The sequence below is a fragment of the Streptomyces sp. NPDC008092 genome (assembly GCF_042957285.1).
Lineage (GTDB): Bacteria > Actinomycetota > Actinomycetes > Streptomycetales > Streptomycetaceae > Streptomyces.
Map to the genome: position 1 here is coordinate 1 of NZ_JBIBHY010000018.1, position 229,422 is coordinate 229,422.

Sequence of the window (229,422 nt, forward strand, 5' to 3'; positions counted from 1 at the left end):
CTGGCCGGCTACGGCGGCATCTTCCAGCGCAACACGAAGGCGTCGGGTGTCATCCCGCAGATCAGCGTGATGCTCGGCCCGTGCGCCGGCGGCGCCGCCTACAGCCCCGCCCTCACCGACTTCGTGTTCATGGTCCGTGAGACCTCGCAGATGTTCATCACCGGCCCGGACGTCGTCAAGGCGGTCACCGGCGAGGAGATCACCCAGAACGGGCTCGGCGGCGCCGACGTCCACGCGGAGACCTCCGGCGTGTGCCACTTCGCCTACGACGACGAGGAGACCTGCATCGCGGAGGTCCGCTACCTCCTCTCCCTCCTCCCGCAGAACAACCGGGAGAACCCGCCGCGCGCGGAGTCCACGGACCCCCTGGACCGGCGCAGCGACGTCCTGCTCGACCTGGTCCCGGCGGACGGCAACCGCCCCTACGACATGACCAAGGTCATCGAGGAGATCGTCGACGACGGCGAGTACCTGGAGGTCCACGAGCGCTGGGCGCGGAACATCATCTGCGCGCTGGCCCGGATCGACGGCCAGGTCGTCGGCATCGTCGCCAACCAGCCCCAGGTCCTCGCCGGCGTCCTGGACATCGAGGCCAGCGAAAAAGCTGCGCGCTTCGTCCAGATGTGCGACGCCTTCAACATCCCGATCGTCACCTTCCTGGACGTGCCGGGCTTCCTTCCCGGTGTCGACCAGGAGCACGGCGGGATCATCCGCCACGGCGCGAAGCTCCTCTACGCCTACTGCAACGCGACCGTGCCCCGGATCTCCCTGATCCTGCGCAAGGCGTACGGAGGTGCCTACATCGTCATGGACTCCCAGTCGATCGGCGCCGACCTCACCTACGCCTGGCCGACCAACGAGATCGCGGTCATGGGCGCCGAGGGCGCCGCCAACGTGATCTTCCGCCGGCAGATCGCCTCCGCCGAGGACCCCGAGGCCATGCGGGCCCGCATGGTCAAGGAGTACAAGTCCGAGCTCATGCACCCCTACTACGCGGCCGAACGCGGCCTGGTCGACGACGTCATCGACCCCGCCGAGACCCGCGAGGTGCTCGCCAAGTCACTGGCGATGCTGCACACCAAACACGCCGACCTGCCCTCCCGCAAACACGGCAATCAGCCACAGTGACAGGGCACTTGACCGCATCACCCCAAGGGAGGCGACCCCTGTGGAGCAGCAACCGCCGATGAGCACGACGGTGCGTGTACGGATCGCGCTGGACGTGATCTGCGTGCACTCCTATCTCGGCTACACCCGCTTCACCCGCGCGGCGGACCGGCTACGCGCCGAGGGCCACCGGGTCCAGGTGGAGTTCCTGCCCTTCGAACTCGCGCCGGGCGCGGGCACCGAAGGGCAGCCCCTGCTCCCCGTACTGGAGCGGGTGTTCGGCCCGCAGGCCGTACGGCAGACGCTCCGGTTCGCCGAGCAGCTGGCCGCGGAGGGGCTGGACCTCCACTACGAACGCGCGGTGGCCACCGGCACGTTCGAGGCACACCGGCTCATCGCCCGGGCCGCGCGGCAAGGCAGGGCCGAACAGATGGTGGAGCGCCTCTTCCGCGCCCACTTCACGGACGGACTGCACATCGGCGACCGGGCCACGCTCGCCCGGCTCGCCGAGGAGGTCGGCGTCACGACGGACGACTCCGGCCCGGGGCCGGCGGCACCGGCATCGGAAACGGCTGCGGAAACGGCTGCGGAAACGGAGCGGCTGCAGGCCGAACTCGACCGTGTCCGCGGGCTCGGCGTCAGCGGTGTGCCGGTGTTCTTCATCGACGGCGTACGGCCACTGACCGGATCCCAGCCGGAGGCCGCGCTGCTCGCGGCACTCCGCGAGGCGGCACCGACCGCCTCGGACACCTGACCTGAGTGTCCGGAACCTCAATTTTGGTATCGACGCACGACAGATCCACGTCAAGCGCGTGGTGACGACTCCCGGGAACTGATTGGCTGAAGTCCACCCCCGGTACGCATCCGTCAATGCGGTGATTTGTCTGCATCCCAGCACAGATAGGGCTCAACATGTTTTCGCGACGCAAGTTCCTGGGCTCCGCGATAGCGGTGGCCGGTGCCACCGCGGGGTTCGCCGCACTGCCCTCCGCTGCCGAAGCCGCCACCCGGGTCGCCCCGGAGGTGATCGTCAGACCGGGCGACGCCCGTTACGCCGAGCTCACGCACCGCGGTTACAACACCCGTTTCGTGGCCACCCCTGACGAGATCTGGCTCGTGCACTCCGCCTCCCAGGTGGAGAAGGCGGTGAACCAGGCCATCGCCAACAACCAGCGCATCACGGTGCGCAGTGGCGGTCACTGCTTCGAGAACCTGGTCGACAACCCCCAGTTCCGGCTTCTCGTCGACATGTCCGAGATGACGAGCGTCACCTTCGACCCGGCGCTGAACGCCTTCGCCGTCCAGGCCGGCGCCCAGCTGGGCGATGTCTACAAGGCGCTGTACGAGGGCTGGGGCGTGACGGTCCCGGGCGGCGTGTGCCCGGAGGTCGGCGTCGGCGGTCACGTCTCGGGCGGCGGCTACGGCCCGCTCTCCCGTCGCTTCGGCCTCGTCGTGGACCACCTGTACGCCATCGAGATCGTCGTGGCGGACAGCCGCGGCAAGGCCTGCACGATCGTCGCCACCCGCGAGGCGAACGACCCGCACCGCGACCTGTGGTGGGCGCACACCGGCGGTGGCGGCGGCGGGTTCGGCATCGTGACGAGGTTCTGGTTCCGTACCCCGGGTGCCACGGGCGGCCCGTCCTCGCTGCTGCCCAAGCCGCCCGCGCGGATGCGCGAGACCTTCGTGACCTGGCCCTGGGCGCAGCTGAGCGAGGCGGCCTTCACGCGTCTGGTGATGAACCACGGCGCCTGGCACGCCGCGAACAGCGCCCCGGGATCCCCGTACCAGGTGATGCACAGCTCGTTCCAGCTGCACTCGTCGCTCGCGCAGACGATCCAGCTGGAGATCCGCATGGATGCCACGCTGCCGAACACCGACCAGCTCCACGACGACTACATCAACGCGGTCAACGCGGGCGTCGGGGTGCAGCCGACGATCGACATCAAGGAAGGCACCTGGCTCGAGATCGCCCTGGAGCCGACCGCCAGCTACGGCGCGTACTCGCGCCAGAAGTCCATGGGCGGCCATCTGCGCAAGCCGCTGACGGCGACCCAGGTCGGCGCGGTCTACCGCTCGCTGACCGACCCGGACCACACCGGCGTCGGCCTGGTGTACCTGGCGGCGTACGGCTGCCAGATCAACACCCTGCCGTCGTCCGCGAGGGCGATCGCGCAGCGGGACTCCGTCATCAAGCTCTGGTACTCCAACAACTGGTCGGACCCGGCCAACGACGCGATCGAGGTCGAGTGGCTGCGCACGCTCCGTAAGAACGTCCACGGCGCGACCGGCGGCTTCCCGGTGCCCAACGACCAGCAGGACGGCGGCTACATCAACTACCCGGACGTCGACATGCGCGACCCGGCGCAGAACACGTCCGGGGTGCCCTGGTACTCGCTCATCTGGAAGGGCAACTACCCGAGGCTGCAGCAGGTGAAGAACACCTACGACCCCAAGAACGTCTTCCGGCACAGTCTGTCCCTGGACCCCTCCTGACACACCGCTCGGGCGGTCCGTCCTCGCGTCGGAAGCGCACACCCCCCATCTCGACGAGCACCGCGCCGGGCCCGGGCCGAACCCGCGCCCGGCGCGGCACGACAGCCCGGAGGGCTCAATGACCAGCAGTAACCCCGCTGCCACCAACACCGCTCCAAGGCGGCGGGCACTCCCCGCGTGGCAGGCCGTGGCAGGGGCCGCAGCCCTCGCCGCGGTCGTCAATCTGATCGTCCTGTACATCGGGGACGCCGCCGGGGCCTCGCTGGCCCTGAAGCTCAACGGCAAGCCCGACGACATCCGCGCCGGCGACGTGATCTTCATATCGATCGTCGCGCCGGTGATCGGCATCACTGCCGTCGTGCTGCTGGCCCGCTGGAAGCCGGTGTTCCTGCGGGTGGGCCAGTTCGTGAGCGGTGCGGTGGCGGTGCTCACGGCCATCGGCCCGCTCACCCTGGACACCGACGGCGGCACCGCCGCCACACTGATCACGATGCACCTGTTCGTCGGTTTCGTCGCGGTGGCCGCGCTGGAAGTGATCCGCCGGTCCCGCGTCTGACACCGGGGATTCGCCGGGCGGCCCTCCGGAACCCGATTCGGGTTCCGGAGGGCCGCCGCCGTCCTGGGAAGAGGAACCAATGACAGCACAGGAACCGATGACAGCAGAGGAAGACACCACGGTCGACGCCTCCCGGATGCTGGCCGCCACCTCCTGGCGCATCACCAGCGGCGCTCCCACGGCCGAGGAGCTCGCCGCGGTCGCGGTCGCGCTCTCCACCGTCCTCACCGCGCGCACCGTCCAGGCGGCGCAGGAGACGGACCCGGACCTTCGGAACAAGGCCCCCTGGCCACTGTCCTCGACCAGGCGCAGGACGGCCACGTCATGGGCCGCCGGCCCACTGCCGGGGTGGCGCGGCGCGGCATGAGGACGCTCCGCCGAGAAGGCCTTCGTGGACTGTCAACCATCCCGTCGGCAATTCACGACGGGCCCGGAAGGGGAGGACCGCCGGTCGCCATTGACCTGGCGTCCCCGAATTCAGCCTTTGATCCGAACGCCCCCGGAGTCGGGTACGTCCCGAAATAAAAGGTGAATCCCCTGGCAGGGACAGTCACCACCCGGGATACCCCGGGAGGGCCGCCGCAAAGGATCAGGCGTGCCCCATGCGGAATCCGACACCGCGGGCCGTAATGATCCAGCTGCTCGACCCCAGCTTGCTCCGCAAGCTGCTGACATGCGTGTCGATGGTACGCCCCGGCTCCGACCGGGAATCCCTCCAGACCTGCGCCATGATCTGTTTGCGGGTAACGACGCTACCCGGACGCGAGGCGAGCAGATACAGCAGATCGAATTCCTTGCGTGTCACCTCGACCGGCTGGCCGTCGAGGCTGATCTGCCGGGCGCCCGGATCGATACCGAGCGGACCGACGGTAATGGCCTCTTCGACAGAAACCGGTTGCCGAAGAGCCCGGCGCATGACGGCCTCGATCCGGGCGATCAGTTCGGCGAGACTGTAGGGCTTGGTCACGTAGTCGTCCGAACCGGCGCGCAGACTGAGCACCCGGTCCAGTTCCGAGTCACGAGCCGTGACGACGATGATCGGGACGTCGCAGACGGCCCGGATGCTGCGACAGAGCTCGACCCCGTCGAGGTCCGGCAGGTCCAGGTCGACGAGGAGCAGATCGACGTTCCGGTACTTCTGCAGCGCCTGCGCCCCGGTCGGCACGCTCTCCGCCTGGAACCCGTGCCGGGACAGGTTGCGGATAAGCGCTTTCGCGACCTGAGGCTCGCTCTCGACGGTGAGTACGCGTATCGCCTTGCGAGCCCGCTTCGCCTCGGACCTGACGGGCGCACCCCGCCCGGCAAGCTGGTGCGGAATGCGCGGTTCTACAAGCCTTATGGACTGATGCCCCATCCGTGAAATCCCCCATATTCATCTGATAAAGCGGAGCGTCGCGCCAAGCCATAGAGGGTACGGTCTCTGTAGAGGGTACAGACCGAGCAGTCGACCCGTCAAAGAATCAACGGCCGATGCCAGCGAATAACGGAAATCGGGAAACGCCGCCGAAACAAAATGGAATTCACCCCGAAGAAACTTAACTCAGGCGAAGGCCGGTCACGCACCGCCTGGTTTCTGTCGATTTTGCAGGCGACATAACGCCCGACATACCCCGTTTAACTGGCCAACCTGCCCCCCGCGCGCGGCCGCATAAGACACTCATGATACATCGTACACGTGTGCGCGTACGATGTATACGTGTGTCAGGTCACCCTGACCCGGACCGAGAACCATACGGTCTCGGCCCAAAAGCGCACACTATCGAGACACTTTATGAAGAAGCAGAGATGAATCGGCCAGCTTATGGCCGACACGCGCCTGACCTGATCTTGACATCGCCCCAGGGAGAGGGAACGAGTACATGACCTCAGCAGATGCGGTGAGTCGTGCGGCATCGGGAGCGAAGGAGGTCCGCCGGCTGGACCGGGTGATCATCAGGTTCGCGGGGGACTCGGGTGACGGCATGCAGCTCACCGGTGACCGGTTCACCGCGGAGACGGCGTCGTTCGGCAACGACCTGTCGACGCTGCCCGACTTCCCGGCCGAGATCCGCGCTCCCGCCGGCACCCTGCCCGGGGTGTCGTCGTTCCAGCTGCACTTCGCCGACCATGACATCCTCACGCCGGGTGATGCGCCGGACGTACTCGTGGCGATGAACCCGGCCGCGCTGAAGGCGAACGTCGGCGACCTGCCGCACGGCGCGGAGATCATCGTCGACGCGGACGAGTTCACCGGGCGGGCGGTGCGGAAGGTCGGCTACGACGGCGACCCGCTCGAAGACGGCTCGCTGGACGGCTACCGCGTTCACCCGGTGCCGCTGACCACGCTGACGGTGGAGGCGCTGAAGGAGTTCGACCTCAGCCGCAAGGAGGCCGAGCGCAGCAAGAACATGTTCGCGCTGGGGCTGCTGAGCTGGATGTACCACCGGCCCACCGAGGGCACGGAGAAGTTCCTGACCACCAAGTTCGCCAGGAAGCCCGTCGTCGCGGCGGCGAACATCGCCGCGTTCCGGGCGGGGTGGAACTTCGGCGAGACCACCGAGGACTTCGCCGTCTCCTACGAGATCGCGCCGGCCGCCACCGCCTTCCCGACCGGCACCTACCGGAACATCTCCGGGAACCTGGCCCTGGCCTACGGCCTGGTCACCGCGAGCCGGCAGGCGGATCTGCCGCTGTTCCTCGGGTCGTACCCGATCACCCCGGCCTCCGACATCCTGCACGAGCTGTCCAAGCACAAGAACTTCGGCGTGCGCACCTTCCAGGCCGAGGACGAGATCGCCGGCATCGGCGCGGCCCTGGGCGCGGCCTTCGGCGGCTCCCTCGCCGTCACCACCACCTCGGGCCCGGGCGTGGCCCTGAAGTCGGAGACCATCGGGCTCGCCGTCTCCCTCGAACTGCCGCTGCTGATCGTGGACATACAACGCGGCGGGCCGTCCACCGGGCTGCCGACCAAGACCGAGCAGGCAGACCTGCTGCAGGCGATGTTCGGCCGCAACGGCGAGGCACCGGTCCCGGTCGTCGCGCCCCGCACCCCCGCCGACTGCTTCGACGCGGCTCTGGAGGCGGCCCGGATCGCGCTCACGTACCGGACGCCGGTCATGCTGCTCTCCGACGGCTACCTGGCCAACGGCTCCGAGCCCTGGCACATCCCCGAGCTGGACGAACTCCCGGACCTGACCGTGCGGTTCGCCCAGGGCCCGAACCACACCCGCGACGACGGCACCGAGGTCTTCTGGCCCTACAAACGGGACCCCAGGACCCTGGCCCGGCCCTGGGCCGTTCCCGGGACACCGGGGCTGGAGCACCGCATCGGCGGCATCGAGAAGCAGGACGGCACGGGCAACATCTCCTACGACCCCGCCAACCACGACTTCATGGTCCGCACCCGGCAGGCCAAGATCGACGGCATCGTCGTCCCCGACATCGAGGTGGACGACCCGGACGGCGCCCGCACCCTGGTACTGGGCTGGGGCTCCACCTACGGGCCGATCACGGCGGCGGTACGGCGGCTGCGGGCGGCCGGGGAATCGATCGCGCAGGCCCACCTGCGCCATCTCAACCCGTTCCCGGCCGACCTCGGCGACGTCCTCGCCCGGTACGAGCGGGTCGTCGTACCCGAGATGAACCTGGGGCAGCTGGCGATGCTGCTGCGCGCGAGGTACCTGTGCGACGTGCGGTCCTTCACCCAGGTCAACGGCATGCCGTTCAAGGCTGAACAACTGGCTCGCATGGTGGAGGAGGCGCTTCGTGAAGACTGAACTCAAGCTCCGGGCGAAGGACTTCAAGTCCGAACAGGAGGTGCGCTGGTGCCCCGGCTGCGGTGACTACGCGATCCTCGCGGCCGTCCAGGGCTTCATGCCCGAGCTGGGACTGGCGAAGGAGAACATCGTCTTCGTCTCGGGCATCGGCTGCTCCTCCCGCTTCCCGTACTACATGAACACCTACGGCATGCACTCCATCCACGGCCGCGCCCCCGCCATCGCCACCGGGCTGGCCACCAGCCGACGGGACCTGTCGGTATGGGTGGTCACCGGCGACGGCGACGCCCTCTCCATCGGCGGCAACCACCTCATCCACGCCCTCCGCCGCAACGTCAACCTCAAGATCCTCCTCTTCAACAACCGCATCTACGGGTTGACGAAGGGCCAGTACTCGCCGACCTCCGAGGTCGGCAAGATCACCAAGTCGACGCCGATGGGCTCGCTGGACGCCCCGTTCAACCCCGTGTCCCTCGCCATCGGCGCGGAGGCGTCCTTCGTCGCCCGCACCATCGACTCCGACCGCAAACACCTCACCGAGGTACTGCGCGCCGCCGCCGCCCACCCGGGCACCGCCCTCATCGAGATCTACCAGAACTGCAACATCTTCAACGACGGCGCCTTCGACGCGCTCAAAGACCAGCAGTCGGCCGACGAGGCGGTGATCCGCCTGGAGCACGGCAAGCCCATCCGCTTCGGCACGGACGGCGCGCGCGGCGTCGTACGGGACCGGCTCACCGGCGACCTGAAAGTCATCGACGTGACCGCGGACAACGAAGCCGAGGTCCTCGTCCACGACGCCCACTCCCCCTCCCCGACCACGGCGTTCGCCCTCTCCCGCCTCGCCGACCCCGACACCCTGCACCACACGCCACTCGGTGTCTTCCGCTCGGTGGAACGGCCCGTCTACGACACCCTGATGGCCGAGCAGCTCGATACGGCGATCGAGCAGCACGGCAAAGGCGACCTGGCCGCACTGCTCGCGGGCGGCGACACCTGGACCGTCGTCGGCTGACGGAGACCGGTGGCCTCCGACCGGGCCGGGCCTCCGTCACGGGAGGCCCTGTCCTGGGCGAGCCGCGGGCAGCGGTGGACGAGGCGGGCGGTCGCGCCGGGAACAGCCCGTCCGCGGGGGTCAGTCAGCGACGGACCGGGTGGCGTAGAAGGCGACAGCGGAGGCGGCGGCCACGTTCAGCGAGTCGACACCGGCATCCATCGGGATGCGCACATGCTCGTCGGCCGCGCGCAGCGCTCCGGCCGACAGCCCCTCGCCCTCCGTGCCCAGCATCAGGGCCAGCTTCTCGTAACGGCGGGCGGCGAGTTCGTCGAGAGTGATGGACCGCGCCGAGAGGCAGAGCGCCGCGAGCACGAAGCCGTGCTTGCGGATGACGTCGGCGTCACGCGGCCATGACTCGAACCTGGCGTACGGGACGGCGAGGACAGCCCCCATGGACACCTTCACGGCCCGCCTGTAGAGGGGGTCGGCACAGCGTGGGGTGAGGAACACGGCGTCCACCCCGAGAGCCGCCGCGTTGCGGAAGGCCGCGCCCAGGTTGGCGTGGTCGACGATGTCCTCGAAGATCGCGATACGACGGTGGCCGGCACGCTCCTGCAGCCCCGGCGGCAACACCGCGCCGACGTCGGCCTGGTCGCCGACCGGCTCCGTGGCACCGGCCGGGCGGGGGGTGCTCAGCAGTTCGGTCGCCGTCGGCAGCGGCTTGCGCTGCATGGAGGCGAGGGCACCGCGGTGCACGTGGTACCCGGTGACCTTCTCGGCGAGCTCCGGGCTGACCGCGTAGACAGGGGCCGGGAGTTCGTCGATGACGTCGCGCATGACGTCGACCCACTTGGCGGACAGCAGCATCGAACGCATCTCGTAGCCCGCGTCCTTCGCCCTGCGGATGACCTTCTCGCCCTCGGCGATGAACAGGCCCTCGGCCGGTTCGCGCTTGCGGCGCAACTCGACGTCGGTCAGGCCCGTGTAGTCACGGAGGCGCGGGTCGTCGGGATCCTCAACGGTGATGAGATCGGCCACAGGGTGATACTGCCTTGTCCTGGGTGGGGTGCCAATGGTCTGGAGCGGGTTGTGTTACCCGGGGTTACGTCGTTGCCCGCGCGGGTGCCCTTTCAGGCCGCCGGGTGCGGCCCGACGTTCACGACCTCGCCGATCACGATGACCGCCGGGGGTTTCACCTCCTCCGTACGGACGACTTCCGCGACCGTGGCGAGGGTCGCGTCGACCCGGCGTTGAGCGGCCGTCGTCCCTTCCTGGACCAGGGCCACAGGGGTTTCCGGGGACTTGCCGTGCGCGACCAGGGTCTCGGCGATCTTCCCGATCTTGTCGACGCCCATGAGGACGACGAGGGTCCCGGTCAGCTTCGCGAGCGACGGCCAGTCGGCCAGCGAGCGCTCGTCGTCCGGCGCGACGTGGCCGCTGACCACCGTGAACTCGTGGGCGACGCCGCGGTGGGTGACCGGGATGCCCGCGGCGGACGGCACGGAGATCGAGCTGGAGATGCCGGGGACGACCGTGCAGGGGATGCCGGCCTCGGCGAGCGCCTGGACCTCCTCCATGCCACGGCCGAAGACGTAGGGGTCGCCGCCCTTGAGCCGGACGACCGACTTGCCCTGCTTGGCGTGTTCGATCAGCGCGTTGTTGATGGCCTCCTGGGCCATGTAGCGGCCGTACGGGATCTTCGCCGCGTCGATCACCTCGACGTGCGGCGGGAGTTCGGCGAGGAGGTCGCGGGGGCCGAGGCGGTCGGCGATGACGACGTCGGCGGCTGCCAGCAGGCGGCGGCCGCGGACCGTGATGAGGTCGGGGTCGCCGGGGCCGCCGCCGACCAGGGCGACGCCGGGGGTGCGGGTGCGGTGGTGGGGGGCGACGAGGGTGCCGTCGCGCAGGCCCTCGACGACGGCGTCCCTGATGGCGGCGGTGTGGCGGGGGTCGCGGCCGCGCGCGTCGGTGGTGAGGACGGCTACCGTGACGCCCTCGCTGTGGCCGGTGGCGGGGGTCCAGGCGGTGGCCTGGTCGGCGTCGTCGGACCGCACGCACCAGACACGGTGCCGCTCGGCTTCGGCGGAGGCGGCGGAGTTGGCGGCGGGGTCGCTGGTGGCGATCAGGGCGTACCAGGCTTCGCCGAGGTCGCCGTCCTGGTAGGGCCGACGGGCCCAGGTGATCTCGCCGGCGTCCGCCATCGCCTCGACGGAAGGGGTGGCGTCCGGCGACACGAGGGTGATGTCGGCGCCGGCCGCGATGAGGGCGGGGAGGCGGCGCTGGGCCACCTGACCGCCACCGAGGACGACCACGCGGCGGCCGGAGAGGCGGAGGCCTACGGGGTAGGCGGGGTGTTCGGCCATGAGGGGGCGGCTCCCTGTTGGTGGCGGTGGCGCGATGCCCTGACGTGCAGATTTTACGGGGCGGGGGTCGGGGGCGGCTCAGGTGTCCGATGGCTGGGCTGCGAGGCCGGGTGCGGGGCGGTGGGCACAACCACCGGTCGGTGGACGAGGAGGACGACACTGCCGTACAGCAGCCGGGAGGGGCGCTCGGCGCCCCTTCAGGGGCGCGGGGAACTGCGCGCTCGGCCCCCACGCACCCGCACCCGGCCCACAGCCACAGCCACCAGCGACCAGTCAGCCGCTAGAGGAACGCAGGACCGCAGTCCCCTCTACTTCTCCGTCACACCCGCCGAGTCGAACGTCGCCACCTCGTGCATCGCCCTCGCCGTGCTCTGGACCAGCGGCAGCGCCAGCAACGCACCCGTGCCCTCGCCCAGACGCAGGTCCAGGTCGACCAGAGGGCGCAGGCCCAGCTTGTTCAGGGCTGCCACGTGGCCCGGTTCCGCGCTGCGGTGGCCCGCGATGCAGGCGGCCAGGACCTCGGGGGCGATCGCGCGGGCCACGAGGGCCGCGGCGCCGGCGCTGACGCCGTCGAGGATCACCGGCGTGCGCAGGGACGCGCCGCCCAGCAACAGGCCCACCATCGCGGCGTGTTCGAAGCCGCCGATCGCGGCCAGGACGCCGATCGGGTCGGCCGGGTCCGGCTGGTGGAGTTCCAGGGCGCGGCGGACCACCTCGGTCTTGCGGGCGAGGGTCTCGTCGTTGATGCCGGTGCCGCGGCCGGTGACCTCGGCGGGGTCGGCTCCCGTGAAGACGGAGATGAGGGCCGCGGACGCGGTCGTGTTCGCGATGCCCATCTCGCCGGTGAGGAGCGCCTTGTTGCCGGCGGCCACCAGGTCACGGGCGGTCTCGATGCCCACCTCGATGGCCTGCTTGGCCTCCTCGCGGGTCATCGCGGGGCCGGTGGTCATGTCGGACGTGCCGGCCCGGACCTTGCGCGGGAGGAGCCCCGGCGTGGCGGGCAGCTCCGCCGCGACGCCGACGTCGACCACGCAGACCTCGGCGCCCACCTGGCCGGCGAACGCGTTGCAGACCGCTCCCCCGCCGAGGAAGTTGGCCACCATCTGGGCGGTGACCTCCTGCGGCCAGGGGGTGACGCCCTGCGCGTGCACCCCGTGGTCGCCTGCGAAGATCGCGACGGCCGCGGGCTCCGGGATCGGCGGCGGGCACTGCCGGGACAGGCCCGACAGCTGCGCGGAGATGATCTCCAGCATGCCGAGCGCGCCGGCCGGCTTGGTCATCCGCTTCTGCCGCTCCCAGGCCTCACCGAGCGCCTTGGCGTCCAGCGGGCGGACGCTGGCGACGGTCTCGGCGAGCAGGTCGTGCGGGTCCTCACCGGGCAGCGCACGGCGGCCGTACGTCTCCTCGTGGACCACCCAGGACAGCGGGCGGCGCTTGGACCAGCCGGCCTGCATCAGCTCGGGCTCGTCCGGGAACTCGTCGACGTAACCGACGCACAGGTAGGCGATGACCTCCAGGTGCTCGGGCAGCCCCAGCGCGCGGACCATCTCGCGCTCGTCGAAGAAGCTGACCCAGCCGACGCCGAGGCCCTCGGCGCGGGCGGCGAGCCAGAGGTTCTCGACGGCGAGAGCGGCCGAGTAGGGCGCCATCTGCGGCTGGGTGTGCCGGCCGAGGGTGTGGCGGCCGCCGCGGGTCGGGTCGGCGGTGACGACGATGTTCACCGGGGTGTCGAGGATGGCCTCGATCTTCAGTTCCTTGAACTGCTTCGCGCGGCCCTTGGGGAGGGACTTGGCGTAGGCGTCGCGCTGACGCATGGCCAGTTCGTGCATCGAGCGGCGGGTGTCGGCCGAGCGGATGACGACGAAGTCCCACGGCTGGGAGTGGCCGACGGAGGGCGCGGTGTGCGCGGCCTCCAGGACGCGCAGCAGCACCTCGTGCGGGATGGGGTCGCTGCGGAAGCCGTTGCGGATGTCACGGCGTTCGCGCATGACCTTGAGGACGGCCTCGCGCTCGGCGTCGTCGTAGGCGGGCGCGGCCGGGCCGGTGGACTGACGTGCTTCTGCCACGGGGGCCGTGCTCTCTTCCTGGTCGGCGGCCCTGGTGTCCAGGTCCTCCGCTTGCTGTACGACGTCGGGGTGCTCCGGCAGCGGAGCGGGTTCGGCCTCCCGGGGTCCGGGGACCGTCGCGACCGGTTCCGGCGGCGACGCACCGCCCTGGTCCTGGGTGGGGAGGACCAGCGGATGGGGCGGGGTGGGGGCGAGGTGCGGGGTGGTCGGCACCTGGCCGTCGACGGGGACGAACTCGCCGAGGGGGTGGTCCGGGGCCGGTTCCGCCGGGGCGGCGGCCGCCGGGGTCTCCGCGGGGGCGGGCACCGGACTCTGGGTCTGCGGGCCGGCGAGGGGGATCCCGACCGGCTGGGCGGGCTCGACGGGGTACGACCCGGAGGTCTCGGCGGACGGCTCCACGACCGCCTCCGCGGGTACGTCGGCCGCGGCGAGCGGGGTGACCTGCCCGGCCTCCGGAGCGGCCGGCGTGACAAGCTCGGCCGGCTGCGGAACCTCGGCGGCGACGGGCGCGGCGGCTGCCGGGCCGGAACTCTCGCCGGCAGCCTCGCCGGACAGCACCGGAACGGGCGGCACGAACGGCTCGGCGGGCGCGGCGGGCACCGACTGGACGGGTTCGGCCACGACGGCCTCCGGCGCCGGGACGGACTCGGGCGCGACAACTTCCGGTACGACAGCGTGCGTCACGCCGGCCACCGGCTCGACGGCGTGGGCCACGACCGCCTCCGGCGCGACGGCATGCGCGAGGACCGCCTCCGGCGCCGGGCCCGGCTCGGGTGCCACCGGCTCCGTGACCGGCTCGGCTTCGACCGGCGCCACGACCTGCTGCTCCGGCGCGGCCACGACGGTCACGACGGCCTCGGCGACCGGCTCCGGCTCCGCGAGCCGATGACCTGCCTCCTCCGGCGCCGCCGAGGTACCGCCGGCCACCTGCGCCGGTACCGCATCCGGCCCCTGTGGAACCTGCGGAGCCTGTGGAACCTGCGGAGCCTCGGCGTTCCCGGGAGCCTCCGGGAACTGCGGAACCTGCACCACCTGAGCCACGCCCGGCGCCGGTACGACCGGCGGGGCCACCGGCTCGGCCGCGGACACCTGCGGCTCGCCCGCGGCGGCCGTGGCCACGGCCGCCGTGGCGAGCCGGGCGACGGCCGCCTGGGCGGCGCCGGCCGGGTCGGGCGTTCCGGGCTCGTGGGCGGCCACGGGCTGCGGCTGCGGCTCGGGCTCCGGAACAGCCGGAGCGGCCGGGGCGACGGGAGCCGTGACAGCAACCGGCTCCGGAGCCGGAGCAACCGTTTCGGCAGCCGTGGCCGCTGCGGCCGCCCGGGCCACCGGAGCGGCCTGCGCGACTGCCTGCGGTGCCGCCTGCGGGACGGTCTGCGGTGCGCCCCAGGGCACGGCGGACTGCGGCATCGCCTCCTGCGGCGGCTGGACGTCGAGGTACTCGGGACCGGCCGCCGGCGCGCCCGGCTGCCGTACCGGCACGCCGGCCGGGCCGCGGTCGGCGAGGGAGCGGACCGGGCTGGTGGAGGCGTCGGGGATCGGCGGGCCGAGGTGCAGCGGGCGGCGCGGGGCCGGGGCGGCCGCCGGGTCGTGCGGCACGGAGAGGATCGGGGACGCCGGTACCGAACTGGGCAGCCGGACGGCGGTGAGGTCGACCGAGCCGCTGTCCCGGCCGCCCGTCTCGTGCGGGCCGGGCTCGTGGACGGTCTCGACGACCGGCTCCGGGGCCGGGGGCGGCACTTCGTTGCCCCAGGCGCCCTGGGCTCCGGGGAGCAGCAGGTCCTCTTCGTCCTCGGCAGGCGACTCGGAGAGGTAGGTGTACGCGCCGTGCGCGGGAACGCCCGGCTGTTCCACCATGCCTGCGCTCTCCGGCAGCCCCTCGCCCGGGACCTGGCCGGTGTCCGTCATGCGTACCCCTCGCCCATCGGTTAGTGCCTTCTACGACCAGCTCGCCCGGGGCGGCGCACCGACCGCCCCCGCAGTGAAGAACGAGCGTGCGCGCCCAGCGGCACGAACGACCCGCCGGAAAAGGCGACAAAGCCATTCAGTGGCATTGTCCCGGCCGTTCGACCGTCGCGACAGCGTGATCCGCGACAGCCCGCTGTGGACTGCGCCACGTTGCGCGTCCCCGGTTCTGCCGTACCACACCCGCCCCAAAAGAGGCGCGTTTTCCGGACATTGACGAACGAATTTCCGGGCCACCGGTGCGGTGCAGCGATCGGCCAGCCTACCGCGCGCAGTATGACAACAGGATCACGGGGCGCGCTCGGGGAGAACACCGCTGAGCAGGAACGCGACGTTCCGCTCGGTCTCCGTCCAGGCCCTGGTGTCGAGTTCGACGGACTGCAGCAGGGCGCACTCGACGTCGTATCCGTGCTCGGTCAGGTCGCGTCCTATGAGTTCGGCGGCGTCCCGGGTGGCGGCGTGCGCGACGATGCGCTGCGGGCGGCGGTCGGCGACCGCGCCGACCACGGCCGCTCCCCCGCCGCCGACGCGGACGACGTCGGGCTCGGGCAGGTTCTCCAGCACGTGCGGGGCGCCGCCGTGCACGATCTGGAGCTGGACGCCGAACTTCCGCGCGACCGTCTCGGTGCGGACGCAGGCCGCGAGGTCCCGGTCGACGGCGATGACGGCGGCTCCGGCACGCGCGGCCTCGGTGGCGAACGCGCCGCTGCCACAGCCGATGTCCCAGACGAGGTCTCCGACCCGGGGCCCCAGCCGGGCGAGTTGGGCGGCCCGCAGCAGCTCCGTTTCCCCTTCGCCGAGCGGGGCGCCGTCGCCGTACTCCGCGTCGGGCAGCACCCAGCCGCGCGGGCCGGTCGCCGGATCGCGGCCGGCGATCCAGCCGCCGCCCTCGGGGGCCGGCACGGGTCCGGTCGTGCCGCCGATGACGATGACGACGTTGGGGTCGCGCCAGGCGTGGTCGGCGGCCTTGTCGGAGGTGACGACGTGGACCTGCTCGCGGTCGGTGCCGAGTTCCTCGCAGATGACGAAGGTGCGGTGGACGCCCTCCATGAGGAGGCCGAGTTCGGCCGGTCCCGCGCCGGGTGAGGTGAGGACGGCGACCTTGGTGTGGGCGCGACACACATTCACCGCGCGTCGCAGGGTGCGCCGGTGTGCGACGACCACCTGTGCGTCGTCCCAGGGCATCCCGGCGCGGGCGAAGGCGGCCGCCACCGAGGAGACGGCGGGGACGACCTCGACCTCCAGGCCGAACTCGGGTGCGCGCAGGGTCCGCACGACGCCGAAGAAGCCGGGGTCGCCGTCGGCGAGCACCACGGCGGTGCCGCGGTGGCCGGCGATGCGGCGGGCGGCGAGGGCGACGCTGCCGAGGCGGATGCGTTCCGCGCCGGGCGGCACCTCGGGGAGGGCGAGATGGTGGGCCGCGCCCGCGACGAGCGTGGCGGCGCCGAGGGCGCCGCGCCCCGCGGCGGTCAGGGGCGAGCCGTCCCAGCCGATCACCGTGACCCGGTCGGCCATCGTCGTCAGTCTCCAGAGTCTTCGCAGGTCGTCAGGGTCCGGGCCCGGGGGCGGGCTCCGTGAGAGTACCTGGTGGAGCTGTCCGGCGGGTGCCGGGGCGGTCCCGTCGCCGTCAGTTCCAGGAGGTGAAGCCGTCGCCGCCGGCGAGTTCCTCGCCCGCGCCCTCCAGGTCCTCCGGGAGCAGGCTCCACACGATGTAGTCGGTGCGCAGGTCCGCCCAGGTGCCGTCCTCGGTGCGGACGTGGACTATGCAGGCGTTGCGCAGCACGCCCTCGCTGATACAGCCGATCTTCTGGGCCACCTGCTGGGCGGCGGTGTTGTCGGCGGCCGTGCGCAGCTCGATGCGCTCGAACTTCTGGTCGCCGAACAGCCACTGGGCGGTGGCGAGCACGGCCTCGGAGGCGTAGCCCTCGCCGCGCGCCCAGGGGGCGATGATGTACGACAACTCGGCGGACCGGATGCGCCAGTCGGCCTTGGTGAGCCGGATGACGCCGACCAGGCGCTGGGTGAGGAACTCGGTGACCGCGAGGTCGAGGCCCCGGCCGGCGAGCCGCGCGGCCGGCGCGTACTCGGTGGTCCAGCGCCGGGCGCTGTCCTCGCCGTACGGCTGGGGGACGCCGGTCCAGGCCCCCACCTGCTCGTCGTTCATCATCTCGGCCAGTGCGGGCACGTCGTCCTCGTCGAGGGCACGCAGCACCAACCGCTCCGTGCTGATGGAGATGTTGGGGAAGGTGCTAGTCATGCGCCGCTCCGTAACCTTCGGAAATCCTTCAGGCCCAAACCCGCCGGGCCTGCGAACTGCCCAGCATGCAGCATGAAACCACTGAACCGCACGACGGGGTCCACCCCTGGTGAGCGAGTGGACCCCGTGCGTGGCGATACGCCGTATACGTGCCGCCGGAAGGACGGGACGGCCCGGCAGGACGGGACGGCTCAGAAGGAGGGGATGACCGAGCCCTGGTACTTGTCCTCGATGAACTTCTTCACCTCGGGCGAGGTGAGGAGCTTGGCGAGCTTCTTCACCCGCGGGTCCTTCTCGTTGCCCTTCTTCACCGCGAGGAAGTTGCCGTACGGGCTGTTCTTCGCGGACTCCAGGACGAGGGCGTCCTTGGCGGGCTTGATGCCGGCCGAGATGGCGTAGTTGCCGTTGATGACCGCGGCGTCCACGTCGTCCAGGGAGCGCGCGGTCTGGGCCGCCTCGACCTCCTTGAACTGGAGGTTCTTCGGGTTCTTCGCGATGTCCTGCGGGGTCGCCTCGCTGCCCGCGCCGTCCTTGAGGGTGATGAGCCCGTTGGCGGCGAGCAGCTTGAGGGCGCGTGCCTCGTTCACCGCGTCGTTGGGGACGGCGACCGTCGCACCGCTCTTCAGCGCGTCGACGCTCTTGACCTTGTGGGAGTAGAGGCCGAGCGGCTCCAGGTGCACCGTGACGACGGGCACGATGTGGGTGCCGCGCTTCTTGTTGAAGTCGTCGAGGTACGGCTGGTTCTGGAAGTAGTTGGCGTCCACCGAGCCGTCCTCGGTCGCCGTGTTCGGCGTGATGTAGTCGGTGAACTCCTTGACCTCCAGGTCGAGTCCGGCCTTCTTCGCCAGGTTGTCCTTGATGTAGTCGAGGATCTCGGCGTGCGGGGTCGGGCTCGCGGCGACGACCAGCGGTCCGCTGTAGTCGGAGGAGCCGGAGGCGGAGTCCTTGTCCGAGCCGCAGGCGGTGAGCCCGATGGTGAGGGCTCCTGCGGTGAGGACGGCGGCGGTGAGCTTTGCGGTGTTACGCACGAAAAGTGCCTTTCCTTAAGGGTGGAGCGGCCCCGCGGTGGGTGGTGCGGGGAGTTCTGGGGAGGGTGGTTCAGACGGTGTCGCCCGTCGCGGCGGACGCCTTGAGCAGCCGCAGCTTCGGCGCCGGTCCGGACCGGCCGGCGCGGCGGTGCAGCGAGCGGGCCGCGTAGTCGCCGGCGAACTGGATGACCGAGATGACGACGGCGAGGATGGCGACGGTGATCCACATCAGCTCGGTCTCGAACCGCTGGTAGCCGTAGCGGATGGCGATGTCGCCGAGCCCGCCGGCGCCGACCGTGCCGGCCATGGCGGAGTAGCCGATGAGCGCGACGACCGTGGTCGTGGTGGAGGAGATGAGCGAGGGCAGCGACTCGGGCACGAGGACCTTGCGTACGACGGTCCAGGTGTTGCCGCCCATCGCCTGCACGGCCTCCACCAGTCCGCCGTCCACTTCGCGGACAGCCGTCTCGACGAGACGCGCGAAGAACGGGATGGCGCCGATCGCGAGCGGCACGATGGCTGCCTCGCGGCCGATGGTCGTGCCGGTGATCCAGCGGGTGAAGTTCATCAGCGCGACCATCAGGATGATGAACGGCATCGAGCGGGCGACGTTCACGACCTGCCCGATGACCTTGTTGGCCAGCACGTTCTGGAGCAGGCCGCCCCGGTCGGTGAGGACCAGCAGGACGCCGAGCGGAAGTCCGCCGACGACCGCGATCAGCGTGGACCAGCCGACCATGTAGAGGGTGTCCCAACACGCCTGGGACAGCAGCGGCTGCATCTCGGACCAGGTCACCGGGCACCGTCCTTCACCAGCAGGGCCTCCTGGCCCACTACGTCGATCTGCAGGCCCTGTTCGCGCAGGAACCCGACGGGCACCACGTTGTCCTCGTAACGGCCGGGCAGTTCGATGCGCATCCGGCCGATCTGGAGGCCGCCGACGGTGTCGATGGCGGCGCCCAGGATCGAGATGTCGATGTTGTAGGTGCGGGACAGCTGGGAGATGACCGGCTGGGTGGCGGCCTCCCCGTGGAAGGTGACGTCGAGGACGGTGCGGTCGTCGCCGGAGGCCTCGCCGCCGACCGGGAAGAGCGCGGCGGCCAGTTCGGAGCCCGGGGTCGCGAGCAGTTCGCTGACGGTCCCGTGCTCGACGATGCGGCCCTGCTCCATCAGCGCGGCCGAGTCGCAGATCGTCTTCACGACGTCCATCTCGTGCGTGATGAGCAGGACGGTCAGGCCCAGCTGCCGGTTCAGGTCGCGCAGCAGCTGGAGGATGGAGCGGGTGGTCTCCGGGTCGAGGGCGCTGGTCGCCTCGTCGGAGAGCAGCACCTTGGGGTCGCCGGCCAGGGCGCGGGCAATGCCGACGCGCTGCTTCTGGCCGCCGGAGAGCTGGGCCGGGTAGGCCTTCGCCTTGTCGGCGAGTCCGACGAGGTCGAGCAGCTCAAGTGCCTTGCGGGAACGTTCCTTCCCCGACTCTCCGAGGATTTCCAGCGGCAGCTCGACGTTGTCCTGCACGGTCCTGGAGGACAGCAGGTTGAAGTGCTGGAAGACCATCCCGATCCGGCTGCGCGCCTGCCGCAGCTCCTTGCCGGCCCGGGGGCCGCGCCCGGCGAGGGCGGTGAGGTCCCGTCCGTCGACCGTCACGGTGCCGGTGGTGGGGCGCTCCAGCAGGTTGACGCAGCGGATGAGCGAGGACTTTCCGGCACCGGACTGGCCGATGACGCCGTACACCTCGCCTTCGCGGACGTGCAGGTCGACGCCGTCGAGGGCGGTGACCTCGCGGCCGCGCGAGCGGTAGACCTTGGTGAGGCCCGTTGTGGTGATCACGTGGGTTTCCGTCACTGTCGAGTGCGCGGGCGTGGGTGTGCCCGGGCGCACGGGTGCGTTCGTTCAGGGACGCGGCACGGTTCTCGCAGGAGCGCTGAACCGGGGAGAACATGTGCGCGGGGGGGCGGCTTGCGTCACATACGCGCGTCGTCGCGTCGCACGGACACGCCACCGGTCTCGCTTCGGGGCGCGAGCTCTGGGGTGGTGCGGGGGCCCTCTAGAAGGCGCACATTCGACACATACAACGAGCACCGGGCGTCATGGTCGCCTCGGTCGCAGGGGTGCGGTCGCTCGTCGTGGTCATGCGATCAGTAAACCAGACCTACGGTCCTGACAGGCCGCCGCTGTCCGCATGGTGGACAGCGGCGGACACCCTTCAGCCGCGGGCCGATATCTCGATGGAGTCGCCGGCGACCAGCGCGGACAAGGCCGAGAGGTCCTTCACCACGAGGTCCGCGTCCAGCTCGTGGGCCTGGTGGGTTGTGGCCAACGCCACGGTGGCCATACCGGCCGCGCGGCCCGCCTGGAGCCCGGCGGGGGCGTCCTCGAAGACCACGCAGTGCGCCGGGTCGACGCCCAGCTGCCGGGCGGCGAGCAGGTAGGGCTCGGGGTCGGGCTTGCCGCGGGTGACGTCGTCGGCGCACACCAGCGTCTTCGGCCGGATTCCGACCGCTTCCAGGCGGGCCTCGGCGAGGCGGCGGGTGGCGGAGGTGACGACGGCCCAGCGGTCGGCGGGGAGCGAGTCCAGGAACGCGGCGGTGCCGGGGAGCAGGTGGACGCCGTCGTTGGGGACGTCCTCCACCTCCAGCTGTTCGACCCGGGCGACCGCCTCCGGCACGAGGGCCGGCGGCAGCAGGTCGGCGACGATGTCCGCGGCGGGCCGCCCGTGCAGTTCGACTCGGGCGAACTCCTCGGTGACGCCGTACTCCGCCGCCCAGCGGGTCCAGCAGCGGTCGACGGATGCGAGCGAGGAGACCAGGGTGCCGTCGTTGTCGAACAGGAGGGCTTGTGCGTGGATCGTCATGGTCTCGACCCTACGGTGTACGGCAGGGGCGACGGCATCGGGCCGTTTCGGCCGTAATAAGGTCACCGCATGCTCAATGCCCTGCTGACGGTGACCGGAGTCGCCGCGCTGCTGCTCGCCGCGTGGTGCGGCTGGGCGGCGTACCGGGACCAGCCGACGAAGGACTGGCACTTCATCGGGATGGCCGTGGTGTCGGTGCTGGCGTTGGTCCAGCTGGTCGCCGGGATCGTACTGCTGGCGCGGGGCGAGAAGCCGGACCAGGGCACGACGATCTTCGTCGCCTATCTGCTGGGCGCGTTCGCGTGCGTCCCGGCCGCGGGGTTCATGTCGCTCGCCGAGCGGACGCGGTGGGGTTCCGTGACGGTCGCCGCGGGCGGTGTGGTGCTGGCCGTGCTGGAGGTGCGGCTCTATGACATCTGGGGAGGGTGAGATGACGGCCGTGGACGAGAGGCCGAAGCGGCTGACCAGTGGGCCGGGGACGCTGCTGGTGTGGTTCTACGGCGTGATGGTCGTCGGGGCCGTGTCGCGATCTGCTTACCAGATCGCGACCGAGTTCGACCGGGCGCCGCTCGCGTACTCGTTGTCCGCCGTCGCCGGGGTGGTGTACGCGTTCATCACGTACACGCTGGTGCGGGGCGGCGAGACGGCCCGCAGGGTGGCGCAGGTGTGCTGCGCCGCCGAGCTTGCGGGGGTGTTGATCGTGGGGACTTGGACGGTCGTCGACTCGTCCGCGTTCCCGGATGCGACCGTGTGGTCGGACTACGGGATGGGGTACGTGTTCATTCCCGTGCTGTTGCCGATCTCCGCGTTGTACTGGTTGCGGAAGGGCGCGCAGCGGGGAGCGGCTTGAGGAGCGTGCGCGACTGCGGGTGCGTTGGGGCTGGTCGCGCAGTTCCTCCCCCAGCCTTCGGCCGGGGGTACCCCCAGCGCCCCTTTCGGGGCGCTCCAGTGCGGGGAGTTGAGAAGTCAGGCCGTTGTCGCGTACGTACTGGCCGGCTTCTCCAGGACGATCATCGGGACGCCGTCCGCGCCCTTCGACGTACCTACCGTCTCGTAGCCGACGCGGCGGTACAGGCGGAGGTTGCCCTCGCTGCGGTGGCCGGTGAAGAGGCGGAACCGCTTGGCGCCGCGCTGTTCGGCGAGGGCCTCCTCGGCCGCGCGGAGCAGGCGGGCGCCGATGCCGTGGCCCTGGAGGCGGGGGTGGACGCAGAGCTTGCCGATCGCGGCGGCTCCGTCCTCGGTGACCGAGCCGCGGACCGAGCCGACGACCTCCTCGCCGAGGCGGGCGACGAAGACGCAGTCGGTGGCGAGTTCCTGGCGGACCGAGTCGAGGCTCTGGACGAGCGGGTCGATGCGGTAGTTGCCGTACAGCGCCGCCTCACTCTGGAAGCACAGGTACTGGAGCCTGAAGATCTGCTCTGCATCCTGTTTGGTTGCCACCGAGATGGTCACGCTCATGCCCATGTGCGCACGCCTCCCGCTCACCTGATCGCCTGTCGTTCTCACTCCTATCCCCGCGCTTCGCGACGCGCAACCTCCGGCGTCAACAATCGGCGCAGACATCCCAGACATCTGGAACGTTCCGGGCCGAGACTGCCCTGTGAGATACCCAACTCCCCCGCGATCTCCCGGTATGTCAGGTCCTGCGGGGAGAGCAGGGCCTGGAGGAGGCGGGGGCAGCGGCCGGGGAGGCGGGCGACCGCGTCGCGCAGCGCGCGCCGGCGGGCGGTGGCGAGGACGCGTTGTTCGGGGGTGGGGGCGGCAGGGTCGGCGGGGTCACCGGTGTAGGGGCGTTCCCGGCGCGCGGTACGGCGCGTGCGGCGGGACTCGGCGCGGACCGCCCGGCGCAGCCAGTCCTCGGGAGCCAGGGGCGGGCCGTGGGTCTCCAGGCGCTCCAGGAGGCGGAGCACGACGCTCTGCTCCAGGTCGCGCGGGTCGCTGCCGCAGGCCTGTGCCTCGGCGGCGGCCTCGGCGCTGAGCAACGGGAGCAGGTCGGCGACCAGGTCGTTCGTCATATGCGGAACGACGCGGCCGCCCCGGCGGGAGTTGCCGGGGCGGCCGGGAGACACCCCGAACGGGGTGCCGGGGCTCAGCCGTTGACGAAGTCGGCGCGGGCCAGCAGGGCGGTGTCGGCGTTGTCGGTGAAGACGCCGTCGATGCCGGTCTCGAAGTACTTCTGGAAGACGGGGAAGACGTTGCCGTACGCGTCGGCGGCCGTGCCGTTGCGGTAGGCCGGCGGCAGGAAGGGGTTCTCGTTGCGCATGGTGTAGGGGTGCAGGATCAGGCCCACCTTGTGCGCGTCCGCGACCAGCGGGCTCGGCGTGGTGAAGTTGCCGGTGGCGTCCTTCGGGATGATCAGGTCCACGGTCGGGCCGATGCCCTGCGCGTAGCCGGCTATCTCACGCAGGCCCTTGGGCGTGATCAGGTCGGCGACGGTGCGCGGGTCGCCCGTCGCGACGAAGTCGTAGGGCTGCGTGTTCGCGGCGGAGAGCAGCACGACCAGCGGGTTGTCGAGCAGCGTGTTCAGGCGCTGGATGCTGCTCGGCTCGAAGGACTGCAGGATGACCGGCGAGTTCCGCTTGTCCTTGCCGTACTTGCGCAGCAGCTTGGCGACGCGCTCCTCCAGGCCGAGGCCGAGGCGGCGGAAGTAGGTGGGGTGCTTGGTCTCGGGGTAGATCCAGACCTGCTTGCCGCGCTTGCGGGTCTGCTCGTCCTGCCACTTGAGGACTTCCTCGAAGGTGGGGATCTCCCAGCGGCCGTTGTAGATCGTGTTGTGCGGGCGGTTGGCCGGGATGCGCTCGATCGCGCGCAGCGTCTTCAGCTCGGCGAGCGTGAAGTCCTCGGTGAACCAGCCGGTGGTGGGCACGCCGTCCAGGGTCTTGGTGGTCTTGCGGTCGGCGAACTCGGGGTGGTCGGCGACGTTCGTCGTGCCGCCGATCTCCGGCTCGTGGCGGCAGACCAGGTGACCGTCCTTGGTGGGGACGAGGTCGCCGGCCTCGACGACGTCGGCGCCGAGGTCGAGGGCGAGGTTGTAGGAGCCGAAGGTGTGCTCCGGCCGGTAGCCGCTGGAACCCCGGTGGCCGATGATCGTCGGCTTCGGCAGGCTCTTCAGGCCGCCGCCGTGACCGGCCTGCTTCGCCTCGGCCGCTCTGGCCGCACCGGGCAGTCCGAGGACCGCGCCGCCCGCGCCGAGCACCGCGGCGCCGAGCAGCGCCCGCCGTCCGGTCGTACCGTTGATCTGCGTCCGCTCGTTCGAGTCATGCGCGTTCATGAGCGCCCTCCTGACCTTCGCCCTGTGATGCCGGCTGATCGTAGGGCTGCGGACGTGACCGAAGAGAGACCGCCGACCCAACGGCCGGGTGACGCCGTATGGCTGATGGACGGCGAGTCATGACGGCCCGTCGGCGACATCCGTCACATCGTCGCGAGCACGTTACGACCTGACTCCGGGACGTCACCGCAGGTAAACCAGCGTCAACAGTACGTAAGACCTCGGTGAACCGGCCGCACCCGATGTGCGCTTCCAGCAGAGCCGCGAGTAATGTCCTCACCTGCACAGACTCACACCGCCCCTCGACATCGGAGGACCCGTTGTCCCGCTTCGCGCTCATCAAGGCAGTGCTCGGACCGATCATGCGCCTGATGTTCCGCCCCCAGGTGGAGGGCGTGGAGCACATCCCGGGGGACGGTCCGGTCATCCTCGCCGGCAACCACCTCACCTTCATCGACTCGATGATCCTGCCGCTGGTGAGCAGGCGGCAGGTGTTCTTCATCGGCAAGGACGAGTACGTCACCGGGAAGGGCTTCAAGGGCCGGCTGATGGCCTGGTTCTTCACCGGCGTCGGCATGATCCCGGTGGACCGGGACGGCGCGAGCGGCGGCGTCGCCGCGCTGATGACCGGCAAGCGGGTCCTGGACGAGGGCCGGATCTTCGGCATCTACCCGGAGGGCACCCGCTCCCCCGACGGCCGGCTCTACCGGGGCCGTACCGGCATCGCCCGGCTGACGCTGATGACCGGCGCGCCGGTGGTCCCCTTCGCGATGATCGGCACGGACAAGCTGCAGCCGGGCGGCGCGGGCATCCCGCGGCCCGGCAAGGTCACCGTCCGGTTCGGCGAGGCGATGGAGTTCTCCCGGTACGAGGGCATGGACCGGGACCGCTACGTGCTGCGGGCCGTGACCGACTCGGTGATGGCCGAGGTGATGCGGCTGTCCGGGCAGGAGTACGTGGACATGTACGCCACGAAGGCGAAGGCCGCCTGACGGCGAAGACCGGCACTCATTCGGCTGAAGGGCGCGGACCGGTGGTCCGTGCCCTTCTGTCTGCCATCTGCCTGACACCCGTCCGGCGTCCGCCTGCCGGTGGAATCTGCCCCGACACTCCGTTCATTCGTCTGGATTTACCCGCCATATGAGCACACAGCATGTCTTATTCAGACATGCAGAAACCTTCTCGGCGTACCCTGCTCCGTGCTCCGTTCGCTGCCGCCGGCGCGGGACTCCTCGCGGCATGTTCCGACTCGGGCCCCGAACCCGGTTCCGGCCCGCAACACACGGCCGGTACCGCGGCGTTCGTCCCGGTGGGGCCCAAGGGGTACGTCAACCCGTCGGACCCGGAGGTGCTCGCGACCGAGCGGAAGCGCGGGTCCGGCCCCGTCCGCATGATCAAGTTCACGGCTGCCAGGAGCATGCTCGACCTGGGCGGGCGGACGGTCCACAGCTGGGCCTACAACGAGTCGGTCCCGGGGCCGCTGGTGCGGGTCACCGCCGGTGACGTCCTCAGCCTGACCCTCTCCAACCAGCTGGCCGAGAAGACCTCGCTGCACGCCCACGGGGTGCGCCTGCGCTGCGACATGGACGGGGTCCCGGACCTGACCCAGCCGCCCATCGCGCCGGGCACGGACTTCATCTACCGGTTCGTCGCCGCCCACCCGGGCACGTACCTGCTCCACTCGCACGTCGGCATGCAGCCCGACCGGGCGCTGTACGCGCCGTTCATCGTCGACGACCCGAAGGAGCCGCTCGCCTACGACCAGGAGTGGGTCGTCGTCCTGGACGACTGGATCGACGACATCGACGGCTCCAACCCCGAGCAGGTGCTCGACCAGCTCAAGCCGGGCGGGGCCATGGCGATGAGCATGGGGATGGGCATGGGCCCCGGCCACGACGGCCCGAGCCCGCACGGATCGGCGCACGCCTCCGCGTCGCCGTCCAAGTCCGCGTCCAAAGGCAGGTCGAAGACACCGAAGGGGCCCGACCGGGTCCTGCGCAACTCGCACAGCCAGTTGCTCCACGGCGAGGGCGGCAACGTCGCCTACCCGCACTACCTGGCCAACGGGCGCCTGCACACCGACCCCTCGGTCTTCCGCTGCCGCCCCGGCGACCGGGTCCGGATCCGCATCATCAACGCGGGCTCCGAGACGGCCTTCCGGGTCGCGCTCGGCGGCCACCAGATGACCGTCACCCACACCGACGGCTACCCCGTGCAGCACAAGAGGACCGACGCGCTGCTCATCGGCATGGCCGAGCGGTACGACGTCCTCGTCACCGTCAAGGACGGCGTCTTCCCGCTCGTCGCGCTCCCCGAGGGCAAGAAGGGCAGGGCGCTCGCGGTCCTGCGCACCGACAAAGGCAGAAACCTTCCGGCGCCGGATGTCCGCCCGGCCGAGCTGGACCGCGAGATCGTGCCGGCGCGCCGCCTGCTGCCGGCCGAGTCCGTCGCCATGGACGACCGGGTCCCCGACCGCGACCTGCTCATCAGGATCACGGGCACGATGCAGAGGTACGACTGGGGGTTCGACCACACGCAGTACGACGTGCGGCAGCGGCATGCGGTGCGGGCCGGCGAGCGGGTGCGGCTGACGCTCGTCAACGCGACCGACATGTGGCACCCGATGCATCTGCACGGGCACACGTTCTCGGTCACCGGGATCAGCTCGGCCGGCGCCCGCAAGGACACGACGATCGTGCTGCCGCATCGCAAGCTGGTGCTCGACTTCGACGCCGACAACCCGGGTCTGTGGATGCTGCACTGTCACAACCAGTACCACTCGGAGAGCGGGATGATGACGGTGCTGGGTTACAAGAAGTGATCCGAGGGGCTTCGGTGGCCCTTTGAGGGCGGGTGCGCCGTGGTTTCCCGCGCAGTTCCCGCGCCCCTTCGGGGACGGCGCCTCTGAAGGGGCGCCGTCCCCGGGCGGCGTTCAGAGTCTCTGGTTCCTGAGGAGGAACCAGGCCGCCACCGCCGTCGCCAGGAGGACCGCGGCGCCTGCGCCCGAGGCCAGGTGGAGGCCGTGGGTGAAGGAGTCGCGGGCCGCTGCCAGCATGTCGGCCGCCGTGGGCGCGGGCATGGTCTTCGATGCCTCCAGCGCCGCGCCCAGCGACTCGTGGGCGGCGGCCGGGGTGCCCGGCGGGGCCGTGAAACCGCGGTAGACGCCCATCACGATCGAGCCGAGCAGGGCGATGCCGAGCGCCGCGCCCAGCTCGTACGCCGTCTCGGAGACCGCCGCGGCGGCACCGGCCTGGTCCTTGGGGACGCTGGAGAGGATGACGTCCGCCGTGACCGTGAAGGAGAAGCCCGCGCCGACGCCGACCACCAGGAGGGCGGCACCCAGGACCGGGTAACCGGTGGACTGCGCGAGGGTGGTCAGGGCCGCGAGGGCCAGTCCCACGGCCGCCAGGCCGCCGGAGACGACCGCCCGTACCGAGTAGCGGCGGGCCGCCCGGCCGGCCACCAGACCGGCCGCCACCGCCCCGACCGCGGCCGGGAGTTCGGCCAGGCCAGCCTCGAACGGGTGCCTGCCCTGGACCAGTTGCAGGTACTGGGAGAGGAAGAACACCAGGCCCGACATGCCGAGCACGGTCAGCAGGTCGGCGAGAACCGCGCCGCTGAAGCCGCGGTTGCGGAACAGCCGCATGTCCAGCAGGGGCTTGGGCATGGTGAGCTGACGGCGGACGAAGCCGTAGAGGGCCGAGGCGCCGAGCAGGGCGGTGGCCGCGGTCACGCCGGTGAGGCCGTGGGTGGCGGCCTCCTTCACCGCGTAGACGACGGCAATCATGCCGACCAGCGACAGGACGACGCTGATCAGGTCCCAGGGGCCCGGGGCGGGGTTGCGGGACTCCGGGAGCGTCCGGAGGCCGACGAGGACCAGGACCACCATCACCGGCAGGTTGATCAGGAAGACCGAGCCCCACCAGAAGTGCTCCAGCAGGAAGCCGCCCACGATCGGGCCGACGGCCGTGCCGGCCGAGGCCGCCGCGCCCCAGATGCCGACGGCGAGGCTGCGCTCGCGCGGGTCGTGGAAGAGGTTGCGGATCAGGGCGAGGGTGGCCGGCATCAGGGTCGCGCCCGCGACGCCCAGCAGGGCACGGGCCGCGATCAGCATCCCGGGGGTGGTGGCGTACGCGTTCAGGACGGATATCGCGCCGAACGCCGTCGCGCCGACGAGCAGGATCCGCTTGCGGCCGATGCGGTCGCCGAGGCTGCCCATGGAGACCAGCAGACCGGCGATGACGAACGAGTAGACGTCGCCGATCCAGAGCAGCTGGGTGCCGGAGGGGTTGAGGTCTTCGCTGATGTAGGGGGTCGCGAGGCCGAGGACGGTCGCGTCCACGGCCACCAGCAGCACGGCGAGCACGAGCGCGGAGAGCGCGAGCCAGCGGCCCGGCCGCTTCTCCTCCGCCTCCGCGACGCGCGCCGGCTGCAGGGTGCTGGTCATGATTCCTCTCTTCGTCGTGCGCCGCCGAGCAACAGCTCGACGATCATGTGGGTGAAGTCCTTGGGGGCAACGCGGCCTTCGGAGACCGCCCAGGCGGCGGAGGCCAGCAGTCCGTACAGCGCCTCGGTGAGCCAGGCGGGCGTGAGGTCGATACGGAACTCGCCACTCCGCTGGCCGCGCCCGAAGAGTGCCGCGATGCGTTCGTCGATCCGCGCCCAGCCCTGGTTCTGGCCCTCGCCCTCGAACAGCTGGTTCTCGGTATAGAGGAAGGCGAGCAGGCCGGCGGCCGGTTCGATCTCGCGGACCAGGCGGTGCACGGCGTCGGCCGCCGGGCCCTCGTCCAGGCGGGCCGCGTCCAGGGCCGCCTCGCACTCCGCGATGCCGAGCGCCTCCAGCGCCCGGACGAGCGCGTCCCGCCCGGCGAAGTGCCGGTGCAAGGTGGCCCGGCTGATCCCGGCGGCCCTGGCGACCTCGTCCATGGTCGCGGTGGATTTGCGGGTCAGCAGGGCGGCTGCGCTGCGCAGGACGTGGTCGCGGTCGAGGGCCATGAGACAAGAGTAGCCCACGTGAGACACCTGTGTCTCATTATTGGCGTGCGTGACTCACAGCGGGTGGCTGCGAGGGTCCCGTCAGTGCCAGGGCAGGCCGGCGCGCCGCTCCCAGTAGGCGCGCGGCTCCTCGACCAGGGTGGCGAGGCGGGTCAGCTGGTCCGCGTCGAGGTCGACCACGGCCGCGTGCAGGTTGGAGGCGAGCTGGTCGACCGTCGCCGCGCCGGAGAGGACGACCCCGGCCCAGGGCCGGCGGAGCACGACCGCGAGGGCGACGGCGTCGCAGCCCAGGCCGGTCTCCTCGGCCACGGCCCGCAGGGCGTCGGGGGCGTACGGGGCGGCCAGCCGGCCGTTGGCCATGCCCTCCTTCACGATCACGGTGAGCCCGGCGCCGTGGGCCTCGGCGAGGGCCGGCTCCGCCGAGGTCTCCAGGGCGTTGTACGTCGACTGGACGGTACGGAAGAGGGGCGCGCCGTCGACCGTGACGGCGAGGGCGGCACGGATGGCGTCGGCCTGGGCGGGGCCGCTGGTGGAGAAGCCGACGGTGAGGCCGGCGGCCGCGGCTTCGGCGAGGCGGGCGTGGAGTTCCTTGTCGGTGAGGGCGGGGCTGTCCGGGGTCACCGAGTGGATCTGGTAGAGGTCGAGGCGGTCGCCGAGCAGCTCGGCGGTCTCGGCGCGCTGCCGCTCGTACGTCCGCAGGCTGTGGTCCTTGACCTCGTGCGTCTCGGCGTCGGCGGACCAGCCGGCCGTGTAGGTGTAGCCCCACTTGCTGCCGACGACGACGTCGGTGACGTCGGGGCGGGCGGCGAGCCAACCGGCCAGGAACTCCTCGGAGCGGCCGTAGGAGCGGGCCACGTCGAAGTAGCGGACGCCCTGGGCGTAGGCGGCGTCGAGCAGTTCGTGGGTGCGAGTACGGAGGGCGCCGACACTGCGGTCCTCGCCGAGGTCGGTTTCGCGGCCGAGGTTGATGTAGCCGGGGCGGCCGACTGCGGCGAGGCCGAGGCCGATGTGGGCGGTAGGAGTTGTTGCTGTCGCCAGTCGGGCGAAGGGCATCGCGGGCTCCGGTTCGGTCGGCTGCGTCGGGCTTCGACCAACGTAACCCGCGATGACCTCTGGTTCGCCGTTCAGCTCGGGGGGTGCGGTGCGTCGGCGAGTGCGGGTGGCGGGGGTTGCTCGCGCAGTTCCCCGCGCCCCTTTCGGGGCGCGTCACCTGCAGCGCCCCGAAAGGGGTGCGGGGAACCCCTACTTCTTCGCGTCGGCCCACTCGTGCTGCCGGGCCACGTTCGCCTTGGTCTCCGCCAGCTGGACCGCCACCGCGCTCGGGGCCGTGCCGCCCCTGCCGTTGCGGGAGGCCAGGGCGCCCGGGACGTTGAGGACCGTCCGCACCTCCGGGGTCAGGTGGGCGGAGATCTTCGCGAACTGGTCGTCGGTCAGCTCGTCCAGTTCCTTGCCCTCGGCCTCGGCCGCCTTGACGCACTCGCCGGCCACCTCGTGGGCGACCCGGAACGGCACGCCCTGCTTGACCAGCCACTCCGCGATGTCGGTGGCGAGGGAGAAGCCGGCCGGGGCCAGTTCCTCCATGCGCTCGCGGTGGACGGTGAGGGTGGCCATCATGCCGGTGAAGGCGGGGAGCAGGACCTCCAGCTGGTCGCAGGAGTCGAAGACCGGCTCCTTGTCCTCCTGGAGGTCGCGGTTGTAGGCGAGCGGGAGGGCCTTGAGGGTGGCCATGAGGCCCGTCAGGTTGCCGATCAGGCGGCCGGACTTGCCGCGGGCCAGCTCCGCGATGTCGGGGTTCTTCTTCTGGGGCATGATCGACGAACCCGTGGAGAACGCGTCGTGCAGGGTCACGAAGGAGAACTCCTTCGTGTTCCAGATGATGACCTCCTCCGCGATCCGGGAGAGGTTCACGCCGATCATCGCGGTGATGAAGGCGAACTCCGCCACGAAGTCGCGGGAGGCCGTGCCGTCGATGGAGTTGGCGACGCTGCCGTGCTCGAAGCCGAGGTCGGCGGCGACCGCCTCCGGGTCCAGGCCGAGCGAGGAACCCGCGAGGGCGCCGGAGCCGTAGGGGGAGACGGCCGTGCGCTCGTCCCACTGGCGCAGCCGCTCCGCGTCCCGGGACAGGGACTGGACGTGGGCCAGCACGTGGTGGGCGAAGAGGACCGGCTGGGCGTGCTGGAGGTGGGTGCGGCCGGGCATCGCCACGTCCGGGTGGGCCTCGGCGAGGCCGACGAGGGCGTCCTGGAGGTCGGCGATCAGACCGCCGATGGTCCGGGCGTGGTCCCGCAGGTACATCCGGAAGAGGGTCGCCACCTGGTCGTTGCGGGAGCGGCCGGCGCGCAGCTTGCCGCCGAGGTCGGCTCCGAGGCGCTCCAGGAGTCCGCGCTCCAGGGCGGTGTGGACGTCCTCGTCGGCGACCGTGCCGACGAAGGAGCCGTCGGCGACGTCGGCCTCCAGCCGGTCGAGGCCGGCGATCATGCGCTGGAGTTCGTCCTCGGTGAGCAGGCCCGCCTTGTGCAGCACGCGCGCGTGGGCACGCGAACCGGCGATGTCGTAGGGCGCGAGCCGCCAGTCGAAGTGGACGGACGCGGACAGCTTCGCCAGGGCCTCGGCGGGACCGTCGGCGAAACGGCCGCCCCAGAGCCGTACGTCACCGCTGTTGCTGCTCACTTGCGTTGCTCCTAGAAGAGATACGGATGTGGCACCGCCTCCCCGGCCATGAACGGGGAGGCGGTCGTCACGCTACTGCTTGCGCGAGGTCACGTCGGGCTACGCCCGCAGCTGACGCTGCGCCGCGATCTTCGACGACAGGCTGTAGATGTCGATGAAGCCCTTGGCCGCGGCCTGGTCGAAGGTGTCGCCGGTGTCGTAGGTGGCGAGGTTGAAGTCGTAGAGGGAGGAGTCGGAACGGCGGCCGGTGACGACCGCGCGGCCGCCGTGGAGCGTCATGCGGATGTCCCCGGTGACGTACTGGTTGGCCTCGTCGACGAAGCCGTCCAGGGCGCGCTTGAGCGGGGAGAACCACTGGCCGTCGTAGACGAGTTCGCCCCAGCGCTGCTCCACCTGCCGCTTGTAGCGGGCGAGTTCGCGCTCGACGGTGACGTTCTCCAGCTCCTGGTGGGCCGTGATGAGGGCGATCGCGCCCGGGGCCTCGTACACCTCGCGGGACTTGATGCCGACGAGACGGTCCTCGACCATGTCGATGCGGCCGACGCCCTGGGCGCCCGCGCGCTCGTTCAGTTCCTGGACGGCCTGGAGGACGGTGACGGGCCTGCCGTCGATCGCCACCGGGGCGCCCGCCTCGAAGGTGACGACCACCTCGTCGGGCTCGCGCGGGGTGGCCGGGTTCTGGGTGTACTCGTAGATGTCCTCGATCGGGCCGTTCCAGATGTCTTCCAGGAAGCCGGTCTCGACGGCGCGGCCGAAGACGTTCTGGTCGATGGAGTACGGGGACTTCTTGGTGGTCGCGATCGGGAGCTTCTTCGCCTCGCAGAAGGCGATGGCCCTGTCCCGGGTCATCGCGTAGTCGCGGACCGGTGCGATGCAGGTCAGGTCGGGGGCGAGGGCGACGATGCCGGCCTCGAAGCGGACCTGGTCGTTGCCCTTGCCGGTGCAGCCGTGGGCGACCGTCGTGGCGCCGTGCTTGCGGGCGGCAGCCACCAGGTGCTTGACGATCGCCGGGCGGGAGAGCGCGGAGACCAGCGGGTAGCGGTCCATGTAGAGGGCGTTGGCCCTGATCGCCGGGAGGCAGTACTCGTCGGCGAACTCGTCCCTGGCGTCGGCGACCTCGGCCTCGACCGCACCGCAGGCCAGCGCGCGCTTGCGGATGACGTCCAGGTCCTCGCCGCCCTGGCCGACGTCCACCGCGACGGCGATGACCTCGGCGCCCGTCTCCTCGGCGATCCAGCCGATGGCGACGGAGGTGTCCAGCCCGCCGGAGTAGGCGAGTACGACGCGCTCGGTCATGGGTCCCTCCTCCCGTACATCCACTTGCTATGCATGAGTATGCAGAGCACTGCATGATTCGTCAATCCGACGGGATTCGTCGAACAGATGTGAAAAAGGTTTGAACAAACGAAACCGCTTTCTCGTACCCATGCCTGAACGCAGGCGCCGCGTTTGTAAACCCACCTCTGACCCGAGTGAGGCATCCGCATGTCCAGGGCTCTCCCGAAGTACAACAAGCGTCGCGTCGCGTTCATCGGCGGCGCCGCCGCCGTGGCGCTCTCCGGTGCGGTCATCGCTGGTTCGGCCCTCGCCGGTACGCCCGACCAGAGCAGTGGCACGAGCAACGCGCGTACCCTCGCCGCCTCGCCCGGCACGATCACCTGCCCGGACGTCGCCTCGCAGCTGCCCGCGATCCCCGCCTCCGCGCAGGCCGAGGTCACCCGCAACCTCACCCTGCTCCAGACGCAGATCGCCGAGGCCAACAAGCGGCTGGTCGACACGGTGGGCCAGGGCGGCCCGAACTTCGTGAACAACGCGATCCTCGGCCCCCTCAAGGACAAGCGGGTGGCGACCATCAACCGGATCGCCACCGCGATCGGCCGTACGGCCGCCAAGCCGACCGGCCTGGACTCGCTGGCGCCGTGCACCCTGAACGCGAGCGGGACGAGCACGAACACGGGCAGCGGTACGGCGACGGGCACCGCCTCGGCCACGCCGACCACGGCCGCGACCCAGCAGCAGTCGACGGGCAGCACCGGCAGCACGAACACGAACACCAGCGCCGTCGGCACGATCACCTGCCCGGACGTCGCCTCGCAGCTGCCCGCGATCCCCGCCTCCGCGCAGGCCGAGGTCACCCGCAACCTCACCCTGCTCCAGACCCAGATCCAGGAGGCCAACACCCGGCTCCAGAACACGGTCGGCCAGGGTGGCCCGAACTTCGTGCAGAACGCGATCCTCGGCCCGCTGGCGGACAAGCGGAAGTCGACCATCGACCGGATCGCCATCGCGATCGGCCGGACCTCGACCAAGCCGACCGGCCTCGACTCCCTGGCCGCCTGCACGCTCACCAAGTGACGTGACAGGCAGCTGTGGCCGCCCCGTGTACAGCGCCGGCCGGGGCGGCCGCAGTGGGGCCCGTCCGGAACCCGGAATCCCTTAGACGCGCGAAGTAACCGGGTCGATAATTCCCGGCATGGGAAAGACCTATGAGCGCATCGACGGCAGACTCCGCACGTTCATCGAGGAACAGCCCCTGTTCTTCACCGCCACCGCCCCGCTCGCGGGCGACGGCACGGTCAACCTCTCGCCCAAGGGCCTGCAGGGCTCCTTCGCGGTACTCGACGAACTCACCCTCGCCTACCTGGACTTCGCCGGCTCGAACGCCGAGACCATCGCCCATCTGCGGGAGAACGGCCGTATCACCCTGATGTGGTGCGCGTTCCAGGGCCCGCCGAACATCGTGCGGGTGCACGGGCACGGCGAGGCGGTCTTCCGCGACGACCCGCGCTTCGCGGAACTCCTCACCCGTTTCCCGGACATCGACCCGTCCCTGCACGGCCTGCGCGCGATCATCGTCGTGCACGCCGAACTCATTCGCGACAGCTGCGGTTACGCCGTCCCCTACATGGCGTACGAGGCCGACCGTGAGCTGCACGGGAAGCGCTTCTCGCGTGAGGACGACGCCTCGCTGAGCGCGTACTTCGAGAAGAAGGACCACATCGCGGTGAGCCTGGACGGCCTACCCGGGCTGCCGTTGCCCTTGCCTCCGTCTAGCGTCTGAGCCATGCGCCAAGGCCTCGTCGTCACCCTCGTGTCCGCGTCCCTGCTGCTGCTCGGTGCGGCACCGGGTGGCGGGGACGCCGCACCGCTGCCCACCCTGATGGCCGACACCGGCGGCGGCAGCCAGCTGATCACCGCGGAGGCGTCCGCGCTGAGCTCGACCTCGGGGACGCTGACCTGGTGGGAGCGCCGGGACGGGCAGTGGGCGCAGGTGGGGTCGGCCGCCGCGCGGTTCGGGGCGAAGGGGCTGGTCGAGGGGGCCAAGCGGCAGCAGGGCACGAACACGACCCCGACCGGGCTGTACGACCTCCCGTTCGGGTTCGGCCTCCAGGCGGCGCCGGCCGGGACCGCCGTCGAGTACCGGCCGGTGACGGCGGACTCGTGGTGGTGCCAGGACAACGACTCCGCCTCCTACAACCGCTGGGTCGAGCGGCTGCCGTCCGACTGCCGGGCCGCCGAGGCGGAGAAGCTGTCGTCGTTCACGACGCAGTACGGGTATGCGCTGGTGATCGGGTTCAACTACGCGCAGCCGGTGCGGGGGCGGGGGGCCGGGATCTTCCTGCACGTCAACGGGGCGGGGGCTACGGCGGGGTGTGTTTCGGTGCCGGAGGACGCGATGCAGCGGATTCTCCAGTGGGCCGATCCGAAGAAGGCGCCGCATATGGCCATGGGGACAGCGAGCGGGGATACGGCTCTTACCCGGTATTGAGGGTGCGGTTGCGCCGTGGGGGTGCGGGGGCCTTGGCGGGTGCCGGTTGTGTGCGGCTGGTCGCGCAGTTCCTCCCCCAGCCTTCGGCCGGGGGTACCCCCAGCGCCCCTAGGTGTCTCCGCTGGTCGCGAGTTTGACCGTGAACGTTGTTGACCCTGGGGCGCTCTCCAAGGTCACCGTCCCCCCGTGCGCCTCCACCACCGCCGCCACGATCGACAGGCCCAGGCCCGCTCCGCCGCCGGGGGCGTCCGCGCGGCGGCGGTGTTCTGCTCGGGTGAAGCGTTCGAAGACGCCGGGCTGGATGTCCTTCGGGATGCCCGGCCCGTCGTCGTGGACCCGGAGGAGCGCCTCCGCGCCGGCCGTCTCCAGGGTCACCGTCACCTTCGTGCCGGCCGGGGTGTGCAGGCGTGCGTTGGCCAGCAGGTTGGCCAGCACCTGCTGGAGGCGGTGGGTGTCGCCCGTCACCGTCACCGGTTCCTCGGGGAGATCGAGGGTCCAGCGGTGGTCCGGGCCGGTGGCGCGGGCGTCCGTGACCGCGTCCAGGACCAGGTGGGTGAGGTCGACCGGGTGGCTCTCCAGAGGGCGGCCCGCGTCCAGGCGGGCCAGGAGGAGGAGGTCGTCGACCATCTCGCCCATGCGGGAGGACTCGGCGGCGATGCGCCGCAGGGCCCGGGTGACCTCGGGGGGCACCGGGCCCGGGTGCAGCAGTGCCAGTTCCGCGTGGCCGCGGACCGACGCGACCGGGGTGCGCAGCTCGTGGCTGGCGTCGGCCGCGAAGGTGCGCAGGCGTTCCTCGCTGGCGTGGCGTTTGGTGAGCGCGTCCTCGACGTGGCCCAGCATGCGGTTGAAGGCGGCGGCCATCCGGCCGACCTCGCTGCGGGGGTCGGACTCGGGGGCGCGGGGCGGCAGGGCCACCTCGCCGCTGGCGAGGGGGAGTTCGCTGACCCGGGCCGCGGTGGCCGCGACGCGGCTCAGCGGGCGCAGGGACCAGCGGACCCAGAGGGCACCGGCCACTCCGGCCACGGCCAGGGCGAGGCCGAAGACGGCGGAGGCGACCAGTTCCAGGCGGTGCACGGTGGCCCGTACGGGTTCCAGGGGCAGACCGGTGATCAGCACGTCGCCGTCGCGGCCCGGCCAGGCCAGCAGCCGGTAGTCGCCGATCGAGGAGAGGCGGACCGTGTGGCCGCGGCCGTCCACCGGCAGTTCGGCGAGGGCCGTGCGGTCGCGGTCCGTGAGGGTGACGGTCAGGTCCGGGTCGGCGCCGGCGGGGATCAGGGCCGCGTTGGTGACCCGGCCCTTCAGCGTGCGGGCGCCGAAGGTGCCGGCGGCCTGGCGGCGGGTGTCGCCGTGTTCGTCGCCGTCCCGGTCGCTGGGCTTGAACTTGCCGCCGTGTTCGAGGGACTGCGGGAAGCTCGGCCCGGTCTGCTGGAGCTGCTGGTCGAGGCGGCCGGTGAGGAAGCCGTCCAGTTCGACCACGGCCGCGACGCCGACGGCCGCGCAGCTCACCGCGAGCAGCACGACCAGGCCCGCGATGAGGCGGGCGCGGAGGGTGCGGGGACGGGGCAGGCGGCGTAGCCGTCGGAGGAGATTCACCAGGTCACCTGGTCACCGGTTTGAGGACGTAGCCCGCGCCGCGGACCGTGTGGATCATGGGCTCGCGGCCCGCGTCCACCTTCTTGCGCAGGTAGGAGATGTACAGCTCGACGACATGGGCACGGCCGCCGAAGTCGTACGACCACACCCGGTCGAGGATCTGCGCCTTGCTGAGGACGCGGCGCGGGTTGCGCATCAGGAAGCGCAGGAGTTCGAACTCGGTCGGGGAGAGCTCGATCAGCTCGCCCGCCCGGGTCACCTCGCGGGCCTCCTCGTCCATGGCGAGGTCGCCGACGACCAGGCGGGGGCCGTCCTCCTGCTGGCGGGCCATGCCGGCGCGGCGCAGCAGGCCGCGCAGCCGGGCGACCACCTCCTCCAGGCTGAAGGGCTTGGTCACGTAGTCGTCGCCGCCCGCGGTGATGCCGGCGATCCGGTCCTCGACGGCGTCCCGGGCGGTGAGGAAGAGCACGCAGACGTCCGGCTTGACCTGGTGCAGCGAGCGGAGCACGGTGAAGCCGTCGGTGTCCGGGAGCATCACGTCGAGGACCACCGCGTCCGGCAGCAGCTCGCGGGCCGCGGCCAGCGCGCTCGCGCCGTCGCCGGCCGCGCGGACCTCCCAGCCCTCGTAGCGCAGGGCACCGGTGAGGACCTCGGCGAGGTCGGGGTCGTCGTCGACGACGAGGACGCGGAGCTGGGTGCCGTCGGGTCGGGTGAGGGCGGGGCGGCCGGAGCGGGTCGTGTTCATCGCGTCTCCCAGCATCCCTCGTCCCGCGGGTGACGAGGGGCCGCCCGGCCTCTGAATTTCCTCTGAGCCTGCTCAGCGGGTCCCGGTTCAGAAGGTGCTCAGAGGTTCGGGCTGCACAGTGGCGTCCTGACCGGAGAAAGGACCCGACTCATGACGACCGTGGACGAACGGCGTACGGCACCCGCCGTGCCCGTGGCCACGCGCCGCTCCCCCGCCGCCGTCGTGCTCGGCGTTCTGTGGGCCGGGGCGGCGGCGGTGATCCTGCTGTGGTGGTCGGACACCGGCTCCGTGGTGGGTGCGGCGGGCTGGCTGACCGGGGCCGGGCGGATCGCCGGGCTGCTGTGCGGGTACTCCTGTGCGGTGCTCGTCGGCCTGATGGCCCGGGTGCCGCTGCTGGAGGTGCGGGTCGGCTCGGACCGGGTCGCCCGCTGGCACGCGATGGCCGGCCGGTACACGGTCTGTCTGCTGGTCGCGCACGTCGTGCTGATCCTGACCGGGTACGCGGCCCAGGACCACGCCTCCGTCGTCCACGAGACGCTGAACGTCGTCCTGGACTACCCCGACATGCTCAAGGCGACCGCCGGCACGGTGATCCTCTTCGCCGTCGGCGTCACCTCGGCGCGCGCCGCCCGCCGCCGTACCAGCTACGAGTTCTGGTACTACGTGCACCTGCTCACCTACGCGGCCGTCTTCCTCGCCTTCTTCCACCAGCTGACGCTGGGCAACGACCTCAACGGCAAGCCGGTCGCCACCGCCTTCTGGTACGCGCTGTACCTGGGGGTCGCGGCGCTGGTGGTGTGGTTCCGGATCCTGGCGCCCGTGCGGCTCAACCTCCGGCACCGGCTGCGGGTGCACTCGGTGCAGCAGGAGGCGCCGGGCGTGTACTCGGTCGTCGTCCAGGGCCGGCGGATCGGGGAACTGGGCGCACAGGCCGGGCAGTTCTTCCGCTGGCGGTTCTTCGGCGGCGACGGCATGGGCTGGACGTCGACCCCGTACTCGCTCTCGGCGCCGCCGCGCGGCGACCTGCTGCGGATCACGGTCAAGGCGCTCGGCGACCACAGCACGGCGGTGGCACTGCTGCGCTCGGGCACCCGGGTGTGGGCGGAGGGCCCGTACGGCGCCCTCACCGCGGACCGGGCCACCAGCCACCGGACCCTGCTGATCGCGGCCGGCGTCGGCGTCACCCCGCTGCGGGCGCTCTTCGAGACCCTGCCCGGCGACGTCACCCTGCTCTACCGGGCGCGCACGGCCGAGGACCTGGCGCTGGGCGGCGAACTGGAGGCGATCGCGCGCTGGCGCGGAGCCCGGGTGCGCTACGCCCTCAACGGCCCGCGGGGCGAGCGCCCCGCCCTCACGGCGGAGTCGCTGCGGGCGACCTTCCCGGGTCTCGCCGGTTACGACGTGTACATCTGCGGTCCGCACGGCTTCGCGCAGGAGCTGTACGGGGCGCTGCGGGGTGCCGGAGTGCCGGACCGCCGCATCCACCACGAGTCGTTCGAGCTGTGAGGCCGCTGCCGTGCACGCACTGAACAAGAACCGTCCGCTGCGCCGCGTCATGCTGGCGAGTGCCGCCACCGTCTCCGGAATAGTGATGCTGCTGGCGCTGAAGCCGCACACCGCCCCGACCGTGATCACCGACTCGGCGGCCCCCGCCCCGTCGGCTACCGCGACCGCCTCACCGGGCGCGAGCAGCGGCTCCGGCAGCTCAGGCAGCTCCGGCAAGTCCGGCAAGTCCGGGAGCAGCAGCACCGGCACCAGGACCGTCACCGGGGACACCGTGCAGACCCGCTGGGGTCCCGTCCAGGTGAAGGTGACGATCAAGAGCGGCAAGATCACCGACGTCACGGCGGTGCAGTACCCGTCAGACAACCCCCGCGACCAGCAGATCAACGACTACGCCCTGCCGCAGCTGCGCAGCGAGGCGCTGGCGGCGCAGAGCGCGAGCATCGACACGGTCTCCGGGGCGACCTACACCAGCCAGGGTTACCAGCAGTCACTCCAGTCGGCACTGGACTCCGCGGGTCTCTGAACACTCGGGCAGTACGGCACGTATCTGTGGGCCAAGGGTCAATTCCCTACGGAGGAACCGTGACCACCACGCTCGCAGGCGGACGTGCCGCCCGCCGACAGACGATGCGCCGCATCCGCCCGCGCCGCTCCCCGGCAGTTCCGCTGCTGCTCGCCGTATGGGCGGGCGCGGCGGCCGTGCTGTGGCTGTGGTGGCACAACACCCCGTCCATCGCCGACCAGAACGGCAAGATCCTCAACGCGGGCCGGATCACCGGCCTGCTGGCGGGCTACCTGATGGCGCTGGTGGTGCTCCAGATGGCCCGGGTGCCCGCGCTGGAGCGGCGGGTCGGCTCCGACCGCGTGGCCCGCTGGCACGCAATGAGCGGCCGCTACACGCTCTGCCTGGTCTTCGCGCACGTCTTCCTCATCATGTGGGGCTACGCGCTGCAGGCCGGCAAGACGCTGAACGACATCGTCCAGCAGACCATCGACTCCGTGAACCAGCTCCCCGACATGGGCAAGGCCGCGATCGGCACCGGCCTGTTCGTGGTCATCGGCCTGACCTCGATCGGCCCGGTCCGGCGCCGGATCCCGTACGACACCTGGTACCACGTGCACCTGCTGACGTACGCGGCGGTGTTCCTGACCTTCTGGCACCAGATCACCACCGGCAACGACTTCGCCCTCACGCCGATGGCCAAGACCTTCTGGTACGGCCTGTACGGCGCGGTCACCGCGCTGGTGGTCTGGTACCGGATCCTCACCCCGATCCGGCTCAACCTGCGGCACCGGATGCGGGTCGAGGCGGTCATCGAGGAGACGCCGGGCATCGTGTCGGTGCTGATCGGCGGGCGCAAGCTGCACCGGATGGGCGCGGAGGCCGGCCAGTTCTTCCGCTGGCGGTTCCTGGCCCCCGGGATGCGGTTCAGCTCGCACCCGTACTCCCTGTCGGCGGCACCCCGCCCCGGCATGTTGCGGATCACCGTCAAGGCGATCGGCGACCACAGCGCGCGGCTGCGCGAACTACGGCCCGGAACCCGGGTGTGGGCCGAAGGGCCGTACGGGGCGATGACCGCGTCCCGGCGCAGCCGCGGCAAGGTCCTGCTGGTGGCGGGCGGCGTCGGGATCACGCCCATGCGGGCGCTGTTCGAGACGCTGCCCGGCGCCGCGGGCGACCTGACCCTGCTCTACCGGGCCAACACCACCCAGGACCTGGCCCTGTGGGACGAGCTGGCCAAGATCGCCAAGGAGCGCGGGGCCAGGCTGATGTACGCGGTCAACAGCCCCGAGGGCGAGCGTCCTGACATCTCCGCGGAGAACCTCCAGCGGAAGATCCCGGACATCGACGACCACGACGTCTTCATGTGCGGCCCGCCCGGGTTCGCGCAGGGCGTGTACGAAGCACTGCGCGGCGCGGGGGTTCCCGCCCGCCGCATCCATCACGAGTCGTTCGAGATGTGAGCGACGGGACCACACGGGAATCCAGGGAATCGGGAGTTCGTAAGCGATGAGGAAGAGTCACCCCATCAGGCGTGTGGTGCTGGCCACCGCGGCGACCGTGTCCGGTGTCGTGCTGCTGCTGTCGCTGAAGCCGTCGTCGGACCCGACGTCCGCGTCGGCGGCGGGCGCGGCCCCGTCGGCCGCGGCGGCGGGACAGGAGTCGCCGCAGGGCGGCACCGGGGCCGCCGGGACCACGACGGTGGACGGGGACGCGACCCAGACCCAGTACGGCGTCGTGCAGGTCCGGCTGACCGTCGCCAACGGCAAGATCACCCAGGCCCAGGCGATCCAGGCGCCCAAGGGCGGCACCAGCGACCAGAAGACCGCGCTGTCGGTGCCGACGCTGAACAAGGAGGCGGTGGCGGCGCAGAGCGCGAACATCGACTCCGTCTCCGGGGCGACGTACACGAGCACCGGCTACAAGCAGTCGCTGCAGTCGGCGCTGGACAAGATGAAGGAGGCGGCCGCCTCCTCCTCGGGCTCGTCCGCGGGCTCGTCCTCTTCGTCCGGGTCCGCGCAGGCGCAGGCCAAGACGGTGACCGGGCAGGTCGCGCAGACCCAGTACGGGCCGGTCCAGGTCCGGATCACCGTCTCCGGCGGGAAGATCACCAAGGCGGAGGCGGTACAGGCGCCCAAGGGTGGCACCAGCGACCAGAAGACGGCGCTCTCCGTCCCGAAGCTCAACCAGGAGGCGGTGGCGGCGCAGAGCGCGAACATCGACTCCGTCTCCGGGGCCACCTACACCAGTACCGGCTACAAGCAGTCCTTGCAGTCGGCGCTGGACCAGGCCGGTGGCTGAGGCGGTGGCGGAGTCCGCGGAGGCTCCCGCCGCGGTGCGTCATGCGGAGGAGGTCATGGGGACCGTCTTCTCCTTCGACGTCCGCGGCGGGGATCCGGACGCCGTACGGGCGGCCCTGGACGAGGCGGTCGCCGGGCTGCACCGGGTCGACGAGGTGTTCAGCACCTACCGCGAGGACAGCCAGGTGTCCCGGCTGGCGCGGGAGGAGATCGGCGTCGGCGAGTGCGATCCCGAGGTCGCCGAGGTGCTGGAGCTGGCGGCCGAGGCGGAGCGGGTGAGCGACGGCTGGTTCAGCACCCGCTACCGGGGTCGGCTCGATCCCACCGGGATCGTGAAGGGCTGGTCCGCCGAGCGGGCGGCGCAGACGCTGGCGCGGGTGGCCGGGGTGAGCGGCGTGAGCGTGAACGGCGGCGGCGACGTCCAGATGTTCGGTGCGCCCGAGCCGACGCGGGCGTGGCGGGTGGGGATCGCCGATCCGCTGCGGCCGGGAGGGCTGGCGGCGGTGATCTCGGCGGCGGGGGTGGCGGAACTTGCGGTCGCCACGTCCGGTACGGCGGAGCGGGGCGCCCACATCGTCGATCCGCGGACGGGCAAGTCGGCGGTGACGGACCTGGTGGCGGTGACGGTGGTCGGGCCGCGGCTGACGTGGGTGGACTGCTGGGCCACGGCGGCGTTCGCGATGGGGTCACGGGCCGGGCTGGCGTGGCTGGAGTCGCTGCCGGACGTGGAGGGGCTGCTGATCACGGCCGGCGATGAGGTGCGGTGCACCGGGGGGCTGGCCGCGCGTCTGGGCTGAGGCCGGGAGGTAACACTTCCCGGCGTTTGCAGGGTGCCTCCCCCAGCCTTCGGCCGGAGGGACCCCCAGCGCCCACCTGTGCCGCCCTGCGGCACGCCTGCCCGCAGCTATCGGCTGGGCAGCGCCCCGTAAGGGGCGCGAGGAACTGCGCGACCAGCCCCCACCCGCCCGCAGTCGGACATCGACCGCAATGTTTTTTCATTTCGTCCCGCAAAACGGCATCCATCCCTCCCGCCCGGCCGTACCCCCTGTGAAGCAAGTTTCGGGAGGAACACCATGGCCGTCTTCAGCCACCTCATGCCACTCAACCATCGGGACCGCGACCGTGACCGCAACGACCGTCACGGGGACCGGCACGGCCACGACCACGATCGCCACGACCGCAACGGTCACGGGCACGACCACGACCACGGCGACCGGCACGGTCACGGCCACGACCACTACTGACCACCCCTGAAGGCTGAGCGGACCGGCGCCGGGTCGGCCGGTCCGCTCGCCGGCGGTTTCCGAGGAACCCTGTCATGGCGCCCGACACCGTGGTCGCGGCCGCTCCCCCGGTCCCCCCGCGCGAGGTCTTCCGGCGGTTCTGGCCCTACACCCGGGGCGGCCGCCGCTGGCTCGTCCCGCTCGTCCTGCTGAGCCTGACCGGCCCCGCCGTCGACGCCGCGGAGCTCTGGCTGTTCAAGTTCGTCGTCGACGACGTGCTCGTCGCCCGGGAGTTGCGGCCCTTCCTGTGGATCGCGCCCGCCTACCTGGGCCTCGTCCTCTGCTCCGGCGTGCTCGGCTTCGCCGACGACGTGACCTCCACCTGGGTCGGCGAACGCTTCCTGCTCGCCCTGCGCTCCGACGTCTTCCGGCATGTCCAGGGGCTGTCGCTCGGCTTCTTCGAGCGCCGGCGGCTCGGGGACGTGCTCTCCAGGGTCACGGGCGACGTCGACGCGGTGGAGACGTTCCTGCTCTCGGGTGTCGCGGACGCCCTGTACTACGTGATCAGCCTGGGCGTCTACCTCGGCATGCTGTTCTACCTGCGCTGGGACCTGACCCTGCTCGCCCTCGTCGTCGTCCCCCTGTTCTGGGGCTCGGCCCGGTACTTCTCGCGACTGGTCAGGGAGGCCTCGCGGGAGCGCAGGCGGCGCGGCGGGGCGCTGGGCGCGATCGCGGAGGAGTCGCTCGGCAACGTCGTACTCGTGCAGGCGTACAACCGGCAGGCGTGGGAGGCACGCCGGTTCGAGCGGGAGAACGCGGGCCGGTTCCGGGCGGCGATGGCCGCGGCGCGGATCCGTGCCGTGTACGCACCCGCCGTCGAGTTCGTGGAGGTGTCCGGCGGCCTCGCGGTGCTGGCTCTCGGCACCTGGAAGCTGGCCCAGGGCCAGCTCACGCTCGGCGGGCTGCTGGTCTTCCTGGCGCTGATCGGCAAGCTGTACGGCCCGGTGCACGGGCTGTCCGGGCTCGGCACCACCTTCTACACGGCCTCCGCCGCCGCGGAACGGATCATCGAGCTGCTCGACGAGCGGCCCCAGGTGACCGAGGCGGAGGGGGCGCGCAGGCTCCGCCGGGCGCGGGGCGCGGTGGAGTTCGACGGGGTGTGGTTCCGCTATCCCGGTACGGCGGCCTGGGCGCTGTCCGACGTGTCGTTCCGGGCCGCTCCCGGGGAGACGCTGGCGCTGGTCGGGGCCAGCGGGTCGGGCAAGTCCACGCTCGCGAAGCTGCAGTTGCGGTTCTACGACCCCGACCGGGGCGCGGTCCGCCTGGACGGCACCGATCTGCGCGAACTCTCCCTGGCCGACGTCCGGGAGAGCATCGCCGTGGTGTTGCAGGAGACCCTCGTCTTCCACGGCACCGTACGGGAGAACATCGCCTACGGCCGGCCGGCGGCCACGGAGGCGGAGATCGTCGCGGCGGCGCGGGCCGCCGACGCGCACGAGTTCGTCGAGCGGCTCCCGGACGGCTACGACACGCTCGTCGGACAGCGCGGCCGGACGCTCTCCGGCGGGCAGTGCCGACGGCTGGCGATCGCCCGGGCGATGATCCGGGACGCCCCGGTGCTCCTCCTGGACGAGCCCACCGCCGGGCTGGACGCCGGCTCGGCGCGGCGCGTCATGGAGCCGCTGCGCCGGCTCATGGCCGGGCGGACCACCGTGGTCATCTCGCACCAGCTGCTGACCGTCCGCGAGGCCACCCGGATCGTGGTCCTCGACCGCGGGCGGGTCGTCGAGGACGGGGCGCACGCGGATCTCCTCGGGCGGGAGGGACCCTACGCCCTGCTGCACCGGCTCGGCTCGGGTGCGGTGCTGTCATGACACCCCCGGGGTCACCACCTTGCCCTTCAGCAGCTGGGCGGTGGCGAGGAGGGAGCCGTCGGGAGAGGCCAGGCGGGCGGCGGAGTACCTGGTGAGGTCCACGGGGACCGCCGCGCCCCAGTTGCCGCGTCCTTCGCGCAGGGGGAAGTCGCCGACCCGCGTGGTCGTGCCGTCGGCGCGGGCGAGGAGGCAGGTGACCCTGCCGTCGTAGGGGGTGCCGGGGAGGGCGACGGAGACGAACATCCAGGCGGGACTGCCGGGGTGGGCGTAGATCTCGCCGACGGACTGTCCGCCGCCGACCGGGATCATGTCCCCGACCAGCATGGGCTCGGACTCGACCGCGGGCGCCGAGGCGGTGACGGCTCCCTCGACGGCGCTGCCGATCGCCCAGCCGGCGAAGCCCACCGCGACCGCGGCGGTGGCGGCGACCGCGGCGAGCCGCAGCCGGAGGCGCCGGACGCGGAGGTGGCCGCGGCGGCGCTGGGCGGCACGGGCGGGCCCGGCCCCCTCGGCCCCGGCGGCCTGCTCGGCCAGGCTGCGCGCCACCCGGGTCTCGAAGCCGGGCGGCGGGTCGCTCTCCGGGAGCAGGCCGATCAGCCGGTCGCCGATCCCGGTGAGTCGGCGTACGTACTCCCGGCAGTCCGCGCACCCGTCCAGATGGGCGACCGCCTCGGCCCGCTCGCGGCCGGGCAGGACGCCCAGTGCCAGTTCGGCGCCGATCTCGTGCAGCTTCTCGCAGTGCGCGTCACCGGACATGGTCGCCTCCCTTCGGGGCCGCGAGCGCCGTGCGGAGTTTCGCCATCGCCGCTCTGATCCGTGTCTTGGCCGTGCCCAGCGGGATCCGCTCCGTGTCGGCGATCTGCTGGGCCGTCATGCCGTAGATGCCGGCCATCATGAGGGCCCGGGCCTGTTCCCGCGGCAGCCGGGCCAGTGCGGCCCGCAGCTGGGTGGAGGCCTCGTCGGCCAGTGCCCACTGTTCGGGGGTCTCGGTGACGGCGTCGAGGAGGGGGTCGATGTCCTCGGGTGCCATCGGTTCCGTCCGCCGGGCCCGGACGGCGTCGACAGCGAGGTTGTGGGCGATGGTGGTGAGCCAGGTCCCGACCGAGCCGCGGCGCGAGTCGTAGATCTGGGCATGGCGCCATGCGCGCTCGAACGTCTGCTGGGCGACGTCCTCGGCGAGCTGCTGGTCCCGGGTGACGGCCATCGCGACCCCGAAGACCCGGTGCTGGAATCTCCGTACGAAGATCTCCGCGAGCTCCGGGTCTCCGGTGGCCAGCCCGGACAGCAGAGCCTCGTCCGGGAGACGGCCGACGGGGGACCGGAATCCCGACACACCCCTGTGTACGTTCGACGGCCGCCAGGGGATTGCCCGCCCGCCTGACCGCTCGCCGCGGAAGATCACACGGTCATTGTCCGTCGGCCGGCCGGGCCCCGCACGCGGGTCGGCGCGGCCGCGGGCGGCCCGGCGGCCGTCCGCGAACGGCCGTCAGTGACCGCCTGCGGCCGTCAGTGGCCGTCAGTGGCCGTTCTGGGCCAGGCGCAGCAGGTGGTCCGCGAGGGCCTGTCCGCCGGTCGGCCCCCTGCTGATCAGCAGCACCGTGTCGTCACCGGCGATCGTCCCGAGGATGTCGTGCAGTTCGGCCTGGTCGATCGAGGACGCGAGGAACTGGGCCGCGCCGGGCGGGGTGCGCAGGACGACCAGGTTCGCCGAGGCCTCGGCCGAGATCAGCAGCTCCTGGGAGAGGCGGCGCATCCGCTCCTCCTTGGCCGACTCCCCCAGCGGGGCGCGGGGGGTGCGGAAGCCGCCCTCGCTGGGCACCGCGTAGATCAGCTCGCCGTCGGTGTTGCGGATCTTCACCGCGTTCAGCTCGTCGAGGTCCCGGGAGAGCGTCGCCTGGGTGACCGTGAGGCCGTCGTCGGCGAGCAGCTTCGCGAGCTGGCTCTGCGAGCGCACCGGCTGCCGGTTGAGGATGTCCACGATCCGGCGGTGCCGGGCGGTGCGGGTCTGCGGTACCGCGGGCCCCGCCCCGCCCGACTGGTCGAACTCCTGCGCCTGGCTCATCGTCGTCTCAATCTCCGGATCATGCTCCGGATCGTCCGTCCCCGCTCGCTGCGTCGAGGATGCCGGGCAGGGCGCTCAGCAGCGCGTCCGCCTCGGCGTCGCGGAGGTTCAGCGGCGGCATCAGCCGTACGACGTCGGGAGCGGGCGCGTTCACCAGGAACCCGGCCTCCTGAGCCGCCTGCTGGACCTGCGCTGCCAGCGGCTCGGTGAGCACGATACCCAGGAGGAGACCCGCGCCCCGGACATAATCGATCAACCCGTGGCCGAGACCCTCGATTCCGTCCCGCAACCTCTCGCTCTGCCGCTTGACGTTCTCCAGCAACCCCTCGTTCTCGATGGTGTCGAGGACGGCGAGGCCGGCGGCGCAGGCGACCGGGTTGCCGCCGAAGGTGGTGCCGTGGTGGCCGGGCTGGAGCAGTTCGGCGGCGCGGCCGAAGGCCACGGTCGCGCCGAGCGGCAGTCCGCCGCCGAGCTGCTTGGCGAGGGTGACGACGTCGGGCAGCACGCCCTCGTGGGCCTGGTAGGCGAACCAGGTGCCGGTGCGGCCGGTGCCGGTCTGCACCTCGTCGAGGACGAGCAGCGCGCCGGTGGCGGCGGTGATCGCGCGGGCCGCCTTGAGGTAGCCGGCGGGCGGTACGACCACGCCGTTCTCGCCCTGGACCGGCTCGATGATCACCAGGGCGGTCTCCTCGGTGACCGCGGCGGCCAGGGCCTGCGCGTCGCCGTAGGGGACGTGGGTGACGTCGGCGGGCAGCGGGCGGAACGGGTCCTGCTTGGCGGGCTGACCGGTGAGCGCGAGGGCGCCCATGGTCCGGCCGTGGAAGCCGCCGTCGGTGGCGACCATGTGGGTCCGCCCGGTCAGCCGGCCGATCTTGAAGGCGGCCTCGTTGGCCTCGGCGCCGGAGTTGCAGAAGAAGACCCGCCCCTCCCGGCCGAAGAGCTGGACCAGCCGCTCGGCGAGGGCGACGGTGGGCTCGGCCATGAAGAAGTTGGAGATGTGGCCGAGCGACGCGATCTGCCTGCTGACGGCCTCGACGATCGCCGGGTGGGCGTGGCCGAGCGCGTTGGTGGCGATGCCGCCGACGAAGTCGAGGTACTCGGTGCCCTCGGTGTCCCAGACCCTGACGCCCTCGCCGCGGACGAGGGGCAGCCGCGGGGTGCCGTAGTTGTTCATGAGCGCGCCCTGCCAGCGCGCGGTCAGTTCCTGGTTGCTCATGACTCCCCCTCCTGGTCCGGCACGACCATCGTGCCGATGCCTTCGTCCGTGAAGATCTCCAGCAGGATCGAGTGCTGGACCCGGCCGTCGATGACGCGGGCGGTGGTGACGCCGTTGCGTACGGCGTGCAGGCAGCCCTCCATCTTCGGCACCATGCCGGAGCTCAGCTCCGGCAGCAGCTTCTCCAGTTGGGAAGCGGTGAGACGGCTGATCACCTCGTCGGAGTTCGGCCAGTCCTCGTAGAGGCCCTCGACGTCGGTGAGGACCATGAGGGTCTCGGCGCCCAGAGCAGCAGCGAGTGCCGCAGCCGCCGTATCAGCATTGACGTTGTAGACATGTCCGTCGTCCTGGGAGCGGGCGATCGAGGAGACGACCGGGATCCGGCCGTCGGCGAGCAGGGCCTCGATCGCGCCCGTGTCGATCGCGGTGATCTCGCCGACCCGCCCGATGTCGATCAACTCGCCGTCGATCTCGGGCCGGTGCTTGGTGGCGGTGATGGTGTGGGCGTCCTCGCCGGTCAGGCCGACGGCGAGCGGGCCGTGCTGGTTGAGCAGGTTGACCAGCTCGCGCTGGACCTGCCCGGCGAGCACCATCCGTACGACGTCCATGGCGTCCTCGGTGGTGACCCGCAGCCCGGCCTTGAACTCGCTGACGATGCCGTGCTTGTCGAGGGCGGCACTGATCTGGGGGCCGCCGCCGTGCACGACGACCGGCTTGAGGCCGGCGTGGTGCAGGAAGACGACGTCCTGGGCGAAGGCGGCCTTCAGGTCCTCGTCGATCATGGCGTTGCCGCCGAACTTGATCACGACGGTCCTGCCGTTGTGGCGGACCAGCCAGGGCAGGGCCTCGATGAGGGTCTGGGCCTTGGGCAGCGCGGTGTGCTTGCGCGTGGTGCTCATGACGAGTACGCGCTGTTCTCGTGGACGTAGTCCGCGGTCAGGTCGTTGGTCCAGATGGTGGCGGTCTCGGAGCCGGCGGCCAGGTCGGCGACGATGTGGACCTCGCGGTAGCGCATGTCGACCTTCTCGCGGTCCTCCCCCACCCCGCCGTTCTTGCAGACCCAGACGCCGTTGATGGCGACGTTGAGCTGGTCCGGGTCGAAGGCGGCCTTCGTGGTACCGATCGCGGAGAGCACCCGGCCCCAGTTGGGGTCCTCGCCGTGGATGGCGCACTTGAGGAGGTTGTTGCGGGCGATGGAGCGCCCCACCTCGACGGCGTCGTCCTCGCTGGCCGCGTTCACGACCTCGACCCTGATGTCCTTGCTGGCGCCCTCGGCGTCCCGGATCAGCTGCTGGCCGAGGTCGTCGCAGACGGCGCGGACGGCCTCGGCGAACTCCGCGTACTCCGGGGTGACGTCCGAGGAACCGGAGGCGAGGAGCAGCACGGTGTCGTTGGTGGACATGCAGCCGTCGGAGTCGACGCGGTCGAAGGTGGTGCGGGTGGCGGCGCGCAGCGCGCTGTCGAGCGCCTCGCTCTCGACGACCGCGTCCGTGGTGAGGACCACCAGCATGGTCGCGAGGCCGGGGGCGAGCATGCCGGCGCCCTTGGCCATGCCGCCGACGGTCCAGCCGTCCTTGGTGACCACGGACGTCTTGTGCACGGTGTCGGTGGTCTTGATGGCGATGGCGGCCTTCTCGCCGCCGTGCTCGCTCAGGGAAGCGGCCGCGGTCTCGACGCCCGGCAGCAGCTTGTCCATGGGCAGGAGCACGCCGATCAGGCCGGTCGAGCAGACCGCGACCTCGATGGCACCGCGCCCCAGCACCTCGGCGGCCTTCTCGGCGGTCGCGTGGGTGTCCTGGAAGCCCTTGGGGCCCGTACAGGCGTTGGCGCCGCCGGAGTTGAGGACGACGGCCGAGACCTGGCCGCTCTTGAGGACCTGCTCGGACCACAGCACCGGCGCGGCCTTCACGCGGTTGGAGGTGAAGACGCCCGCGGCGGCGCGGCGGGGCCCGTTGTTGACCACGAGGGCCAGGTCCGGGTTGCCGCTCTCCTTGATCCCGGCGGCGATGCCCGCGGCCGTGAATCCCTTCGCTGCCGTCACGCTCACGGCGCAACTCCGATCGTGGTCAGCCCGGTGGACTCGGCGAGTCCGAGGGCGATGTTCATGCTCTGCACGGCACCACCGCCGGTGCCCTTGGTCAGGTTGTCGATGGCGCTGATCGCGATGATGCGGCCGACGGCCTCGTCGTACGCGACCTGCACCTGAACGGCGTTGGAACCGTAGACGGACGCCGTGGCGGGCCACCGGCCCTCGGGGAGGAGGTGGACGAAGGGCTCGTCGGCGTAGGCCTTCTGGTAGGCGGCACGCACGGACTCGGCCGTGACCCCGGGCACGGCCTTGGCGCTGCACGTGGCGAGGATGCCCCGGGGCATCGGCGCGAGCGTCGGCGTGAAGGAGACGGCGACCCGCTCCCCCGCCACCGCGCTGAGGTTCTGGATCATCTCGGGGGTGTGCCGGTGGCCGCCGCCGACGCCGTACGGGGTCATGGAGCCCATGACCTCGCTGCCCAGCAGGTGCGGCTTGGGCGCCTTGCCCGCGCCGGAGGTGCCGGACGCGGCGACGATCAGCGCCTCGGGCCCGGCGATCCGGGCGGCGTAGGCCGGGTACAGGGCGAGGGAGACGGCGGTGGGGTAGCAACCGGGTACCGCGATGCGCTTGGACCCCTCCAGCGCGGCGCGGGCACCCGGAAGTTCGGGGAGGCCGTAGGGCCAGGTGCCGGCGTGCGGGGAGCCGTAGAAGCGCTCCCAGTCGGCCGGGTCGGCCAGCCGGAAGTCGGCGCCCATGTCGACGACGAGGACGTCCGGGCCGAGCTGCTCGGCGACGGCGGCGGACTGTCCGTGCGGCAGCGCGAGGAAGACGACGTCGTGCCCGGTGAGGGCCTCGGCGGTGGTCTCCGCCAGCACGCGGTCGGCCAGCGGCAGCAGGTGCGGCTGGAGCGCGCCCAGGCGCTGGCCCGCGTTGGAGTTGCCGGTCAGGGTGCCGATCTCGACCTCTGGGTGCGCGAGGAGCAGCCGCAGGACCTCTCCGCCCGCGTACCCGCTCGCTCCGGCCACCGCCGCACGTACCGCCATGTCCATCCTCCTCCAGATGGCATGACTATACGGTCCGCTGCACTTTTATGCAACGTCGCGGCCGGCCCCCTACGCCGCCTCGACCTTGGGCAGCATCACCCACCGCGACACCACGAACGTCACCGGAATCGCCGCGGCCGAGGCCATCAGCGGAGCGAACGTGCTCCCCAGATGCAGCACGTCGACGATCACGTACACCCCCGCCGTGGTGATCACGAAATTCGTGGCGTTGGTCAGCGGGAACAGCAGGAATTTCCGCCAGGTGGGACGCGTACGGTAAGTGAACTTCGCATTGAGAAAAAACGAGCCGATCATGCTCAGGAAAAACGCGAGAATATGCGCGGCCAGGTATGGCAAATACCTCAGAAAAAGCAGGTAAAGGCCGTAGTACGTCGCGGTGTTGACGACACCCACCACCGCGAAGGTGATGATCTGCCCGGATATCGGGCGGGCGGGTCCGGTGGCGGTCGGCAGGGTGGCGTTCGGCATCAGGGGATGAGGTCCTTCGTCGTGCCGCGGCTGCGGTCTTCCGTTCGGTCCACGTTCGTCGCCTTCACCAGGAAGTGCGGGCGCCCCTTGACCTCGTAGTAGATACGGCCGGTGTACTCGCCGATGACCCCGAGCATGATCATCTGTACGCCGGCCAGGGCGGTGACGGCTGTGATGATGGTGACATAGCCGGGCGTCTGGACGCCGTTGATCATCGCGCCGCCCACGATCCACGCCGTGTACGCGCCGGCCAGGGCCAGCAGGGTCATGCCGAGGTAGAGCGCGGCGCGCAGCGGGCGGTTGTTGAAGGAGAGCAGCCCGTCGAGGCCGTAGTTGAGCAGGCTGCGGAACGACCAGGAACTGCTGCCGTGTTCGCGTACCGCGTTCTCGTACTCGAAGGTGGTGCTGGGGAAGCCGACCCAGGCGAACAGGCCCTTGGAGAACCGGTTGTACTCGGTGAGGCTCACGACCGCGTCCACCACCCGGCGGGACATCAGCCGGAAGTCGCCCACGCCGTCGACGAGTTCGACGTCGACCATGCGGTTGATGAGCCGGTAGTAGAGGCGGGCGGTGAGGGTGCGGGCGAAGCGGTCGCCCTGCCGGGTGCGCTTGGCGATGACCTGGTCGTAGCCCTCGCCGCGCAGTTCGACCATGCGCTTGATGAGCTCCGGCGGGTGCTGGAGGTCGGCGTCCATGACGATCACGGCGTCGCCGGCGGCGTGCTTCAGGCCGGCCAGCAGGGCCGACTCCTTGCCGAAGTTGCGGCTGAAGGAGACGTACCGCACGCGCGAGTCGCCGTCGGCGATCCTGCTGAGGAGGGTCAGGGTCCGGTCGCGGCTGCCGTCGTCGACGTACACGAACTCCATGTCGTGGCCGAGCGGCAGCAGTTCGTTCGCGATCTTCTGGACCTGCTCGTGGAAGCGTTCTATGACGTCTTCCTCGTTGTAGCAGGGCGCCACGATCGATATCAGCATGGGTTTCTTCCCCCTGGGGACGGGTCAGTGAGCGGTGGTCGTGCGCTCGCCGGAGCGGGTGGCGGTTCTGCGGCGGACGGCCGAGACGGCGCCGATGAGGATCAGGGTCAGCAGCGAGGCGCCGCCGACGGCGGTGCCCAGGCGCAGGCCGGGCGGATGGAAGGTGCAGGTCAGACTGGTGGCGGCGGCGCCCAGCGGGACGGCGACCAGGCCGTGGAACTCGCCCGCCGCGACCTCGTCGCCGCCGTCGGCGGAGCAGCGCCAGCCGGCGATCCGGGGTATCGCCACCACGGCGGTGCCCCTGCTCCCGGCGGGCAGCCGGGCGTGCAGGGTGCCGTCGGAGACGGTCACCTCGGTCGCGCCGGTGGCCTTCAGGTGCTGTACGGCGGTGCGCAGCCGCCCGGTGTCCAGGCAGCCGACCGCGCCCTGCGCCGGGACGCGGCTGAGCCGGTTGGGCTTCAGGTCGATCCGGACCTGTCCCGCGGCGGGTACCGTGCCGAGCGGCTGCATCGCGGCGATCTTCGTGTTCTCGGCGTCGGACCGGTACAGCTTCTGCTCGCCGCCACCGGCGAGTTGGGCGGTACCCGAGTAGTGCGGTGCCCAGAGGAAGACCGAACTCCCGGGCCGGCACCGGGCGGTGACCGTCTGCGCCCCGTCGACCAGCAGGCCGCGCGCCGCGTCGCCCTTGTGCGCACCGCTGAGGGTGGTGCGGGGCAGGGTGTACACGCGGGCGCCGAGCAGGAGTTCCTGGTTGCGGTACGGGGAGGGGCCGAACGCGGCCGGGGTGGAGTGCGTGGCGGTGGGCCGTACCGTCACCAGCGGCGGGACGTCCTCGCGGGTGACGGTGGACGGGCCGCCGCCCTGGGGCAGCCACTTCTGGTGCGGGTCCGGCGGGTTGTGCACCCGGGCGCCGACCGAGAAGACCGCGTCGGTGACCGGGTTGTCGAGGCTCTGCAGGCTGCGGCCGCGCGAGGTCCAGCCGTCGCCGAGCGCGGTGAGGGTACGGCTGAGGACGTCGGCGGTGAGGCTGCTGTAGTACTGGGAGCCCTGGCCGCCGACCATCATGGGGTCGTTGGCGACGGTCTGGTCGCGGCCGGGTTCGGTGCGGTACGCGGGCCAGTCGTCGGCGCTCGCGACCGCGTCCGCCTCCTGCTGCTGGCGGTCGCCCCAGGGCGCGTAGTCGTCCATCTGGCCGAGCCGGCTCCGGGTGGCCACCGCCGAGGTGGCGGCGGCCTCGCCGAACTGCGCGCCGATCAGCAGCGCCACGGCCAGCCCGGCCAGCACCGGCCTGCCGTTCCGCACGCTGAGCAGCGCGAGCCCGCCGAGTGCGCCCGCGACCGCGAGCAGCACCACCGGCCAGGTGTGGTGGCTGTGCTGCCGGGTGAGGGGGCTGCGGCTCGCGGCGGCGGCGATCAGGACCAGCAGCACGGCGGCCGCACCGAGGGCCCGCAGGTCCGGCAGCCCGTACGCCAGCGCGTGCCAGGCGGCGACGACCAGCAGGGCGCAGAGCACGAAGGCCTGCCGGTAGGAGCTGCCGTTCGGGGCGGCGAAGGCGTGCCAGGCCAGGCTGGTCGGCGCCCACTGGAGCGACAGGGCGACCGCGAGCACCAGGACCGTCCAGCCGGCCCGCACCCGGGCCGGGACCTTCCGGTGGAAGGGCAGGGCGAGGGCCAGAACCAGCGCGGTGATGCCGACGTAGAGGGCCGGTGAGCTGTAGCTGTACGTGGTCGGCAGCAGCCGGGCGAGCAGGTCCTCGGTGCCGACCGGGGCGAAGTGGCCCTCGCGGCCCGGGTAGGCGTGCTTGGTGCCGGAGTACACGACGATCACCAGCGGCGCGGCCAGGCCGATGCCCAGCCCGACGGTCACCGCGGCCCGGCCCACCACCGCCAGGGCGCGCCGCCACGGCAGTTCGGCGAGCACCAGCCGGAGCAGCAGCACCAGGGCGGCGCCGAGGGTGGCCATGTACGCGGTGTAGAAGTTGGCGATCCAGGCGAGCGCCACGACCAGCACCCCGAGCAGCGGACGCCGGCCGGCCGTGACCCACTCGCCGACCAGGCAGAACAGCGGCAGGGCGATCAGGCCGTCGAGCCACATCGGGTTGTACGAGGCGAGGGCGAGGCTCCAGCCGCACAGGGCGTAGGAGGCACCCAGGACGCCGGCCGCCCACCAGCGGCCGCGGCGCAGGCTCATCAGCAGCCAGGCCATGGCGGCGCCGGCGACCGCCGTCTTCAGCACGGTGACCGCGTACACCGCGAGGTCGATCTCGTCGCGCGGGAAGAGGGCGACGAGGAGCGCGAACGGACTGCTCACATAGGTGCCGAGGTCCGGCAGGAAGCTGGAGCCGTAGCCGGACTGCCAGTTGACGAGGAGGCCGCCGTCGGCCCTGCCGTGCAGCAGGTCCCACAGGTGGGCGTGGAAGGGCACGTACTGGTTGCCGAGGTCGTTGACGCTGCGGGTGCGGGACCCGAACGGGTAGCTGCGGGCGATCACGTCGGCGGCACAGAACGCCACGGTGGTGAGAAGGGCCGCGAGCAGCGCGGCGGTTGCTCTCGGATCGGCGCGCCGCCATTTCACGGGGACGGTTTCCCCTTCCGCTTCGCCCCCCGCCGGTTTCGCCCCCTGTTCACGCCCGGCCAGGATGGTGCGATTCATTCTGTGCGGCCCCCAGATAAAAAACGGGGTCGTTGCTCCCCGCAGGTCGGTGTTTCGCCGACTTAGACGGGTAGAGGTTCCTGATGGTTGTGCCACGCCTGTGAAGTAATAAGTCGAATTCCGAATCCGTGTGCGTTACGGGAAAGAATTCACGACTTCAAAGGAAACAGCAGATTTCCTTGAAGTGTTTCGCAGGTTAACTCGCCTGTGTGACGCCTGTACCGGCACTGTGCCGGGCCGCGTCGCGAGCCGCCGCCGCGGGGAGTCCGCGATGTGACCGTTCGACGGCCTGGCCCCAGTACGTCCCTGTGACGACGAGGGCGGCACCGAGGACTGAGAGCCCGGTGAGCCGCTCGCCGCCGAGGACGGTGCCGACCAGCAGGGCCCAGACCGGTTCGGTGCCCAGCAGAAGCCCGGCCCGGGTGGCGGAGGTGCGCTGGACCGCCCAGGTCTGGGCGAGGAAGGCGAACAGGCCGCAGAAGAGGGCCAGGTAGAGGAGCTGCGCCCAGGTGACGGCGCCGGTCCGGGCCAGCGCCGGCAGCCCGGGGGCCGCGGGCAGCAGGAACAGGGCGGCGCCGACGGCACACTGCACGGCGGTCAGTTGCAGCGGGCGCAGGGCCCGGCCCGCGGTCACCCGGCCGACCAGCACCACATGCCCCGCGCGGACCACGGCGGCCGCGAGCATCAGCAGGTCACCGGCTCCGGGGGCGTGCAGCCCGTGGCCGGAGACCAGCAGTCCGACACCGGCCAGGCACACCCCGGCGGCGAGGTAGAACCGCCCCGGCAGACCGACCCGGTCCAGGACCGGGGTGAGGACGAGGGTGAGGCTGATGATCAGGCCCGCGTTCCCGGCGCTGGTGTGGGCGACGCCGTACGTCTCCAGGACGAGGACGGCGGCCTGGGTGAGCCCGAGCAGGCAGCCGTAGCGCCTCTCGTCCCGGGTGAGGCCGCCGGACCGGCGCAGCACGGCCGCGCACGCGAGGGCGGCGACGGCGTAGCGCACGAAGAGGACGGTCGGGACGGGGAGGGCGTCGGTGGCGGTCTTCGCCGTCAGGTAGCTGGAGCCCCAGACGACGGCGACGGCCAGGAGCACCAGGTCGATGCGGCGGGTGGTCGGCATGCCCTTCACGATCCACGAGCAGCATGTTGAAGTAAACGACGACCTTCTGAACCATTCCTTTAGCAGCGCTACACTCACGCCGTGGACGAACGGCAGCTGCGGATCCTGCGGGAGCTGGGCGAACTGGGCAGCGTCACGGCGGTCGCGGAGGCGCTGCGGGTGACGCCCTCGGCCGTCTCGCAGCAGCTGCGGCTGCTCCAGCGCTCGATCCCGGTCCCGCTCACCGAACGGGCCGGCCGCCGGCTGGTCCTCACGCCTGCCGGGCAGGCCCTCGCGGACGCGGCGATCGGCGTGGCGGCGGCGCTGGCCCGGGCCCGCCACACCATCGACGCGTACGTCGACGAACCCGACGGCACGGTGTCGCTGGCCGCCTTCCACAGCGGGGCCGCCGCGTTCTTCCCCCTGCTGCTACGACGGCTGAGCGGGCCGGGATCCCCGCGGCTCACCCTCCACGACGAGGACGTGGCCCAGGCCGGCTTCCCGCCCCTGACCCGCGGCTACGACCTGGTCATCGCGCACCGCCTGGACCACGCCCCGCCCTGGCCCCGGACGGCCACGGCCACCCCGCTGCTGCGCGAACCGCTCGACATCGCCCTGCCCGTCGGCCACCCGCTGGCCGCGCGGCCCGCCCTGACCGCGCACGACGTCGCCGGCCAGCCCTGGATCACCGTGCACGACGGCTTCCCGCTGCTGGCCACGGTCAAGGCCATCGCGGCGGCGGCCGGGCGCGGAGTCGACATCGTGCACCGTGTCAACGAGATCGCCGTGGTCGCCGAGGTGGTCGCCGCGGGCGGCGGGGTCGCCCTGATGCCCCGCTGGACGTCCCGCCCGCACCCGGGCGTCGTCCTCAGACCCCTCGACGGCATCGAGGCCCACCGCCACATCGACGTACTCCACCGCCCCGAACGCACGGCCCGCAGGGCGGTACGGACCGTTCTCGGCGAACTCGCCGGGGCCGCGGAGGCCATCCGAAGCAGAGGCCACGGCTGACCCGGATCCCGTGTCTCCGGCAGCGCTCCCACGCACCGCGCCGCACGCACCGGACGGGAGCGGGTCGCCGCACCGCGCGCGCCCGTGTGACCGCGGCACCGGCTTGACCTGGAGCACGCTCCAACTCCTAGCGTTCTTCCTGCGACCGGTTCCGAGGAGAACGGAAGAGCTGACATGAGCCAGAACAGCACCCGTGAAGAGCGTTTCGCCCACGGCCTGGAGGTCCTGCGGAAGGTCGACGGCGAGGCCGGGCAACGGGTCATCGACTCGCTCTCCGACATCAGCCCCGAGCTGGCCCACCAGATCGTCGCGTGGGGCTTCGGCGAGATCTACAGCCGTCCCCAGCTGGTGCCCCGGGACCGGCAGTTGGTGACCCTGGGCATGCTGACCGCGCTGGGCGGCTGCGAGCCCCAGCTGGAGGTGCACATCAACGCGGCCCTCAACATGGGCCTCACTCCGGAGCAGATCGTCGAGGCCCTGCTGCACTCGGCCGGGTACTGCGGCTTCCCGAAGGCGCTCAACGCGACCTTCGTCGCGAAGAAGGTCTTCGCCGAGCGCGGGCTGCTGCCGGTCGGACAGCAGCCCGCGCCGGACGCTACCTCTGCCTGATCCGCAGGAAGGTGACCGAGTTCGCCGGGAAGGTGTAGGTGAACCGGTCGGCGACGCCGGTGAAGGTGGACGTGACCGGGGCGACCGCGGTGGACGTCTCGGTGTTCACCGCGTCGGGCGCCGCCGCGAGGGTGGTCACCCCGGCCTTCCTCGCGACCTCGGCGCCGCCGAGGTCGATCGTCGTACGGGCCGCCGCGGCCTGGGCGTTGACGACCTTCACGATCAGGTCGCCGGTCTTCTCGTCCGCGGTGACGACCTGGCGGAACGGCTCGGCCGGCTTGTCGTCGGTGAAGCTGCCCCACTCCTGCCCGTCGAGGTACAGGGTGACCTGCCGGCCCCGCACCTTGATGTCGACGTCGTAGGCGCGGCCGGTGTCGACCGACCCCGGCTTGGCGATCAGCGTGGACTTGCCGCCGTCGACGGCCTGCTCGACCGCGGTCTGGGTGTTGTTCCAGCCGCCGATGTTCCACCAGTAGTAGGTGCCGGTGTCCTTGACGCCGAAGGCGACGAGGAAGCCCTCCCTGCCGGACTTCTTGACGGCCTTCACGTGCAGGTCGTAGTCGTGCCAGGACGGGTCCCCGGCCTGGACCATGGTGTTCTCGGCGGTGTCGGAGGTCTCGACGTACTGCCCGTCCTGGACCGCCCAGCTGCCGCCGCCGGTGTGCGTCCACTGCGCGGCGTCGCCGGAGAAGTCGTCGGTGAGCAGGGTGTTCCCGTCGGCGTCCGTGACCTTCACGTCGTCGTAGGCGGCGCTGGTGTTCCAGGTGGAGAGGCCGACGGCGCCGGTGATGGGGCCGCTGACGTCGGGTGTGGTGGTGGCCGTGCTCGGGACCACCCGGTCACCGACGTTGTTCATGAACAGCTTCTGGACCTCGTAGTTCGCCGAGCCCCAGGAGGCGTGGTTGTTGAACCAGACCATGTCCGGGCGCCACTGGACGTAGTCCTCGTTGGCGAACAGCGGGGCGTAGGAGGCCAGTTTCACGACGTCCGCGTTGCGTTCGAGGCCGGTCATGTAGGCGGCCTCGGCGAGCCCGTTCTTGAAGGCGTTGCCGCCGGAGGCGTACTCGCCGACGAAGACCTTCGGTCCGCTCCGGTCGTAGGAGTCGTAGCGGTCGTTGTTCTGCAGGAACCACTGCGGGCTGTTGTAGTAGTGCTCGTCGACCATGTCGACCTTGGCGTCCTTGTTGAGCTGCCAGGCCGTGTCGAAGGTCGTGCCGGAGTCGTCCGGGCCGGAGTTGGAGATGACCTGCATGTAGGGGTACTTCGCCTGGACGGCGGTCCGGAACTCGGTGAAGCGGGCGAAGAACGCGGCGGGCAGGTTCTCCTCGTTGCCGACCTCGATGTGCGTGAGGTGGAAGGGCTTCGGGTGGCCCATCTCGGCGCGCAGCCTTCCCCACTTGGAGGTCACCGGGCCGTTGGCGAACTCGACGAGGTCGAGGGTGTCCTGGACGTGCCGCTTGAGCAGCGCGTCGTCGTCGACGGCCTGGTTCTGACCGCAACCGGTGACAAGAGCCGGCACGACCGGCAGCGGCATGGCACCGACGTCCTCGGCGAAGCGGAAGTACTCGTAGTAGCCGAGGCCGTAACTCTGGTTGTACCCCCAGAAGTTCGCGTTGGTGGCGCGGGTCTCGACCGGGCCGACGGTGTCCTTCCACTGGTACGACCGCTTGCGCTGGTAGCCGGAGGCCTCGCTGTAGTCCTGCATCGAGCCGGTGTTGACCAGGCAGCCGCCGGGGAAGCGGACGAAGCCCGGGTGCAGGGCGGCGATCTTCTCGGCGAGGTCCTTGCGCAGGCCGTTGGGCTCGTGCCGGTAGGTGTCGCGCGGGAAGAGGGACACCATGTCGAGTGCGGCGGCGTCCGCCGAGGCGACGGTGAGGCGGCCGGCGGAACTGGTGCGGGTGGCGGTGAAGGTCGCCCGGTAGCGGGCCCAGCCGTGCTTCTTCACGGCCACCTGCCGGGCGGTGGCGAGCGGGCCGCCGGAGTCCGAGAGGCCGACCGTGAGTGCCGTCCCGCTGTCGGCGCGGGCCCACACCGAGAAGTCGTACTTCTTGCCGTCCTCGACGCGGATGCCGGTGTTGTAGCCGGAGTTGGTGACGGCCGAACCGGCGGCGAGGGAGAGGTAGTCGCGGTTACGGGCGTTCAGCCGGCCGTCGTCGTCCACGACCCGGGCGGTGCCGGTGACCGTCCACGCGGTGAGCGGGGTGTACGACTTGTTGTCGTCGGCCGTGTACTCGAAGGACCGGTTCTGGACCAGCTCCGCGTACAGCCCGCCGTCGGCGGCGCGGTTGATGTCCTCGAAGAAGACGCCGTACATCGTCTTGTCGATCGCGGCGCCCTGGCCGGCCGGGTCGACGGTGATCGCGTAGTCGGTGGCGTCCTCGGCGTGGGCGGGGGCCGGGAGGAGGCCGGCGGCGAGCAGGAAAGCGCTTGCTCCCAGGCCGAGTCCCAGCCTGGTGCGCGTGGTGCGTGACATGGATACTCCGCGGCTCGTGAGGAGAATTACGTCATTCACGTCATTCGAAATATCGGACAACGGTCAGCACTTCGAACGGCAAGATAGGTAAAGGGTCATGAGCGCGTCAATGGGGTGGGCACCCGTGCCCTCGGCCGGGGGCCGGCACGGCGTAGGGTCGGGGGCGACGAAGGGATGGCCGTGGGCGAGTTCTGGCCGGTGGCGGACGTACTGGCCCATCTGGCCGGGCGGTGGCGGGTGGACCGGACCGTGGTGGATCTGGCGAGCGGGGACGAGGGCCGGTTCGAGGGGGCCACGCTCTTCCGCCCCCTCGACGGCGGCGGCCTGCTGCACGAGGAGTCCGGCACGTTCACCTGGCAGGGCGTGCCCCACCCCGCCGAACGCACCCTGCGGTTCCTGCCCGGCCCCCGCCCCGGCACGGCGGACGTGCGCTTCGCCGACGACCGCCCCTTCCACGACCTGGACCTGGCGTCGGGACGGTACGTCGCCGACCACCCCTGCTCGGCCGACCTCTACCGCGGCGAGTTCACGGTCCAGGACCCCGACCACTGGCGCACGGTGTGGCAGGTGGCAGGCCCGGCGAAGAACCTGCTCCTGACCACCGACTACGCGCGTGAGGGGCACCCCGCAGGGGCGCGGGGAACTGCGCGACCAGCCCCGACGGCGCCGCACCCGACCGACGACGCATGACCACGCCTCCGCCCCGACGGCGCCGCACCCGACGACGTCACGGCCCTCCCGGCGGAGCGCCTACGTGCGGGAGGTCTGCGCCGACGCCGTGTCGAACCGCAGGTTCCAGCGGCCGCCCCGGCCCGTCACCGTGGTCGTCGAGAGCGGGCGGACGTCGATGTTCCAGTAGGTCGCGGGCGGGGCCTTGAGGGCGTAGACGAGGGCGGCCCGGATCACCGAGGGCTCGGCGACGGCGACGATGCGGTCGCCGTCGCCCACGGGGCGGGTGTCGAGCCAGCCGCCGACCCGGGTGATGAACGCCAGCAGTGACTCGCCGCCGTGCGGGGCCCCTAGCGGGTCGCGGAGCCAGGCGTCCACCTGGTCCGGCTCCCTGGCCATCGCCTCGCCCAGCGTCAGCCCGCGCCAGCGGCCCATGTCGCAGTCGCGCAGGGCGAGCTGGACCAGCGGGGCGTAGCCCAGGGCGTCGCCGGTCGCGCGGCTGCGCGGAGTCGGCGAGCAGTAGCGCAGCTCGGCCGCCGCGAGAGGCACCAGCTCACCGGCGACGCGCTGCACCTCGTCCCAGCCCGCCTGGTCCAGCGGGCGGTCGTCCTGGAAGCGCTCCGCGAGCAGCGGTGAGCTGCGCGCGGCCGCGACGAACGTGACCCGAAGTGGCATGCGGCGATGGTGTGACGCGCATGTGCGCAGGTCAAGGGCGATCGGGCAGTGAGTTGTCGGACGTGGAGGAAACGTTACTCAAAGGTCAGGAGGAGTCCGACAAGTCAGCCGGAATGTCACTCGGGCGACGGGTAGTAGAGCGCCATCCACTGGTCCGGGTGTTCGAGCGGGGCAAATCCGAGCTTCGCGTAGACCCCGTGGGCGTCGTGGGTCGCCAGCAGCACGCGCCGCACGCCGGACGGCCGCAGGTGCTCGCGGACCGCGCCGACCATCGCGGTGCCGACGCCCTTGCCGCGCACCGAGGGGTCGACGTACACGTCGCAGAGCCAGGCGAACAGCGCGTGGTCGGTCACCACGCGCGCGTACGCCACCTGCTCCCCCGTGACGGTGTCGTAGACCCCGAAGTTGAGCGAGCCCGCCATCGCGCGCTCCTGCTGGTCCAGCGGGCGGCCGGTCGCCCAGTACGCGTCGGTGGACAGCCAGCGGTGGACGCGCCCGACGTCCACGCGGCCGGTGTCGGCGGAGAACTCGTAGCCCTCGGGGAGGCTGGTCGTGTCGTTCATGCGGGGATCCTCACCGGTCGGCCGCCCCGGCGTCGATCGGATTTCAGGGTCTGGGACCCAGCACCTCGTCGCAGGCGGCCCGCAGCCGGCGTACCCCCTCCAGGATCTCCCCGGTCCCGGCGACCGCGGCGAAGCTCAGGCGGACGTGGGCGGCCGGGGCCTCGGCGCTGAAGTACGGGCGGCCCGGGGTGATGGCGACGCCCGCGCGGAGGGCGGCGGCGGTCACGGTGGCGTCGTCGGTGCCGTCGGGCAGGCGCGGCCAGAGGTGGTAGCCGCCGGAGGGGATGTGCGGGAGGACGAGTTCGGGGATGTGACGGGCGAGGGCGCCGGTGAGGGTGTCCCGGCGGGTCTTCAGCTCGGCCGCGAGACTGCGCAGATGGCGGGGCCAGGCCGGGGAGCCGACCAGTTCCAGGGCGGCCTCCTGGAGGGGGCGGGGGACGAAGAAGGTGTCGACGATCTGGATGGCCCGCAGCCGTTCCAGGACCGGGCCGCGGGCGGCCAGGGCGGCCACCCGGAAGCTCGGCGAGGTGGCCTTGGTGAGCGATCCGACGTGGACGACGACTCCGTCGGGGTCGTCGGCCGCCAGCGGGCGGGGCAGCGGGCCCGCGTCGGCGTGCACCAGCCGTCGTACGTAGTCGTCCTCGATCACGAAGGCGCCGGCCGCGCGGGCGATGCGCAGCACCTCGGCGCGGCGGTCGGGGGCCAGGACGGCGCCGGTCGGGTTCTGGAAGAGGGGCTGGCAGACGAACACCCGGGCGCCGGTGGCCCGGAAGGCGTCGGCGAGGAGGGCGGGCTTCACGCCGTCGGGGTCGACCGGGACCGGGACCGGGCGGAGGCCGGCGGCGCGGGCGATGGCGAGCATGCCGGGGTAGGTGGGCGACTCGACCAGGACCGGGGCGCCGGGCGGGGCGAGTGCGCGCAGGGCGGTGGCCAGGGCGGACTGGCCGCCGGACGCGATCAGCACCTCCGCGGCGGTGACGGTGCCGCCGATGTCGCGGGCAAACCACTCGCGCAGCTCCGGCAGTCCGTCGAGCGGGGGCCGGCCCCAGGCACCGGGGCGGCGGCCGGCCCGCGCCAGGGCCGCCGCCATCGCGCGCTCGGGCTCCAGGGAGGCGTGCAGGTAGCCGCCGCTGAGTTCCAGCACGCCGGGCGGCGGGGCGGCCAGGCACACGGTGACCCCGGAGGCGTCGACGGTGCGCGGGACCACGTCGAGGGCGCCGTCGGCGCTGAGCGCCACCTCCTGCCAGGAGGTGTCCCCGGTGGGCTCGGCCGTGCTGCGCGGCGGGGCCCTGAAGGCGCCGGCGCCGGGCCGGGTGACGACGAGGCCCTCCGCGACCAGCTGGGCCAGCGCCCGGGAGACGGTCACCGGGCTCACCCGGAACCGCTCGACGAGGGCCCGGCTCGACGGGAGCTTTCCACCCGGAGAGTAGCGGTCGAGGTCCCGCCGCAGCTGTTCCGCCAGCTCTGCCACACTGCTACGCTCTTGCATGAGAGCACAGAGTAGCGCTACCAGCCCGACTTCGATAGCGGTCGGCACTCCCCCGGCGGACACCCCGGCCGGCCCCCCGACCCCTCCCCCGGCGCACGCCCCGGCCGCCCGCTCCGCCCCGCGGCTCGGCACCCTGCAGGCCGCGCTCGGTGTCGTCGCCTTCTCCCTCACCTTTCCCGCCACGGCCTGGGGCCTGGAGGGCTTCGGGCCGTGGGCGCTGGTTGCGGTGCGGAGCGTGCTGGCGGCGGCCATGGCGGGCGGCTGCCTGCTCTTCCTGCGGGTACGGGTGCCCGAGCGCCGGCACTGGGCGGGGCTGGCGGTCGTGGCGGCCGGGGTCGTGCTCGGCTTCCCGCTGCTGACCACGCTCGCCCTGGAGACCTCCACCACCTCGCACGCCGCCGTCGTGGTGGGCCTGCTCCCGCTGACCACCGCCCTGTTCTCGGCCCTGCGCACGGGCATCCGCCCGTCCCGTGCTTTCTGGGCGGCGGCCCTGGCGGGTGCGGTGGCCGTGCTGGCGTTCACGGTCGCCCAGAGCGGCGGGGCGCTCACCGCCGCCGACGGGTACCTGTTCGCGGCCCTCGTGGTGTGCGCGGCCGGCTACACCGAGGGCGGCCGGCTGGCCCGGATCATGCCGGGCTGGCAGGTCATCGGCTGGGCGCTGGTGGGCTGCCTGCCGCTGACCGTGCCCGCCGCCGTGGTCGCGCTGTCGTACGAGCCGGTCGTCTGGAACGCGCACGGGGTGGCCGGCGTGCTCTGGGTGGCGGCGGGCTCGCAGTTCCTCGGCCTGGTGCTCTGGTACCGGGGGATGGCGGCCGTCGGCATTCCGAAGGCCAGCCAGTTGCAGTTGGCCCAGCCGCTGCTCACACTGGTGTGGTCGGTGCTGCTGCTGGGCGAGCACCTCACCGCGGCCGCTCCACTCACGGCCGCCGCCGTGCTCGTGTGCATCGCCGTCACCCAACGATCGCGATCGTGAGGAGGCCCTGGAGATGCGTGCTTCCAAGGGCGACCAGCTTGTCCAGCACGGCAGGGTGGTCGGACAGCACGACCAGGTCTCGGAAGTCGTCCAGGTACTCGGCCCCGAGGGCAACCCGCCCTACCGGGTCCGCTTCGAGGACGGCCACGAGGCCATCATGTCCCCCGGTCCCGACTGCCAGGTCAGGCACCGGGAGGTCCACGAACAACGCTGAGCGCTCTGCTGGGGGCGCCGTGATGTGCCGTCGTCGGTCGGCTGCGGCGCCGTTGGGGCTGGTCGCGCAGTTCCTCCCCCAGCCTTCGGCCGGGGGTACCCCCAGCGCCCCTTACGGGGCGCTGCCCGATCTATTTGCCCGGTGCGGTCGCCGGCTGCTTGTAGTGGTCGGCGACCACGCGCGCGAGGGCTCCGATGCGGTCGGCGGAAACGTCCTTCGCGGCGAAGTAGACATGCCCGCCGACCTGCGGGTACTTGCCGGCCAGGGTGAGATGACGGGACAGCTCGGCCGGGTCCTGCCAGGCTGAGGCGGCGCCGGCGGCCCCCGCCTGGTAGAGCGCCTCCCCGATGTACAGCCGGGTCCCGGACCCCTTCGCCACGCCCGCCCACCAGTCGACGACCTTGGCGTAGTCGGCGGCGGCGTTGCCGATCTGCCAGTACACCTGCGGGACGAGGTAGTCGATCCAGTTCTTCTGCACCCATTTCCTGGTGTCCGCGTACAGGTCGTCGTATGTCTCGACGCCCGCCTTGGTGTCCGAGCCCCGGGAGTCGGTGGCGGCGTTGCGCCACACCGCGAACGGGCTGATCCCGAACCGGGTGCCGGGCCGCAGCTTCTTCACCCCGGCGGCGATCTCGGTGACCAGCCTGTCGACGTTGTCCCGCCGCCAGGCGGCCCGGGACGAGAAGTCGCCGCCGTGGGTGTCGTACGCGTCGTCGTCGTCGAAGGTCTGGCCGGCCACCGGGTACGGGTAGAAGTAGTCGTCGAAGTGGACCGCGTCCACCGGGTACTTGGCGACCGCGTCGAGGATCGCCTGCTCCACGAAGGCGCGGACCGCCGGGATGCCCGGGTTGTAGTAGAGCCTGCCGCCGTACCGCACCACCCAGTCCGGGTGCTTGCGGGCCGGGTGGGAGGCGACCAGCTTGCCCGGGTCGGTGTGGTTGGCGATCCGGTACGGGTTGAACCAGGCGTGCAGTTGCAGGCCCCGGGCATGCGCCTCCTCGACGGCGGTGCCCAGCGGGTCCCAGCCGGGGTCCTTGCCCTGGGTGCCGGTGAGGTACTGCGACCAGGGCTCGTACGGCGAGGGCCAGAACGCGTCGGCGGTGGGCCGTACCTGGAACATCACGGCGTTGAGCCGGTGGTCGACCGCCTTGTCGAGAAGGGCGGTCAGCTCCTTGCGCTGGGCGGACGCCGACAGCCCGGTGCGGGAGGGCCAGTCACGGTTGGAGACGGTCGCCAGCCACATGCCGCGCATCTCGGTGACCGTCCGGCGGGGCCGCCGCTCTGACGGTGCGGCCGCGCCCGGTGCCGCCGACGCCAGCACGGACAGGGCCGCCAACGCGAACGCCCTGCGAGACACTCGTGCCATCGTAAGACCCTCTCACTCTCCGGATCCGTCCGGTCACGGATCGCCTCCGCGGCACAGGATGCCCGCACCCGGACGATCGATCATCGATACTTACGGGTAACGTGCTCGAACGGAGCAGGCGCCGGATCCGGAGGTCCTGCGGGCCGCTCGTAGATCAGCGAAGGGGACGATGTGACCGACATCGAGAAGGTCGGAGTCGTGGGCTGCGGCCAGATGGGAGCGGGCATCGCCGAGGTCGCCGCCCGCGCCGGTCTGGACGTGCGGGTCGCCGAGACCACCGGCGAGGCCCTGGAGATCGGCCGCACCCGGCTGCACAACTCCCTGGCCAAGGCCGCCGAGCGGGGCAAGATCTCCGCGGAGGAGCGGGACGCCACGCTCGCCCGGCTGAGCTTCACCACGGACCTCGGCGAGTTCGCGGACCGCGACCTGGTGATCGAGGCCGTCGTCGAGAACGAGCAGGTGAAGACGGAGATCTTCCAGGTGCTCGACCAGGTGGTGACCCGCCCGGACGCGATCCTGGCCTCCAACACCTCCTCGATCCCGCTGGTGAAGCTGGCGGTCGCCACCTCCCGGCCCGACCACGTCGTCGGCATCCACTTCTTCAACCCGGCCCCGGTGCAGAAGCTGGTCGAGCTGATCCCCGCGCTCACCACGTCCGAGGGCACCATCAGCCGCGCCCAGGTCTTCGCCGAGAAGACGCTCGGCAAGCACGCGATCCGCGCCCAGGACCGCTCCGGCTTCGTGGTCAACGCGCTGCTGGTGCCGTACCTCCTCTCCTCCATCCGGATGTTCGAGTCCGGCATCGCGAGCCGCGAGGACATCGACAACGGCATGGAGATGGGCTGTGCCCACCCGATGGGCCCGCTGAAGCTGTCCGACCTGATCGGCCTGGACACCATCGTCTCGATCGCCAATTCGATGTACACCGAGTACAAGGAGCCGCTGTACGCCGCTCCCCCGCTGCTCCAGCGCATGGTCGAGGCGGGCCGGCTGGGCCGGAAGACCGGCTCGGGCTTCTACACGTACGGCTGATCACACCCGACAGCCACACCCTGCTGCCACACCCGGCCGACTACAGGGAGCGATGCTCCACGGGCCCGGCACCTGCTTCGGTGCCGGGCCCGTGTGTTTCACACACCGTGTGCACCCCGGGCACGCATATGCCCTTCGCACACTCTCCCCACGCGCTCACCAGGCGAGTTCACTCTTCATGCGCATGCAAAGGGATGCGGAACAACACCCTCGATCACGCAAAGGAGCGGACCCGTGGCCACCGAACCGGAGCATCCCGTGGTCCAAGGAGAACTCGCAGAGTTACGTCGTCGCCTCGATGTGGCCTACGCCCAGGTCGAGGGAGGCCTGAACCTGCTCAGCCACCGGACCAAGGAGACCGCCAAGGAACTGGACGCGCTCAACTCCCGCCTGGCCTCGCTGGAACACGCCCGCTGGCCCCTGCCCTCCCTCGCCGCGCTCACCGCACTGGGCGCCCTCGTCGTCACGGTCTGGCAGGCGCTGGCCCACTAGTCCTCAGTGAGCCTCATGTGATGCAACAGGAGTAACGCGGCCGCCATGTTGGCGGCCGGGACCTCCCCGCGGGCGATCATGTCCGGGACGAGCTTGAGGGGGACCCACTCCCGGCGGTCCGACTCGAAGTCGTCCACGGGGTGTCCGACGTACTCGCCCTCGTCGGACCAGTAGATGTGGTGCCGGGCGTCGGTGAGGCCGTTGGACGGCTCCACGGTCATGAGATGGTGCAGGGTCCCCGGCCGCCAGCCGGTCTCCTCCTCCAGTTCCCTGGCGGCCGCGACGGCGATGTCCTCGCCGTCCTCGACGACTCCCGCCGCGAGTTCCCAGCCCCAGCTGTCGGTGATGAAACGGTGGCGCCACAGGAGGAGGACCTCGCCCGCCTCGTTGACCACCGTCGCCACGGCCACCGGCCGCAGCCGTATCAGGAAGTGGTCGAGGTGCCGGCCGTCCGGCAGCTCGACATCAGCGAGATTCACGCTGAACCAGCGGTTTTCATACACAGTTTGTTCGTTCTGTTTCGTCCACTGCACGGTTCTGCCACCTTCCGCCGAGTAAGTGGCAATATCGCAGCAGCGGCTTCGAAGGCCTACCGCGCCTGGAGCGGTACGCGCAGTGCGCCGTCGATCAGCTCGGCGGCCTCGGCGGTTCCGGCACCGCCGCTGCGCACCAGGTGCTCGCGTACCGCGCGGAGTCTGTCGCGCAGGCGCTGCGACTCCATCCCGCGGGCCTGCTCGGCCATCTGCACGGCCGTGGCCACCGCGTTCTCGGCGTTTCCCTGGCGCAGTTCGATGGTGCTCAGCATGGCGAGCCGGTGCACCCGCCCCCGGTCGTGGGCGGGGTTGTCGACGGCGGCCGCGGCATGCTCCCGGGCCGCGGCGAGTTCACCGAGGCTGAGCAGCGCCTCGGCCACCTGTACGTTGACCAGGCCGGGCTGGACATAGCCGGTCTCGTCGGGCTCGTGGCCCCGCCGGATGCGTTCGGCGGCCGTCTCGGCCCGCCGGATGCAGGACAGCGCGCTCGTGCCGTCGCCGAGGTGGGCGTACGCCTTGGCCTGCATCGCGTAGAGGTCGGAGGCGAGGGCGGGGGTGATGTGCTTGCCCGCGGTGCGCAGCGCGGCCTCCGCGAAGGCGACGGCCTGCCGGAACTCCCGCATGAACAGCGCCTGGTTGACCAGGAGCGCGATGACGTACGCGCCGAGTCCCCGGTCGCCGCTGGCCTTCGACAGGCGCAGCGCCTGGTGGAAGTAGCGCTGGGCGAGGCCGTGGGCGTCGGAGTCGTAGGCGCAGATACCGGCGATCGCCACCAGTCCCCCGGTGGCGCGGTGCAGTTGACGGCCCGTGGCATCCGTGTAGCTGCCGCGCAGCAGGGGCGCCGCCTCGGCGTTGAGGAAGCCGACGATCCGGGTGCGGGTGGCCATGCCGCCGGCCTTGCGGTACATCTGCTCGTAGTGCGCCCGGGCGGCGCGCAGCATCTCCAGGTCGGCCGGGGTGACCCGGTGCCGCCCGCCCCGGGAGACGTCGACGTCCTCCGGGGGGTTCTCCCACTCCCAGACCGGCATCACGGCGGGCGTGCCGGTGACGGCGGGGGCGCCGAGTATGTGCGGGCGCTGCTGTTCGTCGGAGCGCCACAGGGCGGTGGCCCGTTCGACGAAGCCGGAGAGCGAGGTGGCGTGCGGGACGCTGGGCTCGCCGGGTACGCCGAGGCCGATGTCGTCGAGGGTGACCGGCCGGTGCAGCCGGGCGGCGAGCACCTCGCAGATCAGGTCGGGCACCTGGCCGCGCGGCCGCTGGCCCTTCAGCCACCGGGCGACGGCGGTGTGTTCGTAGCGCAGCGAGAGTCCACGGGCCCGGCCCGCCTGGTTGACGTGGGCGGCGAGCCCGGCGTGCGAGATCCCCGCCTCGTCCAGGATCGCGTCGAGCAGAGAGTTGGGCTGCATGGATGCCCCCCGAGTGGCCTGGTGCCGTCAGCGTAGTGCGGTTGCGTTCACACGGGGTGTGAACGAAGTGCGCGAATCCGTAGCGTGCACGCACTGTCGCGGAGAGTGTCGGACCGGTTGACTGAACTGCCTCGCAAGAGGCCGGCCGGGCCGCCGGCTCCCCCTCGTACAGTGCGGTGGCCTGGCCGTCGGCTCGGCCGACCAAAAGAGGGGGGCGTTAAAGGTAGTTCGTCGGCTGCGGGTGCGTGGGGGTTGCTCGCGCCCGCGCGGCGGAGCCGCTGATGTCACCGCCCCGCGCCCCCAAACAGGCACGTTGCGGTGCGCGTTCGTTGCTCAACACGAGGAGAGCGATGTCGTCGGTCGGGCGGCCGTTGGTGTGGTGGAGCAGGGCGGTGAAGACCGCTCGGAGGATGGTCTGAGGAGAGACCGGGCGGTCTCGGACCGCTTCCCTGAGCGCTTCCGGCAGGGAGAAGAAGTGGCCCTTCGGGCTTCTCGCGTCCTCCGCGCCGTCCGTGAAGAGGACGAGCGACTCGCCGTCGAGCAACTGGCCGCAGTCGGTTGCGGTCAGGTCCGTCGGCAGCGGGAAAGGCCCGAGAGGCGGCAGTGGATCGGCCACCGACAGGGGCTCGACCCGCGCACCGCTGAGCACGTACGGCCACGGATGTCCGCAGTTGATCACCCGAAGCTCGCCGTCGCCCGCGATCTCCAGCAGCAGTACGGTCACGAACTCCTCGGCCACCGGGCTGTCCGGGTCCTGGGCGCCGCCGGCCGGGTGTTCCGCCCTGGCTCGTTCTCGTAGGTGCCGGGCGAGGGCGCGGTCCAACCGGCCGAGCACCCGCCCGAGTTCGGGCTCGTCGTGGGCGGCCTCCCGGAAGCTGCCGAGGACGGCGGCGACCGTACCGATCGCCGACAGTCCGTGCCCGCGTACGTCGCCCATGACGACCCGTACGCCGTGTTCGGTGGCGACGGCCTCGTAGAGGTCGCCGCCGATGCTCGCGCCCCGGTCCGCGGAGAGCTGGGCGGCGGCGACGTGCAGCCCGGCGAGCCGGGGCGGCAGCGGCCGCAGCAGTACGCTCTGCGCGGCGCCGGCGACCATGCGGGCCTGCCGCAACTCCTGCAGCAGGGCCCGGCGGACATGGAGTATGAGCCCGGTGCCGACCGCGAAGAACACGGCGCTGGTGACGATCCGCGCGCCGAGCCCGTGCTGCTCGGCCAGCGGGCATCCGAGTTTGTAGCCGACCGCGACGGCGCCCCACACCGTGGGCAGCCCCAGGGCGAGGGCACGGCGCCTGGGCCGTGAGTTCGTCCGGGGCCGCCTGCTGCGGGGAACCCCGGCTTTGATGCGGATCATGCCAATGGCCCCCATGTAGGCGCCTGACAGAACAGACGGACCGGCCCCGAAAGGCCGGTCCGATTCTGTCGACGGCATGCCCCGAAAGGGCCATGTCCCGGATGGATCTCACCCAAATGAGTGACCACCCACCGGACACCCGCATTTATGCAGGTAGCAGCACATGTAAGCGCCCTCAGGGAAGCGCCCTGAAAGGGGCGCTGGGGGTACCCCCGGCCGAAGGCTGGGGGAGGAACTGCGCGACCAGCCACGACGAAACCCGCGCCCGGCCGAATCGCGCAGCCCCCACGGCGCCTAGCCGCGCAGCACCGCTCCCGTACGCTCCCCGGCAAGGGCGACCGCCGCGTCCCGCGCAGCCGACGCCTCGTCCACGGTCAGCGTGCGATCGGACGCCCGGAACCTCAGCGCATACGCCAGCGACTTCTTTCCGTCGCCGAGCTGCTCGTCGTTGACATACACGTCGAACAGCCGGATGGCTTCGAGCAGTTCACCCGCACCCTCGCGCAGCGCCGCCTCGACCTCCGCCGCCGGCACCGGCTTGTCCACCACGAGGGCGACATCCTGCGTGGCCACCGGGAAGGTGGAGATGCCCGGCGCTTGCGGCGTACCGTCGCCCACCTGCTCCAGCGCGTCCAGGTTCAGCTCCATCGCGCAGGTGCGGGCCGGCAGCCCCAGGGCCTTGACCACGCGCGGGTGCAGCTCGCCGGCGTGGCCCACGACCTGCTCCGCGCCGTCCGCGACGACGATCAGTTCGGCACAGCGGCCGGGGTGCCACGGCCCGTACTGCCCGGACCGCACGATCAGCTCGGCCCCGGCCTCGCGCGCGACCGCGCGCCCCGCCTCGACCGCGTCGGCCCAGTCGGCCGGACGGCCCTTGCCCCACCAGCCGGCCTGCTCGCGGGCGCCCGCGAGGACGACGGCGACATGGCGCGGCTGCTCGGGCAGCACGGCGTCGAGCGCGGCGAGCTCCGCGTCGGTCGGGCGGCGGTCGACCGGCAGGTGGCCGGCGATGCCCTGCTCCGCGTGCGGGAGGAAGACCAGGCCGGTCTCGAACAGCGCCAGGTCGTGCGCGCCCCGCCCGTCGTTGCGCCGCAGCGCACCGAGCAGGCCCGGCAGCAGCGAGGTACGGAGCGCGGGCTCCTCGTCGTTGAGCGGGTTGGTCAGCCGGACGACACGGCGGGCCGGGTCGTCGGCGGCCAGGCCCAGCTGGTCGAAGACCTGCTCGCTGACGAACGGGTAGTTCGGCGCCTCGACATAGCCGGCCCCGGCCAGCGCACGGCCGACCCTGCGGTGCAGGCGCTGCCGGTGGGTCAGGCCACGGCCGGCCGGCGGCTTGGGCAGCGTGGAGGGCAGGTCCTCGTAGCCCTCCAGGCGGATGACCTCTTCGGCCAGGTCGTTCTGCTCAAGGAGGTCGGGCCGCCAGGACGGGACGGTCACGAGCAACTCGTCCTGCCCGCCCGTCGCCCGACCACCACCCCCCAACGACGCGTTCCACGCGGCAGTATTTCCATAGACATCGCAGCCGACCTCCTGGAGCCGGCGGACGACGGTCTCCCGGCCGTACTCGACACCCGCGACCTTGTCGGGGTGGTTTGCCGCGACCGTGATGGTGTGCGGCGCGGACGGCGCGATGGCCTCGGTGACGCCGGCCTCGGCGGTGCCGCCGGCGAGCAGCACCAGCAGGTCGACCGTGCGCTGCGCGGCGGCGGCCGCGGCCTGCGGGTCGACGCCGCGCTCGAAGCGGCGGGAGGCCTCCGAGGACAGCTTGTGCCGGCGGGCGGTGCGCGCGATGGCGACGGCGTCGAAGTGGGCCGCCTCGATGACCACGTCGGTCGTGGCGTTCTCCACGTCCGCGTGGTCGGCGATCTCGGTGTTGGCGCCGCCCATGACGCCCGCGAGGCCGATCGGGCCGCGGTCGTCGGTGATGACCAGGTCCTCGGCGTGCAGCTTCCGCTCGGTGCCGTCGAGGGTGACGATCTTCTCGCCCTCGGCCGCGCGGCGGACGCCGATGGTGCCCTGGACCAGCTTGCGGTCGTAGGCGTGCAGCGGCTGGCCGAGCTCCATCATCACGTAGTTGGTGACGTCGACCGCGAGGGAGATCGGGCGCATGCCGACCTTCTGCAGGCGGCGCTGGAGCCAGATCGGGGACCGGGCCTCGGGGCTCAGACCGGTGACGGTGCGCGCGGTGAAGCGGTCGCAGCCGAGCGGGTCGGAGACCTGGACCGGGTAGCCGAAGGCGTTCGGACCCGGCACGTCGAGGAGGGCCGGGTCGCGCAGCGGCAGGCCGTAGGCGATGGCGGCCTCGCGGGCCACGCCGCGGATGGACAGGCAGTCGCCGCGGTTGGCGGTGACGGCGATGTCCAGGACCTCGTCGACCAGTTCCAGGAGCTCGATGGCGTCCTTGCCGACCTCGGTCTCCGGCGGCAGCACGATGATGCCGTGGGTGCCGTCGGAGCCCATGCCCAGCTCGTCGCTGGAGCAGATCATGCCGTGCGAGGTCTTCCCGTACGTCTTGCGCGCGGCGATGGCGAACCCGCCGGGCAGCACCGCGCCCGGGAGCACGACGACGACCTTGTCGCCGACGGCGAAGTTGCGGGCGCCGCAGACGATCTCCTGGGGCTCACCGGTGCCGTTGGCGGTGCCGACGTCGACGGTGCAGAAGCGGATCGGCTTCTTGAAGCCGTCCAGCTCCTCGATGGTCAGCACCCGGCCGACCGCCAGGGGGCCCTTGAGGCCGTCGCCGAGCTGCTCGACGGTCTCGACCTCCAGGCCGCCCGAAATGAGCTTGGCCTGCACGTCACGGCCGGTCTCGGTGGCCGGCAGGTCGACGTACTCCCGCAGCCAGGAAAGCGGGACCCGCATCAGATCTCCATCCCGAACGGCCGGGTGAACCGGACGTCACCCTCGACCATGTCTCGCATGTCCTCGACGTTGTGGCGGAACATCAGCATCCGCTCGATGCCGAACCCGAAGGCGAAGCCGCTGTACTTCTCCGGGTCGACGCCGCAGGCGGTGAGCACCCGCGGGTTGACCATGCCGCAGCCGCCCAGCTCGATCCAGCCCTCGGAGGAGCAGGTACGGCAGGGACGGTCGGGGTTGCCGACGGACTCGCCCTTGCAGACGTAGCAGAGCATGTCCATCTCGGCGGACGGCTCGGTGAAGGGGAAGAAGTTCGGCCGCAGCCGGGTCTTCATGCCCGGACCGAAGAGCGACTGGACCATGTGGTCCAGGGTGCCCTTGAGGTCCGACATGGTCAGGCCCTCGTCCACGGCGAGCAGCTCGACCTGGTGGAAGACCGGGGTGTGCGTGGCGTCCAGCTCGTCGGTGCGGTACACGCGGCCGGGGCAGATCACGTACACCGGCAGCTCGCGGTCGAGCAGCGAGCGGATCTGGACCGGCGAGGTGTGGGTGCGCAGCACGACACCGGACTCGGTGCCGCCCTGCGGGCCCTGCACGAAGAAGGTGTCCGCCTCGCCGCGGGCCGGGTGGTCCGGGCCGATGTTGAGGGCGTCGAAGTTGAACCACTCGGCCTCGACCTGCGGGCCCTCGGCGACCTCGTAGCCCATGGCCACGAAGATGTCCTCGATGCGGTCGGACAGGGTGGTCAGCGGGTGGCGGGCGCCGGCCGGGACGCGGTCGTGGGGCAGTGTGACGTCCACCGCCTCCTCGACCAGTACCCGGGCGTCACGCTCGGCCTCCAGCTCCTCCTGGCGGCCCGCGAGGGCCTTGTTCACCGCGCCGCGGGCCTGGCCGACCAGCTTGCCGGCGGCGGCCTTGGCGTGCGGGGGCAGGGCGCCGATCTCGCGGTTGGCGAGGGCCAGCGGGGAGGTGCCGCCGGTGTGGGCGACCTTGGCCTCCTGGAGCGCGTCGAGGGAGTCCGCGGCGGCGAAGGCGGCGAGCGCCTCGTCCCGCATGCGCTCGATCGCTTCCGGTTTCAACGCCTCGACCTCGACAGGGTCGTACGACTTATTGGGTGCCGACATCTCTTCCCGTACTTCCGATTTGGCTGGCGGTGGGTCCCCGAGACCGTTGGTGGGCCGTGAGAAGGACACAAAGGTGCCAAAGGCCGAGTCTAACGGGGTGGAGGTATACGAAGAGCCCGTGGGCCGTCAGGCGAGATACGCCGGAACGCTCACGGGCAACGTAAATCGGAACTCGGCGCCGCCACCGGGGGCGCGCCCGACCGTGATGACGCCGCCGTGGGCCTCGACGATGCCCTTGACGATGTACAGCCCGAGCCCGGTGCCGCCGCGCTTGCTGCCCCGCCAGAAGCGGGTGAAGACGCGGTTCATGGATTCCTCCGGGATGCCGGGCCCTTCGTCGCTCACCGTGACCGACGTGCCGGTGTCCTCCCCTTCGCGCGGGGACGCCGTGGCCGTGATGTCGATGGTGACAGTTCCCTCGCCGTGCCGCACGGCGTTTTCGATGAGGTTGCTGAGGACCTGGTCGACCTTGTCGGGGTCGGCCCAGAGCGCGGGCAGCGGCTGCTCGACGCGGAGCAGGAAGCGGTCGGCGGGCTGCCCGGCGGCGACGTACGCCTGGATGTGCCGTCCGACGGCCGCGCCTATGTCCACGGGCTGCCGGCGCACCTCAAGGCGTCCGCTGTCGATCCTGGAGATGTCCAGCAGCTCGGCGATGAGCCGGGTGACCCGGTCGGCGTCCGCGTCGACCGTCTCCAGCATCAGCCGTTTCTGGTCGTCGGTGAACCGTTCCCACTTGGCGAGCAGGGTCGCCGTGAACCCCTTGACGGAGGTCAGCGGCGAGCGCAGCTCGTGCGCGACGGTGGCGATCAGCTCGGCGTGGCTGCGTTCGGTACGGCGCCGGGCCTCGGTGTCGCGCAGCGACACGACGACCCGGCGCACCGGCCCGGTGGGCTCGGCCCGCACGTACCTGGCGGACACCAGCACCTCCCGGCCGCCGGGCAGCAGCAGGTTCCGCTCGGGCTGGCCGACCCGGATGGCGAGGCCGCCGTAGGGGTCGGTGAGCTGCCACCAGCGCCGGCCTTCCAGATCCTCCAAAGGGAGTGCCTTCTCCAGGCGCTGCCCGAGGGCGTCGGCGGGGGCGGTGGCGGTGATGCGGGCGGCGGCGGCGTTGAAGCAGACGACGAGACCGTGTTCGTCGGCGACCACCAGGCCGTCGGGCAGTTCGTCGGGGTCGATGCCGAGCCCGGTGAGGTCGCCGTGCCGGGGCGCGGGCACGCGGCCGGCGCCGCGGCCCCCCGGCGCGTTGCTGGTGCCGACACTCATACCCCGTACTCCACCTCTCAGACGGCGCAGCAGGCCCCCGAGCTGGTCACCCTACTAGCTCTCGGTGACGGAGCGGCACCCTCCGGAGGCGCGCTGTGCACGGGCCGATGCGTAGAGACATACGGCGGCGGCGGTGGCGAGGTTCAGGCTCTCGGCCTTCCCGTGGATCGGGACGCGCACGACGGCGTCCGCCAGCGCGCGGGTCTCCTCCGGGAGCCCCCAGGCCTCGTTCCCGAACACCCAGGCCGTGGGCCCGCCCATGGTCCCCTTGTCGAGCTCGTCGTCGAGGTCGTCGGTGCCGGCCCCGTCGGCGGCGAGGATCCGCACGCCGACGCCCTTGAGCCCGGCGACAGCCTGCTCGACGGGGACGCCGACGGCGACGGGCAGGTGGAAGTGCGAGCCGACGGACGCCCGGACCGCCTTCGGGTTGTACAGGTCCACGGAGGCGTCGGTCAGTACGACCGCCTCCGCCCCCGCGGCGTCGGCGCACCGCAGCACGGTGCCGGCGTTGCCGGGGTCGCGGACGTTGGCGAGGACGGCGACCAGCCGGGGGCGGGTGGCGAGGATCTCCTCGAACGGCGTGTCCAGGAACCGGCACACCCCGACGAGCCCCTGGGGCGTCACCGTGGTGGAGATGTCGGCGATGACGTCCTCGTCGGCGAGGTGGATCCGGGCGCCGGCGGTCCTGGCCGCTCCGATGATGTCGGCGTACCGCTCGGCGGCCTCGACGGTGGCGAACAGCTCGACGAGCGTCGCCGTGTCACCGACCCGGTGCCCGGCCGCCTCCCGCACGGCCTGCGGGCCCTCGGCGAGGAACAGCCGCTCCTTGCCCCGGAAGTTCCGCCGCTCCAGCCGCCGGGCGGCGGCGACACGGGCAGAGCGGGGGGAGATGAGCTCGGGGGTGGCGGGAGGCATCTGTGGTTCACCTTCACAACAGCGGTCGGTCACGGCGGGCGGCAGGTCCGCACCGCCGCCGTACCAGTCTCGCGCACCCGGGGCGGGCGGCGCGGCGGGGTCAGGGCTCGTCGAGCAGCCGGCGGGCCGTGCTGATGTCGGTGACCAGCGTGGTGATCCAGCGGCCCCGCACCGCGGCGCGCACCGCGCCGTACTTGCGGTCGCCGCCCGCGACGGCGATCCGGCGCGGGGCGCTGCGGAGCTGGTCCACGGAGACCCCGATGGTGCGCTCCCCGAGGCCCGCGTCGACGTGCACGCCGTCCTCGTCGAAGAAGCGCTGGCAGATGTCCCCCACCGCGCCGAGCCGGCGCAGCCGGGTGAGCTCCTCGTCGGCGACCGCGTTGCCGCTCAGCTGCAGCAGCGGGGAGGGCTGCAGGCTGCCGATGCCGACGAGGACGGCGGTCAGCCGGTCCCAGGCCTGGCCCACCTCCAAGACGGTCGCGTCGTGCAGCAGGGACAGCCGGGCCTGGGCCGACCCGACCAGTCCGGGGGCCCGGACGAACAGCGGCCCGGCGCCTATGAGTTCGGCGAGCCGCGCGGTGAGCCGGGTCGCCTGCACCTGGCCCTGCGGGTCGCCCATGCCGCCCATCAGCTGGACGACCTTCTCGACGCCCCGCACCCGGGCGGGCTGCATGACCTCGACGGCCGCGAGCAGGGTCTCGCTCCAGGTCGAGACGCCGATCACGTCGCCCGGCCGGAAGGCGGTCTCCAGGTAGGTGGCCGCCGCCGAGCCGAGCGCGCGCAGCAGGGTGCGCGGGTGGTCCGGCAGGTCGTCGCTCTCGACGATGACCACGTCGGTGAGGTCGTAGCGGTCGGCGAGCGCGTCCTCCAGTTCGCTGTGGATGCCGGGCGGCGACACGACGATCGTCCGTACGACACCGCGTTCGGCCGCCTGGCGCAGCAGCCTGGACACGCCCGCCTGGGAGAGTCCGAGGGCCTTGGCGATCTCCGCCTGGCGCAGCCCCTGCTCGTGGTACATGCGCGCCACGCGGACGATCAGCCGGAGCTTGTCCGCGGATTCGTTGCTGCTGAGGTCGGCATGCTGGAACACAGGTCGCACCCTACTGGGCCCGGGGGCGGTGCTCGGAGTGTTCATGGTGTGCCGCGGTCCGCCGGATCCGCGGCGGCGGCAGCTCCGTGGGCTGCCGGATCCCCGGCGGCGCCACCACCGCGGGCCGCGGGATCACCGACGACGGAACAACCGCGGGCCCGGGCGACCGCCTCGTGCCAGGACCGGATGCCGCGTTCCCGTTCCGCCTCCGGCAACTGGGGGCGGTACACCTCCTCGGCGCGGGCCTGGCCGGCGAGTCCGTTCCTGGTGAACATCCCGAGTGCGCAGCCGGCCAGCCGGGCCGCGCCGAGGGCGGAAAGGTCGCGGTCCCGGGGGCGGCGCACGATCCGCCCCGAGACGTCCGCCTGGAGCTGCATCAGGGCCGCGTTGTCGGTGGCGCCGCCGTCGGCGAGGAGGGCGGTGACGCGTCCGTTCGCGGTGTCGAGGCCCGCGACCACGTCCTCGATCTGGTACGCGACGGACTCCAGGGCGGCGCGGGCCAGCTGGGGCAGGCCGGTGCCGAAGGTGAGTCCGCTGAGCAGGCCGGTGGCGTCGTTGTCCCACCAGGGTGCGGCGAGGCCGCCGAACGCCGGGACGAGGTGGACGCCCGCGGCGTCGGGTGCCGCGAGCCCGGCCAGCTCGGCCTCGCCGACGCGGAACAGTCCGGCGAGCCAGCGCAGGGTGGCGCCGGAGGAGCGGATGTTGCCCTCCAGGGCGTACGCGGGGATGCCGTCGTCCCAGGCGATGGTCAGGCAGAGCGGGGAGCCCTCGGCCCGGTCGGGTCCGGAGATCAGGCCCATGACCGAGGAGCCGGTGCCGTAGGTGACCTTGACGCTGCCGGGGAGGAAGACGCCGTGCCCGAACAGCGCGGCATGGGAGTCGCCGAGCACCGAGAGCACGGGGGTGCCGTCGGTGAGCGGCGGCAGGCCGCGGACGGCGGGGAAGGGCCCGGTCGACGCGGTGATCCGGGGCAGTGCCTCGCGGGGGATGTCGAAGACGTCGAGGAGCCGCTCGTCCCAGTCCCGGCGGCGGACGTCGAGCAGCTGGGTGCGGGCCGCGTTGCCCAGTTCGACGAGATGGTCCCCGCCGCCGCCCAGGCGCCACAGCAGCCAGGAGTCGACGGTGCCGAGGCACAGCTCGCCGCGCCGGGCGCGGGTGCGGTCCGGGTCGTGGGTGTCGAGCAGCCACTGGGCCTTGAGGGCGCTGAACATCGGGTCCAGGGGGAGCCCGGTGACGGCGCGGACGTGCTCGCCGAGGCCGTCGGCGAGCAGGGTGGCGCACCGGTCGGCGGTGCGCCGGTCCTGCCAGCCGATCACGGGGCCGAGCGGGCGCCCGGTGGCACGCTCCCACAGCAGGCACGACTCCCGCTGGTTGGTCAGCCCGACGCCGGCGACGAGGCCCGGATCGTGTCCGGCCAGGCATGTCGCCACGGCGGTCAGGACGCTGTCCCAGATGTCGTCGGGCGACTGCTCCGCCCAGCCCGGCCGGGGATGGCCGATGGCGAGCGGGGCGGACGCCGAGGCGACGACCGCGCCGTCGGCACGCACCAGGAGCGCCTTGGTCGCGGAGGTGCCCTGGTCGACGGCGAGCAGCAGCGGCTGGTTCATGACGCCGAGGATGTCAGGCCGAGGACCTCGCGGGCGGCGCGGTGGACGCCGTCCGCGGTGAGCCCGAAGTGCTCCAGGAGCCCTTCGGGGCTGCCGGTCGGTGCGAACCCGGTGACGCCGAGGAGTCTCAGCGGGACCGGGTGGTGCTGGCCGGTGAGCGAGGCGACGGCGGCGCCCAGGCCGCCGCTGAGGGTGGCCTCCTCCGCCACCACCAGGCCCCGGGTCTCCTCGGCGGCCCGCAGGATCGCGGCCCGGTCGAGCGGGTCGACGAAGGGGACGTTGAGGACGCGTGCGGAGATGCCCTCGGCGTGCAGCCGGTCCGCGGCGGTCAGGGCGCGGGAGACCAGGGTGCCGATGGCGACGAACGTGACGTCGTCGCCGTCGCGCAGCACCTGGGCGCGCCCGGGCTCGAAGGGGGCGTCGGGCGGGGTGACGTCGGGGACCTTGAAGCGGGGGATGCGCAGGTAGCTGGGGCCGTCGTGGGTGTACGCCCAGCGCAGGGCGGCCCGGGTCTGGGCGCGGTCGGCCGGGACGACCACGGTGAGGTCGGCCACGGCGCGCAGCCAGGACAGGTCCTCGACGGAGTGGTGGGTGGGGCCGAGTTCGCCGTAGGCCATACCGGGGCTCTGGCCGCACAGGATCACCCGGAACCCGCTGTAGGCGCAGTCGGCCTTGATCTGTTCCAGGGCGCGTCCGGTGAGGAAGGGCCCGGCGGCGGAGACGAAGGGGACGAAGCCGGCGTTGGCGAGGCCGGCGCCCACGCCGACCATGTTCTGTTCGGCGATGCCGACGTTGACGAGCCGGTCGGGGAACTCCTCACGGAAGGCGACGAGGTTGCTGGAGCCGACGGAGTCGTTGCAGACCACGACCACGCGTTCGTCCTGGCGGGCGAGGGCGGCCAGTTCCTCGGCGAAGACCGTCCGGCAGTCGTACACCGGCGCGTCGGCGGGGGTGGGGGCGGCAGCGGAGTCGGCGGCGGGGGCGGGCGGGGTGTGGGTCTCGGTCACCGGGTCAGCTCCTCGACGGCGGCGTGCACCTGTTCCTTGGTGGGCACCTTGTGGTGCCATTCGGCGCGGTCCTCGATGAACGACACGCCCTTGCCCTTGACGGTGTGGGCGACGACGGCGACGGGCCGGCCGGTGGTGGAGGGGGCGAAGGCGGCACGCAGCGCGCCGTGGTCGTGGCCGTCCGTCTCCCGGACCTCCCAGCCGAAGGCGGCGAACTTCTCGGCGAGCGGATCCAGCGCGACGGTGTCCTCGGTACGGGCGCCCTGCTGGAGCCGGTTGCGGTCCACGACGGCGCAGAGCGCGGCGAGCCGCTGGTGGCCGGCGGTCATCGCGGCCTCCCAGTTGCTGCCTTCCTGGAGCTCGCCGTCGCCGAGCACGACGACCGTGCGGGCGCCGTCGCCGCGCAGCCGGGCGCCGAGCGCGCAGCCGACGGCGACCGGGAAGCCGTGGCCCAGGGGGCCGGTGTTGGTCTCGACGCCGGGGACCTTGCGGCGGTTGGGGTGGCCGTTGAGCGGCGAGTACGGGGCCATGTAGCCGGTCAGTTCGCTCTTCGGGAAGTAGCCGCAGCGCGCGAGGGTGGCGTACAGGGCGGCGGCGCAGTGCCCCTTGCTGAGGATGAGCCGGTCCCGGCCCGGGGCCTGCGGCTGTTCGGGGTCGACGTCGAGGACGGCGCCGAAGAGGGTCACGAGGATGTCGGTCACGGAGAGGTCGCCGCCGATGTGTCCCATCCGGGCCCGGTCGATCATGTCGAGGACCGTCAGCCGGACGTCGGTGGCCAGGGAGTGCAGCAGGCGCACGGCGTCCGGGGGGTCCGCGGCGCGGACGGCCTGCCGGAGTGCGCGGTAGTCCGCGGCGGCGGAGCGATCAACAGCGAGCACCTGAATATCCATTCAGCTATGTGATTTCTACGCAGTCGGATCATGCGCCGCGCCGCACGGCACCGTCAACCCCTCGAAACAGGGCCCGAAAATCTACAGTTGCACCACTCTTGACGCGCACCCTCGCCGGAATCTACGGTCCCGGCCATCGAAGACAGCACATCGAGAATAAATATTCAGAAGGAGTTGTCGTGGCCCCGCACCCGGTCCCCCGCACCTTCACCGGTGGCATGTGGACGTTCGGCCGCATCATCGACCGCTATGCGACGGACGGCTACGGCCCCGTCGTCCCGACCCTGGACACCATCGAACTGGCCGCGGAATCAGGCGACCTGGTCGGTCTGGATCTCAACTACCCCTTCGACAAGGGCGTGACGGTCGAGGACGTCGGCAAGTCCCTCACCGCGCACGGTCTTTCCGCGGTCTGCGTCACGCCCGTCATCTACGACCGCGGCTTCCGCACCGGCTCGTTCACCGCGCCCGACCCGGCCACCCGGGCCCGCGCCCTGGACCTGGCGCACGAGTCGGTCGACGTGGCCCGCCGGCTGGGCGCGGGGTATGTGAAGTTCTGGCCCGGACAGGACGGGTACGACTACCCGTTCCAGGTGGACTACGCCACCCTGCGCCGGCACGCCGTCGAGGGCATCCGGGACGTCGCCCGTGCCTTCCCCGACGTCACCTTCGCCATCGAGTACAAGCTCAAGGAGCCCCGCAACCGGCTGTTCTGGTCCACGGCCGCCGCCACGCTGCTCGCGATCGAGCAGATGGGCGTGGACAACGTCGGGCTGGTCGTCGACTTCGGCCACTCGCTGTTCGCCAAGGAGAACCCGGCCGAGGTGCTCACCCTCGCCCACTCGATGGGCCGGCTCGTCGACATCGAGCTGGACGACAACTACCGCGAGTGGGACGACGACCTCACCGCGGGCGCCCTGCACCTCGTGGAGACGCTCGAATTCCTGCACGTGGTACGCGAGATCGGCTGGGACAAGCCGCTCAAGCTCGACCTCTTCCCCTACCGGGAGCACCCCGGCGACGCGGTCCGCGAGTCGGTCGCCACGCTGCGCGCGCTGGAGGCCAAGGCCGCCGCGCTCCCGCTCGACGCGCTGCGGGCCGCCCAGGCCGCGCACGACGCGATGGCCGTCCAGCGGATCGTCCGCACCGCACTGCTCGGCTGAGCCGACCGGCGTCCGCGGCGGCCGCACCGCGACGCCGGCCGCCCGGCCCACCCTCAGGAGCCGCCATGTCCCACCCCTGCACCCTCCCCTGCGGGAGTCCGTGATGCCCTACGGTCCCGCGTCGATCCTCGGAGACGTCCTGCGCAACAAGCGGGCCGAGGCGGTGGTGCGCAAGCACCTCACCGGAATCGTCAACGCGCCGCTGGAGATCCAGCTCAGGTACGCGCCGCTGGAACGGGTCGTCGGCTTCCTGGAGGAGACCCGGGCCGACACCGCCGCCCGGGACGCCTTCTTCGCCGAGCTGGCCGCCGTCGACGAGACCGCCGCGGAGCCGCCCCGCCCGGCGGAGCGGGCGATCACTCCCTCCCCAGAGCACGAGTCCGCGGACGTACCGGTCGGCAGCGCCAAGCTGCTGCGGCCGGAGACGGCGACCCGCTGGCGCACCTTCGAGCTGGAACTGCACGGACCGGCGCACGGCAACCCGTTCACGGACGTCGAGCTGCGCGCCGAGTTCCGCCACGGCGACCGCGTGCTCACCGCGTACGGCTTCCACGACGGGGAGGGCGTCCAGCGCGTCCGCTTCCTGCCCGACGAGGAGGGCGACTGGTCGTACCGCACCGTCAGCAACGCCCGCTCGCTCGACGGGATCACCGGCTCCTTCACCTGCGGCCCGGCCGCCGCCGGGGACCACGGGCCGGTGCGGGTGCACGCGACCCACCACTTCCGGCACGCCGACGGCACCCGCCACCTGCCGGTGGGCACCACCGCCTACGCCTGGACCCACCAGGGCGACGAACTGGCGGAACGGACCCTGCGGAGCCTGGCCGGCAGCCCCTTCAACAAGGTGCGGATGTGCGTCTTCCCCAAGGCCTACCTGCACAACACCAACGAGCCCGTGCGCTACCCGTTCCAGGGGTCGCCCGATGACGGCTGGGACTTCACCCGGCCCGACCCCGCGTACTTCAGGGACCTGGAACACCGCGTAGCCCAGCTCGGCGCGCTCGGCATCCAGGCCGACGTCATCCTCTTCCACCCGTACGACCGCTGGGGCTTCTCCGACATGGGGCCCGTCGCCGACGAGCGCTACCTGCGGTACGTGGTGTCCCGGCTGTCGGCCTTCCCGAACGTGTGGTGGTCCCTGGCCAACGAGTACGACCTGATGTGGTCCAAGGACACCGGCCACTGGCACCGGTCGGCCGCGACCGTGCGCCGGTTCGATCCGCACGGCCACCTGCTCGGCGTCCACAACTGCTTCGAGTTCTGGGACAACGGCCTGGACTGGGTGACCCACTCCAGCGTGCAGCGCGTCGATGTCTACCGCACGGCCGAGAACACCGACGCCTGGCGGGCCCGTTGGGGCAAGCCGGTGGTCGTCGACGAGTGCGGCTACGAGGGCGACCTCGACCAGGGCTGGGGCAACCTCACCCCGCAGGAGATGGTGCGCCGCTGCTGGGAGGGCGCCGTACGCGGCGGCTACGTCACCCATGGCGAGACGTATCTCGCGGACGACGACGTGCTGTGGTGGTCCAAGGGCGGCGAGCTGAAGGGGGAGAGCCCCGCCAGGATCGCCTTCCTGCGGCGGATCCTGGAGGAGACACCGGGGGCCGGCATCGACCCGCTGCCCTCCGACTGGGACGTCCCGACCGGCGGCGTCGAAGGCCGCTACCACCTCACCTACTTCGGCTTCGGCCAGCCGCGCCGCCGCACGTTCGCGATGGCCCCCGGCATCCGCTACGAGGCCGAGGTCATCGACACCTGGAACATGACCGTCACCCGGCTCCCGGGCACGTACGAGGGCGTCTTCACCCTGCCGCTGCCCGCCCTCCCCTACATCGCGGTCCGGCTCAGGGCGTACGAGGACACCCCGGCGCCCGCCACGACAGCCGACTGAATCCGCACCTCACCTCACCTCCCCCACACCTGCCCATCAGAACCGCGGGCGGCTCTGCCATGCCGCCCGCCTCGAACGCGGAGTTACCCATGCGACGCATCATGCTGACGGCCGTGGCGGTCGTCGTGACCCTGGCCGCGACGGCCTGCGGATCCGGATCCGGCGACAGCGGCGGAACCGGCACCACAGGGGGCACCCTCACCCTGGCGCCCCTCGTCCAGGCCCAGCCGTGGGACCTGGCCGACGCCGGACTCGGCAACAACGCCCAGTACTACCAGCCCGTGTACGACTCCCTGCTGCGGCTCTCGCCCAGCTCCGAGGTCAAGCCCAACCTCGCCACCAAGTGGTCGTACAACACCGACCGGACCGTCCTCACCCTCACCCTGCGCACCGGAGTCAAGTTCACCGACGGCACCGCCCTCGACGCCGCCGCCGTCAAGACCAACCTCCTGCACACCAAGGAGGGCACCAACGAGGCCGCCGGCCAGCTCAAGGGCATCAGCGGGGTGGACGTGGTGAACGCGTCCACGGTCGCCGTCAAGCTCTCGGTGCCCGACCCTTCCCTGCTGGCCAACCTCGGCAACGTGGCCGGCATGGTCGCCAGCCCCAAGGCGATCGCCGACGGCGCACTGAAGTCCGGTCCCGTCGGCTCCGGGCCGTACACCCTGGACAAGTCCGCGACGACGGCGGGCAGTACGTACACCTTCGTCCGCAACCCCGGCTACTGGAACAAGTCGGCCTTCCCGTTCGACAAGATCGTCCTCAAGCCGATGACCGACCCCACCGCGACCCTCAACGCCCTGCGTTCGGGGCAGATCAACGGCGCGGTGCTGACCAGCGCCAAGAACATCGCGCCGGCCCAGAGCAGCGGGCTCAAGATCACCAAGTACACCTCGGGCGACGTCGAGGGGCTGTACATATGGGACCGCACGGGCAAGCAGGTCAAGGCGCTCGGTGACGTCCGGGTCCGCCAGGCCCTGAACTACGCCTTCGACCGGTCCGCCATCGTCAAGACCGCCAAGGGCGGCATGGGCCAGGCGACGACCCAGATCTTCAACCCGGCCGGTTCCGCCTTCGACAGCTCGCTGGACACGAAGTACACCTACGACCCGGCCAAGGCCAAGAAGCTGCTGGCGGAGGCCGGTTACCCCAACGGCTTCTCGGTCACCATGCCGGACTTCTCCGCGGTCTTCCCCGACCAGCAGGCCGCCATGACCCAGCAGCTCGCGGACATCGGCGTGAAGGTCAAGCTCGACAAGGTCCCCACCGACCAGGTCCTCAGCAAGCTGCTGGCCGGCAAGTACGCCATGTCCTACATGGTGCTGGCCTCCTTCCGCCCCTGGGACACCATCTCGACCGAGGTGACGAAGAGCGCGCTGTGGAACCCGCTGCACAGCGCCGACCCCACGGTGGAGTCCCTGGCCGCGAAGGCGCAGAAGGCGACCGGCAGTGCCCAGGACGCGCTGTTCAAGGAGATCAACACCTACCTCGTCGACCAGGCCTGGAACGCCCCCTGGGACTCGGTGCAGAACGCCTACGCGACGAGCAAGGACATCACCTTCACGCCGCAGACCTACGCCGCCGTGCCGCCGATCTACAACTTCCGGCACGCGGGCTGAGCACCCGGGCCGGGCACCCGGCTCCCGCGCTCCGGACACGGAGAACCCGCCTCCCTCACTGTTACGATTCAGTTAGGCTCTCGGCGCGGTCCGCGCATCATGACGGTCGCTCCCAGACATCCTCCAGGAGGCCCCCATGGCGAACAGGTCCGGCCGCGTGACGGCGACCGATGTCGCCAGGGAGGCGGGGGTCTCGCAGACCACGGTCAGCTACGTGCTGAACGACGCGCCGCACCAGAAGATCTCCGAGTCGACCCGCCGCAAGGTGCTGGACGCCGTGGCCAAGCTGGGTTACCGGCCGTCGGCCGCGGCCCGGGCCCTGCGTCTGGGCCGCAGCGAACTGGTGCTCATGCTGCTTCCGGACGTGCCCGTGGGCGACTCCCTGGCGACCCTGGTGGAGTTGCTCGGCGACGAGCTGGAGCGGCACCGTCTCAGCCTGATCACCCGGCGCACCCAGCACTCCCCGGTGAGTTCGCTGTGGCGGGAGTTCATGCCCGCCGCCGTGCTGACGTCCCTCGGCGTCTCCGCCGAGGACATGGCCGGCATGCGGGCGGCGGGCATCCCCGTGGTGAGCGTGGAGATCGACAGGGCGACGCATCCGCTCGGCCTGCCGATCCACCAGACCCTCATCGGCAGGATGCAGGTCGAGCGGCTGGCGGCGACGGGCCACACCCGCCTCGGTTATGCCGCGCCCCGGCAGCCCCGGCTCCGGGACTTCCTCGAACCGCGGCTCGCCGGTGTCCGGGCCGCCTGCGCGGAACTGGGCCTGGCCGCCCCGGTCGTGCTCGACGTCCCGCTCGACGCTGCGGCGGCCGCCGCCGCGGCCGACCAGTGGCACTCGGCGGTCCCCGCCGTCACCGGGGTGTGCGCGTACAACGACGAGACCGCCTTCGCGCTCCTCGCCGGCATGCGCCGCGTCGGCCTGAGCGCCCCCGGCGACCTGGCCGTGATCGGCGTCGACAACGACAAACTGGCGCCGTTCGCCGTACCGCCGCTCACCACGATCGACAACAACCTGGACATCCTGGCCGGCCGCGTGGCGCGCCTGATCGTCAGCAGCATCGCCGACGGCACCGTCGGCACCACCGCACCGCAGTCGGTCCCGGTGAGCCTCGTGGTCCGGGAATCCGCCTGACCCGACCGGCATCACCCGGTCCCAAGTCCCCGCACAACGTGCCCATCGGAGAAATATCCGCCGCCGGGGTCTTGTCGTCCCGCTGAAGTCGGCCTACGTTACGCATACGTTTCACTTGTACGTATCAGTACCTGATCTCGGCCACCGAATCGACGTGGCTGAAACGTGACAGGCCCGCGAACCAGACGAGCCCGCCCACCCGAGAAGCCCGCCAGGAAGCGCCCGACCGACACGAACGGTCCAGACCGCTGCCGGCCCTGGCCCCCTCTTCCTCTCCCTCCCCGTTCTTCCCAGCGGAGCACGACATGCGAAGAATCACGCTGACGGCCGCGTCTGCGGCCCTGATGCTGTCCGTGGCCGGGTGCAGTTCCGCCTCAGGGGCGGGTTCGAGCGGCTCGGCCGCCGGCGGCACCCTCACCCTGGCCCCCATCGTCGAAGCCCAGCCGTGGGACCTGGCCGACGCCGGACTCGGCAACAACACCCAGTACTACCAGCCCGTATACGACTCGCTGCTGCGGCTGTCCCCGAGCGCCGAGGTCAAGGCCAACCTGGCCACCAAGTGGTCGTACAACGCCGACCGGACCGTCCTCACCCTGTCCCTGCGCACCGGCGTCAAGTTCACCGACGGCACCGCCCTGGACGCCGCCGCCGTCAAGGCCAACCTCCTGCACACCAAGGGCGGTACCAACGAGGCCGCCGGCCAGCTCAAGGGCATCAAGAGCGTCGACGCGGTGGACGCGTCCACGGTCGCCATCACGCTCTCGGCCCCCGACCCCTCGCTGCTGGCCAACCTCGGCAGCGTGGCCGGCATGATCGCCAGCCCCAAGGCCATCACCTCGGGCGCCCTCAAGTCCGGCCCGGTGGGCTCCGGGCCGTACACGCTGGACAAGTCCGCCACCGTCACCGGCAGCACCTACACGTTCGTCCGCAACGCCGGGTACTGGAACAAGTCGGCCTTCCCGTTCGACAAGATCGTCCTCAAGCCGATGACCGACCCCACCGCGACCCTCAACGCCCTGCGCTCGGGTCAGCTCAGCGGCGCCCTGCTGACCAGCGCCAAGAACATCGCGCCGGCCCAGAGCAGCGGGCTGAAGATCACCAAGTACACCTCGGGCGACGTCGAAGGCGTCTACATCTGGGACCGCGAGGGCAAGCAGGTCAAGGCACTCGGCGACGTCCGGGTCCGGCAGGCCCTCAACTACGCCTTCGACCGGTCCGCCATCGTCAAGACCGCCAAGCAGGGCATGGGGCAGTCCACCACCCAGGTCTTCAACCCGGCCGGCCCGGCCTTCGACAGCTCGCTGGACTCGAAGTACACGTACGACCCGGCCAAGGCCAAGCAGCTGCTGGCGGAGGCCGGTTACCCGAACGGCTTCTCGGTCACCATGCCGGACTTCTCCACCTTCTTCCCGGACCAGCAGGCGGCCATGACCCAGCAGCTGGAGGACATCGGGATCAAGGTCAAGATCGACAAGATCCCCACCAGCCAGGTGCTGACCGCCCTGCTCTCGGGCAAGTACCCGATCTCCTACATGACGTTGGCCTCCTTCCGCCCCTGGGACACCATCCGGCTCGAAGTGGCCCCGGACGCCCTGTGGAACCCGCTGCACACCTCCGACCCGAAGGTCACCGCCCTGATCGCCAAGGCGCAGAAGGCGACCGGCAGCGCCCAGGACGCGCTGTTCAAGGAGATCAACACCTACCTCGTCGACCAGGCCTGGAACGCCCCCTGGGACTCGGTGCAGAACGCCTACGCGACCAACAAGAACGTCACCTTCACCCCGCAGACCTACTCCGCCGTACCGCCCATCTACAACTTCAGGCCCGCCGGCTGACCGGGTCCCCGGTGCAGGCCCGTCAGGGACGAGGAAGACAAGGAAGGAGGAGAGACCAGTGATCGTTTTCCTGGCCCGGCGCATCGCCGCCGGACTGGTGCTGGTCGTGGTGATCGCGACCACGACCTTCGCGCTGATGGGCCTGACCGGCTCCGACCCGGCGCGCCAGATCGTCGGGCAGACCGCCACCCAGCAGCAGGTGGCGGCCAAGTCCCGTGAACTGGGGCTCGACCAGCCGATGGCCGAGCGCTACTGGCACTGGCTGACGGACGCGGTGCAGGGCAACCTCGGCACCTCGTGGTTCAGCGGCGAGTCCGTGACCGACTCGCTCACCAACCGGCTGCCGGTCACCCTGTCGATCGTGCTGGCCGCCCTGCTGGTCTCCGCGGTGCTCAGCACGGTGCTGGGCGTCGCCGCCGCGGTCCGCCGCGGCGCGCTGGACCAGCTCGTGCAGCTGCTCGCCGTGGTGGGCTTCGCGGTGCCCAGCTTCCTGGTCGCGCTGGTGCTCGCCGTGGTGGTCGGAGTCGACCTGGGCTGGCTGCCCGCGACCGGCTACGTCCCGCTGGCCACCTCGGCGAGCGGCTGGCTGAAGTCGATCACCCTGCCCGCGCTGTCGCTCGCCGTCGGCGCGGTCGCCGCCACCGCCCAGCAGGTCCGCGGCTCCATGGTGGACGTGCTGCGCGCCGACTACGTCCGCACCCTGCGCGCCCGTGGCATCAGCGAGCGCAGCCTGCTGTTCCGGCACGCCCTGCGCAACGCGGCCCCCGCCGCCCTGACCGTGCTCGCCCTGCAGTTCATCGGCCTGGTCGGCGGCGCGGTGGTGGTGGAGAAGGTGTTCGGGCTCAACGGGATCGGCTCGCAGGCGACCGGCGCCGGGTCCCAGGGCGACACCCCGGTCGTCATGGGCGTCGTCGTGGTCATGGTCGCCATCGTCGTGATCGTCAACATCGCGCTCGACGTGGCGTACGGCTGGCTCAACCCGAAGGTGCGTGTCGGATGACCCTCCCCCAGTCCGAAGCGGGCCTCGCCCCCGGCACCGCGGCGGCACCGGCGCCGGTGCGCGCGGGCCTCGTGCGGCGGCTGCTGCGCAACCCGGTGGCCGTCGGCTGTCTCGCCGTCCTCGCGCTCATCGCGCTGGCGAGCCTGTTCGCTCCGCTGCTGACCGACCAGGACCCGGCGCACTCCTCGCTCACCGAGACCCTCGCCCCGGCCGGCGGAGCGCATCCGCTGGGCGGCGACGGCGTCGGCCGCGACGTGCTGGCCCGGCTGCTCTACGGCGGTCGCACCAGCCTGCTCGGCGCCCTGATCGCCGTGTGCGTCGCGCTGGTGATCGGCGTTCCCTCCGGCCTGCTGGCCGGCTACTACCGCAAGTGGTTCGACGCGGTGAGCAGTTGGCTCGCCAACATCCTGATGGCGGTACCGGCCATCGTCGTGCTGCTGGTCGTGATGTCCGCGGTGGGCCAGAACACCTATGTCGCCATGGCGGTCTTCGGCGTGCTGATGTCGCCGGGCGTGTTCCGGCTGATCCGTGCCTCGGCGATCTCCGTGCGCGAGGAGCTGTACGTGGACGCGGCCCGGGTCTCCGGGCTGACCGACGGCAGGATCGTGCGCCGGCACATCCTGCCCGTGGTGCAGGCGCCGACCATCATCCAGGCCGCCCAGATGCTCGGGCTGGCCATCGTCATCCAGTCCGGCCTGGAGTTCCTGGGGCTGGGTTCGGCGACCCAGGCCAGCTGGGGCTCGATGCTCAACGACGCGTTCGCCAACATCTACACCAAGCCGGTCCTGATGCTGTGGCCCGGAGGCGCGCTCGCGCTCACCGTCGCCGCGTTCGGTCTGCTGGGCAACGCGCTGCGCGACGCGCTGGACGCGAGCGCAGGCAGCGGGCGCGGGCGGCGGACGCGCAGGGCGGTCAGGAACGCCGCGAGGGCCAGGAAGGCGCAGCGGGCGGCGACGTCCGCGGCTGCCGAGGGCATCGGCGTCGGGCCGAGCAGCGTGGCGGAGGCCGAGTCCGTGGCGGAGGCCGAGTCCGTGGCGGGGGCCGAGGGCCCCGGGAGCCCGGAGGATACGAAGAACTCCGCGGCTGCCGGCGGCACTCGGCAGCCGAAGGCCGCGGTCGCCGCCGGGAAGGACGACGACGCCCCCTTGCTCGTCCTGGACGGTCTGCACGTCTCCTACCCGGCCGAGGACGGGGAGAAGACCGTCGTCGACGGGGTGTCCCTGACCGTCCGCAAGGGCGAGGTGCTCGGGCTGGTCGGCGAGTCCGGGTCGGGCAAGAGCCAGACCGCGTTCGCCGTGCTCGGCCTGCTGCCGCCGGAGGCGCTGGTCTCCGCCGACCGCCTCGTGTTCGACGGGACGGAACTCGGACGGCTGAGCCGTACGGAGCTGAACCGGCTCCGCGGCCGGCGGATCGCATACGTGCCGCAGGAGCCGATGTCCAACCTCGATCCGTCCTTCCGGATCGGAGCCCAGCTGGTCGAACCGGTCCGCCGGCATCTGCGGCTCCCGGCGTCGGAGGCGCGGACGAAGACCCTGGGCCTGCTGGAACGGGTGGGCATCGCCGACCCCGAGCGGGTGTTCGCCTCCTACCCGCACCAGATCTCCGGCGGCATGGCCCAGCGCGTCCTCATCGCGGGGGCGGTGTCCTGCGATCCCGACCTGCTGATCGCCGACGAGCCCACCACGGCCCTGGACGTGACCGTGCAGGCCGAGGTGCTGGACCTGATGCGGTCGCTGCAGCGCGAACGGAACATGGGCATGATCCTGGTGACCCACGACTTCGGTGTGGTGGCCGACATCTGCGACCGCGTCACGGTGATGCAGACCGGCAGGGTGGTGGAATCCGCCCCCGCGCGTGAGCTGTTCGCCCGACCCCGGCACCCGTACACCCGGATGCTCCTGTCCTCGACGCTGGAGGACGCCGAGCCGCGCGCCGCGCTCGGCCGCACCACCGCGAAGGCGGCCGCCGGGACCATGCACACCGCACGTCAGGAGGGCCGGGCATGACCGGGACACTCGACAAGGACCGCCCGGCACCGGCCTCCGCGCCGGCCTCGGCGGAGCCGCTGCTGGTCGCCGACGAGGTGGTCGTGGAGTACCCGGCGAAGGGCTGGCGCAAGCCGCCGTTCCGGGTCCTGAAGGGGGTGTCGCTCACCATCGGCGCGGGCGAGACCCTCGGCCTGGTCGGCGAGTCGGGGTCCGGGAAGACGACCCTGGGCCGCGCCATCCTCGGCCTCGCCCCGGTCACCTCCGGCAGCGTCCGCTACGACGGCCGGGTCGTCTCCGGTCTGGGCCGCAAGGAGCGCCGGGCGCTGAGCAGCGAGATCCAGGTGGTGTTCCAGGACCCGTACACCTCGCTGAACCCGGCGATGACGGTGAACGACATCCTCAGCGAGCCGCTGACCGTCGCCGGAACCTCGCGCGCGGAGGCCGAACGACGGGTGAAGGACCTGCTGGACCAGGTGCGGCTGCCCGCCGACGCCGGACAGCGGCTGCCCCGGGAGTTCTCCGGCGGCCAGCGGCAGCGCGTCGCCATCGCCCGGGCGCTGTCCCGGGACCCGCGGATCGTGGTCTGCGACGAGCCGGTCAGCGCGCTGGACCTGTCGACCCAGGCGCGGGTCCTCGACCTGTTCGTGGAGATCCAGGAACGCACCGGCGTCGCCTATCTCTTCATCACCCACGACCTCTCCGTGGTGCGGCACATCAGCCACCGGGTGGCGGTCATGTACCGCGGCGAGATCGTCGAGTCCGGGGACGCGGCGAAGATCACGGCCACACCCGAACACCCCTACACCCAGCGGCTGTTGCTGGCGGCACCGGTACCCGACCCCGAACGGCAGGCGCAGCGCCGGGCCGAGCGGCGGCGGCTGGCGGCCGCCGGGGCCTCGACGGAAGCCACCACGGCACCCACGACGGCAACCGCCACGGCAGCCACGACAGGAGACACGGAATGACCCCGCCGCCGCCCGCATCCACGAACCCGGCCACGGGCGCTGTCCCTGCCCCCGCCAACCCTCTCGTCCCCGGATTCCACCCCGACCCCAGCGTCACCCGGGTCGGCGACGACTACTACCTCGCCTGCTCCAGCTTCGAGTACTTCCCCGGCATCCCGCTCTTCCACAGCCGCGACCTGGTGAACTGGCGGCAGATCGGCAACGTGGTGACCCGGCCGGGGCAGCTCGCGCTGGAGAAGACCCCGCTGCTCGGCGGGGCCTGGGCGCCCACCATCCGCTTCCACGACGGCCGCTTCTGGCTGGTCGTCACCGACGCGATGGGGCGCGGCAGTCTGATCTTCACCGCCGACCGGGCCGAGGGACCGTGGTCCGACGGCATCGTCATGCAGGGCGTGTCCGGCATCGACCCGGACATCGCCTGGGACGCCGACGGCACCTGCTTCGTCACGTACTCGGGCCTGCGTCTGGACGGTGACCGCGCCGGCGAGCACCTGGGCATCCAGCAGGTCCGCATGGACCCCGGGACCGGCCGGGCCCTGGAAGAACCCCGGTCGCTGTGGTCGGGGACCGGGCTGATGTTCCCCGAGGCCCCGCACCTCTACGAGATCGACGGCGTCTGGTACCTGATGATCGCCGAGGGCGGCACCGAGCGCGGCCACGCCGTGAGCATCGCCCGCTCCGACCGGCCCGACGGACCCTTCGAGGGCTGCCCGGCCAACCCGGTGCTCAGCGCCCGCAGCACCGACCGGCCGGTGCAGAACACCGGCCACGCCGACCTCGTACGCACCCCCGACGGCGGCTGGGCGCTCGTCATGCTGGGCATGCGGCCGCGCGGACTGACCCGCGCCTTCTCCCCCATGGGCCGGGAGACGTTCGGCACCGCCCTGGAGTGGGTCGACGGCTGGCCCGTGGTGCGTCCGGTCGAGCCGGGCCCGGTCCCCGAACCGGTCACGTACGAGGACGACTTCACCGGCACCGTGCTCGGCCCGCAGTGGATCTCGGTGCGCACCCCGGCCGCCGACTGGTCCTCGCTGACCGAACGGCCGGGCCGGCTCGTGGTGCACGCCGACGGCTCCACGATGGACGACCCCCGGCCGCGCTTCGTCGGACGCCGACAGCAGCACCAGGCGGCCGAGTTCTCGGTGCGGATGGACTGCTCCGGCGGCACCGGCGGACTGAGCCTGCGCATCGACGAACACCACCACTACGACGTCGAGGCGGGCGCCGGCACGGTCCGGGCGCGGGCCCGGGTGGGCGGCCTCCGGCAGGTCTGGGAACAGCCGCTGCCGGGTCCGGCGGACGAGGTGACCGTACGCATCGTGGTCGAGCCGACCGCGGGGCCGGGCTCCGACGCGCTCGGCCCGGACCTGGTCCGGCTCTCCGTCGGGACACCGGACGGCCCGGTGGAACTGGCCGCGCTCGACGGCCGCTACGTGTCCGCCGAGACCGCCGCCGCGTTCACCGGCCGGGTCGTCGGCGTGTACGCCGCCGAGAGCGTCGTCGCCTTCGACCGGTTCCGCTACCGGGGCCAGGACCCGGCGGCCCCGGCCCCGCAGCCCTGAGTCCCTGAAGCCCTGAGGCTCGCCCGAACCTCCTCCCCCGCCTCCCCCATTGCTCCCCTCCCCCTGCTCCGAGGAGAACTCCGTGACCCGGCAGTCCGCCAACCCCACCCCCGACACCGACGCCGAAGCCGAAGCCGAGTTGGGGCGGCGCGTCGCCGCGCTCACCCTGGAGCAGAAGGTACGGCTGCTCACCGGCGGGGACTTCTGGTCCCTGCTTCCGGAGCCCGACGCCGGCTTGCGCAGGCTGGTCGTCTCGGACGGCCCCGCCGGGGTGCGCGGTGAACTCTGGGACGAGCGCACGCCGTCCGCGAACGTCCCCTCGCCCACCGCTCTCGCCGCCACCTGGGACGAGCCCCGCGTCGAGCGGCTGGGCGGACTGCTCGCCCACGAGGCCCGCGCCAAGGGAGTGGACGTCCTGCTCGCCCCCACCGTGAACCTGCACCGCACCCCCTACGGCGGCCGGCACTTCGAGTGCTTCAGTGAGGACCCGCTGCTCACCGGCCGGATCGGAGCGGCCTACGTGCGCGGTGTGCAGCGCGGCGGTGTGGCCGCCACCGTGAAGCACTTCGTCGGCAACGACTCCGAGACCCAGCGGATGACCGTCGACGCGCGGATCGACGAGCGCGTCCTGCGGGAGCTGTACCTCGCGCCGTTCGAGGTGATCGTCCGCGAGGCCCGGGTCTGGGCGGTGATGGCCGCGTACAACGGCGTCAACGGGCACTCGATGACCGAGAGCCCGCTGCTGCGCGCGGTGCTGCACGAGGAGTGGGGCTTCGACGGGGTGGTGATGTCCGACTGGTTCGCCACCCGCACCACCGAGCCGTCCGCGCGCGCCGCCCTCGACCTGGTGATGCCGGGCCCGCTGGGGCCGTGGGGCGAGGCGCTGGTCACCGCCGTGCGGGAGGGCAAGGTGGACGAGGCGCTGGTGGACGACAAGGCGCTGCGCATACTGCGGCTGGCCGCCCGGGTCGGCGCGCTGGACGGCCTGCCCGACGCCGTCGAGCCGCCGACGTACGACGCGGCGTCGGTGGCGGGTCTGCTGCGGGAGACGGCCGCCGCCGGTTTCGTCCTCGCCCGCAACGAGGACGCCGTACTGCCGCTGGACCGGGCCGCGCTGCACCGGGTGGCCGTGCTGGGCCCGAACGCGGCCGTGGCGCGGACCCTCGGCGGCGGCAGCGCCACCGTCTTCCCGCCGTACACCGTCTCGCCGCTCACCGGTCTGCGGGCCGCGCTCGGGGACTCGGTCGAGGTCACGCACGGCGTGGGGGTCACCCCGCAGACCCGCACACCGGTGGCGGACCTGCCGTTCCTGGGCCGTCCCGACGGCACCGGCGACGGCGTGGAGGTGCGCTACCTGGCCGCCGACGGAACCGTGCTGGGCGCCGAGCCGCGCGCCGCGGCGGCGTACACCTGGATGGGGTCGTACAGGCCCGGGATCGCGTCCGACGCCGTCGCCCGGATCGAGGTGCGCACGGTGCTGCGCGCGGCGGCGGGGCCCGGCCGGTACGGGATCGGCGCCTCCGGCCTGGGACGCTTCCGGATGTCCGTGGCCGGGACGGAGGTGTTCGACGTACAGCTGGCGCTGCCGCCGGGTGCCGACCTGGTGGAGGGCCTGCTCAGCCCGCCGCAACACCTGCACGACGTCGAACTGGCCGAGGGCGGGGAGACCGAGGTCGTCCTCGTGCACGACGCCCCCGCCGCCGACGAGGGCATAGCGGCAGGGGTCACCTCGCTCCAGCTCAACCTCATGCCGCCGCGGGGCAGCGACGACGAGGAGATCGAGCGGGCCGTGGCGCTCGCCCGTGCCGCCGACGTCGCCGTGGTCGTGGTCGGCACCACCGAGGAGGTCGAGAGCGAGGGCTTCGACCGTACCGGCCTGGCCCTGCCCGGCCGCCAGGACGAGCTGGTCCGCCGGGTCGCCGAGGCCAACCCGCGCACGGTCGTGGTGGTCAACTCCGGTGCCCCGGTGCTGCTTCCGTGGGCCGACGAGGTGGCGGCGGTACTGCTGGCCTGGTTCCCCGGACAGGAGTTCGGCGACGCGCTCGCCGACGTCCTGCTGGGCGCGGCGGAACCGGGCGGACGTCTCCCCACCGAGTGGCCCGCCACCGAGGCCGGTCTGCCGTCCACCCAGCCGGTCGACGGCGTACTCCGCTACGACGAGGGGCTGTTCGTCGGCCACCGGGGGCAGGGCCGCCAGGACCGGACACCGCCGCGCTACGGCTTCGGGCACGGCCTCGGCTACACCACCTGGGAGTACGTCGCGGTCGAGGCGCCCGGCGCGGTGCCGGCCGGCGAGGGCGGCACCGTGACGGTGCGGATCCGCAACACCGGGGCCCGGCACGGCAAGGAGGTCGTGCAGGTGTACGCGGAGCGGCCGGACGGCGCCGTGGAGCGCCCGGCACGCTGGCTGGCCGGGTTCGCCGTGGTCGAGGCGGCGGCCGGCGAGGAGGCGGTGGCGACGGTGACCGTGGACGCGCGGGTCTTCCGGCACTGGGACACCGCGGCGCACGCCTGGGCGTTCGAGCCCGGTGACTTCACGCTGCGCGTGGGCCCGTCGTCGCTGCGGCTGCCGCTGGCCACCCGGGTCACGCTGGAGGGCCGCGACGATGAGCACTGACCCGGCCACGGAGATCACCGCCTGGCGGCAGACCGAGATCGTCCTCACCGGCACGCGCGACCACGCCAACCCGTACACCGACGTGGACGTGTGGGCCGAGTTCACCCACGAGTCCGGGCGGGTGCTGCGCCGCCCGGCCTTCTGGGACGGCGACCGCACCTGGCGGATCCGCTTCGCCTCCCCGGAGCCGGCCGGCCGCTGGACCTGGCGCTCCGGCGCCTCGGACGGGGACCCCGGACTCGACGGGCGGACGGGCACGTTGACGGTCCGCCCGGCCGACACCGACACAGCCACAGCCCCCGCCACCGCCCCCTCCACCGCCACCGCCACCGCCACCGACACCGACGGCAACCCCTTCCACCGGCACGGTTTCTGGCGCATGTCCCCCGGCGGGCGCAGCCTGGTGCACGCCGACGGGACGCCCGCGCTGCTGGTCGGCGACACCGCCTGGGCGCTGCCCTGGCGGGCCACCGAAGAACAGGCCGCGCGCTATGCCGCCGACCGGCGGGCCAAGGGCTTCAACGCGGCCCTGCTGATGAGCGTCCAGCCCGACATGGACGCGCGCGGGCCCCGCGACCGCACCGCCGACGAAGGCTTCGACGTCGGCTTCGAGGACCTGCCCACCGGACACGTCAACGTGCTGAACCCGGCGTACTTCCGGTACCTCGACCGACTGACCGGCGTCCTGCGCGACCACGGGATCGTGCCCGTGCTGCAGCCGCTGTTCCACGGCTTCGGCTGGAAGGGCCTGCGGACGGCCGGCCCGGTGGTCCCGCCGCAGGAGTACGCGCGCTACTGCCGTTACCTGGTCGCCCGTTACGGCGCCGCCCCGGTGGTCTACCTGGTGGGTGCCGACGGCGAGGGCGGCGAGCCGCAGATCGCGGCGGGCGGCGCCGAGGTGGGGCGGTGGGACGCCTACGGCCAGCCCTGCGGCATCCACTACCGGCCGCACTCCGCCAACCGCGCCCACCAGGGCGAGCCGTGGCTGCACTTCCAGTGGTGCCAGACCGGGCACATGGGCGGGCACGTCCAGGAGCGGGTCGCCGACATGTGGCGCAACACCCCGGCCAAGGCGGTCGCCAACGGCGAACCGACCTACGAGGATCCCGGCGCCGGCCGGGCCACCGGCTGGTGGCAGGGGCACGAGGCGTGGAGCAACCTCTGCGCGGGCGGCACGATGGGCGTCGTCTACGGCGCGGCGAGTCTGTGGCAGTGGCGGCTGCACCCGGCCGAACCCGGGCACACGGAGTTCTTCCTGGCGAAGGACGCGGGCTGGCGGGAGGCGCTGGACTTCGAGGGATCGCGGTACGTCGGCCTGGTCGGCCGGATCCTCGACGGCCTCCCCCTCACCGACCTGCGCCCGGACTGGTGCGCCAGCCTGGCGCCGCGCGGCCTGTCCGTCCCCGGTGTGCTGTACGTCTGCTACGCGGAGGAGGGCGGCCCGCTGCGGGGCATCGCCCCGGAGGTGCCCCTGCCCTATCGCGTGGTCGACCCCCGTACCGGCGAGACGGTCCGCGAGGGCGTGAGGGCCGACGCCGCCGACTGGGTACCCGACGAGGGCGGAGCCCCCCGCGTGTACATCTGCCATGACCCGGATCGGAGTTGAAGCCCGTGCGGAGCACTGTCGGCACCCCCGTCTTCGAACACCATCGCGAGCCCCTGGGCATCGGCGAGCCCGCGCCCCGGCTGAGCTGGCGCACGGAGACCGGCGTCCCGGACTGGCGGCAGAGCGCCCACCAGGTCCAGATCACCGATGCCGAAGGCACCGTCACCACGGACACCGGGCGCGTCGAGTCCGCCGAGTCCGTCCTCGTCCCCTGGCCCGGCGCGCGGCTCGGCTCGCGCGAGCGGGTCGGCGTACGCGTCCGGGTGTGGGGCGAGGGGGAGAGCGACCCCTCGCCCTGGTCGCCGGTCGGGTACGCGGAGACCGGCCTGCTGGAGCCCGCCGACTGGACGGCCCGGCCCGTCACCCCCGACTCCGGGACCCCTGACGGACCCCTGCCCGCGGCCCTGCTGCGGCATGACTTCGACCTGGCCGGTCCCCTCGCCTCGGCCCGGCTGTACTGCACCGCCTTCGGTGTCTACACGGCCGAGATCAACGGCACGGCGGTCGGCGACCACGTCCTGTCCCCCGGCTGGACCTCCTACCAGCACCGGCTGCGCTACCAGACCTTCGACGTGACCGCCCTGCTGCGGCCCGGCCGCAACACCCTCGGCGCGCTGCTCGGCGAGGGCTGGTACACCGGACGCCTCGGCTTCGGCGGCGGCAGCCGGCACCTCTACGGCGAACACCGGGCGCTGCTGGCCCAGTTGGAGATCGAGTACGCCGACGGCACGACGGCGGTCGTCGGCACCGACGAACGGTGGCGCACGGCGACCGGCCCCGTGCTGCGCTCGGAGATCTACGACGGCGAGGCCTGTGACGCCCGGCTGGAGCAACCGGGCTGGTCCACACCAGAGTTCGACGCGTCCGGCTGGCGGCCTGTCACCGAACTCGCCGCGCCCACCGCCGAACTGGTGGCCCCGACCGGCCCGCCGGTCCGGCGCATCGAGGCCCTGCGCCCGGCCGAGGTGCTCACCACGCCGTCCGGGCGGACCGTCCTGGACTTCGGCCAGAACCTGGTGGGGCGGCTGCGGATCAGGGTGTCGGGTCCGGCCGGTCACGAGGTCACCCTGCGCCACGCCGAGGTGCTGGAGGACGGTGAGCTGAGCGTCCGCCCGCTGCGGCACGCCCGCGCCACGGACACCTATGTGCTGCGCGGCGAGGGGGTGGAGACCTACGAGCCGCACTTCACGTTCCACGGCTTCCGCTACGCCGAGGTGGACGGCTGGCCGGGCGCGCTCGACCCCGCCGACGTCGAGGCGGTGGTCCTGCACACGGACCTGGAACGCACCGGCTGGTTCGAGTGCTCCGACCCGCTGGTGAACCGGCTGCACGAGAACGTCGTGTGGGGCATGCGCGGCAACTTCCTCGACGTCCCCACGGACTGCCCGCAGCGCGACGAACGCATGGGCTGGACCGGCGACCTCCAGGTCTTCGCCCCCACCGCGTCCTTCCTCCACGACTGCTCCGGCATGCTGGCCGGCTGGCTGCGCGACCTGGCCGCCGAGCAGCTGGCCCGGCCGGACGGGGTGCCGCCGCTGGTCGTGCCCGACGTACTGCCGGACATGTTCCCGCCGACCGCGCAGGCGGTGTGGGGCGATGTCGCGGTGCTGCTGCCGTGGACTCTGTACCAGCGGTTCGGGGACCTGGGGGTGCTGCGCGACCAGTACCCGAGCATGCTGGCCTGGGGCGAGGCCACGATCCGGCTGGTCGCGGCGGGCGGCGGCCTGTGGCGGCAGGAGTTCCAGCTCGGTGACTGGCTGGACCCGGCGGCCCCGCCGGACCGGCCCGGCGACGCCCGCACCGACGGGGACCTGGTGGCGAACGCCTATGTCGTCCGCTCGGCCGAGGTGCTGGCCGACACCGCCGCGCTGCTCGGCCACGAGGACGACGCGGCCCGCTTCCGGGAGCACGCGCGGGCGGTGCGGGAGCGGTTCGCCGACCGTTTCGTCACCCCGGACGGCCTGCTCTCCTCCGACGCGCAGACGGCGTACGCGCTGGCCCTGAACTTCGCGCTGCTGCCGACGCGGCGGCAGCGGCGGGGCGCGGCGGAGCGGCTGGCCGAGGTCGTGCGGCGCGCCTCGTTCCGCATCGCCACCGGTTTCGCGGGTACGCCGCTGATCTGCGACGCCCTGTGCGCGGCGGGCGAGCCGCAGCTGGCGTACCGGATGCTGCTGGAGAAGGAGTGCCCGTCGTGGCTGTACCCGGTGACCATGGGCGCCACCACCATCTGGGAGCGCTGGGACTCGATGCTGCCCGACGGCAGCGTCAATCCGGGTGAGATGACCTCGTTCAACCACTACGCGCTGGGCGCGGTCGCCGACTGGCTGCACCGCACGGTGGCGGGTCTGGCGACCGCCGGACCGGGCTGGCGGCGCCTGCGGATCGCCCCGGTGCCGGGCGGGGACCTGACCTGGGCGAAAGCGGCACACCTCACGCCGTACGGTAGAGCTGAGGCAGGCTGGCGCATCGAGGAGACGCCCGAGGGGCGCGTGCTGGTGGTCGAGGCCCTGATTCCACCGGGCACCCATGCCGAGGTCCACCTCCCGAGCGGCGAACCCCCGCAGGAGATCGGCCCGGGCCACCACACGTTCCACCGCGACTGGACAACACCGGTGACGGCGACCCCCTAGGGGCGCTGGGGGTACCCCCGGCCGAAGGCTGGGGGAGGAACTGCGCGACCAGCCCCCACCGGCCCGCAGCCGAAGAACCGGCAACAACAGGACCCGCAAGCCATTCAGCCTGCGGGTCCTCACGTCACGTCGGCCGAAGCCAGCGCAGCGTCACGCCGCCTTGGGGGCGTTCACGTCCGACGGCAGCGCCTTCTGGGCCACCTCGACGAGCGCGGCGAAGGCGTTGGCGTCGTTGACGGCCAGCTCCGCGAGGATCTTGCGGTCGACCTCGACGTTCGCGGCCTTCAGACCCTGGATGAAGCGGTTGTAGGTGATGCCGTTGGCGCGGGCAGCGGCGTTGATGCGCTGGATCCACAGCTGACGGAAGTCGCCCTTGCGCTTCTTGCGGTCGTTGTAGTTGTAGACCAGCGAGTGGGTGACCTGCTCCTTGGCCTTGCGGTACAGGCGCGAGCGCTGACCGCGGTAGCCGGAGGCCGCCTCGAGGATCGCCCGGCGCTTCTTGTGGGCGTTGACTGCCCGCTTGACGCGTGCCACTTTTTAACTCCTTGTAGCGGGGCCGCGGTTGGACTCACGCGGCCCGGAAACGACTGGGTCCCGGTTGTGCTGACTCAGGGCGCCGTGCGGGCGCCCGCGTGTCACTTGCCGAGAAGCTTCTTGATCTTCGCGGTGTCACCCGGGGCCATCTCGGCGTTGCCGGTGAGGCGGCGCGTCACACGGGACGACTTGTGCTCAAGCAGGTGGCGCTTGCCGGCGCGCTCACGCAGCACCTTGCCGGAGCCGGTGACCTTGAAGCGCTTGCTGGCACCGCTGTGCGTCTTGTTCTTCGGCATAGCGCCGTTATCTCCTCGTCGGTGGCGCTCCGGTGCCCGGTCGCGAAACCGGGCACGGTGGAACGTCGCTCTTGTATCGGTTACAACCTGGGGCTCGCGCCCCTGGTGCTGACCTGGGGCGTTACCCCCGGGGTCACGCCTCGGCGTGCTCCTCAGCAGGCACCTCGACCTCAGCGGCCTCGACCTCGGTCTCGGCAGGGTTCTGCGAGCGGCCGGGGTTGGCCTTCGCCTCGGCCTTGCGGGCCTCCTGCGCCTGACGGGCCTCGGCCATCGCCTCGGTCTTCTTCTTGTGCGGACCGAGAACCATGATCATGTTCCGGCCGTCCTGCTTCGGGTTCGACTCCACGAAACCGAGGTCCTGGACGTCCTCCGCGAGACGCTGCAGCAGTCGGTAGCCCAGCTCGGGCCGGGACTGCTCGCGACCACGGAACATGATCGTGATCTTGACCTTGTCGCCCTGCTTGAGGAACCGGACGACGTGACCCTTTTTGGTGTCGTAGTCGTGCGGGTCGATCTTCGGCCGGAGCTTCATTTCCTTGATGACCGTGTGCGCCTGGTTCTTGCGCGCCTCACGGGCCTTCATGGCCGACTCGTACTTGAACTTGCCGTAGTCCATGAGCTTGCAGACCGGCGGGCGTGCGCTCGCCGCCACCTCGACCAGGTCGAGGTCGTACTCCTGGGCAAGCTCCAGCGCCTTGGCAAGCGGAACAATCCCGACCTGCTCGCCGCTGGGACCGACAAGTCGCACCTCGGGAACGCGAATCCGGTCGTTGATGCGGGGCTCGGTGCTGATGGATCCTCCTCGGTAGCACCACACGACGGTCTGGCGGACAGCCGCGTAACGTCTGTTTCGTAAGACCTAACCGCACCGAAGCAGAAAAAATGCCCCGGACGATCACAGGCGGGGCTCCTCGAACTACCGGAACACCGCCGCGAGGATCGCGGGGCGCAGAATCGGACGGAACGCCGTCGCCGTGAACGGCGAAGCGACCGTCTGACCGGTGACCCGCCGCCCGAGAGGGCGGTCAGGTGGGAGTTCGAAGCCTCCACTTGTGGGCCGGTTCAGCTAGCGGTGAGGCATACCTGTCCGGCCGGTCGTCACACCAGGCTAGCAGCAAAGCCGGGGCGGGGCTAATTGAGACGACCTGGGGCTAAGTAAGAGCCCCGGTGCCCCTGCGCCTATCGTGTGGGGCATGAGTGAGACGCCCCTTCCCGGCCCCGGTGACGCCGGGCAGCCCGACTTCGACGAGATGACCCGCGACATCGCGGAGGTCCCCGCGGTCGAGGTGATCGTGACGGTCGCCGTCAACCTGATGAGCGCCGCGGCCGTGAAGCTCGGTCTGACCGAGGAGGGCGACAAGTACAAGGACCTGGACGAGGCCCGCAAGCTGGTCACCGCCCTCGCCGGGCTGCTCGACGCGTCCGCGACCGAGATCAGCTCCTTCCACGCGGCCCCGCTGCGGGACGGCCTGAAGTCGCTGCAGCTGGCCTTCCGCGAGGCCTCGATCGTCCCCGACGAGCCCGGCCAGGGCCCCGGCGAGAAGTACACCGGCCCGGTCTACGGCTAGCGGCCGGTCCGGCGGTCAGTCCCTGACGTACAAGGGCTCGCCCGGAGGCGTGGTCCCGGCCGGCAGCAGTGCCAGGTCGAGGCCGCGCACCAGGCGGGCCCGCAGTGTCTCGTCGGCGGCGAGCCGCTCGGCGACGGCCCGGGCGGCCTCGGCGGGGGGTGCGGCGGCCGGGTCGAGGACCAGCGCCAGCGTTCCGTCGGCCGCCCCGGGCCCGAGGTGGGCACTGAGCACGGCGGGCTCGGCGGCCACCGCGGCCCGGACGGCCCCGACCACGGCCGGGTCGGCGAGCGGGTCGACGGTCGTACGCCCCTCTGCGAGGGCGAGCAGCGCGGCGCCGGTCAGCTCGAACGGCACCGGCCCGGAGAGGTCGAGCACCACGGTGTCGGCCTTCTCGTGCGCGGCGGCCTGGAGCGCCTGGTGCAGGGGTACGGCGACGGGCCGGGCCGCCGGGTCCCAGCGGGCCAGCGACTCGGTGGAGGTGAAGGCCGGCAGGGCGGTGCGGTGGCCCGCCTTCAGGGTGGGGACGGCCATGTCGCTGGTCTTCTCGCGGCGCAGCCCGTTCTCGTCCTCCTCGACCTCGCCGAGCACGGCGACCACCGGCACCAGGAGCCGGGCGCCCTTCAGCGCCTCAAGGACCGGTCCGACGGCGCCGCGGTCCACGGCCCAGGCGGCCAGCGCGGCGGCCAGCCGGGGGTCGGCGGAGCCGTCGTCGTCGGAGAAGCCGGAGTCGGGAATGTTCTTGTTCGCCACGGTCCCCGACCCTATCGGTGGGATGCTGCTGCGGTTGTGCGGCCCCCGAAACCGCATCGACACGGGTTTCACGGGAATCTCAGATTTCCCTGACCTGGTTCTAACTTCCAGCAAACGGCTCACACAGTCCCCGCCCCCAGCATCGCGGGCATGGAGTCCCCCAGAGCCACCTCAGGATCCCGCCGGGCCCGGCGCCGCGCCCGGCCCCGGCGCCGGGCCCTTCTCTACGTCTCCCTCGCCACGGTCGCCGTCGTCGGGGCCACCGCGGCGGGGACCGTGTACGTGAAGGCGCACGCCCGCGGCAACGACGTATCCTCGGCGGCGTCGCCGGCGCCGTCCTCCTCGGCCTCGGCTTCGGCGAGTGGGGAGGCATCGGTGGAACCCGTGACGGAACCGGCCGTGGACCGGGACGCGCTGCTGGGTTCGGCGCTGGGGAAGGTCACCGTGCCGTCCGGGGCGAAGGTCTCCGCGGCCGTCCTCGACCTGGACTCCGGCGACAGCGCGACGTACGGCGACTCCGCCTTCGACACCGCGAGCATCGTCAAGGTCGACATCCTCGCGACGCTGCTGCTGCAGGCGCAGGACGCCGGCCGGCATCTGACGGCGACGGAGAAGGCGTACGCCACGAAGATGATCGAGAACAGCGACAACACGTCGGCGTCCCAGCTGTGGGACGTCATCGGCAAGGCGACGGGCCTGGACGCCGCGAACAAGCGGTTCGGGCTGACGTCGACCGAAGGCGGCGACGGGGCGCTGTGGGGGCTGACGCAGACCACCGCCGCCGATCAGCTCACCCTGCTCCAGCAGGTGTTCGGGGACGACTCGAAGCTGAGCGAGGCCTCGCAGGAGTACATCCAGGGGCTGATGAAGACGGTCGAGTCGGACCAGCGGTGGGGCGTCTCGGCCGCCGCCGACGGCTCGGGGTTCGAGCTGAAGAACGGGTGGCTGGCGCGGAGCACGACGGGGCTGTGGGACGTCAACAGCATCGGGCGGGTGACGGCGGGCGGGACGGACTATCTGGTCGCCGTGCTGTCGAAGGGGACCGTGAGCCAGGCGAGGGGGATCTCGCTGGTGGAGGCGGCCGCGAAGGCGGCGGTGGGGTCGTTCACGGAGTCTGCGGAACCTGCGGAGTCTTCCGAGCCTGCGTCTGCTTCGGCTTCGCAGTAACGGGAGGGTTCGACGGTTCGCGGGCGGGTGCGGGCCGGTGGGAGCTGGTCGCGCAGTTCCTCCCCCAGCCTTCGGCCGGGGGTACCCCCAGCGCCCCTTTCGGGGCGCTTCATCTTGGGGTCGTTACAAGAGCCAGGGCTCTTCAGAGGGATCTGCGGCGGCTTCTCCACAGCACCACCGACGCCGCCAGCAGCACTCCGCCCGAGCCGCCTGCCAGGGGTGCTGCCCAGTCCGTCGCGCTGGTCGTCTTCTCCTCCGGGTCCGGGCCGGAGCCGAAGTACTTCTTGCTGTACGACGCCGACGTCAGGTCCTGCGTCTTCAGCCTGGCCGCGGACTTGATGGCGGCCGCCGGGTCGATCATGCCGAAGCCCCGGGAGTCGTCACGGCCGCCGGCCGGGGCGTCGCGGGCGGTGTCCTCCAGGAGTTTCTTGATCTGGGCCGGGGTGAGCCCGGGGTGGGCGGCCTTGATCAGGGCCACGGCTCCGGAGACGAAGGCGGAGGCGGCGCTCGTCCCCCAGCCCTCGTAGTACTTGTGGTCCGGGTCGGCGATGACGATGTCGACGCCGGGCGCGCTGACCGTGGCGTACCAGCGGCGGGTGGAGAAGCCGGCGCGGGTGCCGAACTTGTCCACCGCGGTGGCCGCGATGACACCGGGGTAGGCGGCCGGGTAGGAGATGTGGTCGCCCTTGTCGCCGCCGTTGCCGGCCGAGGCGACGACCACGACGTCCTTCTTCAGGGCGTACTGGATGGCCTCGTCCTCGCTGGGCTCGGGGTGCGCCGAGTCGGAGTCGTCGCCGAGGGAGAGGTTGATGACGTCGGCGCCGTGGTCGGCGGCCCAGCGGATGCCCTCGGCGAGGGCGTTGCCCCGGGTGGAGCGGGCCTTGGCGCGGGCGCTGTCGCCGTCTTCGAGGATGACCCGGACGGGCAGGATCCTCGCCTCGGGCGCGACCCCCATCACGCCGTCGCCGTTGCCGACCCCGTGGCCGTGACCGGCGATGATGCCGGCCATGGCGGTGCCGTGCCGGGCCCAGTCGCGGTCGCCGGGACCGGCGCCGAAGCCGATCATGTCCTTGGCGGCCAGGACGTTGCCGGCGAGGTCCGGGTGGTCGGCCTCGACGCCGGTGTCCAGGACGGCGACGGTGATGCCCCTGCCCTTGGTGGTCTGCCAGGCCTCGTCGAGGTGCAGGGCGGACAGGCCCCACTGCTGGGCGCGGATGCTGTCCGCGTACGCGGTCGTGGACGGCAGCAGGGCGAGCGAGCCGGCCAGCAGCAGGCTCACCGCGGCCCCGGTTGCGCGGCGCTTCATGAGGGCTTCTCCGTTGCCGGTCCTGCGATGTTCTGGCGCAGTCGCCGTTCGATGCGGTCGGCCAGGCCCTCCGCCTCGTTGCCGAGGCCGGCCTGGGCCGCGGCCGTGGTCGCACCGGACGCCTCGGCGTCGGCGGCGGGCTGCGGGGTGTCGACGGTACGGCCGTCGGCCCAGCCGGAGACGGCGTAGGCGACGACCGGGGCGTCGGTGAGCACGGAGATCGTCCAGGAGGCGCGCTGGTGCGGGCCGAACCGCTCGGCGGCGGTGCCCTTCGCGGCGTACGGGCTGGGCAGCAGGTCGGTCCGGCGGTCCAGGCGCTCGTCCGTGAACCGTTTGGCGAGTGCGGTCATGCCGACCGGGTCCGCCTTGGTGAACAGCAGGCCGACGGTCGTCACATAGCTCTGGGTGGCGTCGGTGTAGGTGGCGCGGATCAGACGCTGGCAGCCGACGGGGGCGAGGGCCTTGCGCAGCAGCGGGTCGAAGGCGTCGGAGCAGCCGCCGGCCGGGGCGACGGCGATCCGGGTCCAGGTGCGGTCGGCTCCGCCGGGGCCGGCGCCGGTGCCCTGCACGGTGCGCGGGAACAGTTCGTCGACGGGCACGTTGTGCCAGAGGCCGGCGGCGGAGCTGAAGCTGGTCGCCGCGCCCGCGTCACCGCCGTCGTCGATGATCCAGCCGCCGGTGACCGCGCCGCCGATGAGGCCGAGGCCGAGGACCATGCAGGCGGCGGCGAGGGCGGTACGGGGCGCCACGCGACCGGCCAACGACAGCCCCCGCCCACGCTCGTCGTATCCCTCGGGCTCACCGAAGCTGACAACGGGCCGCTCCCGGCCGGGAGTTCCCGCGGAGGCGCTCCAGGACATCGAGGGGTCCGGGGCGGGGGTGAAGGAGTGGGGCGGCGGGGCGGTGTCGCGGTAGGCGGGCGGAGCGGGAACGGGATGCGGCACGGTGGCGGGGTGCGGCACGGTGGCGGAGTCCGGACGGGCCGGAGCCGGGGCGCCGGCCGGAGCTGCCGACGGCCGCGGTGGCGCCGTCGCCGCCGAGCGGGGCGGGGTGTCGACGGCCGGGAACGCCGTAGTGGTCGCCGAGGGAGCCGCGGGACGTGTCCGGGCAGCGCTGTCCGGGAGCCCCGCCGGACGCGGCGGACCGGAGGCCGCCGGGCCATCCGGCCGAGGCGGCACCTCGCCGCCCGGGGCACCGGCGGCGGGAGGCACCGTGGGACGCGGCGGAGCGGCGGGCGCCGGGGCGCTCGCCTGACGCGCGGGCCCGCTGACGGCCGCAGGGCCGGCCGGACGCGCGGGTGCACCGGTCGGCGGCGGGCCGGCCGGGCGCGAGGGTGTGCCTGCCGTCGGGGCCTGCGCCGGGCGCGGCGGTGTGCCGGCCGTCGGAGCGTCCGCCGGGCGCGGCGGGGTGTCGGCGGACGGAGGCCGGGGCGGCCGGGGCGGCGGCGGGGTGGCCTTCGGGGGTGTCGTGGGGCGCGGCGGGGCGGTCGGGACGGGGAACGTCCGCATGTGCGGGCTCCACGCGCTGCCCGAGTCCTGCGTGCCGATGGCCGTGGCGGGGTAGTCGCCGCGCGGCGGTTCGTACCGGCCCGGCCCGGTCGCACCGGACGTGCTCCCGTTCGTGTCGCCCGCCGGTGCGGACGGCGTGCCGGGGCGTGCGGCCGACGGCCCTGCGGCGCCACGCCGCTCGTCCGACGACGGCTCCGGTTCCGCCGCCGTACGGAGGGGGCGCGGCGAAGCGGCCGGTCCCGGCCCGGAATCCGCGCGCCGCGGCGCCGGGCCCGAGCCGTAGGACAGCCGGAAGGGCGCGCCCCGCCCGGGCTCCCGCCTCGGGGACGCGGGCGGCACGGTACGGCCGGGCTCCCGGTCCGGGGACGCCGACGGCCCCCCTCGGCCGGGATCCGCGCCGAAGAACGCCGACGGCGCCGAGGGCATCGCCCGGCCCGGCTCCCGGCCGGAGGGAGCGGGAGGGGCGTCCGGGAAGCGGGCCGAGGCCGGTGGCGGAGGCGGGGAGGTGCCGGCGGGGTTCTGGGACGGCTGGTCCTGTGGCGGCCGGAAGCCGGGGTGGCGGGGCCGAACGATGCGTTCGGCGGACGTCGAGCGGCCGACAGCCCGGTCCCCCGCACCCTGTTCGACCTGCCCCACCGCACCGCCCCGACTCGTCCGGTCATCACGACTCTGCTGCCCGCCGGGCCGTCCCGGCAGCTGGTCCTGCCCGGTGGTCCCGGCCCCACCAGTGAATACGTCGGGCCGCCGCGACCGGTTCACCCGGCTCGGCCGGTCGAAGAACCCGGGCCGGTCCGCACGCGGGGGCGCGTCGGCCGTGCCCGGGGCATCGCCCGGTCCGGTCCCGCCGGTTCCCGGCCGGTCCGACCGGCCGGACGCGTGGGCCGCGTGGGTCGTGTGCGGGACCTCGGTCCGCCCGGTCCCGCCGTTGCCCGGCAGGGCTCCGTCGGCCGTTGGCGCAGGCTCCCCGGTGGGCTCCGTCGGGGTGTGGTCGGGCGAGGGGCGTCGCGGGATCGGGGCGTGCCGCGCTTCACCGCTCATGCGCCCCCCGTTTCCTCGTGCCCGGGCCAACTCCTCGTGCGGGCCGTCGTGCTCCCCGGCGCGAAGGCGTCCGCCCCCGGGCAGGCATACCCGCACGCGCGGATCCGCATCCCGGCGCGGGTCAGGCGGCCGGGCCGTTCCGCCGTACGTGCGCGTCACTCTACGGGTTGTGCGAGCGCGAACGGCAACCAGTCCACGGGCCCGCGGCATCTGCCCGGATCGTCCCCCTACCCTGCGGTAATCCTGTCTGGCAGGCTTCGTTCATGACTGCGCGCGCCGCCGACCGGGCCCGTTACGACCGGGCCACCGCCCATCTCGACGCCCCTCTCGCGATCGTGGACCTCGATGCCTTCGACGCCAACGCGGACGACCTCGTGCGCCGGGCCGGCGGCAAGCCGATCCGGGTCGCGAGCAAGTCCGTGCGCTGCCGCCACCTGCTGGAGCGGGTGCTCGCGAAGGAGGGCTTCGCGGGGATCATGTCGTTCACACTCGCGGAGTCGCTGTGGCTCGCGCGGTCGGGGTTCGAGGACATCCTGCTGGCGTATCCGTCCGCCGACCGGAGCGCGTTCGCCGAGCTGGCCGCCGACCCGAAGCTGGCCGCCGCCGTGACCGTGATGGTCGACGACCCGGCGCACCTCGACCTGATCGACGCCGCGCGTGACGGCGGCAGCGAAGTGGTCCGGGTCTGCCTGGAGTTGGACACCTCGCTGAAGCTGTTCGGGGGCCGGGTGCGGGTCGGGGCCCGGCGCTCGCCGCTGTACTCCCCCGCCCAGCTCGCCGACCTGGCGCGGACCGTGGCCCGGCGGCCGGGCTTCAAGCTGGTCGGGATCATGGGGTACGAGGGGCACATCGCCGGGGTCGGGGACGATGTCGCCGGCCGGCCGCTGCGCTCCCGCGCGGTGCGGCTGATGCAGGCCACCGCCCGCCGTGAGCTGGCCGAGCGGCGCGCCGCGGTGGTGCGGGCGGTCCGGGCGGTGGCGCCGGACCTGGAGTTCGTCAACGGCGGCGGCACGGGCAGCGTGCAGACCACGGCGGCGGAGGACGCGGTCACCGAGATAGCGGCGGGGTCGGGGCTGTACGTGCCGCGGCTCTTCGACAACTACACGTCGTTCACCGGCCGTCCGGCCGCGCTGTTCGCCATGCCGGTGGTCCGGCGGCCCGGTGTCGGGGTCGTGACCGTCCTCGGCGGCGGCTACCCGGCCTCCGGCGCCGCGGGCCCGGACCGGCTCCCGGTGCCGTACCTCCCGGAGGGGCTCTCGTACGACCCGCAGGAGGGTCCCGGCGAGGTGCAGACCCCGCTGCTCGGCTCCGCCGCGGACGACCTCCTGATCGGCGACAAGGTGTGGTTCCGGCACGCCAAGGCGGGCGAGCTGTGCGAGCGGTTCGCCGAGCTGCAGCTGGTCGAGGGCGACCGGGTGACGGCGACCGTGCCGACGTACCGGGGCGAGGGCCAGACGTTCCTGTAGACGTCCAGGGCCGGTGGGCCGGGCGGCTAGGGCCGGTCCGCCGGGCGGATGCCCTTCGTGATCGCGTCCATGTCGGACAGCGGCGGTCCGTCCGGGCCCGCGTCGAAGACGAACCGGACGACGGCCGGGGCCGGGATGCCGCTGTCGGACGGGAAGGCCAGGGACTGGACGTAGCCGCCCGGTCCGTCGGCCGTGCGGACCCGCCAGCGCACCAGGTAGCCGTCGCGGCCCGCCACCGCGACCCGCCCCGCCTTGACCACCTGGTGGGACCGGATGCCCCCGTACGGCCGCCGGCCGCCGGGTTCCCGGCCGTAGGCCGCCTCGGCCGCGTCGGGTACGTCGCGTTCGGCGACGGTGCGCGGGGAGGCGCCGTCGGCGCTGCCGGCGGTACGGCTGATGACCTGGCCGTGGCGGCACCGGCCGGTGTCGGCGGGGCAGGCGTAGGTGCCGTCGGTGGTCATCACGACGTCGTCCTGGGCAAGGTACGAGGAGCCGGTCCAGCCGGCCGGCACCGGCAGGGTGATGCCGTTGAGCTGGTCGACGACGAGGGACGGGGGTGCCGCCGCGCTGGGGGCGGCACGGACCGTCGTGTCGGCGCGGCCGTTCGCCTCGTCGGTGCGGAGCACGGTCGCGCCGGAGACCACCGCCGTGGCCAGCACGGCGGCGGCGGATATCAGCGCGACCGCCCTGGCCCGGCCGGGCGCCCGGGCCGCCGGGGCCGGCGGCGCGGGGAACCCGGCCGGGGTGCGCCGGTGCTCGGTCCAGGCCCGTCCGTCCCACCAGCACTCCAGGTGCGGGGCCTCGGGGTCGGCGTACCAGCCGGGCGGCGGCGTCATGCTCACTCCCGCACTGTAAGGCGGGGGCCGGGGTCCGTACACGGACTCCTAGAGGGGCGTGACGTACGCCCCGGAGATCCCGCCGTCGACCAGGAAGTCGCTGGCGTTGACGAACGAGGAGTCGTCGCTGGCCAGGAAGGCGACGGCGGCGGCGATCTCCTCGGCCTCGGCGAACCGGCCGAGCGGGATGTGCACCAGGCGGCGGGCGGCCCGCTCGGGGTCCTTGGCGAACAGCTCCTGCAGGAGCGGGGTGTTGACCGGTCCGGGGCAGAGGGCGTTGACGCGGATGCCCTCCCGGGCGAACTGCACGCCCAGTTCACGGGACATGGCCAGGACTCCGCCCTTGGAGGCGGTGTAGGAGATCTGCGAGGTGGCCGCGCCCATCCGGGCCACGAAGGACGCCGTGTTGATGATGGAGCCCTTGCCCTGCTGCCGCATGTAGGGGATGGCGGCCTTGCAGCACAGGTAGACGGAGGTGAGGTTGACCTCCTGGACGCGCTTCCAGGCCTCCAGGCCGGTCTCCAGGATGGAGTCGTCGTCGGGCGGCGAGATACCGGCGTTGTTGAAGGCGATGTCGACGCTGCCGTAGGTGTCGAAGGCGGTCTTGAAGAGCGCCTCGACCTGTTCGGCGTCGGTGACGTCGACCTTGACGAAGATCCCGCCGACCTCCTCGGCGGCGGCCTTGCCGCGGGCCTCGTCGACGTCGCCGCAGACGACGTGGGCGCCCTCGGAGGCCAGCCGCCGGGCGGTGGCGAGGCCGATGCCGCTGCCGGCTCCGGTGATGACGGCGGTACGGCCGACGAGCCGGCGGCAGACGATGTCGGAGGACTCAGGGGTCTCAGCGGTCACTGTGCGGGGCCTTCCGTGCTGATGAAGACGTTCTTGGTTTCGGTGAAGGCGGTGAGCGCGTCCGGGCCGAGTTCGCGGCCGATCCCCGACTGCTTGAAGCCGCCGAAGGGGGTCCAGTAGCGGACGCTGGAGTGGGAGTTGACGGACAGGTTGCCGGCCTTGACGGCCTGGGAGACGCGCAGGGCGCGGCCCACGTCCCGGGTCCAGATCGAGCCGGAGAGGCCGTACTCGGTGTCGTTCGCGAGGCGGACGGCGTCGGCCTCGTCCTCGAAGGGGAGGACCACGGCGACGGGTCCGAAGACCTCCTCCGCGGCCACGCGCGCGTGCGGCTCGACGTCGGTGAGGACGGTGGGCGGGAACCAGAAGCCGGGGCCCTCGGGGGCCTTGCCGCGGATGCCGGGCGCGTCGGCGTCGACGTACGAACGGACCCGTTCCAGCTGGGCTCTGGAGATCAGCGGGCCCATGTCGGTCGTCTCGTCGGCCGGGTCGCCGACGGTGACGGACTCGATGGCGGGGGCGAGCAGCTCCAGGAAGCGGTCGTAGACGGGGCGTTGGACGAGGATGCGGGTGCGGGCGCAGCAGTCCTGGCCGGAGTTGTCCAGGAAGGACATGGGGGCGGCGGCTGCCGCGGCCTCGATGTCGGCGTCGGCGAAGACGAGGTTGGGGCTCTTGCCGCCGAGTTCGAGGGTGACGCGCTTCACCTGGTCGGCGCAGAGCGCCATGATGCGCTTGCCGACGCAGGTGGAGCCGGTGAACACGATCTTGGCGACGCCGGGGTGTTTCACGAGCGCCTCGCCCGCGATGCCGCCGCGGCCGGGGAGCACCTGGAAGAGGTGCTCGGGCAGGCCTGCCGTCAGGGCGAGTTCGGCGAGGCGCAGGGCGGTGAGCGGGGTGGTCTCGGCGGGCTTGAGGACGACGGCGTTGCCGGCGGCGAGGGCCGGGGCGGTGCCCCAGGCCGCGATGGGCATGGGGAAGTTCCAGGGGGCGATGATCCCGACCACCCCGAGGGGTTCGAGGAGGGTGACGTCCAGGCCGCCGGGTACCGGGATCTGACGGCCGGTGAGCCGCTCCACTCCCCCGGCCGCGTAGTCGAGCAGGTCGCGGACGTTGCCGGCCTCCCAGCGGGCGTTGCCGACGGTGTGCCCGGCCTCACGCACCTCCAGCTGTGCGAGTTCCTCGCGGTGTTCGTCGACGACGACGGCGAACCGGCGCAGCAGCCGGGCCCGTTCGCCGGGCGCGAGTGCGGCCCACCGCTCCTGGGCGAGCGCGGCCCGCCGGACGGCGGTGTCGACGTCCGCCGCCACGGCCCCCGGGACGGTCGCGATCACCTCTTCCGTGGCCGGGTCGAGGACGTCGAGTTCGTACTCGTGCTGTTGCGACAAGGCGTGCCTCACATGCGTTCGAAGGAGCGGCGCAGCTCCCAGTCGGTCACCGCGGCGTCGAAGGCCTCCAGTTCGACGCGGGCCATGTTGCGGTAGTGCGCGACGACCTCGTCGCCGAAGGCGGCCTTGGCGACGGGGCTGTTCTCCCAGAGCTCGGCGGCCTCGCGGAGGGTGGTCGGGACGTGCGCGAAGTCGGCGGTGTAGGCGTTGCCGGCGCAGGCCTCGGGCAGTTCCAGCTGCTGCTCGATGCCGTACAGCCCGGCGGCGACCAGGCCGGCGACGGCGAGGTGCGGGTTGACGTCGCCGCCGGGCAGCCGGTTCTCGAAGCGCAGCGAACGGCCGTGGCCGACGACGCGCAGCGCGCAGGTGCGGTTGTCCTGGCCCCAGGCGACGGCGGTGGGGGCGAAGGAGCCCGGCTGGAACCGCTTGTAGCTGTTGATGTTGGGCGCGTAGAGCAGCGAGAAGTCGCGGAGGGCCGCCAACTGCCCCGCGAGGAAGTGCCGCATGACGTCGGACATGCCGTGCCCGTCGGGGGCGGCGAAGACGTTGTGGCCGTCCGCGTCCGTCAGCGACAGGTGGATGTGGCAGGAGTTGCCCTCGCGCTCGTTGTACTTGGCCATGAAGGTGAGGGAGACGCCCTCCTGGGCGGCGATCTCCTTGGCACCGGTCTTGTAGATGGCGTGCTGGTCGCAGGTGACGAGGGCCTCGTCGTAGCGGAAGGCGATCTCGTGCTGGCCGGGGTTGCACTCGCCCTTGGCGGACTCGACGGTCAGCCCGGCGCCCGCCATCTCGTTGCGGATCCGGCGCAGTAGCGGCTCGATCCGGCCGGTCCCCAGCACCGAGTAGTCGATGTTGTACTGGTTGACCGGGGTCAGCCCCCGGTAGTTCGCGTCCCAGGCCGCCTCGTAGGTGTCCTTGAACACGATGAACTCCAGCTCCGTACCGACCTGTGCGGTGTAGCCGAGTTCGGCGAGGCGCTCCAGCTGGCGGCGGAGGATCTGCCGGGGCGCGGCGACGACCGGGGAGCCGTCGTTCCAGGCGAGGTCGGCGATGAGCATGGCGGTGCCCGCGTTCCAGGGCACGCGGCGGAGGGTAGAGAGGTCGGGGTGCATGGCGAAGTCGCCGTAGCCGCGGTCCCAGGAGGACATGGCGTAGCCGTCGACGGTGTTCATCTCGGTGTCGACGGCGAGCAGGTAGTTGCAGCCCTCGGTGCCGTGGCGCAGGACCTCGTCGAGGAAGAACCGGGCGGCGAACCGCTTGCCCTGCAGCCGCCCTTGCATGTCGGGGAAGGCCAGGACGACAGTGTCGATCTCACCGCCGGCGACGAGGGTGTGCAGCTCCTCGACGCTCAGCGGGGGTGTGCGGTCTGCCACGGGAGCTCCTTCGGCTGGCGATGCGCTACTGCGGCCGGACGGGGAGCTCTAAGGTATTGAACAGAACCATTGCTTGGGAAGGGGGTACGGCCATATGTCGCTGGACGCGGACGGCGCCCTCGACGACCCGTTGACTCCGGTGCTGCGACCGGTGCGGGCGGGCAACGGCTTCGAGGAGGCGCTGGAGCAGATCCTTCAGGTCGTCCGGCTGGGCCTGGTGCCGGGCGGCGAGCGGCTGCCCGCCGAGCGGGTGCTGGCCGAGCGGCTCGGGATCAGCCGGGTGACGCTGCGCGAGGTCCTGAAGGTGCTCCAGGACCAGGGTCTTGTGGAGTCCCGGCGCGGGCGGTACGGCGGGACGTTCGTGCTGCCGCGCACGGACGCGGGCGGCGAGGACGAGCTGCGGCGCCGGATCGCCGAGGTCGACATCGAGGACGTGCTGCGCTTCCGGGAGGTCCTGGAGGTCGGCGCGGCGGGCCTGTGCGCGGCGCACGGCCTGACCGGCGAGCAGGCGCTCCGCCTCCGCGAGGCGCTGGCCCGCACCCACGAGGCGCCGCTGGCGGACTACCGCCGCCTGGACACCCTGCTCCACCTCACGATCGCCGAACTGTGCGGCTCGCCCTCCCTGACCGCCCAGTACGCGGCGGTTCGGGCGACGGTCAACGACCTCCTCGACTGCATCCCGCTGCTGGTCCGCAACCTGGAGCACTCGCAGCGCCAGCACATCGCGCTGGTGGAGGCGGTGCTGGACGGGGACGCGGACGGCGCCCGGGAGATGATGCGGGAGCACTGCGCGGGGACGGCTGCGCTGTTGCGGGGCTTTCTGGCGTAGCGGCCCGCGCGCATGGCATAAAGGTGGGCACGCGCACCTTTATGACTCGGGAGGGGTCCATGACCGGACGGCCGCTGATCGGCGTGAGCACGTACCTGGAGGCCGGGGCGCGCTGGGGCGTCTGGGAGCTGGAGGCGGCCCTGCTGCCGGCCGGCTACCCGCGGCTGGTGCAGCGGGCCGGCGGCCTGGCGGCCATGCTGCCGCCGGACGCCCCGGAGCACGCGGCCGCGACGGTGGCACGACTGGACGGGCTGGTGATCGCGGGCGGCCCGGACGTGGAGCCGGTCCGTTACGGCGCCGAGCCCGATCCCCGCACCGGCCGTCCCGCCCGCGCCCGGGACGCCTGGGAACTGGCCCTCGTCGACGCTGCACTGACCGCGGGCATACCGCTGCTCGGGATCTGCCGGGGCATGCAGCTCCTGAACGTCGCGCTCGGCGGCACCCTCGTCCAGCACATCGACGGCCACGCGGAGGTCCCGGGCGTCTTCGGCCGCCACCCGGTCAAGCCGGTGCCCGGCACCCGGTACGCCGCGACGGTCCCGGAGGAGACGTCGGTCCCGACCTTCCACCACCAGGCGGTGGACCGCCTCGGAACGGGGCTGGTGGTGTCGGCGTACGCGACGGACGGCACGGCCGAGGCGATCGAACTGCCCGCCGGGCGCGGCTGGGTCCTCGGGGTCCAGTGGCACCCGGAGATGGCCGAGGACCTGCGGGTGATGCGCGCACTGATCGACGCCGCGTCGGCACACTGAGCCGGCTTCTCCGCCCCCGCCGCCCCTACCCGTCCCGTCCTTCCAGGGGGTGGGCCCCCTTCGACCGCCCGCTCCGGGGGCTGCCGCCCCCGGACCCCTGCTTCGGGCCCCCGCTTCGGCCTGAACGGCCTCGTCCTCAAACGCCGGACGGGCTGGATCCGCCACCCGCAGACCCCGAGCGGGCCGGATGGTGGGGCGCCCCTTCAAACAACCGAGTCGGGTGTGGGTGGGCAAAGGATGGGGGTCCAGGGGGGCGGAGCCCCTGGGAGGGTCACCCCCGGGTCAGGGACAGCAGTTCGCGGGCCGGGCCGGTCGGGCGGTGGCCGGTCGGCCAGACCGCCCGCAGGTCGCGGCGGAGGGTGACGCCCTCCAGCGGGACGCTGACCAGGCGTCGTATCGCCAGCTCCTCCCCCACCGCCAGTTCGCTGAGGACCGCGGGGCCCGCGCCGCCGACCGCCGACGCCTTCACCGCCGTGGTCGACGACAGTTCGATCAGCGGGCGGGCGAGGCCGCCCAGGGCCGCGTCAAGGACCTGCCGGGTGCCGGAGCCGCGTTCGCGCAGGATCAGCGGGGTCGCCGCCAGTTCCTCCGCGGCGAGCGGGCGCCGGCGGCGGGCCCAGGGGTGGGCAGGGGCCACGACCACGATCAGGCGGTCGTGGGCTATCACCGCCGAGTCAAGACCGTGCGGAACCGTCAGGCCCTCCACGAAGCCCAGGTCCGCCTCGTCCGCGAGCAGCCGTTCCGCCACCGCCGCCGAGTTGTCGGCGAGCAGGGACACCGCCGTGTCGGGGCGCTGGGCGCGCAGCGCGAGCAGCCAGCCGGGGAGCAGGTACTCGGCGATGGTCATGCTCGCCGCGACCCGCAGCCGCGAGTCCCGCCGGTCCCGGAGCGCCTGGGCACCCGCGTCGAAGGCCTCCGCCGCCTCCACCACCCGTCGCGCCCAGTCGGTCACCAGCGCCCCCGCGTCCGTGAGCCGGGAGCCGCGCGGCGAACGGTCGACCAGGGCCACGCCCAGCTGCCGTTCCATGGACCGGATCCGGCTGCTGGCCGCCGGCTGGGTGATGCCGACCTCCCGCGCCGCCGCCCCGAGGCTGCCCAGCCGGGCCACCGCCAGCAGCAGCTCCAGCGCGCCGAGGTCCGGCACCCGGTGCGCCAGCGTGCCGCCGCCCGCCCGTTCCTCCGTCTCGCTCATAAGACCAGCTTATGCCCCCATAGGGGCGGACTCCCTGGTCGCGGGCGTACCGCGGCGGGACCGTGGACCCATGTTCACCGCAGTCCGGAACCTCGGCCCCAACTGGTACGCGTCCGTCATGGGCACCGCGGCCCTCGCCCTCGGCGGCGCCGCACTCGGCGCCGACGGCCCGCGCGAGCTCTTCGTCGGCATCTGGGCACTGTCCCTGCTGCAGCTCCTGGTCCTGCTGGCCGCCCGTGCCCTGCACTGGGCGTACCACCGCGACCAGGCCCTCGCCCACCTCCACGACCCCGCGGTCGCCCCCTTCTACGGCTGCCTCGCCATGGCGCTGCTCGCCGTCGGCGCCGGTGCCCTCGCCCTCGGGCGGGACTGGATCGGCGAGCCGGCCGCCGTCGCGCTCGGCTCCGTGCTGTTCGTCGCCGGTACCGCCGTGGGACTCGTGGCCGCCGTCGCCCTGCCGTACCTGCTGGCCGTGCGGCACCGGGTCGAGCCCGGTCAGGCCTCGCCGGCGTGGCTGCTGCCGCTGGTCGCGCCGATGGTGTCGGCCGCGGTGGGGCCGCAGCTGGTCCCGCACCTGCCGGCCGGGCAGCCCCGCGAGGCCCTGCTCTACGGCTGCTTCGCGCTCTTCGGGCTGAGCCTGCTGGCCACGCTGCTGATGCTGACCCTCGTCTTCGCCCGGCTGGTCACCGGCGGTCCGCTGCCGCTCGCGCTGACGCCGACGGTCTTCCTGGTGCTGGGCCCGCTCGGGCAGTCGACGACGGCGACGGGCGCCTTCGCGGACCTCGCCCCCGGGGTCGTACCGGCCCCGTACGCGACCGGCTTCGCCCTCCTCGCCGTGCTGTACGGCGTTCCGGTCATGGGGTTCGCGCTGCTGTGGCTGGCGCTGGCGACCGCGCACGTGGTGCGGGCCCGGCGGCACGGCATGCGGTTCGCCATGACGTGGTGGGCCTTCACCTTCCCGGTGGGCACGTGCGTCACGGGCGCCGCCGCGCTCGGACGGCACACCGGGTTCACCGGCTACCACTGGCTGGCGGTGGGTCTGTACGCCGTCCTCGTCGCCGGCTGGCTCGCGGCCACCGCCGGCACCGTACGCGGGCTGCTCAGCGGTGAGCTGCTCGCAGGACCCCGCCCAGCACCCGCGGCGCCTCGGCGAGTGACGGTCCGTACCACGTCAGGTGCCGTCCGCTGAGCAGTGCGCACGGCAGCCCGGGGAACGCCTCCGGGCCGTCGGCGCCGGTGAAACGGTAGGGCTCGTCCGGGAGGACGACCAGCTCGGGGGCGGCGTCGAGCAGTTCTGCGACCGGGATCCGGGGGTAGCGCTCGGGGTGGTCTCCGAAGAGGTTGCGGACGCCGAGCCGGGCCAGCACGTCGCCCGCGAACGTGTCCCTGCCGAGGACCATCCACGGCCGCCGCCAGACGGGTACGACCGCCGTCGCGAACGGCTCGGGCACCGGTGCCGACCATGCCTGCTCCGCCTCGTCCAGCCAGCGGGGGCGGCCGCGCGCCCCGCACGCGGCCAGCATCCGGGCCAGCTCGCGGAAGGCCTGCGGCACGTTGCGCACCTCCGTGACCAGGACCTCCACACCGGCGGTGCGCAGGGCGTCCAGGTCGGGGGCGCGGTTCTCCTCCTCGTTGGCGACCACCAGGTCGGGGGCGAGGGCGAGGACGCGGTCGACGGCGGGGTTCTTGGTGCCGCCGACGCGGGTGACGTCGAGGCCGGCCGGGTGGGTGCACCAGTCGGTGGCGCCGACCAGGACGTCGGGGAGCGTTTCCGCGATGGCCTCGGTGAGGGACGGAACGAGGGAGACCACGCGCCGTGCTGCACCGCGGGTGGGTGGTGGCTGGTCGCGCAGCGCCCCGCGCTCCGTACGGGGCGTTTCGGGACGGGGCGGTCCGGATCCGGCGACGTCAGCGCTGGCGATCCTGGACCGCCTCGATGTGCTCCGCCACCGCGACCACGACCACCCGGGTGTCCGGGACCGTCGCGCGCCAGCGGTGGCGGACCCCGCCGGTGAGGTACAGGGTGTCGCCGCGGCCGAGGCGGTAGGCGCGGCCCTCGGCCTCGACCTCCACGGCGCCGTCGGCGACGTACATCAACTCGTCGTTGCGGTGCTGGAATTCGCGGCCGGCGTCATGGTCGCCGGTGAACTCCGAGGCGTGCAGCTGGTGGTGACCGCGGACCAGGGAACGCACCTGGGGCGCGAAGTCCGGCTCGGCGGTGCCGTCGGCGCGTACGACGTCGACGCTGCACGCCGGATCGGCGGCGGCGAGGAGTTCGACGGCCGTGGTGCGCAGGGCGTCGGCGAGCTTCTCCAGGGAGGCGCGGCTGGGGCGGGCCCTGTCGTTCTCGACCTGGCTCAGGAAGGGCACCGACAGGCCGCTGCGTTCGGCCACGACGGCGAGGGTGAGCTCCAGCGCACGGCGGCGCCGCCGGACTGCCGCGCCCACCCGCACGGGCTGCTGGTCTTTGTGGTCGCCCATCGCTCCGGCTCCCTCCTTCGCTCGTCGTTCCGTCCTTCGGGTGCCCGGCTGCGGCCGGACCCCTCCTGATGGGTTCTCTGCACCCTACGCATGTTCGGCAAACCGTTTCAGGCGGCCGTCACATCCCCGTCACGTCCGGTGAGTGCGACCCTCACAGTTCGCGCCAGTACACGAGCTCGCCGGACTCGCCGGGCGCGGACTCCTCCTTCGGGATGAACACGCTGACCAGGAGGGCCGGACGGCCGTCCGGGTCGGTGATCAGCGCGGCCGACGGATTGGCGAAGGCGCGGCTGCCGCCGGGGGTGCGCGGACTCAGCCGGTCGGCCCGGCCGGAGGCGGGGTCGTAGGCGTACGTCGACCAGGTCCCGAAGTCGTTCCGCAGGCGCTGACCCTCGATCAGGACCAAGGGGCGCCCGAGGAGTTCGACGCGGGCACGGTCGCCGATGTTCCCGGCGGTGCCCCAGGCCAGGAGTGCCTGGTCGAGGCGGTGGTCCGGGCGGGCCCGCCAGACGGTGAAGTCCCGCAGGGTGGCGCGGAGTTGGCGGTCGGTGGCGCAGTCGGCGCGGTAGTGCCCGGTCAGTTCCACGGTGTCGCCGTGGACCGCGGTGATGTCGGGGGTGCCCTCGGCGCAGCGGGAGAGGGTGCGGGGCGCGTCGAACGCACGGTCGGCCGTTCCGGTCAGCAGGGCGAAAAGGCTTGGGTAGTGCCGTAGCGCTATGTGGTTGGCCGGATCCTTTTCGTAGGCGAGGACCCATCCGCCGGTGCCGTCGGTGTGCACGGAGGGCTGGCTGGTGCCGGGGCCGAAGTCGTGCCGGCGGGTCCAGGTGCGCAGGTCGGTGGAGGTGGCGACGGCCGTGTGGAAGCGGCCGTCGGCGAGGTTGGTGTGGTAGACGGCGAGGTAGCCGCCGCCGTACGCCTCCGGTATCCGGGTGATCTCGGCGGTGTCCATGGTGCGGCCGGTGTCGTCCCGGGCGTCGAAGACGGCGCCGTCCGCCTGCCGCACGTCCCCGGCGAGTTCCTCGAAGCGGGCGGTGGCCGCCGACGCCGGGTCCGGGCTCGCCTCCGAGAACCGGGGTACGGCCACGACGGCCGTCAGCAGCAGGAGGAGCGGCAGGAGCTGGCGGAACACGGGCTGCTCACAGGAACGGGCGGGGACGGGGCGTCAGAGAGTACGGCTCCCGGCCGGGCCGGGAGCGGGCCGGCCGGGGTGGACTTCGCCACACGGGCGGCCGTACGGGGACCCGGTCGCCGTCAGTGCCGTACGGCATGATGCGTGGCGTGACCGCACGACTGATGCTTCTCGACACCGCCTCGCTGTACTTCCGCGCCTACTTCGGCGTCCCGGACTCCGTGAAGGCGCCGGACGGAACGCCGGTGAACGCCGTGCGCGGGCTGCTGGACTTCATCGACCGGCTGGTCAAGGACCACCGTCCGGACCTGCTGGTGGCCTGTATGGACGCCGACTGGCGACCGCAGTGGCGGGTCGATCTCATCCCCTCCTACAAGGCGCACCGGGTCGCCGAGGAGCGCGCGACGGGACCGGACCGGGAGGAGGTGCCGGACACCCTCTCCCCGCAGGTACCGGTCATCGAGGAGGTGCTGGACGCGCTCGGCATCGCGCGGGTCGGTGTCACCGGGTACGAGGCCGACGACGTGATCGGCACCTTCACCGCGCGCGCCGCGGGCCCGGTGGACATCGTCACCGGCGACCGCGACCTCTACCAGCTGGTGGACGACGGGCGCGGGGTCCGCGTGCTGTACCCGCTCAAGGGTGTCGGCACGCTGCAGATGACGGACGAGGCGTGGCTGCGCGAGAAGTACGGGGTGGACGGCGGCGGGTACGCCGACCTGGCGCTGCTGCGCGGCGACCCGAGCGACGGCCTGCCGGGGGTGCCGGGCATCGGGGAGAAGACGGCCGCGAAGCTCCTCGCCGAGTTCGGCGACCTGGCCGGGATCATGGCCGCGGTCGACGATCCGAAGGCGAAGCTCACGCCGTCGCAGCGCAAGCGGCTGGACGAGGCCCGGCCGTATGTCGCCGTGGCGCCGAAGGTGGTCCGGGTGGCCGGTGACGTCCCGCTGCCGGACGTCGACACGGCACTGCCGAAGGCCCCCCGCGATCCCGCGCGGCTGGACGCCCTGGCCGCCCGCTGGGGTCTGGGCGGCTCGCTGAACCGCCTGCTGGCGACGCTGGAGGCCTGACACCCGAAGGAATTCTTCCGGCAAAACCCGCGCCCCGAGTGTTCTTGAAAGAGGTGCCGACCGCGAACCAGGTGCTAACTTAGGTTAACCTAACCATTGAGCAGGGAGGCCGGTCATGGCAGAGCGCCCGGGACGTAAGCCGCGTAAGCCCCATTCCGCTCAGGTGGTGCGCACCGAACGGCTGAGCCCGCACATGCAGCGGGTCGTCCTCGGCGGTGACGGGCTGGCCGGTTTCGCCGCGGACACCTGCACCGATCATTACGTGAAACTCCTCTTCGGGCCGGCGGGCGTCAGCTATCCGGAGCCCTTCGACCTGGAGCGGATCCGGGCCGAGTTCCCCCGCGAGCACTGGCCGGTGACCCGGACCTACACCGTGCGCTCCTGGAATCCCGAGCACCGGGAGCTGACCCTGGACTTCGTGGTGCACGGCGACGAGGGCCTGGCCGGGCCGTGGGCCTGCCGGGTCCAGCCCGGCGAGACCGTGCGTTTCATGGGTCCCGGCGGCGCCTACGCCCCCGACACGGGCGCGGACTGGCATCTGCTCGCCGGTGACGAGAGCGCGCTGCCCGCGATCGCCCGCGCCCTGGAGTCCCTGCCTGCCGGGGCGAAGGCGTTCGCGTTCGTCGAGGTCTCCGGGCCCGCGGAGGAGCAGAAGATCGACTCCGATGTGGAGGTCGCCTGGCTGCACCGGGGCGAACGGCCGGTCGGCGAGGCCCTGGTCGCCGCCGTACGGGCACTGGAGTTCCCGGAGGGCCGGGTGCACGCCTTCGTGCACGGCGAGGCGAGCTTCGTGAAGGAGCTGCGGGCGCTGCTGCGCGTCGAGTGCCAGGTCCCGCGCGAGGACCTGTCGATCTCCGGCTACTGGCGCCTGGGGCACAACGAGGACGGCTGGCAGGCGTCCAAGCGCGACTGGAACGCCCGGATCGAGGCGGAGCAGGAGGGCGGCGCGGCCGCGGCCTGAACGGACGCCCGCACCGCGGACCGGCGGCACCTCACGAACAGGTGCCGCCGCCCTTCTCGCCGGTCACACCGACCGCCGGTACGACGTGTCCGTCACACCGACCGCCGGTACGACGTGACCGTCACCCCGGCCGCCGGTACGACGTGCCGGTCACACCGACCGCTGGTACGACCTGAAGGTCCTGATCGACAGCCACACGGCCGCCACCGCCAGCGCCAGCAGCGCCCCGCCGCGGCCGAGCACCGCTCCCCAGTCGGGGTCCGCCGACAGCGCCGAACGGCTCGCCACCATCGCCCAGTTGAGCGGGTTGAAGTCGGCGATGTGCCGCATCCAGCCGGGCATCTGGGACGGCGCCATGAAGGCGCTGGAGAGGAAGGTCAGCGGGAGCAGCAGGAAGGTGTTGATCCCGATGATCGACTCCCGCTCCCGCACCAGCATGCCGAGCGCGTTGGAGAGCGCGCCGAAGACCGTGCCGAGCAGGACCGCGGAGACCAGCAGGACCGCCACGCCGCCGATCCCGCCCGGGTAGTCGGCGCCGCCCAGCAGGCCGAGCAGCACGATGATCAGCGACTGGCCCGCGGTGACCAGGCCGTTGTTCACCACGTTGCCGTTCATCAGGGCTGCCCTGCTGACCGGTGTGGTCAGGAAGCGGTTGAGGGTGCCGCGCTGGATCTCCTCCAGGGTGCCCATGCCCGCCCACATGTTGGAGCTGAGGGCGCTCATCACGACCACGCCCGGCACCAGGTAGTCGAGGTAGGAGGTGGTGCCGAAGCCGCCCAGCTCGACGACCTTCCTGAAGAGGTTGCCGAACAGGAACAGCCAGATCACCGGCTGGATCAGGGTGATGACGGCGAACGCCGGCTGCCGGGCGAACACCACCAGCTGACGCTGGGTCATGTACCAGGTCTGGGAGACGGCGTTGCTCATCGCGCACCTCCGGCCAGGGCGAGGGAACCGGTGCCGGTGGCGTCGGCCTCCGCGTAACGGCGGCCGGCGTAGCGCAGGTAGACGTCGTCGAGGGAGGGCCGGGCGACGGTCGCGGCGACCACGGTCACCCCGGCCCGCTCCAGGGCGGCCAGCAGCGCCGGCATCGCGGCGGCCCCGTCGTCGGCGCGGGCGCTGATCCGGCGCCCGTCGAACAGTGCCTCGTGCACGCCCGGCAGCCCGGTCAGCGCGCCCGTGAGCAGGGTGCGGCCGGCTTCCCCGGGCGCCTCGCGCAGCTCCACGTGGACGGCGTCGCCGCGCAGTTCGCCCTTGAGGGAGTCCGGGGTGCCCTCGACGACGACCCGGCCGCGGTCGACGATCGCGATCCGCTCGGCGAGCCGGTCGGCCTCCTCCAGGTAGTGCGTGGTGAGCAGGATGGTCAGGCCCTCCTGGCCGGCCAGCCGGCCGATCTCGTCCCACATCGCGGTGCGGGCCTCGGGGTCGAGGCCGGTGGTGGGCTCGTCGAGGAAGAGCACCTCGGGACGGTGGACCAGGCCGAGCGCCACGTCGAGTCGGCGCCGCATCCCGCCGGAGTACCCCTTGACCTGCCGGCCGGCGGCGTCGGTGAGGGTGAAGCGGTCCAGCAGTTCGTCGACCCGGCGGTCGAGCCCGGCCCCGCGCAGGCCGTAGAGCCTGCCCTGGAGCTGGAGGTTCTCCCGGCCGGTGGCGACCGGGTCGGCGCCGGAGTTCTGGGCGACCACGCCGATCGCGCGGCGCACCCGGTCGGGCCGGCGCAGCACGTCGTGGCCGGCCACGGTGGCGGTGCCCGAGTCGGGGCGGGCCAGGGTGGTGAGGATCTTGACGGTGGTGGACTTGCCGGCGCCGTTGGGCCCGAGGAGCCCGAAGACGGTGCCGGGTTCGACGGTGACGTCCATGCCGTTCAGCGCGGTGACGTCGCCGGGATAGGTCTTGATCAGCTGGCGCGCCTGCACTGCGGGCGCACGGGTGTTCATGACAGGGCTCTCCTGAATGAGCGGATGACAGCTGATCCGCGGAAGGAGCGCCGGGCTATCCTGGGTGTGCCGCACCTCGATCGCCCGGATCTGCCTCTCGGCGGGTTCAGCTCGGGGTTCGAGACCCTGGCGGGGCTGCTGCAACAGCTCCGCCGGGGTCTGTTTCTACTGCTGGTCCGCCTCCGTGAACTCCGGCGGGAACTCGCCGGTCTCGTGGAACCGGCGCCAGCTCTCGACGCCGGGCAGCGAACCGTCCTTGATCTCCCGCACGAAGCCGCGGACCCAGTCGGTCTGCGCCTCCAGCATGTGCAGGTGGTACTCGACCTCGACGACGAACAGCCGGGGCAGTGTCTCGTGCAGCTTCTCCAGCACGGCCCGGCCCCCGGCGACCTCGACCTCCAGGGACCCCAGCCGCTCCTCCAGCAGGCGCTCGACCTCGTCCGGCGGCAGGGCGCCCAGCAGGGAGAGCGCCGTCTCGAAGATCGGGTACTCCTTGACCGGGACGGCCAGCAGGTCGGACAGCCAGTGGACCGTCTCCTCGCGCCCGGCGTCGGTGATGCCGTAGACCGTGCGCTCCGGACGGTTGCCCTGCCGCTCCACGTCGGCCACCTCGACGAAGCCGTGCTTCTCCAGGTTCTGCATGACCGTGTAGAGCGAGCCGTAGTTGATCCGGGTGCTGGTGTCCTTGCCCTGGCGGCGCATGGTCTGGGCGATCTCGTACGGGTGCATCGGCGCCTGGAGGAGGGTCGTCAGCACGACGAGCGCCAGAGGATTGCTGAGCTTGCGGCGCTTCACCGCCATGCCGACCACCTCGCTTCCGAATATCCGTCGCCGAACATATCGCGTCCGCTCCACGCCCGTCAATACACACGATGTATCGCGTCTGGAGCGGTCACGCAAGGGCGTGAGGACTTGGGCCCGCCCCGGACACGCCGGCGTGACGCCCTCGAAACAGCGCGTCCCTAATTTCTGTCGCCCGACAGGAAATCCGCCCTGACAGGCAGGTACCGCCGTGACGACCATCGACGACCACTCCCTGAAGGAGTCCGACGACCGCTCCCTGGAGGAGTTCGGCTACCGCCAGGAGCTGCACCGCAGCCTCGGCCGGTACGCCTCGTTCGCCGCCGGGTTCTCCTTCATCTCCGTACTGACGACCGTCTTCCAGTTCTTCGCCTTCGGGTACGCGTTCGGCGGCCCGGTCTTCTTCTGGGCCTGGCCGGCCGTCCTCATCGGCCAGTTGCTGGTGGCCGCGTGCTTCGCCGAACTGGCCGGCCGCTACCCGATCTCCGGCGCCATCTACCAGTGGTCCTCACGCCTGTCGAACCCGACCTTCGGCTGGTTCGCCGGCTGGATCATGGTGATCGGGCAGATCGTGGTGGTCGCGGCGGCCGCGCTCGCGCTGCAGATGGTGCTGCCCGCGCTGTGGTCCGGCTTCCAGCTGATCGGCACGGACACCGCCGTGACCTCGGCCGACGGGACCGCCAACGCGGCCGTGCTGGGCGTCGTCCTGCTGGTGCTGACCACCGTCGTGAACATCATGGACAACCGGGTGATGTCCGTGGTCAACCGGGTCGGGGTGACCGCCGAGATCATCGGCGCGGTGCTGATCATCGTGCTGCTGCTCACCCACTCCAAGCGCTCCCCCGGCATCACGTTCCACACCGGCACGGCCGCCGAGGGCGGTCTGCTGGGCGCTCTCCTGGTCGGCTCGTTCACGGCCGCGTACGTGATGATCGGCTTCGACAGCGCGGGCGAGATGAGCGAGGAGACGCACCACCCGCGGCGTACGGCGCCGCGCACGATCCTCACGGCGCTGTCCGCCGCGGGCCTGCTCGGCGGCCTGGTCATCCTGGGCGGTCTGCTGGCCGCGCCCAGCCTGACCGACGGGCACCTGGGGGTCGACGGGCTGAGCTACGTCCTGACCAGCAGCCTCGGCGACGGGGTGGGCCGGGTACTGCTGGCCGACGTGGTGGTGGCGATCGCGGTGGCGACGCTGGCGATCCAGACCGCGGCCTCGCGAATGCTGTTCTCGATGGCCCGGGACGGGCAGCTGCCGTTCGCCGAGCGGCTGGCGCGGGTGAACCCGCGTACTGGGATGCCGGGGGCGCCGGCCGTGGTGGTGGGGGTGCTGGCCGCCGTACTGCTGCTGCTCAACTTCGCCTCGCCGGACGCGTTCCTGGCGATCGGGACCACCTGCATCGTGATGCTGTACCTCGCCTACGCGATGGTGACCGGGCCGCTGCTGGTGCGGCGGCTGCGGGGCGAGTTCCGGGTGGAGGGGACGGACGAGACCGGGGCGCCGCTGTTCTCGCTGGGGCGGTGGGGAGTGCCGGTCAACGTGGTCGCGCTGCTGTACGGGCTGGTGATGACCGTGAATCTGGCGTGGCCTCGGGGGGCGGTGTACGACCCGGCGGGGGGCCACTGGTACTTCCGGTGGTTCACCGTGTTGTTCCTGACGGTGACGGTGGTGGGGGGTGCGGTCTGGCGGCTCACCCGGGCGGAGTCCCGAAGTGCGGTCGCTGTGCCGGAGGCTGTGGCGTAGTCGGTCGGGTGCGGGTGGGTGGGTGGGGGCTGGTCGCGCCCACGCGGCGGAGCCGCATGGCGATACAGCCCCGCGCCCCTCACGGGGCGCGTCCCCGTACCCTTGGCTGCAAATGAGACGTAAGACCTCCGTACCGCCTTCCCCCCTCCCCCAGCGCCATGGGGTGGACCCCGTGCGGATCCGGTTGCCCTTCTCGGACGGTTGGGCCACGGTCGGCGACTACCTGATCGCGCGGCTCTCCGGAGCCGGACCCGGCGTTGTCGAGCAGATGCTGGACTCGGGGCTCGTCGTGGACGCCGACGGACACCCCGTCGCCGCCCGCGCGCCCTACTCCCCCGGCCGCTACCTCTTCTTCCACCGCGACCTGCCCGCCGAGGTCCCGGTCCCCTTCCCCCTCGAAGTCGTCCACCGCGACGACCACCTCGTCGTCGCCGACAAGCCGCACTTCCTCGCCACCACCCCGCGCGGCAGCCACGTCACCGAGACCGCCCTCGCCCGGCTGCGGCGGGAGCTGGGGATCCCCGCGCTCGGGGCCGCGCACCGGCTGGACCGGCTCACGGCCGGGCTCGTGCTGTTCACCGTGCGGCCCGCGGAGCGGGGCGCGTACCAGAGGCTGTTCAGCGAGCGGCGGGTACGCAAGGAGTACGAGGCGATCGCGCCGTACGACCCTTCGCTCGCCGTTTCCCGGACCGTGCGCAGCCGGATCCTCAAGGAGCGCGGGGTGCTGGCGGCCCGCGAGATCGAGGGGGAGCCCAATGCGGAGACCGTCGTCGAACTGGTCGGACGCAGCGGGGACCTGGGCCGGTACCGGCTCACCCCGCACACCGGGCAGACCCATCAACTGCGCGTGCACATGAACGCGTTGGGCGTGCCGATTCTCGGGGATCCGCTGTATCCCGAGGTGGCCGGCCCCGTGCCGGACGGTGACTTCCGGCGTCCGCTGCAACTGCTGGCGCGGCGGCTGGAGTTCACCGATCCGGTCACGGGGGTGGAGCACCGGCTGTGCAGCGGCCGGACGCTGCAGGCCTGGGACTCGTACCCGGCGTGGGCCGGTGGTCAGGTCCGCTAACGGCCCAGCCACCAGCGGCGCAGCCGGGGCCAGATGCCGCGCGGCCTGGCCGGTTCGGAGGCGGCCGCGGCCACCGGCGCCGTCGGCAGGGGCACGGGGGCGGGGGCGGGGACCGGTTCCGGTGCCACCGGGCGGGGGACGCCGACCTGCCAGTCGGTGCGCTGCGGGGGGACGAGGGCCGGGCTCGGCATGAGGGTGACGTCCTGCTTCGGCTTGGGGTCGAAGCGCACCGGCAGTTCCACCAGGTGCCGGGAGGCGATGGAGGCGCGCCAGCGCAGCTCCTCCTCGTCGCAGTCGAGCTGGATGTCGGAGAGCCGGGTGAGCAGCTGGTCGACCCCGACGTCGGCGATGGCGCGGCCGATGTCCTGGCCGGGGCATTCGTGCGGGCCGCCGCCGAAGGCGAGGTGGGAGCGGTTGCCCTGCATGTTGGCGCCCAGGTCCGGGCGGACGCGCGGGTCGACGTTGCCCGGCGCGGGCGCGTAGAGCAGTCCGTCGCCCTTGCGGATGCGCTGGCCGCCGAGTTCCGTGTCCTGCTTGGCGAAGTAGGCGAAGACGGTGCTGAACGGCGGCTCGTCCCACAGGGACTGCTCGATCGCCTCGGGCACGGTCATCTGGCCGCCGTTGAGCTGGGCGCGGAAGCCGGGCTCGGTGAGGACCATGCGCAGGGCGTTGGCGAGGAGGTTGGCGGTGGTCTCGTAGGCGGCGTAGAGGACGACCCGCAGGTGCTGGGCGACCTCGTCGTCGTTGAGCCCGGCCGGGTGGTTGACGAGGTGGCTGGTGAAGTCGTCCTCGGGGCGGGCCCGGCGGCGGGCGGTGAGCCGGGTCAGGCAGCCCATGACGTACTCGTTGCTGGCGATCGCGGTCTCGGTGCCCTTGAGCGCGTCCCGGGTGGCCTCCACGATCCGCTCGTTGTACTCCTCGGGCATGCCGAGCAGTTCGCACATGACGGCCATCGGCAGGTGCTCGGAGTACTGGGAGACCAGGTCGGCGCGGCCCTTCTCGCAGAACTCGTTGACCAGCAGCTGGGTGTAGCGGCCGATGAGGCGGCGGATGCTGCGGTGGTCGATGGTGGTCATGGCGCCCTGGACCGCCGCGCGCAGCCGCAGGTGCTCGTCGCCCTCGGCGTGCGAGCAGATGGGCTGCCAGGCGATGTGCGGCATGAGGGGGTGGTCGGGCTTGACCATGCCCTCGCGCAGCGGGGTCCAGATGCGGCTGTCCCGGGTGAAGACGGCGGGGGTGCGGACCATCTGGAGGTTCTCGGTGAGGCCGAGGACCACCCAGATCGGCACGTCGTCGTGGAGCAGGACGGGCGCCACGGAGCCGTGGTCCTCGCGCAGCTTCTCGTAGAGCTCGCCCAGGTGGTCCGCGTCGGCGCCGTAGAGCCGGTGGAGTCCGCCGGGGCCGCGGTCGTGCGCCGGGCAGCCGGGCGGCGGGACCGGGTCCGTGCTGGCGCCGGCCGGGAAGGGGGATTCAGGCGTCACAGTGATCGCTCCGAAGAGATCCGAAAGATTCTTACGACAGTCCGGAGAGGTCCGGACGAGGTGTCAGGTGAGCGCGCCGGACATGGCGAGCGAGTGCAGGAAGCGCATCAGCGTCATCAGGACGTCGCGGCTGGAGGCCCGGCGGCGGGCGTCGCACTCGATGATGGGGACGTCGGGTGGCAGGTCCAGCGCGGTGCGCAGTTCCTCGACGGGGTAACGGGGCGCGTCCGGGAAGGAGTTGACGGCGACGACGAACGGCACCCCGCGCTCCTCCAGGCGTCCCATCACGTCGAAGCTGACCTCCAGGCGCCGGGTGTCGATGAGGACGACCGCACCGAGGGCGCCTTCGAACAGGCCGTTCCACAGGAACCAGAAGCGTTCCTGGCCGGGGGTGCCGAAGAGGTAGAGGACCAGCTGGTCGGTGATGCTGATGCGGCCGAAGTCCATGGCCACGGTGGTGGCGGTCTTGGAGTCGGAGCCGTAGTTGTCGTCGACCCCGATGCCGGCCTGGGTCATGGTCTCCTCGGTGGTCAGCGGTCGGATCTCGCTGACGGAGCCGACCATGGTGGTCTTGCCGACCCCGAAGCCGCCCACGATCACGATCTTCACCGCGGCCTGGGCGGTGTGCGGGAGATGGTCCTCGGTGCGGGGGCCGGGGATCGTGTCAGAGCTTTTGAAGTCCATGCATCACCGCTTCGAGAAGTGAACGGTCGGGGAGCGCCTGGCGGACGATGGGGGCGCGCGCCTGCACCAGTTCGGCCGTGATCAGCTCGGTGATCAGTGCCGTCATCGCGCTGAACGGCAGGTTGAGGTAGGCCGAGAGCTCGGCCACGGACAGCGGGGCGAGACAGAGCCGGAGCAGCGCCGCCTGCTCCGGGGTGACGGAGGGCGGTGCGGCGGCGCGCGCCACGATTAAGGTGACCAGGTCGAGTTCGGCCCGGGCACCGTCGGCGCCGCTGATGACGTAGAGCCGTTCGGGGTTCTTGTTGTCCTCGTCCTCGCCGCCGTTCTCGGGGGCCGGCGGCGTGGACGGGGCCGGGGGTGGAGCGAGTTCCGGCCTGGGCCGGCGCCGTTTGCGTTGCGGAGGAGTCATACGGTCTGCCCGTTCCGCCGGGGCGGACTGGTGAGGTGGGCGCCGATGCGGACGACGAGGTCGCGCATCATCTCGCTCATCCGGCCCGGTTCGCAGGTGACGTCGGCGAGCACGGCGAGGTAGGCGTTGGCGCCGGCGGACATCAGGTAGAAGTAGCCTCTGTCGATCTCGATCAGGACGAGGTTCATGTCGCCGTTGCTGATGGGGAGTTCCTGGGCGACGGCACTGGCCAGGCTCTGCACGCCCGCGCAGGCCGCGGCGAGCCGGTCGGCGGCGTCGGGGTCGCCGCCGTGCCGGGCGATGCGCAGGCCGTCGGCGGAGAGCACGACGATCATCTCGACGCCCGGTACGCCGTCGGCGAGTTGCTTGAGCATCCAGTCGAAGTTGCCGCGCTGCTGGATCACTTGAGGTCCCCCTCGTCGTCGGCCTCGGTGCCGGCCGGGTCGTTGATCAGGTGCAGGTACTTGGTGGGGTTCCGGGTGAAGTCGGTGGGGTGGACACCCGGGTTGTTCTTCTTGAGCCCCTCCCAGAAGGCCTCGACCCAGAGGCCGGGCTCGCGGCGCTCCGGCTCCGGTTCGGGGTCGGGCTCCTTGTGCTGCGACCAGATGGTCGGGTTGCCCTCGCGTTCGGCGCGCTCGATGGCGGCCTGCTCGGCGATCCGCTGGCTGAGCGGCGTCTTCATCCGGCTGCGCCGCTGCGGCAGCCCGCCCGCCGTCCATTCGGTGACCTCGGGGACGTCGTCCTCCATGGAGATCCCGGCGGGGATGCGGGGGCTGGTGGGCCGGCGCCGCTTGGGCGGGCGCTTGGGGCCTTCGAGGGCGCCCAGCTCGGGCTTGGGGATGCCGGTGGCGCCGATGCCGTGGGCGATGCCGGGGGCGGGGTCGGTGGTCATCATGTCGCTGGGCACGATGAGCACGGCCCGGACACCGCCGTACGCGGAGGCGCGCAGCGAGACGTCCATGTTGTACGTCTTGCACAGGCGGCCCACGACCGAGAGGCCGAGGCGCGGGTTCTCGCCGAGGACCTGGATGTCCTTGCCCTGCTTGGCCTTCTCCAGCAGGCTCTCCAGGCGGTCGCGGGCCTCCTCGTTGAGGGTGACGCCGGCGTCCTCGATCTCGATGCACACGCCGGACTGCACCTCGACGGCGGTGACGTGCACCTTGGTGGAGGGCGGCGAGTAGCGGGTGGCGTTGTCGAGGAGTTCGGCGGCCGCGTGGATGACCGGCTCGACGGAGGTGCCCTTGATGTTGACCTGGCAGATGGAGTGCAGCTCGATGCGCCGGTACTCCAGGATCCGGGACATGGCGCCGCGCAGCACGCTGTAGAGGGCGACGGGGTTGGGCCACTGGCGGCCCGGGCGGCCGCCGCCGAGCACGGAGACCGAGTCGGCGAGGCGTCCGATCAGCGCGGTGCCGTGGTCGATGCGCAGCAGGTCGTCGAAGACCTCGGGGTTGCGGCCGTGGTCCTCCTCCATCTCCCGCAGTTCGTGGGCCTGCTGGTGGACGATGGCCTGGACGCGGCGGGCGACGCTGACGAACGAGCGCTCCAGGGAGTCGCGCTGGAGGTCCTCCTCGTCGACGATGTCGAGCATGATGCGGATCAGCCGGCGCTGCGACTCGGGGGCGTGGCGCATCCGCGGGTCGACGTCGAAGAGCTGGCGGACCACCTCTTTGGGTGACTCGCCGGCCTTCAGCCGGTAGAGCGCGGTCGGGAAGACCTCCCGGCCGAGGTGCTCGATCTCCTCGTCGCTCGCGGTGAGGCGCCGTTCCAGATACGCACTGTGACGGTTGTGCTCGGCCCGGGCGTCCCGGAGCCTACGGCCGCGGCGTACCGCTTCCGCCGCCGTCGCGAGCACCAGCAGCATGCCGACGGCCCCGCACACGCCGACGGCGATCCGGGCGGACCCCGCCACCAGGACGACGGCGGCGGCGGTCGCCGCGGCCATCAGTATGGCGGGCAGCAACAGCACGCGCGCCAGGGAAAGTTCACGGCCATCGGGAGGCGATTGCACACTCACCATGTATGCCTTCTGAGACGAATCGGCTGGGTGTCGGGGGAGCTCGTGGGGGGAAGGTTCATGGAGCAGTCTGGATCTTCCGTATGTTTGGGAACAGACGCACGAATTCACCTCAACTCGGTGCGCCGCGGGCGAGCTTAGTCCGACCGGATCAACGCCGTGTCATATTCGGCAAGCACCTGAAAACACCCAAAGGACTGGAGTACCCTCGGTCGTTTTGCACGGAGGGCATTCATTCGAACACGGCCCGTCACGGCGTACGGGCGTACGGTGGCCACTCACCGTGACGGGTGAAGGGCGCCTCCGGAGCGAAACCTCCGGCGCTCCCCGCGAGTCCCCTCAGACCCTTCAGACCCCTACGATCCGCAGCGCGGCCTCGGCCGTGGCGCGGGCGAACTCGCGGGCGGGGCGCTCGGGTTCGGAGCGGTGGACGAGGATGACGCCCTCGATCAGCCCGAAGACGAGATCGGTCCGCAGCTCCAGCTCACCCTTGGCCAGCGCCCCACCGGCCGCCGTGGCGGCGATCAACTGCCGGTAGGCGTCCTTGAGTTCGGCGCGTACCGCATGGAATCCGGCGAACCGCTCGGCGCGCACCTCGGGCAGCAGGTAGAGCGCGCCGAGATTGTGCGGCCCGGCGCACAGCAGCTCCACGTCGGCCCGGCACAGGACCCGCAGCCGCTCCTCGGCCGGGGTCGCGTGGTCCGCGAGCAGCTCGCGCGCACAGGCCAGCGACGGCGTGACGGTGGACTCGAGGAGTTCGGCGAGCAGCTCCTCCTTGCCGGAGACGTAGTGGTACATCGACGCCTGCCGCATGCCCGCGCGCTCGGCGACGGCCCGGGTGGTGGTGGCCGCGTAGCCGTGGGTGGTGAACAACTCGGCCGCGGCCGCGAGCAGTTCGGCCCGCGGCTCCAGGCCGCTGTCCGGCCGCTGCGCGGCCCGCGGCCGGCCGACCCGGCGGCCACTGCTCGTCCCCATGCGTTCGATCCTCGCACACGACGTCGCACGGCGATCACGCCGACGCCCCGCCCTCCGGGCCACCGCCCCCCGGTGAGCCCTCGGTAACCGGGCCGGAACACCGCGGCAACGCCGCCGACCCGGCCCACCCCTAATTTCTGTCGGGCGACAGAAATGTCCCGGGGCCCGTCCGGGCCCCACCCCAGACCAAGGAGCCGGAGGTCAGCGATGGCGACAGCGACCACGTACGGAGCCCGGGCGCACGCCCGCGCCCAGGAGGGCACCCGCGCCGAGGCCATGCCCGTGGTACCGGCCGCCGACTGGCCCGACCCGCCCTGCGAGGCGGGCCACCTGGTGTGGGCCGAGACGGTGGCCGGCGGCAACTACACGCACCGCGTCCTGGCCCGCGGCACCGAACTGCGCCTGACCGACCTCACCGGCGACGCCTGCGCCCACCTCCTGCTGTACGCCGACGGCCGCCCCTGGGAGCGGCTGAACGTCGCCGACACCGTCAAGGTCCAGTGGAACGCCTACCTCGGCGAGGGCGTACTGCTCCTCTCCGACCAGGGCCGGGTCCTCGCTTCCGTCGTCGCCGACACCTCCGGCCGCCATGACGCCCTGTGCGGCACCTCCACCCTGGTCCGCAACACCGAGCGGTACGGGGACGGCACCCCGCAGTCGCCCTCCCCCGCCGGACGCGAGCTGTTCAAGCTGGCGGCCGCCAAGAACGGCCTGGAACCGCGCGACCTGCCGCCGTCCCTGTCGTTCTTCCAGGGCGTGGCGGTGGGCGACGACGGCACGCTGGACTTCACCGGCTCGGCCGGCCCCGGCGGCAGCGTGACGCTCCGCGCCGAGCAGGACGTGACCGTGCTGATCGCCAACGTCCCGCACCCGGCCGACCCGCGCCCCGACTACGTCAGCACCCCCCTGGAGGTGCTGGCCTGGCGCGCCGCCGCCACGTCGCCCGGCGACCCGCTCTGGGACGCGACCCCCGAAGGCCGCCGCGCCTTCCTCAACACCCGTGAATTCCTCGCCGCGAGGGGGCTCGCATGAGCACGAGCACGCAGACCGCCGTCGTCCAGGCCCGCGCCGCCTGGTCCGCCGTGATCCGCGCGGGCGACACCCTCACCATCACCGACCTGCACGGCAACCAGGCCGTCGACTTCCTCGTCTACGACGCCCACGACACAGCCGTCCGCTACAGCGCCCCCGACACCGTCCACGCCCAGGGCAACATCTTCCTCACCACCGGCAGCGTCCTCCTCTCCAACGAGCACACCCCGCTGATGACCGTGACCGAGGACGAGGTCGGCCGGCACGACACGGTCGGCGGCGCCTGCTCCAAGGAGTCCAACACCCTGCGCTACGGCCACCACACCTGGTCGCAGCACGCCTGCGTGGACAACTTCCTCGCCGAGGGCGCCCGGCACGGCCTCGGCAAGCGCGACCTGGTCTCCAACATCAACTGGTACATGAACGTGCCGGTCGAGAAGGACGGCACCCTCGGCATCGTCGACGGCCTCTCGGCCCCCGGCCGGAAGCTGTCCCTGCGCGCCGAACGGGACGTCCTCGTCCTGGTCTCCAACTGCCCCCAGATCAACAACCCCTGCAACGGCTTCGACCCGACGGCCGTGCAGATGACGATCACCGGGGCCGCGGACCGCACCGGGGCCGCGGCATGACCTCCTTCGACAAGCTCCTCGTCGCCAACCGTGGCGAGATCGCCGTCCGCATCATCCGCACCGCCCGCGAACTGGGCCTGCGCACGGTCGCCGTGTACTCCGACCCCGACCGCTCGGCCCCGCACGTGCGCCTGGCCGACGAGGCGGTCCGGCTCGGCCCGGCCCCGGCGAAGGAGTCCTACCTCGACGCCGACCTGGTCCTGAAGGCCGCCAAGGACACCGGCGCGGGCGCGATCCACCCCGGATACGGCTTCCTCTCCGAGGACGCCGCCTTCGCCCGGCGCTGCGAGGAGGCGGGGATCGTCTTCGTCGGTCCGACACCGGAGCAGCTGGAGCTGTTCGGCGCCAAGCACACCGCACGGGCGGCGGCCGAGGCGGCCGGGGTGCCGCTGGCACCGGGCACCGGGCTGCTGGCCGACCTGTCCGAGGCCCTCCGCGAGGCGTCCGCGATCGGCTACCCCGTCATGCTCAAGGCCACCGGCGGTGGCGGCGGAATCGGTATGTCGGCATGTCGGTCGGCCGACGAACTGGCCGACGCCTGGGACCGCGTCCAGCGCGTCGCCGCCGCCTCCTTCTCCTCCGCCGGGGTCTTCCTGGAACGCCTCGTCGAGCACGCCCGCCATGTCGAGGTCCAGGTCTTCGGCGACGGCGCCGGCCGGGTCGTCACCTTCGGCGACCGGGACTGCTCCCTGCAGCGCCGCAACCAGAAGGTGGTCGAGGAGGCCCCCGCCCCCGGCCTCCCCCCGCACGTCCGCGCACAACTCGCCACCGCCGCCCGCGACCTGTGCGCCTCCGTCGGCTACCGCTCGGCCGGCACGGTCGAGTTCGTCTACGACGCCGCCCGCGAGGAGGCCTACTTCCTGGAGGTCAACACCCGCCTCCAGGTCGAACATCCGGTCACCGAGGAGATCTACGGCGTCGACCTGGTCGCCTGGATGCTGCGCCTCGCCCGCGGCGAGAGCGACGTCGTCCGCGATCCGGGCACACCGCGCGGCCACGCCGTCGAGGCCCGCGTCTACGCCGAGGACCCCTCCCGCGAACACCGGCCCAGCGCGGGCCTGCTGACCCAGGTGGAGTTCCCGGAGGGCGTGCGCGTCGACGGCTGGGTGGAGGCCGGCACCGAGGTGACGACGTCGTACGACCCGATGCTCGCGAAGGTCGTCGCGTACGGCCCCGACCGCGCCGAGGCGCTGCGCCGGCTCGACGAGGCACTGACCGCGACCCGTGTCGACGGCATCGAGACCAACCTCGGCCTGGTCCGCGCGGCCCTCGCCGACCGGGACTTCCGCGCGGCCGCCCACTCCACGGCCACCCTCGCCTCGGTCGCCGACCCCACCCCCCGGATCGAGGTCGTCGCCGCCGGCACGCTCACCACGGTCCAGGACTGGCCGGGCCGCACCGGCTACTGGCAGGTCGGCGTCCCCCCGAGCGGCCCGATGGACGACCGCTCCTTCCGCCTCGGCAACCTCGCCCTCGGCAACCCGGCGGGCGCGCCCGGCCTGGAATGCACCCTCCAGGGGCCGGCCCTGCGCTTCACCCACCCCATCACCGTCTGCGTGACCGGCGCCCCGGCCCCGGTGACCGTCGACGGCACCCCGGTGGCCCAGTGGGAGCCGGTGACGGTCCCGGCGGGCGGCCTGCTGGAGATCGGCGCCCCGGCCGAGCACGGCCTGCGCACCTACGTCCTGTTCGCCGGCGGCGGCCTGGACGTGCCCGCCTTCCTGGGCAGCGCGAGCACCTTCACCCTGGGCCGGTTCGGCGGCCACGGCGGCCGGGCGCTGCGCCCGGGCGACGTCCTGCACGGCGGGGCGGTGACGGACGGCGAGCCGGTCGCCGACCGCCCGCGCTTCACCGCCACCTGGCGGCTCGCGGCGGTCGAAGGCCCGCATGCCGCCCCGGAGTTCTTCACCGAGGACGACATCCGCGACTTCTACGCGGCCGAGTGGAAGGTGCACTTCAACTCGGCCCGCACCGGGGTCCGCCTGGTCGGCCCCAAGCCGCGCTGGGCCCGCACCGACGGCGGCGAGGCGGGCCTGCACCCCTCCAACATCCACGACACCCCGTACTCGGTCGGCGCCGTCGACTACACCGGCGACATGCCGGTCCTGCTCGGCCCCGACGGCCCCTCCCTGGGCGGCTTCGTGTGCCCGGCGACCGTCCTGAGCGGCGAACGCTGGAAGCTGGGCCAGCTCCGCCCCGGCGACACGGTCCGCTTCACCCCGGTCGACGTGACCGGCGCGCCGCGCCCCGAGATCGTCGACGGCGGAATCCTGGCCCGGGACGGCGACGTGACCTACCGGCGCAGCGGTGACGACAACCTGCTGGTCGAGTTCGGCCCCATGCAGCTGGACCTCGCCCTGCGGATGCGCGTCCACGCCCTGATGGAGGCGGTGACGGCGGCCGACCTGCCCGGGGTCACCGACCTCACGCCGGGCATCCGCTCCCTGCAGATCCAGACCGACCCACGCCTTCTCGCCCAGGCCGAACTCCTGCACGCGGTACAGGAGATCGTCCTCGCCCTGCCGCCCACCGACGAACTGGTGGTCCCCTCCCGCACGGTCCACCTCCCCCTGTCCTGGGACGACCCGGCGACCCGCGAGGCGATCGCCCGCTACATGGCAGGGGTTCGCGACGACGCCCCCTGGTGCCCGTGGAACATCGAGTTCATCCGCCGGATCAACGGCCTTGACTCGGTGGACGACGTCTACCGCACGGTCTTCGACGCGGAGTACCTGGTCCTGGGCCTGGGTGATGTGTACCTGGGCGCCCCGGTGGCCACCCCGCTCGACCCCCGCCACCGCCTGGTCACGACGAAGTACAACCCGGCCCGCACCTGGACCGCCGAGAACTCCGTGGGCATCGGCGGCGCCTACCTGTGCATCTACGGCATGGAGGGCCCCGGCGGCTACCAGTTCGTCGGCCGTACCACCCAGGTGTGGTCGGGCTGGCAGCAGCGCGGCGCGTTCGAGCCGGGCAGGCCGTGGCTGCTGCGGTTCTTCGACCGCATCAAGTGGTATCCGGTCTCCGCCGGGGAACTCCTCGACCTGCGGGCCGACATCACCTCCGGCCGCTTCGTCCCGCGCATCGAGGAGGGCACCTTCTCGCTCTCCGCGTACCAGGCCTTCCTCGCCGAACACGCCGGATCCGTCGCCGAGTTCAGGTCACGGCAGCAGGCGGCCTTCGCCGCGGAGCGCGACGCGTGGGAAGCCGCGGGCGAGTTCGCGAGGGCGGAGGCCTCGGCCGCACCGGCCGCCGCCCCGGCCGAGGTGTCCGTACCGCCGGGCGGACGGCTGATAGAGGCCGAGTTCGCGGCCTCCGTATGGCAGTTGAACGTGCAGCCGGGTGACGAGGTGACGGCGGGCCAGCCGCTCCTCGCCCTGGAGGCGATGAAGATGGAGTCCAGGGTGCACGCGCCGGTGCCCGGTGTGGTGACGGAGATCCTGGCCCGGCCCGGCGACCAGGTGGAGGCGGGGACGGCACTGCTCGTCCTGGCGCCGGCCGCGAACTGAGCGACAGGAGCAAGCACATGTCCAGCACCGTCTCCCGTGTCCGTGCCGCGTACGCGCGCATCGAAGCGGTCGACCGCCCCGAGATCTGGATCGACCTGCGCCCGCAGCAGGAGGCCGAGGCGGAGGCCCGCACCGTCGACGAGCGGGTGGCCGCGGGGGAGCACCTCCCCCTCGCCGGCCGCCTGTTCGCCGCCAAGGGCAACATCGACGTGCACGGCCTGCCCACGACCGCGGGCTGCCCGGCGTACGCCTACGAACCGGAGGCCGACGCCCCGGTGGTGGCCCGGCTGCGCGCGGCCGGCGCACTCGTCCTCGGCACCACCAACCTCGACCAGTTCGCGACCGGCCTGGTCGGCACCCGCTCCCCGCACGGCGCGGTCCGCAACGCGATCGACCCCGCCCGGATCAGCGGCGGCTCCAGCTCCGGCTCGGCCGTCGCCGTGGCCCTCGGCATCGTCGACCTCGCCCTGGGCACGGACACCGCGGGCTCGGGCCGGGTCCCGGCCGCCTTCAACGGCATCGTCGGCCTCAAACCGACCCGCGGCCTGGTCCCGACGGCCGGTGTCGTCCCGGCCTGCGCGTCCATCGACTGCGTGACGGTGTTCGCCCGCACCCTCCCGGAGGCGGAGCAGGCGCTGTCGTACCTGGCGGCCCCACCGGACCGCACGCTCCCGCCGCTCCCCCAGCGGGCCCCGGGCCCCTGGCGTATCGCGGTCCCGCCGCTCGCGCAGCTCGGCGAGCTGGACGCGGGCTGGGCGGCGGCCTACGAGGAGGCGGTGGAGCACCTGAGGGCCGCGGGCGCCTCGATCCGCCCCCTCGACCTGACCCCCTTCACCGAGGCCGCCGCGATGCTCTACGAGGGCGCGTTCGTGGCCGAGCGCTACACGGCGGTGGGTGCCTTCGTGGACAAGGTGATCTCGTCCGGCGGCGAGGGCCTCGACCCCACCGTCGCCGGGATCATCACCCGGGCCCGCGACATCCCGGCCCACCGGCTCTTCACCGACCAGGACCGCCTGGCGGACCTGCGCACCCGCGCCCTGGCCGAACTCGCCGACGCGGACGCCCTGCTGCTCCCCACCACCCCGGGCCACCCCACCCTCGCGGAGGTGGCGGCCGACCCGCTGGGCGCCAACGCCCGCCTGGGCCGTTTCACCAACTCCACGAACCTCTTCGACCTGGCGGCCGTGGCAGTACCGGCGGGCGAGGTGAACGGCCTGCCGTTCGGCGTGATGCTGATCGGCCCGGCGTTCACGGACACCCGCCTGGCGACGATCGCACGCGCCCTGGAGCCGCGGGCGAGCCTCGCGGTGCTGGGCGCCCATCTCACCGGCCAGCCGCTGAACCCGCAGCTCCTGGCACTGGGAGCGGTACTCGAACGCACCACCACGACGGCACCGGCATACCGCTTCTACGCACTGCCGACGACCCCGCCGAAGCCGGGCCTGGTCCGTGTGGACGAGGGCGGGGCGGCGATCGAGGCGGAGGTGTGGAGCCTGCCGCCCGAGGGCCTCGGCCGCCTGCTCGCCGCACTCCCCCACCCGATGGCATTGGGCAGCGTGGAACTGGCCGACGGCACCAGCGTCCCCGGCTTCCTGTGCGAACCGAGCGCGCTGACAGACGCCGAGGACATCACCCACCACGGAGGCTGGCGAGCCTTTTTGGCAGAGGCCTAGGACAAGCGCCCCTTCAGGGGCGCTGGGGGTACCCCCGGCCGAAGGCTGGGGGAGGAACTGCGCGACCAGCCACAACCCACCCGCACCCGCCGACGCACCGGTCACCCCACCGACGAGTAGGCCACCACTCCCCGCAGCACCAGATCAACCGCCTTCCGCGCAGCCTTCCCGACGGTCGAGCCCTCCGCAGGAGAAGCCGCCGAGATCTGCCCCAGCACGTCGATGACCTGCTTGCACCACCGGACGAAGTCACCCGCGGGCATCTCCGCCTCCCGCAGCACCTCGTCCAGGCCCATTCCCGTGGCCCACATGTAGACGGCCCAGGCGAAGCCGAGGTCCGGTTCGCGCTGTCCGACGCCCTCGGTCTGGTTGATCCGGAAGTCCTCCTCAAGGGCGTCGAGGCGCCCCCAGATCCGGACCATCTCGCCGAGCGCGGCCTTGGCGTTGCCGGAGGGAACCTTGGGCGCCATGGCGTCGTCGCCGACCCGGGCCTCGTACACCAGCGCCGAGACGCAGGCGGCGAGTTCGGCGGGGCCGAGGCCCTCCCAGACGCCGGCCCGCAGGCATTCGCTGGCGAGCAGGTCGAGTTCGCCGTACAGCCGCGCCAGCCGCTTGCCGTGTTCGGTGACCTCGTCACCGCGCAGGTAGTCCAGCTCGGTGAGCAGCGCCACGATCCGGTCGAAGGTCCGGGCGATGGTGTTGGTCCGCCCCTCGATGCGCCGCTCCAGCTGCGAGGTGTCCCGGATCAGCCGGTGGTAGCGCTCGGCCCAACGGGCGTGGTCCTCGCGGTCGTTGCAGCCGTGGCAGGGGTGCGCCCGGATCGCGGTGCGCAGCCGCGCGATCTCGCGGTCGTCGGCCGCCTGCGAGCGCTTCTTGCGGGCCCGCTCCGGCGGGATGTGCCCGGCCTTGGTGCGCAGCGCGGAGGCGAGGTCCCGACGGGACTGCGGGGAGCGGGGGTTGAACGACTTGGGGATCCGCATCCGCTCCAGTGCCTCGACCGGCACCGGGAAGTCGATGGAGGCGAGCCGCTTGACCTGCCGCTCGGCCGTCAGCACCAACGGCCGCGGCCCGTCGTGCTGTTCGAAGCCGCGGTGGCCGTTGGACCGCCCGGCGGGCAGCCCGGGGTCGAGGACCAGCGCGAGCCCGGCGTACTTCCCGGTCGGCACGTGGATGACGTCGCCCGGCTTGAGCTTCTCCAGGGCGACGGCCGCCTCGGCGCGCCGCTCGGCCATGCCCTGCCGGGCCAGTTCGGTCTCCCGGTCCTTCAGCTCCCGCCGCAGCCGCGCGTACTCCTCGAAGTCGCCGAGGTGGCAGGTCATGGACTCCTTGTAGCCGGCGAGCCCTTCCTCGTTGCGCTGCACCTGGCGGGAGATCCCGACGACCGACTTGTCGGCCTGGAACTGGGCGAACGACGTCTCCAGCAGCTCGCGGGAGCGGTGCCGCCCGAACTGCTCGACCAGGTTGACCGCCATGTTGTACGACGGCTTGAAGCTGGACCGCAGCGGATACGTGCGGGTGCCGGCGAGCCCGGCGAGGTGCTCGGGGCTCATGCCGCGCTGCCAGAGCACCACCGCGTGGCCCTCGACGTCGATGCCGCGGCGGCCCGCACGGCCGGTCAGCTGGGTGTACTCGCCCGGGGTGATGTCGGCGTGCTGCTCGCCGTTCCACTTGACGAGCTTCTCCAGCACGACCGAGCGGGCGGGCATGTTGATGCCGAGCGCGAGGGTCTCGGTGGCGAACACGGCCTTCACCAGGCCGCGTACGAACAGCTCCTCGACGACCTCCTTGAAGGTCGGGAGCATGCCGGCGTGGTGGGCGGCGATGCCGCGTTCCAGGCCCTCCAGCCACTCGTAGTAGCCGAGGACGTGCAGGTCCTCCGGCGGGATCGACGAGGTGCGCTCCTCGACGAGGGCACGCACCTTGTCCCGTGCCTCGTCGTCGTTGAGCCTGAGGCCGGCGTACAGGCACTGCTGGACGGCGGCCTCGCAGGCGGCACGGCTGAAGATGAAGGTGATGGCGGGCAGCAGGCCCTCGTTGTCGAGCCGTTCGATGACCTCGGGGCGGCCCGGCGTCCACACCCGGGACCGCTGCCGGCGCTCCCGCTCCCGGTCGGCCTCGCGCATGGCACGGCCGCGTCTGCGGTCCTGGTACGACGGACGCTGTGCCTCCATGCGGGCCAGCCGGGCGAGGTCGGGGTTGACGGCCTTCTTGTGGCCCTCGCCCTCCTCGAACAGGTCGTACATCCGGCGTCCGGCGAGGACGTGCTGGAACAGCGGGACGGGCCGGTGCTCGGAGACGATGACCTCGGTGTCGCCGCGGACGGTGTCGAGCCAGTCGCCGAACTCCTCGGCGTTGGAGACGGTGGCCGACAGGGAGACCAGGGTCACCGACTCCGGGAGGTGGATGATCACCTCTTCCCAGACGGCGCCGCGGAAGCGGTCGGAGAGGTAGTGGACCTCGTCCATGACCACGTAGCCGAGGCCGATGAGGGTCTGGGAGCCCGCGTACAGCATGTTCCGCAGGACCTCGGTGGTCATGACGACCACGGCGGCGTCCGGGTTGATGCTGTTGTCACCGGTGAGCAGGCCGACCATGCCGTCGCCGTAGCGGCGGCAGAGGTCGGCGTACTTCTGGTTCGACAGTGCCTTGATGGGTGTCGTGTAGAAGCACTTCTTGCCCTGCATGAGGGCGAGGTGGACGGCGAACTCGCCCACGATCGTCTTGCCGGAGCCGGTGGGGGCGGCCACCAGTACACCCTTTCCGGATTCGAGTGCCTGGCAGGCCTCGATCTGGAAGGGGTCGAGGCCGAAGTCGTACATCTCGCGGAAGGACGCGAGCGCGGTGGCCTGCTCGGCGGCCCGCTTGCGGGCCGCCGCATACCGCTCGGCCGGTGAGAGGTCCTCTGTCATCGTGCTTTCGAGCGTACCGGTCCCCACTGACAACAGGACGATCATTATCCGGAACATGGGACAACGGACAACGAAGAGGTGCCCGCGTCATGGGACGCGGGCACCTCTTCGTGGCTGTGGTCGCCCTGTCAGGTCACGTCGTCGTATCCGTTGACCCGGTCCGGGCCCTCGGGCAGCGCGCGGCTGGCGGAGACGGTCTCGATCTCGCCGATGTCATCGGGGGTGAGGTCGAGGTCGGAGGCCTCGTCGTCGTCGAGGCCGTCGTCGTCGCGGCGGCGCCTGCGCCGGTCGTTGAGGAGGGAGAACGCGACCGCGGCGAAGTACAGCACCCAGATCGGTCCGGCGAGCGCCAGCATGGAGAGCGGGTCGGTGCTCGGGGTGGCCACGGCCGCGAAGATCGTGATGCCGAGGATCATCGCCCGCCACCAGCCGAGCATGCGCCTGCCGGTGATGATTCCGGTGAGATTGAGGAACACCAGGAGCAGCGGCAGCTCGAAGGAGAGACCGAAGACGATCACCATGCGGGTGACCAGTTGCAGCAGGTCGTCGAGCGGCAGCAGGTTGCTCACCCCGTGCGGGGTGAAGCCGATGAGCACCTTCGCGGTGGTCGGCAGGACCCGGTACGCGAAGTAGGCGCCGCCGAAGAAGAGCGGCACGCCGGTGCCGACGAACGCGTAGGCGTACTTCTTCTCGTGCCGGTGCAGACCGGGGGCGACGAACGCCCACAGCTGGTACAGCCAGACCGGCGAGGCGAACACCACGCCTGCCATCAGGGAGACCTGGAGGGCGAGGGTGAAGGGCGCGAGCAGACCGTTGATGGTGATCTGCGCGCACTGCTCGTCACCCTTCGTCGTGTTCATCTCCGAGAAGGTGTGGTGGCAACCGACCGAGTCGAGGATCGGCTTGGTGAGAAAGTCGATGATGTTGTTGTAGAAGAAGGCGGCGACCACCGTGATGACGATGATGGCCAGCATCGCCTTCGCGAGCCGGTTGCGGAGCTCACGAAGGTGATCCGCGAGAGGCATCCGCCCCTCGGGATCCTTCTCCTGATTGCGGGCAGACTTTGGCAACCCACGTCCTCATCTCGTGCGGCAGGCCGGGGGCTTCCGGCCTTGCGTCAGCGCTGGGTGGAGTCCGACGGCTCGTTGACCGGGCGGGCGCTGGTCACGTCGCCGGGGGCCGCCTGGATGGTGCGCTGCGCCTGGGACTGCTCGCCGGAAGCGGGCGCCTGGGCGGAGGTGGTGGTGTTGCCGTCTTCCTTCATCGCCTTGGCCTCGCTCTTGAGGATGCGAGCGGACTTGCCGAGCGAGCGCGCCATGTCGGGAAGCTTCTTCGCGCCGAACAGCAGGATGACGACGACGAGGATGAGAATGATCTCGGGGGCGCCGAGCCTTCCGAACATAAGTCTTTACCTTCTCACCGAGGCGGCTGGGTGGGATGCTGTCCGATCCGTCGGACATGCGTCCGATTGATCGTGCTCTCAGCGATCGTAACGCTCAGGGGTAAACGTGAGGCAATCCCCGTGCGTACTCCCGGTCCGCGGAACGGGCCTCGTTCTCCGTGCCGCTGCAGCAGCGTACCTTTCCCAGCGGGCACCGTGACAGGGCGAAGTGACGCAAACCGCTTACGGCCCAGTACTCACACCGCTCGCACAGCGGGAGTCACAGTGCGTCCACAGTGCGGGCGGCGCTCCCGGCCGCCCGCTCCAGGTCCTCCGCGGCCCGGTTGATGCGCCGGGCCGAGTCCGCGACCTGCGCGCCCAGCCGGCGCGCCTCCAGGAAGACCCGGACGGCGAGCACGCCGAGCACGGCGAGACCCACGAAACCCACAGCTACCGCGACCATCGCCCAGAACATGGGGCCGAGCCTAGACGGTGGGGTGCAGCCGCAGTGTCCTGACCCCGCCGCCGGTGAGCAGTTCGACGATCCGCTCGCCCGCGGGCTTGCGGACGGCGGCCCCGCAGTCGGGGCAGGTGAACGAGTAGAACGTCGTCTTGCTGGTGGCCCCGATGGCCAGGCGCAGGGCGCTCGCGGTGAGCTCGAAACTGCCCCGGCAGTCCGGGCAGCCCGCTCTGAACACCACGGGGACGACGCGTCTCATCCCGGCGAAGGCGGCCGCGACCGTCATCTCCCGCGCGACACCCGCGCCGCCGGAACCCGAAGACTCGTCCAGAACCACCGAAGACTCGTTCAAAGCCGCTGCCCCTCCTTCTTGGTCGTTCGCCTTCGGAGCGCGCGCTCCTGCGGCTCACTCATGCCCTTCCTCATCGTCCTCGTCGCCGTACCCGACGTGGTCGTACGCCGCCAGTGCGTCACGGGCCGCCCGGCGGGCGCTGTCGGCCAGCTCGGGCGGTGACACGATCCGGCCGTCGCCGCCGAGCCTGAGCGCCAGCCGGCGCAGGGAGGCCGGATCGGGGGTGCGCAGGGTAATACGCAGCCCGCCGTCGGGAAGCTCATCCGCGCTGTCGTGCGGGTAGTACTCGGCGACCCAGCGGCCGGCCGGGCCGACCTCGACGACCACCTCGGGGTCCTCGGCGGCCGGCTGCACCAGGGCCTCGGACAGGTCGCGCAGCTCGATCTCGGGGGGAGCCGACGGCTCGTCGAGGATCTTGATCTCGGCCACCCGGTCGAGGCGGAAGGTACGCCGGGCCTCGGAGCGCCGGCACCAGGCCTCCACGTAGGTGTGGCCGACGCTGACCAGGCGGATGGGGTCGATCTCGCGCTCGGTGACCTCGTCGCGGGCCGGTGAGTAGTAGCGGATCCACAGCCGGCGGCGCTCGGCGATCGCCCGGTCGACGTCGGCGAAGACCCCGCCCTCGGACTCGAAGGTCACCGAGAGCCGGGCGCTGGCGTCGCCCGCCTCGCCGGCCGCGGTCTCCACCTTGGCGGTGGCCCGCAGCAGCGCCTGCCGGTCGCCCTCGCGCAGCCCGGGCAGGGTGGCCACCGCGCGGGCGGCGACCAGCAGCGCGGTCGCCTCGTCGGCGGCGAGCCGGAGCGGTTCGGCGGCCTCCTCGCCGAGCGCGGCGGCGTTGTGCCACCAGATGCGCTCGCCGTCGGTGTCGATGTCCAGCAGGTCGCCGCCCCGGAAGCTGGTGCCGCACATGGGCAGCACGTCCAGGTCGGAGACCAGCTCGTCCTCGGTGATGCCGAAGGCGCGCGCCACGTCCGCGATCCGGGCGCCGGGGCGCTCGCGCAGGTAGGTCACCAGGGAGAGCATCCGCCGGGTCTGGTCGATGGCGTTCACGGGCCTGACCGGTTTGCCTGCCACTGCCTTGCTCCGCTCCCCCATCAGTCCTTGGCCACGGCACGCAGCCGGTCCACTACGTCCGCCCGCAGCTCGGCCGGTTCCAGGACCACCACGTCCGGCCCGAACTCCACCAGCCAGGCGTCCAGCCCGTGCCCGTACGGAATCTCCAACTCGTCCCACCCGTCACCGAGTTCCCGCACCGCGGTGGCCTTCGCCCGAAGGGGGTAGCCGGCGCCGGACCGCAGCCGGATCAGCGCGGAGCGGTCCGCGATCTCCCCGGCCCAGCTCGCCACGGTCTCGCGGACGGTGACGACGTCCGGGACCGGCGCGGTGAAGGGCGTGCCCCGGGAGCGGACCTTCCCGGTGATCCGGGACAGCCGGAACACCCGCTCGGCGCCCCGGTCGCGGTCCCAGCCGGCCAGGTACCAGTGGCCGCGCCAGCACTCCAGGGCCCAGGGCTCCACGTTCCGGGTCTCCGGGTGGGCGGCGGTGGCCTTGCGGTAGTCGAAGACGACCGGGCGGCGGTCCCTGCAGGCCAGCATCAGCGGCTCGAAGGCGGCCTCGTGGACGGGGATCCGCGGCTCCAGGGCGCCGTGGGCCTCGTACGGGTCGACGTCCTCGGGGAGGCCGGCGGCGCGCAGCTTCTGCAGGGCACCGCTGGCGGCGCCGGCGAGCCGGGCCTGCTGCCAGACCTTGGCGGCGAGACCGAGGGCGGCGGCCTCCTCGGCGTCCAGGGTGATGGGCGGCAGGCGGTTGCTGTCGCGGCGGGCGAGGTAGCCGACCTCGCCGTCCAGGTTCTCGACGGTCTCGATCACCAGTCCGAGTTCGCGGAGGTCGTCCTTGTCCCGCTCGAACATCCGGCTGAAGGAGTCGTCGCTGCCGGCTTCCAGGTAGGCCTCAATGGATTCCCGCAGCTCGCGCTTGCTGAGCGGCCGTCGCGTCCCCAGCAGGCACAGCGCCAGGTTCATCAGCCGCTCGGCCTTGGCAATGGCCATCGACGCCCTTCGCCTTCCCTATGGTGCTCCTGACCGATGACCGTACCGCTCCGGAGTGTCACGGCAAAAGCGAGTACGGACAACGGGCACCGGAACGGACACGGCTTGACAAACGCCGAGGGCCCGCGCACACGGCACGGGCCCTCTTCCAGCCGGTTTCCGACCAGGACCGGCCGGCGCCCGGGGGCGCCGGCCGGGTACGGGATCAGACCGCGATCAGGTCCACGACGAAGATCAGCGTCTCGCCGGGCTTGATCGCCGGCGTCGGGCTCTGGTCGCCGTAGGCGAGGTGGGCCGGGATGGTCAGCTGACGGCGGCCGCCGACCTTCATGCCCTGCACGCCCTTGTCCCAGCCCTTGATGACCCGGCCACCGCCCAGCGGGAAACGGAACGGCGCGCCCCGGTTCCAGCTGGCGTCGAACTCCTCGCCGGTGCTGAACGCGACGCCCACGTAGTGCACGGTGACGGTCTGGCCCGCCTGGGCCACCTCGCCCTCGCCCTCCCAGATGTCCTTGATCTCCAGGTCGGCCGGGGCCTCGCCCTCGGGAAAGTCGATCTCGGGCTTGTCGATGCTCACGTCTTCGGCTCCTGCTTGTGTACGACACGGAACCGGGACAGTCTTTCATCCCCGCCGGGGTCGCGCCCGCGCGACTACATCGCCGCAAGAATGTCCACCGTGAACACCAGCGTCGAACCCTTCTTCACCACACCACCGCTCGGCGGGTTGTTCCCGTAGGCCAGGTCCGGCGGCGTGACGACCACGATCCGGCTGCCCACCTTCTTGCCGGTGATCCCCTGCGCCAGCCCCTTGAGGACGCCCTGCATCTGCTCGATCGAGAACTGGGCGAGCCGCCCGCTCTCGTACGTCTGCTCGAAGACCTTGCCGCTGTCCCAGACCTCGCCCTTGAACTGGCACAGGACGGTCTGCGCCGACTGCACCTGGGCGCCGTCGCCCTCCAGCACGTAGTTCGACACCAGCGTCTTCGGCGGGTCCACCTTCGGGATCTCGATCGAGGGGGCCTTGCCGTCCGTGTTCGTGCCGATCTTCGGGAGCGCGGCGTCGCTCTGCGCGACCTCCTTGCCCGTGCTGGAGCTCGTCGAGTTGAACGCGTTCAGGATGTCCACCACGAACACCAGCGTGTCCGTGCCCTTGATCCCCGCCTGCGAGTTCCCCGCGCTGCCGTACCCCCAGGTCGGCGGCACCGCCATCAGCACCCGGCTGCCGGCCTTCCTCCCGGCCAGCCCGTACCGCCAGCCGTCGATGATGCTGCCCGCGGCGAGCTGCATCAGCAGCGGCGTACGGTCGTAGGACTGGTCGAAGACCTTCGCCGAGGACCAGATCTGCCCCAGGTAGTTGGCCTGGATGAAGTCGTTCTCCGCGACCGTCTTCCCGCTGCCCGCGATCACCGTCTTGACCGCCAGGTTCTTCGACGGGTCCCCGCTGCCCTTGGCCACCGTCGGCTTCTCGTCGAACTTCGTGCCCGCCGTGATCGCCGGCAGCGGCCCGTCCACGATCTTCGGCGGCGGCACCGAGGCGGAGGCCGACGGCGAGGCACTCGCCTTGCTGGAGGAGGACGACTTGTCACCGCACCCGGCGAGCGTGACCAGTCCCGCGGGAACAGCGGCAAGGAGAAGAGAGCGTCGGCGCACGGAAGAGCCTCGTAATCGGTCGATCTTGCGGATGGCGTGCGCGCAACTCTACGACGTGAGAAGGGCGCCGTACGGAAAACGTACGGCGCCCGTGTGGCGTTCTGTGCCGATCTCTCACATACCGGCGATGAGCTTCTCCACCCGGTCGTCGACCGAACGGAACGGGTCCTTGCACAACACCGTGCGCTGCGCCTGGTCGTTGAGCTTCAGATGCACCCAGTCGACCGTGAAGTCCCGGCGCTGCTCCTGGGCCCGCCGGATGAAGTCACCGCGCAACCGCGCCCGAGTCGTCTGCGGCGGTACCGACTTGCCCTCGAAGATCTTCAAGTCATTGCAGATCCGCGCGGCTTGCCCCTTCTTCTCCAGCAGGTAATACAGACCCCGACGACGGTGAATGTCGTGATAGGCGAGGTCTATCTGCGCCACGCGCGGATGGGACATGGTCATGTTGTGCTTGGCCCGGTACCGCTCGATGAGCTGGTACTTCATCACCCAGTCGATCTCGGTGCCGATCCGGTCCAGGTCCTCGGCCTCGATCGAGTCCAGCGTCCGGCCCCACAGCTCCAGCACCTGCTCGACCGTGCCGGTGCGGATACCGCGGCGCTCGCAGAAGTCCACGGCCTTCTCGTAGTACTCCCGCTGCACCTCGAGCGCCGAGGCCTCCCGGCCGCTGGCCAGGCGCACCTTGCGCCGGCCCGTGATGTCGTGGCTGACCTCGCGGATCGCCCGGATCGGGTTCTCCAGGGTCAGGTCCCGCATCACCGTGCCCGCCTCGATCATGCGCAGCACCAGGTCGGTGGCGCCGACCTTGAGCAGCATGGTCGTCTCGGACATGTTCGAGTCGCCGACGATGACGTGCAGCCGGCGGTAGCGCTCCGCGTCCGCGTGCGGCTCGTCGCGCGTGTTGATGATGGGCCGGGAACGCGTCGTCGCCGAGGAGACGCCCTCCCAGATGTGCTCCGCCCGCTGGCTCACGCAGTACACCGCACCGCGCGGCGTCTGCAGCACCTTCCCGGCGCCGCACAGCAGCTGCCGGGTCACCAGGAACGGAATGAGGATGTCCGCGAGCCGGGAGAACTCCCCGTGCCGCGCCACCAGATAGTTCTCGTGGCAACCATAGGAGTTGCCCGCCGAGTCCGTGTTGTTCTTGAAAAGGTAGACGTCGCCCGCGATTCCTTCCTCATGCAGGCGTCGTTCGGCGTCCACCAACAGCCCTTCGAGAATGCGCTCGCCGGCCTTGTCGTGGGTGACCAGTTCGGTCACATTGTCACACTCGGGTGTCGCGTATTCCGGATGTGAGCCCACGTCGAGATAGAGCCGGGCGCCGTTCCGCAGAAAGACATTGCTGCTACGGCCCCATGACACGACACGGCGGAAGAGGTACCGCGCCACCTCGTCAGGCGACAGGCGGCGCTGTCCCCTGAACGTGCACGTGACGCCGTACTCGTTCTCCAGCCCGAAAATGCGGCGGTCCATGACTGAACATTACGCCCGATCCCCTGAGCTGAAACGGGGTTCGACAGCACGATTTGGATCATTTTCCGAACCGGCCGCAACCACCGCACCCCCACCGGGAGCTGCGAGGACCCGCCCCGTGACCGCCAGGACCAGCAACGACACACCCCCCGCCGCACCCGGCACGGCGAACCCCCACAGGGCCCCGCCCGCCTCGACCACCGGACCCGCCAGGCCCGTTCCCACCGACGCCCCCACTGTGAACGTCGTCACAAGCCAGGAGAACGCCTCGGTGACCGTCCCGCTCGGCGCATGCCGGTCCACCAGCACGAACGCACACGCGATCGCCGGCGCCAGGAACACCCCGGCAAGCACTGTGAGCAACACCATGGCCAACGCATCGGGCATCAGCATCAGCGGCAGATAACACACCGCCAGAAGAGCCACCAGGACCCGCAGTCGCCGCGCCGGCTCCCCCGCCCACTGCCGCGCCCCGTACACACTGCCCCCCAGCAGCGCACCCAGCCCCAGCGCCGCCATCATCCAGCCGTACACCACGTCACCGCCATGCCCGTCCGCGTACGGCACCGACGCCACCGTGATGGAACCCAGCGCGATCCCGACGAACAGGAACGCCGCCAGCAGCGCCACCAGCCCCGACGACCGCAGCGCCCCCAGCCAGTGCGCCTCGCGCGGCGCCGAACGCCACGCCCGCGACGGCGGCGACACCACCACCGACAGCGCCCCGAACACCCCCACCACGTTCACCACCAGCAACGCCGCCTGCGCCGACCACAGCGACACGCACAACGTCACCAGCAACGGCCCCACGGTGAACATGACTTCCTGCGCCACCGCGTCCATCGCATACGCCGTGTGCACCCGGTCCCCCGGCCCGAGGACACTCGGCCACAGGGCACGCAGACCGCCCTCCAGCGGCGGCGTGAACAGCCCGGCCGCCGCCACGGCCGCATACGCGACCGGCAGCGACCCGGTACCCGCGAAGGCGAAGACGGCCATCGCACCGGCCGACGCCAGCGCCGCGGGAAACTGGACCCGCGGCTGCCCGCACAGGTCGACCAGCCGCCCCAGCACCGGCTGACCCACCGCGTTGGCCACGCCGTACACCGCCGCGAGCACCCCCGCGAGGCTGTACGTGCCGCCCTCCGCCCGCACGAACAGCACGATCGCGAGCGCCGCGGTCGCGTTCGGCAGCCGGCCCACCAGGGTCCCCGTCAGCAGCCGGGCCGCGTGCCTCGCCCTGAGGATCTCCAGGTACCCCGCGGCCATGTCCCACCTCCACGTTTTACGTATAACCCCGTCTCCCATACGTACCATGTGCGCTGTTCACACGTCCAGCCGAAGGAGCCCACCCCCGGTGCCACCCAGCAGCACGCGCCCCACGAGCCGCGACGTCGCCCAGGCAGCCGGCGTCTCCCAGGCAGCCGTGTCGCTCGTGCTCGGCGACAAATGGCGCGGCCGCGTCTCCGAAGCCACCGCCCAACGCGTCCGGGAAGCCGCCCGCGACCTCGGCTACCGCCCCAACCTCGCCGCCCGCAACCTCCGCCTCGGCCGCACCCGCACCGTCCTCCTCGTCGTCCCCGCCCTCACCACCGAGTTCTTCGCAGGCGTCTACACCGGAGCCGCCCGCGTCGCCTCCACCCACGGCTTCGGCGTCCTCCTCTACCCCTCCCCCGAAGGCATCGGCCCCGCCCGCGACCCCTTCGCCTCCGCCCAGGCCGCCCTCGACGGCGTCATCGCCTCCTCCATGGCCGCCGACGCCCTCACCGCCATCCGCGGCGACCAGCTCCCCCTCGTCATGCTCGACAGCGACCCCGACGGCAGCCTCGGCGCCGCCACCGTCAACCTCGACATCGCCGACGGCGTACGCCAGGTCACCGACCACCTGCTCGGCCTCGGCCACCGCCACTTCCTCCACCTGGCCGCCGACATCGCCTCCTGGACCTTCGAAGCACGCGCCCGGGAACTCGCCACCCGCACGGCACACGTCCCCGGCACCTCGGTACGCACCATCCACGCCCCGATCTCCATCGAAGGCGCCCAGGCCGCCACCGAAGCCGCCCTCACCACCCCCGGCCCCCGCCCCACCGCCCTCGTCTGCGACGACGACAAACTCGCCGCCGGCGCCTACAAGGCCCTCCGCCGCCACGGCCTGCGCATCCCCGACGACATCTCCGTCACCGGCCTCGACGACCTCGCCCTCGCCACCGCCATCGACCCCGAACTCACCACCGTCCGCCTCGACGCGGAACTCTTCGGCGAACGCGGCATGCAAGCCCTCCTCGCCGTCCTGGACGGCCGCGAACCCGAACACGGAGACATCCCCGTGGAACTGGTCGTACGGGGCTCCACAGCGCCCCCACGGCCGTCGTGACCACCCACCACCCAAAACGCCCGCGCCCCGCCCGGAAAACTCCCGGGCGGGGCGCTGAGCGGGTGAAGCACAAACAGGGCTACTCGACGTCCCCGCCGGACTCCTCGGCCTCCTCCGCCTCCGCAGCCGTCGCCGCACCGTCCGACTCCAGCAACCGAGACAACTGCGGACCGACGATCCGCTTGAACTTGCGCTGCTGCGGACGCGTGCGGTCCAGCACCGCAACCTCAAGCCGTTCCGCCGGAATCTCCCGCTGCGTACCGTTCGACTCCCGCGACAACGCCGTCACAGCCAGCTTCAGAGCCTCCGCAAGGGTCATACCCTCCCGGTGCTCACGATCCAGATACGTACTGATCTGCTCGGCACTGCCACCGACCGCCACCGAACCGTGCTCGTCCACGATCGAACCGTCATGCGGCAACCGGTAGATCTGGTCACCCTCCGGAGTCTCCCCCACCTCCGCGACGACCAGCTCCACCTCGTACGGCTTCTCCGCCGCCGACGAGAAGATCGTGCCCAGCGTCTGCGCGTACACGTTCGCCAGACCACGCGCCGTCACATCGTCACGGTCATAGGTGTAACCACGCAGGTCGGCATAGCGCACACCGCCGATCCGCAGGTTCTCGTACTCGTTGTACTTGCCGGCGGCCGCGAAACCGATCCGGTCGTAGATCTCGCTGAACTTGTGCAGCGCACGGGACGGGTTCTCACCGACGAACACGATGCCGTCGGCGTACTGGAGCACGACCAGGCTGCGGCCGCGCGCGATGCCCTTGCGGGCGTACTCGGCACGGTCCGCCATGGCCTGCTGAGGTGAGACATAGAACGGCGTCGACACCGGTATCCGTCCCCTTCCTTAGGGTTCCGTCGAAGTCACTGGGATCACCTTGATAAGAACGCCGGCACGCTAGAGCAGCGCCGCGCGCGGACCGTCCGGCTCCTCCAGGCGGCGCGCCAGCACCGCACGGGCGAGCTCGGCGGACTCGTCGTCGGTGAGACGGCGGAACCCGTCCTCGGTGATCACGGTGATGATCGGGTAGATCCGGCGGGCGACATCGGGACCACCGGTCGCCGAGTCGTCGTCGGCCGCGTCGTACAGAGCCTGCACCACCAGTGTGGTCGCCTGCTCCTTGGTCAGGTCGTCACGGAACAGCTTCTTCATCGCGCCGCGCGCGAAGATCGAGCCGGAGCCCGTCGCCGAGAAGTTGTGCTCCTCGGAACGGCCACCCGTGACGTCGTACGAGAAGATCCGTCCCTTGGCCCGGTCCACGTCGAACCCGGCGAACAGCGGCACGACCGCCAGCCCCTGCATGGCCATGCCGAGGTTGGACCGGATCATCGTCGACAGCCGGTTCGCCTTGCCCTCCAGCGACAGCTGGGCGCCCTCGACCTTCTCGAAGTGCTCCAGCTCCAGCTGGAAGAGCTTCACCATCTCCACGGCGAGACCGGCGGTGCCGGCGATGCCGACGGCCGAGTACTCGTCGGTCGGGAACACTTTCTCGATGTCCCGCTGAGCGATCACATTGCCCATGGTGGCCCGGCGGTCACCGGCGAGCACGACGCCGCCGGGGAAGGTCACCGCCACGATCGTCGTCCCGTGCGGCGCCTCGATCACGCCCTGCGTGGGCGGCAACTGCCGCTTGCCGGGCAGCATCTCCGGCTGGTGATCGGCGAGAAAGTCCATGAACGAAGAGGAGCCCGGCGTCAGGAAGGCAGCCGGTAGACGCCCGGTGCTACGAGTGTTGGCTTCCACAAGTTTCCTTCCAGGTAAGCAGCGGCACGGCGAGCGGCGTCGGGCTTGTCCCTCAATTTGCCGATGGCCGAATTGCAGTTGAAGCACAGTACGCCTCGGACCCTACCCGTCTTGTGGCAGTGATCCACATGAACGGGCGGGGCATCTAGACAGATCGCGCAGAGTCCGTACTGCGCGGCGATCATCGCGTCGCGCTCGGCTTCGGTGAGGTTGTAGTTGCGCTTGAGGTGATCCGCACGGCTCTTGACCGCACGGCAGGCCTTGCAGCTCGTGGACAGGCCGTCTGAGGCTGTGGCGTTCCGGTGCCACTCACTGTGCGGCTTTGCCTCTCCGCAGCTGCGGCAGAGTTTGTACCCGGCAGGGACATCCACCTTCTCCCGCACAGGCCGCCCGATGGCCTCCCGGCGGCGCCGGTAGTGCGCGGCGCTGTACTCCGCCACGCACTCCCGACAGTGCACCTGGAGGCCGTCCTGCCGATTCCTGTCCCGAGCGAATGCCGCAAGAGGCAGGTCCCGCCCGCACTTGCGGCATTGCTTCGCGTTCGGCTCCTCAGCCACCCTCTCCCCCCGTCACCTTCAATACGAAGGCAAAGCGGCCAATCCGCCTCTACTCCCCACCTTTCTGCACGAAGGAGCGCACGAAATCCTCGGCATTCTCCTCGAGTACATCGTCAATTTCGTCAAGAACCGAGTCGACGTCGTCGCTCAGCTTCTCGTGCCGCTCCTTGAGGTCCTCCGATGCCTGCGACTCGGCCGCCTGCTCCTCGGTCTCCTCCGTGGTGCGCGTGGCCTTCTGCTGTCCGCCGCCGGTGTCCTTGGTTGCCATAACCTTCACCCCGCTCAGTTCGCCCGACATGGGTCGACAGGTCGGCTTCCTGCCGATCGGTGATGATCAGACCCTACAAGCCGGGTCCGACATCGGCCCCGCAGTTTCTCCAACGTACGGGGGCCACCTCGATGATTCCCGGGCGCCGGGGTTTTGACCCCGGTCGCCCGGTGCGGTCCGGGTGCCCGTTCAGCCGCCGGAGAGGACCCTGACCAGGTCTTCTGCGGTGCGGCAGCGGTCCAGGAGCGCCTTGACGTGATTTCGCGTTCCGCGTAGCGGTTCCAGGGTTGGGACGCGCTGGAGGCTGTCGCGGCCCGGGAGGTCGAAGATGACCGAGTCCCAGCTGGCCGCGGCGACGTCGTCGGCGTACTGCTCCAGGCAGCGGCCGCGGAAGTAGGCCCGGGTGTCCTCGGGCGGGCTGGTGCGGGCCCGCTCCACGTCGGCCTCGTCCAGGAGCCGCTTCATGCGCCCGCGGGCCGCGAGGCGGTTGTAGAGGCCCTTCTCGGCCCGTACGTCGGCGTACTGGAGGTCGAGGAGGTGCAGCTTGGCGGCGTCCCAGTCGAGGCCGTCGCGGCGCCGGTAGCCCTCCATGAGTTCCAGCTTGGCGACCCAGTCGAGTTCCCCGGAGAGGCTCATGGGGTCACGTTCCAGGCGGTTGAGGGTGTCCTCCCAGCGGGCGAGGACGTCCTTGGTCTGGTCGTCGGCGTCGGCGCCGTAGCGCTCCTCCACGTATTTGCGCGAGAGCTCGTAGTACTCCATCTGGAGCTGGACGGCAGTGAGTGTGCGTCCGCTGCGGAGGGTGACGAGGCGCTTGAGGCTGGGGTCGTGGGAGACCTGGTGGAGGGTGCGTACGGGCTGGTCGACGGCGAGGTCGACGGCGATGAAGCCGTCCTCGATCATCGAGAGCACGAGAGCCGTCGTACCCAGTTTCAGGTACGTGGAGATCTCCGAGAGGTTCGCGTCGCCGATGATCACGTGCAGGCGGCGGTACTTCTCCGCGTCCGCGTGCGGCTCGTCACGGGTGTTGATGATCGGGCGCTTGAGGGTGGTCTCCAGGCCGACCTCGACCTCGAAGTAGTCGGCGCGCTGGCTGAGCTGGAAGCCGTGTTCGTGGCCGTCCTGGCCGATGCCGACGCGGCCGGCGCCGGTGACGACCTGGCGGGAGACGAAGAAGGGGGTGAGGTGGCGCACGATGTCGGAGAAGGGGGTTTCCCGCTTCATCAGGTAGTTCTCGTGCGTGCCGTAGGAGGCGCCCTTGTTGTCGGTGTTGTTCTTGTAGAGGTGGATGGGCTGGGCGCCGGGGAGTGCGGCGGCTCGTTCGGCGGCCTCGGCCATGATGCGTTCGCCGGCCTTGTCCCAGAGGACGGCGTCGCGGGGGTTGGTGACCTCGGGGGCGCTGTATTCGGGGTGCGCGTGGTCGACGTAGAGGCGTGCGCCGTTGGTGAGGATCACGTTGGCGAGGCCGATGTCCTCGTCGGTGAGCTGGCTGGCGTCGGCGGCCTCGCGTGCGAGGTCGAAGCCCCGGGCGTCCCGCAGCGGGTTCTCCTCCTCGAAGTCCCAGCGGGCCCGGCGGGCCCGGTGCATCGCCGCCGCGTAGGCGTTGACGATCTGGGACGAGGTGAGCATGGCATTGGCGTTGGGGTGGCCGGGGACGGAGATTCCGTACTCCGTCTCGATGCCCATTACTCGCCGTACGGTCATGCGGCCCTCCTTGCCCGGCGGAGCCCTCGGTCGTGGGCTGCGCTCGCGTACCGCTGGCGCTCCGGTGCGTGTGCGGTGCCCGTCCCCGCACTGCGCGACTCGGCGGTAGGAAAGAGCCTAGAACGCCTCTGCGCTGGTGGGGAGATCATTTGCGTCATTGCCTTGCTCGCCTCGGTTCCGGTTTTGGCCGGAAAAACAGTCGGCTGCGGGTACCCGGTGAGGGCACCCGCAGCCGCCCTGTGTTTTACAGGTACTGTCCGGTGTTCGCCACCGTGTCGATGGAGCGTCCGGTGTCCGCGCCCTGCTTTCCGGTGATGAGGGTACGGATGTACACGATCCGTTCGCCCTTCTTTCCGGAGATCCGGGCCCAGTCGTCGGGGTTGGTGGTGTTGGGCAGGTCCTCGTTCTCCTTGAACTCGTCCACGCAGGCCTGGAGCAGGTGGGAGACGCGGAGACCCTTGGAGTTGTGGTCGAGGAAGTCCTTGATCGCCATTTTCTTGGCGCGGCCGACGATGTTCTCGATCATCGCGCCGGAGTTGAAGTCCTTGAAGTAGAGGACTTCCTTGTCGCCGTTGGCGTAGGTGACTTCCAGGAAGCGGTTTTCCTCGGATTCGGCGTACATGTGTTCCACGGCCGTCTGGATCATGCTTTCGACCGTGACCGACTTGCTGCCGCCGTGCTCGCCGAGGTCGTCGGCGTGCAGCGGGAGGCGTTCGGTGAGGTACTTGCCGAAGATGTCCTTGGCCGCTTCGGCGTCCGGGCGCTCGATCTTGATCTTCACGTCGAGGCGGCCGGGGCGCAGGATGGCGGGGTCGATCATGTCCTCGCGGTTGGAGGCGCCGATGACGACCACGTTCTGGAGGCCTTCGACGCCGTCGATCTCGGCGAGCAGCTGGGGGACGATGGTGTTCTCCACGTCCGAGCTGACGCCGGAGCCGCGGGTGCGGAACAGGGATTCCATCTCGTCGAAGAAGACGATGACGGGGGTGCCCTCGCTGGCCTTCTCCCTCGCACGCTGGAAGACGAGGCGGATCTGCCGCTCGGTCTCGCCGACGTACTTGTTCAGGAGCTCGGGGCCCTTGATGTTGAGGAAGAAGCTCTTGCCGGCGGCCTGGCCGGTGACCTCGGCGACCTTCTTGGCCAGCGAGTTGGCGACGGCCTTGGCGATGAGCGTCTTGCCGCATCCGGGGGGTCCGTAGAGCAGGACGCCCTTGGGGGGGCGCAGTTCGTGCTCCTTGAAGAGGTCCGGGTAGAGGTACGGCAGCTCGACCGCGTCGCGGATGGCCTCGATCTGGCCGCCGAGGCCGCCGATCTGCTCGTAGCCGATGTCGGGGACCTCTTCGAGGACGAGTTCCTCGACCTCGCTCTTCGGGACGATCTCGTAGACGTAGCCGGAGCGGGGTTCGAGCAGCAGGGCGTCACCGGGCCGGATGTTCACGTCCAGCAGCGGCTCGGCGAGCCGTACCACGCGCTCCTCGTCGGTGTGGCCCAGCACGAGGGCCCGCTCGCCGTCCTCAAGGATCTCCTTGAGGGTGACGATGTCGCCGACGCGCTCGTACTCCATGGCCTCGACCACGTTGAGCGCTTCGTTGAGCATGACTTCCTGGCCGCGCCTGAGGTCGTCCAGGTCGACGCTTGGGCTGACGTTCACCCGCAGTTTGCGGCCGCCGGTGAAGATGTCGGCGGTGCCGTCCTCGTTCGCCGTGAGGAAGACACCGAAGCCGGCCGGCGGCTGTGCGAGTCGGTCGACCTCTTCCTTGAGGGCCACGATCTGGTCGCGGGCCTCGCGGAGGGTGTTCGCGAGTCGTTCGTTCTGGGCGGACACGCCGGCCAGGTTCGTCTGCAGCTCGACGATCCGCTCTTCGAGAATCCTCGTGTGTCGCGGAGAGTCGGCGAGCTTGCGTCGCAGGACGGCGATCTCCTGCTCAAGATAGGCGATCTGCTCGGACGGGTCGTCGGACCCTCGTCCCGGGCGGATGCCGCGGTTCATGTCGTCGTCGTGGGCTGCCACGGTCCTCACCTCCTCCAAGGGGAGCTGGACGCTTCCAGACCCTACCTGGGTGGGTGTCGATTGAAACCCCTAGATCACAAAGACTGTCAAGGTGTGTCGTCGGTCACCCATTGCGTTCTCCCTCGTGCCGGGTGGATACCCACTCAACGCGATTCAGAAGCGGCGTGTTCCAGGCCTGGAGTGGTCAAAACCCTTCGTTACTGACCGGAGTTGTCCGCTCCAGTGCCGGTTCAGGGGTTGTGCCCCGGTGGCGCATTTCTTACACAGAGCGACCGGCCGGATGTGGGGCGTGTTCGCGGGGGCGGACCGCGGGTTGGCTCAAGTCGATCGCTCCGGTGGCCGGGCGCCGCCTTCCCGCGCGGCGGGACGCGCCGTGTGCGCGGGCTCGGGGGCGCCCGGAGGGTGCGTGAGGAGGGTGCGCGGGCGGCTGCGGGCCGGAGGTAGGGTCGAAGTCGTTCAACACCCGCCGGGGCGGGACCGGGTGACCCCCGGGTCCGGCTGCCCGGCGCTTTCGACGGCAGGAGAGATGACCGTGCAGCAGGAGGCCCTGGCCGGCGGTGAGGCGCTTGAGGTATGGATCGACCAGGATCTGTGTACGGGTGACGGGATCTGCGCCCAGTACGCCCCGGAGGTGTTCGAGCTGGACATCGACGGTCTGGCTTATGTGAAGGGCTCGGGCGACGAGCTGCTGCAGGCGCCGGGGGCGACCGTGCCGGTGCCGTTGCCGCTGCTCACGGACGTGGTGGACTCGGCGCGGGAGTGTCCGGGCGAGTGCATCCATGTGCGCCGGGTCGCGGACCGGGTCGAGGTGTACGGGCCGGACGCGGAGTGACTTTCCGGCCACTCCGCGTGGCGTGGGCGGCGGGTCCGCCGGGCCGGTGCGGCCGTCAGACGCTGTGGGCGGCCGCGGGGGTGGAGCGGACGAACGCGTGGCCGTTCCACTGCCATTTGGCGCTGGACTTCAGGTCCGGGCAGCAACTGGGCACATTGTCCGAGGAATAGCCGAGCAGGGTGGCGGTGACCGCTTTGCCGGCGACGGCGAAGTCGGTCACGGTGTACCGGTCCTTGGGGTCGACCAGGGTGGCGACGACGCGGGGGGCGGTGGCGCCGGCGGCCTGGGTGAGGACGTAGACGGCGTCGGGCGGGGTGCCCATGGCCGAGTCGCAGTGGACGACCACCACGGTCTCCGGTCGGCCGTCGCCGTCGAGGTCGCCGGTGGCCTTCTTGACGACCAGCTCCTTCACGGGGCCGCAGTCGAGCGGGAAGTCCACGCCGGTGGTGCTGGGCGGCGCGGCGGCCGCGGGGGTGGGCTTCGCATCGGTCCCGGCGGTGGGCTGGGCGGCTTTGGCCGAGCCCGGCTGGAAGAGGGACGACAGAGCGACGACACCGGCCACGGCTGCGGCGGTGGCGAGCCAGTGCATGGGGCGGGTGTCGGTGTGAGCGAGCTCCGGGACCACGGATTGCTGCACTAGGAGTGTCTCCTGTGAGGCCTGTGCCGGTGGGGGGGGTGGCCTGCATCGTGCCACACGTCACAGCGGGGAGGGAACGGCGGGGTGGGCTTTGGCGGCCGGTGGGGTGCCGGGGCTGTGCGGGGGGGCGTCAACGGGTGAGCGCCGCCGTCGGCGTTGGGGCCGTCGTAGTCCTCGCCGTAGGCGCCCTTGGCGGGGCGGCGGCGGCGCATGGGCGGCTCGACGCCGTCGGCGAGGCGGCGGGCGGTGAGCAGGAAGCCGGTGTGGCCGATCATGCGGTGGTCCGGGCGGACCGCGAGGCCTTCCACGTGCCAGTTGCGGATCATCGTCTCCCAGGAGGTCGGCTCGTTGAAGCAGCCGATCTCGCGGATGGACTCGACGGTCCGGGCGAGCTGGGTGGTGGTGGCGACGTAGCAGCACAGGATGCCGCCGGGGACGAGTGCCTTGGAGACGGCCTCCAGGCATTCCCAGGGGGCGAGCATGTCGAGGATGACCCGGTCGACGTCGGTGTCCGAGAGGTTGTCCTGGAGGTCGCCGACGGTGAGCTGCCAGGCCGGGTGCGGGCCGCCGAAGTAGCGCTCGACGTTCTGCTGGGCGATCTCGGCGAAGTCCGGGCGGCGCTCGTAGCTGTGCAGCATGCCCTGGTCGCCGATGGCGCGCAGCAGGAAGCTGCTGAGCGAGCCGGAGCCGACGCCGGCCTCCACGACCCGGGCGCCGGGGAAGATGTCGGCGAAGGAGAGGATCTGCCCCGCGTCCTTGGGGTAGACAACAGCTGCCCCGCGGGGCATGGACAGGACGTAGTCGGGGAGCAGGGGGCGCAGCGCGAGGTAGGCGACGTTGCCGGTGGTGCGGACAACGCTGCCCTCGGGAGCGCCGATCAGTTCGTCGTGCGGGAAGGAGCCCTTGTGGGTGTGGAAGTTCTTCCCGGCTTCGAGCGTGAACGTGTAGTGGCGACCCTTGGGGTCGGTCAGCTGTACCTGGTCCCCGACCTTGAAGGGCCCGCGCCTGCGGGCGGCACCGGTCGGTTCGGACATGTGAACAGCCTACCGGTTCCCTGCGGGCGGCCTGACCGACAGGGGGGCGGGGGTGGGTGCGTCGGGTGCGGGCCGTGGATGGCTGGTCGCGCAGTTCCCCGCGCCCCTGAAGGGGCGCTTGCCCTCAGGGCGCTCTCAGGCCGGCCTTGCCATTGCCCTGACGAAGGCGCGTTCCACGTCCGCGGCTGACAGGACGCCGTAGATCTCGCCCGTCTCCTCCACCACCAGGTATTCGGTTGCCGGGGTGGCGCGCAGGACGTCCAGGAGGTCTTCTCCCGCGAGTTCCGCGGAGACGCGCATGCCGTCGGTGAGGTCCTGGGCGAGGCCGCTGACGGCGACCCAGGGGCGGCGGTGTTCGGGGACGCCGACGATCGCGGCCTCGCGGACGAGGGAGAGGGGGTTGCCGTCGGCGTCGACGACGACCAGGGCGCGGGCGCCGGCGGCGTTGGCGCGGCGCAGGGCCTCGGAGAGCGGGGTGTCGGTCTCGACGGGGACGGCGCGGCGGGTGAGGGTGCGGGCGCGCAGTTCCGGGAGGTGTTCGCGGAGCCGGGCCATGCGCAGGCTGTTGCCGGCGCCGGTCCAGATGATCGCGGCGAGGATGGCGGCGAGCAGGGCGTCGGTGACGGCGTCCATGCCGCTGCTGTCGTCGGTGCCGCCGCCGAAGGCGCCCCAGTGGTTGAGGAGCGGGAGGCCGATGAGGACGGAGACGGCGAGGGCGCGGCCGACCCAGGCGGCGGCGACGGTGCCGCTCATGGGCTTGCCGGTGATCTTCCAGACGACGGCGCGGAGCATCCGGCCGCCGTCGAGGGGCAGGCCGGGCAGCAGGTTGAAGGCGGCGACGATGAGGTTGGAGACCATCAGGCCGGCCAGCAGGACGCCGGGGACGGTGCCGGGCTCGACGGGCTGCATGGCGAGGTAGAAGAGGCCGGAGAGGACGAGGGAGAGCAGCGGGCCGACGAAGGCCAGCACGAACTCGCGTCCGGGGGTCTCCGCCTCCTTCTCGATCTCCGAGACGCCGCCGAAGAACTGGAGCTGGATGCGGCGGACGGGGAGTTTGAAGCGGATCGCGGCGACCGTGTGGGCGAGTTCGTGGATCAGGACGGAGGCGTAGAAGGCGATGGCGAAGAAGAGGGAGACGAGGTAGCGGGCGGCGCCGAGTTCGGGGAGGACGCGGTCGAGCTGGCCGCCGAAGACCCAGGTGATGAGGGCGGCGACGACGAACCAGCTGGGGGCGACGTACACGGGGACGCCGAAGGGCCGCCCCATGAGCAGTCCGCCGCCGGGTTCCTTGGGCCGCTGCGGCGGCTGCCCCTTGGTCATGCCGGACGGTGCGGGGGCCGGTCCGCCGTCGGTGCCGGGGGCGCCGGTGGGCGGGTCCGTGCGGGCCTCGGGGGGTTCGGGGGCCGGGTCGGGCTGTTCCGGCCGCTCCAGTTCCTCCCGCGCCGCCGTCGTCTCCGGTTTCTCGGGTGTCTGCGGGGCTGGGGGTGCGGGCTTCTCGCCGGTCGTCGCCTGTGTCGGTTCGGCATTGTCCGACCGGGGCTGCCCGCTGCCGCCGCTCACGTCCACGGTGTCCCCTCGTTAGATGCGTCTTCTCTGGTCGATGGTATGCGGCTGTCGCGGCGTGTTTCGCCCCGGCACCCCCTGTGTTGGCCGGGGCGTCGGGCGGGTTGGGTGACTGTCAGTGGCGGGCCGTATGGTCTGTGGTCATGGACAGCAGCATCGGGGACGCGGCGCGGGATCGGGGCGCGGTCGTCGCGCAGGGGGACGGGCCGGTCACGGAGGTGGCGGGCAGGGCGGCGGGGCCGCCCGCGTCGCTGTCGCCCTCGCGGGCCAGTGACTTCATGCAGTGTCCGTTGCTGTACCGGTTCCGGGTGATCGACCGGCTGCCGGAGAAGCCGAGCGAGGCCGCGACGCGGGGGACGCTGGTGCACGCGGTCCTGGAGCGGCTCTTCGACGCGCCGGCGGCGGAGCGGACGGCGCCGCGGGCCAAGTCGCTGATCCCGGGGCAGTGGGACCGGCTGCGGGAGTCCAGGCCGGAGCTCGGGGAGCTGTTCGCGGAGGATCCGGAGGGCGAGCGGCTGGCGCGCTGGCTGGGTGAGGCGGAGCGGCTGGTGGAGCGCTGGTTCACGCTGGAGGATCCGGTCCGTCTGGAGCCCGTGGAGCGGGAGCTGTTCGTGGAGACGGAGCTGGAGTCGGGGCTGCGGCTGCGCGGGATCATCGACCGGGTCGACGTGGCGCCGACGGGTGAGGTGCGGATCGTCGACTACAAGACGGGCAAGGCGCCGCGGCCGGAGTACGCCGAGGGTGCGCTGTTCCAGATGAAGTTCTACGCGCTGGTGGTGTGGCGGCTGAAGAACGTGGTGCCGAGGCGGCTGCAGCTGGTCTATCTGGGCAGCGGCGACGTGCTGACGTACGACCCGGTCCCGGCCGACCTGCAGCGGGTGGAGCGCAAGCTGCTGGCGTTGTGGGAGGCGATCCGGGAGGCGACGGAGTCGGGTGAGTGGCGGCCGCGGCCGACGAAGCTGTGCGGCTGGTGCGACCACCAGGCGCACTGTCCGGAGTTCGGCGGTACTCCCCCGCCGTATCCGCTGCCGGTGAGGTCGGCCGCGTCCGGGGACGTGGCGCAGGGCAGAATGGGCGCGGACTAGCAGAAGGAGACTCACCGTGGCCATCCGCGTCCTACTGGTCGACGACCAGCCGCTGCTGCGTACCGGGTTCCGGATGATTCTGGAGGCCGAGCAGGACATCGCGGTCGTGGGCGAGGCCGGAGACGGCCTGCAGGCACTCGACCAGGTGCGCGCCCTCCAGCCCGATGTGGTGCTGATGGACATCCGGATGCCGCGGATGGACGGCGTGGAGGCGACCCGGCAGATCACCGGTCCGGGCCGGGACGGTCCGGCGAAGGTGCTGGTGCTGACCACGTTCGATCTGGACGAGTACGTGGTGGAGGCGCTGCGGGCGGGGGCCAGCGGTTTCCTGCTGAAGGACGCCCCGGCCAACGAGCTGGTGCAGGCGATCCGGGTGGTGGCGAACGGTGAGGCGATGCTGGCGCCGAGCATCACGCGCCGGCTGCTGGACAAGTACGCGACGCATCTTCCGTCGGGTGAGGAGCCGGTGCCGGACACCCTGCACACCCTCACCGACCGTGAGGTGGAGGTGCTGAAGCTGGTGGCGCGCGGGCTGTCGAACGCGGAGATCGCCGCCGACCTGTTCGTCAGCGAGACCACGGTGAAGACGCATGTGGGGCATGTGCTGACCAAGCTGGGGCTGCGGGACCGGGTGCAGGCGGCGGTGTACGCGTACGAGAGCGGCCTGGTGCGCCCCGGCGCGCAGTAGTCCGCCGAACCGGCTGTTGTTGATGTGACGTGAAGGGGCCCCTCTCCCGGCCGGGAGAGGGGCCCCTTCACGTCGTGTGACCGGGCGTCAGCTGCTCGAGCCGCGGCCGAGCTCCCACAGCTGAAGGCTGGCGGAGGAGTTCAGGGCGTAGGCGACGCCCGTGATGTCGTCGCGGGCGGCGACGTACTGCTTGCCCTGCCACAGGGGCAGCACCGGGACGTCGGTGGCGACGTCGTTCTGGATCTCGGTGAGGCTGCTGCTGGCGCTCGCGCGGTCGGCCTCGCGGCGGGACTCCGGGATCAGGGTGTTGATGATCCGGTTGTTGACGTAGGGCGACTTGAGGAAGTTGTCCTTGTCGAGGAACGGCGCGAGGAAGTTGTCGGCGTCCGGGAAGTCGGGGAACCAGCCCATGCCGTAGACGTCGTAGTCGCCCTTGCGCTCGTTCGTCTGGTAGCTCGACCAGGGGGTGCCCTCGATGCTGACGTCGAACAGGCCGCTGTCGTTGAGCTGCTGCTTGAGGACCTCGAACTCCTGCTTGGTGGCCGGACCGTAGTGGTCGGTCGTGTAGTGCATCGTGAGCTTCACCGGGGTGGTGATGCCCGCCGCGGTGAGCAGGGTCTTGGCCTTGGAGACGCTGGGGTCGCCGTACTTGTTGAAGAAGGAGTTGGAGTGGCCGGTGATGGAGGCCGGGACCAGCGAGTACAGCGGGTCGGCCTGCGAGCCGTACACCTTGGCGACGAGTTCGTCGCGGTTGACGACCTGGGCCATGGCCTGCCGGACGGCCTTGGCCTTGACGCTGGGCGCGTCGGTGTTGAAGCCGAGGTAGCGGATCTCCAGGCCGGACATCTCGACGAGGTTGACGTTCTTGTCGGTGCCTGCGTCGAGCTTGTTGATCTGGGCCGGCGACATGGAGCGGGTCATCACGTCGATGTCGCCCTTGTCGATCGCCTCGCCCATGGCGGCGGCGTCCTTGTACGAGCGCAGGACGACCTGCTCGTTGTTCACCTTCACGCTGCCCTTGTAGTTCGGGTTCTTGGTGAAGGTGGCGGAGACGAGCTCGTCGTTCTTGACGTCGGCCTTGAAGGTGTAGGGGCCGGAGCCGTCGATGTCGAAGCCGTCGCGGAGCTTGTCCTTCTCGTAGTCCTTCGGGTTCAGGATGCCCGCGACCGGAGTGGACAGCTTGTACGGGAAGGTGGCGTCGGCGCTCTTGAGGTGGAAGACGACCTCGCGGTCGCCCTGGGTCTCGATGGTGTCGATGTTCGTGAGGAGGCCGTAGACCCCACTGTCCGACTTGATGCGCAGGGCGCGCTCGATGGACCACTTGACGTCCTCGGCGGTGACGGCGTTGCCGTCGGAGAACTTCAGGCCCTCGCGCAGCTTGCAGGCGTAGCGCTCGCTGCCGCTGTCGGTGAAGGAGCAGCTCTCGGCGGCGTCGGGGACCGGGTCGCCCTCGCCCTTGGGCTGGGACATGAGGGTCTGCACGGTCTGGCGCAGGATGTTCCAGCCGCCGACGTCGTAGGAGTACGCCGGGTCTATCGGGGCCGGGGCGTCCTTCGTGGCAGTGAACCCGTCGGTGGTGCCGACGACGATCGCGTCGCTGCTGCTGCTCCCGCTGTCGGATCCACCGCACGCGGCGAGCACCGGAGTGAGCAGGCCGACCACGGCCGGCAGCACCAAAGTCTTACGGTTCATGCTCGAAGTTCTCCAGAGCTGTTCGTGTCCGTGTAGCCGGCATACATGGGGTGTCGAAGCGGATCACGGGGGTTACGGCGATGTTCTCGCGACGAGATTAGTCCGCGCCCGCAGGACGGTTGGCAGCGGCGTGAGTTGAGGTCCCATCACGCAGGGGAACCGGTTGTGGACGGACCGAAAACCCGACAGCGGCAGGATTAGTGCAGCGTCTCCCCAATCGGGACACAAGGTCGCCCCGTTTCCCCCCGAACGGGGGTGGGCTGCACATTCGGGCAACGTTGTCGAGCGTCCTACACGTGGGGAACGTCACACGTGCATTTCTGTGATGGAGTATCGGAATTCAGCCGGTTGAACAGTTGCGAATTCCGTTGAATGACCGGTGCCGGGATTTCGACCAATGGACTTTGTACGCTGGGTGAACGGCTAGCCCATTTCCGTCATCAGACCGCGCAGAAAAGCCAGGTCGACCTCTTCCAGCGAGGTCACCACGGTACGCCGTGCGGCCGGGGCGATCGGCGCGACCGACGGCACGGCGACCACCTGGCAGCCGGCGGCCTCGGCGGCGGCGACCCCGGTCGCGGTGTCCTCGACGACCGCGCATCTGGCCGGATTCACCCCCAGCCCCGCGGCGGCGAGCAGGTACGGGTCCGGGTGGGGCTTGGTGCGCGAGACCTCGTCGCCGGCGACGGACAGGCCGAAGTGCTGGGGACCCAGCGAGGTCAGGACGCGGTCGATGATGCGCCGGTGCGAGGCGGAGACCAGGGCGGTGGGGATCTGCTGCTCGTACAGTTCGGCGAGCAGCCGCTGTGCGCCGGGCATCAGCGGCAGGCCGGTGCCGATGCGTTCCTCGAACCCCTCGTTGAGCAGCACGCTGAGCTCGGCGAGCGGGATGGCGGCGCCGGTGGCCTCGATGAGGAACCCGGCGCTGCGGGTCATGGGGCCGCCGACCACGACATGGCGCCAGGACTCGTCGAGGGTGTGGCCGAGGCGGGCGAAGATCTCGACCTCGACGTCCCACCAGAAGCCCTCGGTGTCCACCAGGGTGCCGTCCATGTCGAGGAGCACCGCCTGGAGGGCCGAGCCTTCCGCCGTACGGGTTCCGAGCGCGGGGACCGTACTGGTCATCCACGTACCTCCTTGAGGGACGACCAGGCCGGTTCCCGCGCGGGGAACCGGCCTGCTGTGGACCGACCAGTGTACGACTTATCCGATCAGTGTGCCGTGTGGGACACGTCTCGGAGCTCGCGTACCGCTCAGCGGGCGTTGAAGTACTTCGCCTCCGGGTGGTGGATCACGATCGCGTCCGTGGACTGCTCGGGGTGCAGCTGGAACTCCTCGGACAGGTGGACGCCGATCCGCTCGGGCCGGAGCAGGTCGGCGATCTTGGCGCGGTCCTCCAGGTTCGGGCAGGCGCCGTAGCCGAGGGAGAAGCGGGCGCCCCGGTACTTCAGGGCGAACATGTCCTCGACGTCGGCCGGGTCCTCGCCGGCGAAGCCCAGCTCGGCACGCACGCGTGCGTGCCAGTACTCGGCGAGGGCCTCGGCCAGCTGGACGGACAGGCCGTGCAGTTCGAGGTAGTCGCGGTAGGAGTTGGACTCGAACAGCTTGGCGGTCTGCTCGCCGATGCGGGAGCCGACGGTGACGACCTGGAGGCCGACCACGTCCGTCTCGCCGGACTCCTCCGGGCGGAAGAAGTCGGCGAGGCAGAGCCGGCGGCCGCGGCGCTGGCGGGGGAAGGTGAACCGGGTGCGCTCGTTGCCCTGTTCGTCCAGGATGATCAGGTCGTCGTCCTTGGAGACGCACGGGAAGTAGCCGTAGACCACGGCCGCTTCCAGCAGGTTCTCGGTCTGGAGCTGGTCGAGGAGGCCGCGCAGCCGGGGCCGGCCCTCGGTCTCGACGAGTTCCTCGTACGACGGTCCCTCGCCGGTGCGGGCCTGCTTGAGGCCCCACTGGCCCTTGAAGAGGGCGCCCTCGTCGAGCCAGCTCGCGTACTCCTTGAGCTGGATGCCCTTGATGACGCGGGTGTCCCAGAACGGCGGGGCGGGCACCGGGTTGTCGACGGCGACGTCGGAGCGGACATGGCCCTCCTCGGGCCGCTCCTCGGTCTCGACGGTGGCCGTGGGCCGTACCCGGCGCTGCTTCAGCTCGGGCAGCACGGCGCCGGGCACCCCGCGCTTGACCCCGATGAGCGCGTCCATCAGGCGCAGGCCCTCGAAGGCGTCGCGGGCGTAGCGGACCTCGCCCTCGTAGAGCTCGTGCAGGTCCTGCTCGACGTAGGCGCGGGTGAGGGCGGCGCCGCCGAGGATGACCGGGTAGGTGGCCGCCAGGCCGCGCTGGTTGAGCTCCTCCAGGTTCTCCTTCATGATCACCGTGGACTTGACCAGCAGGCCCGACATGCCGATGACGTCGGCCCGGTGTTCGTCGGCGGCCTCCAGGATCGCGGAGACGGGCTGCTTGATGCCGAGGTTGACGACGTTGTAGCCGTTGTTGGACAGGATGATGTCGACGAGGTTCTTGCCGATGTCGTGGACGTCGCCGCGCACGGTGGCAAGGACGATGGTGCCCTTTCCTTCGGCGTCCGACTTCTCCATGTGCGGTTCGAGGTGGGCGACCGCGGCCTTCATGACCTCGGCGGACTGCAGGACGAACGGCAGCTGCATCTGGCCGGAGCCGAACAGTTCGCCGACGACCTTCATGCCGTCCAGGAGGGTCTCGTTGACGATGTCCAGGGCGGCGCGGGTGGTCAGCGCCTCGTCGAGGTCGGCCTCCAGGCCGTTCTTCTCGCCGTCGATGATGCGGCGCTTGAGGCGCTCCTCCAGCGGGAGGGCGGCCAGCTCCTCGGCCTTGCCCGCCTTCAACGACTTCGCGGTGGCGCCCTCGAAGAGCTGCATGAGCTTCTGGAGGGGGTCGTAACCCTCGGCGCGGCGGTCGTGGATGAGGTCGAGGGCGGTCTGCACCTCCTCCTCGCTGAACCGGGCGATCGGGAGGATCTTGCTGGCGTGCACGATCGCCGAGTCCAGGCCCGCCTTGACGCATTCGTCGAGGAAGACGGAGTTCAGCAGGATGCGGGCGGCCGGGTTGAGGCCGAAGGAGATGTTGGACAGGCCGAGGGTGGTCTGGACGTCCGGGTGGCGGCGCTTGAGCTCGCGGATCGCCTCGATGGTGGCGATGCCGTCCTTGCGGGACTCCTCCTGGCCGGTGCAGATGGTGAAGGTCAGGGTGTCGATGAGGATGTCCGACTCGTGGATGCCCCAGTTCCCGGTCAGGTCGTCGATGAGCCGTTCGGCGATGGCGACCTTGTGCTCGGGGGTGCGGGCCTGGCCCTGTTCGTCGATGGTCAGCGCGATCAGCGCGGCGCCGTGCTCGCGGGCCAGCTTGGTGACCTTGGCGAAGCGGGACTCGGGGCCGTCGCCGTCCTCGTAGTTGACGGAGTTGATGACCGCGCGGCCGCCGAGCTTCTCCAGACCGGCCTGGATGACGTCCACCTCGGTGGAGTCGAGAACGATCGGCAGGGTGGAGGCGGTGGCGAAGCGGCCGGCCAGTTCCTCCATGTCGGCGACGCCGTCGCGGCCGACGTAGTCCACGCAGAGGTCCAGCATGTGGGCGCCCTCGCGGATCTGCTCGCGGGCCATCTCCACACAGTCGTCCCAGCGGGCCGCCAGCATGGCCTCGCGGAACTTCTTGGAGCCGTTGGCGTTGGTGCGCTCGCCGATGGCCAGGTACGAGGTGTCCTGGCGGAAGGGCACGGTCTGGTAGAGGGAGGCGGCGCCGGGCTCGGGGCGCGGGCTGCGCTCGGGCGGGGTGACGCCCCGGACCTTCTCGACGACCTGGCGCAGGTGCTCGGGGGTGGTGCCGCAGCAGCCGCCGATCAGGGAGAGGCCGTAGTCGCGGACGAAGTTGTCCTGCGCCTCGGCCAGGCCCTCGGGGCCGAGCGGGAAGTGGGCGCCGTCCTTGGTGAGGACCGGCAGACCGGCGTTCGGCATGCACAGCAGCGGGATGCGGGAGTGCCGGGTGAGGTAGCGCAGGTGCTCGCTCATCTCGGCGGGGCCGGTCGAGCAGTTCAGGCCGATCATGTCGATGCCGAGCGGCTCCAGGGCGGTCAGCGCGGCGCCGATCTCGGAGCCGAGCAGCATGGTGCCGGTGGTCTCGAAGGCCATGGAGACCAGGAGCGGGACCTCGGAACCGAGGGCTTCCATGGCGCGGCGGGCGCCGAGGACGGAGGCCTTCGTCTGGAGGAGGTCCTGGGTGGTCTCGACGATCAGGGCGTCGGCGCCGCCGGCGAGCAGGCCCTCGGCGTTCTGCTGGAAGCCGTCGCGGATGGTGACGTACGGCACATGGCCGAGGGTGGGCAGCTTGGTGCCGGGGCCGATGGAGCCGAGGACCCAGCGCTGCCGGCCGTCCCGGGCGGTGAAGTCGTCGGCCGTCTCGCGGGCGATGCGGGCGCCGGCCTCGGACAGTTCGTGGACGCGGTCGGCGATGTCGTACTCGGCCATGGCCGCGTGGTTCGCCCCGAAGGTGTTCGTCTCCACGCAGTCGACGCCCACCGAGAAGTACGCCTCGTGGACGGAGCGGACGATGTCGGGGCGGGTGAGGTTGAGGATCTCGTTGCAGCCCTCCAGATCCTCGAAGTCCTCCAGGGTGGGGTCCTGCGCCTGGAGCATGGTGCCCATGGCTCCGTCGGCGACCACCACACGTGTGGCGAGCGCCTCCCGGAGCGCGGACACCCGGGTCCGGCTGTCGGCGGAAGGGGACGGCGGCAACGAGGCCATGAAAGGGCTCCCTTGGATGCGACGGCTGTCGGCTATGCGGTTTCCCCGGGCGGACCCGGGTACGGACGCACGGCGCCAGCGTAACCGGGAGTGGGCTTGGATGGGCAGGGCGTCCATGTGGCGGACGAGTGACCCGTCGGGCGGGCAGTATGACGCCGGCCATGGCGTTTTGGCCGCTCACCGGTCATGGTGCGGGGCGGACATGTGTGGCCGGACGCCCAAGGGCGGGCCACGCGTGAAGTAACGGATACCGACCGACCATTAGCGGTGAGTCGGCATCGACCGGTAGTGTTCGGCATTGCCGAACGATGGTTACGGCGTCGTGACGGTGAGGGTCACAGGGGACGGAGGCAGAACGGCGATGGCACGGAACATCCAGTCGCTCGAACGGGCGGCCGCGATGCTGCGGCTGCTCGCGGGCGGCGAGCGACGGCTCGGCCTGTCGGACATCGCCTCGTCACTGGGCCTCGCCAAGGGCACCGCGCACGGCATACTCCGCACCCTCCAGCAGGAGGGGTTCGTCGAGCAGGACGACGTCTCGGGCCGCTACCAGCTGGGCGCCGAGCTGCTCCGGCTCGGCACCACCTACCTGGACATCCACGAGCTGCGGGCCCGCGCCCTGGTGTGGACGGACGACCTGGCCCGCTCCAGCGGGGAGAGCGTCTACCTGGGCGTGCTCCACCAACAGGGCGTGCTGATCGTGCACCACGTCTTCCGGCCCGACGACAGCCGGCAGGTGCTGGAGATCGGCGCCATGCAGCCGCTGCACTCCACCGCCCTCGGCAAGGTGCTGTCGGCCTACGACCCGGTGGCGCACAGCGAGGCGCTGGAGGCCGACCGCAAACCCTTCACCGACCGCACCGTCTGCGACCTGGACGCCTTCGAGCACATCCTCGACATCACACGGGCGCGCGGGTACGCGGCGGACGTGGAGGAGACCTGGGAGGGCGTGGCCTCGGTCGCGGCCCCGATCCACGACCGCCGCCGGATGCCGGTGGGCGCGGTGGGCATCACGGGCGCGGTGGAGCGGCTCTGCAAGGGCGGGGAGCTGCGCCCCGACCTGATCGCGGCGGTGCGGGACTGCGCCCGCGCGGTCTCGCGGGACCTGGGCGCGGGCCGCTTCTGACGGCGCCCCGCCCATAGACAGACGGCTGAGGCCGGTTCGCAGGTGGCGGACCGGCCTCAGCCGTACCCTGAGATGGACATAACAGGGCAAACACGCAGATCAGCGGAGTTAACGCAGGACACCCGGCGGACAACCCGACTCGGCCCGACTCATCGATAACCCACAGCAATCAATAACGATCGCGCTTTCGATAACAGAACTCTTGACGCACGCGTAACGCCGGAGCAAGACTCCCGTCCATCGGTCGGCATTGTCGAACACCTACCGGCAATACGCGCTAGAGTGTGACAACGCCATAGGCCGACATCGCTCTCACCCCCGAGGGCGCCAACACCCCGAAGGGACTCGGGGTTCGGCTTCCCTGGACGAAGGACAAAGGAGTCGCGGGTGTCCAGCTCCGACATCTTCATCGGCGAGACCATCGGTACCGCCATACTCATCCTGCTCGGCGGCGGCGTGTGCGCCGCCGTGACCCTCAAGGCCTCCAAGGCCCGCAACGCCGGCTGGCTCGCCATCGCCTTCGGTTGGGGCTTCGCCGTCATGACGGCCGTCTACATCTCCGGACCGCTGTCCGGTGCCCACCTCAACCCGGCCGTCACCGTCGCGCTCGCCATCAAGAACAGCGACTGGAGCAACGTCCCGGTCTACTTCGCCGGACAGCTGCTCGGCGCGATGATCGGCGCGAGCCTGGTGTGGGTCGCCTACTACGGCCAGTTCCACGCGCACCTCACCGACAAGGAGATCGTCGGCGGCCCGGGCGCGCAGGCCACGGCGGCCAAGGCCGTCGAGGCCGAGGAGAAGGGTGCGGGCCCGGTCCTCGGCATCTTCTCCACCGGTCCGGAGATCCGGAACGCGGTCCAGAACCTCGCCACGGAGATCATCGGCACCGTCGTGCTGATCCTCGCGGTCCTCACCCAGGGCCTCAACGACAAGGGCAACGGCCTCGGCGTGCTGGGCGGCCTGATCACCGCCCTGGTGGTCGTCTCGATCGGTCTGTCGCTCGGCGGCCCGACGGGCTACGCGATCAACCCGGCCCGTGACCTCGGCCCGCGCATCGTGCACGCGCTCCTCCCCCTGCCCAACAAGGGTGGTTCCGACTGGAGCTACGCCTGGATCCCGGTGGTCGGCCCGCTGATCGGCGCAGCCATAGCCGCGGGTATCTACAACGTCGCCTTCGCCTAGAGCGGCAGGCTTCGCCTAAGCAACAGACGTACCGCCACACACCACGGACCCTTGAGGAGCACACAGTGACCGACGCTCACACCGCAGGCCCCTTCATCGCCGCGATCGACCAGGGCACCACCTCCAGCCGCTGCATCGTCTTCGACAAGGACGGCCGGATCGTCTCGGTCGACCAGAAGGAGCACGAGCAGATCTTCCCGAAGCCGGGCTGGGTCGAGCACAACGCCAACGAGATCTGGACCAACGTCCAGGAAGTCGTCGCCGGGGCCATCCAGAAGGCCGGCATCACCCGCGACGACATCAAGGCCATCGGCATCACCAACCAGCGCGAGACCACCGTGCTGTGGGACAAGAACACCGGTGAGCCCGTCCACAACGCCATCGTCTGGCAGGACACCCGCACCGACGCCCTCTGCAAGGAGCTCGGCCGCAACGTCGGCCAGGACCGCTTCCGCCGCGAGACCGGCCTGCCGCTGGCCTCCTACTTCGCCGGCCCCAAGGCCCGCTGGCTGCTCGACAACGTCGACGGCCTCAAGGAGCGCGCCGAGGCGGGCGACATCCTCTTCGGCACCATGGACACCTGGGTCATCTGGAACCTGACCGGCGGTGCCAACGGCGGCAAGCACGTCACCGACGTGACCAACGCCTCCCGCACCCTGCTGATGAACCTGCACACCATGCAGTGGGACGACAAGATCGCCGAGTCGATCGGCGTGCCGCTGCAGATCCTGCCCGAGATCCGCTCCTCCGCGGAGGTCTACGGCGAGGTCACCGGCGGCAAGCTGGGCGACCTGCTCGGCGGCATCCCGGTGGCGTCCGCGCTCGGCGACCAGCAGGCGGCCCTGTTCGGCCAGTGCTGCTTCTCCGAGGGCGAGGTCAAGTCCACCTACGGCACCGGCACCTTCATGGTGATGAACACCGGTGACAAGATCATCAACTCCTACGCGGGCCTGCTGACCACGGTCGGCTACAAGATCGGTGACCAGCCGACCCAGTACGCGCTGGAGGGCTCGATCGCCGTCACCGGCTCGCTGGTGCAGTGGATGCGCGACCAGATGGGCCTGATCTCCACCGCGGCCGAGATCGAGACCCTTGCGCTCTCGGTCGAGGACAACGGCGGCGCCTACTTCGTGCCGGCCTTCTCCGGCCTGTTCGCCCCGCACTGGCGCTCCGACGCCCGCGGTGTCATCGCCGGCCTGACCCGGTACGTCACCAAGGCGCACCTGGCCCGCGCCGTCCTGGAGGCCACCGCCTGGCAGACCCGCGAGATCGCGGACGCCATGGTGAAGGACTCCGGCGACGAGCTGGTGGCCCTCAAGGTCGACGGCGGTATGACCGCCAACAACCTGCTGATGCAGCAGCTCGCCGACGTCCTCGACGCACCCGTGGTGCGCCCGATGGTCGCCGAGACCACCTGCCTCGGCGCCGCCTACGCCGCCGGCCTCGCCGTCGGCTTCTGGTCCGGCACCGACGAACTGCGCGCCAACTGGCGCCGGGCCGCCGAATGGACCCCCCGCATGGACGCGGAGACCCGCGACCGTGAGTACAAGAACTGGCTCAAGGCCGTCGACCGGACCATGGGCTGGATCGACGACGAGAGCTGACGAGAGCGCACGCACGCTCTCACGATCGAGCTCTGACGAGGAGTAAGAACCCGACATGACCAGTCAGTCCACCCTGCAGTCCGTACCTGCCCTGGGGACGCACCCGGCCTCCGGCTCGCTTCCGAGCCGCGCCGAGACCAGGGAGCAGCTCTCCAAGGCGTCGTACGACCTTCTCGTGATCGGCGGCGGCATCCTGGGCATCTCCACCGCCTGGCACGCCGCGCAGTCCGGGCTCAGGGTGGCACTGGTCGACGCCGGCGACTTCGCCGGCGCCACCTCCTCCGCCTCCTCCAAGCTCCTCCACGGCGGTCTGCGCTACCTGCAGACCGGCGCGGTGAAGCTGGTGGCGGAGAACCACTTCGAGCGCCGTGCGGTCTCCCGCCAGGTGGCCCCCCACCTGGCGAACCCGCTCACGTTCTACCTCCCCGTGTACAAGGGCGGTCCGCACGGCGCCGCGAAGCTCGGGGCGGGCGTCTTCGCCTACTCCGCGCTCTCCGCGTTCGGTGACGGCGTCGGCCACCTGCTGTCCCCCGCGCGGGCCCAGCGGGACGTGCCGGAGCTGCGCACCGAGAACCTCAAGGCCGTCGCGGTCTACGGCGACGACCAGATGAACGACGCGCGCATGGCGCTGATGACGGTCCGCGCGGCCGTCGAGGCGGGCGCCGTCGTCCTCAACCACGCCCAGGTCACCGGCCTGCGCTTCACCCGGGGCCGGGTGACCGGCGCCGACCTGAAGGACGCGGTCTCCGGCGAGGAGTTCGGCGTCAACGCCCGCCTGGTCCTCAACGCCACCGGCCCCTGGGTCGACCACCTGCGCCGGATGGAGGACCCGAACGCGGCCCCCTCCATCCGCCTCTCCAAGGGCGCCCACCTGGTCCTGAAGCGGACCGCGCCGTGGAAGGCCGCGCTGGCCACCCCCATCGACAAGTACCGGATCACCTTCGCCCTCCCCTGGGAGGACATGCTGCTGCTCGGCACCACCGACGAGGAGTACGAGGGCGACCCGGCGGACGTCTCCGTCACCGAGAAGGACATAGCCCAGATCCTGGACGAGGCCGCGTTCTCCGTCCGGGACCAGCAGCTCCAGCGCGACCTGATCACCTACTCCTTCGCCGGTCTGCGGGTGCTGCCGGGCGGCCCCGGCAGCACCGCGAAGGCCAAGCGGGAGACCGTGGTCACCGAGGGCCGGGGCGGCATGCTGTCCGTCGCGGGCGGCAAGTGGACCACCTTCCGGCACATCGGCCGCACCGTGATGGAGAAGCTGGAGGCGCTGCCGGGCCACCCGCTCGGCGACGACTTCGAGCCGATCGCCTCGCTGCCGAAGAAGCTGCCGCTGCCCGGCGTCGCCAACCCGCGTGCCGTCGCCCACCGCCTGCTGGTGGACAACCCGGCCCCGGGCCCGCGGATGGCCGCCGACACGGCCAAGCACCTGGCCACCCACTACGGTTCGCTGGCCTTCGACATCGCCCGCCTCGCCAACGAGGACCCGCAGCTCGCCGAGCGCGTCCACCCGGACGCCCCGGAGATCTGGGCGCAGGTCGTCTGGGCCCGCGACCACGAGTGGGCCGAGACCGCCGACGACGTGCTGCGCCGCCGCACCACCCTGACGATCCGGGGCCTCGCCACGGACGACGTCCGGGCCAAGGTCCAGGGCCTGCTCGACCAGAAGTGACCCACCCGAGGTGACACCAGGAACAGGCGGCTGCCGGGTCCTCCCCTGACCGGCCCGGCAACCGCTGAAGACCCGGCCCCGCCGTACCGGGGGCGGGCGACAAGGAGGGGCGGCTCCCATCCCCTAGGGAGCCGCCCCTCCGGCATGCCCGCCGGAAGGCCGTATGCCGTCGCTCCGTGCCTCCGGTAACTGCCCACGAGGCACATCGCACCACCAGCCGCCCCCCGAACACTCCCGCACGCTCCCTCACACGTGTTTCGAACAGCGGGTTTGCCGACAGCCCCGCGACTAGAACAGGTCGTTACGGCACGACAGCACGACGGCAGGCGGTGCCGGCACGGCACGACCCGGGAGCGGCATATGCACGGCGGATGGCACAGTGCCCGGGTGCGGCGGCGCCTGGGGCTGTCGGCGTGCGCGGCGGCGCTCGCCGCCCTCACGGGCGTGCTCCGCTTCTCCTGGGACGACGCCGCCACCGAGGGCGTCCTGGTCTCGGCGATCGGCACCCTGGTGTCGGTCGCCGCGCTCGTCGCCGACGTGCTGCGCGGCGACGCCGACCCGGCCCCGCGGTCGCCCGACGAGGACCGGCGCCGGGCCGCCGACGCGCTGGCCGAGGCCGTACGGGAGCAGTGGGCGGCGGAGGCCCGGCTGCGGCGGCTCCAGGACCCGGAACCGATCGAGGTGGGCTGGGCGGCCGCGGACCGGCGGCTGGCCGACCATCCGGAGAACGTCGGGCGCGGCGGCCGGCTCCCCGCGCCACGGGCGTGCCGGACCGAGGACCTGGCCGCGTGGTTCGCGGGCCGCCCCGGCCGCCGGCTGGTGGTCCTGGGCGGCCCCGGCTCGGGCAAGTCCGTGCTGGCGATGCGGTTCGTCCTCGCCCGGCTCGCCGCCCGGCACCCGGGCGGACCGGTACCGGTGCTCTTCCCGCTGGCCGGCTGGGACCCCCGGCAGACCGGGCTGCGCGACTGGCTCGCGGGCCGGCTGGCCGCCGACTACCGGCCGCTGGGCGCCGTCCTCGACGGGTCCCGCACCCTCGCCCGCTCCCTGCTGGACACCGGTCTGGTGCTGCCGGTCCTCGACGGCTTCGACGAACTGGCCCGGCCCGCCTACGGGGAGGCCGTACGCCGGATCAACGCCGAACTCGACGACGACCTGCCCCTGCTGCTCACCAGCCGCCGCGCGGCCTGGTCGACGGCGGTGGCCGACGGCGACGTGCTCACCGCCGCCGAGGTGGTCGAACTCCGACCCCTGGACCTCGCCCAGGCCTCGGCCCACCTGGAGCGGACGGCACGGCCGCTGCGCACGGCGGACGGGGCACCCGGCACCGTGTGGACGCCGGTGCTGCGGGAACTCGGCCGGCACCCCGGCTCCGCTCCCGCCCTGGCGCTGACCACCCCCCTGATGGTGACGCTGGCCCGCGCGGTGTACGGCGACACCTCCCGGGACCCCTCGGAACTGCTCGACCAAGAGCGCTTCGCCTCGCCGGGCGCGGTCGAGGAGCACCTGCTCGGGGCCTTCGTACCGGCCGCCTTCGCGGACGCCGATCCGCGCGCGGCCTCGGACGCGGTACGGCGGCTCACCCTGCTGGCGCGGGCGCTGCACCGGCGGGACACCGGCCGGCTCGCGTGGTGGGAGCTGGAGTCGCTGCTGCCGCGGGCGCTGCGGGTGTTCGGGCCGGGGCTGCTGTCCATGGCCGTGCTGTCGGCGCTGCTGCTGCCCGTCACGGTCACCCGTGCCGTGCACCGGCTGACGGGCGTGGAGGACGTCCTGTCGCTCGTCGCCGCGCTGGTGGGTCAGACCCTGGGCTTCGCCTTCGGGGTGGCGCGGCTGCTGCCGGACGGCACGGACCGGCCGGACGGCGGACCGGCGGGCGGGCCGGACCCGCGGTTCCTCGTCCGGCAGGGACTGACCGCCGTCGGGGTGACCGGGGTGCTCTGGGCGGCCTTCGCGTACGCCGACGATCTGCGGTTCGGCTTCCGCTTCGGCTCGGTGACCGACGGCTGGCTGCCCGATCTGCTCGGCGGAGGTCTGTTCTCCCTCCTGTTCACCCTGTTCTTCGGCACCGCGGGACTGTCCCGGCGGCCGGTGCCGCTCGGTCTGCCGTGGAGCGGTGCCGGGGAGCGCGCGACGGCCCGGCTGTGCGGGGCGGTCCTGCTGCTCGGCGGGGCGGGCACGGCGGGGACGGTGCTGCTGGGCCGGACCGGCGATCCCTGGACGGTGCTGGTGGGCGTCACGGCCGCGGGGGCGGGCACCGCCCTGCTGGTGAGCGCCGGCCGCCGGGCCGGACGGGAGGGCGCGCTGCCGGCCCGGCCCGGGCGGGTCGTACGACGGTTCGCGGCCGGCCTGGTCCGCGGCACCGCCGTCACGCTGCTGACCGGCGTCACCGCCTGCACGGTCGCCGGGCTCGCCGCCACGGGCGTGACCCTCCTCAAGTCCGATGCCGCACCCGATCTCGCCGGACGGCACCTCGACGGCTGGCGGTTCACGGAACGCGACGGGGTCAGGACGGCGGCCACGGCGCGGCCGTTGCGGGGCACGCTGCTGCTCCCCGGTGCCGGGGCCCGGCCGATCGCCTACCCGTGGGGCGCGGAACCGCCCGACTGCACGATCCCGCTGGTCCCGGAGCGCAGGTGCGTCGCCTTCCGCTCGCGGGCCACGGAGTTCGAGTCCCGCGGCGGAGCGGTGACCGTGCGCCTCGCCGGAGCGTCGGCCGACGGGCGGGCGACGGTCGTCGCCTACGCGGCCGACCTCCGCTCGGCGCTGCCGCCGGACGCCCGCGCCTGGCTGACCCGGGGCCCGGCGACGGCGTTCGTGGCCCGGTGCCTGCCGCCGTTCGTGGCCGCCGGAGTGCTGGTCGGGCTGGTGGGCGGCTGTGTGTGCGGGGTCTACCGCGCGCTGAGCGTGCCGTCCGACACCATGCGCGCGACCGGCCCCGGCTCCTCCCTGCGCACCGACCGCACGGCGTCCTTCACCCGCGGCGGTGTCGTCGCCCTGCTCGTCGCCTGCGTCTGTGTGCCGGTGGTGCTGCTGCCCGGCGACTGGGGCGGACTGGTGCACGTCGGCACCCAGTTGTGGCTCCCGATGGGCACCACGGCGGTGGCCCTGAGCGCCTGGGGCAGGCTCGCCGTCGCCCGGGTCTGGCTCGGCCTGACCGGCCGACTGCCCTGGCGGCTGATGACGTTCCTGGAGGACGCCCACCGGCGGGGCGTCCTGCGCCGGTCCGGAGCGTACTTCGAGTTCCGCCACCTCCGACTGCAGGCACACCTGGCCCACACCGACACCCCGGCCACCCCACCACCCCGTCCCCGCGAGGCACCCACAGCCCCGATCAGGGAGAACGACGACCGCCCCCTCTAGCCGGATCCGTGCCCCGCAGGGGCACGGGGCAGGGCCCCAAGAGGACGCGGGGGGCAGCGCCCCAAAGGACACGGGGGACAACGCCCCAAAGGGACGCGGAGGGCAACGCCCCAAAAGGACGCGGGCGGGGGCAGCGCCCCATAAGGGGGCGCGGGGAGAGCGCCCCAAAGGGGCGCGGGGAACTGCGCGACCAGCCACGACGGCGCCGCAGACGGCAGACGGCAGCAGTTCCAGCAGAGCACCCAGGCGGTCGCCCGCAAGAAGGCCCAAGTGGACACGCCCGGCGCACCGTTGCGTACGGTCTGCGGTGTACGACGCCGCGTCTCCGCCACCGGACCGCCTCCCCTCCCCTCTCCCCTCCCCTGCTGTCCCCTCCCTCCCCCTCCCCCTCCCCCTCCCCGGAGCTGCCGCATGACACAGGATCTGCTGCCCATCACCCGAATACCGCGCTCGGGCCTGCCCGCCCACGCGGTCGTGGTCGGGGACCCGGCGCGGGCGGCGGCGGTGGCCGGTCTCCTCGACGGTGCCGAGGAGGTGTCGTACCACCGCGAGTACCGGGTGTTCGCGGGGAGTTGGAAGGGGCTGCCGGTGGCGGTGGCCTCGCACGGGGTGGGCGCGCCGGGGGCGGTCCTGCTGTTCCGGGAGATGGCCGACGCGGGGGTGGGCACCTTTCTGCGGTTCGGTACGGCGGGCGCGATGCGGCCCGGGATCGCAGACGGCGACCTGGTCATCGCGGAGGCGGCGGTGCGGGACGACGGGGTGACCCAGCAGTTGCTGCCGCCCGAGTACCCGGCGTACTCCGCGCCGGAAGCGGTGTTCGCGCTGCGGCGGGCCGCACGGGCGGCGGGCATGCCGCATCACCGGGGCGTGGTGTGGACCCGGGCGGCCTTCCAGCCCGGGCTGCTGCCGCTGTTCTCCTACCGGGGCGCCGGGCTCGCCGCGATCGAGATGGAGCTGTCCGCGCTGCTGGTGACGGCCTCGCTGCGCGGGCTGGTGGCGGGCGGGATCATGGTGGTCGACGGGGTCAACGCGGACGAGCTGGTGGACGCGGAGGCCACCGGCGGGTACGACCCGCACCGGGACGTCGTCGCGGCCGGTGTGGAGCGCGGCGCGGTGGTGGTCCTGGAGGCGTTGCGGCTGCTCGCGGAGGAGTACGAAGCCTGACCGCGGACGCCTGACCAGGCCGCATAATGTGACCGAGACATCGGATGTCTGAGCTACAGGGAGGCCGGGATGGCAGTCACCGATGAGGCGATCGAGAAGATCAAGGACATGATCGTCTCCGGTGCGCTGCGCCCCGGAGAACGGTTGCCCAAGGAGAGCGAGCTCGCCGCCGAACTCGGCCTGTCCCGCAACTCGTTGCGGGAGGCGGTGCGGGCCCTGTCGCTGATCCGGATCCTGGACGTCCGGCAGGGCGACGGCACGTATGTCACCAGTCTCGACCCGCAGTTGCTCCTGGAGGCGATGAGCTTCGTCGTCGACTTCCACCGCGACGACACGGTCCTGGAGTTCCTCGCGGTGCGCCGGATCCTGGAGCCGGCCGCGACCTCGATGGCCGCCTCCCGGATCAGCGAGCAGCAACTGGATGCGCTGGACGCCCAGTTGGACGCGCTCGGCGCCGATCCCTCGGTGGAGGAGCTGGTCGCCTGCGACCTGGAGTTCCACCGGGGCATCGTGCAGAGCTCGGGGAACTCGGTGCTGTGCTCGCTTCTTGACGGCCTGTCGGGTCCGACCACCAGGGCCCGGATCTGGCGCGGGCTGACCCAGGAGGACGCGGTGGCCCGGACCCTGCGGGAACACCGGGCGATCCTGGCCGCGCTGCGCGACCGGGACGCGGAGGCGGCCCGGTCCTGGGCGACCGTGCACATCGCGAGCGTGGAGCAGTGGCTGCGCAGCAGCCTGTGAAGCGCTTGCCGGCTCCCTGGGACCCGGTGTGTTCGAAGGCGGCGAACGGGGCAGTGATCCGTTCACTCCCCCGTGCAAGGGGGCTGCGGGCGCCCCCGTCTCACGCCGTAAGGTTGGGGCGTACGCGAGGGCACGTCGGAAGGAGGCACTGGGTGATCGAGCTGGAGGGGGTTCCCGAGCTGATCGACCCAGTCATGGTGGCCGCGTTCGAAGGCTGGAACGATGCCGGCGACGCCGCCTCCACCGCGGTCGCGCACCTGGAGCGGGAGTGGAAGGGCGAGGTGTTCGCGGCGCTCGACGCCGAGGACTACTACGACTTCCAGGTGAACCGCCCCACGGTGTGGATGGACGCGGGCGTGCGCAAGATCACCTGGCCGACGACACGGCTGTCGGTGGTCCGGGTCGGCGGCGAGAAGCCGCGGGACCTGGTGCTGGTCAGAGGCATCGAGCCGTCGATGCGCTGGCGCTCGTTCTGCAACGAGCTGCTGGGCTTCGCCCACGAGCTGGGCGTCGAGCTGGTGGTCGTCCTGGGCGCGCTGCTCGGGGACACCCCGCACACGCGTCCGGTGCCGGTCAGCGGGGTCACCTCGGACCCGGACCTGGCGCAGCGGATGGACCTGGAGGAGACCAAGTACGAGGGCCCGACGGGCATCGTCGGCGTCCTCCAGGAGGCGTGCACGCACGCCGGCGTGCCGGCGGTCTCGCTCTGGGCGGCCGTCCCGCACTACGTCTCCCAGCCGCCCAACCCGAAGGCCACGCTGGCGCTGCTCAACCGCCTGGAGGACCTGCTCGACCTGCGGATCCCGCTGGGCGAGCTGCCCGAGGACGCGCGCGCCTGGCAGGTCGGGGTGGACCAGCTGGCGGCGGAGGACAGCGAGGTCGCCGAGTACGTGCAGACGCTGGAGGAGGCCCGGGACACCGCGGAGCTGCCGGAGGCGTCGGGCGAGGCGATCGCCCGTGAGTTCGAGCGCTACCTGCGGCGCCGGGACGTCAGCCCGCCGGGCGGTCACGCCACGGCGGACGGCAGTGACAGCGCGTCGTACCTGCGGGACAACCCCGGCGGCCGGACCCGGCCGCCGCGGCCGCCGAAGCCCGACACGCCCGGGACCACGGAGAATTCCGGGGAGACCGGGGACTCCGGGGACCCGGGGCCGGACGGCGAGGACACCTCCGAGGACTGAACAGGGGCGGTACGCACGCTGCGTACCGCCCCCTTCTTTTTCGTCTTTTTCGGCCGGGTTCCCGGCGTCAGGCGGCGACCGCGGTGACGGAGTACGTCGTCCCGGACGTCGGCGTGGTCGTGAACCGCGCGTTGGGCAGGTAGAGCCGGCCGCCGTACGCGGCGACGGTGGTCGGGACGTCGAAGGCCGGGTCGGTGATCCGGCGCTGGAAGACACCGGTGCGGCCGTCCGGGGCCAGCCGGAAGACGTCGACGGCGTTCTGCCGGTTCTGTACGGCGTACAGCGTGCGGCCGCGGACCAGCAGGCCGTCGCCGTTGGTGAGCGGGGCCGCGTCGCCGAGGCCGACCACCTCGGTGATCCCGGTGGCGGGGTCGACGCGGTGCAGCAGGCCGACGCCGGCCTGGACGACGAGGAGTGCGGAGCCGTCGGGGGTGCGGGCGATGCCGTTGGCGTTGATGGCGCCGTCGGTGGACTGGGTCCAGTCCCCGGTCAGGGGCAGCCGTACGACGTCCTTGGCGGCCGGGAGTTCGCCGCCTCGGCCGAGCGGCAGACCGTAGAGCACCGGCTGGTACGACTCGGTGAACCAGGCGGCGCGCGGGGTCAGCACGACGTCGTTGGCGAAGCTCGGGGTGGCGGTGGCGAGGGGGTAGGAGGCGAGGGTCTCGCCGCTGCGGGCGGCGACCACCCGGGCGCCGAAGCCGCGCGCGGCGACGAACAGCCGTCCGCGGGGGTCGATCTTGAGGCCGACGGCGGGGGTGCCGGGGCCGGCGGATATCACCTTGCCGGTGCCGGTGCGCAGGTCGGCGCGGTAGAGCGAGCCGTCGGCGAGGGAGCCGAGGTAGGCGTAGGGGCCGGCGCCGATGGTGATGCCCTCCGGCTGCCAGCCGTCGGGGAGGGCGAGCGAGGCCGGCCAGTCGGCGGCTTGTACGCGGGTGCCGGCGGCGAGGGCGCCGAGGGTCGCCGCGCCGGCGGTGAGCAGCCGGCGTCGGTTCAAGGAGTGGGCCACGAGGGTGCCTTCCGCGTGGGGGGGGGACCGGCAGTTGGCCGGTCCGTACGGTCAACTGACCGTGTCAGCCCACCACATGGGTCACAGGGAGCACACTCGCGTTGCGGGATCGACAGGGTTTCGACAGTTGGGGGTTGCGCGTCGAGTACCGGCCGCGCGCCGGTGGGGGCTGAGCGCGCAGTTCCTCCCCCGCGCCCCTGACGGGGCGCGGAGGTTGGCGTCTCCTTAGAGGGCTACGCCCAGCAAGGCGTCCACTGCTCGCGACACGACGCCGGGCGCACCCGTGTCCGTGCCGCCCTGCTCCTGCTGGAGCGCTGCCCAGCGGTCCACCGCCGCCAGCGCCGCCGGGGCGTCCAGGTCGTTGCTGAGGGCCTCGCGGACCTCCTCCACCAGGGACTCGGCGGGCGGGCCGTCCGGGCGGGAGACCGCCGCACGCCAGCGGTCCAGGCGGGCCACCGCGTCGGCGAGGACCTGGTCGGTCCACTCCCAGTCGGCCCGGTAGTGGTGGGAGAGCAGGGCCAGGCGGATGGCGGCCGGGTCGACGCCGTCCCTGCGGAGCCGGGAGACGAAGACCAGGTTGCCCTTGGACTTGGACATCTTCTCGCCGTCGAGGGCGACCATGCCGGCGTGGACGTACGCCTTGGCCATCGGGAACTCGCCGGTGAGGACCTGGGCGTGCGAGGCGCCCATCTCGTGGTGCGGGAAGGCGAGGTCGGAGCCGCCGCCCTGGACGTCGAAGGTCATGCCGAGGTGGTCGAGGGCGATCGCCACGCACTCGATGTGCCAGCCGGGGCGGCCGCGGCCGAGGGAGCCGCCGTCCCAGCTGGGTTCGCCCTCGCGGGCGGCCATCCAGAGCATCGGGTCGAGGGGGTTCTTCTTGCCGGGGCGGTCGGGGTCGCCGCCGCGCTCGGCGGACAGCAGCCGCATCGCGGCCGCGTCGAGGCCCGAGACCTTGCCGAAGTGCGGGTCGGACTCGACGGAGAAGTAGATGTCGCCTTCGAGTTCGTAGGCGGCACCGAGGTCACGCAGGCGTTCGACGAGCGGCACGATGCCGGGTATGGCCTCGACCGCGCCTATGTAGTGCCGCGGCGGCAGCATCCTGAGGGCGGTCATGTCCTCGCGGAAGAGGGTGGTCTCCTGCTCGGCGAGGGCGACCCAGTCGACGCCGTCGCGCTCCGCGCGCTCCAGGAGCGGGTCGTCGACGTCCGTCACGTTCTGGACGTAGTGCACCTGCCGCTTGGTGTCGAGCCACACGCGCTGAACCAGGTCGAACGCGTTGTAGGTCGCCGCGTGCCCCATGTGGGTCGCGTCGTACGGCGTGATGCCGCAGACGTAGATACGGGCGACGGGACCGGGGTCGAGAGTGACCAGACCGCCGGTCGCGGTGTCGTGGATCCTCAGGTCGCGGCCCTGACCAGGCAGGGCGGGGACCTCGGAAGCGGGCCAGGCATGCATGTACATGAGCGTAACCGGACCCGAGTTCGGTATACGAACCGGACGGCCGGGAAGGCAGTCTTGATCTTGGGGCCGGAATGTGCTGGTGAAGGGGATACGGGAGGCCCTATACGGGAGGCCAGGGGATGGCCGGCCACTCGCCGCTGGGTTCCGGGTGCTTGCCGGCGGTGAGCAAGGTCTCGACACGCGCGCGCGTGGCGTCCAGTTCCGCCGCGGTGATCAGCTCGGCCAGCCGGGTGCCCAGCGGCCCGCCGAGGGCCTCGCGCAGGCCCGTGAGGACCTCGACGGCCTCGCCGGTCAGGTCCTCCCCCGCCCAGCCCCAGAGCAGGGTGCGCAGCTTGTTGTCGACGTTGAAGGTGACGCCGTGGTCGATGCCGTAGAGCCGGCCGTCCGCGGTGGGCAGCAGGTGGCCGCCCTTGCGGTCGGCGTTGTTGATGACGGCGTCGAGGACGGCGAGCCGGCGCAGCCGTTCGTCGTCGGCGTGCACCAGCAGCGCGGTCTTCCCGTCGCCGACCTCGGCGAACCCGATCGCCTTCCAGCCGGGCTCGGGCTCCTCCGCGTCCACCAGGGCGAGCAGTTCGGCGCCCTCGGGGTCGACGTCGATCCACAGCTGGACCATGCCCTCGCCGTACGGCCCGTCGCGCAGCACGGTCGGCGGCACCAGGTCCCAGCCGGTGGCCGCGGCGACCTCGTAGGCGGCCACCTCGCGCTGGGCGAGGGTGCCGTCGGGGAAGTCCCACAGCGGGCGCTCCCCCGCGACCGGCTTGTAGACGCAGGACGCCTCCTGGCCGTCGTGCGCGACCGTGCAGAACAGCGCCGCGTTGGAGGCGTCGCGGATCCGGCCGCGTACCTTCAGCTCACCGTGGGCGAGCAGTTCGGCGGCGGTCACGCTCCGCGGCGGTATCCGTTCTGGCGCGGACATACGTGTCCTTCCGGGTCGAGCGGGAGGCTGCACAGCGGGCACGGCGGCCGCCCGGCGTTGACGACGTCGAGGGCGCGCTTGCAGAAGGCTCTGGCCTGCGCGCCGGTCAGCCGGACCCGCAGCATCGGGGGCCCGTTCTCCTCGTCCTGCAGGAGCCGTTCCTCGGCCTCGGCGAGGTCCTCCTCGGAGTCGGCCTCCAGCTCCACGAGGGCCTGCGCCTCGACGATCATGCGTTCTTCCTCGCCGTCCCAGGCGAGCGCCATGGTGCCGACGCGGAACTCCTCCTCGATGGGGGTGTCGAGGGGGGCGCTGTCGCTGATCTCGGTCGGCGCGACGGCGGGCACGGCGGCGTTGCCGCCGCTGCGGCGCACGACCTCGTCGAGGAGTTCGTCCATCCGTTCGGCGAGTGCGGCGACCTGGGTCTTCTCCAGGGCCACGCTGGTCGTCCGGGGGCCGGCCGTGGCCTGGAGGAAGAACGTACGGCGTCCGGGCATCCCGACCGTGCCCGCGACGAAGCGGTCCGGCGGATCGTAGAGGAACACCTGACGGGACACGTCCTGTCTCCATGGGAATCGAGAGTGCGTGGGCTTGGGGAGGGCGACGAGACGGCCGGGGGCCGCTTACGTGGACCGCTTCACCCTACTGCGGCCGACGATCACGGCGCGCCGGCGCCGCCACCGACCGTGGCGTCTTCCCCGGGGGGTTCCTCGCGGGGGGCAAGGGAGGCGAAATCCCCGGTGTCCCCGAGACGAACGAGAAACGGCCTGAGGCGGGTGTAGCGGATCGCGGTGACGGAACACGGTTCGACGGAGATCCGCTGGAAGAGGTCGAGGTGCAGGCCGAGCGCGTCCGCGACGAGGGATTTGATGATGTCGCCGTGCGAGCACATGACATAGACGGCGTCCGAGCCGTGGTCGCGCTCCACGCGCGCGTTCCACTCGCGTACCGCCTCGGCGGCGCGGCTCTGCATGGCCCGCATGGACTCGCCGCCGGGGAACGCGGCCGCCGACGGGTGAGCCTGGACGACCTCCATCAGCGGCTCGTCCTTGAGCTCGGCGAGCTTGCGGCCGGACCAGTCGCCGTAGTGGGCCTCCCCGATCCGCTCGTCGGTGTGGGCGGTGAGCCCGGGGCGGGCGTCGAGCAGCGGGCGGACCGTCTCCTGGCAGCGTTGCAGCGGGCTGGTGACGAGCTCGGAGATCGGCAGCCCGGCGAGCCGGCCGGGCAGCGCGGCGGCCTGGGCGGCCCCGCGCTCGTCGAGGGCGACGCCCGGCGTCCAGCCCGCGAGCACACCCGAGGTGTTGGCGGTGGACCGTCCGTGCCTTACGAGGATCAGCGTGGGCATGCGGCCCAGGGTAGGCGCACGCCGAAGTGCACAGGCGGGCGGGCGACGGGAGAATACGCTCCGTGATCGTCGACTGCGCCATCTACCGCGACGGGGAGCGGACGGAGACCCCGCAGGACTTCTCCGACGCCCTCGCGGAGGCACGCACGCGTGGCGACAGCTTTCTGTGGATCGGCCTGTACGAGCCGACCGAGCGCGAGTTCGACCTGGTCACCGACGAGTTCGGGCTGCATCCGCTGGCCGTCGAGGACGCCCTGACCGCCCACCAGCGGCCCAAGCTGGAGGTGTACGACGACTCGCTGTTCGTCGTCCTGAAGCCGGTGACGTACGAGGCGAAGAGCGACACGGTGACCTCCGGCGAGCTGATGATCTTCATCGGGGACTCCTTCGTGGTCACCGTGCGCCACGGGACGCCCTCGCCGCTCGGTGACATCCGGCGGCACCTGGAGGAGCAGCACGAGATGCTCAGGCACGGGCCGACGGGGGTGCTGTACTCGATCTCCGACGCGGTCGTGGACCACTACCTGGAGGTCGCGACCGAGCTGCAGAACGACCTGGAGGAGCTGGAGGCCGAGGTGTTCTCGCCGAGCGGCGGCGGCTCCCGGTACACCGCGTCGCGGATCTACACGTTCAAGCGGCAGATCCTGGAGTTCCGCCGGGCGACGGTGCCGCTGGCCGTGCCGATGACCAAGCTGGCGGGGGTGGGCCCGTACGCCGGCGGCGCGACGGTGCCCTTCGTGCACGAGTCGGCCCGCCCGTTCTTCCGGGACGTCAACGACCACCTGCTGCGGGTGAACGAGAGCGTGGAGGGCCTGGACCGGCTGGTGTCGGACGTCCTCGGCGCCCATCTCGCGCAGATGAGCGTGCGGCAGAACGACGACATGCGGAAGATCTCCGCGTGGGCGGCCATGGCGGCGGTCCCCACGATGATCGCGGGGATCTACGGCATGAACTTCGACCACATGCCCGAGCTGCACTGGCTCTGGTCGTACCCGGCGGTGATCCTGGTCATGGGGTTCCTGGAGACGGTGCTGTACCGGCTGTTCAAGCGCCGCGGGTGGATGTGAGGCTCGTTCGCCGTCGGCGCAGGGGGTCAGGCGAACTCGGGTGCGGGGGTCGCGGGGCCGCCCAGGGCGTTCCTGCGCTCCGGCATCCGCAGGGAGACCATGCGGCGCCAGCCGGCGGCGCGCTCGTAGGCGTAGACGACGTGGATGCCCGCCGCCAGGAGCGCGGACTTCGCCCGCGGCCAGCCGAGGACGCGGCCCATGTGGGCCATGACGGCGAGGCTGACGTCCCGGTAGATGCGGATCTCGGCGAGGGCGCACGCGCGGAGCGTGCGCTGGATGGTGCGGCCGTGCCCGGCGGCGGCGAACCGCAGCAGCTCCTCGTGGCAGTAGGCGAGGTGGTTGTCCTCGTCGCCGGAGATCATGCGCACCGCGCGGCCCACGTCGGGGTGGTCGGCGAAGTACCGGCGCAGCAGTGCCATCTGCTCGGAGGCGCGCTGCTCGGTGACCCGGCTGTGGGCCAGGTAGGTGACGATGTCCGGCACGGTGAGCGGCCGGTCGGCGCGGAGCCGCTCGTGGGCGAGCCCGATGCCGTGCCGTTCCAGGATCATCGTGTAGTCGGTGTCGGCCGGCACCGGGACGGGCGACAGTCCGCGCTTCTTCAGCAGGGCGTGGAAGATGCGCCCGTGCTTGTCCTCGTCGGCGCCGTGGCGGGTGATCTTGGGGGCGAGGCCGCGTTCGCTCCGCGGCACGAGTGCGGCGATCCGCGCGTTCTCCCAGCCGCCCTGGGACTCCCCGCTGGCCGCGATGGAGCAGAAGAGCCGGAAGGACTCGTCGTTGTCGAGGATCTCCTGGAACAGACTCCTGGCCGAAAGCATCGTGGGCACCTCTCCGGAGGACTCACCAGACCCGCAAAGAACGAGTCAAATGCCGCGTCGGAGGGGCTGCAACAGGTGTGCGGGCGAACTCGGCCGAAAGGAGGAGCAGCGGGGTCACGTCGAGGGCGTAACCGCGCGGGCACGGGCGCGTTGTTCTGCGTGACGGCCGTGGCGGGGAAGACCCCCCGAGCCCCCACCACGGCCGCGGACTTCTCTCACCTCTCAGGTGTTCAGGCGAGCCCGGCGCGCTCCAGGGCCTCGGCACCGGCCCGCAGCGAGGCGAGCCGCTCGTCCAGGGCGAACCCGGCGGGCGCGAGGGAGAGCGTGGTGACCCCGGCGGCCGCGTAGGCCCTCATCCGGTCGGCGATCCGGTCCACGGAGCCGAGCAGCGTGGTCTGGTCGATCAGGTCCTGCGGTACGGCGGCCGCCGCTCCGTTCTTGTCCCCGGACAGGTACTTGTCCTGGATCTCGGCGGCCTCGCGCTCGTAGCCCATCCGCTGGGCGAGCTGGTTGTAGAAGTTCTGCTTGCGGCTGCCCATGCCGCCGACGTACAGCGCGGTGTAGGGCCGGAAGGTGTCGGCGAGCGAGGCCACGTCCTTGTCGTCACCGACGAAGAGCGGCAGCGTCGGGCAGATGTCGAACCCGTCGAGGGTCTTGCCGGCCTTCTCCCGTCCCGCGCGCAGGTACTTCACGGCCGTCTCCTCCAGGTGCTCGGCGGAGGGGAAGATCAGCAGCGCGCCGTCGGCGATCTCGCCGGTCTGCTCCAGGTTCTTCGGGCCGATGGCGGCGATGTAGACCGGGATGTGCTCGCGCTCGGGGTGCACGGTCAGTTTGATCGGCTTGCCCGGACCGCCCGGCAGCGGCAGCGTCCAGTGCTCGCCCTCGTACGACAGCCGTTCCCGGCTCATCGCCCGGCGCACGATCTCCACGTACTCGCGGGTGCGGGAGAGCGGCTTGTCGAACTTGACGCCGTACCAGCCCTCGGAGACCTGCGGTCCGGAGACGCCGAGGCCGAGCCGGAAGCGGCCCTTGGAGAGCGAGTCGAGGGTGGCGGCGGTCATCGCGGTCATGGCGGGCTGCCGGGCCGGGATCTGGAAGATGGCCGAGCCGACGTCGATGCGCTCGGTCTGGGCGGCGACCCAGCTGAGGACGGTGGCGGCGTCGGAGCCGTAGGCCTCGGCGGCCCAGCACACGGCGTACCCGAGCCGCTCGGCCTCCTGCGCCACGGCCAGGTTGTCCCCGTCCATCCCGGCACCCCAGTAGCCGAGGTTGATCCCGAGTTGCATGGCCGTTCCCCTTACCGATCAGTAACGTCGCTGTTGCGAGAGACCTTAGCGCGGAGGATTTCCGTGCGGTGGGACCGGTTCGCGTTCGACTGCGGGTCGTGAGGGCTGGTCGCGCAGTTCCCCGCACCCCTGGATCGGGCGGCTCCCGCCTTCTTCAAGCCGCCGCCACCTTGTGAAATCGGTTATCCACAGGCAACCCAACGCACCAGCTCTGGCCAGTAATCTCGCGGGCATGGAGCAGAGGCATCTCGGCCGTACCGGCCTGCGCGTGTCCCGGATCGGGCTCGGCACCCTCACCTGGGGCCGGGACGTCGACGAGCACGACGCCGCGGACATGCTGAAGGCGTTCTGGGAGGCCGGCGGCACCCTCGTCGACACCGCGGACGTGTACGGCGACGGGGAGGCCGAATACCTGCTCGGGCAGCTCATAGAAGGGCTGGTGCCACGCCGGGACCTGGTCATCTCGACGAAGGCGGGCAGCGTCCCCGACCCCGACCGGCGTTTCAACGGCTCGCGCGGCCACCTGCTGGCCGCGCTGGACGCCTCCCTGGCCCGCCTCGGCACCGACTACGTCGACGTCTGGCACGTGCACGCCTACGACCCGGACACCCCGCTTGAGGAGACCCTGCAGGCCCTCGACCTGGCGGTGAGCAGCGGGCGCGCCCGCTACGCCGGGGTCTCCAACTTCTGCGGCTGGCAGCTGGCGAAGGCGGCGACCTGGCAGCTCGCGGCGCCGGGCACCCGGACCCGGCTGGCCAGCACCCAGCTGGAGTACTCGCTGCTCCAGCGGGGCGTCGAGCGCGAGGTGCTGCCCGCCGCCCTCGACCTGGGCATCGGCCTGCTGCCGTCCTCCCCGCTGGGCCGGGGCGTGCTGACCGCGAAGTACCGGCACTCCACTCCCCCGGACTCGCGCGGCGCCTCCGAGCATCTGGCGCTCTTCGTCGAGCCGTACCTCGACGACACCGCGACCCGGATCGTGGACGCCGTGCAGACGGCGGCGGACGGGCTCGCGGTCACCCCGCTCCAGGTGGCGCTCGCCTGGGTGCGGGACCGGCCGGGCGTGGCCGCACCGATCGTCGGCGCGCGCAACGCGCAGCAGCTCGCGGGGGCGTTGTCAGTGGAGGCGCTTACTCTTCCTGACGAGATCTGCCGGGCGCTCGACGACGTGTCGGCGCCCGTGCACCGCTATCCCGATCACGACTGGAGCACGCTGTGAGCACGGAACCGGAGACCACGGAGCCGGGCGACGGACCCGAGGCCGAAGAGGCGGGTACCGGGAGCGCGACGGCCGTGGAGGCCACCGCGAGCGACGCCCGGGCCGCGTCCGGCGCGGACGGTTCCGAGGCCGCGGCCCAGCAGTCCGAGGGCCAACAGTCCGAGGGCCAGCAGTCCGAGGCCCAGGCCGAGCTGGCCGCTCAGCGCGTCGAGCGGGAGCGGATCGAGCGGCGGAAGGCGGAGAAGTCGGCGCCGATCGAGAGCGGGACCAAGCTCAGCGGGACGGCGGCGGACCTGCTCGCGGCGATCCGGGCCGTGGAGGGCGGCGAGAAGCCGGTGGCCACCGTGTTCGCGGCGCCGGAGCCGGCCCCGGACCGGGCGGCCCCCGCCCCGGAGCCCGTCCGCCGGCCCCAGCCCGCGCCGGCCGCCACCGGGCCCGCCGCGGAGACGGTCGCGGACGTGCGCCGGGTGCTGTCCGACGGCGGTGCGCCCGAGTCGCTCGCGCCCCAGGTCGCCGCCGCTCTCGGCGAGGGCGCGGACACGGTGCTGCGGGAGGACCCCTGGCAGCTGCTCCGGGTCACCGGGGTACGGCCGGACCAGGCCGACGGGTTCGCGCGGGCGCTGCTCGGCGCGGAGTGCGCTCCGGACGACGAGCGGCGCGGCCGGGCGGTGACCGGCTGGCTCCTGGAGCAGGCCGCCGTCGCCGGGCACACCGCGCTGGAGCTGTCGGCGCTCACCGCCGCGCTGGGCCGGCAGGCGGTGCCCGACCCGGAGGCGGCCGTGCAGGACGCGCTCGCGGAGGGCGAGGCGCTGGTCTTCCGGGACGCCCTGGATCCGGGCGCCCCGGAGCCCGAGGACGACGAGGAGGAGCGTCCGGTCCGGGTCCTGGTCGCCCTGGAGCGGTACGCGCTGGCCGAGGAGAGCCTCGCCGACGGGCTGGCCCGGCTGATGAACTCGCTGGCCAAGGACGCCTCGGAGCCCTGGGAGACGGCCGCGGCGGCGGCCTCCGGCGGCGCGGCGGAGCTGGCGCGTGCGGTCGCCGGACACGGCCTGGTGCTGCACACCGGCGGCGAGGCGGCCCGCGCCGAGCCCGCGGCCCTGCTCGGCGCCGCCCGCTCGGCCGGACTGCGCGCCTTCGCGGCCACCCACACCCCTGACGGCAGCCGCCGCCTGGCGGGCGGCGAAGGCGCCGTGGGCACCGTCGCCGACCTGCTCGCCGGCGCCGCGGGGCCCGGCCGGGACGCGGACGGCGCGCTCGCCCTCGACCTGCTGATCGTGCTGGACGCACCCCAGCTGGACGTGGAGGGCGCGGCGATGCTCGTGGAGGCGCTGCCCGACGGCGCCCGGCTGGTGCTGAGCGGGGATCCGGCGGCGCTGTGGTCAGCGGGCGCCGGGCGGGTCTTCGCCGACCTCCTGGCGGCCCGTGTGTGCCCGCAGATCGCCTCCCGCACGCCCGATCCCGGCCCGCTCGGCGAACTGGTCTCCGGGATCGGCGCCGGCGAGCTCAGCCAGGTGGAGGCGCCCGGCAAGGAGGTCGTGATCGTGCCGGTGCGGGACGCGGGCGAGGCGGTGCACCGGACGGTGCAGCTGGTCGCCGACTCCGTGCCGCGCGCGCTCGGTGTCCCCGCCGAGCAGACCGTGGTGATCACCCCGGGCCACGGCGGAGCGGCCGGCACCCGCGCCCTCAACACCGCCCTCAAGGAACGGCTCAATCCGGGCCCCGGCCGCTTCGGCGGCTTCGACCCCGGGGACCGGGTCGCCTACTCCCCCGCGCCGGGCCGTACGGTGCCGGGCCGGGTGGTCGACGCCGACGCCGACGGGCTGCACCTGTCGTGCGGGGGCGCGCCCGTGGTCGTACCGAAGGAGCGGGTGGAGCAGTCCGTCCGGCACGGCTGGGCCCTGACCGCCCACCAGGCGGTGGGCGGCCGCTGGCCGGCGGCGGTCGTCGTGCTGCCCGGGGACGCGGTCCAGTCCCTCAGCCGCCCCTGGGTGTACACGGCGTTCAGCCGGGCGGAGCGCCACCTGTCGGTGGTCCACGGTGTGGAGCAGGCCCTGCCGAAGGCGGTGGCCGAGACCCTGCCGAAGCCGCGGACGACCCGCCTGCCCCTGCTGTTGAAGACACAGGTCCCCGCGGCGGACTGACCGGTTCCGGCGCCGGCTCGGTGCGGCGGCCTGCCGCAACGGCGCCGGCCGGCGGTGCCCGTCCGGCCTCGGCCTCCGGAAGGCACCGCCGGCCGGTGCGTCAGCGCTCCGCGTCCAGCGGCTCCAGATCCTCGTCCTCGTCCAGGTCGAGGTCGTCCAGGTCGTCGGTCTCCCCGGCGTCCTGGCCGTCCTCCGTGTCCTCGTCGTCGAAGACCGCGCTGACGTCGAAGCGGCACACCACGCGCTGCGGGTCGACCCCTTCGAAGGGCACCTCCAGCCACTCGCCGGGCTCGGCCGGCTCGTCCGCCGCGGTCACCCAGAGCGTGGAGTCGCCCTCCTCCAGGCCGAACTCCTTGTGCCGGGAGGCGATCTCGTCCGGCTCGAACTCGCCGAACAGGACGCCCAGCGCCCCGTGGATCGTGCCGGCCGCGTCCTCGTCCGCGCCGGGGCCGTCGTCGTACTCCGCCGCCTCGACCCGCTGGGCCTGCGCCAGCAGCCGCTGCGGTTCGGCCACGGCGTAGTCGCGGCGGATCAGCACGCTGATCGCGTTCGGCTCCTCGGGGCCCGCGTACGGCGGCAGCGAGTCGTCCGTACCGGGGATCTCGAAGGGTGTGACTTCGTCGTAGCGGTCGTACAGGAGCTCGTCGTAGACCTCGGCGGCCGCGGCCAGCTGGTTGAACGCCTCGTAGACAGCCGGGTCGTCCTCCCCCGACCTGCGTTCGACCGCGGCCAGATGGCGGTCGAGCGCGGTCTTGACCGCCTCGGCGGCGGCGCGTACCTCGGCAGCGGTGGGCTGCGCAGCATCAGACATAGTGCAGACGCTATCCGTACCGGGCACCAGCCCGCACAATAGATGCGATGCCGGAATACGAATTTGTCGACGTGTACGTACCTCGCGGGGTGTCCCGCAAGGAGGCCACACGTCTGCTGACGGACCATGCCGAGTACGGACACTGGGAGTTGGACCGACTGAGCCTCATGCGCGACGGCAGCCGCAGAGTGCGGTTGCGCCGGCGGATCATCCGCCAGGTGCGTGCCACATGGTGAGACTGGCCGACTGACGGAAGGGGCCCCGCTGCGACGGGGCCCGTCCCGTTCCACGCACCGTCGCCGGTGCGTCACCGTCCGTGCGCTACGCCGCGGCGCGCGCCCTGCGGTACAGCACCGCGCCCGCGAGCAGTGCGCCCGCGCCCGCCGGGAGCGTGAGCCCCAGCGACAGGTCACTGCCGGTGTGCGCGAGCTGCGCGGCGGAGGCGGGCTGACTCACCGAGGCGCTGCCCAGCGGGGTGACGTGACTTGAGCCGTGGGGACCGGTGGGGACGGTCTTGCCGCCGGAGTGAGCGGGGGGCGTGCCCGGGTGCTGGCCCGGAGTCCCCGGCGTCCCCGGCTGACCGGGAGTCCCCGGGTGACCGGGCTGACCCGGCTGGCCTGGAGTCCCCGGATGCCCGGGCTGGCCCGGAGTTCCGGGGTTCCCCGGCTGACCCGGAGTTCCCGGGTGCCCCGGCTGGCCGGGCTGACCTGGGGTCCCCGGGTGCCCGGGCTGGCCCGGAGTTCCGGGGTTCCCCGGGTTCCCGGGCGGGTTGCTCCCGTGGCCGCCGTGCCCCGGAGGCGTCCCGTGTCCGTGGCCGCCGTGACCCCCGTGCCCGCCGTGGCCCCCATGTCCGCCGTGCCCGCCGTGGCCGGGCGGCTGAGTGGGGTGACCGCCACCGGGGTGACCGGGATTTCCGGGGTGACCGGGGTGGCCCGGGTGTCCGGAACCCCCGCCGTTGGCGCACTCGTTGCCCACGGCGGTGTTGCCGACGCCGATGACGTTGACGCTGTTGCCGCAGACATTCACCGGCACGTCGATGGGCGCCTGCACGGTGTTGCCCGAACCGACACCGGGTGAGCCCGCGGTGTGTCCCCCGGCGTGCGCGCCGCCGTGGCCGCCATGGCTGCTGTGGCCGCCGTGATCGCCGTAACCTCCGGTGTCGCCGTAACCTCCGGTGTCACCGTAACCTCCGGTGTCACCGTAGCCCGTCGAAGCGCCGCCTCCACCGCCGTGGTTGGCGCATTTGTTGCCCATCGCCGGGTTGAGGGCGCCGACGACGTTCACGGTGTTGCCGCAGACGTTCACCGGCACGTGCACCGGCGCCTGCACCGTGTTGCCGGACAGCACGCCGGGTGAGTCGGTGGCGGAACCGACGGCCCCCGAGTCGGCGTGGGCGTAACCGCTCGCCGCGGCGATCACGCCGGTCGCCGCGGCCACTGTCACAAGGCCCTTGCGGGTTCCCTGTCGCATTTTCTGAATTCCCCCCTGCCTTGGATCCTGACTCTGCATTCACCGCAGGGAAAGCCTGCGGAAAAACCGGTCGGCCCCGGAGCGCATGGCGCGCGCTCCGGGGCCGACGGAAAGACGACGCCCCTCAGGGAGTCGGCGTCACTTGTTGATGCAGGTGTTGCCGAAGGCGGGGTTCAGCAGCCCGATCACGGAGATCGTGTTGCCGCAGACGTTCACCGGGACGTGCACGGGAACCTGGATCACGTTGCCGGAGATGACACCCGGGGAACCCACGGCAGCGCCCTGGGCACCCGAGTCGGCGACGGCCAGGCCCGCACCCGCGAGAACCAGACCACCAGTGACAGCCGCAGCAGCGACGACCTTCTTGAGCATTATTCCTCCTTGTTGGCAATGCGATTCCAAGTAGCGGATCGCATTAGATGTAACGAGGAGGGAGTAATGGGGCTACGAGCTTATCGTCGCATTCACTCTTCTCAGTCGACCTCGCACAGCCGCCCGATTACCTGAAGCCATTGCTTCACGACGCGTCGATGAACCGGTCGAGCACGCGCACGCCGAACTGCAGCCCGTCCACCGGCACTCGCTCGTCCACGCCGTGGAACATGCCCGCGAAGTCCAGCTCCGGCGGCAGCTTGAGCGGCGCGAAGCCGAAGCCGCGGATGCCGAGGTCGTCGAAGGACTTGGCGTCGGTGCCCCCGGAGAGCATGTAGGGGATCGCCTTGGCGGTCGGGTCCTCGGCGAGCAGCGAGGACTGCATGGCCTCCACCAGGGCGCCGTCGAAGCTGGTCTCCAGCGCCTTGTCGGAGTGCACGTCCGTGCGGACCACGTTCGGGCCGAGGATCCGGTCGAGGTCGGCGAGGAACTCCTCCTCGTGTCCGGGCAGGAAACGCCCGTCCACGTGCGCGGTGGCCTCGCCGGGGATGACGTTGACCTTGTAGCCGGCGTTCAGCTGGGTCGGATTGGCGGTGTTGCCGAGGGTCGCGCCGATCAGCTTGGCGATGCCGCCGAGCCGGGCCAGCGTCGACTCCATGTCCTCCGGGTCCAGCTCGGTGCCGAGCGCGTCGCCCAGCTCGTCGAGGAAGGCCCGGGTGGTCTTGGTGACCCGGACCGGGAACCTGTGTCGGCCCAGCCGCGCCACGGCCTCCGAGAGCTCGGTGATCGCGTTGTCGCGGTGGATCATCGAGCCGTGCCCGGCGGTGCCTGCCACCTTCAGCTTCATCCAGTGCATGCCCTTCTCGGCCGTCTGGATGAGGTAGAGCCGGCGCTGCTCGTTCACCGTGAAGGAGAACCCGCCGACCTCGCTGATCGCCTCGGTGACCCCCTCGAAGAGGTCCGGGTGGTTGTCGACCAGGTGCCGGGCGCCCCAGGTGCCGCCGGCCTCCTCGTCGGCCAGAAAGGCCAGCACGATGTCCCGGGGCGGTCTGCGGCCGCTGCGCAGCCGGTCCCGTACGACCGCCAGGGTCATGGCGTCCATGTCCTTCATGTCGACCGCGCCCCGGCCCCACACGCACCCGTCCGCGACCTCCCCGGAGAACGGGTGGTGGGTCCAGTCGTCGGCGTTGGCCGGTACGACGTCGAGGTGGCCGTGGATGAGGAGGGCGGGCCTGGACGGGTCCGCGCCCTCGATGCGGGCCACCGTCGAGGCGCGGCCCGGGTGGGACTCGAAGATCTTCGGCTCCAGGCCGACCTCGGCGAGCTTCTCGGCGACCCACTCGGCGGCCTTGCGCTCGCCGGGACCGGAGTGGTCCCCGTAGTTGCTGGTGTCGAACCGGATCAGCTCGCGGCAGAGGTCCACGACCTCGTCCTCGCCGGTGACGCCCCTGGCCGTGTCCGTCTCGCTCACGCTGCTTCCTTCCGCTGTCACTGCCGGCCGGTCCCCGCCATCCTCTCTCCCTTCCCGCTCCGGGCCCAAGGCCGGTCCCGGCCCGTCACACGCCGTTCACGCCCGCGGGCACGGAAACAGGGTGTGATCGACCGCCCCCGAAAGCCTGGTAGTGTTTCCTCCGTCGCCGCGAGGGAAACCCGCACGGAGCACTTCGCACGACAGACACCTTGTCCGGGTGGCGGAATGGCAGACGCGCTAGCTTGAGGTGCTAGTGCCCTTTATTGGGCGTGGGGGTTCAAGTCCCCCCTCGGACACCACGAAGGAAACCACGAAGAAACCCCTGCTGAGCAGGGGTTTCTTGGTTTTGGAGCGGTTTTCGAGCAGAGCGCGGGCGGCCACCTCGTCGGTGGACGCCGCTCTCTCAGCCGAGGCCGTCCAGGCCGCCTATTCGGCCGTCACGGAGGGCCACGGCGGAGGTGAACGCGCGGAGCGTGGCGCGGTCCAGCAGGAGCGCGGGCCCGTCGGGCCGCTTGCTGTCGCGTACGGCGGCCGTCGCCTCGTCGACGATCCCGCATTCCACGCAGTCGGACTGTGATGCGGACGCCGACGACTTCCACCAGGTCACCGGCAGAGTCGACGCGTCGTCAACGTGCTTCATTCGCTATTCGTTCTTCCTTATCTGGGTGATCAGTTCCACCGACGCCTCGACGGACTCGGCGGCAGACGTGAGGCGTTGCCACGCGGCCCGGTGCGTGGAGACCCGATCACGTTCCTCGATGTACAGGGCGGAGGTCAGCCCTTCCTGGTGGACGACGTCCAGATCGGTGTGCGGACCGAAGCCCAGGATGCTGAAGGTGCCGGTGAGCCCGGCGTGCAGGGGAGCGTCCGATCTCAACACCTGGATGTTGATGTTCGGGCGCCGCCCCATCGTAAGCAGGCGCCCCAACTGCTCGTACATCAGGGCGGGATCCTCGGTGGTGGAGCGCAGGGCCTGTTCGGAGATGATCGCCCAGAGCGCCAGCGGGTCGCTGTCCCGGGTGAGGACGGCCTGGCGTGCCAGCCGTACCTCGACGAGCGCGTCGACCCGTGCCTCGACCGCCTCGGACATGGCGGTCGCCCGGATGATCTCGCGGGCGTACTCGGCGGTCTGGAGCAGTCCGGGGACCATGCCCAGCTGCCAGGTGGAGACCGTCTCGGCCTCCGCCTCCAGGCTGATCAGGTCCTCGTACACCGGGGTGAGGACACCCCGGTACGAGTGCCACCAGCCGCGCCGGCCGCCCTCCTTGGTGAGCGTGATCAGAGCCGCGCGCAGCTCGTCGCTGACGTCGCGGCCGAGTTCGCCGTACAGGTGGAGCAGCGCCTGGATGTCCGCTGCCTTGGGGGCCGTCTTGCCGGTCTCCATCCGGGACAGCTTGGAGGAGACGAACGCGCCCTCGGAGTGCTCGGCGACCTCGTCGAGGGTGAGTTCGCCGCGCAGTTCGCGCAACTTCGCACCGAGCCGACGCCGGCGCACCGTGGGCGTGCTCACGGATTCCCCCTTCTCTCCGGTGAACTGCCCGACAGTCTGCCCGTGCCGCCGGGGCCCTCGCCACCGACTGACGACTTGTGCCGCAAGTCTCTCGCGTCGATGCGCAATTTTTCACATCCTGTGGGACGTATTGCGATCGACTGTGCCGTGAAGGCACCATGAATCCGGGAAATACGACAGTGACCGCACTCGCATGGCGAACTACCGTGCCTGCGTTGGGACATGCCCGTGAGGGGATGCACATGATCGAACGCCAGCGGAGCACCACGACCGAACCGCGCGCCCTGCAAGTCGCCCCGCCGCCGGTCCTGTTACTGGCCAGCGAGCCTCAATCGGCCAAGGCCGCACGGCTGTTCGTGAGCGACTTCATCGCGCACCACACCCCGGACGCCTCCCGTGACCACATCGACGCCGTCGCCCTGGTCACCTGCGAGCTGGTCACCAACTCCCTGCGCTACGAGACCGACCCGGACGACCCGGTCCGCCTCGTCATCGACACCGACGGCTCCCGGACCCGGGTCGAGGTGCACGACCCGCTGGGCCGCCATCCCCGGCTGCGGCCCATCTCGGTCGAACGGGACCGCGGGCGGGGCCTGCTGATCCTCGACGCGCTGTGCTCGGGCCGCTGGGGCGTGGGCAACCTGCCCTGGGGCAAGTCCATCTGGGCCGAGGTCAGCGCCGCGTGACGTCCGGCGCCCCGTGACGTTTCCTCCACCCCCACGGCGACGGCCGGTTCCGCGGCGATCCCTCCCCCCTCTTCGCCGCCGGGCCGGCCGTTGTCGTACAGGCCGCCGGACACATGGAGTTGGCCTGCCTCACGCTGTGTGGCCCATCTCTCGCCGTGCACGGAGAATCCCTGGTCAGAGGTGCCTTAAGATTCAAGGGACTGCTCCGAACGGCTGTCTTCAGGTGGCCGTGAGATGAACGGGAGCCTAGCGTCGTACTAATATTTCCGGCTTGTTACCTAGCCGGAGCCGGACAACCCCAGGCAGACCTGCGGGCCCGCCGGCACCCCGGAGGTTCCGGGAACGAGACGCGAGGACCGGATGGCAGCGATTGACGAGAGCAGTGCTCTCGGCCTGCTCGACGAAGAGATCCGCGAGGAGTTCGGGGACACCGCACGTTTCTCGGCCGGGGCGGCGGCCTCGCCGCGCACCCTGGTGGACGTGTTCGAGGCAACGGTACGGGCGCACCCCGATGAGCCCGCACTGGACGACGGCACCACCCAGCTCACCTACCGCGGGCTCGCCATAGAGGTGGCGCGGCTTCGGCGACGGCTCGCCGAGGCCGGCATCGGACTCGGCGACCGCGTGGGCGTCCGGGTGCCGTCCGGAACCAACGATCTGTACGTCGCCGTGCTCGGCGTGCTCGCGGCCGGTGCCGCCTACGTCCCGGTGGACGCCGAGGACCCGGACGAGCGGGCCGCACTGGTGTTCGGCGAGGCGGAGGTGGCGGCCGTCCTCGGCGAGGGGCTGCACATCGACGTGCGCCACGAGTCCGCACGGCCCTCCGGCCGCCCCGGCGCCGAGCACGACGCCTGGATCATCTTCACCTCCGGGTCCACCGGCAGGCCCAAGGGCGTCGCCGTCACCCACCGCAGCGCCGCCGCCTTCGTGGACGCCGAGGCCGCGCTGTTCCTGACCGAGGAGCCGATCGGGCCCGGCGACCGGGTCATGGCGGGCCTCTCGGTGGCCTTCGACGCCTCCTGCGAGGAGATGTGGCTGGCCTGGCGCTACGGCGCCTGCCTGGTGCCGGTGCCGCGCTCCCAGGTGCGCAGCGGCGCCGACCTCGGCCCCTGGCTGGTCGAGCAGGAGATCACCGTCGTCTCGACCGTGCCCACCCTGGCCGCCCTCTGGGAGCCCGAGACCCTCAACGACGTCCGCCTCCTCATCTTCGGCGGCGAGGCCTGCCCGCCCGAGCTGGCGCAGCGCCTGGTCACCGAGGGCCGCGAGGTCTGGAACACCTACGGCCCCACCGAGGCCACCGTCGTCGCCTGCGCGGCCCTGATGACCGGCGAGGAGCCGATCCGCATCGGGCTGCCGCTGAACGGCTGGGAGCTGGCCGTCGTGGACGACGCGGGCGTGCCCGTGTCCCTGGGCGAGAGCGGCCAGCTGGTGATCGGCGGGGTCGGCCTCGCCCGGTACCTGGACGCCGAGAAGGACGCGGAGAAGTACGCGCCGCTTGAGTCGCTGGGCTGGGAGCGGGCGTACCGCAGCGGTGACCTGGTGCGGGCCGACCGCGAGGGGCTGGTGTTCCTCGGGCGTGCCGACGAGCAGATCAAGCTGGGCGGGCGCCGGATCGAGCTGGGCGAGGTCGACGCGGCCCTGCAGGCGCTCCCCGGCGTCGCGGGCGCCGCGGCGGCCGTACGGACCGCGCGCAGCGGCAACCAGCTCCTGGTCGGCTACGTCGTCACCCAGGACGGCTGGGACCACGCGGCGGCCGTCGAGAAACTCCGTGCCGAGCTGCCCGCCGCCCTCGTCCCGCTCCTCGCGCCCGTCGCCGAGCTGCCCACCCGTACCTCCGGCAAGGTCGACCGCAACGCGCTGCCCTGGCCCCTGGAGGGCCTGGAGACCGGCGGCCCGGCCGAGCAGCTGTACGGCACCGAGGCCTGGGTCGCCGAGCAGTGGACCGAGGTCCTCGGCATCCCGGTGTCCAGCGCCTCCGACGACTTCTTTGCGATCGGCGGCGGCAGCCTGTCCGCCGCCCAGCTCACCACCCGGCTGCGCACCCGCTACCCGAGCGCGGCCGTCCTCGACATCTACCAGCAGCCGGTGCTGCGCAAGCTCGCCCGCCGGCTGGAGGAGTCCACGCAGGACGACGGCGCCGAGCGCACGATCGCGCCCGTGCCGCGCGGCGCCCAGTGCGTGCAGCTGCTGCTCCTGCTCCCCCTGTTCACCCTCCTCGGGCTGCGCTGGACGGTGGTCCTCGCCGCGCTCGGCAACGTGCTGGGCGGCTACGGCTGGCTGCCCACCGCGCCCTGGTGGCTGGTCGCCCTCGGGGCCGTGGCGCTGTTCACCCCGCCCGGCCGGATCGCGGTCGCGGCCGGTGGCGCGCGGCTGCTGCTGCGGGGCGTGAAGCCCGGCACGTATCCGCGCGGCGGCTCCGTCCACCTGCGGCTGTGGGCGGCGGAGCGGCTGGCCGAGTTCACCGGCGCGACCGCGCTGACCGGCTCCTGGCTGGAGCGGTACGCACGGGCGCTGGGCGCCAAGATCGGCCCCGAGGTGGACCTGCACTCGCTGCCGCCGGTCACCGGCCTGCTCAGGGTCGGGCGGGGCGCGGCCGTGGAGTCCGAGGTGGACCTGTCCGGCTCCTGGCTGGACGGCGACCGGCTGGTGATCGGCCCGGTCCGGATCGGCGCCCACGCGGTCGTCGGCACGCGCAGCATGCTCTTCCCGGGCGCCCGCGTCGGCAAGCGCGCCGAGGTGGCCCCCGGCTCCGCGGTGACCGGGCAGGTCCCGACCGGCCAGCGCTGGGCCGGCGCCCCGGCGGTCAAGCTGGGCAAGGCCAAGCGGAACTGGCCCAAGCACCGGCCGCAGCGCGGCACCTACTGGCGGGTGATGTACGGCCTCACCGGGCTCGCGCTCAGCGCGCTCCCGGTGCTGTCCGGTGCCGCCGCGCTGCTGGTCGCCGGGCGCTTCGTGGCCCCCGGGGACGGTCTGGCCGGGGCCCTGCGGGGCGCGGCGGTCGCCCTGGTCCCGGCCACGCTGGCGTTCGGGCTGGCGTACGCCCTGCTGATCCTCGTCTCCGTGCGGCTGCTGAGCCTGGGGCTGCGCACCGGCACCTATCCGACGCACAGCCGGACCGGCTGGCAGGCCTGGACGGTGTCCCAGCTGATGGACCGCTCCCGCGAGACGCTGTTCCCGCTGTACGCGGGGCTGGTCACGCCGGTGTGGCTGCGGCTGCTCGGGATGCGGATCGGGCGCGGGGCCGAGGTGTCGACCGTGCTCGCGCTGCCGAGCCTGACCACGGTCGGCGAGGGCGCGTTCCTGGCCGACGACACGCTGACCGCGCCGTACGAACTCGGTGGCGGGTATGTGCGGATCGGGCGTGCGGAGATCGGGCGGCGGGCGTTCCTCGGGAACTCCGGGATGACCGCGCCGGGCCGCAGCGTGCCGGACGGCGGTCTGGTGGGCGTGCTGTCGGCGACGCCGAAGAAGGCCAAGAAGGGCACGTCGTACCTGGGGCTGCCGCCGGTGAAGCTGCCGCGCAGCGCGTCCGACGGCGACCAGAGCCGGACCTACGAGCCGCCGGCCCGGCTGCTGTGGGCGCGGGCCCTGGTGGAGACGTGCCGGATCGTGCCGGTGCTGTGCTCGGTGGCACTGGCCGGGCTGACGGTGGCCGCGCTGTGCGCCCTGGGCGCCTGGGCACCCCTCCTTTCGGGACTGGTGCTGCTGGGTGCCGGTGCCGTCGCGGGCCTGGTCTCCGTGCTCGCCAAGTGGACGCTGGTCGGGCGGCACCGCAGCGGGGAGCACCCGCTGTGGAGTTCGTTCGTGTGGCGCAACGAGCTGGCGGACACGTTCGTCGAGGTGCTGGCGGTGCCGTGGCTGGCCGGCTCGGTGCCGGGTACGCCGGTGATGACGGCCTGGCTGCGCGGCCTCGGCGCACGCATCGGCAAGGGCGTCTGGGTGGAGAGCTACTGGCTCCCGGAGACGGATCTGGTCACACTGGAGGACGCGGCCACCGTGAACCGCGGCTGTGTCCTGCAGACTCACCTCTTCCACGACCGGATCTTGCGGACGGATACTGTGGTTCTCCGTGAGGGCGCCACCCTGGGCCCTGGCGGGATCGTGCTGCCCGGCAGCACGATCGGGGCCCGCACCACCCTGGGTCCCGCGTCGCTCGTCATGGCGGCGGAGTCGGTTCCCGACGACACCCGCTGGCTCGGCAACCCGATCGAGGCATGGCGTCCCTGAGCGCGGGCCGTCCGGTGGTGGCCGCGGGCATCGGTGCACCGAGGGACGGTTCGAGCACAGCGCAGGGAGCGAACGCGGAAGTGGCAGTGCAGCAGTCAGCGGGTCCGGACCCGTACTTCCCGGACAACGGCGATTCCCGGTACCGGGTGCATCGCTATGAGCTCACGCTGGACTACCGGCCAGGACCCAACCGGCTGGCCGGCATGGCCCGGATCAACGCGATCGCGGGCCGGGCCGCGCTGCCCGAGTTCCAGCTGAACCTGGCCGACTTCAAGATCGGCCGGATCCGGGTGGACGGCCGCCAGCCGCACTGGACGCACCGGGGCGGCCGGCTGCGGATCAAGCCCGCGAAGCCGCTGCGCGCCGGGGCCGCCTTCACCGTGGAGATCCACTGGTCCGGCAACCCGAAGCCGGTGAACAGCCCGTGGGGCGGCATCGGCTGGGAGGAGCTGACGGACGGCGCGCTGGTGGCCAGCCAGCCGACCGGCGCACCCTCCTGGTTTCCGTGCAACGACCGGCCGGCCGACAAGGCGTCGTACCTGCTCTCGGTCACCTGCCCGTCGGCGTACTCGGTGGTGGCCGGCGGCCGGCTGCTCACCCGTACCACGAAGGCGTCCACGACGACCTGGGTGTACGAGCAGGCCGCGCCGACGTCGAGCTACCTGGTGAGCCTCGCGATCGGCAAGTTCCAGACGGTGCTCCTCGGCGACCCCGGCTTCGGCGGGATCCCGATGCACGGGCACATACCGGCGCAGCTGCTCCCGGAGTTCTCCAGGGACTTCGCGCGGCAGCCCGCGATGATGGACCTGTTCCAGCGGCTGTTCGGGCCGTACCCGTTCGACGAGTACGCCGTGGTCGTCGCCGACGAGGAGTTCGATGTCCCCGTCGAGGCGCAGGGGTTGTCGCTGTTCGGCGCCAACCACGTGGACGGGGCGCGGGGTTCGGAGCGGCTGGTCGCGCACGAACTGGCGCACCAGTGGTTCGGCAACAGCGTGTCCATCGCCGACTGGCGGCACATCTGGCTGAACGAGGGGCTCGCCAAGTACGCGGAGTGGCTCTGGTCGGAGCGGTCCGGGGGCCGTAGCGCGCAGCAACTGGCCGCCATCGCGCACCGGTTGCTCTCCGGGATGCCGCAGGACATCCGGATCGCCGCGCCGGGCAAGAAGTCGATGTTCGACGACCGGCTCTACGAGCGGGGCGGGGTCACGATCCACGCGGTCCGCTGCGCGCTCGGCGACGAGCGGTTCTTCCACATGCTGCGGGCGTGGGCGGGGCTGCACCGGGGCGGGTCCGTGACGACCGCGATGTTCACGGCTCACGTCAACCGGTTCGCGGACGAGCCGCTGGACGGTCTCCTGGACGCCTGGGTGCACCGCACGGCGCTGCCCGCGCTCCCCACCCTGGTCCTTCCGGCGCGTCCGGCCCAGCCGCCGACCAACGCCGAGTCGGCATAGGGGGCGGGGCCGTGGCACCGAAGCGACCCCGGCAGCAGTCCGCCGCCGCCTGCCCGTGCGGTCTGCCGGCGACGTACGAGAACTGCTGTGGCCGGTTCCACCGGGGTACGGCGGCGGCGCCCACCGCCGAGGCGCTCATGCGTTCGCGCTACAGCGCCTTCGTCGGACTCGACGAGCCGTACCTGCTGCGCACCTGGCATCCCCGGACCCGCCCGGCCCGGCTCGACCTGGACCCCGGGATGCGGTGGACCGGCCTGGAGATCCTGGCGACGACCGACGGCTCGGCCTTCCACTCCACCGGCACGGTGACCTTCCGCGCCTCCTTCGCCGGCGGCGCGCTGCAGGAGCACAGCCGCTTCGAACGGGTCGACGGGGCCTGGGTGTATCTGGACGGCGACTTCCCGGAGCAGTAGGGCCGCGGCAGGGCTACGGCGCCAGGATGTCCAGTTCCTGGAGGGCGCCCGCCGTGATCTCGCGGGTCAGCTGTTCCGCGCGGGGGGCGTCGCCCTCGCGGACCGCCTCCGCGAGCTGGACGTGGAGGGTGACGGCGGCCGGGTCGGGGTCCTCGAACATGACCTCGTGCTGGGTACGGCCCGAGAGGACCTCGGCCACGACGTCGCCGAGCCGGGCGAACATCTCGTTGCCCGACGCCGCCAGGATCACCCGGTGGAAGGCCACGTCGTGGAACAGGTACTCCTCCAGCTTGTGGCCGCGCGAGTGGGCCACCATGCCGAGGGCGCACTCGGTGAGTTCGGCGCACTGCCCGGCCGTGGCGTGCCGCGCCGCGAGACCGGCCGCCACCGGTTCGATCGCCGAGCGCAGCACGGTGAGCGAGCGCAGCTGGTGCGGGCGGTCGGCGCCGGCCAGGCGCCAGCGGATGACCTGCGGGTCGTAGACGTTCCACTCGGCCCTGGGGCGGACGGTGACGCCCACCCGGCGGCGGGACTCGACCAGGTGCATGGATTCGAGGACCCGGACGGCCTCGCGCATCACGGAGCGTGAGACCTCGAAGTGCTGGGCCAGTTCGTCGGTGCGCAGGACGCTGCCCGGCGGGTACTCGCCCGCGGTGATGGCGGGGCCGAGGGTGTCCAGTACTCGGCCGTGCAGGCCCCGGCCCGGTGTGCTCATGCACTCAGCGTACCGAGCGGATCACCGAGCCAAAAAGTCAGACTTATTTGTCACATACTCTTGAATTCGTCGTACCTAATGGGTTTCAGTGAGGCGACACCTTCCGAGGAAGACACAGCGAGGCACTGATGCGCACCCCTCACGTCATCGTGGTGATGGGCGTCGCCGGCACGGGCAAGACCACGATCGGTCCGCTGCTCGCCGCCCGGCTCGGCGTCCCGTACGCCGAGGGCGACGACTTCCACCCGCCGGCCAACATCGCCAAGATGTCGGCCGGTCACCCGCTCGACGACGCCGACCGGTGGCCGTGGCTGGACGCCATCGGCGCCTGGGCGCACGGGCGGGCGGGGCTCGGCGGGGTGGTCAGCAGCTCCGCGCTGAAGCGGTCGTACCGCGACCGGCTCCGGGCCGCGGCCCCCGGCATCGTGTTCCTGCACCTGGCCGGCGACCGGCGGCTCATCGAGGACCGGATGTCGCACCGGCAGGGCCACTTCATGCCGACCGCCCTGCTGGACTCCCAGTTCGCCACGCTCCAGCCGCTGGAGGCGGACGAGCCCGGTGTCGCCGTGGACGTCTCGGGCACCCCCGAGGAGATCACCGCACGGGCCGTACGGGCGCTGGACACGCTGCCCGACCTCACCCCTCAGTAACTCCGCCTCTCCCCTCTCTCCCCCATTTCCCGTCACTGCAAGGAACCCCCGTGACCAGACTCAGCGTCGAGATGCTGGCAGCGGACACCGTCGCGCCCATCACCTCGGCCGGGCACGCCCGGCTCGGCATCGCCGTCCTGTTGGGCTTCGCCGTCATCGTCCTGCTCATCACCAAGTTCAAGCTCCACGCCTTCCTGGCGCTCACCATCGGCTCGCTCGCGCTCGGCGCGTTCGCCGGGGCGCCGCTCGACAAGGCCATCACCAGCTTCACCACCGGGCTCGGCGCCACCGTCGCCGGCGTGGGTGTCCTGATCGCGCTCGGGGCGATCCTGGGCAAGCTGCTGGCCGACTCCGGCGGCGCCGACCAGATCGTCGACACGATCCTCGCCAGGGCCGGCGGCCGGGCGATGCCCTGGGCGATGGTGCTGATCGCCTCCGTGGTCGGGCTGCCGCTGTTCTTCGAGGTCGGCATCGTGCTGCTGATCCCGGTGGTGCTGATGGTCGCCAAGCGCGGCAACTACTCCCTGATGCGCATCGGCATCCCGGCCCTGGCCGGCCTGTCCGTGATGCACGGCCTGGTGCCGCCGCACCCCGGCCCGCTGGTCGCGATCGACGCGGTCCACGCGAACCTGGGCGTGACCCTGGCCCTCGGCGTCCTGGTCGCGATCCCGACCGTGATCATCGCCGGCCCGCTGTTCTCGAAGGTCGCCGCCCGCTGGGTGGACGTGCAGGCCCCCGACCGGATGCTCCCGCAGCGCCCGTCCGAGAAGCTGGAGCACCGCCCCGGCTTCGGCGCCACCCTCGCCACCATCCTGCTGCCGGTCGTCCTGATGCTGTCCAAGGCGCTGGTCGACATAGTCGTCGACGACCCGGCGGACACCGTCCAGCGCGTCTTCGACGTCGTCGGCTCCCCGCTGGTCGCGCTGCTCGCGGCGGTGATCGTCGGGATGTTCACGCTGGGCCGGCCGGCCGGGTTCTCCCGGGAGCGGATCTCGCAGACCGTCGAGAAGGGGCTCATGCCCATCGCGGGCATCCTCCTCATCGTCGGCGCGGGCGGCGGCTTCAAGCAGACGCTGATCGACTGCGGCGTCGGCCAGATGATCCTGGAGGTCTCCAAGGACTGGTCGATCCCGGCCCTGCTGCTGGCCTGGCTGATCGCCGTCGCGATCCGCCTCGCGACCGGCTCCGCGACGGTCGCCACGGTCTCCGCGGCGGGCCTGGTGGCCCCCCTCGCCGCCGACATGTCCACGGCCCACACGGCCCTGCTGGTCCTGGCCATCGGCGCCGGCTCGCTGTTCTTCAGCCATGTCAACGACGCGGGATTCTGGCTGGTGAAGGAGTACTTCGGCCTGAGCGTCGGCCAGACGATCAAGACCTGGTCGGTCATGGAGACGATCATCTCGGTGGTCGCGGGCGGGCTGGTGCTGCTGCTGTCCTTGCTGATCTAGCGGCAGCACGGAACCGGAGTCCGGCGGTTGCGCATCACTCGGCACCTCCGGACTCCGCCGTCCCGGCTGCTGGCCGTTGCGGCGGAATCAGGGGAGCGGCGGCGTTGAACGGCCTCGCAAGGCCGAGGAAGCGACGGCCCGCACGGTTCTCCGCGCCGCGAAGGTGATCGGCCACGACGGCGGAATCCGGCAGTACGGCCAGTGGGGCACCGCCGGACTCCGCCGTCTCGGCTGATGGCCGTCGCGGCGGGATGAAGGGAGCGGCGGCATCCGCCGTTGCCCGATGCGCCGCCGGAGCGCTTCTGCCGGGCATTCCGGGGCCCGTTACGTGCCGGAGCCGGCGGCCTTCGCCGTTCTCCCCGCCGCGACGGCGATCGGCCACGACGGCGGAATCCGGCGGTGCCCGGTTTGCCGGCGGAGTGGGTTCGACGGGCCTGTCAGGCGGCTACGGTCGCCACAGTGGGTGTTCGCGCTTGGCCCAGTCTCTGCTCACTGTGCCGGTGCGCAGGCCTCTGCGGGCCTCCGGGTCGCCCAGGGCCATGCCGACGTGGCCGGCGAGGACGATGCCGATGGTGAGGGCCAGCCAGTCGTGGACGAAGGTGGCCGAGGTGCGCCACATCAGGGGGGTGAGGTGGGTGAACCACATCAGCAGACCCGTGGCGAGCATGACGAGGGTCGCGCCGGCGATCCAGTTCGCGTAGATCTTCTGGCCGGCGTTGAACTTGCCCGCCGGGCGGGAGGACGGGCGCTTGTCACGGCTCAGGGCGGCGGCCAGCCACAGCTTGTCGTGGGGGCCGAAACGGTTCAGGAAGCCGAGGTCCCTGCGGAAGGCGCGGGAGGCGAGGCCCAGCACGACCGGGACGGGCAGGGCGAGGCCCGCGCACTCGTGGATGCGGACCACCAGTTCCCGGCGGCCGACGAGGATCGCCAGCTGCGGAATGTAGAGACAGGCGGCCGTCGCGACGCAGACGCCCATCAGCAGCGCCGTCGTGCGGTGGATCCAGCGCTCGGCCGGGGTGAAGCGGTGCAGCCGGTCCGTGGCGGCCGGGGCCTCAGCTCGTAGGCTCATCGTCACGTCCGTTCGAGCGGCCGACCCAGGCGTCGACGTCGTAGCCCAGTTTCTCCCAGTAGCCCGGTTCGACCTTGTCGCTGACCGTGATGCCGGAGAGCCACTTGGCCGACTTGTAGAAGTACATGGGAGCGACGTACAGGCGGACCGGGCCGCCGTGGTCGTGGGTGATGGCCTTGTTCTGCATGCGCAACGCGACCAGGACGTCCGGCCGGCGCGCCTGGTCGAGGGTGAGGCTCTCGGTGTACGCCCCGTCGAAGCAGGTGAAGTGGATCGCCCTGGCGGTGTCCCGGACGCCCGCCAGGTCCAGGAGGTGGGAGAGCCGGACGCCCTCGAAGGGCGTGTCGGGGACCCGCCAGCCGGTCACGCACTGGACGTCCTTGACCAGCTTGGTCTGCGGCAGGGCCTGCAGGTCGGCCAGGGTGTATGTCTGCGGCTTGTCGACGAGCCCGTCGATCTTCAGCTGGTAGTTCGCGGCGGTCTTGTCCGGCACGGACCCGGTCACCGAGTAGTACCGGAAGCCGCCGCCGTTCGGGAGGAGCCCGGTCAGGCCCGTGGGGTCCTTGCCGGAGAAGGCGCCGAGGACCGTCTCGGTCATGCGTTGCAGCACCGGGGCGGTCACCAGGCCGAGCGCGCCGAGACCGATGGTGCCGAGGAACACCCGGCGGCCGACCGGGGTGCCCTCCTCGGCGCGCCGCCGCTCCTCGGATTGTTCAGAGTTCACGCACTCATTCGAACACCATCGGGGCGTGTTCGGCCACGGAATCCGGCGGCCGTAAGGAATCCACAACCTCTTCTCATGAACCTCCCCTCAGCCTCCCAGCGTCCGCTCCCGGGCCGCCCGGAACGCCTCGCACGGGTCGCGGTCCGGGTACGACCAGGGTGCCGGGGTGGCATGGCGGCCGATCCGCTGGAACAGGGCCGCGGCCTCGGCGTACCGGCCGGCGCCGAAGGTGGCGTGGGCGAGGTGGTTGAGGTCGACGTAACGGCGGGGATGCTCCTCGATCCCCCACTCCAGCCACCAGTCGAAGGCCGCGCCCAGGGCGCGCAGCGCCGACGGCTCGGTCCAGTGCCCGGCGGCGGCCGGGTCGGCGGGGGCCCGGCCGGCGGCGGCCAGCACCCGGTGGCGTTCGGTGTACGCGACGACCGGCAGAACGGCGAGCGGGGAGTCGGCCGGGGCCTCGGCCGCCGCGCGTTCCGCGAAGGCGCACAGCTCGTACGTCCCGCGGGTCTCGGTCTCCGCGATCCGGGCCGCCATCAGGTGGTGGGCGTGGTGGTGCTCGGGATGGCGGCGGCGCACCTCGGCGAAGATCCGGCGCGTCTCCTCGCCGGTGCCCAGGTAGCGGGCCAGCAGGAGGAGGCCGAGCCAGGGGGTGGGGTCGGCGGGGGCGAGCGCGGCGGCGCCGGCGCAGGCCTCGCGGGCCTGCTCCGGCTCCTCCTTGCCGCGCAGGGCGCGCCGGACCAGGGCCATGGCGTACAGGGTGGCGGCGCCGGCGGAGCCGGGCTCGGCGAGCAGCCACTCGCGGGCCCAGGCGATGGCGTAGGGCTCGCGGGCGAGGACGGTGGTCCGGTGGCCGCGACGGTCCCAGTCGTCACCCGTGTGGAGCAACAGGGAGCGGGCGGACTGCCAGCGGCCCTGGGCCAACGCGGCCCGCGCGGAGATGAGTTCGGCGTCGCCGAGGGCGTCGTCGGGGCAGTGTTCGCACCCGGGATGCGCCGGGACACGGGGAGCATCGGCGACGGCCGGGCCGGGGCCGGAGAGGGCCGGGCCTGGGCCTAAGAGGGGCGGGGTTGGGGGCACCGCGGAACTTCCTGGTTGTCGGGCTGCCATCGGCCGATCACGCACAGCAAACCCCCAGCCAAGACTTTGCGTCAAGCTGAACGGGGCTCGTACTCTGTTCAACTACCTTGTGCGAAGCGGAACTTGGCGCGCGCCGGGGTCCCGTTGGCGTACGGTGGCCGTGGGGCTCCGGGTTCCGGTTGTGGCGTACGCCATGGCGCGGTCCGCCCGGGCGTCGGACCATGGCCGTAGGGTCCCGTCGCCGCCCCTGCCCGCCCGCCGTGATCGACCCGGGCGGCGTGACCGAGTCAACCGCCCGGTTCCCGGTACTCCCGGCGCAATCCTCATCCGGGAGCGCTACAGTCGGCCACTACGCACTCCGTAGCCCGGCCGCAGATCGAGGTACGCAGCGTGTCCGTTCTGGTTCTGATTCTCGCCGTGAGCGCGGCCTGTTGCCTGGGCTTCGGGTTCGTGCTCCAGCAGAACGTCGCCCAGAAGGCACCGCTCAGCGACTTCCTCTCGCCCCGGCTGCTGCTCGACCTGATGCGGGTGCCGCGCTGGCTCGGCGGTATCGGCCTGATGGTGGCCGGCATGATCCTCGGCGCGATCGCCCTCGGCAAGGGCGAGATCTCGCTCGTCGAACCACTGCTCGCGACGAACCTCCTGTTCGCCCTCGCGCTCTCCCGGCACCAGACCAGGCATCCCCTCAGCCACCAGGGCTGGGCGGGTCTGATCCTGCTCGCGGGCGGGGTGACCACGTTCATCCTGGCGGGCCAGCCACGCGGCGGCGACGCCATCGCCAACCCGCTGCGGCACTGGCTGATCATCGGCGTGATGGTCGGCATAGCCCTGCTGCTCACGACCTACGCCAAACGCTCCCGCCTCAGCGCGGGACCGACCCTCCTCGCCCTCGCGGCCGGCCTGCTCTACGGCGTCCAGGACGCGCTGACCCGGGTCACCGGCACCCGCTTCTCCGAGGGCGGCATCATGGAGGTCCTCACCGGCTGGCAGCCGTACGGCGTGCTGGTCCTCGGGGTCACCGGGCTGATCCTCGTCCAGAGCGCCTTCGAGACGGCGGAGCTGCGCAACTCGCTGCCCGCGCTCACCGCGGCCCAGCCGCTCGCCGGGATCCTGTGCGGAGTGGGCTTCCTCGGGGACCGGCTGCGCACCGACACCGGGGCGCTGGCCTGGGAGGCGGCGGGGCTCGCGGCGATCGTGGCGGGCATCGTGCTGCTCGGGCTGCATCCGGCGATGCCGCGCGGTACGGCACCGAAGGAGCCGTCGCTCGACCTCCAGCCGCGCTGACGCCGGCCGGCCGCAGCTGGCCCCGGCGACGGCCGTCCGCCTGCTTGGATGGCGGCATGAGCGCTGCTGACGAAATCCTCGACATCGTCGACGAGAACGACCAGGTGACCGGCACGTCCCCGCGCGGCGAGGCGTACGCCCGGGGCCTGCGCCACCGCTGCGTGTTCATCCAGGCCCGCGACGCCGCCGGCCGCCTCTTCGTCCACCGCCGCACCGCGACCAAGCTGGTCTTCCCCTCCCTGTACGACATGTTCGTCGGCGGTGTGGTCGGAGCGGGCGAGTCCTACGACGACGCGGCGCTGCGGGAGGCCGAGGAGGAACTGGGCGTGAGCGGTCTCCCCCGGCCGACGTTCCTCTTCAAGTTCCTCTATGACGACGGCGCCGGGCAGAGCTGGTGGTCGGCGGTGTACGAGGTGCGCTGCGAGCTGCCGGTACGGCCGCAGGTGGAGGAGGTGGCGTGGCACGACTTCCTGAGCGAGGAGGAGCTGGTGTCGCGGCTCGGGGAGTGGGAGTGGGTACCGGACGGGGTGGCGGCGTGGGAGCGGCTGCGGGAGTGGCGGGGCTGAGGTGCGGGCGGGGACGCTTACCGGCGCTTGCCGGGTGCCTCCCCAGAGGCCGCAGCCATGTGAGCCACGGCTGGGCAGCGCCCCGTAAGGGGCGCGGGGAACTGCGCGACCAGCCCCCACGCACCCGCAGCCGAACGACCACGGCCCCCGACCCCCCGGTAGGCTTCCGGCACGTGATCGAATTCGCGCGGAACGTCCGTTTGTGGTTCGCCCCCGAGGCCGTGCGGCAGGAGGGCACGACCCCCGACTACCGTTTCTCCCTCGCCAACGAGCGGACCTTCCTCGCCTGGCTGCGCACCGCCCTCGCCCTCATCGGCGGCGGCTTCGCCGTGGACCAGTTCCTGCCCGACCTCGGCCGCGGCTGGCGCATCGGCCTCGCCCTCGCACTCCTCGCCGCAGGCGTCCTCTGCTCGCTGCGTGCCGTGAACCACTGGATGCGCTGCGAGCGGGCGATGCGGCGCGGTGAGGACCTGCCGGTGTCCCGGTTCCCGGCGCTGCTGAGCGTGGTCATCGCGGTGGTCGCCGTCGCGATGGTCGTCGTCGTGCTCGTCGGGTGGGAGGGATGACGGAGCCGGCCCGCGACCCCGGGCTGCAGCCGGAGCGGACCCGGCTGGCCTGGCGCCGTACGACCCTGTCGGCGACCGTCGCCGGCGTACTCGCGGCGAAGACCGCACTGCACGGCAGCACCTCGGCCGCCGGCGTGGTCGCCTGCGCAGCCTGCTGCGTCCTGTGGCTGGGGTTCCTCCTGGTGGCCCACCGCCGTATCCGCGCCCTCGCGGTCGCCGGCCGCCCGGCGGCGCTGGCCCCCCGGCAGGCGGCCGGGGCGGTGCTGTGCACGGTCGCCATCGCGCTGTGCGCCGCCGCCCTGGTCGTGTGAGCCCCGGCTCAGCCCTCCTCCGGCCAGTCCACGGTGACCACCAGCTTGCCCCGGATTCCCCCCTCCTGGCTGCGGCGCTGCGCGTCGGCCGCCGCCTTCAGCGGAAACGTCTCGGCGACATGGACGGTCACCGCACCCTGTTCCGCGAGCGCGGTGAGCCGGTTCAGGTCCTCGGTGTCGGGCCGCGCCCAGCAGTAGCGGCCGCCGAAGTCGACGACGTCCGGGTCGGCGATCGAGGCCATCCGCCCCTCGGGGGCGAGCAGGTTCGCCGAGACGGTCAGAGTCTCCCCGCCGACGGTGTCGAAGACGGCGGCCCCCCCCTCCGGGGCCAGCCCCCGCACGCGTTCGGCCAGCCCCGGGCCGTAGGCCACCGGCTCGCCGCCGAGTTCCCGGACGAAGTCGTGGTTGCGCTCGCTCGCCGTGCCGATGACCCGGGCACCGAGGTGGGCCGCGATCTGGACGGCGAGTGAGCCGACCCCGCCGGCGGCGGCGTGCACCAGGACCGTCTCGCCGCGCCTGACCTCCAGGGCGTGGACCAGCACCTGGTAGGCGGTGAGGCCGGCCAGCGGCAGCCCGGAGGCCTGTTCGAAGGTGAGGTTGCGCGGTTTGCGGGCGAGGGTGCGCACCGGGGCGGCGACGTACTCGGCGAGGGTGCCGCGGGAGAGGAAGTCCTCGCGGACGTAGCCGATCACCTCGTCGCCGACCGCGAACTCGGTGACGGCCGGGCCGGGCTGGACGACGACGCCGGAGACGTCCCAGCCGGGGATCACCGGGAAGACGGCGTCCATGATGCCGTGCAGATGGCCCTCACGGCACTTCCAGTCGACCGGGTTCACGGCCGCCGCCCGGACCTTCACCAGCACCGAGTCGGGGCCGACCTTCGGGTCCTTGACCTCGCCGTACTCCAGCACCTCGGGGCCGCCGTACCGGCTGTAGCTGATGCCTTTCATGCACACGACCCTCCGGGGTACTCGGACGCCACGCAACCGGGATGCCCGCATATGCGCCGTTTGCGTGGCAGCCTGTCCGTCGGCGTCACGCCACACCCCTGAACCCCGCACCCCTGAAGGCGAGCACCATGACCACCCTCCATCAGGAACACGCCGCGCACGGCCACAGCCACGGACCGGGCTGCGGGCACGACCAGGTGCCGCACGGCGACCACGTCGACTACGCACACAACGGGCACCTGCACCGCGAGCACGGCGGCCACTGGGACGAGTGCGAGCCCGACGGTCACGTCACCCACGAGGCACACGAGCACCGGCACGGCGACGGCTGCGGGCACACCGGCGTCCTGCACGGCGACCACGTCGACTACCTGCACGACGGCCACCGGCACGCCGAGCACAACGGCCACTGGGACGACCACTGAGCCGGTCCTGAGCCGGTCCCGAGCCGGTCTCCGCCGGTGACGGCTGCCCGCTCCGCGCGCGGGGAGCCGTCACCCGCCGTACGGGCCGTAGGGTGGTCCCGGTCACGTTTGGCTCACGCGCTGGACGACATACCGACTGGTCGGCATCATAAGTCGGGTCCTGTTCATTCGTTCGTAGGAGCGATGCATGAGCCCCGACCACCCGCCCGGACTCGATCTCGACCGGCTGCGCGGCCTGCTCGACCGCGAGCGCCCCGGCCTGGTCACCGGTCCGCTGACCGGAAGGCTGATCGAGGGCGGCCGGTCGAACCTCACCTACGCGATCTCCGACGGCGGCTCGAAGTGGGTGGTGCGCCGGCCGCCGCTGGGCCACGTCCTGGCCACCGCGCACGACATGAAGCGCGAGCACCGGGTGATCAGTGCGCTGTACCCGACCGAGGTACCGGTGCCGCGCCCGGTGCTGCTGTGCGAGGACGACGACGTGCTCGGCGCGCCGTTCTACGTGATGGAGTTCGTGGCGGGCACCCCGTACCGCACCTCCGAGCAGCTCGCCCCGCTCGGCCCCGAGCGCACCCGCAACGCCGTGCTGTCCCTGGTGGACACGCTGGTCGAGCTGCACGCCGTGGACCCCGCGGAGGTCGGCCTCGCCGACTTCGGCCGCCCGGAGGGCTTCCTGGACCGCCAGCTGCGCCGCTGGGGCAAGCAGCTGGACGCCTCCCGCAACCGCGAGCTGGCCGGCATCGACGAGCTGCACGCGACCCTGGGCCGCCGCCTGCCCGACTCCCCCGCTCCCACGGTGATCCACGGCGACTACCGCCTGGACAACGTCCTGATCGGCGACGACGACAGGATCAAGGCGATCCTCGACTGGGAGATGTCCACGCTCGGCGACCCGCTGACCGACCTGGGCCTGCTGGTGATGTACAGCCTGCCGCTGGGCGCGCCCGACTCGCCGGTGTCGACGACCGCCGAGGCGCCGGGCCACCCCGACCCGCGGGAGCTGGTCGAGCGGTACGCCGCCCGCTCGGGGCGGGACGTCTCGCACATCTCCTGGTACACGGCGTTCGCCTGGTTCAAGCTCGCCGTGATCCTGGAGGGCATCCACTACCGGTACACGCTGGGCCAGACGCTCGGGCAGGGCTTCGACCGCATCGGCGAGCTCGTCCCCGTCTTCATCGAGCACGGACTGACCACTCTTCAGGAAGGCTGACCGGCCATGGACTTCGCGTTCGACGCACGCACCGAGGAACTGCGCGCCAAGCTTCTCGCCTTCATGGACGAGTTCGTCTACCCGGCCGAGACGGTGGCCGAGGAGCAGCGGGCCGCGCTGGCCTCGCCGTGGGACACCCCGGCCGTGGTCGGGGAGCTGAAGGCCGAGGCGCGCAGGCAGGGCCTGTGGAACCTTTTCCTGCCCGACGCCGAGTACGGCGCGGGCCTCACCAACCTCCAGTACGCGCCGCTCGCCGAGATCACCGGCCGCTCCCCGCACCTGGCGCCCACCGCGCTGAACTGCGCGGCCCCGGACACTGGCAACATGGAGGTGCTGGCCCAGTTCGCCGACGACGCGCAGAAGAAGCAGTGGCTGGAGCCGCTGCTCGCCGGCGAGATCCGCTCCGCGTTCGCGATGACCGAGCCGGAGGTGGCCTCCTCGGACGCCACCAACATCACCACGCACATCGAGCGGGATGGCGACGACTACGTCATCACCGGCCGCAAGTGGTACATCTCCGGGGCGATGAACCCGGACTGCAGGATCTTCATCGTGATGGGCAAGACCGACCCGGACGGCACCGACATCCGGCGCCAGCAGTCCATGGTCCTGGTGCCGCGCGACACCCCGGGCGTCACCGTGAAGCGGGCGATGAAGGTCTTCGGCTACGAGGACCACTCGCACGGCGGCCACGCCGAGGTGGTCTTCGACCACGCGCGCGTGCCGGTGACGAACCTGGTCGGCGAGGAGGGCGGCGGCTTCGCCATCGCCCAGGCCCGGCTCGGTCCGGGCCGGATCCACCACTGCATGCGGCTGATCGGCATGGCCGAGCGGGCGATCGAGCTGATGTGCCGCCGGGCCGTCTCCCGTCAGGCATTCGGCAAGGCGCTGGCCCAGCAGGGTGTGGTGCACAACTGGATCGCCGACGCCCGGGTGACGGTCGAGCAGCTGCGGCTGCTGGTCCTCAAGACGGCCTGGCTGATGGACACCGTCGGCAACCGGGGCGCCCACGCCGAGATCCAGGCCATCAAGATCGCCACGCCGCGTGCGGTCGTCGACATCATCGACCGGGCGATCCAGCTGCACGGCGCGGGCGGTGTCAGCCAGGACTTCCCGCTGGCCGACCTGTACGCCGGGGCCCGCACGCTGATGATCGCCGACGGCCCGGACGAGGTGCACCAGCGCTCGCTGGCGCGCCGGGAACTGAAGAAGTACCTGTAGGCGAAGCCCGGTTCGGGGCCGCTGCGGGCATGCCGATGCCCGCACCGGCCCCTCGCCCCTCGCCGTCCGCCTCAGCCGGTCCGGCCCACCAGCAGCTGGTAGAAGACCGGCTCGCCGGTCGTCGTCACCCGGTGCCGGAACCGGGTCCGTTCGAGGAGTTCGAGACGTCCGTCGGCCACCAGCCGCTCGACGGCGACGCCGAACCCGTCCGGATCGGCCTCGTCCATCCACTGCTCGTGGAGGGTGAAGGCCACGGGCGCACCCGACGGCAGCACCCCGAGCGCGTTGACCAGTGCCCGAGGCGTGGCATGCGTACCGCCGAACGCGCCGGCCGACACCAACCCGTCGAACGCGTACGGGCGTAGCGCCGCACCGAGTCCGTCGCCGAGCTGGAAGTCGCCGACCACGTAGTCGGCGTAGACACCCGGCCGGTCGCGCAGACACGCCTCGCGTGCCGCCGGCAGCGCGTCGACCCCGACGACCCGGGCCACGCCGCCGCCACGCACGAGTTCGCCGACCAGCCCGGTGCCGGAGCCCACGTCAAGGACCGTCATCGACTCCGGCGCCAAGCCGAGGCGCGCGGCCGCGCGCAGCAGCCCCTCGGCCGCGACCTGCGGCGACACGCACTGCAGCCGCTCCTGGACGACATGCTCGTAGAGGCCGGGCACGGCGTAGATCCGCGTGTACTCGTGCAGGTGCACCGTCTCGTGCTCGTTCAGCCCGATGTACTCGCCGTCGGTGACCGGCGGCCCGAGCAGCCGGACGCCCGCAAACGCATCTGCCATGCGGGCGAGACTATGCGTACGCCTCGGCGCGCCGCCATCGGTGGCGCTGACGATCCGGGTGTTCTCCGGTCCGGCCCCTAGGGGCGCAGCGCCCGGAGCAGCAGGTCGGCCAGGTGGTCGGCGACCTCCTGGGGGGTCATGGGGCCGTCGGGGCGGTACCAGGTCGACAGGTGGTGGACCGAGCCGAAGTGGTAGTCGACGACGAGGTCGGCCGGGGTCGCGGTGGAGAAGACGCCCTCGCGCTGGCCCTCCTCGACGAGCGCGCGGAAGCGTTCGTGGTAGCGCCGGCGCTCGGCGCGCACCTGCTTGTTCTTCTCCGGGCTCAGGTGGTGCATGGAGCGGAAGAAGATCATCGCGTCGTCGAGGTTCTCGATGGTCGTGACGACCACGTCCGCCGCCGCGCCCCGCAGCCGCTTCTCGATCGGCTCGTCCGCGTTCGCGAAGGCGTCGAGCCGTTCCTGCTGGACGCGCAGCACGCGCGCGTACACCTCGTGCAGGAGGTCGTCCTTGGAGCCGAAGTAGTGGTACAGCGCCCCCTTGGTGACGCCGGCCGCCTCCACGATCTCCTGCACGGAGGTGCGGTCGTACCCCTGCTCCGCGAAGAGCCGGGTGGCGGCGGCAAGAAGCCGCTGCGGAACAGGAGCCCCGTCTCCGTCCGTCGTCCTGGGCACTGCCGCCACCTGCCTTTCTCGTAGATCCGCTAATCCTGTTGCGGTCGGGAACGCAGTTCCCGTCGGAGGATCTTCCCACTTGCCGTCTTCGGCAGGTCGGGCAGGATCTCCACCTGGCGCGGATATTTGTAAGCGGCCAGTCTCTCCTTGCAATAGAGGGCGAGATCGTCCGGGTCGGTTGCAGTTCCCGGGCGAAGACTGATGTAGGCCTTGACGGTCTCGCCGCGGTAGCCGTCCGGCACCCCGACGACGGCCGCCTCGCGTACCGCCGGATGGGTGTACAGCACGTCCTCGACCTCGCGCGGCCAGACCTTGAAGCCGGACGCGTTGATCATGTCCTTCTTGCGGTCGACGACGTACAGCCAGCCCTGCGGGTCCATGAACCCGATGTCGCCGGTGCGCAGTTCGCCGTCCGGGAAGGTCTCGGCGGTGGCCTCGGGCCGCCGCCAGTACCCGGGCACCACCTGCGGCCCGCGTACGGCGATCTCGCCCTGTTCGCCGAAGGGCATCTCGTTGCCCTCGTCGTCGATGATGCGGACGACCGTGTCCGGGCCGGGCACCCCGACCGCGAGGGTCCCGGAGACCGGGTCGACGGGCGCCTCCAGCTCCGGCGGCACCGAGGCGCAGGGCGCGGTGCACTCGGTCAGCCCGTAGCCGTTGCGGATGTACGGCCCGAACCCGGCGCGGAACTTCTCCACCAGGGCCGGCGGCAGCGGCGCGCCGCCCGACGAGATGTTGACGAAGGAGGCGAAGTGCTCCGGGGTGACGTCCGGGTGGGCGGCCAGGGCCATGAACGCGGTGGACGGGCCGACCGTGTACTGCGGGCGGTGCTCGGCGAACGCCTCCAGGACCAGGCCCGGCTCGAAGCGGTAGGTCAGCACGAGGGTGCCCACGCTGGTGAGGCAGGCGCAGAGCTGGCAGACCATGCCGGTGATGTGGAAGAGGGGCGCGAGGGCGTAGTAGACCGGCGCGTCGGGCAGCGCGAGCCCGGTCCGCTGCCGTTCCGCGTTGTACATGATGTTGGAGTGCAGGTTGGTGGCGCCCTTGGGGGTGCCGCTGGTGCCCGAGGTGTAGCTGATCAGGGCGATGTCGGAGGGCTCCGGATCGCGCCCCTCGGGTGCCTTCCCGCCCTGCCGGGCGACGGCGACCAGGTCCTCGGCGTCGGCGGCCTGCGGCAGCCGCTCGAAGGCCAGCACGCGCGCGTCGTCACGCGTCTGGAAGTCCAGCTCGCTCGCGGTGAGCACGATCCGCACCGGCGAGCCGGCGGCCGTCTCGCGCAGGTACGACTCCCAGGCCCGCTGCGAGCAGACCAGCGCGGCCACCTCGGCGTCCCGCAGGACGTGCGTGACCTCTCCCGACTTGTACATCGGGTTGACCGGCACGACGGTCGCGCCCGCCTTCCAGGCGCCGAGCAGCGCGAGCACGAAGTGCGGCGAGTTCTGCAGGATGACGGCGACCCGGTCGCCGCGCTCCAGGCCGCGCTCGGCGAGACGGGCGGCGACCGAGTCGCTCAGCTCGTCGACCTCGCGGAAGCTGAGGCGGGCGTCGAAGTAGGTGAGGCAGGTGCGGTCGGGCGCCTCGGCCACGGCGGCCCGCAGGGCGTGCACCAGCGAGGCGGGCGGCTCGACCGGCCCGCGCTGGGCCTCGTTGAGCAGGTTCACCCAGGGCCGGGCGGTGTAGATCGACTCGGTCTCCGACACGGTCACCGGGTGGCCTCCCACTTCTGCTGGATGTGGTTCATGCTCGTCAGCCAGCGGTCCGGGTCGGTGGCCCGTGCCCGGTAGAAGTCGGCGACCTCGGGGTGCGGCAGGATCAGGAACCGGTCCTCCGCCATCCCCTTGAACAGCGCGTCGGCGACGGCCTCCGGTTCGATGGCGGTCGGCTGGAGCACGATATCGCCCGCGCTGCCGGTGGCGGCGAGCATGTCGGTACGGACGCCCTGCGGACAGATGGCGTGTACTTTCAGGCCGCGGTGCCGGTACGTCAGCGACAGCCACTCGGCGAAGGCGTATGCGGCGTGCTTGGTCACGCTGTAGGGCGCGGCGCCGATCATGGTGAGCAGTCCGGCGGCGGACACCGTGGACACGAACCGCCCGCTCCCCCGCTCCAGCCACTCCGGCACCAGCTCCTGGGCGGCCCGTACATGAGCCATGACGTTGACGTCCCAGGCCGATTCCCACACGGCCGGCTCGGCCGCCTCGGACCCGCCCGACCCGAGCCCGGCGTTGGCGCAGTAGACGTCGACGCCCCCGCCGAGCGCGTCCCGGGCGGCGCCGACGATGCCGGACGCGTCCCCCGGAAGGGCGATCCCGCCGATCTCCGCGGCGACGGCGGCCGCCTTCTCCCCGTCCAGGTCGTTCACGACGACGCGAGCACCCTCGGCGGCGAACCGGCGGGCGAGGGCGGCCCCGATGCCCCCTCCCGCCCCGGTGACGACGACTCGGGCATCTTGCACGGCTCCCACCATCGGTCTCCTTCGACACGACGCGACCAGACTCGGCTCAGCAACGACACACTAACCGGTCGGTATGTTTGAGAAAAGGGTCCACTGCAACGCGCCCCGAAAGGGGCGCTGGGGGTCCCCCCGGCCGAAGGCTGGGGGAGGAACTGCGCGATCAGCCACATACGGCCCGCAGCCTGCAAAACTTCGTGCGGGAGCGCTCAACGTGGAGGTCACCCCATGCGCCTGTCCAGAAGAGCTCTGCTCACCACGGCCACGGCATCCGCAGCAGCCGTGACAGCCCTACCCACGGCCACCACAGCCGACGCCCACGGTCACCTCAGCACCGGCTTCGACCGCCTCGCCGCCGACGGCTACGCCCTCCTCGCCGCCCAGAAGGTCGGCATCGTCACCAACCCCACCGGCATCACCCGGGAGGCCCGCCACATCGTCGACGTCATGCACGCCGACCCCCGCGTGCAGCTCAGGGCCGTTTTCGGCCCCGAGCACGGTTTCCGTGGCACCGCCCAGGCCGGCGGCTCCGAGGGCCGCCACGACGACCCGGCGACCGGCCTCCCCGTCTACGACACGTATCTCAAGAGCGGACAGCCCCTCGCCGACGTCTTCACCGCCTCCGGCGTGGACACGGTCGTCTTCGACATCCAGGACGTCGGCGCCCGTTTCTACACGTACATCTGGACGCTGTACGACTGCATGGCTGCCGCCCGGACGGCAGGCAAGCGCTTCGTCGTCCTCGACCGCCCGAACCCGGTGACCGGCCGCACGGCCCAGGGCCCGGTCCTGCACCGGGAGTTCGCCAGTTTCGTCGGCCGGCAGCCGATCGCGCAGGCGCACGGCATGACGGTCGCCGAGCTCGCGCGGCTGTTCAACGCGGAGTTCCTGGATGCGCCGGTCGAGCTGGACGTCGTACCGATGACGGGCTGGCGGCGCTCCCGCTTCCACGACGCGTACGGCCTGCCGTGGGTGCCGCCGAGCCCCAACATGCCCACCCCGGACACCGCCCTGGTCTACTCGGGGACCTGTCTCTTCGAGGGGACCAACCTGTCCGAGGGCCGCGGCACCACCCGCCCCTTCGAACTGCTGGGCGCGGAGGGCATCGACGCGCGCTGGGCGGCCGCCGCGAACGAGTTCGCGCTGCCGGGCGTGCGGTGCCGGGAGGCGTACTTCGCGCCGACCTTCTCCAAGTTCCAGGGCAGGACCGTCGGCGGGGTGCAGATCCATGTGCACGACCGGGCCGCCTACGACCCGGTACGCACCGGAATCGCCTTGCTGGTCACCGCGAAGAAGGTGTGGAGCGGCTTCGCCTGGCGCGAGGACGGCTGGATCGACAAGCTCACCGGATCCACCGGCGTGCGCACGATGATCGACGCCGGCGCGGGCCCGGACGAAATCGTCGGCGCCTGGCAGGACGAACTCGCCGCATTCCGCCGGGTCCGAAAGGAATTTCTCCTCTACAGGTGAGGCGCGGTGTATGGCCAACCTTGCCCCGCAGCGGGACGATGCGCGCACATCGCACCGGTTCGGGGGACGAGGAGCCTGGTATGGCGGATCCTGGGATGAGCGTGGCTCCCTACTGGGAGCTGACCTTCGACGCCGACGGGGACCCGGACGGCGCCGAACGCGACCGGCTGCTGGGCGAGATCGGCGGCCACGGCCTGCATGACCTGATCGTCTTCGCGCACGGCTGGAACAACGACCGTACGGGTGCGACCCGCCTCTACCGGCGGTTCTTCGCACCGATCCCGAAGCTCGTACCGAAGGCGCGGATCGGGTACGCCGGGGTGATCTGGCCGTCGATGCGGTTCTGCGACGAGCCGATCCCCGACTTCCCGCAGACCGTGGTGGCCGCGGAGGCGGAGCGGTCACCGGCGTCCGTGCTCGACCAGGACACCCGGCACGCGCTGCTGGAGACGTTCCCGGGGCGGGCCACCGTGGTCGACCAGATCGCGCGGATGCTGGACCAGCGGCCGGCGAACGAGCTGGCGGAGTTCGGGCGGCTGGTACGGCTGCTGGTCGAGGTGGTCCCCGGCGGCCCGCAGCCGCTGTTCGCGGCGGACACGCTCGCGGAGGGCGTCCCGCAGAGCGAGCCCGTGCTGTTCACCGGGGACGTCACGGCCCTGTGCGAGGAGTTCGCGGCGGCGCTGGCCGCCCTCCAGGGGGGCGGCGCCGCGGCCGGGTTCGCGCTGCCGAACCCCTGGGACGGCGCGAAGGAGCTGCTGCGGCAGGCGACGTACTACGCGATGAAGCGGCGCGCGGGGACCGTCGGGGAGCGTGGGCTCGGGCGGGTGGTCGGGCAGCTGGCCGCGGCGGCACCGGGGGTGCGGGTGCATCTGGTGGGGCACAGCTTCGGCGGGCGGCTGGTGTCGTTCGCGCTGCGCGGGCTGCCCGACGGGGTGCGCACGGTGAAGTCCGTGACCCTGCTCCAGGGGGCCTTCTCGCACTACGCGTTCGCCGCCCGGCTGCCGCACGATCCGCGCGTCGGCGGAGTGCTCCAGGGACAGCAGAACCGGATCGACGGACCGCTGGTGTGCTGCTACTCCCACTTCGACGAGTCGCTCGGCACGCTGTACCCGCTGGCCTCGCGGATGGCGGACGACTGCGAGTCGGCGCTGGGCGAGGACGTGGCGCGGATGCTGGGCGACAGGTGGGGTGCCATGGGCCACGACGGCGTCCAGGAGGTGCCCGGGACCCGGTCGCTGGACCTGGCGGCGGCGCTGCGCGGCCCGCTCGCCGCGCCGGGCTGTGTGAACGTCGACGCGGCGGCGGTCGTCAGGAACGGCGGGCCGCCGTCCGGGGCGCACAGCGACATCGTGCACCCCGAACTGGCGCGGGTGGTGCTGGC

The 229,422-nt window shown here is 71.9% G+C and carries 199 protein-coding genes, 1 tRNA gene and 1 pseudogene (1 of these 201 only partly in view); 86 read left to right on the plus strand and 115 right to left on the minus strand.

All coding sequences use genetic code 11. The features are described 5' to 3' along the window. The 5 genes from ACFZB3_RS41810 to ACFZB3_RS41830 form a co-directional block, all read left to right on the plus strand. The coding region (locus ACFZB3_RS41810) for a carboxyl transferase domain-containing protein (RefSeq protein WP_391386777.1) at window positions 1-1,128 on the plus strand (1,128 nt) is incomplete at its 5' end. A gap of 58 nt (window positions 1,129-1,186) precedes the next feature. Next, on the plus strand, window positions 1,187-1,861 hold the full coding sequence (locus tag ACFZB3_RS41815; RefSeq protein ID WP_391386780.1) for a DsbA family protein: 675 nt from the start codon (window positions 1,187-1,189) through the stop codon (window positions 1,859-1,861). Between the two features lie 158 nt (window positions 1,862-2,019). After that, complete coding sequence (locus ACFZB3_RS41820; RefSeq protein WP_391386783.1) at window positions 2,020-3,603, plus strand: FAD-binding protein; 1,584 nt, start codon at window positions 2,020-2,022, stop codon at window positions 3,601-3,603. A gap of 118 nt (window positions 3,604-3,721) precedes the next feature. Continuing rightward, window positions 3,722-4,159 carry a DUF6069 family protein gene (locus ACFZB3_RS41825; protein WP_391386785.1) on the plus strand — a complete coding sequence of 146 codons (438 nt, stop codon included), beginning with the start codon at window positions 3,722-3,724 and terminating at the stop codon, window positions 4,157-4,159. Window positions 4,160-4,256: 97 nt separating this feature from the next. After that, window positions 4,257-4,526, plus strand: coding sequence for a hypothetical protein (locus tag ACFZB3_RS41830; protein ID WP_391386788.1), 270 nt, complete (start codon window positions 4,257-4,259; stop codon window positions 4,524-4,526). Window positions 4,527-4,748: 222 nt separating this feature from the next. Here ACFZB3_RS41830 and ACFZB3_RS41835 read toward each other — a convergent pair whose 3' ends face one another. Beyond that, a complete protein-coding gene (locus tag ACFZB3_RS41835; protein ID WP_391386791.1) occupies window positions 4,749-5,513 on the minus strand; it encodes a winged helix-turn-helix domain-containing protein in 765 nt (254 codons plus the stop codon). A gap of 505 nt (window positions 5,514-6,018) precedes the next feature. On the opposite strand from ACFZB3_RS41835, the gene ACFZB3_RS41840 reads away from it, so the two are divergent. After that, on the plus strand, window positions 6,019-7,914 hold the full coding sequence (locus ACFZB3_RS41840; RefSeq protein WP_391386794.1) for a 2-oxoacid:acceptor oxidoreductase subunit alpha: 1,896 nt from the start codon (window positions 6,019-6,021) through the stop codon (window positions 7,912-7,914). Continuing rightward, window positions 7,904-8,929 (plus strand): thiamine pyrophosphate-dependent enzyme, encoded by a 1,026-nt coding sequence (locus ACFZB3_RS41845; RefSeq protein WP_391386797.1) that lies wholly within the window; start codon window positions 7,904-7,906, stop codon window positions 8,927-8,929. The genes ACFZB3_RS41840 and ACFZB3_RS41845 overlap by 11 nt, the downstream gene beginning before the upstream one ends. 120 nt (window positions 8,930-9,049) lie before the next feature. Here ACFZB3_RS41845 and ACFZB3_RS41850 read toward each other — a convergent pair whose 3' ends face one another. From ACFZB3_RS41850 to ACFZB3_RS41890, 9 genes are all read right to left on the minus strand, one after another. Next, window positions 9,050-9,949 (minus strand): TrmH family RNA methyltransferase, encoded by a 900-nt coding sequence (locus tag ACFZB3_RS41850; protein ID WP_391386800.1) that lies wholly within the window; start codon window positions 9,947-9,949, stop codon window positions 9,050-9,052. Window positions 9,950-10,041: 92 nt separating this feature from the next. Beyond that, window positions 10,042-11,274 (minus strand): uroporphyrinogen-III C-methyltransferase, encoded by a 1,233-nt coding sequence (gene cobA, locus ACFZB3_RS41855; RefSeq protein WP_391386803.1) that lies wholly within the window; start codon window positions 11,272-11,274, stop codon window positions 10,042-10,044. Between the two features lie 308 nt (window positions 11,275-11,582). Further along, entirely contained in the window at window positions 11,583-15,245 is a 3,663-nt protein-coding gene (gene cobT, locus ACFZB3_RS41860; protein WP_391386806.1) for a nicotinate-nucleotide--dimethylbenzimidazole phosphoribosyltransferase, read from the minus strand. 345 nt (window positions 15,246-15,590) lie between these two features. Further along, window positions 15,591-16,817 (minus strand): precorrin-6y C5,15-methyltransferase (decarboxylating) subunit CbiE, encoded by a 1,227-nt coding sequence (gene cbiE / locus ACFZB3_RS41865; protein WP_391386808.1) that lies wholly within the window; start codon window positions 16,815-16,817, stop codon window positions 15,591-15,593. A 112-nt stretch (window positions 16,818-16,929) separates the two neighbouring features. Further along, the gene (locus ACFZB3_RS41870; protein WP_391386811.1) at window positions 16,930-17,559 is read right to left on the minus strand and encodes a GNAT family N-acetyltransferase; all 630 of its coding nucleotides are present in this window, start codon (window positions 17,557-17,559) and stop codon (window positions 16,930-16,932) included. 191 nt (window positions 17,560-17,750) lie between these two features. Then, window positions 17,751-18,587 carry a MetQ/NlpA family ABC transporter substrate-binding protein gene (locus tag ACFZB3_RS41875; RefSeq protein ID WP_391386813.1) on the minus strand — a complete coding sequence of 279 codons (837 nt, stop codon included), beginning with the start codon at window positions 18,585-18,587 and terminating at the stop codon, window positions 17,751-17,753. 70 nt (window positions 18,588-18,657) lie between these two features. Beyond that, window positions 18,658-19,383, minus strand: a complete 726-nt coding sequence (locus ACFZB3_RS41880; protein ID WP_391386816.1) for a methionine ABC transporter permease MetI — start codon at window positions 19,381-19,383, stop codon at window positions 18,658-18,660. After that, window positions 19,380-20,414 (minus strand): ATP-binding cassette domain-containing protein, encoded by a 1,035-nt coding sequence (locus ACFZB3_RS41885; protein ID WP_391386819.1) that lies wholly within the window; start codon window positions 20,412-20,414, stop codon window positions 19,380-19,382. Before ACFZB3_RS41885 ends, ACFZB3_RS41880 begins: the two co-directional genes overlap by 4 nt. Window positions 20,415-20,790: 376 nt before the next feature. Then, window positions 20,791-21,438, minus strand: a complete 648-nt coding sequence (locus ACFZB3_RS41890; protein ID WP_391386822.1) for an HAD-IA family hydrolase — start codon at window positions 21,436-21,438, stop codon at window positions 20,791-20,793. A gap of 69 nt (window positions 21,439-21,507) precedes the next feature. Here ACFZB3_RS41890 and ACFZB3_RS41895 point away from each other — a divergent pair, with 69 nt between their 5' ends. Together ACFZB3_RS41895 and ACFZB3_RS41900 are read left to right on the plus strand one after the other, a co-directional pair. Continuing rightward, complete coding sequence (locus tag ACFZB3_RS41895; protein ID WP_362649011.1) at window positions 21,508-21,867, plus strand: hypothetical protein; 360 nt, start codon at window positions 21,508-21,510, stop codon at window positions 21,865-21,867. Between the two features lies 1 nt (window position 21,868). Continuing rightward, complete coding sequence (locus tag ACFZB3_RS41900; RefSeq protein WP_391386825.1) at window positions 21,869-22,288, plus strand: hypothetical protein; 420 nt, start codon at window positions 21,869-21,871, stop codon at window positions 22,286-22,288. Window positions 22,289-22,404: 116 nt separating this feature from the next. On the opposite strand, the gene ACFZB3_RS41905 is transcribed toward ACFZB3_RS41900, so the two are convergent. The 3 genes from ACFZB3_RS41905 to ACFZB3_RS41915 all read right to left on the minus strand — a co-directional run bounded on the left by ACFZB3_RS41905 (window position 22,405) and on the right by ACFZB3_RS41915 (window position 24,709). Continuing rightward, window positions 22,405-22,902 carry a GNAT family N-acetyltransferase gene (locus tag ACFZB3_RS41905; RefSeq protein WP_391386829.1) on the minus strand — a complete coding sequence of 166 codons (498 nt, stop codon included), beginning with the start codon at window positions 22,900-22,902 and terminating at the stop codon, window positions 22,405-22,407. 44 nt (window positions 22,903-22,946) lie between these two features. Continuing rightward, window positions 22,947-23,453 (minus strand): sigma-70 family RNA polymerase sigma factor, encoded by a 507-nt coding sequence (locus ACFZB3_RS41910; protein WP_391386834.1) that lies wholly within the window; start codon window positions 23,451-23,453, stop codon window positions 22,947-22,949. 74 nt (window positions 23,454-23,527) lie between these two features. Beyond that, a complete protein-coding gene (locus tag ACFZB3_RS41915; protein WP_391386838.1) occupies window positions 23,528-24,709 on the minus strand; it encodes a glycerophosphodiester phosphodiesterase family protein in 1,182 nt (393 codons plus the stop codon). A 320-nt stretch (window positions 24,710-25,029) separates the two neighbouring features. On the opposite strand from ACFZB3_RS41915, the gene ACFZB3_RS41920 reads away from it, so the two are divergent. Together ACFZB3_RS41920 and ACFZB3_RS41925 are read left to right on the plus strand one after the other, a co-directional pair. After that, window positions 25,030-25,701: a 1-acyl-sn-glycerol-3-phosphate acyltransferase gene (locus tag ACFZB3_RS41920; protein WP_391386840.1), complete on the plus strand. Its 672-nt coding sequence runs from the start codon at window positions 25,030-25,032 to the stop codon at window positions 25,699-25,701. Between the two features lie 176 nt (window positions 25,702-25,877). Further along, entirely contained in the window at window positions 25,878-27,530 is a 1,653-nt protein-coding gene (locus ACFZB3_RS41925; protein WP_391386842.1) for a multicopper oxidase domain-containing protein, read from the plus strand. A 111-nt stretch (window positions 27,531-27,641) separates the two neighbouring features. On the opposite strand, the gene ACFZB3_RS41930 is transcribed toward ACFZB3_RS41925, so the two are convergent. The 5 genes from ACFZB3_RS41930 to ACFZB3_RS41950 form a co-directional block, all read right to left on the minus strand. Next, on the minus strand, window positions 27,642-29,156 hold the full coding sequence (locus ACFZB3_RS41930; protein ID WP_391386845.1) for an MFS transporter: 1,515 nt from the start codon (window positions 29,154-29,156) through the stop codon (window positions 27,642-27,644). Next, window positions 29,153-29,704, minus strand: coding sequence for a TetR family transcriptional regulator (locus ACFZB3_RS41935; RefSeq protein WP_391386848.1), 552 nt, complete (start codon window positions 29,702-29,704; stop codon window positions 29,153-29,155). The genes ACFZB3_RS41930 and ACFZB3_RS41935 overlap by 4 nt, the downstream gene beginning before the upstream one ends. Window positions 29,705-29,785: 81 nt before the next feature. Further along, a complete protein-coding gene (locus tag ACFZB3_RS41940) occupies window positions 29,786-30,757 on the minus strand; it encodes an aldo/keto reductase (RefSeq protein WP_391386851.1) in 972 nt (323 codons plus the stop codon). Between the two features lie 189 nt (window positions 30,758-30,946). Next, window positions 30,947-32,374, minus strand: a complete 1,428-nt coding sequence (gene argH / locus ACFZB3_RS41945) for an argininosuccinate lyase (RefSeq protein WP_391386854.1) — start codon at window positions 32,372-32,374, stop codon at window positions 30,947-30,949. A 99-nt stretch (window positions 32,375-32,473) separates the two neighbouring features. Further along, window positions 32,474-33,670 (minus strand): argininosuccinate synthase, encoded by a 1,197-nt coding sequence (locus tag ACFZB3_RS41950; RefSeq protein WP_391386857.1) that lies wholly within the window; start codon window positions 33,668-33,670, stop codon window positions 32,474-32,476. A gap of 189 nt (window positions 33,671-33,859) precedes the next feature. Here ACFZB3_RS41950 and ACFZB3_RS41955 point away from each other — a divergent pair, with 189 nt between their 5' ends. From ACFZB3_RS41955 to ACFZB3_RS41965, 3 genes are all read left to right on the plus strand, one after another. Then, window positions 33,860-34,729 (plus strand): hypothetical protein, encoded by an 870-nt coding sequence (locus tag ACFZB3_RS41955; protein ID WP_391386861.1) that lies wholly within the window; start codon window positions 33,860-33,862, stop codon window positions 34,727-34,729. Between the two features lie 118 nt (window positions 34,730-34,847). Continuing rightward, entirely contained in the window at window positions 34,848-35,435 is a 588-nt protein-coding gene (locus ACFZB3_RS41960; RefSeq protein ID WP_391386864.1) for a pyridoxamine 5'-phosphate oxidase family protein, read from the plus strand. Between the two features lie 3 nt (window positions 35,436-35,438). Then, complete coding sequence (locus ACFZB3_RS41965) at window positions 35,439-36,143, plus strand: L,D-transpeptidase family protein (RefSeq protein WP_391386869.1); 705 nt, start codon at window positions 35,439-35,441, stop codon at window positions 36,141-36,143. 108 nt (window positions 36,144-36,251) lie between these two features. Here the strand turns inward: ACFZB3_RS41965 and ACFZB3_RS41970 are convergent, their stop codons facing one another. Together ACFZB3_RS41970 and ACFZB3_RS41975 are read right to left on the minus strand one after the other, a co-directional pair. Further along, window positions 36,252-37,736 (minus strand): ATP-binding protein, encoded by a 1,485-nt coding sequence (locus ACFZB3_RS41970; protein WP_391386872.1) that lies wholly within the window; start codon window positions 37,734-37,736, stop codon window positions 36,252-36,254. Window positions 37,737-37,740: 4 nt separating this feature from the next. Further along, window positions 37,741-38,481 carry a response regulator gene (locus ACFZB3_RS41975; protein ID WP_391386875.1) on the minus strand — a complete coding sequence of 247 codons (741 nt, stop codon included), beginning with the start codon at window positions 38,479-38,481 and terminating at the stop codon, window positions 37,741-37,743. Window positions 38,482-38,631: 150 nt separating this feature from the next. Between ACFZB3_RS41975 and ACFZB3_RS41980 the strand changes: the two genes are divergently transcribed. The 7 genes from ACFZB3_RS41980 to ACFZB3_RS42010 all read left to right on the plus strand — a co-directional run bounded on the left by ACFZB3_RS41980 (window position 38,632) and on the right by ACFZB3_RS42010 (window position 45,886). Further along, window positions 38,632-39,987, plus strand: a complete 1,356-nt coding sequence (locus tag ACFZB3_RS41980; RefSeq protein ID WP_391386878.1) for a ferric reductase-like transmembrane domain-containing protein — start codon at window positions 38,632-38,634, stop codon at window positions 39,985-39,987. A gap of 10 nt (window positions 39,988-39,997) precedes the next feature. Then, a complete protein-coding gene (locus ACFZB3_RS41985) occupies window positions 39,998-40,510 on the plus strand; it encodes an FMN-binding protein (protein ID WP_391386881.1) in 513 nt (170 codons plus the stop codon). Between the two features lie 59 nt (window positions 40,511-40,569). Next, entirely contained in the window at window positions 40,570-41,952 is a 1,383-nt protein-coding gene (locus ACFZB3_RS41990) for a ferric reductase-like transmembrane domain-containing protein (RefSeq protein ID WP_391386884.1), read from the plus strand. A gap of 46 nt (window positions 41,953-41,998) precedes the next feature. After that, on the plus strand, window positions 41,999-42,790 hold the full coding sequence (locus ACFZB3_RS41995) for an FMN-binding protein (RefSeq protein ID WP_391386888.1): 792 nt from the start codon (window positions 41,999-42,001) through the stop codon (window positions 42,788-42,790). Between the two features lie 55 nt (window positions 42,791-42,845). Continuing rightward, complete coding sequence (locus ACFZB3_RS42000; protein WP_391387304.1) at window positions 42,846-43,586, plus strand: FAD:protein FMN transferase; 741 nt, start codon at window positions 42,846-42,848, stop codon at window positions 43,584-43,586. 276 nt (window positions 43,587-43,862) lie between these two features. After that, window positions 43,863-44,033, plus strand: coding sequence for a hypothetical protein (locus tag ACFZB3_RS42005; RefSeq protein WP_391386892.1), 171 nt, complete (start codon window positions 43,863-43,865; stop codon window positions 44,031-44,033). Between the two features lie 74 nt (window positions 44,034-44,107). After that, window positions 44,108-45,886, plus strand: coding sequence for an ABC transporter transmembrane domain-containing protein (locus tag ACFZB3_RS42010; RefSeq protein ID WP_391386896.1), 1,779 nt, complete (start codon window positions 44,108-44,110; stop codon window positions 45,884-45,886). Here the strand turns inward: ACFZB3_RS42010 and ACFZB3_RS42015 are convergent. The 11 genes from ACFZB3_RS42015 to ACFZB3_RS42065 form a co-directional block, all read right to left on the minus strand. Beyond that, on the minus strand, window positions 45,881-46,642 hold the full coding sequence (locus ACFZB3_RS42015; RefSeq protein ID WP_391386899.1) for a zf-HC2 domain-containing protein: 762 nt from the start codon (window positions 46,640-46,642) through the stop codon (window positions 45,881-45,883). The genes ACFZB3_RS42010 and ACFZB3_RS42015 overlap by 6 nt on opposite strands. Further along, window positions 46,632-47,219, minus strand: coding sequence for a sigma-70 family RNA polymerase sigma factor (locus tag ACFZB3_RS42020; protein ID WP_391386902.1), 588 nt, complete (start codon window positions 47,217-47,219; stop codon window positions 46,632-46,634). The genes ACFZB3_RS42015 and ACFZB3_RS42020 overlap by 11 nt, the downstream gene beginning before the upstream one ends. Window positions 47,220-47,402: 183 nt before the next feature. Beyond that, entirely contained in the window at window positions 47,403-47,948 is a 546-nt protein-coding gene (locus ACFZB3_RS42025) for an arginine repressor (protein ID WP_391386905.1), read from the minus strand. 19 nt (window positions 47,949-47,967) lie between these two features. Further along, on the minus strand, window positions 47,968-49,164 hold the full coding sequence (locus tag ACFZB3_RS42030) for an acetylornithine transaminase (RefSeq protein WP_391386908.1): 1,197 nt from the start codon (window positions 49,162-49,164) through the stop codon (window positions 47,968-47,970). Continuing rightward, a complete protein-coding gene (argB, locus tag ACFZB3_RS42035; protein WP_391386911.1) occupies window positions 49,161-50,063 on the minus strand; it encodes an acetylglutamate kinase in 903 nt (300 codons plus the stop codon). The genes ACFZB3_RS42030 and argB overlap by 4 nt, the downstream gene beginning before the upstream one ends. After that, window positions 50,060-51,211 carry a bifunctional glutamate N-acetyltransferase/amino-acid acetyltransferase ArgJ gene (argJ, locus tag ACFZB3_RS42040; RefSeq protein WP_391386914.1) on the minus strand — a complete coding sequence of 384 codons (1,152 nt, stop codon included), beginning with the start codon at window positions 51,209-51,211 and terminating at the stop codon, window positions 50,060-50,062. Before argJ ends, argB begins: the two co-directional genes overlap by 4 nt. After that, on the minus strand, window positions 51,208-52,236 hold the full coding sequence (argC, locus tag ACFZB3_RS42045) for an N-acetyl-gamma-glutamyl-phosphate reductase (protein WP_391386917.1): 1,029 nt from the start codon (window positions 52,234-52,236) through the stop codon (window positions 51,208-51,210). The genes argJ and argC overlap by 4 nt, the downstream gene beginning before the upstream one ends. A gap of 69 nt (window positions 52,237-52,305) precedes the next feature. Beyond that, entirely contained in the window at window positions 52,306-52,725 is a 420-nt protein-coding gene (locus tag ACFZB3_RS42050; protein ID WP_391386919.1) for a GtrA family protein, read from the minus strand. Then, complete coding sequence (locus ACFZB3_RS42055) at window positions 52,725-53,699, minus strand: glycosyltransferase (RefSeq protein ID WP_391386921.1); 975 nt, start codon at window positions 53,697-53,699, stop codon at window positions 52,725-52,727. Before ACFZB3_RS42055 ends, ACFZB3_RS42050 begins: the two co-directional genes overlap by 1 nt. Window positions 53,700-53,723: 24 nt before the next feature. Next, the gene (locus ACFZB3_RS42060; RefSeq protein WP_391386924.1) at window positions 53,724-56,351 is read right to left on the minus strand and encodes a YfhO family protein; all 2,628 of its coding nucleotides are present in this window, start codon (window positions 56,349-56,351) and stop codon (window positions 53,724-53,726) included. A gap of 196 nt (window positions 56,352-56,547) precedes the next feature. Then, window positions 56,548-57,471, minus strand: coding sequence for an EamA family transporter (locus ACFZB3_RS42065; protein WP_391386927.1), 924 nt, complete (start codon window positions 57,469-57,471; stop codon window positions 56,548-56,550). 81 nt (window positions 57,472-57,552) lie between these two features. Between ACFZB3_RS42065 and ACFZB3_RS42070 the strand changes: the two genes are divergently transcribed. Both ACFZB3_RS42070 and ACFZB3_RS42075 read left to right on the plus strand, forming a co-directional pair. Then, on the plus strand, window positions 57,553-58,461 hold the full coding sequence (locus tag ACFZB3_RS42070; RefSeq protein WP_391386930.1) for a LysR substrate-binding domain-containing protein: 909 nt from the start codon (window positions 57,553-57,555) through the stop codon (window positions 58,459-58,461). A 174-nt stretch (window positions 58,462-58,635) separates the two neighbouring features. Next, window positions 58,636-59,070 (plus strand): carboxymuconolactone decarboxylase family protein, encoded by a 435-nt coding sequence (locus ACFZB3_RS42075; protein ID WP_391386933.1) that lies wholly within the window; start codon window positions 58,636-58,638, stop codon window positions 59,068-59,070. Here the strand turns inward: ACFZB3_RS42075 and ACFZB3_RS42080 are convergent. Then, a complete protein-coding gene (locus tag ACFZB3_RS42080; protein ID WP_391386935.1) occupies window positions 59,057-61,543 on the minus strand; it encodes an alpha-L-arabinofuranosidase C-terminal domain-containing protein in 2,487 nt (828 codons plus the stop codon). The two genes, ACFZB3_RS42075 and ACFZB3_RS42080, sit on opposite strands and share 14 nt — an antisense overlap. 180 nt (window positions 61,544-61,723) lie before the next feature. Between ACFZB3_RS42080 and ACFZB3_RS42085 the strand changes: the two genes are divergently transcribed. Next, window positions 61,724-62,233, plus strand: a complete 510-nt coding sequence (locus ACFZB3_RS42085) for a DUF6314 family protein (RefSeq protein ID WP_391386938.1) — start codon at window positions 61,724-61,726, stop codon at window positions 62,231-62,233. A gap of 60 nt (window positions 62,234-62,293) precedes the next feature. Here ACFZB3_RS42085 and ACFZB3_RS42090 read toward each other — a convergent pair whose 3' ends face one another. From ACFZB3_RS42090 to ACFZB3_RS42100, 3 genes are all read right to left on the minus strand, one after another. Next, complete coding sequence (locus tag ACFZB3_RS42090) at window positions 62,294-62,887, minus strand: histidine phosphatase family protein (protein ID WP_391386941.1); 594 nt, start codon at window positions 62,885-62,887, stop codon at window positions 62,294-62,296. Between the two features lie 116 nt (window positions 62,888-63,003). Further along, the gene (locus ACFZB3_RS42095; RefSeq protein WP_391386944.1) at window positions 63,004-63,450 is read right to left on the minus strand and encodes a GNAT family N-acetyltransferase; all 447 of its coding nucleotides are present in this window, start codon (window positions 63,448-63,450) and stop codon (window positions 63,004-63,006) included. A gap of 43 nt (window positions 63,451-63,493) precedes the next feature. Then, window positions 63,494-64,939, minus strand: coding sequence for an aminotransferase class I/II-fold pyridoxal phosphate-dependent enzyme (locus ACFZB3_RS42100; RefSeq protein ID WP_391386947.1), 1,446 nt, complete (start codon window positions 64,937-64,939; stop codon window positions 63,494-63,496). Between ACFZB3_RS42100 and ACFZB3_RS42105 the strand changes: the two genes are divergently transcribed. Further along, a complete protein-coding gene (locus ACFZB3_RS42105) occupies window positions 64,938-65,912 on the plus strand; it encodes an EamA family transporter (protein WP_391386949.1) in 975 nt (324 codons plus the stop codon). The two genes, ACFZB3_RS42100 and ACFZB3_RS42105, sit on opposite strands and share 2 nt — an antisense overlap. A gap of 13 nt (window positions 65,913-65,925) precedes the next feature. Then, window positions 65,926-66,126 (plus strand): DUF1918 domain-containing protein, encoded by a 201-nt coding sequence (locus ACFZB3_RS42110; RefSeq protein ID WP_391386952.1) that lies wholly within the window; start codon window positions 65,926-65,928, stop codon window positions 66,124-66,126. A 130-nt stretch (window positions 66,127-66,256) separates the two neighbouring features. Here the strand turns inward: ACFZB3_RS42110 and ACFZB3_RS42115 are convergent, their stop codons facing one another. Beyond that, window positions 66,257-67,492: a family 10 glycosylhydrolase gene (locus ACFZB3_RS42115; protein ID WP_391386955.1), complete on the minus strand. Its 1,236-nt coding sequence runs from the start codon at window positions 67,490-67,492 to the stop codon at window positions 66,257-66,259. 171 nt (window positions 67,493-67,663) lie between these two features. Here ACFZB3_RS42115 and ACFZB3_RS42120 point away from each other — a divergent pair, with 171 nt between their 5' ends. After that, on the plus strand, window positions 67,664-68,524 hold the full coding sequence (locus ACFZB3_RS42120) for a 3-hydroxybutyryl-CoA dehydrogenase (protein ID WP_391386958.1): 861 nt from the start codon (window positions 67,664-67,666) through the stop codon (window positions 68,522-68,524). Window positions 68,525-68,758: 234 nt separating this feature from the next. After that, a complete protein-coding gene (locus tag ACFZB3_RS42125) occupies window positions 68,759-69,016 on the plus strand; it encodes a hypothetical protein (protein ID WP_391386961.1) in 258 nt (85 codons plus the stop codon). Here the strand turns inward: ACFZB3_RS42125 and ACFZB3_RS42130 are convergent. From ACFZB3_RS42130 to ACFZB3_RS42180, 11 genes are all read right to left on the minus strand, one after another. Further along, window positions 69,013-69,549 (minus strand): NUDIX hydrolase, encoded by a 537-nt coding sequence (locus tag ACFZB3_RS42130; RefSeq protein WP_384031967.1) that lies wholly within the window; start codon window positions 69,547-69,549, stop codon window positions 69,013-69,015. The two genes, ACFZB3_RS42125 and ACFZB3_RS42130, sit on opposite strands and share 4 nt — an antisense overlap. A gap of 56 nt (window positions 69,550-69,605) precedes the next feature. Further along, window positions 69,606-70,955, minus strand: coding sequence for a transcriptional regulator (locus ACFZB3_RS42135; RefSeq protein ID WP_391386965.1), 1,350 nt, complete (start codon window positions 70,953-70,955; stop codon window positions 69,606-69,608). Window positions 70,956-71,172: 217 nt separating this feature from the next. Beyond that, window positions 71,173-72,306: a SpoIIE family protein phosphatase gene (locus tag ACFZB3_RS42140; protein ID WP_391386968.1), complete on the minus strand. Its 1,134-nt coding sequence runs from the start codon at window positions 72,304-72,306 to the stop codon at window positions 71,173-71,175. 294 nt (window positions 72,307-72,600) lie between these two features. Then, window positions 72,601-75,168: a phenylalanine--tRNA ligase subunit beta gene (gene pheT, locus ACFZB3_RS42145; RefSeq protein WP_391386971.1), complete on the minus strand. Its 2,568-nt coding sequence runs from the start codon at window positions 75,166-75,168 to the stop codon at window positions 72,601-72,603. Beyond that, window positions 75,168-76,289, minus strand: coding sequence for a phenylalanine--tRNA ligase subunit alpha (gene pheS, locus ACFZB3_RS42150; protein WP_391386973.1), 1,122 nt, complete (start codon window positions 76,287-76,289; stop codon window positions 75,168-75,170). Before pheS ends, pheT begins: the two co-directional genes overlap by 1 nt. 126 nt (window positions 76,290-76,415) lie before the next feature. Continuing rightward, complete coding sequence (locus tag ACFZB3_RS42155) at window positions 76,416-77,552, minus strand: ATP-binding protein (protein ID WP_391386976.1); 1,137 nt, start codon at window positions 77,550-77,552, stop codon at window positions 76,416-76,418. 54 nt (window positions 77,553-77,606) lie between these two features. Further along, on the minus strand, window positions 77,607-78,467 hold the full coding sequence (locus ACFZB3_RS42160) for a TrmH family RNA methyltransferase (RefSeq protein WP_391386979.1): 861 nt from the start codon (window positions 78,465-78,467) through the stop codon (window positions 77,607-77,609). A gap of 100 nt (window positions 78,468-78,567) precedes the next feature. Further along, complete coding sequence (locus tag ACFZB3_RS42165) at window positions 78,568-79,557, minus strand: sugar-binding domain-containing protein (RefSeq protein ID WP_391386982.1); 990 nt, start codon at window positions 79,555-79,557, stop codon at window positions 78,568-78,570. 41 nt (window positions 79,558-79,598) lie between these two features. Then, window positions 79,599-81,164: an FGGY family carbohydrate kinase gene (locus ACFZB3_RS42170; protein WP_391386985.1), complete on the minus strand. Its 1,566-nt coding sequence runs from the start codon at window positions 81,162-81,164 to the stop codon at window positions 79,599-79,601. Then, window positions 81,161-82,171, minus strand: coding sequence for a transketolase C-terminal domain-containing protein (locus tag ACFZB3_RS42175; RefSeq protein WP_391386988.1), 1,011 nt, complete (start codon window positions 82,169-82,171; stop codon window positions 81,161-81,163). Before ACFZB3_RS42175 ends, ACFZB3_RS42170 begins: the two co-directional genes overlap by 4 nt. Next, on the minus strand, window positions 82,168-83,061 hold the full coding sequence (locus ACFZB3_RS42180; RefSeq protein WP_391386991.1) for a 1-deoxy-D-xylulose-5-phosphate synthase N-terminal domain-containing protein: 894 nt from the start codon (window positions 83,059-83,061) through the stop codon (window positions 82,168-82,170). Before ACFZB3_RS42180 ends, ACFZB3_RS42175 begins: the two co-directional genes overlap by 4 nt. Before the next feature lie 179 nt (window positions 83,062-83,240). On the opposite strand from ACFZB3_RS42180, the gene ACFZB3_RS42185 reads away from it, so the two are divergent. The 12 genes from ACFZB3_RS42185 (at window position 83,241) to ACFZB3_RS42240 (ending at window position 103,072) form a co-directional block, all read left to right on the plus strand. Then, a complete protein-coding gene (locus ACFZB3_RS42185) occupies window positions 83,241-84,224 on the plus strand; it encodes a sugar phosphate isomerase/epimerase family protein (RefSeq protein WP_361291414.1) in 984 nt (327 codons plus the stop codon). A gap of 103 nt (window positions 84,225-84,327) precedes the next feature. Beyond that, on the plus strand, window positions 84,328-86,115 hold the full coding sequence (locus ACFZB3_RS42190; protein WP_391386995.1) for a DUF5605 domain-containing protein: 1,788 nt from the start codon (window positions 84,328-84,330) through the stop codon (window positions 86,113-86,115). A gap of 89 nt (window positions 86,116-86,204) precedes the next feature. Further along, on the plus strand, window positions 86,205-87,734 hold the full coding sequence (locus ACFZB3_RS42195) for an ABC transporter substrate-binding protein (RefSeq protein ID WP_391386997.1): 1,530 nt from the start codon (window positions 86,205-86,207) through the stop codon (window positions 87,732-87,734). A 136-nt stretch (window positions 87,735-87,870) separates the two neighbouring features. Then, window positions 87,871-88,869, plus strand: a complete 999-nt coding sequence (locus ACFZB3_RS42200) for a substrate-binding domain-containing protein (RefSeq protein WP_391386999.1) — start codon at window positions 87,871-87,873, stop codon at window positions 88,867-88,869. Window positions 88,870-89,174: 305 nt separating this feature from the next. Further along, window positions 89,175-90,704: an ABC transporter substrate-binding protein gene (locus tag ACFZB3_RS42205; RefSeq protein ID WP_391387002.1), complete on the plus strand. Its 1,530-nt coding sequence runs from the start codon at window positions 89,175-89,177 to the stop codon at window positions 90,702-90,704. Window positions 90,705-90,762: 58 nt separating this feature from the next. After that, window positions 90,763-91,704 (plus strand): ABC transporter permease subunit, encoded by a 942-nt coding sequence (locus tag ACFZB3_RS42210; RefSeq protein ID WP_391387005.1) that lies wholly within the window; start codon window positions 90,763-90,765, stop codon window positions 91,702-91,704. Beyond that, the gene (locus tag ACFZB3_RS42215; protein WP_391387008.1) at window positions 91,701-93,710 is read left to right on the plus strand and encodes an ATP-binding cassette domain-containing protein; all 2,010 of its coding nucleotides are present in this window, start codon (window positions 91,701-91,703) and stop codon (window positions 93,708-93,710) included. The genes ACFZB3_RS42210 and ACFZB3_RS42215 overlap by 4 nt, the downstream gene beginning before the upstream one ends. Next, a complete protein-coding gene (locus ACFZB3_RS42220; protein ID WP_391387011.1) occupies window positions 93,707-94,657 on the plus strand; it encodes an ATP-binding cassette domain-containing protein in 951 nt (316 codons plus the stop codon). The genes ACFZB3_RS42215 and ACFZB3_RS42220 overlap by 4 nt, the downstream gene beginning before the upstream one ends. Further along, the gene (locus tag ACFZB3_RS42225) at window positions 94,654-96,219 is read left to right on the plus strand and encodes a family 43 glycosylhydrolase (protein WP_391387014.1); all 1,566 of its coding nucleotides are present in this window, start codon (window positions 94,654-94,656) and stop codon (window positions 96,217-96,219) included. The genes ACFZB3_RS42220 and ACFZB3_RS42225 overlap by 4 nt, the downstream gene beginning before the upstream one ends. A gap of 82 nt (window positions 96,220-96,301) precedes the next feature. Then, complete coding sequence (locus tag ACFZB3_RS42230) at window positions 96,302-98,836, plus strand: glycoside hydrolase family 3 C-terminal domain-containing protein (protein WP_391387017.1); 2,535 nt, start codon at window positions 96,302-96,304, stop codon at window positions 98,834-98,836. After that, entirely contained in the window at window positions 98,826-100,442 is a 1,617-nt protein-coding gene (locus ACFZB3_RS42235) for a DUF4038 domain-containing protein (protein ID WP_391387020.1), read from the plus strand. The genes ACFZB3_RS42230 and ACFZB3_RS42235 overlap by 11 nt, the downstream gene beginning before the upstream one ends. 5 nt (window positions 100,443-100,447) lie before the next feature. Beyond that, window positions 100,448-103,072: a family 78 glycoside hydrolase catalytic domain gene (locus ACFZB3_RS42240; RefSeq protein ID WP_391387023.1), complete on the plus strand. Its 2,625-nt coding sequence runs from the start codon at window positions 100,448-100,450 to the stop codon at window positions 103,070-103,072. 150 nt (window positions 103,073-103,222) lie between these two features. On the opposite strand, the gene rplT is transcribed toward ACFZB3_RS42240, so the two are convergent. From rplT to infC, 3 genes are all read right to left on the minus strand, one after another. Continuing rightward, complete coding sequence (gene rplT / locus ACFZB3_RS42245; RefSeq protein ID WP_020938960.1) at window positions 103,223-103,606, minus strand: 50S ribosomal protein L20; 384 nt, start codon at window positions 103,604-103,606, stop codon at window positions 103,223-103,225. A 101-nt stretch (window positions 103,607-103,707) separates the two neighbouring features. Then, complete coding sequence (rpmI, locus tag ACFZB3_RS42250) at window positions 103,708-103,902, minus strand: 50S ribosomal protein L35 (RefSeq protein ID WP_046726698.1); 195 nt, start codon at window positions 103,900-103,902, stop codon at window positions 103,708-103,710. 133 nt (window positions 103,903-104,035) lie between these two features. Continuing rightward, on the minus strand, window positions 104,036-104,719 hold the full coding sequence (gene infC / locus ACFZB3_RS42255; RefSeq protein ID WP_391387026.1) for a translation initiation factor IF-3: 684 nt from the start codon (window positions 104,717-104,719) through the stop codon (window positions 104,036-104,038). Between the two features lie 376 nt (window positions 104,720-105,095). Here infC and ACFZB3_RS42260 point away from each other — a divergent pair, with 376 nt between their 5' ends. Next, entirely contained in the window at window positions 105,096-105,470 is a 375-nt protein-coding gene (locus tag ACFZB3_RS42260; protein WP_217550395.1) for a DUF1844 domain-containing protein, read from the plus strand. A 15-nt stretch (window positions 105,471-105,485) separates the two neighbouring features. Here the strand turns inward: ACFZB3_RS42260 and ACFZB3_RS42265 are convergent, their stop codons facing one another. Beyond that, the gene (locus ACFZB3_RS42265; RefSeq protein WP_391387029.1) at window positions 105,486-106,220 is read right to left on the minus strand and encodes an SseB family protein; all 735 of its coding nucleotides are present in this window, start codon (window positions 106,218-106,220) and stop codon (window positions 105,486-105,488) included. A 150-nt stretch (window positions 106,221-106,370) separates the two neighbouring features. Between ACFZB3_RS42265 and ACFZB3_RS42270 the strand changes: the two genes are divergently transcribed. Continuing rightward, on the plus strand, window positions 106,371-107,387 hold the full coding sequence (locus tag ACFZB3_RS42270) for a serine hydrolase (protein ID WP_391387032.1): 1,017 nt from the start codon (window positions 106,371-106,373) through the stop codon (window positions 107,385-107,387). A gap of 142 nt (window positions 107,388-107,529) precedes the next feature. Here the strand turns inward: ACFZB3_RS42270 and mycP are convergent, their stop codons facing one another. Both mycP and ACFZB3_RS42280 read right to left on the minus strand, forming a co-directional pair. Continuing rightward, window positions 107,530-108,693 carry a type VII secretion-associated serine protease mycosin gene (gene mycP / locus ACFZB3_RS42275; protein WP_391387035.1) on the minus strand — a complete coding sequence of 388 codons (1,164 nt, stop codon included), beginning with the start codon at window positions 108,691-108,693 and terminating at the stop codon, window positions 107,530-107,532. Next, on the minus strand, window positions 108,690-109,637 hold the full coding sequence (locus tag ACFZB3_RS42280; protein WP_391387038.1) for a hypothetical protein: 948 nt from the start codon (window positions 109,635-109,637) through the stop codon (window positions 108,690-108,692). Before ACFZB3_RS42280 ends, mycP begins: the two co-directional genes overlap by 4 nt. Before the next feature lie 1,865 nt (window positions 109,638-111,502). On the opposite strand from ACFZB3_RS42280, the gene ACFZB3_RS42285 reads away from it, so the two are divergent. Then, entirely contained in the window at window positions 111,503-112,705 is a 1,203-nt protein-coding gene (locus ACFZB3_RS42285) for an alanine racemase (RefSeq protein WP_391387042.1), read from the plus strand. 26 nt (window positions 112,706-112,731) lie between these two features. On the opposite strand, the gene ACFZB3_RS42290 is transcribed toward ACFZB3_RS42285, so the two are convergent. From ACFZB3_RS42290 to ACFZB3_RS42305, 4 genes are read right to left on the minus strand one after another with little or no spacing between them, the layout of a single operon-like run. After that, window positions 112,732-113,541: a DUF2510 domain-containing protein gene (locus ACFZB3_RS42290; protein ID WP_391387307.1), complete on the minus strand. Its 810-nt coding sequence runs from the start codon at window positions 113,539-113,541 to the stop codon at window positions 112,732-112,734. Between the two features lie 48 nt (window positions 113,542-113,589). Further along, window positions 113,590-114,390, minus strand: coding sequence for a 3-oxoacyl-ACP reductase (locus ACFZB3_RS42295; protein ID WP_391387045.1), 801 nt, complete (start codon window positions 114,388-114,390; stop codon window positions 113,590-113,592). Further along, window positions 114,387-115,772 (minus strand): aldehyde dehydrogenase family protein, encoded by a 1,386-nt coding sequence (locus ACFZB3_RS42300; RefSeq protein ID WP_391387048.1) that lies wholly within the window; start codon window positions 115,770-115,772, stop codon window positions 114,387-114,389. The genes ACFZB3_RS42295 and ACFZB3_RS42300 overlap by 4 nt, the downstream gene beginning before the upstream one ends. Window positions 115,773-115,780: 8 nt before the next feature. Then, complete coding sequence (locus ACFZB3_RS42305) at window positions 115,781-117,145, minus strand: glutamine synthetase family protein (protein WP_391387051.1); 1,365 nt, start codon at window positions 117,143-117,145, stop codon at window positions 115,781-115,783. 94 nt (window positions 117,146-117,239) lie between these two features. On the opposite strand from ACFZB3_RS42305, the gene ACFZB3_RS42310 reads away from it, so the two are divergent. Together ACFZB3_RS42310 and ACFZB3_RS42315 are read left to right on the plus strand one after the other, a co-directional pair. Continuing rightward, entirely contained in the window at window positions 117,240-117,974 is a 735-nt protein-coding gene (locus ACFZB3_RS42310; RefSeq protein WP_388920122.1) for a FadR/GntR family transcriptional regulator, read from the plus strand. Window positions 117,975-118,033: 59 nt separating this feature from the next. Next, complete coding sequence (locus ACFZB3_RS42315) at window positions 118,034-118,726, plus strand: gamma-glutamyl-gamma-aminobutyrate hydrolase family protein (RefSeq protein ID WP_391387054.1); 693 nt, start codon at window positions 118,034-118,036, stop codon at window positions 118,724-118,726. A 271-nt stretch (window positions 118,727-118,997) separates the two neighbouring features. On the opposite strand, the gene ACFZB3_RS42320 is transcribed toward ACFZB3_RS42315, so the two are convergent. After that, the gene (locus tag ACFZB3_RS42320) at window positions 118,998-119,918 is read right to left on the minus strand and encodes a LysR substrate-binding domain-containing protein (protein WP_391387058.1); all 921 of its coding nucleotides are present in this window, start codon (window positions 119,916-119,918) and stop codon (window positions 118,998-119,000) included. Window positions 119,919-119,988: 70 nt separating this feature from the next. Here ACFZB3_RS42320 and ACFZB3_RS42325 point away from each other — a divergent pair, with 70 nt between their 5' ends. After that, window positions 119,989-121,107, plus strand: a complete 1,119-nt coding sequence (locus ACFZB3_RS42325; protein WP_391387060.1) for a TDT family transporter — start codon at window positions 119,989-119,991, stop codon at window positions 121,105-121,107. Here the strand turns inward: ACFZB3_RS42325 and ACFZB3_RS42330 are convergent. From ACFZB3_RS42330 to ACFZB3_RS42340, 3 genes are all read right to left on the minus strand, one after another. After that, on the minus strand, window positions 121,019-121,729 hold the full coding sequence (locus ACFZB3_RS42330) for a helical backbone metal receptor (protein WP_391387062.1): 711 nt from the start codon (window positions 121,727-121,729) through the stop codon (window positions 121,019-121,021). The genes ACFZB3_RS42325 and ACFZB3_RS42330 overlap by 89 nt on opposite strands. A gap of 97 nt (window positions 121,730-121,826) precedes the next feature. Continuing rightward, window positions 121,827-122,399: a helix-turn-helix domain-containing protein gene (locus ACFZB3_RS42335; protein ID WP_391387065.1), complete on the minus strand. Its 573-nt coding sequence runs from the start codon at window positions 122,397-122,399 to the stop codon at window positions 121,827-121,829. 151 nt (window positions 122,400-122,550) lie between these two features. Continuing rightward, window positions 122,551-123,528, minus strand: a complete 978-nt coding sequence (locus tag ACFZB3_RS42340) for a hypothetical protein (protein ID WP_391387069.1) — start codon at window positions 123,526-123,528, stop codon at window positions 122,551-122,553. 140 nt (window positions 123,529-123,668) lie between these two features. Here ACFZB3_RS42340 and ACFZB3_RS42345 point away from each other — a divergent pair, with 140 nt between their 5' ends. Both ACFZB3_RS42345 and ACFZB3_RS42350 read left to right on the plus strand, forming a co-directional pair. Continuing rightward, on the plus strand, window positions 123,669-124,598 hold the full coding sequence (locus tag ACFZB3_RS42345) for a 5'-3' exonuclease H3TH domain-containing protein (RefSeq protein ID WP_391387310.1): 930 nt from the start codon (window positions 123,669-123,671) through the stop codon (window positions 124,596-124,598). Between the two features lie 115 nt (window positions 124,599-124,713). After that, window positions 124,714-125,559, plus strand: a complete 846-nt coding sequence (locus ACFZB3_RS42350) for a siderophore-interacting protein (RefSeq protein WP_391387072.1) — start codon at window positions 124,714-124,716, stop codon at window positions 125,557-125,559. Window positions 125,560-125,709: 150 nt separating this feature from the next. On the opposite strand, the gene ACFZB3_RS42355 is transcribed toward ACFZB3_RS42350, so the two are convergent. The 3 genes from ACFZB3_RS42355 to ACFZB3_RS42365 form a co-directional block, all read right to left on the minus strand. Then, window positions 125,710-126,486, minus strand: a complete 777-nt coding sequence (locus ACFZB3_RS42355) for an ABC transporter permease (protein WP_391387075.1) — start codon at window positions 126,484-126,486, stop codon at window positions 125,710-125,712. Then, window positions 126,483-127,496 (minus strand): ATP-binding cassette domain-containing protein, encoded by a 1,014-nt coding sequence (locus tag ACFZB3_RS42360; RefSeq protein WP_391387078.1) that lies wholly within the window; start codon window positions 127,494-127,496, stop codon window positions 126,483-126,485. Before ACFZB3_RS42360 ends, ACFZB3_RS42355 begins: the two co-directional genes overlap by 4 nt. A 165-nt stretch (window positions 127,497-127,661) precedes the next feature. Then, window positions 127,662-128,297 carry a helix-turn-helix transcriptional regulator gene (locus tag ACFZB3_RS42365; RefSeq protein ID WP_391387081.1) on the minus strand — a complete coding sequence of 212 codons (636 nt, stop codon included), beginning with the start codon at window positions 128,295-128,297 and terminating at the stop codon, window positions 127,662-127,664. A gap of 211 nt (window positions 128,298-128,508) precedes the next feature. On the opposite strand from ACFZB3_RS42365, the gene ACFZB3_RS42370 reads away from it, so the two are divergent. Further along, complete coding sequence (locus ACFZB3_RS42370) at window positions 128,509-130,038, plus strand: amino acid permease (RefSeq protein ID WP_391387083.1); 1,530 nt, start codon at window positions 128,509-128,511, stop codon at window positions 130,036-130,038. 112 nt (window positions 130,039-130,150) lie between these two features. Then, complete coding sequence (locus ACFZB3_RS42375; protein ID WP_391387086.1) at window positions 130,151-131,107, plus strand: pseudouridine synthase; 957 nt, start codon at window positions 130,151-130,153, stop codon at window positions 131,105-131,107. On the opposite strand, the gene ACFZB3_RS42380 is transcribed toward ACFZB3_RS42375, so the two are convergent. From ACFZB3_RS42380 to ACFZB3_RS42405, 6 genes are all read right to left on the minus strand, one after another. Further along, on the minus strand, window positions 131,104-132,588 hold the full coding sequence (locus ACFZB3_RS42380) for a cytochrome P450 (protein ID WP_391387087.1): 1,485 nt from the start codon (window positions 132,586-132,588) through the stop codon (window positions 131,104-131,106). The genes ACFZB3_RS42375 and ACFZB3_RS42380 overlap by 4 nt on opposite strands. 63 nt (window positions 132,589-132,651) lie before the next feature. Next, a complete protein-coding gene (locus ACFZB3_RS42385) occupies window positions 132,652-133,272 on the minus strand; it encodes an ATP/GTP-binding protein (protein WP_390046228.1) in 621 nt (206 codons plus the stop codon). Continuing rightward, window positions 133,253-133,681: a DUF742 domain-containing protein gene (locus ACFZB3_RS42390; RefSeq protein WP_391387091.1), complete on the minus strand. Its 429-nt coding sequence runs from the start codon at window positions 133,679-133,681 to the stop codon at window positions 133,253-133,255. The genes ACFZB3_RS42385 and ACFZB3_RS42390 overlap by 20 nt, the downstream gene beginning before the upstream one ends. Continuing rightward, on the minus strand, window positions 133,678-134,085 hold the full coding sequence (locus ACFZB3_RS42395) for a roadblock/LC7 domain-containing protein (protein ID WP_089103096.1): 408 nt from the start codon (window positions 134,083-134,085) through the stop codon (window positions 133,678-133,680). Before ACFZB3_RS42395 ends, ACFZB3_RS42390 begins: the two co-directional genes overlap by 4 nt. Further along, the gene (locus ACFZB3_RS42400; protein WP_391387095.1) at window positions 134,082-135,701 is read right to left on the minus strand and encodes an ATP-binding protein; all 1,620 of its coding nucleotides are present in this window, start codon (window positions 135,699-135,701) and stop codon (window positions 134,082-134,084) included. Before ACFZB3_RS42400 ends, ACFZB3_RS42395 begins: the two co-directional genes overlap by 4 nt. Window positions 135,702-136,046: 345 nt before the next feature. Beyond that, window positions 136,047-136,673: a TetR family transcriptional regulator gene (locus tag ACFZB3_RS42405; RefSeq protein WP_391387097.1), complete on the minus strand. Its 627-nt coding sequence runs from the start codon at window positions 136,671-136,673 to the stop codon at window positions 136,047-136,049. Between the two features lie 207 nt (window positions 136,674-136,880). Here ACFZB3_RS42405 and ACFZB3_RS42410 point away from each other — a divergent pair, with 207 nt between their 5' ends. The 4 genes from ACFZB3_RS42410 to atzF are packed head-to-tail and all read left to right on the plus strand — an operon-like array spanning window position 136,881 to window position 143,516. Further along, complete coding sequence (locus ACFZB3_RS42410) at window positions 136,881-137,705, plus strand: urea amidolyase associated protein UAAP1 (RefSeq protein WP_391387100.1); 825 nt, start codon at window positions 136,881-136,883, stop codon at window positions 137,703-137,705. Next, the gene (locus ACFZB3_RS42415; RefSeq protein ID WP_391387103.1) at window positions 137,702-138,334 is read left to right on the plus strand and encodes an urea amidolyase associated protein UAAP2; all 633 of its coding nucleotides are present in this window, start codon (window positions 137,702-137,704) and stop codon (window positions 138,332-138,334) included. The genes ACFZB3_RS42410 and ACFZB3_RS42415 overlap by 4 nt, the downstream gene beginning before the upstream one ends. Further along, complete coding sequence (locus ACFZB3_RS42420) at window positions 138,331-141,843, plus strand: 5-oxoprolinase/urea amidolyase family protein (RefSeq protein WP_391387105.1); 3,513 nt, start codon at window positions 138,331-138,333, stop codon at window positions 141,841-141,843. Before ACFZB3_RS42415 ends, ACFZB3_RS42420 begins: the two co-directional genes overlap by 4 nt. 17 nt (window positions 141,844-141,860) lie before the next feature. Further along, window positions 141,861-143,516: an allophanate hydrolase gene (atzF, locus tag ACFZB3_RS42425; protein WP_391387107.1), complete on the plus strand. Its 1,656-nt coding sequence runs from the start codon at window positions 141,861-141,863 to the stop codon at window positions 143,514-143,516. 101 nt (window positions 143,517-143,617) lie between these two features. On the opposite strand, the gene ACFZB3_RS42430 is transcribed toward atzF, so the two are convergent. The 11 genes from ACFZB3_RS42430 to ACFZB3_RS42480 all read right to left on the minus strand — a co-directional run bounded on the left by ACFZB3_RS42430 (window position 143,618) and on the right by ACFZB3_RS42480 (window position 155,061). Beyond that, window positions 143,618-146,470 carry a DEAD/DEAH box helicase gene (locus tag ACFZB3_RS42430; RefSeq protein ID WP_391387110.1) on the minus strand — a complete coding sequence of 951 codons (2,853 nt, stop codon included), beginning with the start codon at window positions 146,468-146,470 and terminating at the stop codon, window positions 143,618-143,620. A gap of 83 nt (window positions 146,471-146,553) precedes the next feature. Next, complete coding sequence (tatC, locus tag ACFZB3_RS42435) at window positions 146,554-147,495, minus strand: twin-arginine translocase subunit TatC (protein WP_391387113.1); 942 nt, start codon at window positions 147,493-147,495, stop codon at window positions 146,554-146,556. Window positions 147,496-147,542: 47 nt separating this feature from the next. After that, the gene (gene tatA / locus ACFZB3_RS42440; RefSeq protein WP_352365046.1) at window positions 147,543-147,827 is read right to left on the minus strand and encodes a Sec-independent protein translocase subunit TatA; all 285 of its coding nucleotides are present in this window, start codon (window positions 147,825-147,827) and stop codon (window positions 147,543-147,545) included. Window positions 147,828-148,086: 259 nt separating this feature from the next. Further along, the gene (locus ACFZB3_RS42445; protein WP_391387115.1) at window positions 148,087-148,281 is read right to left on the minus strand and encodes a hypothetical protein; all 195 of its coding nucleotides are present in this window, start codon (window positions 148,279-148,281) and stop codon (window positions 148,087-148,089) included. Window positions 148,282-148,291: 10 nt separating this feature from the next. Next, window positions 148,292-148,552: a hypothetical protein gene (locus tag ACFZB3_RS42450; RefSeq protein ID WP_351490293.1), complete on the minus strand. Its 261-nt coding sequence runs from the start codon at window positions 148,550-148,552 to the stop codon at window positions 148,292-148,294. 120 nt (window positions 148,553-148,672) lie between these two features. Further along, window positions 148,673-149,692: a WYL domain-containing protein gene (locus ACFZB3_RS42455; RefSeq protein ID WP_391387116.1), complete on the minus strand. Its 1,020-nt coding sequence runs from the start codon at window positions 149,690-149,692 to the stop codon at window positions 148,673-148,675. Window positions 149,693-149,712: 20 nt separating this feature from the next. Beyond that, a complete protein-coding gene (locus tag ACFZB3_RS42460) occupies window positions 149,713-150,666 on the minus strand; it encodes a WYL domain-containing protein (protein WP_391387119.1) in 954 nt (317 codons plus the stop codon). Window positions 150,667-150,871: 205 nt separating this feature from the next. Then, window positions 150,872-151,243, minus strand: a complete 372-nt coding sequence (locus tag ACFZB3_RS42465) for an FKBP-type peptidyl-prolyl cis-trans isomerase (protein WP_391387123.1) — start codon at window positions 151,241-151,243, stop codon at window positions 150,872-150,874. Window positions 151,244-151,317: 74 nt separating this feature from the next. Next, entirely contained in the window at window positions 151,318-152,316 is a 999-nt protein-coding gene (locus ACFZB3_RS42470; protein ID WP_391387126.1) for an FKBP-type peptidyl-prolyl cis-trans isomerase, read from the minus strand. 114 nt (window positions 152,317-152,430) lie between these two features. Beyond that, entirely contained in the window at window positions 152,431-153,792 is a 1,362-nt protein-coding gene (pafA, locus tag ACFZB3_RS42475) for a Pup--protein ligase (RefSeq protein ID WP_147997031.1), read from the minus strand. 9 nt (window positions 153,793-153,801) lie between these two features. Continuing rightward, window positions 153,802-155,061 (minus strand): MFS transporter, encoded by a 1,260-nt coding sequence (locus ACFZB3_RS42480; RefSeq protein WP_391387129.1) that lies wholly within the window; start codon window positions 155,059-155,061, stop codon window positions 153,802-153,804. Window positions 155,062-155,107: 46 nt separating this feature from the next. Between ACFZB3_RS42480 and ACFZB3_RS42485 the strand changes: the two genes are divergently transcribed. Then, window positions 155,108-156,166: a substrate-binding domain-containing protein gene (locus ACFZB3_RS42485; RefSeq protein WP_391387132.1), complete on the plus strand. Its 1,059-nt coding sequence runs from the start codon at window positions 155,108-155,110 to the stop codon at window positions 156,164-156,166. A 79-nt stretch (window positions 156,167-156,245) separates the two neighbouring features. Here the strand turns inward: ACFZB3_RS42485 and prcA are convergent, their stop codons facing one another. From prcA to arc, 6 genes are all read right to left on the minus strand, one after another. Further along, window positions 156,246-157,004, minus strand: a complete 759-nt coding sequence (prcA, locus tag ACFZB3_RS42490; protein ID WP_391387135.1) for a proteasome subunit alpha — start codon at window positions 157,002-157,004, stop codon at window positions 156,246-156,248. A gap of 69 nt (window positions 157,005-157,073) precedes the next feature. Continuing rightward, entirely contained in the window at window positions 157,074-157,919 is an 846-nt protein-coding gene (prcB, locus tag ACFZB3_RS42495) for a proteasome subunit beta (protein ID WP_391387138.1), read from the minus strand. Further along, window positions 157,871-158,476, minus strand: coding sequence for an endonuclease domain-containing protein (locus tag ACFZB3_RS42500; protein WP_391387141.1), 606 nt, complete (start codon window positions 158,474-158,476; stop codon window positions 157,871-157,873). Before ACFZB3_RS42500 ends, prcB begins: the two co-directional genes overlap by 49 nt. A 49-nt stretch (window positions 158,477-158,525) precedes the next feature. Next, window positions 158,526-158,744 (minus strand): ubiquitin-like protein Pup, encoded by a 219-nt coding sequence (locus tag ACFZB3_RS42505; RefSeq protein ID WP_391387145.1) that lies wholly within the window; start codon window positions 158,742-158,744, stop codon window positions 158,526-158,528. Between the two features lie 189 nt (window positions 158,745-158,933). Beyond that, window positions 158,934-160,445, minus strand: coding sequence for a depupylase/deamidase Dop (gene dop / locus ACFZB3_RS42510; protein ID WP_391387148.1), 1,512 nt, complete (start codon window positions 160,443-160,445; stop codon window positions 158,934-158,936). A gap of 244 nt (window positions 160,446-160,689) precedes the next feature. Then, window positions 160,690-162,456 (minus strand): proteasome ATPase, encoded by a 1,767-nt coding sequence (gene arc, locus ACFZB3_RS42515; RefSeq protein ID WP_391387151.1) that lies wholly within the window; start codon window positions 162,454-162,456, stop codon window positions 160,690-160,692. Between the two features lie 526 nt (window positions 162,457-162,982). On the opposite strand from arc, the gene ACFZB3_RS42520 reads away from it, so the two are divergent. Further along, a complete protein-coding gene (locus ACFZB3_RS42520) occupies window positions 162,983-163,288 on the plus strand; it encodes a ferredoxin (protein ID WP_391387154.1) in 306 nt (101 codons plus the stop codon). 55 nt (window positions 163,289-163,343) lie between these two features. On the opposite strand, the gene ACFZB3_RS42525 is transcribed toward ACFZB3_RS42520, so the two are convergent. From ACFZB3_RS42525 to ACFZB3_RS42535, 3 genes and pseudogenes are all read right to left on the minus strand, one after another. Next, window positions 163,344-163,925, minus strand: coding sequence for a hypothetical protein (locus tag ACFZB3_RS42525; protein WP_391387157.1), 582 nt, complete (start codon window positions 163,923-163,925; stop codon window positions 163,344-163,346). Between the two features lie 140 nt (window positions 163,926-164,065). Continuing rightward, a pseudogene (locus tag ACFZB3_RS42530) lies at window positions 164,066-164,959 on the minus strand (tRNA (adenine-N1)-methyltransferase); the annotation flags it as partial. 135 nt (window positions 164,960-165,094) lie between these two features. Continuing rightward, window positions 165,095-166,525 (minus strand): site-2 protease family protein, encoded by a 1,431-nt coding sequence (locus tag ACFZB3_RS42535; protein WP_391387160.1) that lies wholly within the window; start codon window positions 166,523-166,525, stop codon window positions 165,095-165,097. 140 nt (window positions 166,526-166,665) lie between these two features. Here ACFZB3_RS42535 and ACFZB3_RS42540 point away from each other — a divergent pair, with 140 nt between their 5' ends. Beyond that, complete coding sequence (locus ACFZB3_RS42540; protein WP_391387163.1) at window positions 166,666-167,607, plus strand: PD-(D/E)XK nuclease family protein; 942 nt, start codon at window positions 166,666-166,668, stop codon at window positions 167,605-167,607. A 16-nt stretch (window positions 167,608-167,623) separates the two neighbouring features. After that, window positions 167,624-168,295: a response regulator transcription factor gene (locus ACFZB3_RS42545; RefSeq protein WP_030608351.1), complete on the plus strand. Its 672-nt coding sequence runs from the start codon at window positions 167,624-167,626 to the stop codon at window positions 168,293-168,295. An 87-nt stretch (window positions 168,296-168,382) separates the two neighbouring features. On the opposite strand, the gene ACFZB3_RS42550 is transcribed toward ACFZB3_RS42545, so the two are convergent. From ACFZB3_RS42550 to metH, 3 genes are all read right to left on the minus strand, one after another. Further along, window positions 168,383-169,987: an ABC transporter substrate-binding protein gene (locus ACFZB3_RS42550; protein ID WP_391387167.1), complete on the minus strand. Its 1,605-nt coding sequence runs from the start codon at window positions 169,985-169,987 to the stop codon at window positions 168,383-168,385. 423 nt (window positions 169,988-170,410) lie between these two features. Beyond that, entirely contained in the window at window positions 170,411-171,112 is a 702-nt protein-coding gene (locus ACFZB3_RS42555; RefSeq protein ID WP_391387168.1) for an HAD-IA family hydrolase, read from the minus strand. Between the two features lie 128 nt (window positions 171,113-171,240). After that, window positions 171,241-174,756 carry a methionine synthase gene (gene metH, locus ACFZB3_RS42560; RefSeq protein WP_391387170.1) on the minus strand — a complete coding sequence of 1,172 codons (3,516 nt, stop codon included), beginning with the start codon at window positions 174,754-174,756 and terminating at the stop codon, window positions 171,241-171,243. Window positions 174,757-175,117: 361 nt separating this feature from the next. On the opposite strand from metH, the gene ACFZB3_RS42565 reads away from it, so the two are divergent. The 8 genes from ACFZB3_RS42565 (at window position 175,118) to ACFZB3_RS42600 (ending at window position 186,783) form a co-directional block, all read left to right on the plus strand. Next, the gene (locus ACFZB3_RS42565; RefSeq protein WP_391387172.1) at window positions 175,118-175,882 is read left to right on the plus strand and encodes an IclR family transcriptional regulator C-terminal domain-containing protein; all 765 of its coding nucleotides are present in this window, start codon (window positions 175,118-175,120) and stop codon (window positions 175,880-175,882) included. A 387-nt stretch (window positions 175,883-176,269) separates the two neighbouring features. Further along, on the plus strand, window positions 176,270-177,064 hold the full coding sequence (locus tag ACFZB3_RS42570) for an MIP family channel protein (RefSeq protein ID WP_391387175.1): 795 nt from the start codon (window positions 176,270-176,272) through the stop codon (window positions 177,062-177,064). Between the two features lie 65 nt (window positions 177,065-177,129). Beyond that, on the plus strand, window positions 177,130-178,668 hold the full coding sequence (gene glpK, locus ACFZB3_RS42575) for a glycerol kinase GlpK (RefSeq protein ID WP_391387177.1): 1,539 nt from the start codon (window positions 177,130-177,132) through the stop codon (window positions 178,666-178,668). A gap of 55 nt (window positions 178,669-178,723) precedes the next feature. Beyond that, window positions 178,724-180,340 carry an FAD-dependent oxidoreductase gene (locus ACFZB3_RS42580; protein WP_391387179.1) on the plus strand — a complete coding sequence of 539 codons (1,617 nt, stop codon included), beginning with the start codon at window positions 178,724-178,726 and terminating at the stop codon, window positions 180,338-180,340. Between the two features lie 387 nt (window positions 180,341-180,727). Next, window positions 180,728-183,697 carry an NACHT domain-containing protein gene (locus tag ACFZB3_RS42585; RefSeq protein ID WP_391387181.1) on the plus strand — a complete coding sequence of 990 codons (2,970 nt, stop codon included), beginning with the start codon at window positions 180,728-180,730 and terminating at the stop codon, window positions 183,695-183,697. Between the two features lie 411 nt (window positions 183,698-184,108). After that, window positions 184,109-184,861, plus strand: coding sequence for a purine-nucleoside phosphorylase (locus tag ACFZB3_RS42590; RefSeq protein WP_391387184.1), 753 nt, complete (start codon window positions 184,109-184,111; stop codon window positions 184,859-184,861). Window positions 184,862-184,930: 69 nt separating this feature from the next. After that, window positions 184,931-185,602 carry an FCD domain-containing protein gene (locus ACFZB3_RS42595; protein ID WP_391387187.1) on the plus strand — a complete coding sequence of 224 codons (672 nt, stop codon included), beginning with the start codon at window positions 184,931-184,933 and terminating at the stop codon, window positions 185,600-185,602. A gap of 152 nt (window positions 185,603-185,754) precedes the next feature. After that, on the plus strand, window positions 185,755-186,783 hold the full coding sequence (locus tag ACFZB3_RS42600) for a PAC2 family protein (RefSeq protein WP_391387190.1): 1,029 nt from the start codon (window positions 185,755-185,757) through the stop codon (window positions 186,781-186,783). Between the two features lie 67 nt (window positions 186,784-186,850). Here ACFZB3_RS42600 and ACFZB3_RS42605 read toward each other — a convergent pair whose 3' ends face one another. From ACFZB3_RS42605 to ACFZB3_RS42625, 5 genes are all read right to left on the minus strand, one after another. Continuing rightward, entirely contained in the window at window positions 186,851-187,789 is a 939-nt protein-coding gene (locus ACFZB3_RS42605; RefSeq protein ID WP_391387193.1) for an SMP-30/gluconolactonase/LRE family protein, read from the minus strand. Window positions 187,790-188,014: 225 nt separating this feature from the next. Next, on the minus strand, window positions 188,015-189,244 hold the full coding sequence (gene mshC, locus ACFZB3_RS42610) for a cysteine--1-D-myo-inosityl 2-amino-2-deoxy-alpha-D-glucopyranoside ligase (protein ID WP_391387195.1): 1,230 nt from the start codon (window positions 189,242-189,244) through the stop codon (window positions 188,015-188,017). A gap of 106 nt (window positions 189,245-189,350) precedes the next feature. Next, window positions 189,351-190,166, minus strand: coding sequence for an SCO1664 family protein (locus tag ACFZB3_RS42615; protein WP_391387199.1), 816 nt, complete (start codon window positions 190,164-190,166; stop codon window positions 189,351-189,353). Further along, a complete protein-coding gene (locus ACFZB3_RS42620; RefSeq protein ID WP_391387201.1) occupies window positions 190,130-190,720 on the minus strand; it encodes a DUF3090 family protein in 591 nt (196 codons plus the stop codon). The genes ACFZB3_RS42615 and ACFZB3_RS42620 overlap by 37 nt, the downstream gene beginning before the upstream one ends. Window positions 190,721-190,821: 101 nt before the next feature. After that, on the minus strand, window positions 190,822-191,508 hold the full coding sequence (locus tag ACFZB3_RS42625; RefSeq protein ID WP_391387204.1) for an MSMEG_4193 family putative phosphomutase: 687 nt from the start codon (window positions 191,506-191,508) through the stop codon (window positions 190,822-190,824). Between the two features lie 62 nt (window positions 191,509-191,570). On the opposite strand from ACFZB3_RS42625, the gene corA reads away from it, so the two are divergent. Next, window positions 191,571-192,575 carry a magnesium/cobalt transporter CorA gene (corA, locus tag ACFZB3_RS42630; protein WP_391387207.1) on the plus strand — a complete coding sequence of 335 codons (1,005 nt, stop codon included), beginning with the start codon at window positions 191,571-191,573 and terminating at the stop codon, window positions 192,573-192,575. A 26-nt stretch (window positions 192,576-192,601) separates the two neighbouring features. On the opposite strand, the gene ACFZB3_RS42635 is transcribed toward corA, so the two are convergent. Both ACFZB3_RS42635 and ACFZB3_RS42640 read right to left on the minus strand, forming a co-directional pair. After that, window positions 192,602-193,390, minus strand: coding sequence for a ferritin-like domain-containing protein (locus ACFZB3_RS42635; RefSeq protein WP_391387210.1), 789 nt, complete (start codon window positions 193,388-193,390; stop codon window positions 192,602-192,604). Between the two features lie 230 nt (window positions 193,391-193,620). Continuing rightward, entirely contained in the window at window positions 193,621-194,676 is a 1,056-nt protein-coding gene (locus tag ACFZB3_RS42640) for an LLM class F420-dependent oxidoreductase (protein ID WP_391387212.1), read from the minus strand. 232 nt (window positions 194,677-194,908) lie between these two features. On the opposite strand from ACFZB3_RS42640, the gene ACFZB3_RS42645 reads away from it, so the two are divergent. Then, window positions 194,909-195,892, plus strand: coding sequence for an aldo/keto reductase (locus ACFZB3_RS42645; RefSeq protein ID WP_391387214.1), 984 nt, complete (start codon window positions 194,909-194,911; stop codon window positions 195,890-195,892). Beyond that, window positions 195,889-198,033 (plus strand): helix-hairpin-helix domain-containing protein, encoded by a 2,145-nt coding sequence (locus ACFZB3_RS42650; RefSeq protein WP_391387217.1) that lies wholly within the window; start codon window positions 195,889-195,891, stop codon window positions 198,031-198,033. The genes ACFZB3_RS42645 and ACFZB3_RS42650 overlap by 4 nt, the downstream gene beginning before the upstream one ends. 100 nt (window positions 198,034-198,133) lie before the next feature. On the opposite strand, the gene ACFZB3_RS42655 is transcribed toward ACFZB3_RS42650, so the two are convergent. Beyond that, the gene (locus ACFZB3_RS42655) at window positions 198,134-198,844 is read right to left on the minus strand and encodes a hypothetical protein (RefSeq protein ID WP_391387220.1); all 711 of its coding nucleotides are present in this window, start codon (window positions 198,842-198,844) and stop codon (window positions 198,134-198,136) included. 47 nt (window positions 198,845-198,891) lie between these two features. On the opposite strand from ACFZB3_RS42655, the gene ACFZB3_RS42660 reads away from it, so the two are divergent. Then, window positions 198,892-199,080 (plus strand): DUF5703 family protein, encoded by a 189-nt coding sequence (locus tag ACFZB3_RS42660; RefSeq protein WP_046732800.1) that lies wholly within the window; start codon window positions 198,892-198,894, stop codon window positions 199,078-199,080. Between the two features lie 85 nt (window positions 199,081-199,165). On the opposite strand, the gene ACFZB3_RS42665 is transcribed toward ACFZB3_RS42660, so the two are convergent. The 3 genes from ACFZB3_RS42665 to ACFZB3_RS42675 form a co-directional block, all read right to left on the minus strand. Then, window positions 199,166-200,314, minus strand: coding sequence for a chaplin family protein (locus ACFZB3_RS42665; RefSeq protein ID WP_391387222.1), 1,149 nt, complete (start codon window positions 200,312-200,314; stop codon window positions 199,166-199,168). Window positions 200,315-200,452: 138 nt separating this feature from the next. Next, window positions 200,453-200,686: a chaplin ChpH gene (chpH, locus tag ACFZB3_RS42670; RefSeq protein WP_391387224.1), complete on the minus strand. Its 234-nt coding sequence runs from the start codon at window positions 200,684-200,686 to the stop codon at window positions 200,453-200,455. Window positions 200,687-200,831: 145 nt separating this feature from the next. After that, window positions 200,832-202,157, minus strand: a complete 1,326-nt coding sequence (locus ACFZB3_RS42675; RefSeq protein WP_391387226.1) for a M20/M25/M40 family metallo-hydrolase — start codon at window positions 202,155-202,157, stop codon at window positions 200,832-200,834. A 211-nt stretch (window positions 202,158-202,368) separates the two neighbouring features. Between ACFZB3_RS42675 and ACFZB3_RS42680 the strand changes: the two genes are divergently transcribed. Continuing rightward, window positions 202,369-202,456: transfer RNA gene (locus ACFZB3_RS42680), tRNA-Leu, on the plus strand. A gap of 104 nt (window positions 202,457-202,560) precedes the next feature. On the opposite strand, the gene ACFZB3_RS42685 is transcribed toward ACFZB3_RS42680, so the two are convergent. After that, a complete protein-coding gene (locus tag ACFZB3_RS42685) occupies window positions 202,561-202,797 on the minus strand; it encodes a DUF397 domain-containing protein (protein WP_391387228.1) in 237 nt (78 codons plus the stop codon). A 3-nt stretch (window positions 202,798-202,800) separates the two neighbouring features. Then, entirely contained in the window at window positions 202,801-203,667 is an 867-nt protein-coding gene (locus ACFZB3_RS42690) for a helix-turn-helix transcriptional regulator (protein WP_351501568.1), read from the minus strand. 242 nt (window positions 203,668-203,909) lie between these two features. Between ACFZB3_RS42690 and ACFZB3_RS42695 the strand changes: the two genes are divergently transcribed. From ACFZB3_RS42695 to ACFZB3_RS42710, 4 genes are all read left to right on the plus strand, one after another. Then, a complete protein-coding gene (locus ACFZB3_RS42695; RefSeq protein ID WP_181805838.1) occupies window positions 203,910-204,353 on the plus strand; it encodes an ATP-binding protein in 444 nt (147 codons plus the stop codon). A 360-nt stretch (window positions 204,354-204,713) separates the two neighbouring features. Beyond that, on the plus strand, window positions 204,714-208,580 hold the full coding sequence (locus tag ACFZB3_RS42700; RefSeq protein ID WP_391387231.1) for a Pls/PosA family non-ribosomal peptide synthetase: 3,867 nt from the start codon (window positions 204,714-204,716) through the stop codon (window positions 208,578-208,580). 80 nt (window positions 208,581-208,660) lie between these two features. Then, window positions 208,661-210,034 (plus strand): M1 family aminopeptidase, encoded by a 1,374-nt coding sequence (locus ACFZB3_RS42705; protein ID WP_391387234.1) that lies wholly within the window; start codon window positions 208,661-208,663, stop codon window positions 210,032-210,034. Between the two features lie 11 nt (window positions 210,035-210,045). Further along, window positions 210,046-210,447: a YchJ family metal-binding protein gene (locus tag ACFZB3_RS42710; protein WP_391387237.1), complete on the plus strand. Its 402-nt coding sequence runs from the start codon at window positions 210,046-210,048 to the stop codon at window positions 210,445-210,447. Window positions 210,448-210,460: 13 nt separating this feature from the next. On the opposite strand, the gene ACFZB3_RS42715 is transcribed toward ACFZB3_RS42710, so the two are convergent. After that, window positions 210,461-211,162, minus strand: coding sequence for an FCD domain-containing protein (locus ACFZB3_RS42715; protein ID WP_391387240.1), 702 nt, complete (start codon window positions 211,160-211,162; stop codon window positions 210,461-210,463). Between the two features lie 128 nt (window positions 211,163-211,290). Here ACFZB3_RS42715 and ACFZB3_RS42720 point away from each other — a divergent pair, with 128 nt between their 5' ends. Further along, a complete protein-coding gene (locus tag ACFZB3_RS42720; protein ID WP_391387243.1) occupies window positions 211,291-211,812 on the plus strand; it encodes a gluconokinase, GntK/IdnK-type in 522 nt (173 codons plus the stop codon). Between the two features lie 50 nt (window positions 211,813-211,862). Continuing rightward, window positions 211,863-213,260: a gluconate:H+ symporter gene (locus ACFZB3_RS42725; RefSeq protein ID WP_391387245.1), complete on the plus strand. Its 1,398-nt coding sequence runs from the start codon at window positions 211,863-211,865 to the stop codon at window positions 213,258-213,260. A 445-nt stretch (window positions 213,261-213,705) separates the two neighbouring features. Here ACFZB3_RS42725 and ACFZB3_RS42730 read toward each other — a convergent pair whose 3' ends face one another. The 3 genes from ACFZB3_RS42730 to ACFZB3_RS42740 form a co-directional block, all read right to left on the minus strand. After that, window positions 213,706-214,329, minus strand: coding sequence for a cytochrome b/b6 domain-containing protein (locus ACFZB3_RS42730; RefSeq protein ID WP_391387247.1), 624 nt, complete (start codon window positions 214,327-214,329; stop codon window positions 213,706-213,708). After that, the gene (locus ACFZB3_RS42735) at window positions 214,313-215,053 is read right to left on the minus strand and encodes a molybdopterin-dependent oxidoreductase (protein ID WP_391387250.1); all 741 of its coding nucleotides are present in this window, start codon (window positions 215,051-215,053) and stop codon (window positions 214,313-214,315) included. The genes ACFZB3_RS42730 and ACFZB3_RS42735 overlap by 17 nt, the downstream gene beginning before the upstream one ends. Window positions 215,054-215,140: 87 nt before the next feature. Then, window positions 215,141-216,130, minus strand: a complete 990-nt coding sequence (locus ACFZB3_RS42740) for a hypothetical protein (protein WP_391387254.1) — start codon at window positions 216,128-216,130, stop codon at window positions 215,141-215,143. Between the two features lie 390 nt (window positions 216,131-216,520). On the opposite strand from ACFZB3_RS42740, the gene ACFZB3_RS42745 reads away from it, so the two are divergent. The 4 genes from ACFZB3_RS42745 (at window position 216,521) to ACFZB3_RS42760 (ending at window position 218,857) form a co-directional block, all read left to right on the plus strand. After that, complete coding sequence (locus tag ACFZB3_RS42745; protein ID WP_391387257.1) at window positions 216,521-217,414, plus strand: DMT family transporter; 894 nt, start codon at window positions 216,521-216,523, stop codon at window positions 217,412-217,414. A 56-nt stretch (window positions 217,415-217,470) separates the two neighbouring features. Further along, window positions 217,471-217,980, plus strand: a complete 510-nt coding sequence (locus ACFZB3_RS42750) for an NUDIX domain-containing protein (protein WP_391387260.1) — start codon at window positions 217,471-217,473, stop codon at window positions 217,978-217,980. 173 nt (window positions 217,981-218,153) lie between these two features. Next, complete coding sequence (locus ACFZB3_RS42755) at window positions 218,154-218,546, plus strand: DUF202 domain-containing protein (protein WP_391387264.1); 393 nt, start codon at window positions 218,154-218,156, stop codon at window positions 218,544-218,546. Then, the gene (locus tag ACFZB3_RS42760) at window positions 218,543-218,857 is read left to right on the plus strand and encodes a DUF202 domain-containing protein (protein ID WP_391387267.1); all 315 of its coding nucleotides are present in this window, start codon (window positions 218,543-218,545) and stop codon (window positions 218,855-218,857) included. Before ACFZB3_RS42755 ends, ACFZB3_RS42760 begins: the two co-directional genes overlap by 4 nt. A gap of 8 nt (window positions 218,858-218,865) precedes the next feature. Here the strand turns inward: ACFZB3_RS42760 and ACFZB3_RS42765 are convergent, their stop codons facing one another. Beyond that, a complete protein-coding gene (locus tag ACFZB3_RS42765) occupies window positions 218,866-219,807 on the minus strand; it encodes an alcohol dehydrogenase catalytic domain-containing protein (protein ID WP_391387270.1) in 942 nt (313 codons plus the stop codon). A 128-nt stretch (window positions 219,808-219,935) separates the two neighbouring features. On the opposite strand from ACFZB3_RS42765, the gene ACFZB3_RS42770 reads away from it, so the two are divergent. From ACFZB3_RS42770 to ACFZB3_RS42780, 3 genes are all read left to right on the plus strand, one after another. Further along, window positions 219,936-220,232: a hypothetical protein gene (locus tag ACFZB3_RS42770; RefSeq protein WP_391387273.1), complete on the plus strand. Its 297-nt coding sequence runs from the start codon at window positions 219,936-219,938 to the stop codon at window positions 220,230-220,232. A 187-nt stretch (window positions 220,233-220,419) separates the two neighbouring features. Further along, window positions 220,420-221,442 (plus strand): phosphotransferase, encoded by a 1,023-nt coding sequence (locus ACFZB3_RS42775; protein WP_391387276.1) that lies wholly within the window; start codon window positions 220,420-220,422, stop codon window positions 221,440-221,442. A gap of 6 nt (window positions 221,443-221,448) precedes the next feature. After that, window positions 221,449-222,663 (plus strand): acyl-CoA dehydrogenase family protein, encoded by a 1,215-nt coding sequence (locus ACFZB3_RS42780; RefSeq protein WP_391387279.1) that lies wholly within the window; start codon window positions 221,449-221,451, stop codon window positions 222,661-222,663. 71 nt (window positions 222,664-222,734) lie between these two features. Here ACFZB3_RS42780 and ACFZB3_RS42785 read toward each other — a convergent pair whose 3' ends face one another. The 4 genes from ACFZB3_RS42785 to ACFZB3_RS42800 all read right to left on the minus strand — a co-directional run bounded on the left by ACFZB3_RS42785 (window position 222,735) and on the right by ACFZB3_RS42800 (window position 226,586). Beyond that, window positions 222,735-223,448, minus strand: a complete 714-nt coding sequence (locus tag ACFZB3_RS42785; protein WP_391387281.1) for a methyltransferase domain-containing protein — start codon at window positions 223,446-223,448, stop codon at window positions 222,735-222,737. A 77-nt stretch (window positions 223,449-223,525) separates the two neighbouring features. Then, window positions 223,526-224,119: a TetR/AcrR family transcriptional regulator gene (locus ACFZB3_RS42790; protein WP_351703894.1), complete on the minus strand. Its 594-nt coding sequence runs from the start codon at window positions 224,117-224,119 to the stop codon at window positions 223,526-223,528. A gap of 29 nt (window positions 224,120-224,148) precedes the next feature. Beyond that, window positions 224,149-225,825: an AMP-binding protein gene (locus ACFZB3_RS42795; protein ID WP_391387285.1), complete on the minus strand. Its 1,677-nt coding sequence runs from the start codon at window positions 225,823-225,825 to the stop codon at window positions 224,149-224,151. Further along, the gene (locus ACFZB3_RS42800; protein WP_391387288.1) at window positions 225,822-226,586 is read right to left on the minus strand and encodes an SDR family NAD(P)-dependent oxidoreductase; all 765 of its coding nucleotides are present in this window, start codon (window positions 226,584-226,586) and stop codon (window positions 225,822-225,824) included. Before ACFZB3_RS42800 ends, ACFZB3_RS42795 begins: the two co-directional genes overlap by 4 nt. 213 nt (window positions 226,587-226,799) lie before the next feature. Between ACFZB3_RS42800 and ACFZB3_RS42805 the strand changes: the two genes are divergently transcribed. Both ACFZB3_RS42805 and ACFZB3_RS42810 read left to right on the plus strand, forming a co-directional pair. After that, window positions 226,800-228,041 carry an exo-beta-N-acetylmuramidase NamZ domain-containing protein gene (locus ACFZB3_RS42805; protein ID WP_391387290.1) on the plus strand — a complete coding sequence of 414 codons (1,242 nt, stop codon included), beginning with the start codon at window positions 226,800-226,802 and terminating at the stop codon, window positions 228,039-228,041. Between the two features lie 80 nt (window positions 228,042-228,121). Continuing rightward, window positions 228,122-229,422 carry the 5' portion of a serine-threonine protein kinase gene (locus ACFZB3_RS42810; RefSeq protein ID WP_391387293.1) on the plus strand. It continues 19 nt past the right edge of the window, so 1,301 of the gene's 1,320 nt are visible here — the first part of the coding sequence; it begins with the start codon at window positions 228,122-228,124; the stop codon falls past the right edge of the window.

Coding starts and splice junctions, on each gene's coding strand:
- ACFZB3_RS41815 (WP_391386780.1), top strand. CDS start 1,187: ATGAGCACGACGGTGCGTGTACGGATCGCGCTGGACGTGATCTGCGTG.
- ACFZB3_RS41820 (WP_391386783.1), top strand. CDS start 2,020: ATGTTTTCGCGACGCAAGTTCCTGGGCTCCGCGATAGCGGTGGCCGGT.
- ACFZB3_RS41825 (WP_391386785.1), top strand. CDS start 3,722: ATGACCAGCAGTAACCCCGCTGCCACCAACACCGCTCCAAGGCGGCGG.
- ACFZB3_RS41830 (WP_391386788.1), top strand. CDS start 4,257: ATGACAGCAGAGGAAGACACCACGGTCGACGCCTCCCGGATGCTGGCC.
- ACFZB3_RS41835 (WP_391386791.1), bottom strand. CDS start 5,513: ATGGGGCATCAGTCCATAAGGCTTGTAGAACCGCGCATTCCGCACCAG.
- ACFZB3_RS41840 (WP_391386794.1), top strand. CDS start 6,019: ATGACCTCAGCAGATGCGGTGAGTCGTGCGGCATCGGGAGCGAAGGAG.
- cobA (WP_391386803.1), bottom strand. CDS start 11,274: ATGGCCGAACACCCCGCCTACCCCGTAGGCCTCCGCCTCTCCGGCCGC.
- cobT (WP_391386806.1), bottom strand. CDS start 15,245: ATGACGGACACCGGCCAGGTCCCGGGCGAGGGGCTGCCGGAGAGCGCA.
- cbiE (WP_391386808.1), bottom strand. CDS start 16,817: ATGGCCGACCGGGTCACGGTGATCGGCTGGGACGGCTCGCCCCTGACC.
- ACFZB3_RS41870 (WP_391386811.1), bottom strand. CDS start 17,559: ATGACTAGCACCTTCCCCAACATCTCCATCAGCACGGAGCGGTTGGTG.
- ACFZB3_RS41890 (WP_391386822.1), bottom strand. CDS start 21,438: ATGACGATCCACGCACAAGCCCTCCTGTTCGACAACGACGGCACCCTG.
- ACFZB3_RS41895 (WP_362649011.1), top strand. CDS start 21,508: ATGCTCAATGCCCTGCTGACGGTGACCGGAGTCGCCGCGCTGCTGCTC.
- ACFZB3_RS41900 (WP_391386825.1), top strand. CDS start 21,869: ATGACGGCCGTGGACGAGAGGCCGAAGCGGCTGACCAGTGGGCCGGGG.
- ACFZB3_RS41905 (WP_391386829.1), bottom strand. CDS start 22,902: ATGGGCATGAGCGTGACCATCTCGGTGGCAACCAAACAGGATGCAGAG.
- ACFZB3_RS41910 (WP_391386834.1), bottom strand. CDS start 23,453: ATGACGAACGACCTGGTCGCCGACCTGCTCCCGTTGCTCAGCGCCGAG.
- ACFZB3_RS41915 (WP_391386838.1), bottom strand. CDS start 24,709: ATGAACGCGCATGACTCGAACGAGCGGACGCAGATCAACGGTACGACC.
- ACFZB3_RS41925 (WP_391386842.1), top strand. CDS start 25,878: ATGCAGAAACCTTCTCGGCGTACCCTGCTCCGTGCTCCGTTCGCTGCC.
- ACFZB3_RS41930 (WP_391386845.1), bottom strand. CDS start 29,156: ATGACCAGCACCCTGCAGCCGGCGCGCGTCGCGGAGGCGGAGGAGAAG.
- ACFZB3_RS41935 (WP_391386848.1), bottom strand. CDS start 29,704: ATGGCCCTCGACCGCGACCACGTCCTGCGCAGCGCAGCCGCCCTGCTG.
- ACFZB3_RS41940 (WP_391386851.1), bottom strand. CDS start 30,757: ATGCCCTTCGCCCGACTGGCGACAGCAACAACTCCTACCGCCCACATC.
- ACFZB3_RS41950 (WP_391386857.1), bottom strand. CDS start 33,670: ATGACCGAGCGCGTCGTACTCGCCTACTCCGGCGGGCTGGACACCTCC.
- ACFZB3_RS41955 (WP_391386861.1), top strand. CDS start 33,860: ATGTCCAGGGCTCTCCCGAAGTACAACAAGCGTCGCGTCGCGTTCATC.
- ACFZB3_RS41960 (WP_391386864.1), top strand. CDS start 34,848: ATGGGAAAGACCTATGAGCGCATCGACGGCAGACTCCGCACGTTCATC.
- ACFZB3_RS41965 (WP_391386869.1), top strand. CDS start 35,439: ATGCGCCAAGGCCTCGTCGTCACCCTCGTGTCCGCGTCCCTGCTGCTG.
- ACFZB3_RS41975 (WP_391386875.1), bottom strand. CDS start 38,481: ATGAACACGACCCGCTCCGGCCGCCCCGCCCTCACCCGACCCGACGGC.
- ACFZB3_RS41980 (WP_391386878.1), top strand. CDS start 38,632: ATGACGACCGTGGACGAACGGCGTACGGCACCCGCCGTGCCCGTGGCC.
- ACFZB3_RS41995 (WP_391386888.1), top strand. CDS start 41,999: ATGAGGAAGAGTCACCCCATCAGGCGTGTGGTGCTGGCCACCGCGGCG.
- ACFZB3_RS42000 (WP_391387304.1), top strand. CDS start 42,846: ATGGGGACCGTCTTCTCCTTCGACGTCCGCGGCGGGGATCCGGACGCC.
- ACFZB3_RS42005 (WP_391386892.1), top strand. CDS start 43,863: ATGGCCGTCTTCAGCCACCTCATGCCACTCAACCATCGGGACCGCGAC.
- ACFZB3_RS42010 (WP_391386896.1), top strand. CDS start 44,108: ATGGCGCCCGACACCGTGGTCGCGGCCGCTCCCCCGGTCCCCCCGCGC.
- ACFZB3_RS42015 (WP_391386899.1), bottom strand. CDS start 46,642: ATGTCCGGTGACGCGCACTGCGAGAAGCTGCACGAGATCGGCGCCGAA.
- ACFZB3_RS42025 (WP_391386905.1), bottom strand. CDS start 47,948: ATGAGCCAGGCGCAGGAGTTCGACCAGTCGGGCGGGGCGGGGCCCGCG.
- ACFZB3_RS42030 (WP_391386908.1), bottom strand. CDS start 49,164: ATGAGCAACCAGGAACTGACCGCGCGCTGGCAGGGCGCGCTCATGAAC.
- argB (WP_391386911.1), bottom strand. CDS start 50,063: ATGAGCACCACGCGCAAGCACACCGCGCTGCCCAAGGCCCAGACCCTC.
- argC (WP_391386917.1), bottom strand. CDS start 52,236: ATGGCGGTACGTGCGGCGGTGGCCGGAGCGAGCGGGTACGCGGGCGGA.
- ACFZB3_RS42050 (WP_391386919.1), bottom strand. CDS start 52,725: ATGCCGAACGCCACCCTGCCGACCGCCACCGGACCCGCCCGCCCGATA.
- ACFZB3_RS42055 (WP_391386921.1), bottom strand. CDS start 53,699: ATGCTGATATCGATCGTGGCGCCCTGCTACAACGAGGAAGACGTCATA.
- ACFZB3_RS42060 (WP_391386924.1), bottom strand. CDS start 56,351: ATGAATCGCACCATCCTGGCCGGGCGTGAACAGGGGGCGAAACCGGCG.
- ACFZB3_RS42065 (WP_391386927.1), bottom strand. CDS start 57,471: ATGCCGACCACCCGCCGCATCGACCTGGTGCTCCTGGCCGTCGCCGTC.
- ACFZB3_RS42075 (WP_391386933.1), top strand. CDS start 58,636: ATGAGCCAGAACAGCACCCGTGAAGAGCGTTTCGCCCACGGCCTGGAG.
- ACFZB3_RS42080 (WP_391386935.1), bottom strand. CDS start 61,543: ATGTCACGCACCACGCGCACCAGGCTGGGACTCGGCCTGGGAGCAAGC.
- ACFZB3_RS42090 (WP_391386941.1), bottom strand. CDS start 62,887: ATGCCACTTCGGGTCACGTTCGTCGCGGCCGCGCGCAGCTCACCGCTG.
- ACFZB3_RS42095 (WP_391386944.1), bottom strand. CDS start 63,450: ATGAACGACACGACCAGCCTCCCCGAGGGCTACGAGTTCTCCGCCGAC.
- ACFZB3_RS42105 (WP_391386949.1), top strand. CDS start 64,938: ATGAGAGCACAGAGTAGCGCTACCAGCCCGACTTCGATAGCGGTCGGC.
- ACFZB3_RS42100 (WP_391386947.1), bottom strand. CDS start 64,939: ATGCAAGAGCGTAGCAGTGTGGCAGAGCTGGCGGAACAGCTGCGGCGG.
- ACFZB3_RS42110 (WP_391386952.1), top strand. CDS start 65,926: ATGCGTGCTTCCAAGGGCGACCAGCTTGTCCAGCACGGCAGGGTGGTC.
- ACFZB3_RS42115 (WP_391386955.1), bottom strand. CDS start 67,492: ATGGCACGAGTGTCTCGCAGGGCGTTCGCGTTGGCGGCCCTGTCCGTG.
- ACFZB3_RS42135 (WP_391386965.1), bottom strand. CDS start 70,955: ATGCAGCCCAACTCTCTGCTCGACGCGATCCTGGACGAGGCGGGGATC.
- ACFZB3_RS42140 (WP_391386968.1), bottom strand. CDS start 72,306: ATGATCCGCATCAAAGCCGGGGTTCCCCGCAGCAGGCGGCCCCGGACG.
- pheT (WP_391386971.1), bottom strand. CDS start 75,168: ATGCGGGTCCCGCTTTCCTGGCTGCGGGAGTACGTCGACCTGCCGGCC.
- pheS (WP_391386973.1), bottom strand. CDS start 76,289: ATGTCGGCACCCAATAAGTCGTACGACCCTGTCGAGGTCGAGGCGTTG.
- ACFZB3_RS42155 (WP_391386976.1), bottom strand. CDS start 77,552: ATGAGTGTCGGCACCAGCAACGCGCCGGGGGGCCGCGGCGCCGGCCGC.
- ACFZB3_RS42160 (WP_391386979.1), bottom strand. CDS start 78,467: ATGCCTCCCGCCACCCCCGAGCTCATCTCCCCCCGCTCTGCCCGTGTC.
- ACFZB3_RS42170 (WP_391386985.1), bottom strand. CDS start 81,164: ATGAACCAGCCGCTGCTGCTCGCCGTCGACCAGGGCACCTCCGCGACC.
- ACFZB3_RS42180 (WP_391386991.1), bottom strand. CDS start 83,061: ATGGATATTCAGGTGCTCGCTGTTGATCGCTCCGCCGCCGCGGACTAC.
- ACFZB3_RS42190 (WP_391386995.1), top strand. CDS start 84,328: ATGCCCTACGGTCCCGCGTCGATCCTCGGAGACGTCCTGCGCAACAAG.
- ACFZB3_RS42195 (WP_391386997.1), top strand. CDS start 86,205: ATGCGACGCATCATGCTGACGGCCGTGGCGGTCGTCGTGACCCTGGCC.
- ACFZB3_RS42200 (WP_391386999.1), top strand. CDS start 87,871: ATGGCGAACAGGTCCGGCCGCGTGACGGCGACCGATGTCGCCAGGGAG.
- ACFZB3_RS42205 (WP_391387002.1), top strand. CDS start 89,175: ATGCGAAGAATCACGCTGACGGCCGCGTCTGCGGCCCTGATGCTGTCC.
- ACFZB3_RS42215 (WP_391387008.1), top strand. CDS start 91,701: ATGACCCTCCCCCAGTCCGAAGCGGGCCTCGCCCCCGGCACCGCGGCG.
- ACFZB3_RS42220 (WP_391387011.1), top strand. CDS start 93,707: ATGACCGGGACACTCGACAAGGACCGCCCGGCACCGGCCTCCGCGCCG.
- ACFZB3_RS42225 (WP_391387014.1), top strand. CDS start 94,654: ATGACCCCGCCGCCGCCCGCATCCACGAACCCGGCCACGGGCGCTGTC.
- ACFZB3_RS42235 (WP_391387020.1), top strand. CDS start 98,826: ATGAGCACTGACCCGGCCACGGAGATCACCGCCTGGCGGCAGACCGAG.
- rpmI (WP_046726698.1), bottom strand. CDS start 103,902: ATGCCGAAGAACAAGACGCACAGCGGTGCCAGCAAGCGCTTCAAGGTC.
- ACFZB3_RS42260 (WP_217550395.1), top strand. CDS start 105,096: ATGAGTGAGACGCCCCTTCCCGGCCCCGGTGACGCCGGGCAGCCCGAC.
- ACFZB3_RS42270 (WP_391387032.1), top strand. CDS start 106,371: ATGGAGTCCCCCAGAGCCACCTCAGGATCCCGCCGGGCCCGGCGCCGC.
- mycP (WP_391387035.1), bottom strand. CDS start 108,693: ATGAAGCGCCGCGCAACCGGGGCCGCGGTGAGCCTGCTGCTGGCCGGC.
- ACFZB3_RS42285 (WP_391387042.1), top strand. CDS start 111,503: ATGACTGCGCGCGCCGCCGACCGGGCCCGTTACGACCGGGCCACCGCC.
- ACFZB3_RS42290 (WP_391387307.1), bottom strand. CDS start 113,541: ATGACGCCGCCGCCCGGCTGGTACGCCGACCCCGAGGCCCCGCACCTG.
- ACFZB3_RS42310 (WP_388920122.1), top strand. CDS start 117,240: ATGTCGCTGGACGCGGACGGCGCCCTCGACGACCCGTTGACTCCGGTG.
- ACFZB3_RS42315 (WP_391387054.1), top strand. CDS start 118,034: ATGACCGGACGGCCGCTGATCGGCGTGAGCACGTACCTGGAGGCCGGG.
- ACFZB3_RS42320 (WP_391387058.1), bottom strand. CDS start 119,918: ATGAGCGAGACGGAGGAACGGGCGGGCGGCGGCACGCTGGCGCACCGG.
- ACFZB3_RS42325 (WP_391387060.1), top strand. CDS start 119,989: ATGTTCACCGCAGTCCGGAACCTCGGCCCCAACTGGTACGCGTCCGTC.
- ACFZB3_RS42335 (WP_391387065.1), bottom strand. CDS start 122,399: ATGGGCGACCACAAAGACCAGCAGCCCGTGCGGGTGGGCGCGGCAGTC.
- ACFZB3_RS42345 (WP_391387310.1), top strand. CDS start 123,669: ATGCGTGGCGTGACCGCACGACTGATGCTTCTCGACACCGCCTCGCTG.
- ACFZB3_RS42350 (WP_391387072.1), top strand. CDS start 124,714: ATGGCAGAGCGCCCGGGACGTAAGCCGCGTAAGCCCCATTCCGCTCAG.
- ACFZB3_RS42355 (WP_391387075.1), bottom strand. CDS start 126,486: ATGAGCAACGCCGTCTCCCAGACCTGGTACATGACCCAGCGTCAGCTG.
- ACFZB3_RS42360 (WP_391387078.1), bottom strand. CDS start 127,496: ATGAACACCCGTGCGCCCGCAGTGCAGGCGCGCCAGCTGATCAAGACC.
- ACFZB3_RS42365 (WP_391387081.1), bottom strand. CDS start 128,297: ATGGCGGTGAAGCGCCGCAAGCTCAGCAATCCTCTGGCGCTCGTCGTG.
- ACFZB3_RS42375 (WP_391387086.1), top strand. CDS start 130,151: ATGAGACGTAAGACCTCCGTACCGCCTTCCCCCCTCCCCCAGCGCCAT.
- ACFZB3_RS42385 (WP_390046228.1), bottom strand. CDS start 133,272: ATGGACTTCAAAAGCTCTGACACGATCCCCGGCCCCCGCACCGAGGAC.
- ACFZB3_RS42390 (WP_391387091.1), bottom strand. CDS start 133,681: ATGACTCCTCCGCAACGCAAACGGCGCCGGCCCAGGCCGGAACTCGCT.
- ACFZB3_RS42400 (WP_391387095.1), bottom strand. CDS start 135,701: ATGGTGAGTGTGCAATCGCCTCCCGATGGCCGTGAACTTTCCCTGGCG.
- ACFZB3_RS42405 (WP_391387097.1), bottom strand. CDS start 136,673: ATGGGGACGAGCAGTGGCCGCCGGGTCGGCCGGCCGCGGGCCGCGCAG.
- ACFZB3_RS42410 (WP_391387100.1), top strand. CDS start 136,881: ATGGCGACAGCGACCACGTACGGAGCCCGGGCGCACGCCCGCGCCCAG.
- ACFZB3_RS42415 (WP_391387103.1), top strand. CDS start 137,702: ATGAGCACGAGCACGCAGACCGCCGTCGTCCAGGCCCGCGCCGCCTGG.
- ACFZB3_RS42420 (WP_391387105.1), top strand. CDS start 138,331: ATGACCTCCTTCGACAAGCTCCTCGTCGCCAACCGTGGCGAGATCGCC.
- atzF (WP_391387107.1), top strand. CDS start 141,861: ATGTCCAGCACCGTCTCCCGTGTCCGTGCCGCGTACGCGCGCATCGAA.
- ACFZB3_RS42430 (WP_391387110.1), bottom strand. CDS start 146,470: ATGATCGTCCTGTTGTCAGTGGGGACCGGTACGCTCGAAAGCACGATG.
- tatA (WP_352365046.1), bottom strand. CDS start 147,827: ATGTTCGGAAGGCTCGGCGCCCCCGAGATCATTCTCATCCTCGTCGTC.
- ACFZB3_RS42445 (WP_391387115.1), bottom strand. CDS start 148,281: ATGTTCTGGGCGATGGTCGCGGTAGCTGTGGGTTTCGTGGGTCTCGCC.
- ACFZB3_RS42450 (WP_351490293.1), bottom strand. CDS start 148,552: ATGACGGTCGCGGCCGCCTTCGCCGGGATGAGACGCGTCGTCCCCGTG.
- ACFZB3_RS42460 (WP_391387119.1), bottom strand. CDS start 150,666: ATGGCCATTGCCAAGGCCGAGCGGCTGATGAACCTGGCGCTGTGCCTG.
- pafA (WP_147997031.1), bottom strand. CDS start 153,792: ATGGACCGCCGCATTTTCGGGCTGGAGAACGAGTACGGCGTCACGTGC.
- ACFZB3_RS42480 (WP_391387129.1), bottom strand. CDS start 155,061: ATGGCCGCGGGGTACCTGGAGATCCTCAGGGCGAGGCACGCGGCCCGG.
- ACFZB3_RS42485 (WP_391387132.1), top strand. CDS start 155,108: ATGTGCGCTGTTCACACGTCCAGCCGAAGGAGCCCACCCCCGGTGCCA.
- ACFZB3_RS42505 (WP_391387145.1), bottom strand. CDS start 158,744: ATGGCAACCAAGGACACCGGCGGCGGACAGCAGAAGGCCACGCGCACC.
- dop (WP_391387148.1), bottom strand. CDS start 160,445: ATGACCGTACGGCGAGTAATGGGCATCGAGACGGAGTACGGAATCTCC.
- ACFZB3_RS42520 (WP_391387154.1), top strand. CDS start 162,983: ATGACCGTGCAGCAGGAGGCCCTGGCCGGCGGTGAGGCGCTTGAGGTA.
- ACFZB3_RS42540 (WP_391387163.1), top strand. CDS start 166,666: ATGGACAGCAGCATCGGGGACGCGGCGCGGGATCGGGGCGCGGTCGTC.
- ACFZB3_RS42550 (WP_391387167.1), bottom strand. CDS start 169,987: ATGAACCGTAAGACTTTGGTGCTGCCGGCCGTGGTCGGCCTGCTCACT.
- ACFZB3_RS42555 (WP_391387168.1), bottom strand. CDS start 171,112: ATGACCAGTACGGTCCCCGCGCTCGGAACCCGTACGGCGGAAGGCTCG.
- metH (WP_391387170.1), bottom strand. CDS start 174,756: ATGGCCTCGTTGCCGCCGTCCCCTTCCGCCGACAGCCGGACCCGGGTG.
- ACFZB3_RS42565 (WP_391387172.1), top strand. CDS start 175,118: ATGGCACGGAACATCCAGTCGCTCGAACGGGCGGCCGCGATGCTGCGG.
- ACFZB3_RS42580 (WP_391387179.1), top strand. CDS start 178,724: ATGACCAGTCAGTCCACCCTGCAGTCCGTACCTGCCCTGGGGACGCAC.
- ACFZB3_RS42590 (WP_391387184.1), top strand. CDS start 184,109: ATGACACAGGATCTGCTGCCCATCACCCGAATACCGCGCTCGGGCCTG.
- ACFZB3_RS42595 (WP_391387187.1), top strand. CDS start 184,931: ATGGCAGTCACCGATGAGGCGATCGAGAAGATCAAGGACATGATCGTC.
- mshC (WP_391387195.1), bottom strand. CDS start 189,244: ATGCATGCCTGGCCCGCTTCCGAGGTCCCCGCCCTGCCTGGTCAGGGC.
- ACFZB3_RS42615 (WP_391387199.1), bottom strand. CDS start 190,166: ATGTCCGCGCCAGAACGGATACCGCCGCGGAGCGTGACCGCCGCCGAA.
- ACFZB3_RS42625 (WP_391387204.1), bottom strand. CDS start 191,508: ATGCCCACGCTGATCCTCGTAAGGCACGGACGGTCCACCGCCAACACC.
- ACFZB3_RS42635 (WP_391387210.1), bottom strand. CDS start 193,390: ATGCTTTCGGCCAGGAGTCTGTTCCAGGAGATCCTCGACAACGACGAG.
- ACFZB3_RS42640 (WP_391387212.1), bottom strand. CDS start 194,676: ATGCAACTCGGGATCAACCTCGGCTACTGGGGTGCCGGGATGGACGGG.
- ACFZB3_RS42645 (WP_391387214.1), top strand. CDS start 194,909: ATGGAGCAGAGGCATCTCGGCCGTACCGGCCTGCGCGTGTCCCGGATC.
- ACFZB3_RS42655 (WP_391387220.1), bottom strand. CDS start 198,844: ATGTCTGATGCTGCGCAGCCCACCGCTGCCGAGGTACGCGCCGCCGCC.
- ACFZB3_RS42660 (WP_046732800.1), top strand. CDS start 198,892: ATGCCGGAATACGAATTTGTCGACGTGTACGTACCTCGCGGGGTGTCC.
- ACFZB3_RS42665 (WP_391387222.1), bottom strand. CDS start 200,314: ATGCGACAGGGAACCCGCAAGGGCCTTGTGACAGTGGCCGCGGCGACC.
- chpH (WP_391387224.1), bottom strand. CDS start 200,686: ATGCTCAAGAAGGTCGTCGCTGCTGCGGCTGTCACTGGTGGTCTGGTT.
- ACFZB3_RS42685 (WP_391387228.1), bottom strand. CDS start 202,797: ATGAAGCACGTTGACGACGCGTCGACTCTGCCGGTGACCTGGTGGAAG.
- ACFZB3_RS42695 (WP_181805838.1), top strand. CDS start 203,910: ATGATCGAACGCCAGCGGAGCACCACGACCGAACCGCGCGCCCTGCAA.
- ACFZB3_RS42700 (WP_391387231.1), top strand. CDS start 204,714: ATGGCAGCGATTGACGAGAGCAGTGCTCTCGGCCTGCTCGACGAAGAG.
- ACFZB3_RS42715 (WP_391387240.1), bottom strand. CDS start 211,162: ATGAGCACACCGGGCCGGGGCCTGCACGGCCGAGTACTGGACACCCTC.
- ACFZB3_RS42720 (WP_391387243.1), top strand. CDS start 211,291: ATGCGCACCCCTCACGTCATCGTGGTGATGGGCGTCGCCGGCACGGGC.
- ACFZB3_RS42730 (WP_391387247.1), bottom strand. CDS start 214,329: ATGAGCCTACGAGCTGAGGCCCCGGCCGCCACGGACCGGCTGCACCGC.
- ACFZB3_RS42750 (WP_391387260.1), top strand. CDS start 217,471: ATGAGCGCTGCTGACGAAATCCTCGACATCGTCGACGAGAACGACCAG.
- ACFZB3_RS42760 (WP_391387267.1), top strand. CDS start 218,543: ATGACGGAGCCGGCCCGCGACCCCGGGCTGCAGCCGGAGCGGACCCGG.
- ACFZB3_RS42765 (WP_391387270.1), bottom strand. CDS start 219,807: ATGAAAGGCATCAGCTACAGCCGGTACGGCGGCCCCGAGGTGCTGGAG.
- ACFZB3_RS42770 (WP_391387273.1), top strand. CDS start 219,936: ATGACCACCCTCCATCAGGAACACGCCGCGCACGGCCACAGCCACGGA.
- ACFZB3_RS42775 (WP_391387276.1), top strand. CDS start 220,420: ATGAGCCCCGACCACCCGCCCGGACTCGATCTCGACCGGCTGCGCGGC.
- ACFZB3_RS42780 (WP_391387279.1), top strand. CDS start 221,449: ATGGACTTCGCGTTCGACGCACGCACCGAGGAACTGCGCGCCAAGCTT.
- ACFZB3_RS42785 (WP_391387281.1), bottom strand. CDS start 223,448: ATGGCAGATGCGTTTGCGGGCGTCCGGCTGCTCGGGCCGCCGGTCACC.
- ACFZB3_RS42800 (WP_391387288.1), bottom strand. CDS start 226,586: ATGGTGGGAGCCGTGCAAGATGCCCGAGTCGTCGTCACCGGGGCGGGA.
- ACFZB3_RS42805 (WP_391387290.1), top strand. CDS start 226,800: ATGCGCCTGTCCAGAAGAGCTCTGCTCACCACGGCCACGGCATCCGCA.